The organism is Xanthomonas sp. NCPPB 2864 (assembly GCF_056675615.1).
Window position 1 is genome coordinate 1 of the sequence record NZ_JBWWVS010000003.1, and the last position, 230,686, is coordinate 230,686.

Consider the following 230,686-nt stretch of genomic DNA (forward strand, 5'->3'; position numbering starts at 1 on the left):
GCGCTCCTACGTCAGCGCTTCTTCGCTTACGGCGGCATCGCTGCGCACTGTCTTTTCGATGCGATGTAAGCGACACGCAAGGATCGTTTGGAAGACGATTGCGCACCGTGGCTCGCTACCTGATCGCCAACCCACTGCGCGCCGAGCTGGTCGAGCGGGTCGGCGATTATCCATTCTGGGATGCAATCTAGCTGCCGTAGGAGCGTGCTTGCGTGCGATTGGGCATCACCTGGAAAGCCTCATCGCGCGCAGGCGCGCTCCTACGCCAGCGCTTCTTCGCTTACGGCGACATCGCTGCGCACTGTCTTTTCGATGCGATGCCAGCGACATGCAGGGGTCATTTTTGCTGGCTACGGTGGCGTGCTTTCTCACAGGCGCGGCATTCCCGCTGCGCGATCTCGGGATTCCATGCAGCGCTCCGATTCTTACCGTTTGCACTTGTCCGTTCTCGCCGTTGCCATTGCGGCGTGTTCGCCAGCTCCGCAGGCTTGCGCACACGAGTGGGCGGCTATTGCAGCCGATGACTTCGCTCAAACGTCTGTTGCGGCCATGACCGCGACCGCGGGCGCATCAGCGAGCGCAGCTACAACTACAGATGCACCTACAGCTAATAATGACGAGGCATCCACGCCCGAGGCTGAAGTTGCGACTGCAAGGCAACGTTCTCCATTGCCAGCAGATGCATCCGCTGATTCCATAGACCCTGCATCCCCTGCATCCCCTGCATCGGCACAAGGCGAGGCATCCACTAGCGACGCACCGGCCACCCCCACCAAAACCGGCGTGCAGACTCTTGATGCCATGCAGGTCACCGGCGTGCGCCGTGCCAATGCCGCTGCGGTGGAAAGCAAGCGCGCGGCAACTAATATCACCGATGTGATCAGCGCCACCGATGTGCGCGCCTTGCCCGACAGCACCATCGTCGAAGCGCTGCGCCGCGTGCCCGGTCTGTCGGTATTGCCGGCCACCGACAACGAGCATCCGCGCGACGAGGCCGCTACACCGGTACTGCGCGGCCTGGGCCCGTCCTACAACAACGTCACCATCGATGGGCTGACCATTGCCTCGCCCGGCACGCCGAACGGCACGCTCGGCTCGATCACCCGCGGCGTGCGTCTGGACCTGCTGCCGGCATCGATGGTCAGCGAGTTGCAGGTGGTCAAGACCTTCACGCCCGACCTAGACCCCAACGCAACGGGCGGGGCCATCAACCTCAAGACACGCAGCGCGTTCGAAAACGGCGGCAAGCCCTTCTTCAGTGCCGAAGCGGCGCTGGGCCACGCCAACGATGTCGGCAAGCCGCGCGACCAGGACGACCCCGGCTATCGCCTGAACGCCACCGGCAGCCGCACCTTCGGCAGCGAGCAGCAGTACGGGGTCACCCTGTCGGCCAACTACCAGACGCTGAGCAGCTATACCGAAACCCATATGACCACCGACACGGTGCATTACGGGTTCTACGACAACAACGGCGTGCTGCAGACCGGCGCCAATCTCGGCAATGGCTGGGCGGTGCCGCAGCAGGACAAGTACTGGTACGTGCAGAACCAGCGCGACCGCTATGGCGTCACCGGCAAGTTCGAAGTGCATCCCAGTGCCGCACTGGAAGCCTATGCAACGGCCGGCTACTACTATTTCAAGGACAACATGGAGCGCAACGAGGTCATCATCGACCCGCGCAACCGTGGCCAGGTGTTCAATCAGACCGCCACCTCCGGCAGCTATCCCGGCGGCGATATCGAGGTGGGTTACTCGAACCAGATCGTCACCACGCGCACCAAGGTCGCGCAGCTGGGCACGATCTGGCGGCCCACCGATCGGCAACAGTTCTCTGCGCGCGGCGCGTGGTCGGATGCGACCTACGACGAGCCGATCCGCATGATCAAGTACGCCACCGGCATCACCCGCGCCGCACCGGTACCGGTGGGCCAGGCCGGCAGCGGTGTGACCATCAATGCCACGCCCAATTACGCATTCAACTACGACACCTCCGGCTTCGATCAGCGCTTCGGGGTGTCGCCGCAGGCCTACAACGATCTGGGCAACTACAGCCTGTCGTACTGGCGTCCGGACTACAAACGCACCGCGGCCGATCGCATCCTCACCGGCCGGCTGGATTACGGTTTCAACCAAGGCGAGAGCGATCAGGGCATCGGCTTTGCCGCGGGCGTGTCGTACACCACCGACAAACCGTCCTACGACATCTATCGCGTCGAATATCAGCCCAATACCAGTGCGCCGGCGTTTGGCCTGGCCGATGTGGCGGGTACCGGCCGGGCGCCGATGCGCTACGCCGGCCTGAACCTGATCACCATCGATCCAGACAAGGCCAATCGTGCATTGGCTGCAACGCCGTTGAGCGCGTTCAACAGCACCGACCAGCAGGCCTTCAGCAATCAGGACAACTTCACCCATACCGAAAAGACCTTCGGCAGCTATGGCCTGGTCAGCTATCGCAGCGAGCGTTTCAATGTGCAGGGCGGTCTGCATTTCGACAGCACCAGGCTCGATACGGTCGGCCGCCAGCGGCAGCTGGATGCCGCGACCAACCGCTATGTGTATGTCGATAACCCGACCAGTGCCGATTACCACTATCTGCTGCCCTCGGCCATCATGACCTACCACCTGACAGATGCATTGGACCTGCGCGCCGGCGCAAGCCGTACGCTCGGCCGCCCGCCATACGATGCGTACGCGGCGCGCACCTCGATCGGCTTCGTCAACACGGCCGATGCCGGCAACCCGAATGCGCAAGGCGTCACCGTCACCATCGGCAACCCGGACATCAAGCCGCGCGTGTCCAATAACCTGGATCTGTCGCTGGAATGGCGCCTGCCTGGCGACTTCGATGCGTTCGCGTCCACGGCCGTGTTCGACAAACGCATCCAGGACGAGATCTTTACGCTGTCGCGCACCGACAGCTTCACGTTCGACGGCACCACCTACGCCAACGCGCTGATCAGCACGCCGGCCAATGCCGCCAAGGCGCGTATCCGCGGGGTGGAGTTCAACGGCATCGTCAACACCCTGGCGCCGATCGCACCGTGGCTGAGTGGGGTCGGTTTCAGTGCAAATTTTGCGGTGCTCGATGGCAGCCTGGACGTGCCCTACAGCGTTGGCAGCGGCAGCAATATGAGCCAGCGCGAGCGCAAGCTCGACAACCTGGTCGGGCAGCCCGACTACACCGCCAATGCCACGCTGTTCTACAACACCGGCGGGCTGGAGCTGCGCGCGGCCTACAATCGTCAGGGCAAGGCCTTGCGTGCCATCGTCAGCAATATCGACTGGCAGGACCTGTATTGGTCGCCGCGTTCGCAGCTGGATTTCACCGCGACCTATGCGATCAGCAAGCAGCTCAGCCTGATCGGCCAGGTCAGCAACCTCACCCACAGCCGCATCACCAGCGTGACCGGCCCCGGGCAGAACCTGCTCAAGGACAGTTATTCGGTACCCACGACGTATTGGTTCGGTCTGCGCTTTACGCCGACGTTCTAGGCGCGGCGAAGCTGGCATGGCGAGCAGAGCTCGGGCAAGTGCGCGCGGTGCGTGGAAATCAGGATGTTCACCTGGCAGGGCGCCATGCTGAGTAACCGCCGCGCCTACCTGACCGACACGCAATAGTTCTGTTAATCCCTTCAATCGGAGTTGTTCGATGACCTTACGTACTGCCGCCACCGTCGCGGCCATGCTGTGCGCGGCACTGGCCACCCATGCGAGCGCGGCGCCCACCGGCGTGGCCGCAATCCAGGCCCGGCTGACCAATCCTGACGGCGGCATCGTGGTGGTGGCCCATCGCGGTTGCCATGCACCGGCACCGGAACATGGGTTCAAGGACAGCGCACCGGAGAACTCGCTGGCCGCGCTGGAGCGCTGCATCGCCATCGGTGCCGACGTGATGGAGACCGATGTGCGGCGCGCCGCCGACGGCACACTGGTGATGCTGCACGACGCCACCGTGGACCGCACCACCGACGGCACCGGCAAGCTGTCCGAGCTGACCTTGGCCGACCTGCAAAAATTGCGGCTGCGCAGCGACGAAGGTGGCGCGCAGGCGCCGCTGACCGATCAACGCGTGGTCACGCTCGAGCAGATGCTGGCCAGGTCCAAGGGCCACATCCTGCTCAACCTGGACGTCAAGGATGCGATCTACGTGCAGGTGGTCGATGCGGTTGCCCGTGCCGGCATGCAGCACCAGGTGATCGTCAAGGCCGAAGCCGGCATCGCCACGCCGCCGCTGGCGGCGATGCTGCCGTTCGACAAGGTGTATTTCTTCCCGATCCTGATCAACGCCCATGGCACTGCCGACCTGGCCGCGATCGCCACTGCGCAGACACGCAACGCGCATCCGGTCGCGTTCGAGCTGCCCAAGATGTCGGCAGCGCAATTGCCGGCGTTGGTTGCAGTGAGCAAGGCACACAAGGTGCGGCTGATGGTCAACTCGCTGTGGGAAGGCTTCATCGCCGGGTACGGCGGCGACGCCGATGCCGCGCGCGATCCTGACAAGGTGTGGGGCCGCCTGTACCGCGAAGGCGTGTCGATCATCCAGACCGATGCGCCGGAAGCCTTGCTGCGCTATCGCGCGTCGCTGGAGCAGCGGTGAGCGTCGCGTTGCATCATCGCATGCAGCTGGCCTGCGACGGGAGCGGATGTCGCCGCGCAATGTGATCCGTAGAACTGCGGCGGTGGTGTTGCCGTTATAGTCAGCGTTCGTTTGCACGCAAGGGCGTCTGCATGCCGCTCGATACATCCCTGCGCCGACTCACGCCGCATGTCGTCTGGTTGTTGGTGCTGCTGGTCGCGCTGCAGGTGCGTGATGTGGCTAAGGCCCTTGGTTTTCCAATCCCGAAAATTCCGGTGCCTTACGGCGGTGGGATTCTCGACAATCTGCTCAGCGTAGTGCTCGTGCTCGTCGCAGCGGCGTTGCTGCGTCCTGGCATGCCAGGCGAGCTCGCGGCGCGTCTGGGGTTGCGTTGGAACGGCTTACGCGGCCCGGCGCTGACGTTGCTGGCCACACTGCCGTGTTGGCTGGGGCTGTGGACGCAGTCCAGCTCGGTCGGCACCGACGATCTGCTTGGCCTGCTCTGGTTGGCGCTGCTGTTTCCGCTAGCGGAAGAAATCGTGTTTCGCGGTTTCGGTTTCGTCTTTGCCTGCCGTGCGCTGGCCTGGCGTCCGGCAGTCGCGGCGCTGGTGCAGGCGGTTGTGTTTGGCGGTGTGCATTGGCTCGGGGCCGGCGGTGGAGGTGGCGAGGCGTTATTGATCTTCGCCATTACCGGTATCGGTGCGCTGCTGTTTGCCATCGTGGACGCGCAGGATGGCTACACGATCTGGAGCGGCTGGGTGTTGCATGTCTCGCTCAACGCGGCCTGGACGGTCTTTGCGATCTCCGATTCGGCGGCCAGCGGCTGGCTCGGCATTGCGTTGCGCCTGTCTGCGGTATTCCTGGCGATGGGGTTGCTGCGGCTGTTCGTAAGGCCGCGTCGCTCGCCGCACGCGGACGTGGTGGGCTAGCGCACCTGTCGTCGCGCAAGCAGGAGCGTGCAGTCACGTTGATCGCTCAACGCCGCAGCTTGCCGCGCGCGATGGTGGCCGAAATGCGTTTTGCCCTGCATCCTTGGCAGGATGGATGAGCAGCAGCACGCGCAGGCAAGGATCGACCAGACGCAGGAACGCGTCGCTGGCAAGGATGGTGTTGCTCGGCGTGGCCGGCGCTGGTTGACGGGGCTACGCTGGAGCGCCGTGGCACTGTTGTCTGCGGTGTTGCTGCTGGACCTGGCCTTCCCACTGCCACTGCCCAAATCACGGGACACCTCCACGCTGGTGGTGGCACGCGATGGCACGCCGCTGCGCGCGTTCGCCGACCACAACGGGGTGTGGCGTTATCCGGCCAGCCCGCAGAGTGTGTCGCCGCTGTATCTGCAGGCGCTGCTCAATTACGAGGACCGCTGGTTCTGGCGCCATCCCGGAGTCAACCCGTGGGGCCTGTTGCGTGCCGGCGGGCAGTGGATCGGGCAGGGGCGCATCGTCTCCGGCGGCTCGACGCTGACCATGCAGGTGGCGCGCATCCTCGACCCGCATACGCGCACGCCGTGGGGCAAGGCCAAGCAGCTGCTGCGCGCGCTGCAGCTGGAAGCGCACCTGAGCAAGCGCGAGATTCTCACGCTGTATCTGGAGCGCGCGCCCTATGGCGGCACCATCGAAGGCGTGGAAGCGGCCAGCTGGGCGTATCTGGGCAAGCCGGCCAGGGCCTTGTCGCAGGCCGAAGCTGCGTTGCTGGCGGTGTTGCCGCAATCGCCCAGCCGCCTGCGCCCGGATCGCCATCCCGAAGCAGCGCAACGCTCGCGCGACAAGGTGCTCGATCGCATGGTGGAGCTGGGCGTGTGGTCGCGCGCGCAGGTGGACGATGCGCGGATCGAGCCGGTGGTGACGCGCTCGCTCAAACCGCCGTTGCATGCGGCGCTGCTCGCGCAGCGGTTGCACAGCGCGCAACCGCGCGCGGCACGCATCGTGACCACGCTGGATGTGGAGCTGCAGCGCACCCTGGAAGAACGCGTCACGACATACTTTTCGCAGCTGCCCGAGCGTACCTCCGCGGCATTGCTGGTGGTGGACAACACCACCATGGAAGCACGCGCATACGTGGGCTCGGCCAGCTTCGGCGATCGCAAGCGGCTGGGGCATGTGGACATGGTGCAGGCCTGGCGCTCGCCCGGTTCCACGCTCAAGCCGTTCCTGTACGGCATGGCGTTGGACGATGGGTTGATCCACTCCGAAAGCCTGTTGGTGGATGCGCCGCAGAGTTTTGGCAGCTACCGGCCCGGCAATTTCGATGCGGCCTTCAATGGGCCGGTGAGCGCGGCGACGGCGTTGCGGTTGTCGCTGAACGTGCCGGCGGTGGACCTGCTCGACCGGATCGGCCCGGCGCGGTTTGCTGCGCGGCTGTCCAATGCTGGGATCGAGCTGCGCTTTGCGCACGGCAGCGTGCCCAATCTGGCGTTGATCCTGGGTGGCACAGGCGCGCAATTGCAGGAACTGGTCGGTGCATTTGCGGCGCTCAATCGTGGCGGTATCGCCGGGCGCGTGCGCTATACGCCGGACGATCCGCGCATCGAACGCCGGCTGATGTCGCCGGGTGCGGCCTGGATCGTGCGCGAGATCCTGCAAAGCAATCCGCGCCCCGGGTATGGCAGCGGTACCTTCGACACCGCCACGCGCCCGGGCGTGGCATGGAAGACCGGCACCAGCTACGGCTACCGCGATGCCTGGGCGATCGGCGGCACGCGCCGTTACACGGTCGGGGTATGGGTGGGGCGTCCGGACGGCACGCCGCTGCCGGGCCAGTACGGCGCCGTCACCGCGCTGCCGCTGATGTTCGAAGTCATAGACGCCTTGCCGCGCAGCGCTGGCGACAGCGCGCCGGTGCCGATGCCGGCCACCGTGCAGGCGCTGGACATCTGCTGGCCGCTCGGCGGCGCGGCCGAGCGCACGCCACCGGCGCAATGCGCACGCCGCGCCGACGCCTACGTGCTCGATGGCGCAGTGCCGCCCACCTTTGCCGAGCGCGACGCACGGCTATGGCAAAGCGGGCAGCTGCATTTCGACGTGGATGCGCGCAGCGGCCAGCGGCTGTCGCAGGAGTGCAGCCAGGCGCATGAACGCGTGCCGCATGCAGTGGCGCGCTGGCCGGCATTGGTCTCGCCCTGGCTCAGTACAGCCGAGCGCAATGCTGCGCAACTGCCGCCACTTGCGGCGGACTGTCTGCCGGATGGGCGCATGACCGGTGGCGGTGTGCTGCGTATCGACGGGCTGAGCGATCGCGCCACGCTGGCGCGTGCCAACGCCACCTCGCGTCCGGTGCGCCTGCAATTGCGTGCCCTGGGCAGCGACGCGCGCATCGACTGGTTGCTGGATGGCCGCTGGATCGCACAGACCAACGGACGCCAGGGATTTCAGCGCGAATTTGCCGAGGTCGGCACGCATACGCTCACCGCAATGGCCAGCGACGGTGCCTGGACGCAGCTGCGCTTTCGCGTATTGCGCTGACCGCGCACGTGCTGCGCCCGGCCAGTGCAAACACCCGTAGGAGCGCACCTGGGCGCGATGAAGCGTTACCGGGAATGCTTCATCGCGCCCGGGTGCGCTCCTACCGCCGCAGGCAACCACACAGCATCCTGCCGCATAGAAAACAGACAGGGCGCTCAAGGCGCCCTGTCTGCTTAAATCATCGAGTCGATTTCAACTTTCAACTTCAGTGTGAATGTCGATGCCGATCATCGATCACAACACATCGCTCCGTTGCAAGACTCAGCTCACTCGCCGATCCAGCCTTCCAGCAGGTCGGCGAACTCGTCGGCGTGCTCTTCTTCCTGGGCCAGGATGTCTTCCAGGATGCGCTTGGTGGTGGTGTCCTTGTCGCCGATGAAATCGATCATCTCGCGGTAGCTATCAATGGCGATGCGCTCGGCGATCAGGTTTTCCTTGACCATGTCGCGCAGGTCGCTGCCTTCCTTGTATTCGGCATGCGAGCGCTTGGTCAGCGTGTCCGGGTTGAGGTCCGGTTCGCCGCCCAGCTGCACGATGCGCTCGGCGAGCCTGTGTGCGTGCGCCTGTTCCTGCTGCGCATGCTCCAGGAACTCGCCCTTGACCGCGTCGGCAAGCATGCCCTTGGCCATGAAATAGTGGCGGTAATACCGCAGGGTGCACACGTATTCGGTGGCCAGTGCGGTGTTGAGCAGCTCGATCACCGCCTCGCGGTCGGCGTGGTAGCTCTCGGTGATGGCACCGTCTTCGATGCTCTGGCGTGCGCGGCTGCGCAAGGTGGCGGTATCGGTGATGCCGTCGGGGAGTTGCTTGGCTGGCTGGTTAGACATGGCTGGCCGGTTTCCTTCTGAGTGGTTGGGGGGAATCAATGCATCAATCGGGCAGGTGCTGCAGTACGTAATCGGCGGCGGACACCTTGAATTCGCCGGGTTCCTCGACGAACAAGGCCTTGACCACGGCGTCGTCGGCATACAGTGCGTAGCGGCGCGAGCGCAGGCCCATGCCCGAGCCGCTGGCGTCGATCTCCAGGCCTAGTGCGCGGGCCAGTTCGGCGTTGCCGTCGGGCAGCAGGTGCAGGCCGTCGGGGATCAGCTGGCTGCGGCCCCAGGCCTGCATCACGAACGGGTCGTTGACCGCGGTGCACAGCACCTCGATGCCGCGTTTGCGGAATGCGTCGAAGTGCTCCACATAGCCCGGCAGGTGCTTGGCCGAGCAGGTCGGGGTAAAGGCGCCCGGTACCGCGAACAGCAGCACCTTGCGGCCGGCGAACAGGCTGTGGGTGTCCACCGCCTCGATGCCCTCGCGCAGGCGCTTGAGCACGACTTCGGGAATGCGGTCACCAACGTGGATGGTCATGGGGCGGGGCTCCTGCGGCTGAACGAAGTCTAGAAAGGGGCGAGGGAAAAGCGCGTCAACGCGCTTGAAATCCGCAGCGGCACGCCTATCTGACGCACATGGCCGGCGCAACGGCGCACGCCGCGGCAGCCGGCCCCTCACCCAACCTTTTGGAGGCTCGCAATGAACATCGTTCGTTATCCCCAGTGGCCCACCCATGCGCTGCAGAACGAGATCAAGCACGTGTTCGACCGTTTCTTCGAGCAGAACGGCGACACCGACGAATCGGCGGTGGTGACCGCGCAGTGGGTGCCGCGCGTGGACATCAAGGAAGAGGCCAACCACTTCGTGCTGTATGCCGACCTGCCGGGCATCGACCCCGGCCAGATCGAGGTGCAGATGGACAAGGGCATCCTGTCGATCAAGGGCGAGCGCAAGGGCGAGTCCAGCACCGAGACCGAGCGCTTCTCGCGCATCGAGCGCCGCTACGGCAGCTTCCACCGCCGCTTCGCGCTGCCTGACAGTGCCGACCCCGACGGCATCACCGCGACCGGGCACAACGGTGTGCTGGAAATCCGCATCCCCAAGCGCCCGGCGGCCACCCCGCGCCGTATCCAGGTCGGCAACGGCCAAGACCCGGCCGGCAATACGGTGCAGTAAGGCAGCAAAACCTGGAGCGGAGCGGCATGCTTCGCTTCCCGGCGGCAACCGCACCGTAGAATAGGTGCGGTTGCCCGCCCGGCTGCGATATGACTGGCTCGTGGCCTCGGCTGCGGGCCGTTTTTTTCAGAGGTGATTAGATGGAATTCAAGGATTACTACGCAACGCTGGGCGTGGAGCCCAGCGCGGGCGATGCGGAGATCAAGACCGCCTACCGCCGGCTGGCGCGCAAGTACCACCCCGACGTCAGCAAGGAGGCCGGCGCCGAAGACAAGTTCAAGGCGATCAACGAAGCCTACGAGGCGCTGCGCGACCCGGCCAAGCGCAAGGCCTACGACCAGCTCAAGGCGCAGGGCTTCCGCCCGGGCGACGATTTCCAGGCCCCGCCCAGCTACGGTGGTGGGCAGGGTTACGACTACGAGGAAGTGTTCGGCAACGGCGGCGCCGGTGGCGGCTTCAGCGATTTCTTCGAAAGCCTGTTCGCCGGCCAGCGCGGCGGCCGTCCGCGTGGTCCGGGCGCCGGCCCTGGTGCAGGCGCGGGTCCGCAGGCGCGCGGCGACACCCGCGCCAAGCTGGCAGTGCCGTTGGAAGCGGTGTATGCGGGCGACAGCGTGCGCATCACCATCAACGGCAAGCAGCTGGATGTGCGCGTGCCCAAGGGCGTGCAGCCTGGCCAGGTGATCCGCCTGAGCGGGCAGGGCAACGGCGGCGGCAACCTGCTGCTGGAGATTGAGTACGCCGCGCACCCGCAGTTCGAGGTGGACGGGCGCAACATCCTGTACACCTTGCAGGTCATGCCCTGGCAGGCGGCACTGGGCACCGCCATCAGCGTGCCGACCCTGGGCGGGTCGGTGGAGTTGAAGGTGCCGGCCGACTCGGACGCCGGGCGCAAGCTGCGCCTGCGCGGCCGCGGCCTGCCGGGCACCACGCCGGGCGACCAGATCGTGGAGCTGGAAATCCTGGCCCCGGCCCCCACCGACGATGCGCAGAAGAAGGCCTACCGCAATCTGGCCAAGGCGTTCGGCGAATCGGTGTAGGCCGCGTGGGTCTAGCGGGAAATGGGTGAGGGTTCGGCAGGCAGGTGGTGTGCCAGTGAACGTCGATCTGCGCGGTTGAATCGCCGCCGTCCCTTCATCCGGCGCTTTGCGCCACCTTCTCCCGGTGGGAGAAGGGAGCAATCGCCCTCTTTGTGGAGGGATTGGGGTGGGGGTTCGGCAGGCGAGTAGTGCGCCGGTGAACGTCGATCTGCGGCGTTGGATCTCCGCCGTCCCCTCATCTGGCGCTTTGCGCCATCTTCTCCCGGTGGAAGGAGCAATCGCCTTTCCTGTGGTGAGGGATTGAGGGCAGGGCAGCATGCACGCGTTGTGGCGGTGAACGACCTTCTGCAACGTTGTTGAATCCAGTTGCCCTCTGTGCAACGTAGTACGCGTTGACCAGGGCAACCGCAACGCGCCACCGGATCGCACGTCGCAACAGCATCGCCGGGCGCACCGCCTGGCCCAGCTACCGAAAGCGCGGCCGGCGCACTACACTCGCCGCGCACACTAGGGGAAACACATGGCACGCATTCTGATCGTCGACGACTCGCCGTCGCAGCTGCTGGGGATTCAGCGCATCGTCGAGAAGCTGGGGCACGAAACCATCACCGCAACCGATGGTGCCGCCGGCGTGGAAGCGGCCAAGTCCTCGCTGCCGGACCTGGTGCTGATGGATGTGGTGATGCCCAACCTCAACGGCTTCCAGGCCACGCGCACGCTCAAGCGCGAGCCGACCACCCAGCACATCCCGGTGATCCTGGTGACCACCAAGGACCAGGACACCGATCGCATGTGGGGCATGCGCCAGGGCGCACGCGCCTACATCACCAAGCCGTTTTCCGAAGACGAGTTGCTGGAAGTGATGGAGCGCGTGTTCAACCAGAAAGACGAACCGCCGACCGTCTAAGCGCGCCGGCGAGGTGCGACCGGGGCGCGGGTTCGCTCCGCAGTGCGATAAGCCGACGCGTTGACCGCGGCCGGTGCGATCGACGAAGGCCTGCTTGATCCAGCTTCGCGCAGCGTGGAATCGGTAGACCGGTTGGCGCCGCGGGCCTGCCCGCATCACGCGGTCACCGGCAGCAACGCGTATCGAAGGCCGCTCGCCTCCGGCCTTGCCTGCTCCCAACGCCAAGGTCATCACATGCGCGCCTTTTCGGCCCCCGGGACCGCGTCGACACGCGCCTGGACCGGACCGGGCCCTGCCGTCGCCCGATGCGTCGCCGCCCGATCCACCCCAGCGGCTAAACCGGGATGCGTCAATCGGGGCCTTTCAAAACGGTCGGTCTGCCCCATCTAGTAGAATCATCGAATCACACAACACGGCGGCACTGCGGGACTGGCCCGCACAGCCCCTCGATCATGGAGCGTGCATGGCCTGGAACACACCCGGCAACAAGGGCGGAGACGGCCCGGACCCCAACCGTCGCAGGTCCTGGGGCCCGCGCGGTGGTGGCAACGGTGGTGGCTGGGGCAATCTGCCCGCCCCGTTGAAGGAGCTGTTCGATGGCGGCGTGGGGCGCTGGATTCTGGTCGCGGTGGTGCTGATGGTGCTGTTCTCCAGCTTCCAGCTCATCGGCGAGCAGCAGCGTGGCGTGGTGCTGCGCTTCGGCCAGTTCTCGCGCATCCTGCAGCCCGGCCCCAACTTCAAGCTGCCCTGGCCGGTCGAGTCGGTGCGCAAGGTCAACGCCACCGAGATCAAGACCTTCAGCAACCAGGTGCCGGTGCTGACCCGCGACGAGAACATCGTCAACGTCTCGCTCAACGTGCAGTACCAGATCAGCGACCCGCGCAAATACCTGTTCGGTTCGCGCAATGCCGACCTGGTGTTGGAGCAGGCCGCGCAAAGCGCCGTGCGTGAGCAGGTGGGTCGTTCCGACCTCAATACCGTGCTCAACAATCGCGGCCCGCTGGCCATCGCCTCCAAGGACCGCCTGCAGGCGGCACTGGATGCCTACAACACGGGTCTGTCCGTTACCGGTGTGACCCTGCCGGACGCGCGTCCGCCGGAAGAAGTGAAGCCGGCCTTCGACGAGGTCAACGGCGCCCAGCAGGTGCGCGAGCGCCTGATCAACGAAGCCCAGGCCTACGCCGCCAAGGTGGTGCCCGAGGCACGCGGCCAGGGTGCGCGCACCCGGACCGGCGCCGAAGGCTACAAGCAGGCGGTGATCTCCAAGGCCGAGGGCGACGCCGATCGCTTCACGCTGTTGCAGGAGCAGTACGCCAATGCCCCCGAGGTCACGCGCAAGCGCCTGTGGCTGGAAACTGTGCAGAAGGTGCTGTCGGAGAACCGCAAGGTGATCGGCAGCGATGGCCGCCAGGTCATCTATGTGCCGCTGCCGGCCGACGCCAGCAAGTCCGCCAGCAACAGCGGCACTGCGGGCAACGGCAGCATGCCGTCGATGGTGCCGCAGGATGTGCTGTTGAATCCGCCGCAAACCAGTGGCGGCAGCGAGGGCATCCGCAATCCGGAGCGCGGCCCGCGCCCGACCGGCCGTGAGGGAACCGAATAATGAAGAATTCGCTAGTCATCGGCCTGATCGTCGCCGTGTTGCTGACCCTGATGGGCTCGGTGTTCGTGGTGCGCGAGGACCAGACCGCCATGGTGCTCAACCTGGGCCGCGTGGTGCGTGCCGACCTCAAGCCCGGCCTGCACTTCAAGATCCCGGTGGTGGAGTCGGTGCGCGTGTTCGACCGCCGCTTCCAGGTGCTGGACACCGCCCCGGCGCGCTACTTCACCGCCGAGCAGAAAGACGTCAGCGTGGACTTCTTCGCCATCGGCTACATCTCCGATGTGCGGGCGTTCTATCGCGCCACCGGTGGTGAGGAGTCGGTCGCCAATTCGCGCCTGGCCCCGATCATCACCGATTCGCTGCGTAACCAGATCAACTCGCGCACCCTGCAGCAGCTGGTCTCCGGCGACCGCAGCGAGTTGATCGCCAACCAGCTCAAGGGCATCAACGGCGCGATCAAGGGCCTGGGCATGCAGATCACCGACCTGCGCATCAAGCAGATCGACCTGCCGACCGACAGCCAGGTGATCACCGACGTCTACGAGCGCATGCGCGCCCAGCGCAAGCAGGAAGCCAGCAAGCTGCGCGCCGAAGGCGAGGAACAGGCCCTGACCATCCGCGCCCAGGCCGACCGCGAGTCCACCGTGATCGTGGCCGACGCCGAGCGCGATGCGCAGAAGCTGCGCGGCGAAGGCGATGCCGACGCCGCCCGCATCTACGGCCAGGCCGGTGCCAAGGATCCGTCGTTCTACGCGTTCTATCGCAGCCTGGAGGCCTATCGCGGCTCCATGACCGACGGCAACGGCGTGGTGGTGCTGGACAAGAACGACCCGTTCCTGCAGTACCTCAAGAGCGATCGTTGATCGCTCTGCGCTGAATCGACAACGCCCGCGGAATGCGGGCGTTGTCGTATGTGCCTCTCGCTGCCGCGCCCCCACCGTAGGAGCGCACCCGGGCGCGACGGGCATGCCAGGTAAGGCGATCGCGCCCAAGTGCGCTCCTACGCAGGGCGCGCGTCGGCCAATGGATCGGGCGCATGGCGCTTCGTGCACTGTGATGCTGATGGGTATGTCGGGAATCCGCAGCTGCCTGGAGCGTCTCTCCCGTCGTGTTGTCCAGACTCGACCCGGTAGGAGCGCACCCGGGCGCGACGGGCATGCCCGGTAAGGCAATCGCGCCCAGGTGCGCTCCTACGCAGGGCGTGCGTCAGCCGATGGATCGGGCGCACGGCGCTTCGTGCACTTTAATGCCCATGGGTATGTCCGGAATCCGCGGCTGCCTGGAGCGCCTCTCCCGTCGTGTTGGCCAGACTCGGCCCGGTAGGAGCGCACCCGGGCGCGACGGGCCTTACCGGCGGACCCCGCTGATTGCCGTTGATAGTCAGTCGCCATATGGATTCCCCCTAGCGCAGAACGCGGCAACCGCCGATATCCCGCGTGGTCCAAGGCCGTCAGCATCGCGGTATGGCCAACATCGACTCCCCAGGGCATCGCGCGCTGCGCCGCGGCAGGCAGTCTTCGCCCAACAGCGTTTACCTGCTGACCACCACGACATGGCAGCGTCGCGCCGTGTTCGCAGATTTTCTGCTTGCAGCAACCGCCTGCCGGGCATTCACCGCAGCAACGCCTTGCGATGCCAGGCTGCTGGCCTGGGTGTTGATGCCGGATCACGCACATTGGCTGTTGCAGCTGGGGAGCGTCACCGCGTTGGCCGACGCCGTGTCCCGTATGAAAGCGTGCGTAGCGCGTTCGGTGAACGATCAGCGGCAGCATCACGCACCGGTCTGGAGCCGCAGCTACCATGACCACGCGTTGCGCAAAGACGACGACCTGCACGCAGCCGCGCGTTACCTCATCGCCAATCCGCTCCGGGCCGGGCTGGTCACCCACGTCGGTGATTATCCGTTCTGGGACGCAATCTGGCTCTGAGCGTCGAGCCGCGAGCAAGGCCTGCATGCCCACCGTTTGCCGCGCGCCGCCGCGTAGGAGCGCACCTGGGCGCGACCGGCTTTACCGGGAATGCCTGTCGCGCCCGGGTGCGCTCCTACGGGGTGGGTTTGTCGGGGGGGCGCCTGTCGTGGATCGGGCGATGGTGCTTTGGGCGGTCTGCAGGTTTGCCAAGGCTCGCTACGTTGCCGCGTAGGAGCGCACCCGGGCGCGACCGGCTTTATCGGGAATGCCTGTCGCGCCCGGGTGCGCTCCTACGCTGGGCGCGTGGAGGGCGCTGACGCGGCACACTGCAGTTCCCCACGTCCTGGTGTTGCTGATGCATGAATTTCTGTCCGCGTTATGCCTGATCGCCCTCATCGAAGGCCTGCTGCTGTTTGTCGCGCCTACCGCCTGGAAGCGTATGGTCGAGCAACTGTTCAGTCTGCCCACCGCGCAACTGCGTGCGATTGGTGGTGTGACCCTGGTGCTGGGCGCGATCGCGCTGTGGGTGGTGCGTCACTGAGTGGGTGGTCCATTCCGACCGCAGCGGGCAGCGTAGGAGCGCACCAGGGCGCGACGGCGTTACCGGTAGTGCCGGTCGCGCCCTGGTGCGCTCCTACGAGCCATTGGGATTGTCGCGACGGGATCTCCCGGGCTAGGGGCCGGCAGCGCTCGGAGCACCGCGCAACCGACGGCCAGCCGCAATCTGACCCGCGCCCGGTCCGCCGTCCGCCAGGGGTAGTGCACGTCACCGGAAACCCGGATAATGCACAAAAGCCGGCCGGGCACGCTCACACAGGGCACCTCGTTCGGCTTTTTCCGTGTCAGGGCTTCACGCGCCGCTGCAACGCTCCCCGATGGAGCCGCGCGCCAGGTGGCGCCGCCAGCCGTGAACCGGTCCCATCCCGCGGCCCCGATGGCCGCAGCAAAACTCAGGAGTTCACCCGTCATGGGTCAGTCAGTTGTCGTGCTCGGTGCCCAGTGGGGCGATGAAGGCAAAGGCAAGATCGTCGATCTGCTTACCGAAGAGATCGGTGCGGTGGTCCGCTTCCAGGGTGGCCACAATGCCGGCCACACGCTCGTCATCAACGGCAAGAAGACCGTCTTGCATCTGATTCCGTCCGGCATCCTGCGCGACGACGCGCTGTGCCTGATCGGCAATGGCGTGGTGATCTCCCCGGCCGCGCTGATCAAGGAAATCAGCGAGCTGGAAGGTGCCGGCGTGGAAGTGCGCTCGCGCCTGAAGATCTCCCCGGCCGCGCCGTTGATCATGCCGTACCACATCGCCCTGGATCAGGCGCGCGAGAAGGCCGCTGGCGGCAAGGCCATCGGCACCACCGGCCGCGGTATCGGCCCGGCGTACGAAGACAAGGTTGCCCGCCGCGGTATCCGCATCGCCGACCTGCATTACCCGCCGCAGCTGGAAGAGCTGCTGCGCACCGCGCTGGATTACCACAACTTCGTGCTGACCAAGTATCTGGGCGTGGAAGCGGTGGACTTCCAGAAGACCTTCGACGAAGCGCTGGCCTTCGGCGACTACGTGCAGCCGATGAAGTCGGACGTGGCCGGCATCCTGCACGACCTGCGCAAGCAGGGGAAGCGCGTGCTGTTCGAAGGCGCGCAAGGCGCGTTGCTGGACATCGACCACGGCACCTATCCGTACGTCACCAGCTCCAACACCACCGTCGGCGGCGCACTGGCCGGCACCGGCGTTGGCGCCGATGCGATCGACTACGTGCTGGGCATCGCCAAGGCCTACGCCACGCGCGTTGGCGGCGGCCCGTTCCCGACCGAGCTGGACGATGGAGTGGGCCAGGGCATCCGCGACCGCGGTGCCGAGTACGGCGCCTCCACCGGCCGCCCGCGCCGCTGCGGCTGGATGGACATCGTTGCGCTCAAGCGTGCGGTGGCCATCAACGGCATCTCCGGCCTGTGCATCACCAAGCTCGACGTGCTCGACGGCATGGAAAAGCTCAAGGTCTGCATCGCCTACGAATACCGCGGCAAGCGTACCGAATACGCCCCGCTGGACGCGCAGGGCTGGGAAGAGTGCACCCCGGTGTACCTGGAGTTCCCGGGCTGGACCGAAAACACCCACGGCATCACCGAGTGGGACAAGCTGCCGGTGGCCGCGCGTGCCTACCTGCGCGCGCTGGAAGAACTGGCCGGCTGCCCGATCTCGATCGTCTCCACCGGCCCGGATCGTGACCACACGATGGTGCTGCAGGATCCGTTCGCCTGATCGGCTGACGCCAGACGCGGCATCGTCCAACGGCCCGGCTTGTCCGGGCCGTTGGCATTTGAGGATTGCTGAGATTTGCCATGACTTCCGGCGGTGCCTGCGGGCACTGTTCCGGCGGATCATCCGCGGCCTGGCGCCGCTTGCCTGCCCACTTCGCCCACATCGAGAATTTCCCATGCGTCTTCCCCTGGTGACCGCCATCGCACTGGCCCTGGTCGGTACAAGTCCGGCTGCCTGCGTGCTCGCCGCCACGCCCGCGCCGACGAGCGCCGCCGCCTCGTCCATCACCACCCAGTTACCGCGTACGGCCAAGCCCACGCATTACGCGGTGGAGATCACGCCGCATGCCGACAAGATGACGTTCGACGGCAAGGTCGCCATCGACGTCAGCGTGCTGCAGGCCACCGACCGCATCGTGTTGCAGGCGGCCAACCTGAGCTTGGCGCATGGCACGCTCACCCAAAAAGGCGGCAAGCCGCAAGCTGCCAAGGTCAGCACTGATGCCGAGGCGCAGACCGCCACGTTCGCGTTCGACAAGCCGCTGGCAGTGGGCGAGTACGTGCTGTCCATCGACTACAGCGGCGTGATCAACACGCAGGCCAACGGCTTGTTCGCGCTGGATTACACCACCGCGCAAGGTGCGCGCCGCGCGTTGTTCACCCAGTTCGAAAACTCCGATGCGCGCCGCTTCATTCCTTCCTGGGACGAGCCCAACTTCAAGGCCACCTTCGACCTGGCGATCAATGCGCCGGCCGGGCAGATGGCGGTGAGCAACATGCCGGTGGCCTCGTCCAAGCCGGGCGCAAACGGGCGCACCCGCATCGCATTCCAGACCTCGCCCAAGATGTCCACATACCTGCTGTTCGTCAGCGTGGGCGATTTCGAGCGTGCCACCGTCACCGCCGACAACGGCACCGAGATCGGCGTGATCGCGCAGAAGGGCAAGGTGGACCAGGCGCAGTTCGCGCTGGAATCCGGCCGCGATGTGCTGCACGAATACAACGCCTACTTCGGCATCCCGTACCCGCTGCCCAAGCTGGACAACATCGCCGCGCCCGGGCGCAGCCAGTTCTTCAGCGCCATGGAAAACTGGGGCGCGATCTTCACCTTCGAATACTCGTTGTTGCTGGATCCGGCGGTGGCCAACATCGACACCAAGCAAGGCGTGTTCACCGTCGCCGCGCATGAGATCGCGCACCAGTGGTTCGGCAACCTGGTGACCATGGCGTGGTGGGACGACCTGTGGCTCAACGAAGGCTTCGCCAACTGGATGGAAGCGCGCACCACGGCAAAACTGCATCCGGAATGGGATATCGACAAGACCGGCCCGGCGCTGAAGAGCCGCGCGGCGATGCGGCGCGATGCGTATGCGACCACCCATCCGGTGGTGCAGCACGTGGCCACCGTGGAGCAGGCCAGCCAGGCCTTCGACGCCATCACCTACCAGAAGGGCGAGGCGGTAATTGCCATGCTGGAAGACTATGTCGGCTCGGACCACTGGCGCACCGGTGTGCGCAGCTACATCAAGCAACACCAGTACGGCAACGCGGTGACCGACCAGTTGTGGCAGCAGATCGACGCGCTGGCCCCGGGCAAGCAATTCACCCAGGTGGCGCACGACTTCACCCTGCAGCCGGGCGTGCCGTTGATCAAGGCCAGTAGCCGCTGCGTCGGCGGCCAGACCGCAGTGACGCTGGAGCAGGGCGAGTTCACGCTGGACCGCCCCGACAAGCAGCCGTTGCGCTGGCATGTGCCGGTCGTCCTGCGCAGCGGCAATGGCGCGCCAGTGCGCGTGCTGGTAGACGGCACCGCCCAGGTGCAGGTGCCCGGCTGCGACGCACCGGTGGTGGTCAATGCCGGGCAAAAGGGCTACTTCCGCACTTGGTATGCGCCCGCGCAGTTCAAGGCGCTGACCACCAGGTTTGCCGCGCTACCGGTGGTGGACCAGGTGGGCGTGTTGAACGACACCAGCGCACTGGCCGGTGCCGGCGTGCAGGCGCAGGCCGACGTGCTGGATCTCACCGCCCAGGTGGCGGCAGGCGCATCGCCCGATGTCTGGGACATGGTGGCCAGCATCTACGACGATGTGGATGGCAGCTTCGAGCGCGACCCGGCTGCGCGCGCGGCGTGGCGTGCCTATGCCGTGCCGCGGCTGACGGCCGAATTCGCAACGCTGGGCTGGGACAACCGCGCTGGCGATTCGGCGCAGATCCAGCAGTTGCGTACCCGCCTGGTCGCCACCCTCAGCGACATGGGCGATGCCGCCGTGATCGCCGAGGCACGCCGGCGCTTTGCCGCCTTCCAGGCCAACCCCGCCTCGCTGTCGCCGGAGCTGCGCGACAGCGTGCTGGGCGCGGTTGCGCACAATGCCGACGCCGCCACCTGGGACGCCTTGCATGTCTTGGCCACGCAGGAAACCTCGTCGATGGTGCGCGACACCTATTACGACTTCCTCTCCATGCCCAACGACGAGGCACTGGCCAGGCGCGCGCTGGAACTGGCGTTGACAGCCGAGCCGGGCGCCACCACCGGTGCGAGCATGATCGACCGGGTCGCTTCCCGGCACCCGGAACTTGCTTTCGACTTCGCGGTGGCGCATCGCACGCAGGTGGACACCCTGGTGGATTCCACCTCGCGTGCCCGCTACTACCCCGGCCTGGGCATGGACTCGGCCGAGCTTGCCACCGCCGACCGGATCAAGGCCTATGCCGAGCAGTACGTCGCACCCACCTCGCGGCAGGCCGCAGACAACGCCATCAACACGATCCAAACGCGGGTGAAGCTGCGGGCGGCCTCGCTGCCGCAGATCAAGGCATGGTTGAAGGCACGCAAGCGCTGAGCGTTGCGGTCATCGCAGCACAGGAAACAGCCCGGTCTTGCCGGGCTTTACAACCATCCGCCTTCCAGACGAACTCAAGATGCGCGTTGCTGCAGCAGCGAAGCGGGGCGGCACGACGTCACATGGTTTCATCCTGAAAGCGATCGCCGAAAAGGCGGAATCGGTCGAGCGTCGTGCCGATTTCGATGCGGTTGCCGAGCAGCGTGATGCCGGCATTGTGGCGTCCGGGAAGACCATCGCCTGGGACGACATGCGTGGCCATCTGGAAAAGCGCATGGCCGGCGAGCCGGCAAAGCGTCCCACGGCTCGCAAACTAGCCCGGTAGCATGGCGCATATCGCGCTGGCACCGGAGGTTGCACAGGATCTTGAGCGGATCTTCGACCACCTCCAGCGCCATGAGGCCGCACATGTCGCAGCACGCCTGCACGAGATCATTGCGGCCATCGACGTGCTGGAAACCAATCCGCTGATCGGCCGGCCGGCGGCGACAAGCGCGAACTGGTGATCGGTCACGGCGCGCACGGCAATCTGGCGCTGTACTGCCATGTCGCGCAGATCGACACGGTGTTTGTGCTGGCCGTTCGCTCGCAACGTGAGGCGGGCTTTGCGGGGCCGTGATGTTCGCAGTTCCCTGATTGCTGTAGCCCGGTGTCCCTGTTATTCGATGCACTGCCACCCGAGCCGCACAAGCCGGTGCTGGAGATCGTCGTGCGCCACGCCGACGTTGCCAACCCGTATCGCCTGCACGCCATAGCCCAAGAAGCCGCCGCAATGCCTCGCCACCCGCCTAGCGCCGTTATCCCATGCGCATCGACGCACTCTCACGCTGGCGGGTATCCATCTCCTGCTGCTGGCTCTGCGCCAACGCCTGCTGGCGATCGGTACTGGCGACTTCCAGTCGCTGCAGCGACTGCTCCACCGGCGTCTGCACGGCCACGTCGGTCGGCATGTGGGCGCGCAGGTGCGCCGGGTTGTTCAACTCGCCCTGCACCACAAACACATTGCGGCCGGCCGGGCTGTCGGTCGTCTGCTCGCTCAGTACCACGTGGTCGGCCCGGTCCAGGTTGTTCTGGCGGGCGAGGGTCATCACGCTGGCGATGAGGCGCTCGCTGTTCTCGTCTGGTGTGCGCCCGGCTTGCGCATCGATCGCGTTCACGCCTGCGCGCACCTGCTGCAGCAATGCGTAGTCCCGGTGCTCAGGGCCGATATCGGCGAGTTTGGTGGGCGGCTGCATCCGATCGGGCAGCCCGTCGACCGATACCGTGAGCGGGCTGCGGGTAATGGAGCGGTGCGAATCGTCTTCATGGAACTGCGTGGCTTTCTGCTGCCGTTCAAGACGCACGGCGCGGGCATCGTCGAGTTCGGCGATACGGCCGGGATTTGTTTCTTCGCGCATGGAAAGATGCCCACCGCCTGCGCTGACGTTCACCCATTTCTGCTCTTTTTCAAAGTACATCGCGTAGAAGCTGTTGCTGCCGATGACGTTGGGGTCGACGGCTGAGCGGCCTTCCAGCATCTGGATCGCCTCGGTGGTGCCGAGCTTGGCCAGGTACTGGCTGCCGGCCGCCAGTCCCATCTGCGCAAAGGTCTCGTAGCCCGTGTTCCTGATACGGGCAGCGCCGCCGTACTCGTTGTCGAGCATGTTGGTCCAGATCTGTTCCAGCTTTTGGGGACCGCTTTTTTCCAGGGCCGCTTGCAGGAGGACGCGTGGGGTCCAGCAGTTGGGGTCGAGCTCATGGTCCAGGAAGGCTTGATCGTGTGCCCGCATGACATCAGCACCAGGCAAATTCTGCGCTAGGTCCGGACGGTGTTCGCTCATCCAGTATTGCCTGGCTTCAAGATCCTTTTTGAGGAGGGTTTGCCCAAACGCTTCCCACTGCCTCTCGCTCAGGTTCGCGTTGGCAAAGTGAGAGCCGTTATCGTGCTGTGTCCTGGCATAATTCTGTGCGTAACTATTTGCAACCTGACCGGGCAAGCTATCGTTACGCACCACGCCCAGTGCCAGTGTCCCGTAGCCATCTGCACCATCTAGCTGCGAAAGATAATTCCAGTACAGCTCGCGGTTGCCCGCGTCCGCATAGCTGGAAAGAATCTTGAGGTCCTGCTCTTTCAATCCGCTCATGTCCTGCTCCTTATCGTCGCGCCGATCACCTGACTTTGGTGCGGGCCAGTACGGTCCTTACCGCGTCTTCCATGCGTTTCCAGTCCTTCAAGAAGGCGCGCTTATAGTTCAGGGTGATAGAAAGCTTGTTCTCGATATCAGAGAAGTAGTGGACACAACTTGCAGCAACAGCGCCTTTCTCGTGTACTACTTCAGCTCCCTCCAGCCGCACACCGTCTCCACGAAATTTGGTGCTGTCGCACTTGATGAAGGTGATGAGGCCGCCGCTTGAGTCGCGCGCGACGTACCAGTCATCTTCGTAGGCAGGGTTGCGAATCGGCGGTTTCCCGTAGTGGTCTTCGTACTCTTTCGAATACGCCAGCATTTTCGCTTCGTCGATTGCGTAAGGCGTTAGGTCCAACGTGTCTTGCTGGGCAAGGCGGAGATCGAGGCGCTGCCTCGGATCTCGACGTTCCACTGAATTGGCCTCGGTTATCGCATCATTGGAAGAATGTCGCTCTAATGATGTCTCGATAGGAGCCCGGTCGATGTAATTGATTCGAACTGAGATCTCCTTTCGGAAATCATTCGTACGCGGGCTGGCCCGTGCCCCGGGCGGGGTGGGGGTCATGTCTGGCCATTCGATGACCAGCGTGACGCCTTCGCCCGGCCATGGTGCGATCTGGCTGTCCAGATAGTTGGCGGGGATGCGGAAGGTGTTCGGCCCCAGCTTTACGTCAACCGGCGCGTCCGAATAGGTGTGCCCGTTGATGGTGCGGCCTGTGGTAACGGTGCCTGACATGGGGGAAGTCCTTTTTTGTTCGGGTGATGGCGTCCGTGCACAGGCACTGCCGGTCACGGCGACGGCGAGTGCAAGAGCCAGGCACCGGCCGGATGACATCATGTGCATTGGTCAGTCCATTGCAGGGTTCGCCGCAACTATAGGCAACTTGGGATCAGCGCGACAGCAAGGGCCAAGCCTGCGATTGTCCGTGCCATGCGCCGCATGACATGGGAATGCGATCACGCTCTGCCGGAAGGAAAGGCGCGTGGATCAAAACGCGGGCGGTGCAACGGCAGCTCGCCGCGTCATGCCCCAAACGCGCCATCGATCGTATGCATCGCTCCGGTGACAAAGCTCGCTTCCGGGCCTGCCAGCCAGGCCACCATGCCGGCCACTTCGTCGGCGCGGCCGTGGCGTTTGATCGCCATGAAGCTGTGCATCAGGTCTTTCATCGGCCCGTTTTCCGGGTTGGCGTCGGTATCGATCGGACCCGGTTGTACCACGTTGATGGTGATGCCACGCGGCCCGAAGTCGCGCGCCAGCCCGCGCGCAAGCCCTTGCAGCGCGGATTTGCTCAGCGCGTAGGACGCCATGCCGGGCAGCGGCATGCGGTCGCCGTTGACCGAGCCAATCACGATGATCCGCCCGCCGGGCGGCATCTGCCGCGCGGCCTCCACGGCGGCGTGGTAAGGCGCGTGCACGTTGATGCGGAACAGCCGGTCCACCGCGTCCGGATCCTGGTCCAGGGCATCGCCGAACAAGGCGATGCCGGAGTTGACCACCAGCACATCCAGCGGCCCGCTGCGGCGCACCGTGTCGATGACCGCATCGCGGTCGGCACTGTCGGCCAGCACCGCGGTGCTGCTGGTGTCACCGGCCAGGCGCTGCGCCGCCTCGGCAGAGCCGGCATAGGTAAACGTCACCCGTGCGCCCTCGGCCACGAAGCGCCGCACGATGGCGGCCCCAATCCCCCGGCTGCCACCGAGCACCAATACCGACTTGTCTTTGAACGCTGACATGCATCACCTCGCAATTAATGTAGCGAGTAATACATAATAGTTTTCGCCTGCCGTCAAGGATTTTGTAACTATGACTACAGAAACCCCCCGGGCCCGCGGCCGGCCGCGCGCATTCGACCCGGACCAAGCGGTCGCCACTGCGCAGCAGCTGTTTCATGCGCGCGGCTACGACGCACTGAGCGTGGCCGACCTCACCCAGGCACTGGGCATCAACCCGCCCAGTTTCTACGCCGCCTTCGGCAGCAAGGCCGGCCTGTATGCGCGCATCCTCGACCGCTACGCGCAGACCGGGGCCATCCCGTTGCCGCAGATCCTGGACACCGCCCGCCCGCTGGCCGACGCCCTGGCCGACGTACTGGAGCAGGCCGCGCGCTGCTACGCCGCAGACCCCGCCGCCACCGGCTGCCTGGTGCTGGAAGGCACGCGCAGCAACGACGCGCAGGCGCGCGAGGCGGCCTGCGGCTTCCATGTCGCAGCCCAGGAGTTGATCCGCTCCCACATCGCCAAGCAGCGCCCGCACGACGCCGACCGGCTGGCGGATTTCGTCAGCACCACCATGGCCGGGCTGTCCGCCAGCGCCCGGCATGGGCAGAGCCTGGAGCGTTTGCTGGCGAGCGCGCGGTTGGCGGGGGAGGCGCTTCGGGTGGCGCTGCGCGGATAGGCAGAGCGCGGGTAGGCAAGGTGCGAGCGGGTAGAGGGCTTTCGATGGCGTGCGCGCACCTGCTCGCTAATCGAGGTGCGCTTGCCGCTACCCAGTACGGTCAATGGTCAGGTGGTACGAGACGATCGTGATTGGCCGTCGCTCAGGCGAAGTCGTTGTCGGATGATTGGTGCGGTAAATCAGGAAGGGACGGGGCAGCGCCTGTGGGACATCCATGTTCTAGGCTGGCTTTAACACAGGCCACTTCAACCTCCTTGTGCAATGCTGGTGAGCACATGGAGCCGCGCGCAGCGTGTTGGTTAAACGTTTCAAACTATCCGAATTGCTGCTCACCCCGGACAGTCGCGCTGAGTCCATACCAGATGGCGTCGTTGCGGGATGCAGCGTCTATTTCGGTCCCGAAATGAGAGTGTCGCTGAACCGTTTTCGTCTGCGATCAATCACTTGACCGAGCCTGCTCATACGGCCACAGTCCGGGACGTTCGCCCTCTCCGTTCAAGGATGCCCGTGAAGAAGCTGACGCATTGCATCGTGGCGACCGCGCTGGTGCCCATCATGACGCTTGGGTGTGCACGGCTTTCGATGGAACAGGCTGCCGCAAAACCCCCAAGTGGTGCACAAAAAGCATCGTCTTTTCCTCAGGCGCCTGCTGCCACGCCTTCACCTTGGGTGTCCTTCAAACTGGAACGGCAGATGGGCGCCGTCTGTGTGGACCGTACGCAATCACAGGGCTCCTCGCCCGCGCCTTTGCTAAGGGACGGGTTTTGCAAAGGCCCGGCACCTGCGCATATGGCGGCTGCATTGCTTGCCCTGCCTGCAGATGCGGTCGATGCCTCGCCGCAAGCGCGCGAAGCGGGCCTGCGCGATGCCGTATACGTGGCCGCACCCGGCCTGGGACGGCGCGCGGACTTTACCGTGGTGGCGGGTGAACTGACGATCCGTTCGTTTGAAAGTGCTGATCCCGACAAAACGGTGTACTTGGTCTGGCCGGTGAAATGTGGCGCGGGCGAGGCAGGCCTTGCGTGCCAGTCAGGCAAGGGGCGAAAGGCGTATCGCGTCACCAAGGACGGCACCGCACGCGATGTCAGTGCAGCGGTGTTTCCACCAGCGCCTAGCCTGACTGCAGAAGATGTTGCCCGGCAAAACGACCACGGCGGCTCGGAGCTTTTTCTGTTCGATGACAAGCTGCCCTTGGCGCCGACAATGCGATGGTTGATGGAATTCGATCCTGACCAGCCGCTGGCCACCGATGACCCAAAGCGCGTCGGGTCTTACGCCCATTTTGGTTTTCTTCGGTGGACAGGCGAACGCTTCGAGCTGGTAGAACGAGTCGCTAGAGCGCAGTGGCCTTGTCGCCAGCAGCGCACAGGCGAACCGGCATGTGCGGATTATCCAGATGGTGAGGACCGTTTCATCAGCGAGTGACCACTTCTGCAAGGAGCATCGAAATGGCGAGATCCAACGATTTAGACATCCGTGCGACTGCCGACCAGATTTCTGCGTTGTTCAACGCCAATCGACAGGCCGAGGCGCTGCGCATGCTTGATGAGCGCAGACAAGGACAGGCAGAGGTCGTGCGTGACGCACTGGATCGCTATATCGGCGCAGCGTCCGCCGGTGCAATCGCCAATCATCAACAAGGGCCGGTCGCCTCTGCGGATGCCAGTGTGCTGCAACGCTTGCAACTAGCCGCGTCAAATCAGCCAGCAATTCCGCCGCAAGCGCAAATGGCTGCCTTGAGCGACGCACAGCGCTATGACGTCTACGCCAGCATCGTACAGGTGCGAGGTAACGAAGCCGCGCACGAGGCACTCTCGCGACCCAACGAGCGCGTGGTATTAGGCCTTCGCCAGGAAAACTCAACGCTTGCGGCCATGCAGGATCGCGCGCATGCCGGAAGCTTGCGGAGCGACGATCCGGCAACCCCTGCCATCAACGAAGCTCAGGGCGGCACGGGCGTCTACAACGACCGCCTGGTCGTACTGTGGAAGGATGCCGATGGCACGCGTCATACGCAGGTCGCCCAACAAGCAAACACCGAGCCGACTGCGCAGTACGATCATCATGCAGGCAACACGGGGCGGCGCCCGCGTGCGGAAGGCGGCATGGAGAACAGGACATTTGCACCGTCGCCAGGCTTTGAAAGCATCACCAGGCCCAGGAAGATCGAAGGCGAGGATGTCAATGCCGATGGCATCAGGGATCTCGGTCGCCTGAGCGAAGGCACCATCGAGATGCGGATGGGGCAGCACCCAAATCCCAGCCGGCCAGGCACCCAAGACAACGCATTACGCCCGAGTCAGGCGGCAGTCGATGCAGGGCGGGGCGGGGTACAGCGGGATAGCAATGCGGACGGCTGGTTTGATCAAGCCGATCTCAACGGTGTGCAAAATCTCAACGACACCTTCAAGATTCATCGCGGTTCCAGCGGCAGTACCGATTCGGCTGGCTGCCAGACAATTCATCCAGCCGAGTACGATGGGTTCATCGCGGCGGTTCAAGGCAACCCCGCGCAGACACGCTGGCAATACGTATTGACCAGCACCACACCCGGGCCGGTGCGGGAGCAGCATCAGGACCAAGGGCGAGGGCGTGAAGGGGTACGGCCAGGGCAGGAGGAGCAGGGGCATCGGCCGGCCCAGCCGCAGCTGCAGAACGGCGGGCCTGCAGCGCCGGCGCCTGGGAGGCCACGACAGGCAGACGCAGAAGACGCCCACCCCGCGCCTCATCCGTTGCATGCACAAGCCAGCACCTTGGTTGGCCGGTTGGATGCCAGCATGGGCCGCGCAAGCGATGCGCACAGCGAGCGGATGAGCGCCAGCCTGGCCCACCTGGCAAAAGAGCACGGGCTCGAACGCATCGACCACGTAATGCTGAGCAGCCAGATGCCGCGTGCAGCGGCCGGTGCCACCGTGTTCGTGGTACAGGGCGAACCCAGCAACCCGGCCCATCTGCGCGCCAGCATGCCCACTGACGTGGCAGTCAGTACGCCGGTGGAGCAATCGCTGGCAAAGCTGCAAGAGCTCGACGCGCGTACGTTGGCGCAAGCGCAAAGTCTGGCACAGGAAAGATCGATGGCGCAGGATGAGGCGGTCAAGCCGCGAAGTATTGGGTGAGAGCTTTTGGCTTTTGCTTTTGACCTGTAGACCCACCGGTCCAGGCAGCGTATAGCTGAGACTGCCTGCACAAACATGTCGTTCGCCGCATTCCATATTCCGGAATATGGAATGCGGCAGACTCGGATGTGGCATTGAAGCCCAAGGATCTCGTGGTGCCACACAAGCAGGGTTGCCCAGGCGGACCTCGACCTGTGCATCCCTTGGAGAAGTGCTGTGTATGCGACATCGTCGGCTTAGGTTCGCAAAGAAAACCTTGAAGCACCGGCGCTCACTTGCGATGATGCATCGCAATTGCAACGCACTGGGCCTGCCATGAAATCCGCATCTCTTCCGTCGCTCCGGGTAGATCCCGCGCTGCGCGAAGCGGCCGAAGCCGTGTTGCAGGAGGGTGAGACGCTTTCTAGCTTTGTCGAGCACTCCGTGCGCGCCCAGGTGCAGCAGCGTCAGCAGCAGGAAGCCTTCATTGCGCGCGGGCTGGCCTCGCGTGACAGCGCCAAGGCGTCTGACCGGTAAATTGACGCGAGGGATGTGCTGGCCGGGCTGCAGTCCCAACTGGACAAGGCGCGCAAGGGCTGAACCAGAGTGCGCTTCACGATCCGCTTCACCGAAGAAGCGCGCGACGATCTTGCGCGGCTTTACGACTGGCTGCTGCAGCGTGTCGATGGCGATTTCGCCATCGCTGAGCGTGCATTACAGGCCATTCGTGAGAGCATCGCTGCACTTGAAGTGGCACCGCTGAGCTGTCGTAAAGTTCGCCAAGGCGACCCTTTCCAGCGTGAGCTGGTGATTGGCTTCGGCCCAAGTGGCTATGCGCTGTTGTTCGAAGTCCAAGACAAGCAGACGGTGCTCGCGCTCGCAGTGAGGCATCAGCGTGAAGACGACTGGTGCTAAGGTCTTGCGACGAAGAATGTATAGAAAATTCTGAATTTAAGAAGAAGGTCGTGATGGCACGGATGTGGATGGTGCGCGGTGAGGGCGGGAGCTTGTACGAAGCATTTCGCGAGCAAGGCGTGGTTGCAGTAGGTTGGACACAGCTCGCGGCTGAGGCCAAGCCAGGTGTTGATCGCAAGCAATTGATCGCCATTTATCAGGCTGCTGAGCCATTGGCCAGACCTGGTACCGTCATTTCCGGAGCCTCTCAGGTATGGCGTTTCGTAAATGAAATTCAGCAAGACGATTGGGTCATTACTTACTCGCCAGCGAATCGCCTTTACGCAGTTGGCACTGTGGCGGGGCAGGCGGAGTACCTCCCGGAGTCGGCTGAATCAGGCATAGCACTTGCGCGGAAGGTGCAATGGCTGCAGCAGGAGCTTCCCCGCGATCACCTGGGTATCTCAACCAAGAATAGCCTTGGCTCCACACTGACATTGTTTGAGGTGCCGCCCAGTGCCGCCGACGAGATATTGGCAGTGCTCAAAGGTAAGCCGGTACAGGAGATCGAAGAAGCGCTGGACGAAGCCGTTGCCGACCCTCTCGCAGGTATCGAATCCCAGGCGCTCGAGCGCATCAAGGATCTGGTCAGCGAGCTTGGCTGGAGTGATATGCAGCAACTTGTGGCCGGCATTCTGCGAGCGATGGGCTACAAGACCCAGGTCTCGCCTCCCGGCTCGGACCGTGGGAAAGACATCGTTGCATCGCCCGACGGGTTTGGCTTCGAACATCCACGTATTGTCGTGGAGGTCAAGCATCGTAAGGGGCAGATGGGCAGTCAGGACATTCGCAGCTTTCTTGGTGGGCGCCACAAGGATGATCGCGGTTTGTATGTCAGCACCGGCGGCTTCAGCAAGGATGCGCAGTACGAAGCAGATCGCGCGTCCATTCCACTGGCGCTGTGGACGCTGGACCATGTGGTGCGCGCGCTGATCGAGCACTATGCGGCTACCGACGCCGAGACAAAACGCATTGTGCCGCTGAAGCGGCTTTACTGGCCCGCCTGAAGCCAGAGGAAGAAAAAGTGACATCTACCGAACAAAAGATCGAGCGCTTCATCGCCGCCTTGGCTTCGCTTGGCGGCAGCGCGGGCAATCAACGCCTGCGTGAGGAACTGGGCTGGCAGGACAGCACCTACCAACGCATCAAGCAGCAACTGATCGACGACGGCCGCATCCGCGCTGGTCGGGGGCGAGGTGGATCGGTTGCCTTGACGGCGGCGATACAGATGCCAGCTACGCCCAATGTTGCACCCGAGCCCAAGCCGGCACGGGCCAAACCCGCGCCTGCACCGCTCAAGAAGGAATCTGTGTCCGAACTCGACTACGCCGACAAGCTCTGGAAAACCGCCGACAAGCTGCGCGGCAACATGGAGCCCAGCGACTATAAGCACGTTGTGCTCGGCCTGATTTTTCTCAAATACATCTCGGATGCCTTTGAAGCCCGGCACGCAGCATTGCTGGCCGAAGATCCACAGGCTGCAGAGGACAAGGACGAGTACCTCGCCGAGAATATTTTCTGGGTTCCCAAGCAGGCGCGTTGGTCGCACCTGCAGGCAAACGCCAAGCAATCGAGCATCGGCACGCTGATCGATGACGCCTTGCGCGCTATCGAGAAGGACAACGAATCGCTGAAAGGCGTGCTGCCCAAGGACTACGCGCGCCCCGCGCTCAACAAGGTGATGCTGGGCGAACTGATCGACCTGATTTCTGGTATTGCGCTCAACGACAAGGGCGCCAAGTCCAAAGACGTGCTGGGCCGCGTGTATGAATATTTTCTCGGCCAGTTCGCCGGCGCCGAAGGCAAGCGCGGCGGCGAGTTCTACACACCGCGCAGCGTGGTGCACACCCTGGTGGAGATGATCGAGCCATACAAGGGCCGCATCTACGACCCCTGCTGCGGCAGCGGCGGCATGTTCGTGCAGAGCGAGAAGTTCGTCAACGAGCACGGCGGGCGCATTGGCGACATCGCCATCTATGGGCAGGAAAGTAATTACACGACCTGGCGCCTGTGCAAGATGAACCTCGCCGTGCGCGGCATCGATAGCGACATCCGCTGGAACAACGAGGGCAGCTTTCACAAGGACGAACTGCGCGACCTGAAAGCCGACTTCATCCTGGCCAACCCACCGTTCAACATTTCCGACTGGGGCGGCGAACGGCTGCGTGATGACGTGCGTTGGGCGTTCGGGCCACCACCGGTGGGCAATGCCAACTACGCCTGGTTGCAGCACATCGTCCATCACCTCAGCCCGCACGGCTTTGCCGGCGTTGTCCTGGCGAATGGCTCGATGAGCAGCCAGCAAAGCGGCGAAGGCGACATCCGTAAGGCGATGATTGAAACCGGCGTGGTCGATTGCATGGTCGCCCTGCCTGGGCAGCTGTTCTATTCCACGCAGATTCCGGCCTGCCTGTGGATTCTGGCCAAGGACCGCAGCAACGGACTGGTGCTACAGAGCAAGCTACGCGACCGCCGTGGCGAGATCCTGTTCATCGACGCTCGCAACATGGGCACACTGGTTGACCGCACCCGGCGCGAATTGAGCGATGCCGAGGTGGCCAGGATCGCGGCGACCTATCACGCATGGCGTGGCGAGCAGGATGCAGGCGACTATGTTGATATCGCCGGGTTCTGCAAGTCCGCTTCTCTGGACGAGGTGCGCAAGCACGGCCATGTACTCACGCCGGGTCGCTATGTCGGCGCAGCGGCGCAAGAGGATGACGGCGAACCGTTTGCGCAGAAGATGCAGCGCCTGGCAACGCTGTGGCGGGAGCAGCAGCAGGAAGCGGCGAAGCTTGACGCAGCGATCGAGATCAATCTGAAGAACCTGGGGTTCTGACAGGAGAGACATGATGAACGAGAAACTCGACCTCACAGCACTGCGCAATGCGGTGTCTTCTCTGGAAGACAGCCTGGGCGTGGTCAGCGACAGCACCTGGTTCGACCAGCAATCGAAGCAGGTGAAAAACACGCTGGTGGCAGGCGTCATCCAGAATTTCGAGTTCGTCTATGAAATCGGCATCAAGATGCTCAAGCGCCAGATCGAGGCCGAATCCGCCAGCCCGGAGGAGGTGGATGAAACCAACTTTCGCGAAGTGCTGCGCGTGGCTGCCGAAAAGGGCTTGATTGCCGACGTAGAAGCCTGGTTCAAGTATCGGCAGATGCGCAACATCACCGCGCACACCTACGACCACGAAAAGGCGAAGAAGATGTACCAGGGCAACCTGGACTTCATCGTCGATGCGCGCGACTTGTTGCAAAAGCTGGAAGCACGCAATGTCTGATACGCCCAATATCGACATCCGGCCCGATCATTTGCAGATCGTGCGCGACATTCTGCGTAAGCACGTTCCGCAATATGAAGTATGGGCTTTCGGTTCGCGGGCCAAATGGCTGGCCAAGCAGTATTCCGATCTGGACCTGGCCATCATCACCGACCAGCCCTTGTCACTGGCGGTGAGTGCGGCGCTGGCCGATGATTTTTCCGAATCGGATTTGCCGTGGAAGGTCGATGTGGTGGATTGGCAGACGACGGGCGAGTCGTTTCGTAAGATCATTGAGCGTGACAAGGTGGTGGTAAAAGAAGGAAAAAAAATCTTGGCGATGAAGGGTGAAATTGACTACGTTCCTTTACGGGATTTAACGACTCGTATTACCAAGGGGACGACTCCATCGAGAGGCGAGGGCTTCGTCTCTGTCGGGATCAACTACATTAAGTCGGAATCGATCACTTCAGATGGCACGATTGATACAGATAAATTTGCGTACATCGATAAGCTAACTCACGACGCGCTCGCTAGATCTCAGCTTTGCGCAGGCAATGTTCTCTTCTCGATGGCGGGCGCCTATTTGGGAAAAACGGCAATCGTACAACCAGAGCATGTTCCTGCAAATGCTAATCAAGCAGTAGGTATCATCACTCCTGATCAATCTAAGGCTGATCCACGCTTTATTCACTATTCAATTCAATCGCCAGCCTGTCGCTCTTGGATTAAAAATTCATCGGCGCAATCAGCGCAGCCGAATTTCAACCTGAAAGAGATCGGCGATCTGCCGATCCCGAATTTCTCCCTCGAAGAACAGCGCAGGATTTCAGGGATCCTCGGCGCGTTCGATGACAAAATAGAGCTAAACCGACGTTCGAACCAGGCGCTGGAAACGCTGGCCCGCGCCCTGTTCAAATCCTGGTTCGTGGACTTCGACGGCTTACCGCCAGAAGACATGCAGGAATCGGAATTGGGCTTGATTCCGAAGGGGTGGCGTGTTGCAGATTTCAGTAAAATAGTGGAAATCATTGGCGGTGGAACGCCGAAGACTAGCGTGGATGAGTACTGGGATGGTGATATTCCTTGGTTCTCAGTCGTGGATACACCTGCTGCAAGTGATTTATTCGTAACTAGGACGGAAAAAAACATCACACAAGCCGGTGCTAAGGAAAGTTCTGTTCGCCTTATTCCTAAAGGCGCAACCATCATTTCTGCACGGGGCACTGTGGGTAATTTGGCGCTGGCTGGGCGCGAAATGACGTTCAACCAGTCGTGCTATGGATTGCGAGGAAAGTACGGGGTGGGCGACTATTTCGTGTTTCTCGCTGCGCAATACATGGTGATCCAATTGCGCTCCATGGCGCATGGCTCTGTGTTTTCGACTATAACGCGTCAAACATTCGACGCAATAAAGATTGCTGTTCCGTCTGAAAAAATGTTTCAAAGATTTGAGAAGGCTGTGTCCGTGTGGTTCGAGAAAATCTTGTTGAATGTTCAGCAATCCCAGACCCTAATCCAACTCCGCGACACCCTGCTACCCAAACTGCTCTCCGGCGAACTGCGGGTAAAGGATGCCGAACGAATGGCGGAAACTGTCTGATGGCCTTTCTATCCGAAGCCGCCATCGAGCAAGCCTTGCTCGAACAACTCAGTGGGCTGGGCTACGCCGTCACCTCAGACGAGGCCATCGGCCCTGATGGCAGCGCGCCGGAACGCGAAAGCCACGATGTCGTGGTGCTGCACCAGCGATTGGCCGATGCCGTCACCCGGCTCAACCCGCAGCTGCCGCCGGAGGCGAGGGAAGACGCCATCCGCAAGCTCACCCAAAACGACTTGCCGAACTTGCTGGAAGAAAACCGCCGCATCCACACGCTGCTGACCGAAGGCGTGGATGTCGAGTACTACGCAGACGATGGTGTGCTGACAGCGGGCAAGGTTTGGCTACTCGACTTTGACCGCCCGGAGAACAACGACTGGCTGGCTGTTCAACAGTTTGTGGTCATCAGCGGCCAGACCAGACGCCGGCCGGACGTGGTGCTGTTCGTCAACGGCCTGCCGCTGGCCGTGATCGAACTAAAAGCACCCGGCAGTGCAGGTGCAAACCTGGTGGGTGCATTCAACCAGTTGCAGACCTACAAACAGCAGATCCCCGCGTTGTTCCATACGAATGCGGTGCTGGTCACTTCCGATGGCATTGCCGCGCGTGCCGGCTCGCTGTCCGCCGATCTGGAGCGGTTCATGCCGTGGCGCACCACCGACGGCAGGCAGGTGCTGCCCAAGGGGCAGCCGGAGCTGCCAACGCTGATCGAAGGGGTGTTCGCGCCGCAGCGGTTTCTGGAGCTGCTGTGCTGGTTCACCGCTTTTGGCGAAACCGGTGGCGGGCTGGTCAAGATCATTGCCGGTTACCACCAGTTCCACGCGGTCAACCACGCGGTGGAATCGACGATTCGCGCCTCACGCACGGCCATTGCCGAAGATCCAGCCAATTACGGCTTGGCCAGCGTTAAAGCGCAGCCGGCAGGCGACCGCAGGGCGGGCGTGATCTGGCATACGCAGGGCAGCGGCAAGAGCCTGCTGATGGCCTTCTACGCCGGGCGGCTGGTGCAGCACCCGGCGATGCGCAACCCGACGCTGGTGGTGTTGACCGACCGCAACGATCTGGACGACCAGTTGTTCGGCACGTTTTCGATGTGCAAGGCGCTGCTCCGGCAGACACCGGTGCAGGCCGATAGCCGCGAGGATCTGGCGCGGCTGCTGGATCGCGCAAGCGGCGGTGTGATCTTCACCACCTTGCAGAAGTTCGGCGAAGTGGAGGCGCCATTGACCACGCGCCGCAACGTGGTGGTCATTGCCGATGAAGCGCACCGCAGCCAGTACGGCCTGAAAGCCAGAGTGGACGTAAAGACCGGCGTGGTCTCGTATGGCTTTGCCAAATACATGCGCGATGCGTTGCCCAATGCCTCGTTCATCGGCTTCACCGGCACGCCCATCGAAGCGACCGACGTAAATACCCCCGCGCTGTTCGGCCATTACATCGATGTCTACGACATCAGCCGCGCGGTGGAAGATGGTGCAACCGTGCCGATCTATTACGAATCGCGGCTGGCGCGCATTGAACTGGATGAAGACGAAAAGCCCCATCTGGATGCCGAGGTCGAGGCCCTGTTTGAGGGGGAAGGCACAGATGAAAAGGAAAAGCTGAAAGGGCGGGCAGCGGCAGTGGAGCGGCTGGTCGGCAGCCAGAAGCGGCTGGCCCTGGTGGCGCAAGACCTGGTGACGCACTTCGAAGAGCGTGTGGCTGCGCTGGATGGCAAGGCGATGGCGGTGTGCATGAGCCGCGAGATCTGCGTTGACCTTTATAACGAAATCGTCAAGCTGCGCCCGCACTGGCACAGCGACGACGACACGCTGGGTGCGGTCAAGATCGTGATGACCGGCGCGGCCAGTGACCCGCAGCAATGGCAGCAGCATATCGGCAACAAGGCCCGGCGCGATGCCTTGGCGCGCCGCGCCAAGGACCCGGCCGACCCGTTGAAGCTGGTAATCGTGCGCGACATGTGGTTAACCGGTTTCGACGCGCCTTCCATGCACACCATGTATGTGGACAAGCCGATGAAGGGGCACGGGTTGATGCAGGCCATCGCGCGGGTCAACCGCGTGTTCCGGGACAAGCCGGCCGGATTGATCGTCGACTACATCGGTATCGCGCAGAACCTGAAATCCGCCCTGGCGCAGTATTCGCCCCAGGACAAACAGAACACCGGCATCGACGAAGCGCAGGCGATCGCCGTGATGCGGGAGAAGTACGAAGTCGTACGGGACATGTACCACAGCTTTGATTACCTCACTGCACTGAATGGCACACCGCAGCAGCGTCTGACGATGATGGCCGGTGCGATCGAATGGATCCTCGATCAGCAGCAGCAATGGATGGCCGCGGCAAGCAGCGACGATGGCAAGAAGGCGGCGCAACGCCGCTACCAGGACGCAGTGCTGGCCTTGTCCACGGCCTATGCGCTGGCCTCCGCCTCGGATGAGGCGCTCGCGGTGCGTGAGGAGGTGGGCTTCTTCCAGGCTATCCGCGAAGCCTTGGTCAAAAGCGCGACGGGTTCAGGCATCAGCTCGCAGGAGCGCGATTTCGCCATCCGCCAGATCGTGAGCCGTGCGGTGGTCTCCACCGAGATCGTGGATATCCTCAAGGCTGCCGGCATCCAGTCGCCGGACATTTCCATCCTGTCGGACGAATTCCTTGCCGAAGTGCAGCGGATGGACAAGAAGAACCTGGCATTGGAAGCGCTGCGCAAGCTCATCAACGACGGTATCCGTTCGCGCAGCAAGCGCAACATTGTGGAGACCAAGGCATTTACGGAACGGCTGGAAGATGCGATTGCGCGCTACCACGCCAATGCCATCACCACTGCCGAAGTCTTGCAGGAACTGATCCGCATCGCCAAGGACATCCGCGCCGCACGTGCGCGTGGCGAAGAGCAGGGATTGAGCGAGGATGAAGTCGCGTTCTACGATGCGTTGGCAGAGAATGATTCTGCAGTGCAGGTGATGGGCGACGATGCACTCAAGGTTATCGCACACGAGCTGCTTGTGAACCTCAAGGGCAGCGCTTCGGTGGATTGGGCGCGCCGCGATTCGGCTCGTGCGCGCATGCGCGTGCTGGTGAAACGCATCCTGCGCAAATACGGCTATCCACCTGATTTGCAGGATGCCGCGGTTCGCACGGTATTGCAGCAGGCAGAAGCACTCTCTGCTACCTGGTCTGCATGAGTTGCGCTATTGACGCCAGGCTGCTGCAGTAGCAGGATTCGACTACGGAGCCTCGAAACTCCACGTGTAGCGGTACCCACCTCCGACAAACCGGTGGGTTTTTTGTGCCTGCATATTTTGTGGGTGCAACCGACGTGATGCCTGCGTCGGGAGGGCGGCTAATACAACACCCGCAAGGGGAATACGCCCGCCGGCTACACGCGGTTTCGAGCCTCCCGACTTCCCTTCCGTCGCCTTGCGGCGGGCGGGCTGATTCCATGGAATGAGGAGCAGGCCATGTCGGACGTTGTACGAGATGCGCAGTCATACCCAGGCTACTACCTGCCAGAAGGCGCGCAATACCGCTTGCAGCAACTGCGCGACCATATGCGGTTTCTGGCGCGTCTGGCGCAGCCACGCACGCAGGCTGAAGAGCAGGCGCGGCAGCCAGCCATCTGCATGGACGAGTTGGCGTTTTGTCTGGAGCTGCTTGCCGATCAGATGACCCATGCGCTGAAGCAGATGCAGTGGGCGGCGAGTCTGGAAGACCAGGCGGAAAGTGGCTGACGCTACACCGGCGCAGACTTCAAAATCCCCGACAGACTCTCCCGCAGGATCAACTGCAGATGCATGCGGTTGAGTTCCATGCCGCTGGTCATCACGCTGTGCAGGCCGCCGCACATGGCGGCGACGGCGAAGACGCGGGCCTGGAATTCCTGTTCGCTGCTGGCCGGGTCGGCGTGGCCGCGCAACAGGCGCTTGAGCAGGGCGCTGAGGTGTTCGATCAGCGATGCGCTCTGCCGGCGCATGAAGGCGGCCAGCACCGGGTCGCGCAGGGTGGCCAGGTGCAGTTCCAGGTCGATGCGGGTGCGCTTGATGTTGATTTCCTGCAGCAGCCATTCTTCGAGCAGGCCGGCGATGAAATCCACCACGTGCACGTTGGCCGGGCGCTCCACCAGCCACATCTGGCGGATGGCGCGCATGTAGTTGCGCTCGAGCAATGCGCGCACCAGCGCGTCCTTGTCTTCGAAACGTTGCAGCAGGCTGCCGCAGCTGACCTTGGCGCGCTCGGCGATCAGCTCGAAGCTGGTGGCACTCAGGCCGATGACGTCGATGCACTGCTCGGTGGCGTCCAGCACCTCTTCCAGCAGCAGTTCTTCGCGCTCTTTTGCCGTGCGCAGCAACAGGACGTTGGACATGGGCAGCAGGGTGTCGGGGGGCTGCAGTATACCGGCGCGGCGTTACCCATCCGTTGCGTTCGCTTGTTGCTGTGCCATCAGTCATGGATGCGCGTGCGTATTGAAACACCGGTCACAGATGCGCTGGTCGACCATGTTTTCACGGCGGCTGTGCGACACGTGAGGTCGACGTTGTGCAGGAGAAGCATGTGAGTGAGAACAGTGCGGTAGCCGGTGTCTCGGCGCAGTGGCCGGCGCGGTTGTGGGTGGTGAGGCATGGGCAAAGCGCGGGCAATGTGGCGCGCGATGTGGCCGAGTCCAATGGCTCGGCCTTGATCGACCTGGAGCACCGCGATGCGGATGTGCCGTTGTCGGCGCTGGGCGAGCGCCAGGCCGAGGCGTTGGGGGCGTGGATGGCCGGTTTGCCCGAGCAGGAGCGCCCGACCCTGATCCTGAGTTCCACCTATGTGCGTGCGCGCCAGACCGCCGCTGCGGTGGCGCGTGCGCTGGGGCAGCCGGCCGATTCGGTCAGTGTGGACGAGCGTTTGCGCGAGAAGGAGTTCGGCGTCCTCGACCGTTACACCACGGCCGGCATTCTTGCGACCTTTCCCGAGCTGGCCGAGCAGCGCAAGCTGGTGGGCAAGTTCTACTTTCGCCCGCCCGGTGGCGAGAGCTGGTGCGATGTGATCTTCCGCCTGCGCGGGGTGGTGGGCGATCTGCAGCGCAACCATGTGGGCGCGCGGGTGCTGATCGTGGGGCATCAGGTGATCGTCAATTGCTTCCGCTACCTGATCGAGCGGATGGACGAGGCCACCATTCTGGGCATCGACCGCGAGGGTGATGTGCCCAATTGCGGCGTCACCGAATACGCGGCTGCGGCCGATGGGCAATCGCTGGAATTGCTGCGCACCAAGTTCGTGCCGCCGGAGCTGGCCGACGAGCCGGTGACCACCGAGTCCGATCGCCCGGCCGGGGCGCGCTGATGGCCGCCCCGCGCATGCGCATGCTCACCGCCGCCGCCTTGCGGGCGATGCCGTTGCCGGCCCCGGGTGGCGACAAGGAGCAGCGCGGGCGCGTGTTGATCGTGGGTGGCTCGATGCGTGTGCCCGGTGCGGTGCTGCTGGCCGGCGAGGCGGCGCTGCGCACCGGTGCGGGCAAGCTGCAGATCGCCACCGCCGCCAGTGTGGCGCCGGGCATGGCCTTGGCGGTGCCGGAGGCGCTGGTGCTGGGGTTGGCACAGAACGGGCAGGGCGAGATCGTGCGCGGGCATCGCGCGCTGGATGGGGCGATGGCGGCCTGCGATGCGGCAGTGATCGGGCCGGGGATGGCGTCGTCGGCCACCACCACGGCGATGGTCAGGCGCGCCGCCGAGCAGGCGGTGTGCACCTTGGTGCTGGATGCCGGTGCGTTGTCGCGTGGCCTGCGGGCGCCGATCGGCCGGCCATTCGTATTGACGCCGCATGCGGGCGAGATGGCGACCCTGGCCGGCGACGACAAGGCGGCGGTGGAAGCGGCGCCGGGCGCGTACGCGTTGAAGTTTGCGCAGAAGCTGCGCAGCGTGGTGATCGTCAAGGGCGCGGACAGTTTTATTGCCGGCCCGGATGGAGTGGTGTGGATGCATCGCGGGGGCGCGTCCGGGTTGGGCACGTCCGGGTCTGGCGATGTGCTGGCGGGATTGATTGCCGGCTTTGCCGCGCGCGGCTGCGATGCGTTGACCGCTGCGTTATGGGGCGTGTTTGTGCATGCGGCCGCGGGCAGGCAGTTGGCCAAGCGGATTGGGCCGGTGGGTTTTTTGGCGCGCGAACTTGGGTTGGAAGTGCCTGGGATTTTGGATCGGTTGGCGCGCCGCTGATCGACGCTCGTCGCGTTGAGGCCGCGCGCAGATCCAAAGCCCTTCTCCAGCGGGAGAGGGGTTGCGGTGAAGGTGCGTTTGCTGGAGTCGTGGGGCTGTCTTTCCAGTTGGGGTTTAGGTTGTTGCCTTGATTGCAGTGGGTTGGTTGCACTCTGAGCAGACGTACCCGCATCCGGCCCTTCGGGCCACCTTCTCCCGAGGGGAGAAGGGAAGGTCCGGCGATGGAAGGATGCACGGTTGCGCTCGTTTGTTGCGCGATGTTGCGCCGCGTTGGTCGGTTAGGCTTGTTCACCAACCTGGGAGGGTGCACGGTGAAGCGAACGATTGCGTGGTCGATGGTGGGGGTTCTGGGGGTTTGGGGTGCTGCGACTGAGACGGTGTTGGCATCTGCAGCAACAGCAGCAACAGCAACAACGCCGATTCCGGCGCCGGCATCGACGGCATCTGCATCCACGCCCGCATCGAAGGCGGTAGAGGCTGCGGCTGCGGATGCTGCTGCTGCACCAGCGGCACCCGCCGGCGCACTACGCGTTTACACCTCCGCCCAAGGCGCCACGCAGCAGATGCGTGTCAGCACTGCCGATGCGCCCACCGCCGGACATGCGTTGACCGAGAAAGAGAACTCCATCTTCGTCAATCCGCAGCGGCGCTTTCAGGAGCTGCTGGGCATCGGCGGGGCAATCACCGATGCCAGTGCCGAGACCTTCGCCAGGCTGCCCAAGCCCGCGCAGCGCGCCTTGCTCACTGCCTATTACGACCCGCAAAAAGGCATCGGCTATACGCTGGCGCGCACCACCATCCACAGCTCGGATTTCAGCAGCGGCAGCTACACCTACATCAAGGAAGGCGATGCGGCGCTGAAGAGTTTTTCGGTCAGGCACGATCAGCGCTATCGCATCCCGATGCTGCGCCAGGCCATTGCGGCGGCCGGTGGCAAGTTGACGACATTTGCCAGCCCGTGGAGCGCGCCGGCGTTCATGAAAGACAGCAACAACATGCTCAAGGGCGGCAAGTTGCTGCCCGCGTATGCGCAGGCCTGGGCCACCTATTACACGCGCTTTATCGCGGCCTACGAAAAGGCCGGCATCCCGATCTGGGGCATCAGCCTGCAAAACGAGCCGATGGCGGTGCAGACCTGGGAGTCGATGGTGTTTTCCGCCGAGGAAGAGCGCGACTTTTTGAAGAACCACCTCGGCCCGACGATGGAGCAGGCCGGCTATGGCGACCGCAAGATCATCGTGTGGGACCACAACCGCGACATGATGCTGCACCGCGCGCACGTGATCTTCGACGATCCGGAAGCGGCGAAATACGCGTGGGGCATGGGCTTCCACTGGTACGAGACCTGGGCCGGGTTCGCGCCGATGGTGGAGAACGTGGCGGCGGTGGCGCAGGCGTACCCGGACAAGCCGCTGTTGCTGACCGAAGCGGCGGTGGAAAAGTTCGACCCGGCAAAGTTGCAGTACTGGCCCAACGGCGAGCGCTATGGCACCGCCATCATCAACGATCTCAATCATGGTGCGGTGGGCTGGACCGACTGGAACATCCTGCTCGACCAGCACGGCGGGCCGAACCACGTGGGCAATTACTGCTTTGCGCCGGTGCATGCCGACACGCGCACCGGCGAGGTGACTTACACACCAAGCTATTGGTATATCGGCCACTTTTCCAAGTTCATCCGTCCCGGCGCGCGGCGGGTAAGTGCCGCCAGCAGCCGCAGCAATCTGGCAACGACGTCCTTTCTCAACACCGATGGCAGCCTGGCGACGGTGGTGATGAATGCCAGCGATGTGGCGATCCGTTACAACCTGTACGTGGGCGATGCATCGAGTGAGCTGGAGATTCCGGCGCATGCGATCCAGACGGTGGTGCTGACGCAATAAGCGCGGGCCGTGGGCGGAGCATTGTTGGGGTTGCGTACCCTCATCCGCCCTTGGGGCACCTTCTCCCGGCGGGAGAAGGGGGCTTCGCATGATCGAAGCCGTCTTCGCTTAGCTGGTCGAACTACCTTGCGTCTGCGTTTTCGCCGATGCATCGGGCGTCGAGACTGTCGCCAATACTAAAAACGCCACCAAAGAAACTCCTGCCGATCGCTACGCGTGCAACGATCGGCAGGGTTCTGGTGGCGTGACGTTGGAAGTGCGCTTCAAGCTAACTCAGGACAGCAACAAGCCACCGGTGGCACCAAACACTTCGCCGGTGACATAGCTGGATTCCTGCGAAGCCAGGATCACATACAGCGGCGCCATCTCCACCGGCTGGCCGGCGCGCTTGAGCGGGGTTTCCGAGCCGAACTCGGGAATCTTTTCCGGCGGCTGGCCACCGCTGGGTTGCAGCGGGGTCCATACCGGGCCGGGGGCGACGGCGTTGACGCGGATGCCCTTCTCGGCAACCTGTTGAGCCAGGCCCTTGGTGAAGTTGACGATGGCCGCCTTGGTGGACGCGTAGTCCAGCAGCGTCGGCGAGGGCTGGTAGGACTGGATCGAGCCGGTGTTGATAATGGATGCGCCCGGCGGCAGGTGCGGGATGGCCGCCTTGCACAGCCAGAACATCGCGTACACGTTGGTCTTGTAGGTGGCGTCGAACTGCTCGGTGGTGATGTCGGCGATGTCTTTCATCGCGGTCTGCTTGCCGGCGATGTTGACCAGCAGATCCAGCCCACCGAGCTCCTTGACCGCGCGTGCGACCAGTTCGTTGCAGAAAGCCTCATCCTTGAGATCACCGGGGATGCTGATCGCCTTGCGGCCTTCGGCCTCGATCAACTTCACCACTTCCGCAGCGTCCTGCTCTTCTTCCGGCAGGTAGTTCAACACGATGTCGGCGCCTTCGCGTGCGTAGGCGATTGCAGTGGCGCGGCCAATGCCCGAGTCGGCGCCGGTGATCAGCGCCTTGCGGCCCTTCAGGCGGCCGAAGCCCTGGTAGCTCTGCTCGCCGTGGTCGGCCTTGGGCTGCAATGCATGGATGGTGCCCGGCGCTTCCTGGGTCTGCTCGGGGAACTTGGGCTGCGGAAACTGGGTGAGCGGGTTCTGCATTTCGTACTGGTTCTTGGTGCTGGACATGCGCTGGCTCCTGCAGTGGGGGATGGCAGTGCCGCAGCGTGCTGCGGCCGATGCGGAGCAGTCTGGAAACCATGGCGATGCGTGCGGGTGAACGAATGTTGTGCATGATGTGAACGCGCCACGCAGATGGCGCGCGTGCGGTGCTGCTGCCCCGTACACGCAGGCCACGACCGGGAGGATCGCAATGCAGTGTGTAGGGATCGATGGCGCCGGCAGCTGCTGGCTGGCGGTGTGGCAGGCCGGCGATGGATTGCAGTTTGCCGGCTACCCCACGGTGGCCGCGGTGGCGAGCGCATTGGGGGACGTCGCCGTGCTGGGCGTGGATATCCCGATCGGTCTGAGCGAGCACGCGCCCCGCGCTGCGGATGTGCAGGCGCGGCGTTTTGTGGGTGGGCGCCGCGCATCCAGCATCTTTGCCGCGCCATTGCGCGGCATGCTGCATGCACCCACGCAGGTGGAAGCGTCTGCGTTGCATCGGGTGCTGGACCACGACGGGCAGCGTGGCTTTGGCGTGCAGTCGTTTGCGCTGCTGTCGAAGATTCGCGCCTGGGACGATGCCTTGCGCGCCGATCCGGCGTGGGCGGAGCGCGTGTTCGAAGTACACCCGGAAGTGTCGTTCGCCGTGCTCGCCGGCGGGCACGGCCTGGCGGCGGGCAAGAAGAGCAGTGCAGGCCACCAACAGCGCGCCGCCTTGCTGGGCCAGTGCTATGGCGCCAGGCAGGTGGCCGCGTTGCTGGAGCGCGTGCCGCGTGCGCTGGCCAAGCCGGACGATGTGCTGGATGCCCTGGTGGCCTGCTGGAGCGCGCAGCGCATTGCCGCAGGCACCGCCGGCAGCCTGCCGGCGGTGGTGGAGCGCGACGCCTGCGGGCTACGCATGGGCATTCACTACTGACTCAGCGCGTCTGCGTCGACATCGAATACGGCCGCTGCGCCGGATCGGTGGCCCACTGCGTGTTCGGCGTAGCCTGCATGCGGAAGCGCAACTCGCCGCCGGCCTGGATTTCTTCATGCGTGAGGTAGGCGCGGGTCAGCGGCTGGCCGTTGAGGGTGGCGCTGCCGACGTAGCTGCGCGCCTTGCTCAGGCCATCGGCGATCACGCTGAAGCGCTTGCCATTGGGCAGCTTGAGCGTGGCGCGCGGCAGGAACGGCCGGCCGATGATGTACTGGTTGCTGCCCGGTGCTACCGGATAAAAACCCAGCGTGGTGAACACGTACCAGGCCGACATCTGGCCAAGGTCATCATTGCCGGCCAGGCCTTCGGGGCCGGCGTGATACTGGGTGTCCATGATCTGGGTCAGCCGCGCCTGGGTGCGCCAGGGCTGGCCGGCGTAGGCGTACAGATAGGCGACATGGTGGCTGGGTTCGTTGCCGTGCGCGTACCAGCCGATCAGGCCGGTGATGTCTTCCATATGCGCGAACACCTTGGGGTCGACCTTGGCATCGAACACCGCATCCAGGCGCGCCAGCAGCTTGTCGTCGCCGCCATGTGCGGCGGCAAGCCCGGCGACGTCCTGCGGCACATACCAGGAGTATTGCCAGGCATTGCCTTCAGTGTAGTCGCTGCCGTAGCCGCTAGTGGATGGATCGAATGGTTCGCGGAAGTTGCCGGCACGGGTACGCGCGCGCATGTAGCCAGTGGCCGGGTCGAAGGCATGCTTCCAGTTGCCGGCGCGCTTGCTGAATTCTGCGGCGATGGCGGGCTTGCCGAGCTTGTCGGCCATGCGCGCGATGGTCCAGTCGTCGAAGGCGTATTCCAGCGTCTTGGAGGCGGCTTCGCCTTCTTCGTCGATGGGCACGTAGCCCAGCTCGAGGTACTGCGCGATGCCGTCGTAGGGGCCGTAGTTGGCGCTGGCGACCATGGCATCGAGCGCTTCGTTGGCATCGAAGCCGCCGATGCCTTTCATGTAGGCGTCGGCAATCACCGGCACGGCGTGGTAGCCGATCATGCACCAGGTTTCCAGGCCGTGGAACGCCCAGACGGGCAGGATGCCGTAGGCGCTCTCGCGGCGCGAGGCGAGCAAGGAATTGACCATGTCGCTGCTGCGTTGCGGCGGCTGCACCAGGGTCAGCAGCGGATGCAGGGCGCGGTAGGTGTCCCACAGCGAGAAGGTGGAGTAGTTGGTCCAGCCATGCGCTTGATGCACGGCGTTGTCCGGCCCGCGGTACTGGCCATCGCTGTCCATGAACAGGGTGGGGCCAAGCAGGGTGTGATACAGCGCGGTGTAGAGCTGGGTGCGTTGTTGCGGCGTGCCTTGCGCATCGATCGCCGACAGCGCCTGTGTCCACTGCGCGCGCGCATCGGCGCGCACGCGGTCGAAATCGAAATCGGGCACTTCCGCATCGAGATTGGCGATGGCGCCGGCCTCGCTGACCGGCGACAGCGCAACCTTGACCACCAGCGGCGTGCCATCGTTGGCAACGTCGAACACGCCGACCAGTTGCCGGCCTTCGATCTGTGCGCGCTGCGCGGGGTTCTTCTCGCCCGGCGGCGGAAAGCCCTTGTACGGGACGTCCTGCTCGGTGTCGTGCAATTGGGTGGCGGTGAGCGGGCGGGAGAAGCGCATGGCGAAGTACAGCTGGCGGCCGGGTGCCCAGCCGCGGGTTTCGCGAAAGCCGGTCACGGTGCCATCGCCGCGTACGCGCAGCCGCGACCACTGCACCTTGCCGGGGTAGTCGTACAGGCTGGTGCGCAGGTCCACCAGTACATGCGCCGGCGTGCCCTTGGGGAAGGTGTAGCGATGCACGCCCACGCGCGCACTGGCGGTGAGTTCGGCGCGGATGTTGCGGTCTTTCAAGGTCACCGCGTAATAGCCGGGTTGCGCCTGCTCGCTGGCATGGTCGAACTGCGCGGTATAGCCGCTGCCCGGTGTAGCGACATCGCCGCGTTCGAGTTTGACCTGGCCGGTCTGCGGCATCAGCAACACATCGCCCAGGTCCGAATGCCCGGAGCCGGAAAAGTGCGTGTGCGAGAAGCCGACAATCGTGGTGTCGCCATGCCGGTAACCGGCGGCCCAGCCATAGGCCTCCTTGCGCGGCTTGATCTGCGTGTCCGGGCTCAGCTGCACCATGCCGAACGGCAGCGTGGCACCGGGATAGGTGTGGCCTTCGCCACCGGTGCCGATCAACGGGTCCACCGCGCTGAAACCCGCGTCGTCCGCGCGTGGCGCCGCATTGCCGGCAAAGCTGACGCAGGCGGCAAGCAGCGCCAGCCAACGCAAAGGAGAGAAGGCGATTGAGCGATGCTGCATGCGAACGGTTCCAGGCGGATGCAGCGCCGGACCGTAGCACAGCTGTCGGGCCTGATCGCATGACATCCATGCCTGCATCGTTGAGCTCGCTAACCCGTGCGCGGCGGGCGGCGGTGATGCGTGCGCCTGTCTTGGAGAGGTTGCCGGCGCTGCGCGCAGGAGGCAGCGGATGCGCAGGTCGGTCGCCTTTCTGTGCGCAACGAGCGCAATGCCAGCAACTGCGAGAGAGCGTGCGAATGCGGGGCTTCGGCTACGGGCAATCTCAACGCCGGGCTGCTGAAATCGCGCAAACCGTCCGCATATCACCCGGATGGATCTGTTCGATACTCCCACCGCGCCCGTGCAGCTGCTGCACGATACGCAGGGCGGCGTGCGCTATTGGCCGCAGCTGCTGGCGCCTGCTGTGGCGCAGCAGTGCTTTGCCGCGTTGCGTCAGGCGACCGACTGGCGCAGCCAGCGCCGCGAGATGTACGACCGTGTGGTGGAGGTGCCGCGCCTGCTGGCCTCGTATCGGCTGGACGCACCGCTTCCGCCCGGGTTGCCACTGCAGGCGCTGCTCGATGCGGTGCAGGCCGTGTTGCCCGCGCCGTACAACGCGGTGGGCCTGAATCTGTATCGCGATGGCCGCGACAGCGTGGCGATGCATCACGACAAGCTGCAGACGTTGCTGGCGCCGCATCCGATCGCGTTGGTGTCGCTGGGTGCGACGCGGCGGATGCAGCTGCGCGCAAAGGACGGCAACACGCGTGCGATCGGTGTGGAGCTGGCGCCCGGCAGCCTGCTGGCGATGAGCCATGCCTCGCAACTGAGCCACGAGCACGGCATCGCCAAGACCGCGCGTGCGGTGGGCGAGCGCATCAGCGTGGTGTTTCGCGTGCGCCCGGCCGAGCGCATGGCCGCCGGCCAGCACGGGCCGCACTGGGAGGCGGTACAACCGGAGCGTGACTGACAAGGCGTGGTGTGGCTTCGTCGGCACGGTGCGGAGCAAGCCGGAGTCTCCCGGGCAACAGGAGCGACGGGATCACACGAGTGCCGTGTACCGGCTGCGGGCCCAGTGCCGTGTTCGCTTGGCCGCCAGCGCAGCAGCTACGTCGGCAACGTTCTGCGCGTACGGTTGCGGTTGATTGTGCCGGTCACCGCTGGTGAGCGTGCGGTACCGCTGGCAGCCGCGTGAGGTGTCTTGCCTGCGCAAACACCGCACTGGAGTGCACGCGCGTACTGCTCGTGCATGCGCGCTCTGTCGCGCCCGGCATGGCCCTTTCGGGTGATTGCCATCACCCTCACGGCTGGCCATGCTTGCATGTACTCCCCCTCAGCGTCGCCATTCCATGTCCCTGGCCGATACCCGCCACCATCAGATGTTCCCCGAGCTGGACTCGGGCCAATTGGCGATCACGCGGCGGTTTGCCAGCGGGCCGGCGCAGCGTTTCGATGCGGGCGAGCTCGTCTTCGACGTGGGCGATGCGCACGCGCCGGTGTGGGTGGTGCTGGAAGGCGCCATCGAAGTGGTGCGTCGCGACGGGTTGGGCAACGAAAAGCCGATCACCTTGCAGACGCCCGGCCAGTTCACCGGCGAGGTCAGCCAGCTGGCCGGGCGCGCGTCGCTGGCCGGTGGGCGTGCCGGGCCGCAGGGCTGCCTGGCGCTGCCGTTCGACACCGCACATCTGCGCGCGTTGATGATCAGCTCGGCCGAAGTGGGCGAGGTGGTGATGCGTGCGTTGATCCTGCGCCGCGTCGGCCTGATCGAAGGCGATGCCTCCGGCTCGGTATTGATCGGCGAGCCGGACGATCCGCATCTGACCCGTTTGCAGGGCTTTCTCACCCGCAACGGTTACCCGAATACGGTGATCGATGCCTCCGACGAGGAAGGCCGCGCGTTGGTGCAGCGCTTCGGCATCCAGGAGCAGGAACTGCCGGTGATGGTGTGCCCGAGTGGGCGGGTGCTGCGTCAGCCCAGCGATGCCGAAGCGGCGCATTGCCTGGGCATGACGCCGGACATCGACCCGGACAAGCGCTACGACGTGGCCATCGTCGGCGCCGGCCCGGCCGGTCTGGCGACGGCGGTGTATGCGGCCTCCGAAGGCCTGTCGGTGCTGGTGCTGGACCAGCGCGCCATCGGCGGCCAGGCCGGTGCCTCGGCACGCATCGAAAACTATCTTGGCTTTCCGACCGGCATTTCCGGCCAGGCGCTGGCCGGGCGCGCCTATAACCAGGCGCTGAAATTCGGCGCCGAACTGGCGATTCCGATCGAGGCCGGTACGCTGGAATGCGGGCGCGACGATGGTGCGCTGAAGCTGGATCTGGCCGACGGCAAGCAGCTGCTGGCCAGCACCGTGGTGGTTGCCTCCGGGGCGCGTTACCGGCGCCCGGAGATCGACGGACTGGAGCGTTTCGAAGGCCATGGCGTGTCGTACTGGGCCTCGCCGGTGGAAGCGCGGCTGTGCGAGGGCGGCGTGGTGGCGCTGGTGGGCGGCGGCAATTCCGCCGGCCAGGCCGTGGCGTTTCTGGCACCGCGGGTGAAGGAACTGCACCTGATCATTCGCGGCGAAGGGCTGGAATCGTCGATGTCGCAATACCTGATCGACCGCATCGCCGTGCTGCCGAACGTGCAGCTGCATACCGGCACCGAAGTGTCGGCGCTGGAAGGCGACCCGGAGCGCGGCCTGCAGGCGGCGGTGTTGCGCACGCGCGCCGATGGGCAGACCACACGGGTGGAATTGCGGCACCTGTTCCTGTTCGTCGGCGCCGACCCCAACACCGGCTGGCTGCAGCAGTGCGTGGAGACCGATGCGCGTGGCTTCGTCGTCACCGGCAACGCACGCGGCGATGGCGTGCCGGCCTGCCTGCCGCTGGAAACCAACCGCCCCGGCGTGTTCGCCATCGGCGATGTGCGGGCCGGCTCGGTCAAGCGCGTGGCCGCGGCGGTGGGCGAGGGCGCGGCGGTCGTCGCGCAGATCCATCAATACCTGGCACACCAGGCCAACCCGGTGCCGGCATCCGAACTTGTCAGTGCCTCACAGGAGTCCACCACCTCATGAGCGACCAGTGCACACATACCGCGCAGATCAGCGAGGTTACGCCCAGCGCACGTGGCTGCGAAGACTGCCTGGCCATCGACAGCACCTGGGTGCATCTGCGCCTGTGCCGCAGCTGCGGCCACGTGGGGTGCTGCGATGATTCGCCGCACAAGCACGCCACGGCGCACTATCACGCCACAAGCCATCCCATCATCGAAGGCTACGACCCGCCCGAAGGCTGGGGCTGGTGCTATGTGGACGAAGTGGAAGTGGAATTGCCGGACCAGACGCCGCAGCTGGGGCCGATACCGCGGTATGTGTGAGGCGGCGCGGTTGGTTGGCGGGGTGTGGATGGGGCTAGGCGCCGCTGGGAATCGGGATTGGGGAATCGGGAATCGTAAAAGCGGTTTGCGTGCTGTTTGATTTGATCGGGTGGGGATTTTGTGTGGGGCGATGGCAAGTCTGCTGAGGGGGGCGGTTCGCTTGTTTCGTGGCGCCCACTTACTCCGGCCAGTGCACCTGCGGTAGCTCGCCGATTGTTGGGCGGGCGAACAGATAGCCTTGCTGCAGGTGGATGCCCATGTCGCGCAGGGTGCGGTATTCGTCCGGGTGTTCGATGCCTTCGGCAATGACGGCGATGCCGAGTTCCTCGCACATGCGGGTGGTGTGGCGGACGATGGCCTGGCGGCTGCGGTCGGCGTCGATGCCGCGCACCAGGGCGATGTCCAGCTTGAGCAGGTCCGGCTGGAAATCGGCCAGCAGGCCGAGGCCGGAATAGCCGGCGCCGAAGTCGTCGATGGCGGTCTTCAGGCCGCGCGCCTGATAGGTGCGCATGATGTCGAGCAGATGCGCCGGCTCGGCCAGGTGTTCCTGTTCGCTGACCTCGAAGATGATGGCGTCCAGCGGCCAGCCGTACTGCGCGGTGGCCGAGAGCGTGGCGCGCAGGCAGTGTTCGGGGTTGTAGACCGCGTTGGGCATGAAGTTGATCGACAACAAGGCCGGCAGCGCGATCTGCGCGGCGCATTCGATCGCCTTGATGCGGCAGGCCTGGTCGAAGGCGTAGCGGTTGCGCTCATCCACGGCGGCCAGGATGCTGCCGGCCGATTCGCCGTTGACGCCGCGCACCAGCGCCTCGCCGGCGTAGATGCTGCGGGTGGACACGTCCACGATCGGCTGGAACGCCATGGTGATGGCGGTGGGAAAGTCCTGGCCGTCGCGGCAGGCGTTGCAAACGGGGAGCGTGGGCATGGCTGAGCAATCGTGCGGCGTGGAGGTAGCCTAGCGGTATCGGCCGCAACAGCGCGTCATTGAGTCTGCACACGCATCCTCGCGCCATCCTCACCTGGGGCGTCACCGGGCTCGGCGATAATGCGCCATTCCCCGCATCGGACGCCCCATGACCGCTCTCACCGAACGTTACGCCCTGGCCGTGGATTACGCGCGCATCGCCCATGCCGGGCAGGTACGCAAGGGCACGCAGATTCCGTATCTGAGCCATTTGCTGGGCGTGTCCACGCTGGTGCTGGAATGCGGCGGCGACGAAGAGCAGGCCATCGCCGGGCTGCTGCACGATGTGGTGGAAGACTGCGGCGGCGGTCACGAGGCCTCGATCCGCGCGCAGTTCGGCGATGCAGTGGCCGACATCGTGATGGCATGCACCGATGCCACCGCCGAAGACAAGGCCGAGGTGGACAACACCGCCAGCGCACGCAAACGCGACTGGCGCGAGCGCAAGCTGGCCTACCTGGAGCACCTGCGCAACACGCCCGAGCGCGCCTTGCTGGTGTCCGGCTGCGACAAGCTCTATAACGCGCGCACCATCGTGCAGGACCTGGAAAACCCGGACGTGGGCCAGGACATCTTCAACGTATTCACCGCAGGGCGCGCCGGCACGTTGTGGTACTACGGCGAGCTTGAGGAGATCTTCCGCACGCGTGGCGCGGCGACTGCACGGCTGTTCAGTGGTGTGGTGGCGCGCATGCAGGCGCTGGCGGAGAACGGCGAGCAGCCGGTGCCGGCGCACGCGCTGGGGTGATTGCGCTGCAGAGCGGCTGGTTTGCTGGTTTGTGAGTTGGCTGCAGGGCCCTTGCCCGCCCACCCTCGCAGGACACGCCGCAAGTACGTCCGTGTAGGCTCTTACGCGGCATCCATGCCGCGTAAGGTCCCGCGACGGTGGGCGGACAAGGGCCAGTTGAGTTGGCCGGCGCGCATGGTTTTCGATAAGGCAACCGACTGACTTTCTGGTGAGGTGTTCTCGCCGCTCTTGACGCTGTGGGTTTGCTGCAGGGCCCTTGCCCGCCCACCCTCGCAGGACACGCCGCAAGTACGTCCTTGTAGGCTCTTACGCGGCATCCCTGCCGCGTAAGGTCCCGCGACGGTGGGCGGACAAGGACCAGTTGAGTTGGCCGGCGCGCATGGTTTTCAACAAAGCAGCCGGCAACTGTCTTGTGCGGTGTCCTCGCCGCTTGCGGGACCGTGTGGTGGCATGGATGCCGCCATCTAGCCCCCACGAACGGGTTTACGGCATAGCCCGCGAGCGGTGAGGGCACCGCGCCTTCGACCGATGCATTCCAGGGCGATCAGCGGGTTGCTTGATTGAAGCACCGCAGGACTCGCTGTCAACACTGACACCGGCTGTATGCGGCACGCGGTAGGCTGGCGCATTGTCGAATGTCGGTGTGTCACTCATGTCCAGCGCAGCGTCGTCTTCCTCCGGCCTGGTGCGCGTGCGCGGTGCGCGCGAGCACAACCTCAAGAACGTGGACGTGGACATCCCGCGCGACGCGCTGGTGGTGTTCACCGGGGTGTCCGGCTCAGGCAAGTCGTCGCTGGCGTTCGGTACCGTATTTGCCGAAGCGCAGCGGCGTTACCTGGATTCGATCTCGCCGTATGCGCGGCGCCTGATCGACCAGGTCGGCGTGCCGGAAGTGGATTCCATCGAAGGCCTGCCGCCGGCGGTGGCCTTGCAGCAGGCGCGCGGCGCGCCGAGTGCGCGCTCGTCGGTGGGCAGCGTCACCACCATCTCCAATTCCCTGCGCATGCTGTATTCGCGTGCGGGCAGCTACCCGCCGGGGCAGGACATCATCTACGCCGACGGCTTTTCGCCCAATACCCCGGCCGGTGCCTGCCCCACCTGCCATGGCCTGGGGCGGATCTACGATGCGACCGAGGCGACCATGGTGCTGGATCCCACGCTGAGCATCCGCGATCGCGCGGTTGCCGCCTGGCCCGGTGCCTGGCATGGCCAGAACCAGCGCGACATCCTCACCACATTGGGCCACGACGTCGATCTGCCGTGGCACAAGCTGCCGAAGAAAACCCGCGACTGGATCCTCTACACCGACGAGCAACCGGTGGTGCCGGTGTACGCCGGCTACAGCCTGGACGAGGCCAGGCGCGCGCTGCGCCGCAAGGAAGAGCCCAGCTACATGGGCACCTTCACCAGTGCGCGGCGCTATGTGCTGCACACCTTTGCCACCACGCAGAGCGCGCAGATGAAAAAGCGCGTGGCGCAGTACCTGGTCAGCACGCAGTGTTCGCAGTGCGACGGCAAGCGGCTGCGCCGCGAGGCGCTGTCGGTGACCTTCGCCGGCCTGGATATCGGCGAGCTGTCGCGGCGGCCGCTGGATGAGGTGGCCGACCTGTTGCGCCCGGCTGCGGAAGGTGCCGGTGGCAAGCGCAACGACAAGCGCAAGCAGGCCGACACGCATCCCGAGCAAGCGATTGCCGCGCAACGCATCGCCGCCGACCTGCGTGCGCGGATCGAGGTGGTGCAGGCGCTGGGCCTGGGTTATCTCAGCCTGGAGCGCAGCACGCCGACGCTGTCGCCGGGCGAGCTGCAACGGCTACGGTTGGCCACGCAGATCCGTTCGCAGTTGTTCGGCGTGGTGTATGTGATGGACGAGCCATCGGCGGGCCTGCATCCGGCCGATGCGCAGGCCTTGCTGGGCGCGCTGGATCAGCTCAAGGCCGCCGGCAATTCAGTATTCGTGGTCGAACACGAGGTGGATGTGATCCGCCACGCCGACTGGATCGTCGACGTCGGCCCGGCTGCCGGCGTGCACGGCGGGCAGGTGCTGTACAGCGGCCCGCCCGCGGGACTGGAGCAGGTGGAGGCCTCGTCCACGCGGCGTTACCTGTTCGGCACCCCGCCGCAGGTGCACAGCCATGCGCGTGCGGCCACCGGTTGGCTGCAACTGCGCGGCATCACCCGCAACAATGTGCGCGAGCTGGATGTGGACCTGCCGCTGGGGGTATTCACCACCGTGACCGGTGTGTCCGGCTCGGGCAAGTCGTCGCTGGTGAGCCAGGCATTGGTGGAACTGCTGGCCGCCCATCTTGGACAAACCCAGGCAGATGAAGACGAAGCGCTGGACCCGCTGGAGCGCGGCACGCAGGTGCCGCTGGGTGGTGCGATCGTCGGCGGGCTCGACCAGGTGCGCCGCCTGGTGCGGGTGGACCAGAAACCGATCGGCCGCACGCCACGTTCCAACTTGGCCACCTACACCGGCCTGTTCGATCCGGTGCGCAAGTTGTTTGCCGCCACACCGGCCGCGCGCCGCCGTCGTTACGACCCGGGGCAGTTTTCGTTCAACGTCGCCAAGGGCCGCTGCGCCACCTGCGAGGGAGAGGGCTCGGTGCATGTGGAATTGCTGTTCATGCCCAGCGTGTACGCGCCATGCCCCAGCTGCCACGGCGCGCGCTACAACGCCAAGACCCTGGAGATCGCGCTGCGGGGTCACAACATCGCGCAGGTGTTGGCGATGACGGTGGACCAGGCCGCCAGCTTCTTTGCCGACGACGCCAGCGTGCTGCGCCCGTTGCAGGTATTGCGCGAAGTGGGGCTGGGCTATCTGCGGCTCGGCCAGCCGGCCACCGAGCTGTCCGGCGGCGAGGCGCAACGCATCAAGCTGGCCACCGAGCTGCAACGCGCGCAGCGGCGCGACACCGTGTACGTGCTGGACGAGCCGACTACCGGCCTGCATCCGGCCGATGTGGATACCTTGATGCGTCAGCTGCAAGGCCTGGTGGAGGCGGGCAATACAGTGATCGTGGTCGAGCACGACATGCGCGTGGCCGCCAGCAGCGACTGGGTGCTGGACATGGGCCCGGGCGCGGGCGGCGCGGGTGGCGCTGTCGTGGCGGCGGGTGCGCCGGAGGCGGTTGCGCGGCAGCGCGGCAGCCGCACTGCGCCGTTCCTTGCAGAGGTGTTGCGCGGAAATAAGATCGGCTGACAAACCTTTCGAAGGTTGTAGCGATGGCGTCAGCATGTTGGCCAGACGCACCTTCGATGACGCGTGAATCGATCTCGGCATGGCAGCGAGTTGCTCGCGTCGAAGAACTGATCAGACCGCACTGCATCGCATCGCATTGCAGGGCACGGCATCACTGCTCCTGACCACGCACACCGACCAACCCGACGGGTTCTTGCCCGCCTACCGTCGCGGGACCTTACGCGGCATGGATGCCGCGTAAGCGCCTACAGGGACGTACTTGCGGCGTGTCCTGCGATGGTGGGCGGGCAAGGACCCCGCAGCAAACCCGCAGATCGTCCGCTGTAAACCGGGGCACACGCACCGTCCAATCCCCCCTCAAGACCCAGTTCCGTCTCAATGCGACCGAGAGCGTGAGCGCAATAGGGATGTGTTCCCGAGCCAACCTGGGCGCGATGCCCTCTGCGTGAGCGGGATACGCCCCATATCCATCCCCTGAGCTGAGCCATTCCGATTGCCGCTGGCGCTCAGCCCATCAATTCAAAACTCGCAGACACGCCCTCGGCCTCTGCAGAGGGCGCCACCCACACATCGAACACACCGGGCTCCACGGTGGGCGCGAGCGTCTGGCCGATAAACAACAGGTCAGCCCGCTGCAGCACGAACTCCACCACCGCGCTGCCGCCCGCCGGCACCGCCAGCTTGCGGAAGTCCTTCAGCTCGCGCACCGGGCGGGTGATGCTGGCGCTGCGGTCGCGGATGTAGAGCTGCGCCACTTCCTCGGCATCGCGCGTGCCGCGGTTGTGGATGCGCGCGCTGATGCGCAGGCTGCCGGCCGCCGCCATGCGTGCATCGCTCAAGCGCAGCTCGCCGTATTCGATGCGGCCATAGGTCAGGCCGTGTCCGAACGGAAACAACGCGGCATTGGGCGCGGTGCGGTAGCGGGTCTTGAACGGTTGCAAGGCATCCGGGCGCGGGTCGGCACGGCCGCTGGGCTTGTGCGCATAGCTATAGGGCACCTGCCCGGCGGTGTGCGGAAAACTCATCGGCAGGCGCCCGGACGGACCGTGCGCGCCGAACAAGATGTCTGCCAGCGCGGCGCCCGATGCCGAGCCCAGGAACCAGCCGACCAGGATCGCCGGCGCCTTGAGCACCGGGCCATCGATCACCAGCGCTCGGCCGTTGCTGAGCACCACCACCACCGGCGTGCCGGTGGCTGCCACTGCGGCCAGCAGCGCTTGCTGCACGGCGGGAATGACGATCTCGCTGCGCGATTGCGCTTCGCCGGAGTAGCGCATCGGCTCGCCGATCGCCAGCACTGCCACATCCGCAGACGCCGCTGCGGTGACGGCCGCCTGCACGCCGCCGGGCAGGCCATGTTCGAAGTCGCAGCCTTCCACCACCTGCAGGCTGTCCGGGTTGCCCAGCCGCGCGCGCACTGCAGTGGCCAGGTCGTTGCCGCTGTCGTCGCCGCCGAACAGCGTCCACGGGCCGGCGCTGTCGGTCCAGTTGCGTGCCATCGGCCCGATCAGCGCGATGCGTTGCCCCTGCGTCTTGAGCGGCAGCAGCTCGCCATCGTTCTTGAGCAGCACGATGGATTTGCGCGCCGCCTCGCGCGCCAATGCCAGGCTGTCCGGGCGCCGCTGCCGCGCCTGCGCGCGTGCCGGCACAATGCGCAGGAACGGATTGTCGAACAATCCAAGCTCGGCCTTGAATTGCAGCACGCGCCGCACCGAGGCATCCAGCTGCGCCATCGTCACGTCGCCGGCGGCCACCAGCGCCGGCAGATGCTGCAAGTACAGCCCGCTCTGCATGCTGATGTCAACACCGGCCAGGAACGCCAGCCTGGTCGCCTCGCGCGCATCGCTGGCAAACCCGTGCCCAATCAGTTCCAGATCGCCGGTGTAGTCGGACACCACCAGGCCGCGGTAGTCCCACTCGCCGCGCAATACCTCGCCCAGCAACCAGCGATTGGCGGTGGCAGGGATGCCGGCGATCTCGTTGAAGGCCACCATCGTGGTCACTGCGCCGGCATCGAAGGCAGCCTGGAACGGTGGGAAATAGACTTCGCGCAGGCTGCGCTCGGAGATGTCGACGGTGTTGTAGTCCAGCCCCGCCTCGGCGGCGCCATAGGCCGCGAAATGCTTGGGGCAGGCCGCGAGTGCATCGGCATGATCCAGGCCCTCGCCCTGGAAGCCGCGCACGCGGGCCTGCGCAAAGCGCCGGCCGAGCAGCACGTCTTCGCCGCTGCCTTCCACGCCGCGCCCCCAGCGTGCATCGCGCGCGATATCCACCATCGGCGCGAAGGTCCAGTCGATGCCGACCGCACTGGCCTCCAGTGCGGCCGCACGCGCGGTGCGTTGCGCCAGCGCCGGCTCGAAGCTGGCGGCCTCGGCCAGCGGCACCGGAAACACCGTGGTGAACCCGTGGATCACATCGGCGGCAAACAGCAGCGGAATCTTCAGGCGACTCTGCAGCGCGGCCTGTTGCAGTTGCTGATGCCACAGCACATTGGAGCCATTGAAGATGCCGCCCACCCGCCCGGCACGCGCGGCGGCAAGCTGGCCCTCGGCCGTGGGCACGGTATTGATCGGATTGGCCGCTGCGGCCGCATCGGTCTGCTGCGCCGAACCGGACAGCGTCAGCTGGCCGGCTTTTTCCTCCACGCTCATGCGCGCGATCAACGCATCGATAAAGGCCGGCGCCGCGGCCGCACGACGCGGCAGCGCAACTCCCAGCGGTACCTGTGCCAACACTGCTGCCGAGGCGGTGCCCAGCAGCAACCCGCGACGCGTGATCCCTTTCCGCATGCCCGCCATCCCCGTCTGTCCAGGCCAGACGCTAACGGATCGCCAGCGAAAAGCCGTGATGCGCTGCACGATGGATGCCGGGCGGGCGGTCTCGGCAACGATGGCGACAGCACGGCGCCTTCACCGTTTCCGCACTAGCGTGCGCCATCGATCAACGGCGGTCAGGACACACGATGCTGGACGTGGAAACACGCGTGCGCTTTTACGAAATGATGCACCTGGACATGCCGTGGTGGGAGTTCGTGCTGCGTGCGGTAGCGGTCTATACCGTGGTCCTGCTGTTGACGCGCCTGACCGGCAAGCGCGCGTTGGGCCAATCCACGCCGTTCGACGTGCTGCTCATCGTGCTGCTGGGAACCGCGGTGCAGAACTCGTTGATCGGCAGGGACGTCTCGCTGCTGGGCGGCATGATCCTGGCGGCCACCTTGCTGGTGTTGAACTGGCTGGTGGGCATGGCCACCGCGCGCAGCCGGCGGATCGATACCTGGGTGCAGGGCACCCCGGCGCTGCTGGCGCGTGGCGGTGAGATCTACTGGAAGGAACTGGTCCGCCACAATGTCAGCTACGCCGATTTCGAAGTGGCAAAACGCAAGGCCGATTGCCGCGACGATGCCGATATCGACATGGCGATCCTGGAGACCTCCGGGGAGATCAGCATCCTGAAAAAGCGCTAGCGCGCCGGCAGGCCGGCGTGCATGCCGGCGGTGCCGCCGCACCAGCGTGGCAGCCAGCCTGGCGCATGCGCGCCATGGCGTGGCGAGCGGCGGCTCAGCGGGCCTTGCAGAACAACGACAGGTCCACCGATTCGGCCATGCGCTGGTAACCGGCATCGTTGGGATGCAGGAAGTCGCGGGTCAGCGCGGCGGGTAGCCACTCCGGCCTGGCCGGGTCGCGCAGCGCGGCGTCGAAGTCGATCACCGCATCGAATGCCTGCCCGTCGCGGATGAAGCCGTTGAGCGTCTGGCGCGTGGCCGCCGCCACCGGTTCGTAGCGGTCGGAGTTGCCGAACGGGGTCAGCGTGGCGCCGATCACGGCGATGCCGTGTTGCTGCAGCCGGGTCACGATCTGGCGATATCCCAGCACCATGTCGGCGGCATTGCGGCCGGCAATCGCATCCGGCGGACCGCTGTGGCGGATGTCGTTGATGCCTTCGAACAGGATCACCTGGTCCACGCCGGGCAGTGCCAGCACGTCGCGATCCAGCCGCGCCAGCGCGCTGGGGCTGCGGCCGTCGTCGAGCAGCTTGTTGCCGCTGATGCCGGCGTTGAGCACCACCACGCTGCCGGGGCAACGCTGCTCCAGCCGCCTGGCCAGCAGGGCCGGCCAATCGCCATTGGCGCCGCGTGTGGCGGTGGCGCCTTCGGTGATCGAATCGCCCAGCGCCACCACCACCGTCTGGCGTGGATGCGGTGGTTGGACGTAAAGGGCGGAGATGACGTTCTGGCGATACGCCAACGCTTTGCTGTCCGGCACCTCGGCCTGGCCCTTGACCACCCGCACCGCCGTGCGGCGTACCGCCGGGCGCGCCGGCGTGGGGAAATACAGGCTGACCGCCACCTCGCCCAATGCCGGTGCACGCAGCGGCACCGGGTCGCTGAGCAGCACGCCACCGGGCGGCACGGTCACGCTGGCGCGCCCGTCAAAGCGCAGCGGTTGCGCACCGCCGCCGCCGCCGAGCAGGCGCGCGGTGCCCGCAGCGACGGTCAGCGGTGCGGTGCCCAGCTCGTTGCTGATGCGCACGCGCAGGGCCACTGCTGCACTGCCCAGGCGCATGTCCTGGCGCACCGTTTCATCGGCAAATTGCAGCGGCGTGTCGGCACCGCCGTCGAGCCGGTCCGGCGTTGCCGAAGCAATCCAGGCCGGCACCCAGCGGGGCGCCGGGTGCGCCGTGGCCGGGCCTGCCAGCACCACACTCAGTGTCGCAGTCATCATCCATCGCCAGCGCATGCGCAGGACTCCTTTGTCGGTCAGGAAAAGAACACGCCGCCGTTGACGTCCAGGTTGGCGCCATTGATGAAGCTGGCCGCATCCGATGCCAGGTACAACGCCGCATCGGCGGCTTCCTCCGGGCGGCCTTCGCGCCGCAGAGGGGTGGCATTGGCGACGAAGGCACGCACTTCCGGCTTGGTGAAGTCGTCATGGAAGCGGGTGGAGATCATGCCGCAGCACAATGCGTTGACGCGGATGCCGCGCGGGCCCAGTTCCTTGGCCATCGCACGCGAGAAGGTCATCACCGCCGCCTTGGCGGTGGCGTAGATGGCCGCGCCCGGCCCGCCGCCATCGCGCCCGGCAAGCGAGGCGAAATTGACGATCGCGCCGCCTTCGCGCATATGCGGCGCCACCGCCTGGGTGGTCAGGTAGACCGACTTGAGGTTGAGGTCCATCACCTGATGGAAGAAGGCCTCGTCGATGTCGGCCAGTGGCTTGCGCGCCAGCATGCCGCCGGCCACGTTGATCAGCACGTCGATGTGCTGGCCGAAGGCGGTGCGCGTGGCGGTCAGCAGGCCGGCCACGGCGGTGGCATCGGTGACGTCGGCGCGGTGCAGGATGCCCTGGCCGCCGGCGGCCTGCAGCTGTGCCAGGGTGTCGCGCGCGCTGGCGTCGTCGTTGGCGTAGTTGATGCAGACCTTTGCGCCGGCCGCGGCCAGCTTGAGCGAGATGGCGCGGCCGATATCGCGGCCACCGCCGGTGACGATGGCGACCTTGTCGTGGAAGTGCATGCGGGTGTGTCCTGTTGGTGTGGGGAAAGCGGGGTAGGCAGCGGGCACGCTCAGGTGCCCGCTGCGTCGAGTCGGTGGATGCGGCCGGTGACCAGCCACAGCGCGGCCAGCGAGGCCGGCACCAGCGCGGCGACCAGAATGAACATCGGTGCGTACGAGGTTGCGGTCATCACCGGGACCAGCCAGGTGGTGATCAAGGTGCCGGCCACCGCGGCCATGCCGCCGATGCCGGCCAGCGAGCCGACCGATTTGCCGGCGAACAGATCGCCGGGCAGGGTCTGGATATTGCCGATGGCGATCTGGAAGCCGAACAGCACGGCGGCAATCGTCAGCACCGCCATGCGCGGGTCGGCGGCCTGCACGGCGCCCAGCAGCGCCGGCGCCATGATGGCCCCGCCCAGGGTGATGGTCCATTTGCGCGCGCGGTCCACGCTCCAGCCGGCCGCGATCAGGCGCCCGGACAGCCAGCCGCCGCACAGGCTGCCCAGCATCGCGCCGACGAACGGCACCCAGGCGAATGCGCCGATCTGCTTGATGTCGAAGTGGAAGGTCTCGGCCAGGTAGATCGGCAGCCACGACACGAACAGCCACCAGATCGGGTCCAGGAAGAAGCGCGCCAGCACGATCCCCCAGCTTTGCCGGTGCGACATCAGCTGGCGCAGCGTGGGCAGGTAGGCCGGCGGCGGCGCGCTGCCGGCGTCGGGCGCATCCAGGATCAACGCACGCTCGGCCGCGTCGACCCAGGGATGCCGGTCCGGCCCGGCGCGGTAGATCACCAGCCACGGCAGCAACCACAGCATGCCCAGCACGCCGATCAGCACGAACGTGCCCTTCCAGCCGAACGACAGGAACAGCAGCGCGATCAGCGGCGCCGAGACGATCGCGCCGATGGAGGCGCCGGCATTGAAGATGCCCTGTGCCAACGCACGCTCGCGCGCGGGAAACCATTCCGCATTGGCCTTGACCGCGCCCGGCCAGGCGCCGGCTTCGCTGATGCCCAGCAGCGCGCGCACCACCGAGAACGCCATGATGGAGTGGGTGACCGCATGCAGCGCGATGGAGAGCGACCACACCGCGATGGACAGGGCAAAGCCGAGCCGGGTGCCGATGATGTCGAACAGCCGCCCGAACACGAACTGCCCGGCGGCATAGAACAGCATGAAGATGGTGACCAGCAGCGCGTAGTCTTCCTTGGTGGCGCCGATGTCGCGCGAGATCGCCGGCCACATCACCGCCAGCGCGTTGCGGTCGATGTAGTTGATCACCGTGGCCACCGCGATCAGCGCCACGATCAGCCAGCGCACCGCCGAGCGCTTGCCCGCGGGGCGCGTGCGGGCGGTGCTCATTGCGCACCTGCAGTGCGATCGAAGCGCGCGTAGCCGCCGCGCCAGCTGTAGCGCTGACCGGCGGCCTGCACCTGGTGGCTGCGTTGTGCATCGGCGTCGTCGGCCACCGCCAGCGCGATGCGCTGGCCGCCGACCAGGGTGAGCACGATCACCTCGGCATCGTCGCCGCGCACGCGCTCGATGGCGCGGATGCGGCTATTGGCGCCGTGCACGTATTCGGCGGTGCCGTTGTATTCGCCATGCGGTTCCAGCACGCCGAAGAAGCTGACATTGGCCTGCCCATCCACGCGCTGGATCAGCGCCGGTTCGCGGCGCAGGTTGAAGTTCGGGTCGTTGGCTCCGCTCTCCACCAGCAGGGCACGCGCCGGCGCGCTGCTGCCGAAGCGGTAGCTGTAGAAGCGGCCGGCGAGCAGCCAGCTCAGGCTGCGCGTGTCGGTGCTGGCGTCGCTGGAGGCGTCCACCCACAGGTGCTGATAGCCGTTGGCCTTGCCCAGCACCGGGCGTTGCGTCAGTGCGCGCTCTGCGGTGAAGCCGACCTGCATGATCTGCCCGTTGAAGTGCAGCGGCAGGTCGTAACGTGCCGGAGCGCTGGCGTTGACGCGCAGCAGGTCGACCACCACCGGCAGGGGCAGCTGCGGGTGCGACAGCAGCGCCTGGGTGCGGGTGAAGCTGACCCCGTCGTAGGCCTGCTGCATGCGCGCCGACACGATCTGGGTGTCGGCAGTGCTGGCGAACAGCAGCTGCGTCGGCGCGTGTTGCTCGCCCACCTTCCAGTCGCCGTTGAAGTGGCTGGTCTCGTTCACCACCAGCGTGTTGTGCGCAACGGTCTGCTTGGCCCAGCTGGTGTTCTCCGGTAGATAGATGCCGCCGGCCTTGGCTTCCACATTCAAGAAACGCGCCGCGCCGTAGTCGGTGACCACGCGCTGGCCGTTGTCGTAGAACAGCCAGTTCAACTTGTCGAAGTGGCCGTGGCCCATGCCTTGCGAGGTGTTCTTCATCACCAGCGTCTGGCCGTCTTCGCCGCCGCTGCGTAGGATCGCCAGCGCGCCCTGGTCGCCCCGTGCGCCATCGCGCAGCAACACGCTGCCAAAGGCGAACGGTTGGGCGCGGTCCTGCGCGAGCGCGGTGGCCACGGCCAGGCCTTCGGGGGTGAGCAGCACGCGGCGCTGGCGTTGCGCGATGGACAGCAGCTGCGCATCGTGGGTCTGCGCGTAGGCGATGCCGATGCCGGCCACCAGTTCTTCGGTGTCCAGGCCCTTGTCGAGGATGGCATCGTTGATCGGGAAGAAATAACCGCCGTAGCTGCTCTGCACCAGGCTGTTTACGGCCTTGAGCAGCACGCCGTCGCGGCGCTGGAAGATGCGTTTCTGCGGCTGGTTGCGCTCGATCGCGTTGGCGAACAGCACGAACGGCGCCAGGGCATAGCGTTGGTAGTACGGGCCTTCGGCGTAGTAGCCGTCCGGCGAGAACAGCTGGTCCACCTGCGCCAGGAAGCCGGCCTTGCCATCGCGCCTGCTGCCGCGCAGTGCCTTGTCCACCAGCGCCTGATCGCGCAGCACATAGCCGGTCATGCCGACCGCGGCCACCGCCCAGGTGGCGTGGTTGTGGATCTTGTCGAAGTTGTCGGCGCTTTCGTCGCACAGGAAGTGCGCCATGCGCGCGAACACGTCGCGGTCGACGGTGGCGCGGTCCTGCGCGCTGAGCGTGTCGCGGATGGCGTCGTAGCCCTGGCTTGCGTAGACCAGCCACACCGAGTCGTTCAAGGACTGCCAGAACAGCCGCCCCGGCACCTGGCCGCGCCCGGCCGGGTGTGCGCCCAGCGTGGGATACAGGCGCGCGTAGGCCAGCAGCACGTCGCGCACATAGTCGGCATAGGCGCGATCGCCGGTGAGCCGGTACAGCGCGCCGGCGGCCTGGATGGCTTGGTAGTTGCGTTTGTGCTGCTCGTGGCTGGCGCCGCCGCCGGGATCGCTGGGCACCGGCACGTCCACCCCGGCGCGCATCGCCGCGCGCACGCTGGCTTCTGCGCGTGCCTGTTCGCGGGCGAACACCGGCAGCCTGGCGCCAGCGCTGGCCATCTCGCGCCATTGCTGGGCGGTGACCAGCACCGGCGCGGCGTCGGTGGCGCGCGGTTGCGGCTGCGCTGCTTGTTCGGCCGCGGGTAACGGGGCGGCGCTGCAGGGCAGGGTGCTGCCGGCGCCGACCAGGACCAGCAGCAACAGGCGGGTGGAACGGGTCATAGCAGGGGCTCCGCTGCGTCGGCGTGCAAGGCCGGGGTGCCGACGAACTGATTGCCGCTGGCGATGAGGTGGGGTGTGCCGGTGGTGTGCTGCGCCAGGATCGCGGCGCTGTCGACGAAGCGGTTATTGCGCAGCGCAATGCGCTGCACGCCGTGCAGGCGCAGCGACGCACCTGTGTTGCGGCCGACCTGCGTGAAGTGCGAGTCGCTCACCTGCAGCACCGGGCCGAAGGTGCTCTCGTCGCGGCCGCCGCGATACAGGTCCAGCACCGGCCCGGCGACGCGGTGGAACTGCGACTGCTGCACCGTGACCTGTTCGACGTTGTAGGTGCCACGGTCGTCGGTCTCGGCGTGTGCGGACAACACCTTGCCGGAGACGTCCTCGACCAGCAGCCGGTCCAGCAGAATATGGTCGGCCAGGCTGCCCTTGCCGAGTGCGATCACATCGAAGCCGGGTTGCGCGTCCAGATGATGCAGGTGCGTGTCGCGCAAGGTGAGCTGGTACTGCGCCACCGCTGTGCCGGGTGCGGTGCGGATCACCGCATTGCCCGGCTGCGCGGGTGCGGCGCGGCCATCGATCTCGAGCCGGGCCAGGCTGAGCGAGCCGCCGGGCGCGATCTGGAACAGCGCCGGCTGCGAAAAGCGGATGCGCGCGCGGCCGCGTTGCGGGCCTTCCAGCGTCAGCGGCCGGTCCACGTCGAGGATGTCATCGACCTGGTAGCGGCCTGCGTCCAGTTGCAGGCGATCGCCGGGGCCGGCCTGCCCCACGGCGTCGGTCAGGCTGGACTGCCCCGGCCTGACGCGGGTGCGGCGGCCGCTGTCGGTGACTGCCTGCGCTGCCTGCTTGGGGTACCAGCTCACGCCCACCTGTGCGCGCGCGATGTAGCTCAGCGCCGGGTCGGCGCCGACGCCAGTGGCGTTGTCGGCGACCAGCAAGCCGGTGCTGGCGCGGGTCATCGTCACCTGGCGGCTGTTGACGCCGCCGGGCAGGCGGGTGGAGGCCAGCGGGCTTTGCAGGTTGCTGGTAAAGGCAATACCGGACAGGTCGCCCAGCACGCGCACCGGGTCGCTGGCGGCCACGATCAGGTTGCCGGCAAAGCGGCTGTTGATCGGCGCGGCGGTGCGCTCGGCATCCATGCCGGCACCGAAGTACAGCTGGTTGACGGTCACGAAGGTGTTGCGCTCGATGCGCGCCTGGTCCACCTGCACGTAGCGGTTGGCAGGCGAGTTGGGCACCCCGTACATGATGCTCAGCGCCGACGAATAGCCATCGCCGGCCAGGTTTTCCAGGTAGTTGTGGCGCACGGTCTGCTTGCGGTTGATCACGCGGATGCCGCCGGTGTTGGCCTTGCCGTCGCCGAAGAACACGTTGCGCTCGACCAGGTTGCCATCGCCATGCCGCAGCACCAGCGCGCCGCGTGATTGCTTGAACACATTGCCCCGGTAGGTGTTGCCGCCGGACTTGTTGGAGACCACCTCCACCTCGCCGTCGCAGCCTTCGAACCAGTTGTTGTCCACCACCGAGTTGGAGGCGCTGTCGGCATCGCTGCTGGTGCCGATGCGTAGCGTCTCGCCGCCATTGGCGCCCAGGTTGGGGCGTGGCCCAAACCAGTTGTGGTCGATGCGATGGCGATTGTCCAGGCCCTGGGTGGCGTCGCGCACCACCACCAGGGTGGGGCCGGCATTGGTCTTGCCGACCAGCTGGTTGTGGTCGAAACGGTTGTCGCTGTCGTACAGCGCCACCCAGTTGTCCGAGTCGCTGCGGGTGGGCTTGCTGAAACCATCCACCACCACGCCGGTGATGCGGCTGTTGCGCGCGCGTTCCTTGCTGGAGATGCGGTACGACAGCACCGCATCGCCGGGGCTATGGCCGTCGCGGAACACCAGGTCCGACACCACCAGGTAGGTGCCGGCCATGTGCAGGTCGGAGGTGCCGCTGATGATCACCTTGCCCGGCGTTTGCGCGGTGAGGGTGATTGGCTGCTCGGCAGTGCCTTGCCCGCGCAGCACGATGGCGAAATCCCGCCACTGCCCATCGGCCAGCACGATGCGATCGCCGGCACGCAGCGCGGCCGCCGCCACGGCGTACTCGCTCTGGTCGTGCACCAGGTACGAGGTGGCCTGGGCCGAGCCGACCCAGGCGGGCGCACACAGCAGCAACAGGCAGGCAAGGGAGACGGGGGATCGCATCGGGATGCTCCTGGACGCTGGCGCGTCGGTGATGGCCGAGGGTAACAGTGCAAACTGGTTCGTCAACCAAAACGATAGTCCAGTTGGTCTGTATTGAAGCCTGCGATCGGCTCGATGTCATGCTGCAATTGCACAAAATAATCCACATAACTGGCCTAGTCAGGTGGCTCGTTCGATAAATCGCAGAAATTGTTGACTTGGCGTTGATCCGCGTGGAGTCTCCACCTCGCTCGGTCTCGAGCATCCTTTGGGAGGAGGAATTGTGCGGTATCTGAAACTAGTCCAATCGCGTAGACCAATTATTCGAAATGTCCTGGGCCAGGCGCTGCTCGGTGCCGTTGCACTGGCAAGCGCGCAGGCAGCCCTGGCTCAGCAGGGCGATGCTGCCCGGCAGGCACCGGAGCAAGCGCCCACCACGCTGGACCAGATCAAGGTCACCGGCATCCGCAGCTCGATCCAGTCGTCCATCGACAGCAAGCGCGAGCAGACGGTGGTGGCCGACGTGCTGTCGGCCGAGGACATCGGCGACCTGCCGGCGCTGTCGATCGGCGAGGCGATCGAGACCATCACCGGTGCGGCCACGCATCGCGAAAAGGGCGGCGCGTCGGAGATCTCCATCCGTGGCCTGGGGCCGTTCCTGGGCTCGGCCACCTTCAATGGGCGCGAGGCCAGCAACGGCAGTGGCGACCGTTCGGTGAACTTCAACCAGTTCCCCTCCGAACTCATCAACACCGTGGCGATCTACAAGACCCAGCGCGCCGACTTCGTCGAAGGCGGCATCGCCGGCACGGTCAACATGCAGACCGTGCGGCCGCTGGAATTCGGCAAGCGCCGCGTGCAACTGGACGGGCGGGCGACCTATGCCGATGGCGACAGCAAGTTGCGTAACGCCGATGGCGTGGGTTGGCGCGGCACCGTCAGCTACCTGGACCAGTTCGATCTGCGCGGGGCCGGCAAGCTGGGGGTATCGCTCGGCCTGCAGCGGCTGGAAGGCACCAACCCGGAAGAGGTGATGAGCAGCAGCTCCACCTGGACGGCCTGCAACGCCAACGAGGTGGTGGGCGCCAGCCGCAACTGCACCGCCGTGACCCCGGCACAGGTGCAGGCGGGGACGCCGTATTACCTGGCGCCCGGCAGCCGCGTGTACCGCCAGATCAGCGAGCACGATCAACGCGACGCGGCCTTCGCCGCACTGCAATGGCGGCCCTTCGACGGCCTGGAGGTGGCCCTGGATTACCAGGATTCGCAGCGCACCGTGACCGAAGACCGCGCCGAGCTCAATTTTTCCGAAACACTGCGCAACCTCAACAACCGCCAGGTGGGCGACAACGGCGCCTTGCTCGGCCATACCGGCAGCAGCACGGTGGAATCCTCCACCGACTACAAGGTGCGCGACGAGCAGTACCGCGGTGGCGGGCTACGCGTGGAATGGCGCCCGAACGCGGCCTGGATGCTGTCCACCGACCTGTCGTATTCGCGCACCGAGCGCAGCGAGATCGACCGCCTGATGCGGCTGCGCTCCAATGCCACCGACATCAACGGCAACCGCGTGCCCGGGATCAACGGACAACGCGTGGACTACACGTATACCTCTGCCGGCGATGTGCCGGGGATCGTGGTCGATCCCGCGTTCGACCTGAACAACCCGGACAATTTCAGCGCCGCGGCGCGCGCGCGGCGCGACGAGTTGCGCCGCGAGCACACCATCCGGGCCTGGCGTTTCGATGGCGCCTTCACCCCGGAAAGCGGGCTGCTCACCTCCATCAAGGGCGGCGTGCGCCTGTCCGAGGCGACTTACCGCGACCTGGACGACCGCGTCGAACGCAACGTCACCGATCCGGCCACGATCCGCGCCGCCAACCTGGCCTGCCGGCAACCGTTCCCGCAGGAGGATTTCCTCTCCAGCGCCAGCGGCAACACCATCCAGCAGTGGGCCACCTTCGACAGCCGCTGTCTGTTCAGCGCCATCACCGGCGTGGACGACACCGGCCGCAATGCCGACCCGCGCGGCACCGCCGACTCCGACGTGGAAGAAAAGACCCGCGCGCTGTATGTGATGGGCGAGTTCGCCAGCACGCTGTTCGGGCTGCCGCTGGACGGCAACCTGGGCGTGCGCTGGGTGCGCACCGACGTCAGCTCGGTGGGGTTGCGCGGCGAGCTGGACGTGGTCGACAACCCCGACGGCACCATCCAGCTGGTGGAAACCGGGCGCTTCGCCGCGCAGACGGTGCGCGCGTCCAACCGCGTGTTCCTGCCCAGCTTCAACGCCAACATCGGCCTCACCGAGCAGACCCAGCTGCGCTTCGGGCTGTACCGGGCCATGGCGCGCCCGGATCTGGTGGCGCTGTCTGCCGGGCGCACTTTCATCCTGGAGCCGGGGACCGAATTCACTACCGTCGGCGAGGCGATCGGCAGCATCACCGCCACCGGCAACCCACGCACGCAGCCGCTGCTGTCGTCCAATGCGGACGTGTCGCTGGAGTGGTATCCCAATGCCGACTCCCTGCTCAGCGCTGCGGTGTACTACAAGCAGTTCACCGGTGGCGCGGTGCCCACGGTGGTGGACGAGCGCTTCGTCATCGACGGCACCGCGGTGGTGGTGCCGGTGGTGCAGGACGTCACCACCCGGCAAAAGAGCGAGCTCACCGGGCTGGAGTTGACCGGCACCCACCGCTTCTCCTACCTGCCGGCGCCGTTCGACGGCCTGGGCGTCAAGCTGAGCTACAACTACGCCGATTCCAACTACAAGACCCAGGATCTGCGCCTGGGCGACCAGATCGACCCGGCAACCGGCCTGGTGAGCAGCGGCATCGTCGCGCCGGCCAATATCTTCGGCCTGTCGCGGCACGTGTTCTCCGGCCAGCTGTATTACGCCATCGGCGCGGTCGACCTGCAGGCCATCTACAAGTACCGCTCCGAGTATTTCCAGAAGTTCGTCGGCGCCCCGGCGCAGAACCGCTACGTACGCGACAGCGGCACCCTGGACCTGCGTGCCAGCTACCGCGTCAATGCGCAGCTGTCGGTGTCGCTGGAGGCTTCCAACCTGACCAACGAGCCGCGGATCTCCGACATGCCGGTGCCCGGCAGCTTCCGTGAGTACAACACTTACGGGCGACGTTATTATTTGGGGGTGCGCTACCGGTTCTAGCGTCGCCCACCTGTCCGGCACCCGTGTGCCGGGCCGATCACCCTGAGGGTTTGAGTCGCCGATGTCCGAAAACCGCCTGTACCACTCCGTTGCCGCCAAGATCCGCGCGCTGATCGACACGGGCGAATTCCCGGTCGGCTCGCGCCTGCCGGGCGAGCGCGAGTTGGCCGAGCGCTTCGGCGTCAGTCGCGTCACCGTGCGCGAGGCCGAAATCGCGCTGGAAGCGCAGGGCCGAATCGTGATCAAGATCGGCTCGGGCGTGTACGTCAAGCCACGCCTGGCCTCGGACGAGGGCGCGTTGCCGGATGTCAGCGCGTTCGAGCTGACTGCCGCGCGCGCGGTGATCGAGGCGGAGGCGGCCGCATTGGCCGCCAGCCACATCACCGATGCGGAGCTGGATGAGTTGAACGGCATGATCCAGGCGCTGTCCGCACCGGGGCTCAGCGATGCGGCCGCTGCCGACTACGACCGCGCCTTCCACCTGGCGATCGCGCGGATTAGCGGCAACCCGGTGGTGGCGCACTGCGTGCAGCTGATCTGGCGCATGCGCAACGAATTGCCGCGCGTGCGCGAGGTGTATGCGCGGGTCTGCCACGACGACGGCGCCACCCGTGTGGACGAACACACCGCCATCCTGCAGGCCCTACAGCAACACGACCCGGTCGCGGCACGCACGGCCATGCGCAACCACTTCCAGCGTCTGTTCGAATCCATGCTGGAAGCGACCGAGAACGATGCACTGGCGGAGATCCGCCGCCGTACCCAGCAGGACCGCGCGCATTTTCTGGCGGCCACGCGCACCTGAGTGCACGTGATGATTTGTTGGACTCTCTGCTTCGACCACCAGCGGCACTTTCGTGCCGCTAACGCTGGACTCTCCGAAAGACACATCCACTGATCAGCTGGACGCGCCGTCTGCGCCGGTTCGGCACCACCGACACGCGGCTGATCTGAGTGTCGCGCCTGCGGTTGCCGCGGACGCTGCAGTGATAACACGCCGCAGCGTCCGCCCTCAGGCAGATCGCTCTACCTGATAGGGCGTAGGCACCTGCAAGTGCAGGTCTCAGTCCGCCATCACCTTGTCCGGCGTCATCGGGGTGCTGCGGATGCGTTTGCCGGTGGCATGGAAGATCGCATTGCAGATCGCCGCCGAAACACCGACCAGGCCGATTTCGCCCACGCCTTTTGCGCCCAGGCTGCTGACGATGCGGTCGTCCTCGTCGGCGAAAATCACGTCGATGTCGTGGATGTCGGCATTGGCCGAGACGTGATACATCGCAAAATCGTGATTCATGAAACGACCGAAGCGGTGATCGGACTGGGTGTGTTCGTGCAGCGCCTGGCCGATGCCCCAGACCACGCCGCCGACGATCTGGCTGCGCGCGGTGATCGGGTTGAGAATGCGCCCGGCTGCAACCGCGCTGACCACGCGGGTGACGCGGACCGTGCCCAGCTCTTCATCCACCCGCACTTCCACGAACACTGCGCCGTGGGTGGCACGGGTGTACTTGCGTTGCTTGAGCACATTGGGCAGCAGCAGGAACTTGTCTTCGATCTGTTCCAGTTCTGCTGCACGCAACAATTCGGTCAAGGCAATGGTGGTGCCGGCATCGGCGCGCAATGCCAGCGTGCCATCGGCAAACACCACCTCGTCCAGCTTGGCCTTGGTAAAGCGCGAGTTCGGCAACGCCTGTGCCAGGCGCAGCAACCGCGCGCGCAGCTTCGCGCACACCCCATCCACCGCCGAGCCCACCGTGGTCACATGCGACGAGCCGCCTTCGATCGGTGCGACCGGCAGAGTCGAATCGCCGAGTTGGAAAGTGACCTGTTCCAGCGGCAGGCCCAGTGCTTCGGCCGCGATCATCGCCATCACCGTATAGGTGCCGGTGCCGATATCGCTGGCTGCGCTGCTCACCACCAGCCGGCCATCGGCGTGCAGCACCGCATGCGCGCGCGCAAACATCTGCATCGCATCCCATTGACCGGTGGCCATGCCCCAGCCGACCCACTCGTTGCCTTCCTTGCGTGCACGCGGCTGCAGCGGACGCTGCGCCCAGCCGAAGCGTTCGGCACCTTGCTGGTAGCACGCGCGCAGCGCCTTGGTGGAGTAGGGCTTGTCGTCGGCCGGGTTGACCTCGGCATAGTTCTTCAGGCGCAGCGCCAGCGGATCCATGCCCAGCTCATAGGACAGCTCGTCCATCGCCACTTCCAGCGCATGCACGCCGTGTGCGGCACCGGGTGCGCGCATGTCCATCGGGCTGAACTGGTCCAGGCTCACCAGGTTGTAGCCCAGATGCACGTTGTCGCAGGCATACAGCTGCCCACTCCAGTTGACCACCACCTCGACGTAATCCTCGATGCGCGATGTCTCGGCAATGGCCTCGTGCCAGATCGCACGCAAGCTGCCGTCGCGGTCGGCGCCGAGCTTGAGCCGCTGCAATGTCTCCGGGCGATGGCCGAAAGTGAACATCTGTTGCCGCGTCAGCACCACGCGCACCGAGCGGTCCAGCAGGATCGACGCCATCACCGCCAGCGGCAACTGATACTGCGGGCGCAGCCCGGAACCGAAGGCACCGCCCACGTACGGATTGCGCACGGTGACCTTGCGCTTGCTCAGGCCGAACACATGTGAGACATACCAGCGGCTGTTCTGCGAGCCCTGGGTCTTGTCGTAGATGGTGAAGTGGCCATCGGCATCGCGGATCACGGTGGAGGCGAACAGCTCCATCGGATTGTGGTGCTCCACGCCGCTGTAGTAGTCGGCCTGCACCTGGACAGCGGCATTGGCAAAGGCGGTGTCCGGCTCGCCCTTGTCCTTGGGCGGCGGCGAGAAACCAGCCTTCATGGCCTTGGGCTTGTGCGCGCGGTCCAGGTTGGTCATCAGGTTGGTGTCGTGCGGGTCCTGCAGCAGTTCCACCTCCACCAGGTGGGCCGCGTGGCGCGCCGCTTCAAAAGTGTCGGCCACCACCAGGGCGATCGGCTGGCCGCTGTACAGGATCTTGTTGTCGTACAGGGGCCGGAACGGCGAGCCGGCCGGTGCGGTCATGTCCTTGTAGAACACATCCATGCCGCGCATATGCGGGCGGTTTTCATGGGTAACGATCTCCAGCACGCCCGGCACCGCACGCGCGGCATCAAGATGGAAGGCGACGATCTCGCCCTTGGCGATGCTGCTGTTGACCACCACACCATAGGCCAGATCCGCCACCGGCCATTCGGCGGCATAACGTGCCTGGCCGGTGACCTTGGCGCGTCCGTCGATGCGGGTGACGCCGGTGCCGGTGGGGCGATACCCGGTGCCGCTGTCGGCAACCGGCGGGATCAGGTCGTTGTCGGGTAGATCGGTGCTGCGTGCGTTCATGGCGCTTCCTCCAGCGCGCTGGTTCGCCCGCGGTTGTCGATGGTGCCCTCGCGGGCGACGTCCAGGGCACGCACGATCGCGCGGCGTGCCAGCGGCAGCTTGAAGGCGTTGTTGCCTTGCGGTTGCGCACCCTGCAGCAAGGCATCGGCCAGGCTGCCGAAGCTCTCGGCCGTGGCCGGTTTGCCCACCAGCTGCGCTTCGGCGTCGGGGTTGCGCCAGGGCTTGTGCGCCACGCCGCCCAGGGCCACGCGCACCTCGCGGATGCTGCCGTCCTCGGCCAGGTCCAGCGCCGCCGCCACCGACACCAGCGCGAATGCATACGACAGGCGCTCGCGGATCTTCAGGTAGGCGCTGTGCGCGACGAAGCGCTGTGCATCGGGCAGATCGATATGCACGATCAACTCGTCCGGGGCCAGGGTGCTGTCCAGCTCCGGGTGCTCGCCGGGCAGGCGGTGGAACTGCGCGAACGGGATGTCGCGCTCGCCGTTGGGGCCCTGCACGTGCACCACTGCGTCCAGCGCAGCCAGCGCGACGCACATGTCCGACGGGTGCGTGGCAATGCACTGCGCGCTGGCGCCGAGGATGGCGTTGTAGGTGGTGAGCCCGCCGATCGCCGAGCATCCGGTCCCGGGTGCGCGCTTGTTGCACGGGGTAGCGTGGTCGTAGAAGTACAGGCAGCGCGTACGTTGCAGCAGGTTGCCGCCGTTGCTGGCCATGTTGCGGATCTGCGGCGAGGCGCCAGCCAGAATCGCCGCGCTCAGCAAGGGGTAGTGCGTCTCCACGTCCGGGTGATAGGCGGTGTCGGCATTGCGTGCGAGTGCGCCCAGGCGCAGGCCGCCTTCGGGGAGCGTACTGATGCTGTCCAGCGGCAGGCGATTGATATCGACCAGGCTGCCCGGCCGCATCAATTGCAGCTTCATCAGGTCGGTGAGATTGGTGCCGCCGGCGATCAGGCGCACCGGGGCTTCGGCAGGCACCGGGTGCGGGTCACTGCCGCGCACCGAAAGCGCAGTCAGCGCCGCATCAACGCTGTCCGCGCGCGTATAGGTGAGCGGGATCATGCCGGCACCGTCCCTGGCGTCCATGGTGTGGCGGCACTCTCGCTGCTGTCGCTGGGCTTGCCCATGACCTGCATCACCGCATCGGTGATCTGCGGGTAGGCACCGCAGCGGCACAGATTGCCGCTCATCAACTCGCGCACCTGGTCGCGGTCGTGCGCCTTGCCCTCGTTGATCAGGCCCACTGCCGAGCACAACTGCCCGGGCGTGCAATAGCCGCACTGGAAGGCATCGTTCTCGATGAAGGCACGCTGCAGCGGATGCAGCTGTTCGCCCTCGGCCAGGCCTTCGACGGTGGTGATCTCGGCGCCGTCCTGCATGACTGCAAGCGTCAGGCAGCTGTTGATGCGGCGCCCATCGACCAGCACCGTGCAGGCGCCGCATTGGCCGTGGTCGCAGCCTTTCTTGGTGCCGGTGAGGTCGAGCCGGTCGCGCAATAGATCGAGCAGGCTGACCCAGGCTTCGAGCTGCAATTGGTAAGGCTGACCATTGATGCGCAGGTTGACCGGGTAGGTCGGCGCAGCAGTGGCGGTGGCCGGCGCCAGATGCGTGGCAGTGGCGGGTGTGGCATTCATGCGAACCCCGTGGCGATGGCTGAGAGGAGGACCCTCACCTTGATGCCTGCGTGGTCAAGGTGTGGTGTAGGTGAGTGAGGTCTCTTTCACGCGTTCGTGAAGCCTGAGCGTGGTCATGCGCGGAACATGGCGGCGTTGCTGCGCATGACATCGCTTGATCGCAGGCCGCTGCCATCGTCGATGCGTCATCGTGGTGTCACCTGCATTGGCCAGGCTAGCGGGCCCAGCGCACAGGGGAACGCGCCCGCATGAAAGCCAACGCCACCCGCGCCTGGACGCAGGTGTTCACCCAGCACGGATCGGTGCTGCGTGGCTTTTTCGTGCGTCGCGGCGCCAACGAGGATGCCGAAGACTTGGTGCAGGAAACCTATCTGCGGCTATTGCGTGCGCATCAGGATCAGGGCGAGGCGATCGCCAATCCCGAGGCGTATCTGTACACGGTGGCGCTGAACCTGGCGCGCGAGCAGGCCGCGCGACGCAAGCAGGCGCCACTGCGCATCGACGAGATGGAACAGTTTTCGCAGTTGCTGGCCGCAGGCGACGACGTGGAAGACGCCGCGCACCGGCAGCAGCGCCAGCACCGCCTGCAGGCCCTGCTGGCTACCTTGCCGGAGCGCACCTGCGCGGTATTGGTGATGCAGTACCGCGACGGGCTCAGTTACAAGCAGATCGCCGAGCGCATGGGGGTGTCTGCGCATATGGTCAAGAAGCATGTGGTGCGTGGCTTGTCGGCCTGCAGGCGAGCGGTCGCCGACAGCGGGGACAGCTGGTGAGCAAGCCGGTGTTACCGAGCCGCAGCGTTGTCGGTGAAGCCGCGCACTGGCATGCGCTGCAACGCATGCAGGCGCTGGATGCGACGCAACAGGCCGGCTTTCTGCAATGGCTGACCGCATCGCCGTTACATGTGCGCGAATACATAGCGGTGCTGCGTGTGGCCGGCGAGCTGGGCGATGCCATGCGCGGCATGGACCTGGACGTGGATGCCCTGCTTGCTGCCGACCGGCGCAAGACTGCCGATGCCGCGCCGCCCAACGTGATCGCACTGCCGCTGCGGTCACAAGTTCAGCCAGCACCGCAACCCGCTGCCCGGCCGCGCCGCAGCGACGGCCAACCCAGGGCACGCATGCGCAGCTGGCGCATGGGCCTGGCCGCGGCGCTGTGCGGCGTGGCGATCCTGACCGGCTGGGCCTGGCCACGCACGCAGACCTACGCCACCGCGCACGGCGAGCAGCGCAGCGTGCAGTTGGCCGACCGCAGCGTGGTGCATTTGAATGGGCAAAGCAGCCTGCGTGCCACCATGACGCCGTGGAGCCGCCACCTGCAGCTGCTGCGTGGCCAGGCCAGCTTCGTGGTCGCGCCGGATCGGCGCCCGTTGCAGGTGCATGCAGGCCATCTGCGTGTCGAGGATATCGGCACCACCTTCGATATTGCCCTGTATCAACACCAGGCACGCATCGAGGTCGCCGAGGGCCGTGTCCATGTCTGGCGCGACGCGCGCGATGGGCAGCCGATGCTCGCCAACCTGGGAGCGGGGCAGAGCGCACGGATCGATGCGGCCACCGGCAAGATCGAACTGGCCAGCGAAGAGGTGGCCGCCATGCATGCCTGGCGGCAGCGGCGCATCGTGTTCCGCGACGCGCCGCTGGCCACGGTGGCCGAAGACTTCAATCGTCTCAACCGCACGCGTTTGTCGATCGACGATGCTGCCGCCGGTGCGCTGCGGCTCACCGGCAATCTGCGCGGTGACGATCTCGCCGCGCTGCGTGCCTTCCTGGATGGCCAGCCGAACCTGCGCGTGGTCAGCGCGCCGGGGATGCTGCGCGTGAGCAGCCGGCCTGCGCCGGTAACGGCGACACGATAGCCACGGCGCTGCACGACGCCGTAATGCGTGCAGCGCGTGCGCATGCCGCATCGCGCGCGTAGCCCACATGCATTGATCCTGCGCGCAGTGGATGAGGTTGTCGATGCCATTGCGCCGCGTGCATGCCGATGGCCGTCTGCGGCTGCGTCCACGCACATGCAAGACCTCACGTCCTCGTGCACGCAAGGCGCAGCGCGATGCAGATGCCGTGCGTCGTGCCCGCACCGTTCGGTGCCTGCGCAGATGTCACAGAAAATTCATCAAAAAACGGTGCCCGATCGTTGCTGTCGATGCTCGTAGTCCAGGTACAACGCAGCATTCCCGCGTGGCGGGTGGTGTTGCGCATTGCTTCCTCCCCTACTGGATTTCACGATGCGCCGTACGTTGTTTCTTTCGATCGCTCTCGCCCTGCACGCCGGTACCGCTGGCGCCCAGACGGCTGCTGCCACCGTCGCGGTCGATGCGATTCCGGCCCAGCCCCTGGCGCGCGCGCTCAATGCGCTGTCGCGCCAGACCGGGCTGCAGTTTGTCTATGCCGCCGGCGTGGCCGGCAACCCGCAGACCCGCGCCACCGCGGCCGGCGTCGCACCCGAGCAGGCCCTGCAGCAATTGCTCGACGGTACCGGCCTGCGCTACCGCTATCTCGATGCGACCACGGTGACGATCGAAACCGCCGAGCCGGCGCCCGGCCTGCCGCCAGCGGCTCCGGCAACGGCCGCGGTCGCCACGGCACCGGTGCCGCGTGCAGACGCGCCGGTGCAGGAACTGGACAGCATCCAGGTGCTCGGCAGTTACGCCGGCAGCCTCAGCGCCGCGTTGCGCCAGAAACGCTACGCCGACAGCGTGGTGGATGTGATCGCCGCCGAAGACATCGGCAAGCTGCCCGCGCAGAACGTGGCCGAGGCGCTGCAGCGCGTGCCGGGCGTGTCGATCGTGCGCGACCGCGGCGAAGGCGTGTACGTGCGCGTACGCGGCCTGGGCCCGAATTTCCAGGTCACCACGCTCAACGGCCAGACCATGGCGGTCAACGAGAACGTGCGCACCTCCGGCCAGACCGGGCGGCAATTCCGCTACGACACGCTGCCGGCCGAACTGGTCTCCGGGCTGGATGTGATCAAGAGCCCCACCGCCGACCTGGACGAAGGCGCCATCGGCGGCATCGTCAACGTGCGTACATTCCGCCCGCTGGAGCTGGGCAAGACACTGACCAACGTATCGCTGGAATCCAGCCAGGCCCAGCGCACCCAGGCCAACGATCCGCGCGTCTCCGGGCTGTTCAACTGGGTCAATGCCGAGGGTACCTTCGGCATGCTGATCTCCGGTGCATATGCGCAACGCACCTTGCGCCAGGACCGCGTCAACGAGGTGAGCTGGGACTATTACCGCAACGGCGTGCCGGGCGTGCCCGGTGCCAATTACGTTCCCACCGGCCTGCGCCCGACACTGGAGCTGGAGGAGCGCGAGCGCACCGGCGTGGCGGCCTCGCTGCAATGGAAGCCCAGCGCGGCGTGGGAGACCAATCTGGATCTGCTCTACGCCAGGCAAACCGTGCATTACGACGAATACAGCATGGGCGTGGGCTTCGACAGCCTGGCCAAGCTGAGCAATCTGCGGGTGCAAAACGGCGGTATCACCGGCTTCGATTATCGCAACGGCCAGGTGCAGATCTCGCGCGAGACCTCCGGCATCACCGACGACAATCGCAGTGCACGCCTGTCCAGCACCTGGAGCGGCGACCAGTGGACACTGGGCGCAGTGGCGTTCCACTCGCAGGCGCACAGCTACGACTCCGATCCGATCCGGCGCACCCGTCTGCGCAGCGGCACCAACCTGTCGATGCGCGTGGACATGCCGCAAGCCGACGGCGACAACGTACCGGACTGGAGCTTCACCAACGGCTTCGATCCGACCAACCCGGCCACCGTGGCAGGGCGCCGGCTGGAATGGCGCGAGATCGACGCGCGCGACAAGGAAGACGCGCTGCAGTTCGATGCCAGGCGCACACTCGACGGCAGCTTCTTTCGCGACTTCAAGGTGGGCGCCAAGTACCGCCAGCGCTCGCGCACCTACGATCGCGCCGACCTGCTGCTCAACAGCATTGCCGGGGTACGTTTCCCGGGCAGCTATTTCACCGCGTTACCGGTGGGCGACATGCTGTCGGACGCCAACGGCAACCTGCCGCGGCAATGGCTGGCGCCGATCGAATCCGCGTTCTGGGGCAATTGGCCGACCAGCGCCGATCTGAGCAACACGCCCAACAGCGCCGACCTGCAGAATTCCTACGAGGTGCAGGAAAAGATTGCCTCGGCGTACGCGATGAGCAACTTCGCCACCCAGCTGGCGGGCCGCGAACTGCGCGGTAATGTCGGCGCGCGCGTGGTGCGCACCGAGCAGGCCACCGATGGCCATGCCGATGTCAACGGCAGCGCACAGCCGGTGCATTTCGAGCGCAGCTATACCAATGTGCTGCCTTCGTTCAACGCGGCCTGGGACGTGCGCGAGGACATGGTGCTGCGGACTTCCGCGGCCAAGGTGATCACGCGCCCGGACCTCACCGATCTGTCGTCCAAGCTGACCTTCAATTCCAGTGGCGAACGCCTCACCGCCAGCGGCGGCAACCCTGCGCTGCAGCCGTTCGAGGCATGGCAGTACGACCTGACCTTCGAGTGGTACATCGACGGCACCTCGGCACTGACCGGCGGCCTGTTCTACAAGGACATCTCCAGCTTCATCCAGACCCAGATGTCCAACCTGGTCTACCAAGGCCAGACCTATCTGCTGTCGTCCAAGACCAACGGCAGCAAGGCGATGGTGCAAGGCGCGGAAGTGGCGTATCAGCAGGTCTTCAGCGGCCTGCCGTCGCCGCTGGACGGCCTGGGCATGCAGCTCAACTACACCTGGACCGACAGCAAGGCGACCTATCACGACGGCACCGGCAGCTTCACCGACAGCCTGGAAGGCGTGGCCAGGAACACCTACAACGCCGTGCTGTTCTACGAGAAGGGGCCGTTGATGGCACGCGTCAGCTACAGCTGGAGCGACGACATCCTCAACGCGGTGGGCACTGCCAATGTGGCAACGCTCAACAGCGACCGGTTCGGCAGCCTGGATGCAAATGTCGCCTACAAGGTCAACGACACGCTGTCGGTGTTCGTCAACGCGATCAATCTCACCGGCGAAGTGCAGCGCCAGTTCGTTGGCAATCACCTGTTCGGCGGCTATACCGACTACGGCCGCACCTGGTCGCTGGGGTTGCGCGCGCGCTTTTGACAAGGGCTGGAGACCTGGCGAGCAGTTGTCAGCGACGTGCGATGTGCATTTGGGGCGCTGTGTTTGCGGGTGACATACCGCCATGAAGGCCTTGCGACGAGCGCAGCCGTCGTGATCGCCGATCCAGTTTGTTGGCGGCAGCCAATGCCGCCACCGGGCGCCTTGCTGCAAGGCGCCATCTGCAAGGGCCATGGCTTCGGCTATGGCGCTGTTGCCAGCCGCACATCGCCTCGTATCGCGGTGTGCAACAGCTGCATCACGTGTTGAGACCACTCATGTCATTACTGCTTCGTAGCTGTATCGGTTTTTTTGTCTTGATCGTGGCCGGCCTGGCGACGCCGGTAGCGCCTGCCGCCACCACGTCGGAGACGCTTGAAAAAGTCGTCATCCTCAAGCGCCACGGCGTGCGTGCGGCGATGTCCAGCCCGGAACAACTGGGTCGCTATTCCGTGCGTCCCTGGCCCCGCTTCGATGTGCCGGCCGGCCACCTGACCGCAAACGGTGCGCGTCTGGAGGCATTATTCGGTGCCTACTACCGCGCCCGTTACATGCCGTTGGGTCTGTTCGATGACGATGGCTGCGCCAACGTCTACTACTGGGCCAATCGCACCCAGCGCACCATCGCCTCGGCGCGTGCGTTGGCAAGCACGCTCACCCCGGGGTGTACGAACACGGTGCACCACGTGGCCGATGACGCGTCCGATCCACTGTTCGACGGCGCGCCGGCATTGCGACAACCCGCTGCGGCGGCATTGATGCGCGCGGCCATTGCCGGCCGCGTCGGCGGCGATGTGGTCGCCTGGAATGCGGCGCAACGCGATGCGATCGACAGCTTGCAGCAACTGTTGCTGCAATGCGCGCAGCGGCCGTACCCGACCCAGGCCGGTGCCGGCAAGCAACGTCTGGATGCGGTGCCCGCAGGCATGGGCGCCGCCCACGACGGAATCGCCGGTGTCCAAGGCCCGGCACCGGCAGCTTCCGGCATCAGCGAAAGCCTGTTGATGGGCTGGGCCGACGGACAGGACTTTGCCGCGTTGGGATGGCAAGGCGTGGACGAGGCCAGTCTGCTGCGCGCGTTCGCCCCGCATCAGGCCGAGTTTGCGCTGCGCCTGCGTGCGCCGACGGTGGCGCGCATGGCCAGTACGCCGCTGGCGGCGCGGCTGCTGGCGACACTGCAGCAAGGCAGTGTCGCCAGTGGCAATCGCAATCCACCGCAGGCCACGCCGATCGGTGGCGATGCACGGCTGGTGGTGCTGTCCGGTCACGACGGCACGCTGACCCTGCTGGCCGGCATGTTCGATCTGCATTGGCAATTGCCCGGTTACCAACCCGACCAGACCGTGCCTGGCGGCGCCTTGGTCTTCGAGCGCTGGCGGCGTGCCGATGGGCAGCGCGTGATCCGCCTGCGCTACACCGCGCAGACGCTGGCGCAACTGCGCGAACGCCGCGCACTGACACCGCAGGCGCCGCCGCCGTCATCGCCGGTGTTCATTCCCGGCTGCAGCAGCGCCACCCCGGAGTACGACTGCCCGCTACCAGCCCTGGCGACATTGATCGACGCCGCGATCGACCCGCATTACCTGAGCGAATGACGCCGCGCGCGCCGGCTGCGACCGGCGCGTGTGGTTGCATCGGCGCATCGGCGCCGTTTCCCTGGCCACCGTGCCAGCCGCTGTTTCTCACCACTGCAAGAGGCGATTTATGCTCCACCAGCGACGTACTCTCGTCAGTCTCGCAATCACTCTCGGTCTTGCCTGCGCAGGCATCGCCCAGGCGCAAACGGACGTCGGCGTACTCGACGTACTGACCTACAACGTCGCCGGCCTGCCCGAAGGCCTGTCCAGCGGAACGCCGGCCACCAACACCGCACTGCTCGCACCGAAACTGGCGCCTTACGGGCTGGTCAACGTGCAGGAAGACTTCAACTACCACGCGACGCTGTACGCCGGCGACGCGCATCCCTACCGCACAGCCACCAGTGGCGGTGCCGCGTTCGGCGACGGGCTCAACACGCTCAGCAACTATCCCTTCAACGACTTCACCCGGGTCAAGTGGAACCAGTGCAACGGCACCGACTGCCTGACCCCGAAGGGTTTCAGTTACATGCGCGTGCGCCTGGCCGACGGCGTGTTGCTGGACGTCTACAACGCGCACCCCAATGCCGGGGTCGAAGCGGGCGATCTGTCCGCACGTCGCGCCAATATCGGCCAGCTCTCGCAGTTCATCCAGACCTGGTCGGCCGGCAATGCGGTGCTGGTGATGATGGATTCCAATACGCGCTACACCCGCAGCGACGACAACATCCGCGAGTTGATCGCCTCCAACGGTTTGACCGATCCGTGGGTGGAACTGATCAAGGGCGCAGCACCGGCGGCCGGCGCCGCACCGCTGTTGTGCGGCACGCCGCCGACCAATAGCTGCGAAGTGGTCGACAAGATCCTGTACCGCGACGCGCCGCAATTGACCCTGGTGGCCAACCGTTACCAGCTCGATGGCGGCGGCTTCTACGACAGCGCCGGCAAGCCGCTGTCCGACCACTACCCGCTGCATGCGCAATTCGGATGGGCCGTGGGCGACCGATTGCGCACCAGCGACCAGTTCGGTGGTCCGCATGGCGTTCCGTTCAACGATCTGGCCGGCAACCCTGGCGTGCGTCCGCTCAGTGGCGTGACCCTGCGCGGCGGTGCACGCCTGGATGGCGTCGGCGTGATCCTGGACAGCGGCAAGCTACTCGCGCATGGCGGCAGCGGCGGGCAGGCGACCACACTGTCGCTGGGTGCCAACGAAACGCTGTCCTCGGCCACCTTCACCGTGGGCAAGTACAACGACCGCACCCGCCTGTTCTCACTGAGCCTGCGTACCAACAAAGGCCGCAGCATGCAGGTGGGCAGCCCGACCAGCGAGAGCTACACGCTGAGCGCTCCCAGCGGCTGGCATATCGCCGGTTTCACCGGCCGCGCGGGTGAGGAGATCGACAAGCTGGGGGTGGTGTATGCGAAGGACTAGGCGCTGACGCTGTTTTCAGTGGCAGCGGGCAGAGCAGCGATGTGCGCCATGGATGGCTGCTGCACTGTAGGCTTGCCGGGCTACCAGTCACCCATATGACGGCGCCGATTCGTGCACGCGGTCTGGATGCCGCAAGCGCAGGCGTGAGCGCAACCACGCGGCGCAAGCCGCTTCATCGAGTGAGCCATCGGCCAGGCCGATGTAGAAGCCGTAGAGTTCCAGATCATCGGCGGCCAAGGTCGCTCCGTTGAGCACGATGAAGGTTTCGCAAGCGACGGCGGCAGTGCGCTTGTTGCCGTCGACAAACGGATGGTTGCGGCCCAATCCGTAGGCAAGACTGGCGGCAAGCGCAGCCAGGTCCGGTGGCGGCTCGCCGTAGGACAGCAGTTGCTTTGGCCTGGCAAGTGCCGAGTCGAGCAGGGCGTCGTCGCGCACGCCGCTGCCGCCGCCGTGTTCGGCCAGTTGGCGATCGTGGATGGCCAGGACAAGTGGCCGCTCGATCCAGACGATCATGGTCGAGCCTTATTGCGCCAGCTTGTGCAGCAACGCGCGGCGGTTGCGCATCACCTGCTCGGCCACATCCATCTGCGCGGCCAGGGTCGGGTCGAACGCGGTCAGCTTGATGCCGTCGGGCGTTTCCAGTGCATAGAGTTCGTCGCCCTTGCCCAGGCGCAGGCGGGCGAGCAGTTCCTTGGGCAGGATGACGCCAGCGGAATTGCCGATGGAGGTGATCTTGAGCTTCATGGTCGACGCCCTCGTTAGTACGTAAGTTATAACTCCGTCTCCAGCCGATCACAAGCCCGTCCTGGCTGAAGCGGCTCAGCAACCTGCATGGGCCGATCTCGCCTGCTGCGACCGACAGGTGTACAAATGTACACCTTGTCCCGGCCGGCCGTTGCACTCCCATGGAATCTCTCTCCCCCAAGCGTCAGGCGGTGCTGGCTTTCCTGCAGGAGCAGGCCCGTGCAGGGGTATCCCCCAGCCTGGCCGAGATTGCGCAGGCGTTCGGGTTCGCCTCGCGCAATGCCGCGCAAAAGCACGTGCAGGCGCTGGCCGAGGCCGGGTTGATCGAGCTGTTGCCCAATCAGAAGCGTGGCATCCGCATGCCGGGCGGGGCCGCGCGCGATGCCTTGCTGGCCTTGCCGGTGCTGGGCCGGGTGGCGGCCGGTGTGCCGATCGGGGCGGATATCGGCCTGGACCGGCAGTTGTGGCTGGACCGCACGCTGTTCTCCTTGCGCCCGGACTATCTGCTGCAGGTGCAGGGCGATTCGATGATCGACGACGGCATCCTGGACGGCGATCTGGTCGGCGTGCATCGCAGCAGCGAGGCGCGCGATGGGCAGATCGTGGTGGCGCGGGTGGATGGCGAAATCACCATCAAGCGACTGGAGCGGGGTGCCGAACGCATCCGCCTGTTGCCGCGCAACCGCGCGCACGCGCCGATCGTGGTGGCGGCCGATGCCGACTTCGCGATCGAAGGACTGTACTGCGGTCTGATCCGGCAGGGTTGAGATGAGCCAGGAGCCCGCCCGCATCAGGCAGGACGGCAACGCGGCAGTCGCCCTGCCGCTGGACGCCCTGCTGGCCGCGCGCACGGTGTGGCGCGCGGGTCGTGGCACCGCCATCGCCCATGGCGGCGAATCCACCGGGCATGCGGCGCTGGATGCGCTGCTGCCCGATGGCGGCTGGCCGCGGCGGGCACTGACTGAGTTGCTGCTGCCCGCGCACGGCGTGGGCGAGATCGCCCTGCTGTTGCCCACGCTGGCGCGCATGACCGGCGCCAGCAGCCGGGTGGTGCTGGTGGCGCCGCCGTTCATTCCCTATGCGCCGGCCTGGCAGGCGGGCGGCGTAGTGCTAGAACATCTGGAAGTGGTGCAGGCCGAGCCGCGCGACGCCTTGTGGGCGTTCGAGCAATGCCTGCGCAGTGGCGCATGCGCGGCGGTGCTGGGCTGGCCGCAGACCGGCGATGCACGCGCATTGCGGCGGCTGCAGGTCGCCGCCGACAGCGGCAACTGCTGCGCGTTCGCGTTGCGTGATCGCAAGCATGCGGTCAATGCATCGCCGGCGGCGTTACGGCTGGAATTCCTGCCCGAGCGCGATGCCTGGCAGGTACGCAAGTGCCGCGGCGGGCAGGTCCCGTCGCAGCCGTTGCGGCTGGCGCATTGAGGCGCGCGCATGTTGTGGGCCTGCATCTTGCTGCCGCAGCTGGCGCTGGACGCCGTCCTCCGGCGTCTGGAAGATCCGGACGCACCGCTGGCGTTGGTGGAAGGGCCGGCGCAGTTGCGCAGCCTGCACTCGGTCAATGCAGCGGCGTCCGCCGCCGGACTGAAAGCCGGCATGCGGCTGTCGGCGGCGCATGCGCTGATGTCCCATGTACGCACCATCGATTACGAGGCCCAGGCTGAGGCGCGCACGCAGCGGTTTCTCGCGGCGTGGGCGTACCGGCACAGTTCGTTGGTGAGCCAGCAATGGTCGCGTGCCATCGTGCTGGAGGCCGGTGCCAGTTTTCGGTTGTTCGGTCCATGGCCGCGTTTCGAGCGCCGCCTGCGCGATGAACTGCAGGCCTTGGGCTTCCGGCACCGGCTTGCACTGGCACCTACGCCGCGCGCCGCGCGCGTGCTGGCCGGTTTGCGCGATGGCATGGTGGTGACGCAGTTGCCGGCCTTGCACGCCACGCTGGACAAGGTGCCGGTACGCCGCGCCGCGTTGCCGGGCGATGCCGGCGAGCGCCTGCAACACATGGGCGTGCGCACGCTGGCGGCGGTGCGCGCGTTGCCGCGCGATGGGCTGCGCCGGCGGTTTGGCGCGGGCCTGCTCGAGCATCTGGACCGCCTCTACGGCCAGGTCGACGACCCCCTGGAGTGCTACGCGCCACCGGACCACTTCGACCAGCGTGTGGAACTTGGCTACGAGGTGGAAATGCATCCGGCGCTGCTGTTCCCGCTGCGGCGCCTGATCGGCGACCTGTGCACCTACCTGTCCATCCGCGACGGCGGCGTGCAACGGTTCCTGCTGCGGCTGGAACACGAGGAAGGCGCCACCGATGTCGAGATCGGCTTGCTGACGCCGGAGCGCGCGCCGACGCTGTTGTTCGAGCTTGCGCGTAACCGGCTGGAGCGGGTGGAGATTCCACGCCCGGTAGTGGCGATGCGCCTGCTGGCGCGGCAGCTGCCACCGTTCGTGCCGGCCATGCGCGATCTGTTCGATCAACGTGCGCAGCAATCGGTGGAGTGGCCGCAGCTGCGCGAGCGCCTGCGCGCGCGGCTGGGCGATGAGGCGGTGTACCGCGTACTGCCGGCCGACGACCCGCGCCCGGAACGTGCCTGGCGGCGCGCCATTGGCGATGCGGTGCGCGACGTTGCGGCGCCGCCGCGTCCGCCGCGCCCGACCTGGCTGTTGCCGCAGCCGGTGCCCCTGCACGAGACGCAGCTGCGCATCATCTCCGGCCCGGAGCGGCTGGAAAGCGGCTGGTGGGACGACGACGAGGCGCGCCGCGATTACTACGTGGTGGAAACCGCACGCGGCCGGCGTGGCTGGGCGTTCGCCGCTCCTGGCCGTGTCGATGGCTGGATGCTGCACGGGTGGTTCGCATGATCGGTTGCGTGCCCTTGCAGCATCAGAGCGTTGTCTGCGGGGCTGGTCATCGCAGCGGTGCCGCACGCGTCCGAGGCCACGTAGCGAAGAAGCAAACACAACGTGTCGATCTGCAGCGCATGTGTGGTGGCAGCGCGATGTCGAAGAGGTGCGCGCATGAGCTGGGATGACGCCGTCGACGGCGTGGACCGCGATACGCCCGGTGGACGCATGCCGCGCGCCTGGACGGTCGCCGCGCGGTTGCGCGCTGCAAACGACGACATCGCCCATGCCATGGTTGCCGATGGGTTGCCTGCCTATGCCGAGCTGCACTGCCTGTCGGATTTTTCGTTCCTGCGCGGCGCCTCCAGCGCCGAACAATTGTTCATGCGCGCGCAACACTGCGGCTACAGCGCCCTGGCGATCACCGACGAGTGCTCGCTGGCCGGCATCGTGCGCGGCCTGGAAGCCTCGCGCGCCACCGGCGTGCGCCTGATCGTCGGCAGCGAATTCACCCTGGTTGATGGCACCCGCTTCGTGCTGCTGGTGGAAAACGCGCACGGTTATCCGCAGTTGTGCGCGCTGATCACCACCGCGCGGCGTGCGGCAGGCAAGGGCGCGTATCGGCTCGGGCGTGCCGAGGTGGAGGCGCAGTTTCGCGCGGTGGAACCGGGCGTGTTCGCGCTGTGGTTGCCCGGTGCGCAGCCGCAGGCCGAGCAGGGCGCCTGGCTGCAGCAGGTGTACGGCGAGCGTGCATTCCTGGCGGTGGAACTGCACCGCGAACAGGACGATGCGGCGCGGTTGCTCGCCCTGCAGCTGCTGGCGCAGCAACTGGGCATGACCGCTCTGGCCAGCGGCGATGTGCATATGGCGCAGCGGCGCGAGCGCATCGTGCAGGACACCCTGACCGCCATCCGCCACGGCTTGCCGTTGGCCGAGTGCGGCGCGCACCTGTTCCGCAACGGCGAGCGCCATCTACGCACGCGGCGTGCCTTGGGCAACATCTATCCGGATGCGCTGTTGCAGGCCGCGGTGGACCTGGCGCAGCGCTGCAGCTTCGATATCTCCAGGCTTGAATACACCTATCCGCGCGAACTGGTGCCGCAAGGGCATACGCCGGCGAGTTATCTGCGACAGCTCACCGAAGAGGGGATGCGTGAGCGGTGGCCGGATGGAACGCCGCCAAAGGTACGCGCCGACATCGAGAAGGAACTGGCGCTGATCGCGCATAAGAGCTACGAGGCCTTCTTTCTCACCGTGCAGGACGTGGTGCGCTTCGCCCGCGAGCAGCACATCCTCTGCCAGGGCCGTGGCTCATCGGCCAACTCGGCGGTGTGTTATGCGTTGGGCATCACCGCGGTCAACCCGGATGAAACGCGTCTGTTGATGGCACGCTTCCTGTCCGAAAAACGCGACGAGCCCCCGGACATCGACGTCGATTTCGAGCACGAACGCCGCGAGGAGGTGCTGCAGTACGTCTACAACAAGTACGGCCGCGAACGCGCGGCATTGGCGGCGACGGTGATCTGCTATCGCGGCAAGAGCGCCGTGCGCGATGTGGCCAAGGCTTTCGGCCTGCCGCCGGACCAGATCGCGTTGCTGGCCAATTGCTATGGCTGGGGCAATGGCGAAACGCCGATGGAACAGCGCATCGAAGAGGCCGGGTTCGATCTGGCCAACCCACTGATCAACAAGATTCTTGCGGTGACCGAGCAGCTGCGCGATCACCCGCGCCATCTGTCGCAGCATGTCGGCGGTTTCGTCATCTCCGACCAACCCCTGTCGCTGCTGGTGCCGGTGGAAAACGCCGCCATGGCCGACCGCACCATCATCCAGTGGGACAAGGACGATCTGGAAACCATGAAGCTGCTCAAGGTCGATTGCCTGGCGCTGGGCATGCTGACCTGCATCCGCAAGACGCTGGAGCTGGTGCGCGGCCACCGCGGGCGCGATTACAGCATTGCCACGCTGCCAGGCAATGACGAGCCGACCTACAAGATGATCCAGCGCGCCGACACCGTGGGCGTATTCCAGATCGAGTCGCGCGCGCAGATGGCGATGCTGCCGCGGCTCAAGCCTGCGGTGTTCTACGACCTGGTGATCGAAGTGGCGATCGTGCGCCCCGGCCCGATCCAGGGCGACATGGTGCACCCGTATCTGCGCCGGCGGCAGGGGCGCGAGGACGTGAACTACCCCTCGCCAGAGGTGGAGGACATTCTCAAGCCGACGCTTGGAGTTCCGCTATTCCAGGAACAGGTGATGGAGCTGCTGATGCACGCTGCCGATTACAGCGAGAGCGAAGCGGACAATCTACGCCGCTCGATGGCCGCCTGGCGGCGCGGCGGCGACATGGAACAGCACCGCGCACGGGTGCGCGAGCGCATGCAGGGCAAAGGCTACGCCTCCACCTTCATCGACCAGATCTTCGAGCAGATCAAGGGCTTCGGTTCCTACGGTTTCCCGCAAAGCCACGCCGCCTCGTTCGCCAAGCTTGTCTACGCCAGCTGCTGGCTCAAGCGCCATGAGCCGGCGGCCTTCGCCTGCGGGCTGCTCAATGCGCAGCCGATGGGCTTCTACTCGGCCAGTCAGATCGTGCAGGACGCACGCCGCGGCAGTCCCGAGCGTGCGCGCGTGGAGGTGTTGCCTGTGGACGTGTTGCACAGCGACTGGGACAACACGCTGGTCGGTGGCCGGCCCTGGCGCAGCGACGACGACCCCGGCGAGCAACCGGCGATCCGGCTGGGCATGCGCCAGATCGCCGGGTTATCGGAAGTGGTGGCCAACCGCATTGTCGCGGCACGCGCGCAGCGGGCCTTCGCCGATATCGGCGATCTGTGCCTGCGCGCCGCACTCGACGAAAAGGCGCGCCTGGCATTGGCCGAAGCCGGCGCCTTGCAGGGCATGGTGGGCAATCGCAATGCTGCGCGTTGGGCGATGGCTGGCGTGGAAGCGCGTCGGCCGTTATTACCGGGCAGCCCTGAAGAACGCACGGTGACGTTTGAAGCCCCGCGCGCAGGCGAAGAGATCCTGGCCGACTATCGCTCGGTCGGCCTGAGTCTGCGCCAGCATCCGATGGCACTGCTGCGCCCGCAGATGCAGCAACGGCGCATCCTCGGCCTGCGCGACCTGCAGGGCCGCCATCACGGCAGCGGCGTGCATGTCGCCGGCCTGGTCACCCAGCGCCAGCGCCCGGCCACCGCCAAGGGCACCATCTTCGTCACCCTGGAAGACGAGCACGGCATGATCAACGTCATCGTCTGGTCGCATCTGGCGCTGCGCCGCCGCCGCGCACTGCTGGAATCGCGCCTGCTGGCCGTGCGCGGCCGCTGGGAACGCGTGGACGGCGTGGAGCATCTCATCGCCGGCGACCTGCACGACCTCAGTGACCTGCTCGGCGAGATGCAGCTGCCCTCGCGCGATTTTCATTGAAACTTTGTCTGGTCTGCGATTGCTGGTAAATTTCGCGCTCAGTTTGCACACGACATGGAGCAGTACGTGCGGAAAAGGATTTTCATTGCGGCCTTGGGGTTGCTGATGGCTGCCGGCAATGCCGCAGCGCAGGTGGATGTTGGCGCCTATATCAAAAAAGACAAGTTTGCCGATATCAAGCTATCGCCCAGCGGCGCGTTTTTCGCCGCTACCGTACCGATGGAAGACAAGACCGCCCTGGCGATCGTGCGGCGTTCGGACAACAGCATGGGCGCGACCTTTGTGCTGGAGAAGAACACGTATGTGAGCGACTTTGCCTGGGTCAGCGAGACGCGTGTGTTGATCTCCATCGCACAGAAATACGGTCTGCTCGACAAGCCGTTGCCGACCGGCGAGCTGTATGCCATCAATGCCGATGGCACTGGTGTCGAGTTGCTGGTGGGCTATCGTGCTCGAGGCACCGGGCTTGGCACCAATATCAAGGTCAAGAAAACCGAAGCAGTTGCCGCATTCCTCACCGATACCTTGCCCGACGACGATCGCAACGTGGTCGTCGGCATCTGGCCGTTGTCAGGGCAGGACCCGTACACGCGCGCAGAAAAGCTCGACGTCAACACAGGTCGGCGCCTTCCGCTGGCGCGTGCCCCGATTCAGCGCGCCAGCTTCACCACCGACCACCATGGCGAGGTGCGTTTTGCGCAGGGCGCAGGCTCGGACAATGTCAGCAAGCTGTATTACCGCGTTGGTGGTGGAACCGAGTGGACGCTGCTCAACGACGAACAGGCCAGCGGCCGCATCGAAACCCCACTGGGCTTTTCGCAGGACGAGCGCATTGCCTACCTGCGCGTGCAGGCTGCCGATGGCCCCGATGCGATCGTGGCTTGGGACATCCAGGCCAATCGCCGTGAACAGGTGCTGCGTGACGCAGTGGCCGATCCCCTGGGCGTCATCTATCGCAACGGCACCACGATCCCGGTGGGTGCCATTTTCATGGCTGACCGTCCGCGCAGCCGCTTTTTCGACGAGCAGGGCCCCGAGGCGCGGATGTATCACAGCCTGGAGGCCGCCTTCGCCGGCAACGCCGTGCGTATCACCTCCAGTACCAGCGATGGCCGCTACGTCATGTTGCAGGTCGATTCGGGCAGCAACCCTGGCGATTTCTATGTGTTCGATACGCAGGAGAAAAAAGCCCAGCACGTGATCAGCCGACGCGACTGGTTCGATCCCGAGCGCACCGCGACCGTGCAGCCCATCGCGCTGCAGGCACGCGATGGCGTGCCGTTGCATGGCTACCTCACGCTGCCGCGCACCGGCGCGGCAAAGAACCTGCCGATGGTGGTGATGCCGCATGGCGGCCCGTTCGAGATCTTCGACAGCTGGCAGTTCGACGACGACGCGCAGTTGCTGGCGCAGGCCGGCTATGCGGTGCTGCAGATCAATTTCCGTGGTTCCGGCAATTACGGTCGCGCTTTCCAGCATGCCGGCGCGCGCCAGTGGGGCGGCACCATGCAGGATGACGTCACCGACGCCACGCGCTGGGCGGTGACGCAGGGCTATGCAGATGCGCGCAAGATCTGCATCTTTGGTGCAAGTTATGGTGCGTATGCAGCTCTGATGGGGGCAGCCAAGGAACCTGGGTTGTATGCCTGCGCGGCCGGCTATGTCGGCGTCTACGACCTGCCGATGATGTTCACCAGCGGCGACATCCAGAAGCGCGGCTCAGGCGAAAACTATCTGAAGCAATGGCTGGGCGATCCGGCAACCCTGGCCGCACGCTCGCCGGTCCATCTGGCCAAGCAGATCAAGGTTCCGGTGTTCCTGGCGGCCGGTGGCGAGGACGAGCGCGCGCCGATCCAGCACAGCAAGCGCATGGAGGCGGCATTGCGCCAGGCCGGAACGCCGGTGGAGACCTTGTACTACGACACCGAAGGCCACGGGTTCTATACCGAGCCGCATCGGCGTGCGTTCTATACGCAGTTGCTGGCGTTTCTGGCCAAGTCCCTGGATGGTGCCAAGGCCAAGTAGTGGTGTCGACGCACGCATATCGGGATCTTGACGGCCGCGCTGTCCATGATGGCCGTCGCTACGCGACCGGCGGGGCAGCCCGCCGCAAGGCGATGACGCAAAAGCCCGGGTGAATAGCCGCCGTGGCGGGGCATCGTCATCCAACCGGTCTGTGCTACACCATGCACGCCGGCGCGGCCGCGCTGGCTTACCTTTCATCCACGAGGCGATCATGAAGTTGGAGGCGTTGTTCGACCAGTTGCACACCTTGCCCACCGTGCCCGAGGTGGCGCAGGACCTGATTGCCCGGTTCGACGATCCGGCAACCAACATCGATGTGCTGGCGCACACCATCGAGCGCGATCCGGTGATCGCCGCCAAGGTGCTGCGGCTTGCCAATTCGGCGCGCTTCCACGGCCTGCGCGACTCCACCAGCGTGGAAGACGCGGCCATGCGGCTGGGCTTCAACACGCTGCGCACCCTGGTGCTGGCCTCGGCGATGACGGGTGCGTTCCGCGCCGGCCCGGGCTTCGATCTGAAGGCGTTCTGGCGGCACAGTTTCGAGGTGGCCGGCATCTGCCGCCTGCTGGCGCGCCAGCACGGCGTGGATCCGGAAACCGCCTTTACCTGCGGCATGATGCACAACATCGGCGAGCTGCTGATCCAGTCCGGCGCGCCGGATTACGCCAGCCGCATCAATCACGACAGCTCATCGGCCGGCCATGCCGCCGAAGAAACCCTGCAGCTGGGCTTTGGCTACCCGGAGGTCGGCGCCGAGCTGGTGCGTCGCTGGCAGCTGCCTGTCGTCATCCAGGAAGCGATCGCCTATCAGGTCCGCCCGGCCGCTGCCCCGGAAGGTGCGCGGATGCCGCTGCTGGTCGCCCAGGCGGTGCAGGTGTCCGACGCGCTGCGTGCACATGGTGGCGCCACGCCGGCGGCGTTGGAGGCGGTGCGCGGTCCGTTGATGGACACGGTGGATCTGGATGCCTTGTTCGCCGCGTTGCCGGACGTGATCGAGGCCGACCGCGCGTTTGCCGAACTGCTGCATTGATTGGACAGCCGCGCCGACGCCGCCAGCGTCGGCGCAGCCGCTGACGCACCATCGCCGGCAGCAGATCCCTGACGTGCAGGAAAAACGGCAGCGTCCAGTGCTCACGGCGATAGCGATGTAACGGCAACGCGTGCCCGCCGCTGCAGCAGCAGACCAGTCGGCCCTTACGGGCGCGCGGCCTCATCCGCGACCCCTCATCAGCGCACTGTCCCGCCAGCACGGGCGGCAGGCGACCGCCGGTACGAGCGATGGACGTGATGACGAGTCCATCGCTCGTTGTCACCTATCGGCCACGGCGCGCGTCGCTCATGGCGCCTCCGTCGGTCGACGAGCCGGAAGATCGCATCGCCGCACCCTGACGCCGTATGCCGCTGGTCTGCATGCCATGCAGCAGTGTCCGCCACCTCCATACCGTGCGACCTCATGCGCTTGCGATCCGCATGCGCGATGCAGTCGCCGACACACGCTGATACGCGCCTGTTGTCCCCGTCGCCACATTCCCGGGCATTCCAGCCGCCACAGCAGGCACAGTGTCACGCCGCGGCGCAGCTGGACGGAACCCCGTGTAGGCGCTAGCGTGGTCCGGATTTTTTGCCACAGGGGAACTGCCCATGAGCCATGACGCGCAGCCGCGCCAGCTCACCTTCCGCGCCGTCGTGCTGGCCATCGTGCTGGCGGTGGTGCTTTCGGCCGCCAACGCCTATCTCGGCCTGTTTGCTGGCCTGACCATCGCCACTGCCATTCCGGCTGCGGTCGTCTCGATGGGCGTGCTGCGCCTGCTCGGCGGCGGCACCATTCTGGAAAACAATATCGTCCAGACCGGTGCCTCGGCCGGTTCGTCGATCGCGGCCGGGGTGATCTTCACCATCCCCGCGTTGGTGATCATGGGCTATTGGCCTGACTTCAAATACTGGTGGGTGCTCGGCATCGCCGGCATGGGTGGCTTGCTCGGGGTGCTGTTCTCGGTGCCGTTGCGGCGCTCGATGATCGTCGAAGACCCGCTGCCGTTCCCCGAAGGCAAGGCGGCGGCCGAGGTGCTCAAGGCCGGTGAAAACCCCGGCCCGGGCCTGAAGATCCTGGCGATGTCCGGTGCGATCGGCGCGCTGGTCAAGCTGGGTGCGGCCAGCGGCCTGCGGGTGATCCCGGACACCTGGGCGCAGGCCACCTACCTGGGCAGCAGCCGCCTGGTCGGCTATCTGGGCACAAACCTGTCGCCGGCGCTGCTGGGGGTGGGCTACATCGTCGGCCTGAATGTCGGCATCGTGGTGCTGTCCGGGTCGATCCTGTCCTGGCATATCGCCATTCCGCTGTATCAGCAGTTCTTCATGGGCAGCGACCCGGCCCTGGCGCAGAGCCTGGTCGGCGCGCCAGCGGCCGACGCGGCATTCGGCATCTGGGGCGCGAAGATCCGTTACCTGGGTGTCGGCGCGATGCTGATCGGCGGCGTATGGACGCTGTTCTCGCTGCGCAAGTCGCTGTTGTCCGGCGTCAAGAGCGGCTTTGCCGCCGCGCGCAAGAGCGGCGGCGGTGTGGTCGCCGAGACCGAGCGCGACCTGCCGATGAAGTGGATGCTGGCGGCGCTGGTGCTGTGCACCTTGCCGCTGCTGGGCCTGTACCAAGCGATCGTGCAGCAGTGGCACGTGTCGATCCCGATGACCATCATCATGATCGTGGCCGGCTTTCTGTTCGTGTCGGTGTCCGGCTATCTGGCCGGCCTGATCGGTTCGTCCAACAACCCGGTCTCGGGCATCACCATTTCCACCATCCTGTTCGCCTCGGCGGTGCTGGTGCTGTTGCTCGGCAAGGATGGTCTGGTGCCGGTCGGCATCGGCGCGGCGCCGTTGGGTGCGGTGGCGGCGATCATGATCGGCGCGGTGGTGTGTTGCGCGGCAGCGGTGGGCGGCGACAACCTGCAGGATCTCAAGGCCGGCTATCTTGTCGGCGCCACGCCATGGAAGCAGCAACTGATGCTGGGCATCGGCGCGTTTTCCTGCGCACTGATCATGGCGCCGGTGTTGAACCTGCTGGCGCAGGCCTACGGCATTGGCCCGGCCACGCCGCAGCACCCCAACTCGCTCGCTGCGCCGCAGGCCACGCTGATGGCCTCGGTCGCCAAGGGTCTGTTCGGCGGGCAGCTGCCGTGGTCGATGATTGCCATCGGTGCCGCAGTGGGCGCGGCGATCATCGCGCTGGACGAATGGCTGAAGAAGACCGGCAAGCGCTTCCGCGTGCCGGTGCTGGCGGCGGCGATCGGTATCTACCTGCCGCTGGAGCTGATGGTGCCGATCTTCCTCGGCGGCCTGATCGCGCACCTGGTGGAGCGCTTCCACAAGATCCGCGCCGACGACGAAGATGGCCGCGACCGCGTGCATCGCCCGGGCGTGCTGTTCGCCGCCGGCCTGATCACCGGCGAGGCGTTGATGGGGATCGCCATCGCGGTGCCGATCGTGCTGTCCAGCCGCGCCGATGTGCTGGCGTTGCCGGCCAGCCTGCAGCTCAACCAATGGTTCGGCCTGGCGATTCTCGCCCTGGTCGGCTGGCTGCTGTACCGCGTCGGCAAGCGCGGCGAACAGACCGCCTGAGGGTGACGCTTCACCAAGGCATGCGCCCGCGCGCTGCCTCTCGACGGACACGCATCGCTGGATGCGTGTCCGTTTTTCGTTGTGGCATTGAAACCGGATTGCCGCTGTTCTGATTGCCTTGCCGCAGACGCGGTTCGAATGCGGCCCTGCTGCCGAACGCGCAAGTGCAGCAGCATGCCGGCAAGGCATGGTGCACCGAATCGATGCCGTGACCGCACAGCGGCACATCCAGTTCGAACATTCCTGCATGCTCGTGCATTGCCACCGTGAGCGGACCTGCCTTGTCACTGCAGGGCAACGTCATTGGCGCATCTGACCAATCGCCTGACACCGCCAGCGCAGCTGCACCGCGCCAACGCATCAAGCGTTTGCCGATCGCGCAATGCACGCACAAGGCTCAGGCCATCGCGTCTGCACCACCGCAGCGCCTTTGCGCCGGCTTTACGCCCCACCCAGGCCTCGTGCATAGCGACTTTATGCGGCTGCTCCGTATCGTGCCGTCTCCCGCACCGATGGTGCACCACGGCGACCGCATGCCTCGATCGATCCCGGTGACGCGCCACGGCGCAGCTCATCGCTCCGCCTGACCCCAATAAATGATGGTGTGGAAAAGCGACTCACATCACGCTGTGCGACATCCGCACACTGTTGAGGCCGCTTTTGTCACCGACGGCGTTTTCGGACCTGCCGACGCCTATAAGATCGATTGGCAACACGCCGCCCTCCAGCGGCCATGCAGTCGTTCGACATCCACGCGCATTCCCCCTCCCACTGCTGGCCGTTCACGCGATCTGGCCAGCGTCTTGCCATGGAAACCACTGCAATGCTGACTGCTGCTATCTCCCACCGTTCCACCCGCGCACGCCGTGCCCCCGTGTTGAGCATCGCCCTGGCCGGTGTGCTGTGCAGCCTTGCGCTGCAGGCGCAGGCACAGGAGGCCACCGACGCGGCGCTGTGTACCGATCGCCCGACCAAGGCCAATTCCACCTGTACCGTGCCAACCGGCGCCTGGCAGCTGGAAACCGACATCGGCAGCTACACCCGCGACAGCCAGCCCGGCACGCGCATCGAAACCTCGGTGTTCACCAATCCCACGCTCAAGTACGGCGTCAGCGACCGCATCGATCTGCAACTCAACTGGGCCCCGCAGCTGCAGGTCAAGACCACCGACCGTGCCACCGGTGCGCGCAGCAGCCTGAGCGGTGGCGGCGATATCTTTCTGCGCATGAAGGCGCGTTTCTACGAAAGCGACACCGCCAGCGTGGCGTTGCTGCCGTTCGTCAAGGCACCGACCGCGCGCACCGGCCTGGGCAACGACGAGTGGGAAGGCGGCGTCGCATTGCCGATCAATTTCGCGCTGCCCAACAGCTTCTCGCTGACCTTCGGGCCCGAGGTGGATTGGTTGGCCGACAGCGATGGCAGCGGCAAGCATGTTGCGCTGATCAATGCGATCAACCTGGCGCATCCGCTCACCTCCAAGTTGTCGATGGCGGTGGAAGTGTGGTCCTCGATCAACCGCGATCCGGCGCAGACCATCGAGCAGTATTCGGCCGACATCGCCGCTGCGTATCTGCTCAATCCGCTGCTGCAGCTGGATGTGGGCGCCAATTTCGGCCTCAACGACCGCACCCCGGACGCGCAGGTGTATGTGGGCATGTCGCACCGCTTCTGACGCGCGCAGCGCGCGCTGCGCACACAAAACGCCGCTGCGGTCCGCGCCTGTGCGGACTGCAGTGTTCCGCAGGCAACCGCTTCAGATATGTAATAACTACCCGGTGCGGTGCGACACTATGTCGTCAGTCTGCCGGGCATGCCGGTGCCGGTCTCGCCAGAGGTACGCGGGCCGGGGAGGGGAGTGACAGAAAGTGGGCAGTGATGCTGCCTCTACTGGCCGTCGTGCGGGCACCTTGCAGCATCCAGATCGGAATGCCGGGCGCAGTGCAGGGCGGAATCTCCTGATCGAGGTGTTGCAACGTGGAAACGAAATCGAAGTTGCCGGTCCCGGGCCGGGCATTGCTGCTGGTGCTGGGCATGCTGGTCGCGCTGGTGGGGCTGATCTTTCTGCTGGGTGGCGCGAGGTTGGCCAGCCTGGGCGGCAGCTGGTACTTCCTGCTGATGGGCCTGGCGACCGCTTTGGCCGGTGTGCTGATCGTGCTGCGTCGGCCGGCCGGTGCGCTGGTGTACGGCGTCGCCTTCGCGCTGACGCTGGTGTGGGCGCTGTGGGATGCGGGGCTGGAGTTCTGGCCGCTGGTCTCGCGGCTGATGCTGCCTGCGGGGTTCGCCGTGCTGGTGGCACTGGCCTGGCCAGCGCTGCGGCGCAGCCGGGCGTCGCCGAGCGGGCGCACGGCCTATGGCGTGGCGACGGTGCTGGCGCTGGCGGTAGTGGCCGGGATCGGCGGCATGTTCGTGCCGCATCCGCCGGTCGCAGGCAACGCGGGGCCGGGCATGACGGCGGTGCCGCCTGGAAGCGTGCAACAAAACTGGTCCGCCTACGGCAATACCGATGGCGGCAGCCGCTTCGCTGCGCTGGACCAGATCAACCGCAGCAACGTCGACCGGCTGCAGGTCGCCTGGACCTACCACACCGGCGAGATCGCCAACAGCGACGGCAACGGTGCCGAAGATCAGCTGACCCCGCTGCAGGTGGGCGAGAAGGTGTTCCTGTGCACACCGCACAACAATCTGATTGCGCTCGACGCCAGCACCGGCAAGCAGCTGTGGCGGCGCGAGATCAATGCGACCTCGTCGGTCTGGCAGCGCTGCCGTGGCCTGGGCTACTTCGACGCCGACGCGGCGTTGCCGACGCCGAGCGTGGCCAATCCCTCGCCGATCGCCGCAGTGACGGTGGCGCAGGACGCCAACTGCCGTCGCCGCCTGTTCACCAACACCATCGATGGTCGCCTGATCGCGGTGGATGCGGACACCGGTGCGTTCTGCCAGGGCTTCGGCAGCAACGGTCAGGTCGATCTCAAGGCCGGCCTGGGCGCTGCGCCGGATCCGTTCTACCAGCTGACCTCGCCGCCACTGGTGGCCGGCACCACCGTGGTGGTGGGCGGGCGCGTGGCCGACAACGTGCAGACCGACATGCCTGGTGGCGTGGTGCGCGGCTTCGATGTGGTCACCGGCGCGCAGCGCTGGGCCTTCGACCCTGGCAATCCGCAAGATCGCCAGGCGCCGGCCGCCGGCAGCAGCTATGTGCGCAGCACGCCGAACGTATGGGCACCGATGTCCTACGACGCGGCGATGAACACCGTGTTCCTGCCGCTGGGCGGGCCGTCGACCGATCTGTACGGCGCCGAGCGCACCGCGCTCGATCACCGTTACGGCGCCTCGGTGCTGGCGCTGGATGCCACCACCGGTGCGGAGAAGTGGGTCTACCAGACCGTGCACAACGATCTGTGGGACTTCGACCTGCCGATGCAGCCCAGCCTGATCGACTTCCCCAACCGGGACGGCAGCCACACCCCGGCGGTGGTCATCGGCACCAAGGCCGGGCAGATCTACGTGCTCGACCGCGCCACCGGCAAGCCGCTGACCGAGGTCAGGGAAGTACCGGTGAAGGGCTCGGATATTGCACACGAGCAGTACGCGCCGACCCAGCCGCTGTCGGTCGGCATGCCGCAGATCGGCACCAAGCACCTGACCGAATCGGACATGTGGGGCGCCACTGCGATCGACCAGATGCTGTGCCGCATCGCGTTCAAGCAGATGCGTTATGAAGGCCTGTATACCGCGCCGGGCACCGATGTCTCGCTGAGTTTCCCCGGCTCGCTGGGCGGCATGAACTGGGGAGGCCTGTCGACCGACCCGGTGCATGACGTCATCTTCGCCAACGACATGCGCCTGGGCTTGTGGGTACAGATGATTCCTGCCGACACCCGCAAGGCCGAGGCGGCCGGTGGTGGCGAGGCGGTCAATACCGGCATGGGCGCCGTGCCGCTGAAGGGCACGCCGTATGCGGTCAACAAGAACCGCTTCCTGTCGGCGCTGGGCATTCCGTGCCAGGCGCCGCCGTACGGCACGCTCAGCGCGATCGACCTCAAGACGCGCAGCATCGCCTGGCAGGTGCCGGTGGGGACGGTGCAGGACACCGGCCCGTTCGGCATCAAGATGCATCTGCCGATCCCGATCGGCATGCCCACGCTGGGCGGCACGCTGTCCACCCAGGGCGGGCTCGTGTTCATCGCCGGCACCCAGGACTACTACCTGCGCGCGTTCGACAGTGCCACCGGCAAGGAACTCTGGAAGGGCCGCTTGCCGGTCGGCAGTCAGGGCGGGCCGATGACCTACGTCTCGCACAAGACCGGCAAGCAGTACGTGGTGATCAGTGCCGGCGGTGCGCGGCAGTCGCCCGATCGTGGCGATAACGTGATCGCCTACAGCTTGCCTGACGCGCACTGACACCGCCCACCGGTGACCACGTCGGCAGCTGCGTCGGCGTGGTCACGGAGCGGCCGACAAACCTCGCGCGCGCCTGACGGCTGCGCACTCGCGTCAGCCGCTGTTGGCTGCAACCCGACGGCCGGGTGTCTGGCACATCCCGGCCAACGCTCCCGTTACCGCAGCGGCGCTTTGGCACACCGCCATGCATCGCCACCGATGGCCGTGCACGCTGCCCCGATCAGAGAACCACGATGCATCGTCTGTCTTTCCTCCCGCGCCGCAGTGCGCTGGGCTACGCCTTGTTGCTGGCACTGCCGGCCACCGCAGTCGCCGCGGGCGATACCACGCGGACCGGCGACTGGGGTGGGCGCCGGTCCGCCTGGGCCGAGCAAGGCGTGAGCGTCCGCGGCGACTACGTGTCCGAGACGTTTGGCGTGGTGGACGGCGGCTACGAAAACACCAGCGCGCGCTATGCACAGCAACTGCGGGTGGGCGTGGATCTGGACATGGCCAAGCTCGCCGGCTGGGGTGGTGGCAGCCTGCACGTCACCATCAACGACCGCCGCGGCCGCAGCACTTCCGCCGACCTGGTCGGCAATCGCTTCCCCATCCAGGAAGTGTACGGAGGCCAGTACACCCGCCTGAGCGAGTTCAGCTACGACCGCAGCTTCAACCAGGGCAGGACGTATCTGAAACTGGGCTTCTATGCGATGGGCAACCAGTTCGCTTCGCACACGTTGCTGGTGAACTTCGTCAATGCTGCGTTCTGCGCGCATCCGCTGGCGTTTTCGGCCAATAGCGGCTGGTACAACTATCCGGCCGCGCGCTGGGGCATCGAAGGCGCGCAGCAGCTGACCCCGCAGCTCAACCTGCATGCCGGCTGGTTTCAGGTCAACCCGAATCTGGGCTTCGGTACCCGCGACACCTACGCGTTCGAGCCGTTCGCCAGCGGCACCACCGGTGCGATCTTTCCGCTCGAATTTACCTGGAAGCCGGCCGCCGCGGGCTACCCGGGCGTGTACAAGTTCGGCGGCTATTACGACTCCTCGTCGGTACCCAGGCGTGGGCTGGATACCAGCCGCAGCACCGGCCGCGACGGCGCCTATCTGCTGGTCGAACAGAAACTGTTCACCCCGGGAGCGGACCCCGGCATCGGCCTGACCGGATTCGCCCAGTACATGGCCAGCGACCACGACAGTGCGCTGATGACACGGTGGTATTCGGTTGGCGGGGTGTACCAGGGCATCGGCACGCGCACGCAGGACCGCATCGCACTCGGCTATGTGGCCGGCAGGATCAATCATCGGCTGCTTGATGCACGCCGCGCAGAACTGATCGATGCCGGCGTGGCGGCCGATTCGCCACTGGCCGGGCTGAGCGCTGCCGAAGAGCTCTACGAGCTCGCCTACAGCGCGCAGATCACGCCGTGGCTGATGTTGCGCCCGGACCTGCAATACATCGTCAACCCCGGGACCTACGCCTATACCCACACGCGCAATGCAGTGGTGGTCGGGCTGCAGGCCAAACTCACGTTCTGAGTGCGTGCCCACAGCGTGGCGCGCCGTTGCCGCACGGCGCACTGCGCGCTGTGCGCATTCGGCGCCTTGCAGGGCGGCCACGTGCGGCGCCTGCGGGCGCATGACCTTGTGCCTTTGCGCGTGCGCCGCAGCAACGCCTACCATCGACGTTTTGCCGTTGCAGGAACTCTCGATGAAGCTTCGTTACGCCGTGCTGCCCCTGTGTCTGTTGACCGCCTTGCCAAGTCTTGCCGCTGCGCGCGGATTCGATGTGCGCGACATGGTCGCGCTGGACCGGGTGTCTTCGCCCACGCTCAGCCCCGACGGCAGCGTGCTGGTGTTCGCCAAGCGGCAGGCCAAGAGCAGCAACGGCAAGCCGGCCACCGGCCTGTGGACGCGCAATCTGCGTACCCGCGATGCCGCGCCGCCCAGGCGGCTCACTCCCGACGGCTGGAACGTCAACAGCCCGGCGCTGTCGCCGGACGGCAAGACGGTGTACTTCCTCAGCAGTAAATCCGGTACGCAGCAGCTGTACGCGCAGCCGCTGGCCGGCGGCGCGCCGCAGCAGTTGACCGCCTTTACGGTGGATGTGGACAGCTACAAGCTCTCGCCCGACGGCAAGCGCATCGCCTTCAGTGCCGGCGTGTTCCAGGACTGCGGCTCGGACCTGGGTTGCACCAAGAGCAAGCTCGCCAACCTCAAGAGCGCCAAGGCCAGCGGCGTGGTCTATGACCAGTTGTTCGTGCGGCATTGGGATACCTGGAACGATGGCCGCCGCAACACCTTGTTCGTCGCCGACCTGCCGGCTGCCGGCGGCAAGGCCGTGGCCGGTGCCTCGGCGATCAGCGCCACGCTGGCCGGCGATGCGCCCTCCAAGCCGTTCGGCGGCAACGACGATTACGCCTGGTCGCCCGACGGCGGCAGTGTGGTGGCCAGCGTGCGCGTGCCGCAGCCGCATGGGCCGGAAACCGGCAAGAAGGCAAGCGCCGGCGCCAAGCCCACCGGCAACGACGAGCCGTGGCAGACCAACTTCGACCTGTACCGCCTGGATGCGGCCGGCAAGGCCGCGCCGGTCAATCTGACCGCGTCCAACCCGGCCTGGGATGCCGGCCCGGTGTTCAGCAGCGACGGCAAGACGCTGTACTACCGCGCGATGAAACGCCCCGGTTTCGAAGCCGACCGCTTCGGCCTGATGGCGATGGACGTGGCCAGCGGCAAGAGCCGCGAGATCGCCCCCAAGTGGGACCGCTCGGCCGGCGAGATCGTCTTGAGCGCCGATGGCGCCAGCCTCTACACCAGCGCCGATGACCTCGGCGAGCATCCGTTGTTCAAGATCGACATCGCCAGCGGCCAGGCGACCAAGCTGGTGGGCGAGGGCAGCGTGCATGCGCCGACCCTGGCCGGCAACACGCTGGCGTTCACCCGCAACTCGCTCAAGAGCGGCGACCAGGTCTTTGTGAGCGACGTGCAGGGTCAGGGTCTGCGTGCGATCACCCAGAGCGCCGGCGAGTTGCTGCCGGAGGTGCAGTTCGGCGATTACGAGCAGTTCCAGTTCAAGGGCTGGAACAACGACACCGTGCACGGCTATGTGGTCAAGCCGTACAACTACCAGGAAGGCAAGACCTACCCGGTGGCATTCCTGATCCACGGCGGGCCGCAGGGCAGCTTCGGCAACGGCTGGAGCAACCGCTGGAATCCGCAGACCTACGCCGGCCAGGGCTATGCGGTGGTGATGATCGACTTCCACGGCTCCACCGGCTACGGCCAGGAATTCACTGATGCGATCAGCCAGCATTGGGGCGACCGCCCGCTGGAAGACCTGCAGAAGGGCTGGACCGCCGCGCAGAAGCAGTACGGCTTCCTCAATGGCGACAAGGCCTGCGCGCTGGGTGCCAGCTATGGCGGCTACATGGTCTATTGGATGGCCGGCAACTGGAATCAGCCGTGGAAGTGCCTGGTCGACCACGACGGCGTGTTCGACAACCGCACCATGGGCTACGCCACCGAGGAACTGTGGTTCAGCGAATGGGAAAACGGCGGCACGCCGTGGCAGAACCCGGCCGGCTACGAGAAGTTCAACCCGGTGCTGCACGTGGACAAGTGGAAGGTGCCGATGCTGGTCATCCACGGCCAGCAGGATTTCCGCATCCCGGTCGAGCAGGGCCTGGCCGCGTTCACCGCGCTGCAGCGCAAGGGTATCGATTCCAAGTTCCTGTACTTCCCGGACGAGAATCACTGGGTACTCAAGCCGGACAACAGCGTGCTGTGGCACGACACCGTCAACAGCTGGCTGAAGCAGCATATCGGCCAGTGAGGTCGCGACCGGCACGCCGCCTGGAGCGGCGTGCCGGTTGGTGCGGCGATGACGCGTGAGACCTCGGCCTTTGATGCGGGTCGCAGGGTTGTTCGGTTTGCTCAGTTCGGCAGCTGATCGCGTTTGGCCAACTGGCCTTCGACGATCTGCAGGATCTCCGCCACCGCGATGCCGAACGAGCCGGCATTGCCGGCATCGAAGGCGGCCTTCCATTCTGCATAACCCGGCAGGTAATCCTGATTGGGCGCGGCAGTGCCGACGTGTTCGGCAGCGCTGCGCTCCAGGGTCTGCGCGATCACCGGGATGTGCGGCAGCGCGTCCAGGATCCCATCGGGCAATCCTGCGTGACGTACCTGGATGTCGCTGATGCTCACGTGCAGGATCTGGCCGCCGTGGGGATGCACATCGATCTGGTTGATCAGCAGCAGCGGGGTCTCGGTTTCGGTGCGCCCACGGCAGCGCCAGAGCTGGCCGACCGCATAGACGGGGGAGGTGGTGTCGGGCATCGGGTACTCCACGATCAAACCGCAATGATGCAACGCGCTTGCGGAGATGGCGACTCTGCCGCCATACCGGCCATGCGGGGGTTGGTCCGGCGTTCGACCCGAGGTCTGCGCAATCGCGCTTCGCCAGTCAGACGATGTTCGCAGATGCGGTGTTGCGTGCTGGCAGCGTCCACGCCTGGATGAGTCCGCTTGCGGCGCGCTGAGATTGCCTGGATCGCCGCATCTGGCTGAATGCCAGTATGAGCCAGCAGTGCCGCAGTGCACGCAAGCCATGTCAAAATAGCGATTCTTTAACTTCCTCAACTCCCTGCCAGGATCGCAAGGACCGTTTGCATGCGCACCTTGTTCCGCCCCTCACTGTGGGCGCTCGCCCTCGTCTGTAGTCCTGCCCTGAATGCCGCATCGCGGCCCGCCGCCGTGCCCGCGCGTGCGCCCGTGGCTGCGACTGCCGCGGTTGGCACCGATGCGGTGGCCAGCGATCCGGGCGTGCCGCTGCCGGCCACGCTGAAGCCCGGCATGGGCTACCGCGCGTTTGCGCAGGCGGTGATGGAGCAGGGCTGGCAGCTGGTGGATCCGCTCGCCGCCGACAGCTGCATGGCCGCCGGCGATTGTGCCGTCGAGTTCATCGCACCCGGCGGCAGTGCACGCCTGCAGGTGCAGGTTGGCTCGCAGTCCGGCGCGGCGGTGGTCAGTGGCTGGCGCGCGCAGCAGGTGCCGCTGGATCGCATCGGCAACCCCACCGCAGCGGCGGTGGACAGCAAGGCTGCGCCGGCCGCGTCCAAGGTGGCCGACAACCCGCGCTGAGCCAGTGCGCCGGCGTCTGGGGCGCGCGGCGTATCATGGCGCTGCATGCGCTGCGGCCTGCAGCGGTGGCGCGCGTTAGCCCAGCTGCGTCTTTCCTGATCCCGAGTCCAGTCCCGCATGACCTCCATGAAGAGCATCGATCCTGCCGATCTGGAAGCGTTGTTCGATGCGGTGCCGGACGTGCTGTTCTTCGTCAAGGATCGCGAGGGCCGCTATACCCACGTCAACCAGACCATGCTGCGGCGCCTGGGCCTGAAATCGCGCAAGGAACTGATCGGCAAGCGCGTTGCCGAGGTCTATCCCAGCGGGCTGGGCGCAAACTACGCCAATCAGGACGAGCAGGTGCTGGCCGGTGAAGTGATCGACAACCTGCTGGAACTGCATCTGTTCGCCAACCGCGAACCGGGCTGGTGCCTGACCTGCAAACGTCCGCTGCTGGTCGACGGCAAGGTGCAGGGCATCATCGGCATCTCGCGCGATCTGGGGCCGCAGGACGGGCACGAATCGCAGTACGAAAAACTGCGGCTTGCGCTGGCGTACCTCAACGCCAACTACGCGCAGAACGTGCGCATGCAGGCGCTGGTGGAGATCACCGGGTTTTCGATGTCCAAGCTGCAACGCTCGTTCCGCAAGGTGTTTCAACTCACCCCGCAACAGGTGCTGGCCAAGCTACGCCTGCAGATGGCGATGCATCTGCTGCACGGAAACAAGAGCCTCACCGAAATCGGGCATGCCTGCGGTTTCAGCGATCAGAGCGCCTTCGCACGGCAGTTCAAGCTGGCGGTCGGCATGACGCCACGCGAGTACCGCGCGCTGGCGAACGCGGCGCAGTTTACTGCCGAACCGGCTTAGCGCGCCTGAGCAAGACGACTGCTCAGTTGCTGAGTCGGTCGAGCACGGCTTCTCTGTAATGCTTGCGGGGAGCTGCGTGAATCCATCGGGATTCCGGGTTGCAGTTTCGTTTGGTAGATGCAGTCGAAAGCCTGGTGAGTCGAGTGTGCGGCGCCCCCACCGCTTGCGGGACACGCCGTGAATCCGTCCATGGAGGCTCGGTGGCGGCATCCATGCCGCCACACGGTCCCGCAAGCGGCGAGGGCACCGCACCAGACAGTTGGTCGGCTGTTTTCCTGAAAGCTTGTTGCTCAGCCTGGGCAGAAGAGAAGTTGGTCGGTCACGTGTTGAAGCCTGTCGACTATTTCGCTTGCAACGAGAAGGCGGTGAGAAGCCAGTTGGACCCAGAGTGATCCACACAGCGCACCGCATGCTCTTGCTTGCAAACGTGCACACCGATTCTCTCGACGGGTCCTTGCCCGCCCACCGTCGCGGGACCTTACGCGGCATGGATGCCGCGTAAGAGCCTACAAGGACGTACTTGCGGCGTGTCCTGCGATGGTGGGTGGGCAAGGGCCTCGCAGCCAAACCGCAGCCCGCCGCTCTACTGCCGAGCTGGCAGCGCGCGCCCACACCCCAAAGACACAACCGCGCAACGACATAAAGACAGCCAGGATTCCAAGTCGCAGCATTGTTTAGTAGACGTGGCCAAAACAGTGGCTGAAGGCCGGCCGTTGCACAGGACGCGTTGATCTACTGCTGAAGATGAGTTGCTACCCGCATAAACGACTTGGGCGCAAACGACGTAGAAGTCGTTCGCGCCCAAGCCTGCGCAGCCCATGCGGATGTGGTTACGCCAACATGCGCACCTTCGGTTCGCGTGCCCACTGGCGGGTCTTGGCGGCAGTGATGAATGCCTTGGTATCTGCCGCCGCGATCACACCCGCGTCCTTGCCGACATTGCCGGCCTTCAGCAGCAGCTGCGCGCCATCGTCGAAGGCGATTGCCTTCAGATGCGCCCACGCATTGCTGACGAAATCCAGCGCCGCCGATTCGCGTGTCAGCGCCTTGGCAGCTTCCGACGACAACACTACCGCCACCGCATCGAACACCACCGAAGGTGTGCCGGCCAATTGACCGTCGGCAGCCAGTTGCTTGCCGTCGCTGAGCTTGGCGCCACCCAGTTTCGGCGCGACGATCTTGACCGTGGCACCGGCGGCTTCGGCAGCCTTGCGCACCGCCTTGATCGTCGCTGCATCGGAGCCGTCGTGAATCAGGATACCGACCGTGCGGCCCTGCAAGGTGTCCTTCATCTTGCCGATCAGCTGCAAGGCAGGCGACAGCGGCATGTCGGTCGGTGCGACCGCAGCCGGCGGTGCCGGCGGCAACGTGGTCATGCCCATGCCATCGGCCACACGCTGTGCCAGCGTCGGGTCGATGTGACGCAGGTGACCGACGATGGCTTCGCGCACGTGCGCGGTCTCCACCTTGGACAACTCGAACACCAGCGCCGATGCCATATGCGCCTGTTCCGGTGCGGTCTGGCTGCGGAAGAACATGCGTGCCTGGCTGTAGTGATCGGCAAAACTTGCTGCGCGTACGCGGCCCTTGGCGCCGTCTTCGGCCGGTGTCGCATGGCTGGGGAATCCACGCAGCGCCTCACGCGGTGCATCGGCCTGCAATGAGCTGGGTTCGTAGGCGACACGGCCCTTGGGGACGCCCATCTGCATATGGCCGTCGCGCTGGTTGTTGGCGAACGGGCACTTGGGCGCATTGACCGGGATCTGGTGGAAGTTCGGCCCACCCAGGCGGCTCAGTTGCGTATCCAGATACGAGAACAGGCGGCCCTGCAGCAGCGGATCGTTGCTGAAGTCGATGCCGGGCACGATGTTGGCCGGGCAGTACGCGACCTGCTCGGTCTCCGCGAAGAAGTTGTCCGGCCAGCGGTCGAGCACCATGCGGCCCACGATCTGCAGCGGCACCAGTTCTTCCGGAATGACCTTGGTCGAATCCAGGTGATCGAACGGGAATGCATCGGCTTCCGCCTCGGTGAACAGCTGCACCCCCAGCTCCCACTCGGGGAAGTCGCCGTTCTGGATCGATTCGAACAGATCGCGACGATGGAAGTCCTGGTCGGCGCCGGCAATCTTCACCGCCTCGTCCCAGATCGTGGACTGCAGGCCGAGCTTGGGGCGCCAATGGAACTTGACGAAGGTGCTGTCGCCCTTTTCATTGAGGAAACGGAAGCTGTGGATGCCGAAGCCTTCGATCATGCGCAGCGAGCGCGGAATGGTGCGGTCGCTCATCGCCCACATGATCATATGCATCGATTCGGGGCTCAGCGAGATGAAGTCCCAGAAGGTGTCGTGCGCACTGGCGGCCTGCGGGAAACCGCGGTCCGGTTCCATTTTCACCGCGTGGATCAGGTCCGGGAACTTCATCGAATCCTGGATGAAGAACACCGGGATGTTGTTGCCCACCAGATCCCAGTTGCCTTCCTTGGTATAGAACTTCACCGCAAACCCGCGCACGTCGCGCGGCGTGTCCACCGAGCCGGCACCACCGGCGACGGTGGAAAAACGCGTGAACAACGGCGTCTTCTCGCCCACTTCAGTGAAGATCTTGGCGGTGGTGTACTGGCTCAACGACTTGGTCAGCTCGAAATAGCCATGCGCCGCGCTGCCACGTGCGTGCACGATGCGCTCGGGGATGCGCTCGTGATCGAAGTGGGTGATCTTCTCGCGCAGGATGAAGTCTTCCAGCAACGTCGGCCCGCGCGGCGTGGCGCGCAGCGAGTTCTGGTTGTCGCCAACCGGAATGCCCTGGTTGGTGGTCAGCTGCGGATGGGTGCCGCCGGCCTTCTGATGCAATTCATCGCCCGTGCCGCGCAACGTTTCGGGAGTTGCGCTGACAGCAGCGGTGGACGGAAGTTGCGCGGACTTGCTGGGGGACTTGGGCATGGGACTCCACTCTGGCGGGCTTGAGATGCGGGCTGATCCACTGAGCCTGGGAGTGGCGCTGTTAAGTGCACGTGTCTGCATGCGAACGAATACTCACATGCAGCCAAAAGCTTGCGCTGGATCGCAGCTGCCCGATGCGTCTGTCACGCAATGCGCCGATGCACGGTCTGCAAGCGCATGCAGCGAACGCGACCGTTGCACGCGACTACAGCAGATCCAGCGGCTGCTTGCGTGTCGGTGGCGGGAACGCACGGTCCAGTTCGGCAAGGTCCTGCGCGTCCAGGTGCAGCGTGCACGCCGCTGCATTCGCGCGCACATGCGCGGGCGTTCCCGATTCGGGAATGGCAATGACCTGGCCACTGCGGATCGCCCATGCCAGCGCTACCGCAGTTGCGGCCACGCCGCGTCGCTCGCCGATCGCGTGCAGTACCGGGTGATCCAGCAATGCGCGGCTGCCCAGCGGCGAATACGCCATTACCGTCACCTCGTGCTGTGCGCACCACGGCAGCAGATCGAACTCGATGCCGCGGCTACCGGCGTGATACAGCACCTGATTGACCAGGCAATGCTGCCCGCCCTCGATCTCCCACAGGTCCTGCATGTCCTCCACATCGAAATTCGACACGCCCCAGTCGCGGATCTTGCCGGCATCGCGCAAGGCCTCGAAGGCATCGACCACTTCGCGCAGCTCGCTGCCGCCGCGCCAGTGCAGCAGATACAGATCCAGCGTGCGCACGCCAAGCCGCTGCAGGCTGGCCTCGCAGGCACGCGCGATGCCGCGCGCGCTGGCATTGCTCGGCAGGACCTTCGACACCAGATAAGGCCGCTGCGCGCTGTCCATGGCCTGGCCGATCAATTGCTCCGACCGTCCATTGCCATACATCTCGGCGGTGTCGATCAGGCGCATGCCCAATTGCTGGCCTGTCTGCAGCGCATCGATCTCCTGCTGCGGCGGGTGTCGTCCCTGGCCCAGATTCCACGAGCCGAGCCCGAGTGCCGGCACGCTGCGTCCGTTGCGCAGGCGCACCGTGGGGCAGGGGGATGAGGTGGAAACGGACATGGGTGGCTCCTGATGATGCGATCAATGCGAGTGTGACTGTGCCGGCGTTGCGATCGCGTGCGGTGGCGTCAGCGTTGCCTGTGCATCCCAGAACGTGCAGCGATGCCGTTGCGCGAAGTCGGGCGTTGCGCCGATCCTGCCGGGCGACAGCGTCAACGGAGCGTCGCCATCGAAGCGCGGCCATTGCGGACGGCCAGCCCCGTTCGGATCGCCGGTGCGTGCAAACGCGCCCCAGTAATCCTGCAGCGTATCGGCGAAGGCCTGCTGCGCCGGCGTGAACGCCGGCTCGCCACTGAGCACCCACGGACGCTGGAACAGGTACACCAGCTCGGACGCGTGATACGCGCCCAGCGGATGCGAGAACGGCAGGCGCAACAGGCCGTAAGGCGCCTGCGGGTCGTCGAATTCGTACGCATACACAGGCGCGCGGCTGCGCAAGGCCTGGCCCAGCCGGCGTGTCGGGCAGGCGAATCCGCCATCGGTGACGATGTCGGCAAACGCATCCCAGCGCGATTGCGCGGCAACGTCCGCGTAGCGCGCCATGATCGCGGTAGGGTCGGCGTGCATGCGCTTGAGGCGTGCCTCATAACCGCTGCGCAGGTTGAGCTTGCCGATGTAGGACAGCAGCTGCGCAAACAGCCGCCCTTCGTTGCGGTTGCTGCCGATCAGCACCGGCACCTGCGCATGTTGCAGGTTGGCGATCGCCTTGGCGGGCGGCAACGGCAACACCTCGCCGCCGGACATCGGCGCCCATGCATCGCTGCCGGTCAGGCCACGGCGCTGTGGTTTTGCGTCGGCCACGGTGTCGGCAGGCAATGCGCGCAGGCAGGCGGCAACATCGCCTGCGCGCTCGCAGCCAAGCGTCTGCGCCATGCGCACACCGCCGCGTTCGGCCTCGGCACGCGGCAGGCTGGAATCGCTGGCCAGGCAACTGCCGCTCTGCAGGATTGCGCGTTGGAACAGACCGGCCGCGCCCGGTGCGGCCAGTTGATAGCAGATGCTCCAGGCACCGGCCGATTCACCGAACACGGTGACGTTGTGCGCATCGCCACCGAAGGCGGCGATATTGCGCCTGACCCAGCGCAACGCAGCCTGTTGATCGAGCAATGCATATGCGCCTTCGCCCTCGCCACGCAGCGCCGGATGCGCGAAGAAGCCGAACACTCCAAGCCGGTAATTGGGCGCCACCACGATGACGTTCTGCCGCGCCGCCAGTGCACTCAGGTCGTAGTCGACATTGCTGCCCAGCTCCAGCGCGCCACCGTAGATCCACACCATCACAGCGCGCGGATGCGCTGGCGCAGGGCCGGGTGGCGCATAGACGTTGAGCGTGAGGCAATCCTCGGACACCTGCTTCTGCCCGAAGCGATAACGCGGCAGGCACGCCGGCCCGGCCTGGGTGGCATCGCGGACTCCCTTCCAGGCTGGCGCCGCCTGCGGCGCGCGAAAGCGCAATGCGCCCACCGGCGGCGCGGCGAACGGCACGCCCAAAAACACCCGCCCCTGCGCGCCGGCAACACCGCGGACTGCGCCGGCATCGGTCTGCACCACCTCGGCCTGCGCATCGGCCGCGTGCACCAGCGCCGGCACCTCGCCAGGGCGGCGTGGCGCACACGCGGCCAGCGTGCAGGCCACCAGCAGGAGGATGCCGAAGTGTTTCAGCTGAAGCATGCGCAGGTCTGCCGTGTGCGTGAGGACGTCCGCCATCATCTCCACCGCACGTGTAGGGCAGGCAAACGTGTGGTTGGTAGGACACCGGCATGAGATGGCCGGGTACACGTGTTGCCGGGGCGTGAGCGGGTACCGCTGCCTGCGGCGCATGTGTACCTACTGGCGCAGTCGTCCTGCACGAAGTGTTGATGCATCCGCCTGCGACGGGCAGATGGCATCGCTGTCGCCTGGTCGAGTGCGGTGCGATGAGCGCAGCACGCGCCGCAGGGCAATCTTTCATCGCTGCCCATGAAGAGCCGGCTATCGCCCTGGCTGTGACAAACGCAAAACCTGTGGTGGCTGCAGCGCCTGCCTGTCCCGGCAAGGCAACAAAAAACCCAGCCGTGTGACCGGCTGGGTTTCACTTTTACCTGGTGGTGGCGCTTACGCCTCCACGTCGTCCTTGTACGCATCCACCGGGATGCAGGCGCACATCACGTTCTTGTCGCCGTAGACGTTGTCCACGCGCGCCACCGGCGGCCAGTACTTCTGCTGCTTGAGGCTGGGCAGCGGGAAGGCGGCCAGTTCGCGCGGGTAGGCGTGGGTCCACTCGCTGGCCGACACCTGGGTGGCGGTGTGCGGGGCGTGCTTGAGCGGGTTGTCGTCGCGGTCCAGGCGGCCGTCTTCGATGGCGCGGATCTCTTCGCGGATCTGGATCATCGCGTCGATGAAGCGGTCCAGTTCGTGCTGCGATTCGCTTTCGGTCGGCTCCACCATCAAGGTGCCGGCGACCGGGAAGCTCAGCGTCGGCGCGTGGAAGCCGAAGTCGATCAGGCGCTTGGCGATGTCTTCGGCACCGATGCCGCTGTTCTTTTCCAGCGGGCGGATGTCGAGGATGCACTCGTGCGCCACCAGGCCGTTGCGGCCGGTGTACAGCGTCTTGTAGTGCGGCGCCAAGCGCTTGGCGATGTAGTTGGCATTGAGCAGGGCCACCTGGGTCGCCTTGCGCAGGCCGCCGCTGCCCATCATGGTCACGTACATCCAGCTGATCGGCAGGATCGAGGCCGAGCCGTAGGCCGCCGCGCTGACCATGCCGCCGATGCGCGAGGAGTGTCCACTCCCGCTTTCGGAGTTGAGTCCGCCGCCATGGATGGCGGCAGTTTGACCTTCGCCGGCATGGATGCCGGCACGAGGCAGGTATGGCGCCAGATGCGACTTCACCGCGCACGGGCCCACACCCGGGCCGCCGCCGCCATGCGGAATGCAGAAGGTCTTGTGCAGGTTCAGGTGCGACACGTCCGAGCCCCACTTGCCGGGCTTGGCCACGCCGACCAGGGCATTCATGTTGGCGCCGTCGGTGTAGACCTGGCCGCCATGCGCGTGCACCGCTTCGCAGATCGCCACCACGTCCTCTTCGAACACGCCGTGGGTGGACGGGTAGGTGATCATCAATGCGGCCAGACGCTCGGAGTACTTTTCCGCCTTGGCGCGGATGTCGTCGACATCGACATTGCCGTTGGCATCGCACTTGGTCACGACCACGGTCATGCCGCACATCTGCGCCGAGGCCGGATTGGTGCCGTGGGCGGATTCGGGAATCAGGCAGATGTCGCGATGCGCTTCACCGCGCGCGCGGTGATAGGCACGGATCGCCAGCAGGCCGGCGTACTCGCCCTGCGCGCCGGAGTTGGGCTGCAGGCTCACCGCGTCGTAGCCGGTGCATTCGACCAGCATCGCTTCCAGCTCCTCGATCAGCTGCGCGTAGCCGGCCGACTGCTCGGCCGGGGCCAGCGGATGGATTGCGCCGAACTCGGGCCAGGTCACCGGGATCATTTCGGCGGTGGCGTTGAGCTTCATCGTGCAGCTGCCCAGCGGGATCATGGTGCGATCCATCGCTAGGTCCTTGTCGGCCAGCGAGCGCATGTAGCGCAGCAGTTCGTGCTCGCTGTGGTGGGTGTTGAATACCGGGTGGGTCAGGAACGCGCTGCTGCGCCGCAGGCCGTGCGGCAGTGCGTCGGCGGTGGCGGCATCGAGCGCGTCCACATCCGCCTGCGCGCCGAACAACGCGGCCAGTGCAACCACATCGGCGCGCGTGCTGGTTTCATCCAGGCTGATGCCGACCGCTTCGCTGTCGATCGCGCGCAGGTTGATGCCGGCGGCGCGGGCCTTGGCGTGGATGGCCTCGGCATCGATCGCCTTGACGTGCAGGGTGTCGAAGAACTGCTCGCCTACGGTGACGCCGGCACCGCGCAGGGCGGCGGCCAGGATCGCGGCAAGGCGATGCGTGCGCCGCGCGATGCGGATCAGGCCCTCGGGGCCGTGGTAGACCGCGTACATCGAGGCCATCACGGCCAGCAGCACCTGCGCGGTGCAGATGTTGGAGGTGGCCTTCTCGCGGCGGATATGTTGCTCGCGCGTCTGCAGCGTCAAACGGTAGGCGGGGTTGCCGGCGGCATCGATCGACACGCCGATCAAGCGGCCCGGCATCGAGCGCTTGTAGGCATCGCGGCAGGCCATGAACGCCGCATGCGGGCCGCCGAAGCCGAACGGCACGCCGAAGCGCTGCGAATTGCCGACCACGATATCGGCTCCCCATTCGCCGGGCGCGGCGATCAGGGTCAGCGCCAGCAGGTCGGTGGCCACCGCGACCAGGCCGCCTTGCGCGTGCACCGCATCGGCCAGCGCGGCGTGATCGCCGATATGCCCGAAGCTGTCCGGGTACTGCAGCAGCACGCCGAAGCACTCGGCCTGCAAGGCCTCTTCCGGCGTGCCGACGCGCAGCACGATGCCCAGCGGCTCGGCGCGGGTGCGCAGCAGTTCCAGCGTCTGCGGGTGCACCGCGTCATGCACGAAGAAGGTGTCCGACTTCGACTTGGCCGAGCGCTTGGCCAGCGTCATCGCTTCGGCCGCGGCAGTGGCTTCGTCCAGCAGCGAGGCGTTGGCGATCTGCATGCCGGTGAGGTCGGCGCACAGGGTCTGGAAGTTGATCAGCGCTTCCATGCGGCCCTGCGAAATCTCGGCCTGGTAGGGCGTGTAGGCGGTGTACCAGGCCGGGTTTTCCAGGATGTTGCGCAGGATCACCTTCGGCGTATGGGTGCCGTAATAGCCCTGGCCGATGAAGCTGCGCTGCACCTGGTTCTTGCTGGCGATGGCGCGGATCTTGGCCAGCGCCTCTTCTTCGGTGATCGCCTCGGGCAGCGCCAGCGCCGCTGGCGACTTGATGTTGCCGGGCACGATCGCATCGGTCATCGCATCCAGCGAGGCGTGGCCGACCACCTCCAGCATCTGTGCGATTTCTGCGTCGTTGGGGCCGATATGGCGTTCGACGAACGCACTGTGGTGTTCGAGGTCGCGCAAGGAAGACGTGGTCTGGGACATGGCGGGCATCCGGGGCAGGGGGCAGACGAATGGTCGACGGCCACCGGACCGGCGTGACGCGCGCAGCGCATCACCTCCTGTCGCAGCGACAGTCTTCCTCGCGCCCCTCTGTCCTTTTGCCTGAGAGTTTAAGAACGCGGCATGGCGCTGGGCCTGCCTGCGTTCCGTGCCCCTTCGGCGCCGGCATCGGCCGGTCTCTCCAGAGTTGTACTGCGGATGGTATCGGGCCTGAGCGATTACGGGCTGTTGCGCCTTCGGCAGCGGCAGTGCCGCTTCTCCCACCGTGTTGCCGGCCGATTATAGCCTGCGTGCGCACGCGCCGGAGCGCACGCGGCAGGCCATGCGCTCGGGTTTGCTTAACCTTGCAACGGCGAGCGCCTATCATCGACGCCCTTGTGCTCATCCCGACGCCGCCCCCAGGGCGGCGCCGGCGTGCGTCCCCCCGATGCACCACGTTTCGGATCCCTGCATGACCCCCACCACGCCTTCCACCCGTCGCATGGCGCTGCTGCTCGCCGGGTTGGCGATGTTTGGCCCGTTTTCCATCGACACCATCTTCCCGGCGTTCTCGCGGCTCAGCCGCAGCCTGGCGGTGGACGAGGTGGCGATCCAGCAGACCATCAGCGTCTATCTGCTCGCCTACGGGCTGATGAGCATCGCGCACGGCCCGCTGTCCGATGCCTGGGGCCGCAAGCGGGTGATCCTGGGCGGGCTGGTGCTGTTCATCGCCGGCTCGGTGGGCTGCGCGCTGTCGCAGGACCTGCCCACCCTGCTGGCGTTCCGCGCGTTGCAGGGGCTGTCGGCCGGGGTAGGCATGATCGTCGGGCGGGCGGTGATCCGCGACCTGTTCCAGGGGGCGGACGCGCAACGGCTGATGAGCCAAGTGTCGATGATCTTCGGCATCGCCCCGGCGATCGCGCCGATCATCGGCGGCTGGATCCTGCTCAGCGGTGCCGGCTGGCCGCTGATCTTTTGGTTCCTGGTGGCGTTCGGGCTGGTGCTGCTGGTGGCCACGCTGACCTGGCTGCCGGAGACCCACCCGCCGGAGGCGCGCACGCCGCTGCAGCTGCGCCGCCTGATGCACGACTACGTGCGGATCGGCTTCAACCCGCGTTTTCAGCGGCTGGCGGCGGCCGGTGCGTTCAACTTCGCCGGCATCTTCCTGTACATCGCCTCGGCGCCGGTGCTGATCATGCGCCACCTGCACCTGGGCGAGGGCGACTTCGCCTGGCTGTTCATTCCCACCATCGGCGGCATGACCCTGGGCTCGTTCCTGTCCGGGCGCATGGCCGGCAGCATGGACCCGGTGCGGCAGATCCGCATCGGCTTCATCTGCTGCGGCGTGGCGGCGCTGGCGAACCTGGGCTACACCATGACGGCGGCGCAGATCGCGCTGCCCTGGGCGGTGCTGCCGATCTTCCTGGCCGGCGTGGGCATGGCGCTGATCTTCCCGATCCTGGCGCTGGCGGTGCTGGACATGTACCCGCATCAGCGCGGCCTGGCCTCCTCGCTGCAGGCCTTCACCCAGCTGATGACCAATACGCTGGTGGCCGGGGTGCTGTCGCCGCTGCTGAGTGAACACCCGCGCCATCTGGCGATCGGCATGACCGGTTTTTTCCTGCTGGGCTGGCTATTCTGGCGTTGGGAACGCCGCAGCGGCCGCCGTCTGCGCCGCCGCCAGGCCGAGGAGGCAGTGCCTCTGGAGCCGGCCGACCATCTCTGACCTCACAGGAGCCTGCATGTCCACCGATTCCAAGCTGCGCCGCGATGCCCGCAAGCGCGCCGCCGAGCGCCAGCGCAACCAGGCCGCCGCCAATCCCGCGCCGGTTTCGCCGATCGAGCCGCATGCCGAACTGCGCGACCAGCAACGCACGCTACTGGCCGGTATTGTCCGCCGCGATGGCGAATGGGTGCTGGGCATGGACGGCCGCATCGCCGGCGAAAGCACCAGCGCCGCCCAGGTGCTGGCCCTGATCATGCGCGCAGCCGAGCTGCACGAGCGGCAGGGCACGCCGGTACGGCTGACCTATTCGGACGCGCTCAAGGACGCGGCGCATGCCGAGGCGGCCGCCGATGGCAGGGATTTCGAGGCGTTCCGGATCGAGTTCGCGCAGAGGCTGGTGCCCGCGCGCACCAACTGAGGTCATAACGCAGCGGCGTCGGCGAGGCCGGCTCCGAACACGGCCCATTCCGCGTGGATGGGCCGTGTTGGGGCTGAATTGCGCCAGCGCTTGGCTGCGGATCAGCCAGCGCGCTTGATCAGCGCGCCGGAGCCTGTCGCTGGACGTCCTGCTGCTGCGCCTGTTCCTGCGCGGCGGCGTTGCGATCCTGCGCGGCGCCCACTGCCTGCGCGCGCTGCAGGCTGTGGTCCACCGGCGTCTGCTGCGCGGCCTGGGCATCGAAGGGTCCGCGCAGGTGCGCCGGCGAATCCAGCGCTCCCTGGACCACGAAGCCCTGTGCCGGGTCGCGGCCGAGCACCACGTGGTCGACGCGCTGCAGCCCGTGCTCGCGTGCGGCCACCAGCGCGCCGGCTGCCAGGCGCTCACTGTCCGCATCGGGTACGCGGCCGCGCGCGGCTTCCAGCTGCTCCACCGCTGCGGTGCATTGGGTCAGCAGCGCATGGTCCGGACTGGCCGGATTGCGCGGATCCGCCGCCGCGGTTGCCGCAGCCGCCTGGCGCGGGAGCACCTCGGCATCGATGCGCTGCAACCGGCCGTCGTATGTTCCATCGGCGCCGTCGGCGATGCGCTGCAGGCGCTCGACGAACGGATACGGCTCGCCGCCCACATTGCGGGCCATCGCGATCGCGAAGCGTTCGGGTGACTGCGGTGCGGCGTTGCGGTCGCCGACCAGCGCCGTCAGCGAGCTGCCGCCGATCCTGCCGGCTTCGACGCTGGCCTGGGTCTGCTGCATCAGCGCCTGCATCTGTGCCTCGCTGAAGGCCAGCGTGGTCTTCTGCGCTGGCGCAATCGCACCGGTGCCCGCCATGTCGCCGCTCAGCGCGCTGTTGAGATTCTGTGCAATCGCCTTTTCCTCGCTGGCCTCGTTGCGCCCGCCCAGGCGTTGCAGCAGCCCCGGCGCGGCGACATCGCCATCGATCTCGAAGCGGTAGCTGCGTTCCTGCACGCGTTCGGTGTCGTTGCCGTCGTACTGGCGCACGATCGTCAGCGGCACGTTGTCGCCGTATTGCAGTTGCTGCACCACGGTGTAGCCGTCCTGGCCCGGTGTGCTGATGCGCACCTGGCTGCCCTGATTCCGGTTGCCGGCCACATCGGCGCTGAGCGGGCCCAATTCCAGCTGCAGACGCTGCTGCGAGCTGAAACTGATCCGCTCCACCGTCTGTAGCTCATCGACGCCGGGCACGCCCGGTGCCATCTTGCCCTCGCGTATGAACGCGCCCATGGCTGCGCGCGCACGCGGATCGGCCAGGTCGAATTGCGCGCTCTCCACACGCGACTGGCCCAGGGTGTCGGCGCGCCCGAGCAGGGCCTGCGCCGGTCCCACCTTGACGCCAACGGCGTTCACTGCCTCGATGGCTGCATTGGGCCCGGTCACCACACGCACGTGGCGCTCGTCCACCCGCTCGATCAGGTAGCTGCGGCCGCTGGCTTCGGTGATCTCGCTTTGCATGGTGAGGTGTTGCAGGCTCGCCGAGGCATCGCGCTGGGTGTAGGTCTGGGCGTCCATCACCGCGCGCGCGCCGATCGGCAGGCTCTCCGGCTGCAGCGGATTGACGCGTGTGGCCGCTTCTGCAGGCTGGTCTGCACCGGGCAGCGTCAGTGCGTAACGCATGCGCTGCCCGGCACTGGTGCTGGTCTCGATGCTCAGCTTGCTGTCGCCGAGCTTGGTCTGCAGGCTTTGCTGCTGGCCGGTGTTGGCATCGGCCTCGAGGTTGAAGGTGGTGGTCTTGGCCTCGGCGTCGCTGAGCTTGCCCAGGCCGAGCGAGCGGCTGGTGCGCAGGCTGTTCTCGCCCAGCGGCTGCGTCGGACTGCCGCTGCTCTGCTGGCTGGTATGGGAATACTTGACCGTCTGATCTTCGGGGCTGAGCTCGATGTTGCTGCCACCCACTTCCAGCGCGTAGTCGCTGCTCTTGCTGCTGTAGATCGGGTCGAATGCGCGGTCGTTTGCGTCGTCGATGAACTGCTTGTTGCGGTCCGCGTCGCGCGGGTCCGGGCCGGTGGAGGGGTTGTTCACTGGATGCATCCTGCATGCTGCGCCGGTGCAGCGGGCGCGCAGTATATCGCCGGCGTTTTGTGCGTTTATCAAATCAACGTTATGCGGCAGCCAGGGTGAGGGCCGCCGCATACTGCGAGAAGCGCGTGCGTCAGTGCGTTGCGGCAGGCACAGGCGTAGTGCTGGCGGCCGCGGGTGCGTTCGCCTGCCAGCCGCACAATTTTCCCTGGTTCTGCTGCTTCAGCCACTCGTTCATCGGCGCGAAATATTCCAGCATCGGGCCGGCATCCAGGCGGTCGTTGCCGGTAAGTTCCTTCAGCGTGGTCTGCCAGGGTTGGCTGGAACCCCGTTGCAGCATCGACCAGAACTTCTGCCCGGCGTCCTTGTTGCCGTAGAAACTGCACTCGTACAACGGGCCTTGATGGCCGGCGGCTTCGCACAGGCCCTTGTAGAACTGGAACTGCAGGATGTGCGCAAGAAAATACCGGGTGTACGGCGTGTTGCCGGGCACATGGTACTTGGCGCCGGCATCGAAGAACTCTTCGCCGCGTGGGCTCGCCGGTGCAACGCCCTGGTACCTGGCTTTCAGTTCCCACCAGGCCTGGTTGTAACGCTCGGGGGGGATCGAGCCGTCGAACACGCCCCAGCGCCAGCGGTCGATCATCAGTCCGAACGGCAGGAAGGCAACCTTGCTCAGCGCCATGCGCATCTGCGAATTGAGCAGCGCCTCGCGGCTGGTTTGCTGTTCGCCGACCATGCCGATCGACTGCAGATACTTGGGCGTCATCGCCAGCACGATGGTGTCGCCGATCGCTTCGTGGAAACCGTCGTTGGCGCCGTTCTGGAACAGTGGCGGCAGCGGGTTGTAGGCCAGGTCGTAATAGATGTGCCCAAGCTCGTGATAGATGGTGGTGAAATCTTCTTCGGTCGGCTTGATGCACATCTTGGTGCGCACGTCCGCACCGATGTTCTGCGTCGCTTCGCCGCCCATGTTCATGTCCCATGCGCTGGCATGGCAGACCACGTCGCGGTCCAGCGGTTTGATGAACTGCGAACGCTGCCAATAGGTGTCGGGGAGCTTGGGCATGCCGAGCGAGGTGTAGAAATCCTGCGCACGTTCGGTCATCTGTTTTGCGGTGCGCAGCTGCGCTTCGCGCTCGGCCTGGAAGCGTGCGCCGCTGCCGCCTTCGGTGCCGGTGGTGCGCGCCAGCACCGCACTCAGGTTGCCCTGGTACTGTTTTTCCAGCGCAGCGGTGATGTCCAGGTCGCCGGCACCCGGGTACGGCTGCAGCAGGTCCCACAGATTGCTCCAGTCCTGCTGCCACATATTGCCCATCAGATGCGCGGGCAACATGCCGCCGGCGAGCTCGCCCTTGTCCTTGCCGTACTGCGTGTCGAGCTTGCCGCGCGCATAGCACTGCAGTTGTGCGTACAGCGGCTTGACCTGTTCCCAGAGGCGGTCGGTTTCGCTGGCCAGTTGCGCTGGCGGCATGTCGTAACCGCTGCGCCACAGCACGCCGACATCGGCAAAGCCCAGCCCGCGCGCGCCCTCGTTGGCGAGCTCGACAAAGCGCTGGTAGTCCTTGCGCATCGGGACTGCAGTGCCATGCCAGCCCTGCCAGGCATCCAGCTGTTCGGCGTAATCACGGCTGCTGGCCAGCACCTGTTCCAGCTCGCCAAGCTGGCGGCAGCGGCGTTGTTCGCCATCGTCCACGCAATAACTGGCCGCACCATAATCGCCTTCCATCTTGGCGGCGATCCGGGTGAGCTCTGCCAGCTTGGCCGGGTCGCGTGGGGCGGGCAGGGCGCTCATCAATTTCAGCAGTTGCAATGCACGCGCGCTGTCGGCCGACATCGGGGTGCCTGCATACTGCTTGGATTGTTCGATCCAGCGGTCCAGTTGCGCCAGCGAGCGTTCGTTGGCCTTGGCGGCCAGCAGCTGCGAGTCGCCGTTGATGTAGGTCGAAGACAACCACTGCGCGGCAGTGAGTTCCGGGTAAGCGGCCTTGTACTCGGCGCTGATACGCGCGACGAACTGGTCGGCGCTTTCCTCCGGCGCGGCTTTGGCGGCAGCGGGCTTGGCGGGTGCCGCCGCGTCCTGACGGCAGGCCGACAACGACAGGGTGCCGGCGGCCACGGCCAGTGCCAGCCACAACAAACGAGGATTCACGGGTGGTCCTTGCGGTGAAGTCCGACGCAGGCTAGAGCGCGTCGGGGTTCACCGCAAGCGCTGTCACGGTGTACGCGACTCGGACGGCTGCAAATCCATCTGTGATCGTCAGAGCAAGTGCCACATTGGCGTGCTCATCGCAGGCGGGCACGGCCGTTACCTGTTTGCCCGCGATGTACTGCCAGTTGCTTCAAGACTGGGGGACCGGTGGCATTGGGTTGATGGAGCGGTGCAGGCGGATCAGTTGCAGAGCGGATGATCTGCCGCTTGGCTGCAGGGCCCTCGCCCGCCCACCCTCGCGGGACACGCGGCAAGTACGTCCTTGTAGGCTCTTACGCGGCACCCATGCCGCGTAAGGTCCCGCGACGGTAGGCGGGCAAGGACCAGTGGAGATGGTCGGTATGCACGGTAAGAGCAGTGCGTCATGCGCGTTGTCCGATACTCGACGTCCGATACACGCGCGACAAGCAGCTTTTCACGAGCTTGCTTTTGGTGTTTTGCTCCAAAGGATTGGGCGACGCCGATGCATCAGCTGCGGAGCGGCTGATCTGCCGCTTGGCTGCGGGGCCCTTGCCCGCCCACCATCGCAGGACACGCCGCAAGTACATCCGTGTAGGCGCTTACGCGGCATCCATGCCGCGTAAGGTCCCGCGACGGTGGGCGGGCAAGGACCAGTGGAGATGGTCGGTGTGCACGGTAAGAGCAGTGCCTGATGCGCGTTGTTCGGAGCGTCGTGCGTCCGAAAATCTTTCCATCGCAAGCCGCGCAGCAAGTCTTCAAAAAAGAAGCCGACCAACTTACTGGCGCGGTGTCCTTGCCGGCATGGATGCCGCCAAGGAGCCTCCACGGGAGGATTCACGGCGTGTCGCGCGAGCGGCTAGGGCACCGTGCCTTCGATAAGCCATGCTTGAAGAAATCCAGCCGCATTTATCCCGTGCATTGCGCGAACAGATCGCGCTCGCGTGCATAGGCGCTGGTCTTGACCTGCATCAGCCCGAGCACCGACGGAAACAGCGCGTCCTGATCGGTGTACTGGCCGGCACGGTGGCGCAGGCAGGTTTCGTCCAGGCCGCGGTCGCGTGCGAACTCCGGCGAGAACCACATCACCATCGGCACGTGGGTCTGCTCCTTGGGCGCGATCGCGTACGGCACGCCATGCAGGTAGAGGCCTTTTTCGCCCAGTGATTCGCCGTGATCGGAGAGGTAGATCATCGCGGTGTCGTAGTCCTGCAGCCCGCGCAGCGTGTGGATGGCCTGGTTGAGGAAGTGATCGGTATAGGTGATGGAATTGTCGTAGGCGTTGACGATGTTCTGGCGGCTGCAACTGCCCAGATCGGCGGTCTTGCACACCGGCTTGAAGCGCTCGAACTGTGCCGGGTAGCGCTCGAAGTAACTCGGCCCGTGGCTGCCGAGTTGATGCAGCACCACCACGCGGTCGCCGGGCTTTGCGCGCACTTGCGCAGCCAGGTCGCTCAGCAGGATCTCGTCCATGCAACGGCCGTCGGCGCACAGCCCTGGTGTGGTGGCATCGTCCAGCTTCTGGATGTCCAGGCCATCGCAGACGCCCTTGCAGCCGGACTGGTTGTCGCGCCACAGCGTGGAAATGCCGGCGTGTTCGAGTACATGCAGCAGCGACTGGTGGCCGCGGATCGTGTCCTCGTTGTAATCGCGGCGGCCGAATGGCGAGAACATGCACGGCACCGAGACCTCGGTGCTGGTGCCGCAGGAATGCATATCGGGGAAATTGATCACCCCGGCCTGCGCCAGCTCGGGCGTGGTCTGGCGCGCATAGCCGTTGAGGCCCCAGTTCTGCGCACGTGCGGTTTCGCCCAGCACCACCAGCAGCAGGCGCGGACGGCTTCCCGGTGCACGTGGTGTGGCCATGGCATCGTGTTCGACCGGTTGCTTGGGCGCATGCTTGATTGGCGAATCGGATTTGAGATTCTGCCGCAGTGCCACGATGTAATTGATCGGCGTGGCCAGGTAACGCACCTCGCGGTGATTGCGCATCAATGCCGAGACGTCCTGCGACGACAGCATCGCGCCGGCCGCGCCGACCACTGCCACCACCAGCAAGAAGCCGGCGCGGATTGCCAGTGATCTGCCGATGCTGCGTGCTTGCAGGCGCGTGCGCCACAGCAGCGTGGCCGGAATCAGGAAGTAGCACAGCAGCGGCAGGATCAAGCCGGGCGTGAGCAGTTCGCGCGATTCCTTGTGGTCGGTATGCAGCACATTGCGCAGCATGTCCGCATCCAGGTAGACGTTGTAGCTGTCCATGTAATGCGCAGCCAGCGCGGTGGTGAACAGCAGCAGCGTCAACAGCGGCTTGGCGTTCCAGCGCCACACCAGCAGGCCCAGCAATAACGCATGCACGGCCACCAGCAAGGCCATCAACGAGATGGCAAACCCGAGACTGCCCGGATGCGTGGCCATGGCCGTGTGCCAGAACAGCTGGTTGCACACCAGTGCGAAGAACAGACTCGACAACAACACCAAGGTTTCGGTCGAGACCGTCGGTCGCGTCGTCCAGCTCAGTGCGCGCAGGCGCTTGAACCCACGCGATTGCGGTAGATAGGTACTCATGCTGCATCCCCCGATTGCAACACCACAACATTGGCGCGATGCGGTCGAGCCAGCATCACGCAGTACAGTGCAAGTGCAGTTCCCCAACACACCGCCAGCGACCACAGGTCATGCGACAGGAAATGCGCGCCGCGTAATTGCTGTGCAATCCCGAACAACAAGCCTGCCGCGATGCCCAGCCACAATGCAGGAACACGCCACGCGGGACGTAGTGCCAGCGCACAGAAATACAGCGCCACCCACGCATAACCGGCGCTGGCATGGCCTGCAGGAAAACAGCCGGACGCAGCAATGCCGTGGCGCGATTCGAATAGCCCGATCATCTGCTGGGTGCCGCCGTAACGGCTCAGATCCCACGGGCAATCCATCGCCGTCCACGACTTGAGCAATGACACCAGCGAGGTCGACAGTGCGATCGATGCAGCCAGATACGTCAGCGGCCAGCGCAGCACACGCAGGCGCGGCCGGCACCAAGCAACCAGCGCCAGCACCAGCACGCTGACAGCGCCAGCGGTGCTCAACCATTTGCCGACGCGGTGAATCACGCCACTGGTGAACCAGTGGTCCTTGAGCAGCCACTGCCCACCTTCCAGGCGATACAGCGCATCGGCAACCCACTGATCGCCGCCGGCGCCCATCAACAACGCGCTGAGCACCAGTACGCCTGCCAGCGGCAGCCATAGATGCCGAACGAGAAAGCGGGTTTGCGCAACAGTGGCTGTGCGCGCCAGGGCAGGTGCGTATACGGGAAGCGTGGTCATCGAAGCATCGGCCGGTGGTCTATGCCCGGCATCTTCGAAAGCGGCATGTCGGAAAGCGGTCGGACCGGAGTTGTCCGGCGGTTAACGCGCTATCCGGCGTTCAGTCTGTTTCGCTGTCGCCACTGCCGGTGTTGGTGTCGGAGGCGGTTACAACGCAACCGGCATGCCATGCCGTGCCCGGCACCAACTGCCATTGATTGCGGTTGGACTCGCCAATATCGATCCGTTGCGCCGGATCGATGCACGCCGGTACCGCCTGCTTGAGGACGAACAGCCAACGGCGCTCAGGTGCGTGTGCAAGCCATGGACCTGCCTTGGCCCACTGTTGCTGCCAACTCGCCTTGAAGCCGAAGTCGGTGACCGGTCGATCCGCCTGCAGCATGTTCTGCTCGCGCCAGGCCAGCATGCCGAGCTCGGCCTCCGGGCCGATGCGCTGTCCCACGCGCTGCATCAAGCGGGCGGCAGAACTGTACGGGTCCAGTGCCGGCATCAAGCCCAGGCCGTACACGCTCCATAGTGCGGCGGTCACCACCACCACCGCGGTGCCGGTGCGCTTGCCACGCGACCATGCAATTGCCGCCAGGCCGACCACACCCAAACCGATCAACCAGACACCCACTGATCGCAGCGAGGCCAACTCCATCCCGCGCTGCAGGGCGGTGTTTTCCGCCCAGTGCAGATGCAGGGCGATACCGCTGCCCAATGCAAGAGCGGCCAGCGCAAGCAGCAGCAGGTAGCCAGTCAGCAATATGCGGACACCACGCTTGCGCAGTAGCCCGGCCAGAAGCGGTGCGGCGGCGATGCACAGGGCCGGCAACATCGGAAAGATGTAGACCTCGCGCTTGCCCGGGCTGGCGCTGAAGAACACCAGCACCAACACGCTCCAGGCAAGCAGCAACAGATAGCGCGGGTCGCCGCGTCGCAGCCGCCGCCACCAGGCCGGCAGCAACCAGGGCAACAGCAGGCAGCCGGGCAACCACAGCGTGGCGATCACCTGCAGGTAGTACCAGGCCGGTTTGACATGATGCCAGGCGTGCGCATAACGGGTACCGGTCTGCTTGAACAACAACTCGTGCGCGTAGGCATGCAGCGCCGGGTCGTTGCTCTGCCACAACGCGATACCCAGCGGACCGAGCCATACCGCAGTCCCCGCCAGGAACGCGGGCAGCACCAGCAACCAGCTGCGCCCGGCCTGTGCGCGTGCCGGCAGCACACGCCAGTGCCTGCGCGGCAGCGCCATCCACGGCAGCAACAGCAGCAAGGGAAGAAAGCCCACACCCTTGGTCACCGTGCCCACGCCGGCGGCGAACAATCCCAGCGTCCATGCGCGCCAGTCCGGCCCGCGCAGCAGATGCCGCAGCATCCCCCACAACGACAGCGTGGTCAGCGCCACCAGCACCATGTCGATCTGCGCACGCTTGGCCATCAGGCCGAACTGCAGCACCGCAAACAACGCCAGTACCGCATGCCGCGCCACGCGTCGGTTCCACAACCGCCGCGCGATGTCCCAGGTCAGCCATAACGTGACGAGCGCAGCCAGCAGCGACGGCAGCAGGAAGGCGACCGGCCAGTGCGGCACCAGCTCGTAGCTGGCTGCCTGCAACCACATGAAGACCGGCGGTTTTTCGGCATACAGCTCGCTGCCCCGGTGCGGCAATAGCCACTGACCGGTCGCGACCATGCTGCGTGCGGCCAGCACAAAGCGCGGCTCGTCCGGCGGGTTGGGCTGGCGCAGGCCCAGCCCGGCCAGCAGGCTGACGACGATCAGCAACACGGCGGCGAGCAGTGCGCGCTGGCGGGAAGTGGCGGCTGAGATGGCAGGCGACACGCGCACGCCCCGATCGGTGGGGCGCCACACTATCCGGCAAGCAGGTCGGAATTTTGTCGGAGTCATCCAGAGCGGCTGTGTTCGGCCAGGCTCGGTTAGGATGCGCACATCGTCCCTGCCGGGCCGCCCTGGAAACGCGCTCATGCGGCTGCTGGTCATCGAAGACAACCGCAACATGGTTGCCAACCTGTTCGACTATTTCGAAGCGCGCGGGCACACCCTTGACGCAGCGCCCGACGGCATCACCGGCCTGCATCTGGCCACCACCCAGCAGTACGACGTGCTGGTGCTGGACTGGATGATGCCGCGCATGGACGGCCCGGAAGTGCTGCGCCGCCTGCGCGAGCAGCACCAGTCCGAGCTGCCGGTGATCATGCTCACCGCCCGCGACGAGTTGCCCGACAAGATCGCCGGCTTCCGGGCCGGTGCCGACGACTATCTGACCAAGCCGTTCGCGCTGCCGGAACTGGAGGTCCGCATCGAGGCCCTGCTTGCGCGTGCGCATGGACGCCGACGCGGCAAGTTGTTGCAGGTGGCCGATCTGCGTCTGGACCTGTCTACGCTGGAAGCCACCCGCGCCGGCCAGGTGCTGCATCTGTATCCGGCCTGCCGCAAGCTGCTGGAAGTGCTGATGCAGGCCAGCCCCGCCGCGGTTACCCGCCAGCGGCTGGAGCAATCGCTATGGGGCGACGATCCGCCCGATGGCGACATGCTGCGCTCGCATATCTACGAGTTGCGTCGCAGCGTAGATGGCCCGTTCGCGCAGAAACTGATCCACACCCTGCCGCGGCTGGGCTATCGCCTGGCGCCGCTGGAAGGTGCCGGCGATCCGGCCGCGGGCGAGTGCAGCGATGCTTAGGCAGCGCCCGTTGGGCCGCCGCGTGCTGGTGTGGTTGTTCGGCTACACGCTGCTGATGGTGCTGGCGGTGTTCGGCACCGCGCAGTATCTGCACGAGCGCGCAGAACACGGCGTGTGGCGCTCGTTGTTGAATTCGGAGCTGGACAGCATCCTGGATCGCAGTGCGCAGAATCCGGATTACCGCTGGCAGGACTCGGACACCTTGCGGCTGTATCGCGTCGACGGCGGCGCGGCAGTGCCGCCGGTCTTGCGCACGCTGCATCCCGGCCTGCACGACGAGCTGGAAATCGCCGGCCGCCAGAGCGCGGTGATGGTGCGCGACACGCCGCATGCCGGGCGCCTGGCGCTGGTGCTGGATATCACCGACTTCGAGGCGCTGGAGCAGTTCATCACCCGCTGGATGCTGGCGGCAGGCGTCGCGCTGATCGGCATCACTTTGCTGATGGGCACTTATGCGATGGCGCGGCTGGTGCGCCCGCTGGTGGAGCTGGCGCGCGACATCGGTGCGCTGCGTCCCGAACGGCGTGCACAACGCCTTGCTGTTGGCCCGCAGGGCAGCGCCGAGTTGTACGTGATTGCCGATGCGCTCAACGACTATCTCGATCGCAACGGCCAGTTTGTCGAACGCGAACGCGCCTTCATCGACAGTGCCAGCCACGAGTTGCGCACCCCGCTGGCAGTGATCGGCAACGCCGCCGAACTGGCGCTGGAACAACCCGGCACACCGCCGGCGGTGCGCCACCAGCTGGAGCGCATCGCGCAGACCAGCGCCGCGGTGGAGCAGTTGATCACCTTGTTGCTGGTGCTGGCCAAGGACCCCGGCCGGCTGACGCGCAGCAGCGATACGCTGCGTCTGGACCAGTTGCTGCCGGAGATCGTCGCCGACCACGCGCATCTGCTCGCCGACAAGGATCTGCAGGTACTCACCGATCCGCTTCCGCCATGCAGCCTCACCGCACCGGTGGCGATCGTGCAGACCGCCATCGGCAATCTGTTGCGCAACGCGATCGAGAACAGCGACCGCGGCATCATCCGCGTCTCGCTATCGGCACCAGGTGTGGTGCGCATTGCCGACCCGGGCCACGGCATGACGCCGGAGGAGATCAGCGCGATCTACGCGCGCCTGGCGCGCGGCAACACACGCCAGGGCAACGGCATCGGGCTGGAACTGATCGGACGGCTCTGCGAGCATCTGGGCTGGCATCTGAACCTGGATTCCAATGCCGGCCAGGGCACGGTGGCGACGCTGGACCTGTCCGGGGCATTGGCCGCGACAGCGAAGGGATGATGGGGCAGTCACGCGGGCGGTGACATCGCACGTGGTCGCGCACACGCCGCGTGTGCGGCATCTGCCAGCGCCCGACGGCTGTTTACTACGGCGTGGCAGCCACTGCGTTGAGTGGACCCATCGACTGATCACGAGAGCCGCATCCAGCGCAACGCCCCTCGACCACGGCGCGGGCACTCAGGCCGGCAGCAAGCCGCGCGCGCTCAACCAGCTGCGCGCATTTTCCGCATCCTGCTCGAACCAGGCGCGCGTGGATCCCAGCCGGTAGGTGTAGCCCCAGGTGTCCATGTCGGTCATCAGGCGCGCGCTGCCCACGCCCGGCAATTGCTCGGCCAGCAGGATCTGCAGATAACAGGTGGCGTCTTCCTCATCCACCGAATCGGTGGCGTCGGTATGCACAGCCGCGCGCTTGTCGGCCGGCAGGACGATCAGGTGCCCGGCCTCGTGCAACAGCGAATGCACCGGCGTGTCGTCACGCACATAGACATCGCAGCCGATGATGCCGGCTTCCGGTTCGCCCCAGAAACTGCCAGGGATCGGCGCGCCGGCTTCCACGCGATGCAGGCGCAGGCCATAGCGGGCGAGCAGCGCGGCCGGTGCGTCCAGGCCGATATCGCCCACGCACAACACGCTGGCTGGCTCGGCGCTGGGAGAGGAATCGATGGTCACACGCAAGGGCTCGCGGTTGGTTCGGGCCGTCAAGGCGGCACCGTGCAAACACGGTGCCGCAGGGGACGCTTACTTGTCGCCGTCTTCGGGCAAGGCAACCGAAATATCGAGCACGTCATGCTCGCCATCCTTGACCAGATCAACCCGCACCGCATCGGCGTCGATGTTGACGTACTTCTTGATCACTTCCAGCAATTCGCGCTGCAGCAGCGGCAGGTAATCCGGCCCGCCGCGGTGGTTGCGCTCCTGCGCAATGATGATCTGCAGGCGGTTCTTGGCCGTCTCGGCGGTGTTCTTCTTGCTCTTGAGAAAATCGAGCAGGCCCATGCTTACCCTCCGAACAGCTTGCTGAAGAAGCCTTTCTTCTCCACGGATGTGAATCGCATCGGGCGCTCTTCGCCCATGATGCGGGCGACCGCGTCGTCGTAGGCCTGGCCGGCCGGGGACTCGGCATCCAGGATCACCGGCTCGCCCTTGTTGGAGGCGTTGAGCACATCGCCGGATTCGGGAATCACGCCGATGGCCTTCAGCCCCAGCACTTCCTCCACGTCGGTGATGCTGAGCATCTCGCCGCCTTCCACGCGGCCCGGGCTGTAGCGGGTCAGCAGCAGGAAGGCCGGCACGGTTTGGCCTTGCTCGGCCTTGCGGGTCTTGGAATCGAGCAGGCCGATGATGCGGTCCGAGTCGCGGACCGAGGAAACTTCCGGATTGACCACCACCACCGCGCGGTCGGCGAAATACATCGCCAGGAACGCGCCTTTCTCGATGCCGGCCGGCGAATCGCAGACGATGTAGTCGAAGCCGTCGGCGGCCAGGTCCTTGAGCACCTTCTCCACGCCTTCCTGGGTCAATGCGTCCTTGTCGCGGGTCTGCGAGGCAGCCAGCACGTACAGGTTGTCGAAGCGCTTGTCCTTGATCAGCGACTGCTTGAGCGTGGCTTCGCCATGCACGACGTTGACGAAGTCGTACACCACGCGCCGCTCGCAGCCCATGATCAGGTCTAGGTTGCGCAGACCGACGTCGAAGTCGATGACGGCGACCTTCTTGCCGCGCCGTGCCAGCCCGCAGGCCAGGCTCGCGCTGGTGGTGGTCTTGCCAACGCCGCCCTTGCCGGAGGTGACTACGATGATTTCAGCCAAAGGATTTCTCCGAATATTTCTGTGGTTGGGCTGCGTCAGTCCAGCGCAGCGATCTTGATCTGATCCTGCTCCAGCCAGACCTGGACGGCCTTGCCACGCAGGTCCATGGGAACATCGTCCAGCACCTTGTAGTGGCCAGCGATGGCAACCAGTTCGGCGTGGAAGTCGCGGCAGAAGATGCGCGCGTCAGGGTTGCCCTGGGCGCCGGCCAACGCGCGGCCACGCAGGGTACCGTAGATATGGATGCTGCCGTCGGCGATGACCTCCGCCCCGGCACCGACCGTACTGAGCACAGTCAGGTCGCAGTTCTCCGCATACAGCTGCTGGCCCGAGCGCACCGCGTTGCGTTGCATGCGCCCAGGCGCCGGCCGCGCCGCGGGCGCTGCGGGTTCGGCACGCGCCGGTGGTGGCGGGGGTGGCGGCGGGCTCACCGCGGTCGGCTCGTATTGCGCGCGGAACTTGGCCAGCAGCGGTACGCCGAGCTGCTGCGAGAGCAGGTCGATCTCGCTGGTGCCGTAGGCCAGTGCCACCGGCAACACGCCGGCATCGCGCAGGCCGTCCAGCAGCGCCTTGGCCGTGGCCAGGTCCGGTACCTGCGACAAGCCGCCGAAATCCAGGATCACCGCCGCGCGTCCGAACAACTTCGGCGCGCGGGTCACGCGCTCGCGCATCTCGCGCACCAGGCGCGGCACGTCCAGCGTGCGCACGCGCAGGTTGGCAATGCCCACCTGGCCGATCTTCAGTTCGCCGGCCTGTTCAAAATCCACATTCACGCTCGCCACGCCTCAGCTCCCCGTCGACGGGTTGTCGGTGGCGGCGGCGTGACGCGGCCGGCCGACCCACGGCAGGTGGTCGGGCAACTTGCCGGCATAGGTCTCCTTGACCCACGGATAGCTGCACATGTCTTTCATCAGCATGCTGGCGCGCACCTCGACATCGGCCATGGTGTTCTGGCCGACCTCGCGGAAGCCGAAGCTGCCATGGAACAGCAGCGCCGCATCGGCGCCATGGTCCAGGAACACCTCGCAGGCCAGTTGCGGGTAGCGCAACTCGGTGTAGCTCTGCACATCGGCATAGAACGCACGCCCGACGCCACCGCCACGACGGCGGCTGGCGACCACGATGCGGTCGATATAGAAGAATTCCGGGTAACGGTCCCGGAACCAGGCGAAATTGCTGCTGTCATGCGCACTGCTGCTGCCGAACCCGACCAGGAACCCGGCCAGGTTGCCGTCGCGCTCGGCGACGCGGAAATATTCGGCCTGCTCGTAGAAACGTTGCAGCTTGGTTGAATCCAGCGGCAGGATTGCCAGTCCGGCATTGTTGTTCAGGGCCAGGACGGAATCGAGCTCGTGCTCGCGCACGTCGCGGATAACGATCGACATTGGGACTCCGTGGGGTAACGCTCTCGACCCGAAATCGGATCTGCGTCGGATTATTGCATGCGTGGCCTGAAGCGGCGACCCGCCGTGTGCTGCCAGCCAGGCATGAGAACCGACTGCAGCATGCCAATGCCGGCAGCTCCTGCTGCCAGGCCCGGCGCGCCATGCCACACGCATGCATGACTTCCGGCAAGAGGGCAGCCGCCCGGCGAGCGCCTAAGATGCCTGCATGTTGGGATACCTCAGTCATACGCGCGTCCTGCGCTTCGCCGGCCTGTTCACCTGGGCGATGATCGCCATGCCCTTGGTGTACACCTACTGGCCGGCCGCCGAAGAGGGCGACCACCGCAGCGTGGCCGAAGGCCTGCTGATGTCGGCATTCTTCGTCGGCTTCGGTGCCAGCTACTTCTGGCTGACCCGCGGCCTGAGCAGCGGCGGCCGTGCGCATTGGTACGACCGGCTGATTCTGCTGCTGCTGACCATCTTCGCGCTGGCGGTCAGCTATCTGAGCGGGACCGGGCTGGGCAGCATCCTGATGATGGTGGCGGCCGGGGTGATCCCCTGGCTGCTGCCGCTGCGCATCGGCGTGGCCTGGCTGGTGCTAAGCCAGCTGGCGGTGCTGCCGGTGTTCTATTACCTGCGCCCGGACTTCACCCTGTTCGCCGCGCTGATGCAGTCGCTGCTGTACGGCGGCTTTTCGATGTTCATCTTCGTGACCAGCCTGGTCGCGCGCCAGCAGACCGATGCCCGCGAAGAACAGCGCCGGCTCAATGCCGAGCTGCGCGCCACCCGCGCGCTGCTGGCCGAAAGCGCCCGCGTCAACGAGCGCACTCGCATCTCGCGCGAGCTGCACGACCTGCTCGGCCACCACCTCACCGCGCTGAGCCTGAACCTGGAAGTGGCCGGCCACATCACCGACGGCCAGGCCCAGGAGCACGTGCGCCAGGCGCATACGCTGGCCAAGCTGCTGCTCACCGACGTGCGCGAAGCGGTCAGCCACCTGCGCGACAGCGGCGCGATCGATCTGGAAGCGGCCCTGCGCCCGCTGGTGACCCAGGTGCCGTCGCTGGACATCCACCTGGACATCGCCCAGCCGCTGACCCTGGACGACCCCGAGCGCGCCCACGTGCTGCTGCGCTGTACCCAGGAAATCATCACCAATGCGGTGCGCCATGCCGGTGCGCGCAACCTGTGGATCCAGGTGCGGCGCGATGCCGACACCGTGTTGATCGACGCGCGCGACGATGGCCATGGCGCCGACACGGTGGCGCCCGGCAACGGGCTGCGCGGCATGCGCGAGCGGCTGAACCAGTATGGTGGCCAGCTCGAGATTCAAACCCGGCGGGGTGACGGCTTCGGCCTGCGCATCTCCGTCCCAGGCGCGCCGGCACTGATGCCTGCGGCCGTGACTCAAGGAGTGTTCTGATGATCCGTGTGTGCCTGGTCGACGACCAAACCCTGGTACGCCAGGGCATCCGCTCGCTGCTGGCGCTGGATAACGGCATCGAGGTGGTGGCCGAGGCCTCGGACGGCAAGCAGGCGGTTGAGCAGATCCCGCAGGTCCAGCCCGATGTGGTGCTGATGGACATGCGCATGCCGGTGATGTCCGGCCTGGAGGCGCTGCAGATGCTCTCGCGCAACGGCACGCTGCCGCCGACCATCATCCTGACCACCTTCGACGACGACCAGCTGGTGCTGGCCGGGCTCAAGGCCGGCGCCAAGGGCTACCTGCTCAAGGACGTCTCGCTGGAACAACTGGTCGGCGCGATCCGCACCGTGGCCGACGGCGGCTCGCTGGTGCAGCCGGCGGTGACCCAGCGCCTGCTGTCGGGCCTGGAGCACATGCGCAACGAGTTCGTCAGCCTGGACCGGCCCGATCCGCTGACCGACCGCGAGACCGAGATCCTGCGGCTGATGGCCAGCGGCTTCTCCAACAAGGAGATCGCCAACTCGCTGGGCGTGGCCGAGGGCACCATCAAGAATCACGTCTCCAATATCCTGTCCAAGCTCGGCGTGCGCGACCGTACTCGCGCGGTGCTGAAGGCCTTCGAGCTGCAATTGGTCTGATCGGCAGCGCAGGCGGCGCGGCGTGCGGCATGGCGGCCACGCGTGCGCGACGCTGCGCGTACGCCAGGGCACCCGGCGGGGTGGTCTGGTCGTTTCCGACCTGATCACGCACGCGGCCGGGAGGCAGAACGTGGCGCCGGCGGCAATCGCATCACACACAGGCATCGCGCGATGTGCATGATAGCTGCGCGCAATCTGACCAAACCCTTGTGCAGGTTGGGGTTGCGCAGTCATGGGCTGCGCGGTTGCGCGGTGGATGACACCGCAAGACCGCGCTACCCGTCGCACAACTGAACATCTTTCTCGAAGCCTGCTAGGATGGCGGCTTCGCTTCACTCAACCCGGCCGTGGGATCGGCCCCGGAGACCTCCTGAATGACCCGTATTATCGAGTTCCTGATCGCCTTGGGGATCGTGGCTGGCTTGTTTGTCGTGGTGGGCTTGGTGTTGCCCTCGGAGCGGCAGATGTCCGAGAGTGTTGAGACCAACCGCAGGATGACGATTGTTTACGACACCGTGAACAGCTTCCGTCGTTTCAAGGATTGGAACCCGCTTGTGCTGCGTGACCCGAAGATCCAGCTGAAGCTGGTCGGCCCGAACGAGGGCAAGGGTGCACGCGTCGAATACAGCTCCACCGAAGGCTATATCGGCGACGGCAGCTGGGAGATCACCAACAGCGTCAAGAACGAGCGTGTTGAGATTTCGATCGACGATCCCACCAAGGGCTACGACAAAGTCACCAACTTCACCCTTGCGCCAACCGGCAAGAACAACAAGAACGTCAAGATCACCCAGGACTACAGCGTCAAGTACGGCTGGAACCTGTTCGGTCGTTATGCCGGCCTGTATGTCAGCCGTCACGTGGGCGACGACCTGAAGCTGGGTCTGTCGCGTCTGGCGACCGCGCTGGCCACCGTGCCGAATTTCGACTACCGCGCCCAGCTCGACGGCAAGCCGGTGTTGAGCGATCTCAAGCTCGTCGATGTGCCGGCCGAGGACCTGCTGGTCGTCAACGCGGGCAACATCGATCGTGACAACGAGACGATCAAGAAGTCGATCAAGGACAACCAGGAGTGGATCAAGCGCGTGATGGACGCCAACGGCCTCGAGGCTGCTGGTCCGGTTCGTATCGTGACCACCGACTTCGCTAGCGACAAGTATGCGTTCGACGTCGTGCAGCCGGTCCGCAAGCGTGCCGGTGGCGCGCCGAAGACCGATGCCAAGGCCGACACCGCCAAGGCCGATGCCAAGAAGGATGACGCCGCGGCTGCCGCACCTGTGGATGCAACCCCGGTTGCTGCAGCGGGCGAGGAGTTGAAGGTCAACATCCCGTCGGAAGCTCCGGTCAAGTACGAGCGCACCAAGGCACACCGTTCCGCGTTTGCGACCTACGCAGGCCACATGGCCGGCCTGGACGCAGTGCGTAGCTCCCTGCGCGCCTGGGCTGCCACCAACGGCAACGACGTGACCGAGCGTCCGTACGAGTCGTGGAAGGGCGGCGTGGACAAGTCGTTTACGCAGGACGGTACCTACGACGTCTACTGGGCCATCAAGTAATCGTCTCACCACGATGATCTGATCCAGACAAAAACGCGCCGCAGTCCTGCGGCGCGTTTTTTTTTGCGCCACGGCGCTGCAATGGAATCGCCTTTATGTCCCTGCTCGAACGTCGCAAGAAACATCCGTCGCTTCTGGCGTTTTGCGGCGCCTTGCTGGCCGCCATCGCGGTGGGCCTGTCGGCCTATGCCTCGCACGGGGTGGCCGATGCGCTGGTGCAATCGCGGCTGCAGCTGGCAGCGCTGTATGCTTTCGGCCATGGCGCCGTGCTGACGGTGCTCGGCGCTACCGAAACGCGTGCGCTCGGCCGGGTCGGCCTGTATCTGCTGTTGCTCGGCACGCTGCTGTTTGCCGGCAGCCTGGTCGGCGGCGCGCTGCTGCACTGGCCGACCAGCCTGGCACCGATTGGCGGCACCAGCCTGATGCTGGGCTGGGCGGTGCTGGCGATCGGCGCGTTGAGGCGCTGAGCATGCCGCGCCATGCCCGCGGATTCGATGTGGAGGCCGCCTTCGCGCACCTGACCCGGCGCGATCGTGCGCTGGGCGCGTGGATGAAGCGCATCGGCCCGATCACCGCGCAGCCGGGTTGGCGCAAGCCGTTCGATCCGGTGGACGCGTTGGCGCGCGCGATCCTGTTCCAGCAACTCAGCGGCAAGGCCGCATCGACGATCGTGGCGCGGGTGGAAGCGGCCATCGGTGCGTCGCGCCTGCATGCAGACACGCTCGGTCGCATCGACGACGCGGCACTGCGTGCGTGTGGCGTCTCCGGCAACAAGTCGCTGGCGTTGCGCGATCTGGCGCGCCGCGAGCGCGACGGCGAGATTCCCTCCCTGCGCAGGCTCGCCTTCATGGACGAGGAAGCGATCGTGCAGGCGCTGATCCCGGTGCGCGGCATCGGCCGCTGGACGGTGGAGATGATGCTGATGTTCCGCCTGGGGCGCCCGGATCTGCTGCCCGTCGATGACCTGGGCGTGCGCAAGGGCGCCCAGCGCGTGGACAGGCAGGAACAGATGCCCACGCCGAAGGAACTGGCCATCCGCGGCGAACGCTGGGCCCCGTACCGCAGCTACGCCGCGTTTTATCTATGGAAGATCGCCGACTTCAGCGTGGCAGCCAAGGTGCCGACGCCGCGCTCGCAGGAGTAGGGCGTTGCAGTGCGGTGCGTGCGGCTTGCCGCGCGCATTACGCCGCCGACCAACGCCAATGCCAGGGCTCGTAGATGATGCCGTAGGGATTGTCGCGCGGATAACTCAGCCGGTAGCCAAAGCGATCCGCGTTGTCGCGCAGCCACGCGAAGGCCGGCGTGGTCTCGAAGGATTCTTCCACCGGCGGCTCGCCGGGCGTGCCGATATCCAGTGCATCGCCGCTGTGGTGTTCGCTGAAGCCGGGCGCGGTGTTGACCGCCAGGATTTGCGGCACCGTCAGGCCGCGCGCCAGCTTGCGTTCGAAGATCGCCAGTTGGTAATCGTGGCTGCGATACCCGGACAACGCATCCAGCAGCACGCCAGCGCGTGCAGCGTCGGCCTGCATCTGTCGCCATGCACGGCTTGCGCCGGCGCTGAGCCACAACGGACGCGCAAAACGATCGCGTCCGGCAAAGTGCAGGGCAGCAGGTTCGGCCACCAGGCTCAGCCCGGTCTGCCGTGGATACGCCTCCACGTCGATTTCCAGTTGCGCCAGCCGCTGCTGCACGCCGCTGACCGGCAACAGCGTGCTCGCATGGTCCGATGCACGCCCGCCTGGCAGTTCCAGCAGCGCCAGTGCCTCGTCCAGCCCCGGCTCGTACGCCAGTCGCGGGATCAACGGCATCACGCCCTGCGGCAGATGCGCGGCCAGGTAGCGTCCGTCGCGCTTGCGCCGCAGCAGCCAGTCGGCCTGCGCCAGCACGCGTGCATCCGCATTGCCGCGCGCACGCGGCAGGTCTGCCGGCCACAGTTCGATGTCGGAGGTGTTGAGCAGAAAGCGTGGGGAGTTGCGCATCGCCGCAGCTTAGCGGGTGCCACGTGAGGGCAGCCAGTGCGGAGCAGCGTGAACGCTTCCGTGCAGCGATAAAGATGCTCCGCTGAGCGGCGGTGGGGCGGATGCATGCGAGTGGAAGCTGATCCGTTCTGACGATCACTCACGCCTGTGCTTGTTCAAGCACCGGCGTCCTTGTCGCCCTGCGGCTTCGGCAGGCGCCCGGCCTTGCGTAGCGCATCGCGCAGCACGTATTCGATCTGCGCGTTGAGGCTGCGCAGTTCGTCGTCGGCCCAGCGCTGCGCGGCGGCCAGCACGTCGGCGTTGATGCGCAGCGGATAGGCCTTCTTCTCGCTCACTCGCGCTCCTGGCGGCCGCTATGGCGGCGCAGGTGCATCACCATCGACACGATCAACACATTCACGCCGACGAGCATGCCGATCACCACCGCATAGATGCCGGCGCGGTTGTCGCCGGCCCAGTACAGGCAGGCAGCACCGATCAGGATGACCAGGCTGATCAGGGCCCAGCGCAGCCCCAGGCCGCGCGCGCGGTCGTCGTCGTCCGCACCGATGGAGGCGGCGATTGCCAACGCAGGCAAGCCGGAAAGCGCGACGACCAACGGCACCATGACATTCATTGCATCACCTCAATACAGCGAGCCGGCGTTGACCACCGGTTGGGTGCCACGATCAGAACACAACACGGTGAGCAGGTTGCTGACCATGTGCGCCTTGCGCTCTTCGTCCAGCTGCACCACGCCGTTTTTCTGCAGTTCGGCCAGCGCCATTTCGACCATGCCCACCGCACCGGCGACGATGCGCGTGCGTGCGGCGATCACCGCATTGGCCTGCTGGCGTTGCAGCATGGCCTGGGCGATTTCCGGCGCGTAGGCCAGGTGGCTGATGCGCGCTTCGATCACGTCCACGCCGGCCTGGGTCAGGCGCTCGTCCAGATGGCGCTTGAGCTGTTCGCTGATTTCGGCCGGATGGCTGCGCAGCGAGATCTGATCGTCTTCGTGCTGGTCGTACGGGTAGCTGGTGGCCATCGCGCGCAGCGCCGCTTCGGACTGGATATGCACGAAGCTTTCGTAATCGTCGACGTTGTAGACCGCCTCGGAAGCGTCCAGCACCTGCCACACGATGACCGCGGCGATCTCGATCGGGCTGCCGTCCAGTTCGTTGACCTTGAGCCGGCCGCTCTCGAAGTTGCGCACGCGCTGGCTGACCCGGCGCTTGGCATAGAAGGGGCTGTTCCAGCGCAGGCCCGGGTCCTTGACCGTGCCGACGTACTTGCCGAACAGGCTCAGCACCGCCGCCTGGTTCGGCTCCAGCGTGTACAGGCCGGCCAGCATGAAGATGCCCGCCGCCACCACCAGCAGCGCAATCAGGAACCCGGCTGGAGTCGGGCTGCCGGCCGCCAGGGTCGTGAGAATGAACCAGGCGGCGCCCGCGAACGCGGCGCCAGCGGCGAGGATGACTGGAATGCCCGGCAGTGAGCTGATCGGCTTCTCTTTCATGAGGTGGGTGTCCTTGGGGAGTGGAAAAAAGATATCAAAGTGATATCAGTTAACGCAAGTCTTGCGGTCGGCGGCCGTGGTGACGGCCCGTTAGAATGGCGGCCCCCTCCCGATCTGGACTGCGCTCATGACTATTCTCGGCACGCCGTTGTCGCCTTCCGCCACCCGCGTGTTGTTGCTGGGCTCGGGCGAGCTGGGCAAGGAAGTGGCGATCGAATTGCAGCGCTTCGGGGTGGAAGTGATCGCCGCCGATCGCTACGCCGACGCGCCGGCGATGCAGGTCGCGCACCGTTCGCACGTGCTGGACATGCTCGATCCCCAGGCGCTGCGCGCGCTGATCGCCCGGGAGCAGCCGCATCTGATCGTGCCGGAGATCGAGGCGATCCATACCGAAACGCTGCTCGCGCTGGAACGCGAGCAGGGCCAGCGGGTCATCCCGACCGCGCGCGCCGCTCGCCTGACCATGGACCGCGAGGGCATCCGTCGCCTGGCTGCCGAAACACTGGGCCTGCCGACCTCGCCGTATCGCTTCGTCGACACGGCTGCCGAGTATCGCGAGGCGATCGCCGCGGTGGGTCTGCCGTGCGTGGTCAAGCCGGTGATGTCGTCCTCGGGCAAGGGCCAGAGCACCCTACGCAGCGAGGCGGACATCGAGGCGGCCTGGGACTACGCGCAGACCGGCGGACGTGCCGGTGCCGGGCGCTGCATCGTCGAGGGTTTCATCGACTTCGATTACGAGATCACCTTGTTGACCGTGCGGCATGCCGGCGGCACCTCGTTCTGCGACCCGATCGGGCATTGGCAGAAGGACGGCGACTACCGCGAGAGCTGGCAGCCGCAGCCGATGTCAGCGGCCGCCTTGCAGCGCTCGCAGCAGATCGCGCAGGCCATCACCGACGACCTGGGCGGTCTGGGCCTGTTCGGCGTGGAGTTGTTCGTCAAGGGCGACGAGGTGTGGTTCAGCGAGGTCTCGCCACGCCCGCACGACACCGGCCTGGTCACGCTGGTCTCGCAGGAGCTGAGCGAATTCGCCCTGCACGCGCGCGCGATTCTCGGCCTGCCGGTCGGTGCGGAAAACGGCGGCGTGATCCGTCAGAGCGGCCCGTCGGCGTCGTGCGCGCTGCTGGCGCACGGTCACGGCGTGCCGGCCTTCGACAATGTCGCGCAGGCCTTGCGCGACCCGGACACCGCGCTGCGCCTGTTCGGCAAGCCGCGCGTGGACGGTCACCGCCGCGTCGGCGTCACGCTGGCGCGCGCGGACAGCATCGACGCCGCGCGCGCGAAGGCGCGGGTAGCCGCAGAGGCAGTGCAGATCCAGCTGGACTGAGCGCTGCGCGGGTCATGGCGCGGTTGCGGCGACCAGCCGCAATCGCGCCACGACACAAGCAACCACCCGACGCTTCAAATCCCCAATTTCCAATCCCCAATCACCGCCCCCCAGCCACATCCACCCAAACCGCATGATGATCGCTGCCATCGGCGATCGCCGCTTCCGGCGTGGCGCTGGCGGGCCAGAAGATGCCGCTGCCGACCAAGGTGAACTGGCGCGAAGGCAGCACGTAGTCCAGCCGCATCGTGCCCGCCTGCGGCCCGAAGTCGCCGGTGACCTGGTGCGGGTCGCCCGCATGGGCAATGCCTTGCGCGGCGTATTCGGCGGTTTTTTCCGGGCCGCCTGCACTGTGCGGCGTGGGGTACTGCAGCACCCGCGGGTGCGTGATCAAGGCGCGGATCGCATCGTGCCGGCCGGCGCCGTCGACCGGATCGTTATTGAGGTCGCCGAGAATGACGAAGCGCGCATCGGCGGGCAGCCCGCCGCAGCGGCCCTGGTCGTCGCACAGCCAGCTGGCGTCCTTGGGATTGTCCAGATACTCGCGCCACAGCCGCAGCTCGTCATGGTTGCGGGCGACGTTACGCTTCTCGGCGCCATCGAACACCGGCGGGGTGGGGTGCGAGACCAGTGCGTGCACCACACCGAGCGGCGTGCGCACCGGCACGTCCCAATGCGATTTGGACGACAGCCGCAGCTGCGCCCAGATCGCGTCGGGATAGAACGATTGTTTGCTGGACGGGTCGGTCGGGCGCAGCGCACCCGGCAGCGCGCTCCATTTCAGCAACTGGAAACTGCGCACCGCCTGCGTGTCGATCGGGTAGCGCGACAGCACCAGCATGCCGTACTGGCCGGGATGCAATCCGTAACCCCAGGCATCGTTGCCGCGGGTGCGGCCATCGCCACCGACGCTGCCGTTGTTGTCCAGATCCAGGCCGCTCGGCACGCCGGTATTGACCGGGGCCAGGTAGCGATACGGGTAGCGCAACGCTGCGCCGCCGCCCGGCTGGGCGACCTCCAGATAGCGCTGCTGGAACAGATCGGCGGCGCGGTGCTCGGGGTCGAAGTCGAACTCGTTGAGCAGCACCAGATCCGGACGCACCCGCTGCAGCACCGCGGCGATCTTGCGCGCATGCGCGCTGTCGCCCTGCAGTTCGCGCACCAGGCCGCCGGCCTGATCCGAATACAGCGAGGTGTTGTAGGTCGCGATGCGTAGCTGGGCCGGCGCGGAGGCGGCAGTTGCCTTGGCGCTTGTCTCCGGAGAGGTCGCCTGATGGGCGCAGGCGGCGCAGAGCGCGGTCAGCGCAAGCAGTAAGAGAGGTCTGATCATCGCGATATTCTCGCATGTGCAAGACGACAGCCCGATGTCGTCCCGGCGGGGTTCACCCTTCCGGTGCAGCGGCAGGAAGCCCGCGCCACTGGCGGCCGTCGTAGGCCTCCAGCGCGCTGAAGCGGCGCTTGTAGTTCATCTTGGCATGGCCGTCGATCCAGTAGCCCAGATACACATGCGCGCGGCGCTCGCGTTGCGCCCACTGGATCTGCTGCAGGATCGCAAAGGTGCCCAGGCTGCGCGCAGTGGCATCCGGTGCGTAAAACGTATAGACCGCCGACAACGCATGCTCGGTGACATCGGTGACCGCAACGGCGAGCAGCCGCCCAGGCGCATGCGCCACCGCCGGTTCGCGGATTTCCAGGAAGCGTCCATGCGACCAGCCGCCGATCAGGAACTGGTCGAATTCGGTGGCGCCATGCTCGTCCATGCCGCCGCCGGGATGGCGGTGCTTGAGGTACTGCCGGTACAACGCGAGTTGTTCGTCGGTGCGCTCGGCAGCAACCACGCGCACCACCAGGTCCTGGTTGCGCGCCAGGCAGCGGCGCTGGCTGCGATCGGGCCGGAACGCATCCACCGCGATGCGCACCGGCACGCAGGCGCGGCAACGTTCGCAATGCGGCCGGTAGACCAGATCACCGGAGCGACGGAATCCCCATGCCAAGGCCTGCGGATAGATCGCACCCAGACGCGGGTCGTGCGGATCCAGCACCAGGTCGCGCGCACGGCGCTCGGACCAGTAGCCACAGGCATGCTCGCCGGTCTGGAACAGGCGCAGGTCGTCATGGGTGTCGGCGTGGATGGCCATGGCGTCAGGATAGCGCCTGCGCGTCGCAACGGCGGCGACTGTCCGCCGGATGAATACGCCCGGTTGCCGCGTCAACGCGCGCGCCGATGGCTCGTTGATGTGGGTGTTGGTGGCAGCGCACGGTGGATCCGGATGCGCCACCCACGCGATGCGGCCCATGCAGGTGCCGCGTGTGGTTCCCACATTCCAGGAGTTTCTCATGACGTCTCGCAAACCGTTTCTCGCACTGGCCGTGCTGGCTGCCCTGTCCACCGGCGCGGTGTTCGCCGCTCCGCCTGCCGCCGGCGATGCGCCGCGTCCTGCCAAACTCGACAAGAACGGCGATGGCGTGATCGATCGCAGCGAAGCCGCCGCCGACCCCAGGCTGGCCGCACAGTTCGACACGCTGGACACCAACAAGGACGGCAAGCTGTCGCGCGACGAGCGGCCGCATCATCGCGGCCCGGGGCGCGGTGGACGCGGCGAATGGCTGAGCAAGCTCGACACCAACAAGGACGGCCGCATCAGCCGCGAAGAAGCCAAGGCCGACCCCAAGTTCGCCGCGCGCTTCGATGAGATGGACATCAACAAGGACGGCTTTGTCGATCGCGCCGACCGTGAGCTGCGCATGCAGCAGCATCGCGACGCATGGTTTGCCAAGGCCGATACCGACAAGGACGGCAAGCTGAGCAAGGCCGAGTTCGATGCCGCATCCAAGCAGCGTGGCGAGCATGGCCGCTGGGGTCAGGGCGAGCATGGCGATCACGGCAAGCGTCCGATGCCGGCCAAGCCTGCCGCGGGCAACTGAGTTCATCCAGTCGCTTCCCCGGTCGCAGTGCTGCGACCGGGGCAGCACTGTCGTCATACGCAGCATGTAAACCGCAACACGCAACAAGGCGCCGATCGACCAACGGCCTCCCGCGCAAGCAGGAGGCCGTTTTTGTTGACAGGAATGGTCGCACTTGCCGCATGCGGCGATGGCGCCACGCCGGGATCAGAGCATCCCCAGCTTCATGTAGTGCCGCACGATGGGCAGCATGACCGCCGCCGTGCTCACCAACATCGCGCCCGGGCTGAACATGCAGCGATACAGCAGCGGTGCCCGCGTGCTGCCGCGTCGTTGCGCATCGCGTTCCAGCATCGGGCGCATGACGCGTGGCAGCACCCGGATGGATTGGTAGTTGAGCACCGCCATGCCTGCGCCCAGCAACAGCAGCGATGCCCATGCGCCGGCATCCAGGCGTTTCAGCAGCAGCGTGCTGCCCACCACCAGCACCGACGTCAGTGTGGTGATGTGCAGGAAACGACGAATCGCCGCTGCCTCGGCGGCGGTCTGCGCAAAGCGCAGCAGATACCAGCACGACCAGTACGTGCCGACGCCGGCAACCAGCACGGCGCCGGCGGCGAATAGCGACGGCAGGCCGAGCCAGAGGCTTAGCGCACCGGCGGCGCCACCACCGCCCAGGGCCGAGCCGGTCAGCCCGCTCACGCCTAATTTGCCCGCGCCCCCCATGCCGGTCAGCACGATGGCCGCGCTCGCCGTCCCCGGCGCGGCCAGCAGGGTTGCCGAGGTCACCGCGGTGGCAAAGGCCACGCTGGGCGCGCTGGCACGGGCGAACTCGCCGAACCGGCGCAGCAGCTCGCCGCGCACGCTGGCACGTGCCCGCGACAGGCGCTTGCGCACGGCCGCATCGCTCAGGCCAAGCAGCGAAGCGACCTGCCGCGAACTCTGGCCTTCGCGATAAAACAGCAGCAGCGTCTCGCGGCTTTCTTCGGGCAATGCAGAAATGATGTCGAGCGCGGCGATCTCTTCTTCCACCTGCAGCAACTGGTCGGCGGGCGAGGGGGCCGGGTCGGCGGCCATCGCGATCGCCAGGTCCGCCGCTTCGCCGCTGAGCGCGCGATGCCGGTTGGCGCGCAGCCAGTCGCGCGCCAGGTTGCGGGTGATCTGCCGCAGCCACGGCAGGAAACTGGCCGGCTGATGCAATTGCGCCAGACGCTGCCAGGCGCGCAGAAAGGCTTCCTGGGCGATGTCTTCGCTGGCGGCGATATCGCGGGTGATCGCCAGTGCGATGGCGGTCACCGTGTTCTGGCAGGCGCGCACGATGCGGCCGTAGGCCTGCTGGCAGCCGGCTGCGGCGACCGGCAATTCGCGTTGCAACATCAGGTCCAGCGTGTCGGTGTGCATCGGCGCAATCCATGTCCTGGTCCCAGCATGACGCAGGCGAGCAGCGGATGTGACCGACGTGATGGCGGTGGCGCCTGGCACACCACCGGGTGGCTGCGCTCAGCGCGCCGGCTGGATCCGTACACGCACTTCGTCGTCCTCTGCGGCGGGCGGTGCGGTGGTGGCGGGCGCTGGCTGCGCGGCCGGCGGTGCCACTGGCCTGGCCGCATCCGGGGCATTGCGATGGCGCAGCACCACGAACATGGCGACCGCGCCGATCACCAGCAGCAGCACCAGCCGGATGCGCCAGGCCCAGCTGCGCGCATTGGTGCTCGAGCCGTTTTCGCCGTCACGGAAGGTGTACTCCACATTCGGCAGATCGCGGCGGGTGGTGTCGAGCAGGCGTGCGTCGCGCAGCAGATCGCGGGCGCGCGGCTGGTCGTCGGCGTGCACGATCCACACCGTGGGGTAGGCCTGGGCGTTGCCCTGTTCGAGATAGCTGAACTGGCCGCTGCGCTTGCTCTCGTAGGAGCGGCCGTTGCTCATGCGCACGTCGATACCGGCGTTGCGCAGGAGATCGGCCACGCCTTCGGCGGTTTCGATACGTTGACTGCTGAAGATCTTGCGCATGCTTAAGGAGTGCCAGCGATTGCCGAGCAGGGCGCGCTGCGAATGCGCTTGCTCGAGCTGAAAGAAAGGAGCGGCAAGGAAGTTGATCCAGGCCGGAAAGTGCAGGCGGCCATCAGCATGCCTGGGCGCGACGAACGCGGTGCAGCAATCAACATGGCGAGTCGTTTGCCGGCACCGCGATCGCGCTGCCGTCGGGCACCACGCGGATCAGGCCTTCCTGGGTGGTGCTGGCGACCAGCACGCCATCGCGGGTGAAGAACTGCCCGCGCGCCAGGCCGCGCGAACCCTGTGCGGTGGGGCTGTCGAGTGAGTACAGCAGCCAGTCGTCGGTGCGGAACGGGCGGTGGAACCACAGCGCGTGATCGAGCGAGGCCATCTGCACGTTCGGCGTGTAGTAGCTGATGCCATGCGGAAAGGTGGAGGTGCCCAGCAGCTGAAAATCCGAGGCATAGGCCAGCAAGGCCTGGTGCAGGCCGACGTCGTCGCCGACCGGGTCGCTCAGGCGCAGCCACATCTGCTGGAATGGCGGGCGCTTGGGCGGCTTGAGTTCGTCGCGCGGAAACACATGGCGAAACTCGAACGGGCCGCCACGCGACAGCCAGCGCTGCACCTTGGCAGGCAGTTTCTCCAGCACCTCCGCCGCCAGCGGCGGGGTGGGTTCGATGTCTTCGGGCGGCGGTACCACCGGCATCGCGGACTGGTGTTCGGCGCCGTCTTCGCGCTGCTGGAACGAGGCCGCGCAGAAGAAGATCACCTTGCCATGCTGGATCGCGGTGACCCGGCGCACCGAAAAACTGCCGCCATCGCGGGTGCGATCGACGTCGTAGACGATCGGGTGGTCGATATTGCCGGCGCGCAGGAAATAGGCATGCAGAGAGTGCGCCTGGCGGCCGTTGTCCACGGTGGCCTGCGCGGCGGCCAGTGCCTGGCCCAGCACCTGTCCGCCGAACACGTACTTGGTGCCGATATCGCGGCTCTGGCCGCGGAACAGGTTGTCTTCCAGGCGCTCCAGCGACAGCAGGCTGATCAGTTCGGAGACGACGGGTTCGGCAGTGGCGGACAAGGGGCTGGCCTGGGCGTGCGACGGACCGCGATTATAGCGGGCCGCCCCCTGCGCGCCGTGCGGGAGCGCCTTCAGGCCTTCTGCAGCCGCGCCACCAGGCCGTGCAGGGCGGCCTGCGCATCCGGCGCGTACCAGCCGTCGATGAAGCGCTCCAGCTGGATCAGCTCGGGCGCCAGCGCCGCGCGCAGATCGGCGCGGGCAATCGCGCGCGTGGCCAGCATCGGCTGGCGCGGCAGCTGCTGCAGGTCCTGCAGCCAGGCCACCGCGCGCGCGGTGACCAATTCGCCATCGACCAGTTCGTCGACCAGGCCGATCGTGACCGCCTGCTCGGCCGGCAGCAGCTGCCCGGAGATCAGCAGGCGCTCGGCGCGGTGCGCGCCGACCACGCGGCGCAGCAGGCGCTGGATGCCTTCCGGCGCAGCCAGGCCCACCTGCACCTCGTTCAAGCCGATCGCATACGGTTTGGCGGTATCGGCGCTGCGCGCCATCACCCGGTAGTCGCAGCACAGTGCCAGCACGCAGCCGCCGGCCGGCGCATGCCCGCCGATGGCCGCGACCACCGGCACGCGGCTGTTGGCCAGCGCCTGCGCGGCCTCGAAGAAGGCCGTCCAGCTGGCCAGCAACGCGGCGCGGTCGGTGCCATGCGCCAGCAGGTGTGGCACGTCCATGCCACCGGAAAAGATCCGCTCGCTGCCCGACAGCACGATGCCGTCGGTCTCCTCGCCGGCCTGCTGCACCGCAGTGCTCAGAGCCTGGCACAGCGCGCTGTCCAGTGCATTGACCGGCGGGCGCGCCAGACGGATTTCGCGAAGACGGCCATGGTCTAAGATCTGGATGCTCATTCGGGGCTCCTGGAGGTTGGGTCATGATAGACGGCAGTCGAAGCAGGCAGCGCATGTGCGGACGCGTGCTGCTCGGTGCATGGGTGATGCTGGCAAGTGCAGGCGTTGGCGCGCAGTGCCTGCCCGAGTTCAAGGGCGGCTGGATCCGCATTCCGCCACCCGGTGGCATGGGCATGGCAGCGGGCTTCGGGCAGTTCTACAATGGCTGTGCGCAGCCGTCGAAGGTCACCGCGGCCAAGAGCAGTGCGTTTGCCGATGTGTCCATCCACGAGACCACGCAAACCAACGGCGTCAGCCGCATGCGCGCCGTGCCGGAGCTGGCATTGCCGGCCGGTAAGTCGGTGCCGCTTGCACCGGGCGGCCTGCATCTGATGCTGATGGAAGCGCGTGCGCCGCTGCAGGAGGGTGCGCAGGTGCCGGTGACCTTTACCTTGCAGGATGGCCGCGAGGTCAAGACCACGCTGCAGGCGCGCAAGCGCGCGCCGGGTTCGTAGACGCGCGCAATGCGCGGCTGAGCGGAGTCTGGGTCCTGCAGTGTTTGCCGAGCCCACTGCGCGATGTTGCCGATCAAACGCGATGCGTGATGGCGAGCAGGCTGTCACTTCATTGTGTCGGTCCGGTCTCGAGCACGTGGCCTGTCGGTGGTATCGCGCAGCGGCAGGACAGGAGCGCTGCAAACAACAACGGCGGCTCCCGGAAGAGCCGCCGTCGTCTTATGGCGCTGGAGAGCCAACGCGCAGCTGGCAAATCTCAGCTGCTGGCGGCGCGTACCGCATCCGGCAGCGCCGCGCTCTTGCCGGTCTGCGTATCGATCCACACCACCACAACGTTGCCATCGGAATACAGCACGCCCTCGTCCTTCTGGTCGAGGATGCGGTGGCCGATGGTGATGCTGCTGCTGCCCAGGCGCTCGACGAACAGTTCCACCAGGATGTCGTTCGGCCATATCAGCGGGCGCTTGTAGTTGACGTTGGTGGCCGCAACCACCGGCGCGATGCGGTCGGTCATCGCCACGCCTTCAACGCCCAGCATCCAGCGCACGCGCGCTTCCTCCAGATACGAAATGTACTTGGCGTTGTTGACATGGCCCATGCTGTCCATGTCGCGCCAGCGCACGCTGATCGGGATGCGTGCCAACACCTTGTGCTCTTCGCTCATCAGCTTGCCTTCTTCTTTGCGGTTTTCTTGGTGGCGGACTTGGCGACTTTCGCCACCTTCTCCGGTTTGATCTTGCGTGGCGGGCGCGCATCGGGCTTGTTGGCCATCGCCGCCGGCCGGGTCTCGCGCGCCTTCACCGATGGCAGCATCTTGGCCAGGAACTGCCCGGTGTAGGACGCCTTGTGCGCAGCCACATCTTCCGGTGTGCCGGAGACCAGGATGCTGCCGCCGCGATGGCCACCTTCCGGGCCCAGATCCACGATCCAGTCGGCGGTCTTGATCACGTCCAGATTGTGTTCGATCACCACCACCGTGTTGCCCTCGTCGCGCAGCTTGTGCAGCACGCCGAGCAGCGCTTCGATGTCGTGGAAGTGCAGGCCGGTGGTCGGCTCGTCGAGGATGTACAGGGTACGTCCGGTATCGCGGCGCGACAGTTCCTTGGACAACTTGACGCGCTGCGCCTCGCCGCCGGACAGCGTGGTCGCGCTCTGGCCCAGCTTGATGTAACTCAGGCCCACATCCACCAGGGTTTCCAGCTTGCGTGCGATCGACGGCACCGGCTCGAACAGCCGCAGCGCGTCCTCGACGGTCATCTGCAGCACGTCGCTGATGTTGAAACCCTTGTAGCGGATCTCCAGCGTCTCGCGGTTGTAGCGCTTGCCGTGGCAGACATCGCAGGGCACGTAGACGTCGGGCAGGAAGTGCATCTCCACCTTGATCAGGCCATCGCCCTGGCAGGCTTCGCAGCGGCCGCCGCGTACGTTGAAGCTGAAACGGCCCGGCGAATAACCGCGCGCGCGCGCCTCCGGCACCTGCGCGAACAACTCGCGCAACGGCGTGAACATGCCGGTATAGGTGGCTGGATTGGAACGCGGCGTGCGCCCGATCGGCGACTGGTCGATATCCACGACCTTATCGAACAGATCCAGATTCTCCACCTCGCGATGCGCGGCCACCGGATGCGAGGCGCCGTTGATCTCGTTGGCCGCCAGCGAGAACAAGGTGTCGTTGATCAGCGTGGACTTGCCCGAGCCGGACACGCCGGTGATGCAGGTCAACAGGCCGGCCGGAATATCCAGGTCGACATTCTTCAGGTTGTTGCCGGTCGCCCCGCGCAGATGCAGCATCATCTTCGGGTTGGGCTTGTGGCGCTGCTTGGGAATCTCGATACGGCGCTTGCCCGACAGGTACTGGCCGGTCAGCGAGCCGGGCGCATCCAGGATGTCCTGCAGCGTGCCCTGCGCGCAGATTTCGCCACCGTGCACGCCGGCGCCGGGGCCGATGTCCAGCACGTAATCGGCCAGGCGGATCGCGTCTTCGTCATGCTCGACGACGATCACGGTATTGCCCAGGTCGCGCAGCCGCGTCAGCGTGCCCAGCAGGCGTTCGTTGTCGCGCTGATGCAGGCCGATCGACGGCTCGTCCAGCACATACATCACCCCGACCAGGCCGGCGCCGATCTGGCTGGCCAGCCGGATGCGCTGCGCCTCGCCACCGGACAAGGTATCGGCCTTGCGTTCCAGGGTCAGGTAATCCAGGCCCACATCGACCAGGAAGCCCAGCCGCTCGCCGATCTCCTTGACGATCTTGCTGGCGATCTCGCCACGCCAGCCCGGCAGCGACAAGCCGCGGAAAAAGCTCAGCGCCTCGTTGACCGGCAGCACCACCAGTTCGGGCAGCGGGCGGTCGGCGACGAACACGTTGCGCGCGGCACGGTTCAGGCGCGTGCCGTTGCAGGCCGGGCAGGGCTGCTGGCTGACGTACTTGGTCAGCTCTTCGCGCACGGCCGGCGATTCGGTTTCGCGGTAGCGGCGTTCCAGGTTCGGCAGGATGCCCTCGAAGCGGTGCTTGCGCGTGGTGCGCCCGCCCGCATCGGTGAAGTAGGTGAAACTGATCACCTCATCGCCGCTGCCGAACAGCACCGCCTGGCGCACCTTGGCTGGCAGCGTGTTCCACACCGCGTCCACGTCGAACTTGTAGTGCTTGGCCAGCGAGGCGATCAGCTGGAAATAATAGGCATTGCGGCGATCCCAGCCGCGCACCGCGCCGGCCGACAGCGACAGCTCCGGATGCACCACGACGCGATCCGGGTCGAAGAACTCGGCCACGCCCAGGCCATCGCAGCTGGGGCAGGCGCCCACCGGTGCGTTGAACGAAAACAGCCGCGGCTCCAGCTCCGGCAGCGAGTAATCGCAGACCGGGCAGCTGTACTTGGACGAGAACAGGTGCGGGGCCGCGGCCGGGTCGTCCAGCGACTGCACTGCGACCATGCCTTCGCCGAGCTTGAGCGCAGTCTCGAAACTTTCCGCCAGTCGTTGCTTGATGTCTTCGCGCGGACGGAAGCGGTCGATCACCGCCTCGATGGTGTGCTTCTGGCGCAGCGCCAGCGGTGGCACCGCGTCGATCTCGTATAGCTCGCCATCCACGCGCACGCGCACAAAGCCCTGTGCGCGCAGCTGCTCGAACACCTGCGCATGCTCGCCCTTGCGCTCGCGGATCACCGGCGCCAGCAGCATGTAACGCTGCTCCTGGTCCTGCGTGAGCATGTGGTCGACCATCTGGCTGACGGTCTGCGCCTCTAGCGGGAAGCCGTGGTCCGGGCAGCGCGGCTGACCGACGCGCGCGTACAGCAGGCGCAGGTAGTCGTAGATCTCGGTGATCGTGCCGACCGTGGAACGCGGATTGTGCGAGGTCGATTTCTGTTCGATCGAAATCGCCGGGGACAGGCCTTCGATGTGGTCCAGGTCCGGCTTTTCCATCACGCTGAGGAACTGGCGCGCATACGCCGACAGCGACTCGACGTAGCGGCGCTGGCCTTCTGCATAGATGGTGTCGAACGCCAACGACGACTTGCCCGAGCCGGACAGGCCGGTGATCACGATCAGTTTGTCGCGAGGCAGGTCGAGGTCGATGTTCTTGAGGTTGTGCGTCCGCGCGCCGCGGATGCGGATGAAATCCATCGCCATGGGGGATCCGATGTCGGGCCGGCGAACCGGCGGTGGTGCGAGCGTGCTCAGCAGGAATGAGTGGCAGTCGATCAGCCTACCCGCCGACCTAGGTGAGGGCAATTGCCCCAAATGCCAGTCTGACCGGGCGCCTGTGGCGGCCGGATGATGCGTTGCACGGGTGGATCGGGCGGGGTCACGGCCGGCTGGCCGGCAGGTTGACCCCAAACCCCGCCAGCCCGTACAATCCCGCTCCTGTCTGCCCTAGGGCACGTCAGTGCGACCATAATAACTACAGAGGAAAACCTGGTCATGTACGCAGTTCTGGTAACCGGCGGTAAGCAATACCGCGTCGCGCAGGGCGAAACGCTCCGCGTGGAAAAGCTCGATGTCGAAGCTGGCAACGAGATCAAGTTCGACACCGTCCTGATGCTGGGCGATAGCGATGGCATCAAGCTGGGCGATGCGCTGAAGGGCGCCTCGGTCACCGCCAAGGTCGTGGCCCATGGCCGCGCCGACAAGGTGCGCATCATCAAGTTCCGCCGCCGCAAGCACCACATGAAGCGTCAGGGACACCGTCAGCACTACACCGAAATCGAGATCACCGGCATCGCCGGTGGCGATAAGAAGTAAGGAGAACCAGTCATGGCACACAAAAAAGGCGTAGGTTCCTCGCGCAACGGTCGCGATTCCAACCCGAAGTACCTGGGTGTGAAGATCTTCGGTGGCCAGGCCATCGATGCCGGCAACATCATCGTGCGTCAGCGTGGCACCCAGTTCCATCCGGGCGCCGGCGTTGGCCTCGGCCGTGACCACACCCTGTTCGCGCTGGTCGACGGCAAGGTGGAGTTTTCCACCAAGGGCCCGAAGAAGCGTCGCACCGTCAGCGTGGTTGCCGAGGCGTAATCGCCCGCTCCATGCAGGCCAGTCCGTCAGGCATCGCTGCCTGGCGGACGAGACGGAAAGCCCCGCTTTTGCGGGGTTTTTCGTTTGACGGCCGGGAGTGGGGATTCGGGATTGGGGATTCGCAACGGCGGATTTCGAGAGTCCCGGTACCGCTGCTTCCTGCTGTTTCCGCGGCCGCCTAGCGGCGTCCTGCGGTGGTGTTACCAATCCCAAATTACGAATCCCAAATCTCATGAAGTTAGTCGACGAAGCAGAAATCCTGGTCAGTGCCGGCAATGGCGGCAATGGCTGTGTCGGCTTTCGCCGCGAGAAGTTCATCCCGCTCGGTGGGCCCGATGGCGGCGACGGCGGTAACGGCGGCAGCGTATGGATCGTGGCCGACGAGAACGTCAATACGCTGGTCGACTTCCGGCATGAGCGCACCTTCAAGGCGCAGCGCGGCGAGAACGGCATGGGCCGCCAGGCCTACGGCAAGGGCGGCGAAGACCGCATCATCGTGGTGCCGGTCGGCACCGTGGTGATGAACGTGCAGACCGACGAAGTCATCGGCGACCTGACCCAGCATGGCGATCGCCTGCTGGTGGCCAAGGGCGGCAAGGGCGGCCTGGGCAACATGCATTTCAAGAGCTCGGTCAATCGCGCGCCGCGCCAGTCCACCACCGGTGAAGAGGGCGAAGAGCGGTTGCTCAAGCTGGAGCTGAAGCTGCTGGCCGACGTCGGCCTGCTGGGCTTTCCCAATGCGGGCAAGAGCACCCTGATTCGCGCGGTGTCCTCGGCAACCCCGAAGGTGGCCGATTACCCGTTCACCACCCTGTACCCGAATCTGGGCGTGGTCAGTGTCGAGGCATACCGCAGCTTCGTCATCGCCGACGTGCCGGGCCTGATCGAGGGCGCGGCCGACGGTGCCGGGCTGGGCACGCAGTTCCTGCGCCATCTGCAGCGCACCCGTCTGCTGCTGCATCTGGTGGACATTTCGCCGATGGATGGTGGGGTGGAGGCGTCGCCGGTGGATCAGGTGCGCACCATCGAGCGCGAGCTGGAGCGCCACGATCCGGAGTTGCTGAAGAAGCCGCGCTGGCTGGTGCTCAACAAGGCCGACCTGATGTTCGAGGACGAGGCCCGCGCTGCGGCCGAGACGATCGTGGCAGAACTCGGCTGGACCGCGCCGTGGTATCTGGTCTCGGCGCTGGGTCGCGATGGCACCTTCCCGATCATGAAGGACATCATGGCGTTCTTCGACCGGCAGCGCGAGGACGAGCTCGAGGCGCGCAATGCCGGCTGAGCGCATGCGCAGGCACACAAAAAACCCGGCCAAGGCCGGGTTTTTCTATGCCACCGCAGGCCGGGCCTGCGGTGATGCCAGCATGGCTCGCTTACGCGGCCTTGATGGCCTTGATGCGAGCGGTCAGGCGGCTCTTGTGACGCGCAGCCTTGTTCTTGTGAATCAGGCCACGGGCGCTGAAACGGTCGAGGATGGGCTGGGCAACGGCGAAAGCAGCTTCGGCGCCTGCAGCATCGTTGGCGTCAAGGGCCTTGATCACCTTCTTGACGGCGGTGCGCAGCATCGAACGCTGGCCCGTGTTGCGCTCATTGCGCACGACGGTCTGCTTGGCGCGCTTCTTGGCGGACTTGATATTGGCCACGGTGGTGGGTTCCTGAAAAATCGGTGTAGTGGAAAAAGCAAGCGGGAAAGTATGATGGGCTTAGTTATGTACGTCAAGTCAGTTGTCAAGAGGGATGCAGCGTGAGCAAGCCCGGCATGTTGAGAGGCCTGCTCTCATTCAGCAGTATGACCATGGTGTCGCGGGTGTTGGGCCTGATCCGCGACCAGGCGATCTCCACCACCTTCGGCGCCAATGCGGTCACCGACGCGTTCTGGGTGGCGTTCCGGATCCCCAATTTCCTGCGGCGGCTGTTTGCCGAGGGCTCGTTCGCCACCGCCTTCGTGCCGGTGTTCACCGAGGTCAAGGAGACCCGCCCGCAACCCGACCTGCGCGAGCTGATGTCGCGGGTGTCCGGCACGCTCGGCGGCATGTTGCTGCTGATCACCGCGCTGGGGCTGATCTTCACCCCGCAGCTGGCGTCGGTGTTTTCCGATGGCGCGGCCACCGATCCGGATAAATACGGCCTGCTGGTCGATTTGTTGCGGCTGACGTTTCCGTTTCTGTTGTTCGTCTCGTTGACCGCGCTGGCGGGCGGGGCGCTCAACAGCTTCCAGCGGTTTGCGATTCCGGCGCTGACGCCGGTGATCCTCAACCTGTGCATGATCGCCGGCGCGCTGTGGCTGGCGCCGCGGCTGGACGTGCCGATCCTGGCGCTGGGCTGGGCGGTGCTGGTGGCCGGGGCGCTGCAGTTGCTGTTTCAGCTGCCGGCCCTGAAGGGCATCGACCTGCTGACGCTGCCGCGTTGGGGCTGGACGCACCCGGATGTGCGCAAGGTGCTGACCCTGATGATTCCGACCCTGTTCGGTTCGTCGATCGCGCAGATCAACCTGATGCTTGACACGGTGATCGCCGCACGGCTGGCCGACGGCTCGCAGTCGTGGCTGTCGCTGGCCGACCGGTTCCTGGAACTGCCGCTGGGCGTGTTCGGGGTGGCGCTGGGCACGGTGATCCTGCCGGCGCTGGCGCGCCATCACGTTAAGACCGACCGCAGCGCGTTCTCCGGCGCGCTGGACTGGGGGTTCCGCACCACGCTGCTGATCGCGATGCCGGCGATGCTCGGCCTGCTGCTGCTGGCCGAGCCGCTGGTGGCGACCTTGTTCCAGTACCGCCAGTTCACCGCCTTCGATACGCGCATGACCGCGATGTCGGTCTACGGCCTGAGCTTCGGCCTGCCGGCGTACGCCATGCTCAAGGTGTTGTTGCCGGCCTTCTACGCCCGTCAGGACACCCGCACTCCGGTGCGTGCCGGTGTGGCGGCGTTGATCGCCAACATGGTGTTCAACTTCGCGTTGCTGGCAGTGGTCTACCAGATTATGGTGACGCCCGAGCTCAAGGCGCAGGGCGTGATGCAGGCGCTGGGCAAGCAGCCGGGTCTGCATCTGGCGCTGGGCATTGCCAGCGCGCTGTCCAGTTATCTCAACCTGGGTTTGCTGTGGTACTGGCTGGGCAAGTCCGGCGTGTACCAGCGCCGGCCGGGTTGGGCTGGCTATGCGCTGCGCCTGCTGCTGGCATGCGCGGCGATGGTGGCGGTGCTGTTGGGCCTGCTGTGGTGGCTGCCATCGTTCACCGTGATGGACAAGTGGGATCGCATCGGCTGGCTGGCGGTGCTGGTCGGCAGCGGTGGGGCGACCTACCTGGTGGCGCAAGTGGCGCTGGGATTGCGGCCGCGGCATCTGCGCGAGGGCTAGTCGTCCGCCGAGCTGGCCGAGCAGGTGCGGAGCCAGCCGTCATGCACGGTGGGTGGGGCCGGTCCCGGGCCGGGAAGGCGCGCAATCGCCTGCCCGCCTCCGGGACGCGGCGGCACAGGCCCGGGGCCGCGCCCATGCGGATTGACAGGCACGGCTATACTTGCGGGTTATGCATCAACGAGGGTCGGCCGGCAGGCCGGCATCTGTTTGGATCGAGGAATGAGCAGGCTGTTTAGAGACGTCGAGGGCGGGACGCTGTTCCCGCACGGAAGCGTGGTCTGCATCGGCGCCTTCGATGGCCTGCACCTGGGGCATCGGGCATTGGTGCAGCACGCAGTCGCGCGCGCGCGCGCGCTGGGGGTGCCCGCGGTGGCGGTGAGCTTCGAGCCGCTGCCGCGCGAGTTTTTCGCCCCGGCCGCGCCGCCGCCACGGCTGACCCTGGCCCGCGCCAAGATCGAAGGGCTGCACGGCTTCGGTGCCGACAGCGTGGGCATGATCCGTTTCGATGGTCGCCTGTCGGCGATGAGTGCCGAAGACTTCGTGCGCCTGGCCCTGGTCGGCCGACTGTGCGCCAAAGAGGTCTGGATCGGTCCGGAGTTCCGTTTCGGCCATCGGCGTGGCGGCGATATCGGCCTGCTGCGCTCGCTTGGTGCGCACTACGGCTTTGCAGCGGGCGAAATCGCGCCGGTGCACCTGCACGGCGAGCGCATCTCGGCCACGCGCATCCGAGAGCTGCTGGGCGCGGGCGAGTTCGCGCACGCCGGGCAATTGCTTGGCCGTCCGTATGCCATCGGCGGGCGGGTGGTGCGCGGCAAGCAGCTCGGCCGCACCCTGGGCTATCCCACCGCCAATCTGCGCTTTCCGCGCACGCCGGCGCTGTCGGGTATTTACGCGACCTGGGTGCATGGCGTGGCCGAGCGGCCGTGGCCGTCGGTCTCGAGCTTTGGCACGCGCCCGACCGTGGCCGGTGTGGAGCCGCTGCTGGAAGCGCATCTGTTCGATTTCCAGGGCGACCTGTATGGCCGGCATATCGAGGTCGAATTCGTCGCCAAGCTGCGCGACGAAGAGAAGTTCGATGGCCTGGACGCGCTGACGGTGCAGATGCATCGTGATGCCGAGCAGGCGCGTGCGGTGTTGGACAGGCACGCAGTTTCTGCAACACATGCGAGTTCCTCGCAACAGCCCGCCTATGATGCGAGTCCCTCGCAAGAGCCCGCACATCCATGTGCGGACTTTTTAAAAATCCAGCGCAACGGTAGAGACCTGTGACCCAAGACTACAAAGCCACTCTCCATCTGCCCGCGACGGAATTCCCGATGCGCGGCGACCTGCCCAAGCGCGAGCCGGCGATGCTGGACCGCTGGGAGCGCGAGGGGCTGTACGCGCAACTGCGCGCCAATGCGGCAGGGCGCCCGCTGTTCGTGCTGCACGACGGCCCGCCGTATGCCAATGGCCAGATCCATCTGGGCCATGCGGTCAACAAGATCCTCAAGGACATCATCGTCAAGTCGAAGTACCTGGCTGGCTTCGATGCGCCCTACATCCCGGGCTGGGATTGCCACGGCCTGCCGATCGAGATCGCGATCGAGAAAAAGTACGGCAAGGTCGGCGTCAAGCTCGATGCAGCGCAGTTCCGCCAGAAGTGCCGCGAGTACGCTACCGAGCAGATCGATCTGCAGCGCCGCGATTTCAAGCGCCTGGGCGTGATCGGCGATTGGGACAACCCGTACAAGACGCTGGATTTCCGCTTCGAAGCCAACGAGATCCGCGCGCTGGCCAAGGTGGTCGACAATGGCCACCTGACCCGTGGCGTGAAGCCGGTGCACTGGTGCTTCGACTGCGGCTCGGCGCTGGCCGAAGCCGAGATCGAATACGCCGACAAGGTGTCGCCGACGGTGGATATCGCCTATCCGGCGCGCGACCCGGCGGCTGTCGCTGCCGCGTTCGGCGCCAGCCTGCCGGCGGGCGTGGGCGTGGCGGTGCCGATCTGGACCACCACGCCGTGGACACTGCCGGCGTCGCTGGCGGTGAGCCTGGGCGCGGAACTGGACTACGTGCTGGTCGAAGGCCCGGCCGATCGCGGCCAGCCGCGCTGGTTGGTGGTGGCCGAGGCCCTGGCCGGCAAGGCGCTGTCGCGCTATGGCGTGGACACGGTGGTGGTGCACGGCCATGCCAAGGGCGCGGCGCTGGAGCAGATGCTGCTGAACCACCCGTTCTATGCCGAGCGCGAGATTCCGCTGCTGCTGGGCGACCACGTGTCGGCCGAGGACGGTACCGGCGCGGTGCATACCGCACCGGGCCATGGCCAGGAGGACTACCAGGTCTCCAAGCAGTACGGCCTGCTCGAGCGTTACGGCGCGGCGCAGATCAACCCGGTGGACGGGCGCGGCGTGTACCTGCCGTCGACGCCGCCGCTGGGCGACACCGTGCTGGCCGGGCTGCACATCTGGAAGGCCAACGACATCATCATCGAGGCGCTGCGCGACACCGGCGTGTTGCTGGCGGCCAGCAAGATGGAGCACAGCTATCCGCATTGCTGGCGCCACAAGACGCCGATCGCGTTCCGTGCCACGCCGCAGTGGTTCATCTCGATGGAGCAGGCCAACCTGCGCGCCGATGCGCTCAAGGCCATCGACAACGTGCACTGGTATCCGTCCTGGGGCCAGGCGCGTATCGCCGGCATGGTCGATGGACGTCCGGACTGGACCATCTCGCGCCAGCGCACCTGGGGCGTGCCGATCGCCTTGTTCGTGCATCGCGAAACCGGCGAGCCGCATCCGCGCAGCACCGAGTTGCTGCGCCAGGTCGCCGACCGGGTGGAACTGGGCGGCGTGGACGTGTGGTACACGCTGGATGCGGCCGAACTGCTGGGCGACGAGGCGGCCGATTACGACAAGATCACCGACATCCTGGACGTGTGGTTCGACTCCGGCGTGACCCATGAAGCGGTGCTGGTGGACCGCGGCCTGCCCAAGCCGGCCGACCTGTACCTGGAGGGCTCCGACCAGCACCGTGGCTGGTTCCAGTCCTCGCTGCTGACCGGCGTGGCGATGGACAAGGCGGCGCCGTACAAGCAGTGCCTGACCCACGGCTTCACCGTGGACGAGCACGGCCGCAAGATGTCCAAGTCGCTGGGCAACGGCATCGAGCCTCAGGACATCATGAAGACCCTGGGCGCGGACATCCTGCGCCTGTGGATCGCCTCGGCCGATTACAGCAACGAGATGTCGCTGTCGCAGGAGATCCTCAAGCGCAACGCCGATGCGTATCGCCGCCTGCGCAATACCGCGCGCTTCCTGCTCGGCAACCTGCACGGCTTCGATCCGCTGCAGCACCTGGTGACGTTGGACGACATGGTGCTGCTGGACCGCTGGATCGTGCACCGCGCGCACGAATTGCAGGAAAAGATCGTTGCCGCGTATGCGCGCTACGACTTTGCCGAAATCGTGCAGGCGCTGCTGAATTTCTGCAGCGTCGACCTGGGCTCGCTGTATCTGGACGTGACCAAGGACCGCCTGTACACGATGGCCGAGGATGCACGCGGCCGCCGCTCGGCGCAGAGCGCGATGTATCACGTGGCCGAGGCGTTCGTGCGCTGGATCGCGCCGGTGCTGAGCTTCACCGCCGAGGAACTGTGGGGCTACCTGCCGGGCAAGCGGGTCGACAACGTGTTGTTCGCCACCTGGTACGACGGCCTGGCGCCGTTGCCGGCCGACGCCGCGCTGAGCAGTGCCGATGTCGACAGGCTGCTGGCCTTGCGCGAGCAGGTGGCCAAGGTGCTGGAGCCGATGCGTGCCAATGGGGCGATCGGCGCGGCGCTGGAAGCGGAGATCACCGTGGCCGCCGATGCGCAGACCGCCGCGCGCTGGCAGCCGCTGGCCGACGAGCTGCGCTTCCTGTTCATCAGTGGCGATGTGACCGTGACTGCGGCCAGCACCGACGACATCTTCGTCAGCGCGCAGCCGACCAGCAAGGCCAAGTGCGTGCGTTGCTGGCACCACCAGGCCAGCGTGGGCAGCGATCCGCGTCACCCGGAACTGTGCAGCCGCTGCGTCAGCAATATCGAAGGCCCCGGCGAGCAACGCCGCTGGTTCTGACGGTGTTGCGTGAAGGCGCGCGGCGGGCAGGTCCTGCCACGCGTTGTCGAGACCCCGTACGGGCTGCGTGCGCCTCTATCGCGGCATCATGGGCAGGCGCTGGTGCCGGATGACGAGTGCCTCGGCGCTGCACGCACGCCCTTGCTGAAGCGTGGCGCATACGGCACGGCGGGGCAGGGTAGCCGGCTCCGGTGCCCATGCCATCCTTGCCTGCCTGTCATCCCGCTTTCGTCAGCTTCATCTGCCACCGCCATCACCTATCGCCATCCAGGCATCTTCTCCGACGTCGGAGAAGTCACCACCAACTGCGACCTTTCGACATGAGTCAACGCCCCAAACCCTCCGCCCTAATCTGGCTGCTGCTGTCGGCACTCGTGGTCGGGCTGGACCAGTGGAGCAAGGCCTGGGTGCTGTCCAGCCTGCCCGAATACACCCCGGTGCCGGTGATCGACGGCTTCTGGAACTGGTACCGCACCTACAATACCGGCGCGGCCTTCAGTTTCCTGAGCGATGCCGGCGGCTGGCAGCTGTGGTTCTTCACCGCGTTGGCGGTGGGCATCAGCGGCCTGCTGGCGTTCTGGCTGTCGCGCACCGCGCGTGGGCAGTGGCGCAGCGCGCTGCCGTATGCGCTGGTGATCGGCGGGGCGATCGGCAACGTGATCGACCGCCTGATGCACGGCCACGTGGTCGATTTCATCCAGTGGTACATCGGCACCCATACCTGGCCGGCGTTCAACATCGCCGACTCGGCGATCGTGGGCGGCGCCATCGGGATTGCGGTATTCGGTCTGTTCGACACGGCCGGCAAGCAGAAGTCGGAAATCGGGAATCGACGCTGAAGTCGCGGCGCACCGGCGCCGCCCGTTCCCATCCTCCAGTCCCCATTCCCGTAGAATGCCCGCCATGGATGTCCTGCTCGCCAATCCCCGTGGTTTCTGTGCCGGCGTCGACCGTGCGATCGAGATCGTCAAGCGTGCGATAGAAACGCTGGGCGCGCCGATCTATGTGCGCCATGAGGTGGTACACAACCGTTTCGTGGTCGACGACCTCAAGCAGCGCGGCGCGGTCTTCGTCGAGGAACTGGACGAGGTGCCCGACAACGCCACGGTGATCTTCAGCGCACACGGCGTCTCGCAGGCGGTGCGTCAGGAAGCCGAGCGCCGCGGGCTCAAGGTGTTCGACGCGACCTGTCCGCTGGTGACCAAGGTGCATTTCGAGGTGGCGCGGCATTGCCGGGCCGGCCGCGACGTGGTGCTGATCGGCCACGCCGGGCATCCGGAAGTGGAAGGCACGATGGGGCAGTGGAGCCGCGAGCGCGGTCCGGGCACGATCTATCTGGTCGAGGACATCGAGCAGGTCGTCACGCTGCAGGTCAGCCAGCCGGAGAACCTTGCCTACACCACCCAGACCACGCTGTCGGTGGACGACACCATGGGCATCATCGAGGCCCTGCGTGCGCGCTTCCCGGCGATGCAGGGGCCGCGCCACGACGACATCTGCTACGCCACCCAGAACCGCCAGGACGCGGTGCGCGATCTGGCGCGCCAATGCGATCTGGTGCTGGTGGTCGGTTCGCCCAACAGCTCCAATTCCAATCGCCTCAGCGAGCTGGCCCGGCGCGACGGGGTGGAGTCCTACCTGATCGACAACGCTGGCGAGATCGACCCGGCTTGGATCGTCGGCAAGCAGCACATCGGCCTGACCGCCGGCGCCTCCGCACCCCAGGTGCTGGTCGATGGCGTGCTGGCGCGGCTGCGCGAGCTGGGTGCCGAGGGTGTGTCCGAGCTGGAAGGCGAGCCGGAATCGATGGTGTTCGCGCTGCCCAAGGAACTGCGGTTGCGTCTGGTCAGCTGACGCCGGGCACGCCGGACTGGCTGAACCGGCGTCCACTGCCTGCAGCAAGTCCGGGTGCCTTACCGTTGCAGGTGGCCATACCGGCCAGCCGCAGCCCGCGTCCGGCGCCGGACATGCCGTCTTCCGCCTGGCGGCGATTGACCCGGCACCGGCTCCGCTCCTACAATTCACGGCTCGCCGGAATAGCTCAGTTGGTAGAGCGGCGCATTCGTAATGCGTAGGTCGTAGGTTCGATTCCTATTTCCGGCACCATCGCTTCAGTACTGGGTCGACCATGGGTCGGCCCAGTTGCGTTTTGGGCCGATCACGCACATCCCGGCACTGCGCCGCCATATACGCCGCACATCACACAGGCCGCAATCGATGGCCGCAACCGCATCTTTTCCGCCCTGCGCAGCGCTGCGACAACATGTCGCACAGTTTTGCGCGCATTAATTGCGGCAGATCATTGCCGATGGGTTTCGTGCAGGTGCAGCAAAGTCTAAAATCAGGGAGCTAACTCGTGTCTTCGGTCTGCGTGGCTGCCTTCCCCCGGGAAGCGCGCCGTCAGGACGAGTCCACATGGATACGACGAACGAGGCTGGCGTTCCTTCGCACTTGGATCGACCGATGATTCCGTTGAAACATCTCGGGCGTGTACTTCGTCCAGGCCTGATGCTGCCGTTCCTGCTGTTGGCAGGCTGCAACTCGGCCATTCTCAATCCGAAAGGCCAGATCGGTCACGACGAGAAGCAGCTGCTGATCACCTCGGTCGTGCTGATGCTGATCGTGGTCATCCCGGTGATCGTGATGACGATTGCGTTCGCGTGGAAATACCGCGCGTCCAACACGAAGGCGCGCTACGAGCCGGACTGGTCGCACTCCACCGCCATCGAAGTGGTGGTGTGGTCGATCCCGTGCGTGATCATCCTGGTGCTGGCGGTGCTGACCTGGCGCTCCTCGCACGCGTTGGACCCGTACCGTCCGCTGGATTCGGACGTCAAGCCGATCACCATCGAAGCGGTGTCGCTGGACTGGAAGTGGATGTTCATCTACCCGGACCAGAACATCGCCACGGTCAACGAGATCGCGTTCCCGGTGCATACGCCGCTGAACTTCAAGATCACCTCCGATACGGTGATGAACTCGTTCTTCATCCCGCACCTGGGCACGATGATCTACGCGATGGCCGGCATGGAAACCAAGCTGCACCTGGTGGCCAACGAGCCGGGCGAATACTTCGGCCTGTCGACCAATTACAGCGGTCACGGCTTCTCGAAGATGAGCTTCAAGGCGCATGCGGTCGATCAGGCCGGCTTCGATGCGTGGGTGGCCAAGGTCAAGGCATCGCCGACCGCGTTGAACGCCGCCGAGTACCAGGTGCTGGCCGCCAACCGCAACGACAAGGAACAGTATCCGGTCACCTACTACTCGTCGGTGCAGGACGGCATGTTCCGCTCGCTCGTCGACAAATACATGAATGGTCCGGGCCATAACAAAGGCCATGGCGACCATCAGGCAGCGGCTGCAGAGCCGGTTGCCATGTGCACTTCTGGAGACAAGTGATGCTAGGCAAACTTACGATCGAGGCGGTTCCGTACCACGAGCCGATCATCATGGTCGCACTCGGTGGTGCCGGCCTGCTCGGCCTGCTCATCGCGGGCGCCATCACCAAGTACAAGCTGTGGGGCTACCTGTGGAAGGAGTGGTTCACCTCGGTGGATCACAAGCGCATCGGTGTGATGTACATCATCGTGGCGCTGGTCATGTTGCTGCGCGGCTTCGCCGATGCGGCGATGATGCGCACCCAGCAGGCGCTGGCGGGTAACGGCGGCGAAGGTGTGCTGCCGCCGCATCACTACGACCAGATCTTCACCGCGCACGGCGTGATCATGATCTTCTTCATGGCCATGCCGTTCATGACTGGCCTGTTGAACCTGATCGTGCCGCTGCAGATCGGCGCACGCGACGTGGCGTTCCCGTTCCTGAACTCGCTGAGCTTCTGGCTGTTCGTGGCCGGTGCGGCGCTGATCAACATCTCGCTGGGTGTCGGCGAATTCGCGCAGACCGGCTGGCTGGCCTACCCGCCGTTGTCGGGGCTGGAATACAGTCCGGGCGTAGGTGTCGACTACTACATCTGGGCGTTGCAGGTCTCAGGCCTGGGCACCTTGCTGACCGGCATCAACTTCTTCGTGACGATCATGCGGATGCGCGCACCGGGCATGACCCTGATGCGCATGCCGATCTTCACCTGGACCGCGCTGATCACCAACATCCTGATCATCGCCGCATTCCCGATCCTGACCGTGGCGCTGGCGCTGCTGGGTGCCGACCGTTACCTGGGCACGCACTTCTTCACCAACGACGGTGGCGGCAACGCCATGATGTACGTCAACCTGATCTGGATCTGGGGTCACCCGGAAGTTTATATCCTGATCCTGCCGGCGTTCGGCATCTTCTCCGAGCTGATCGCGACCTACAGCCGCAAGCGCCTGTTCGGCTACACCTCGATGGTCTACGCCACCTCGTGCATCGGCGTGCTGTCGTTCGTGGTGTGGTTGCACCACTTCTTCACCATGGGTTCGGGTGCCAACGTCAATGCCTTCTTCGGCATCACGACGATGATCATCTCGATCCCGACCGGCGTGAAGATCTTCAACTGGCTGTTCACCATGTTCCGCGGTCGTGTGCACATGACCTCGCCGGTGCTGTGGACGATCGGCTTCATCATCACCTTCACCATCGGCGGCATGACCGGCGTGATGCTGGCGATTCCGGCCGTGGACTTCGTGCTGCACAACAGCCTGTTCCTGATCGCGCACTTCCATAACGTGATCATCGGCGGCGTGGTGTTCGGCTACCTGGCCGGCCTGACCTACTGGTTCCCGAAGGCGTTCGGCTTCAAGCTCAACGAGAAGATCGGCAAGGCCTCGTTCTGGTGCTGGATCATCGGCTTCTTCGTGGCCTTCATGCCGCTGTACGTGCTCGGCTTCATGGGCATGACCCGTCGCATGAACACCTACAACCACCCCGAGTGGGCGCCGTGGCTGTACGTCGCTGCGGCCGGTGCTGCGATCATCGGCCTGGGTATCTTCCTGAACCTGGTGCAGATCGGTTACAGCGTGTGGAAGCGCAAGGAGCACATGGACTACACGGGCGATCCGTGGGATGGCCGTACGCTGGAGTGGGCCACCTCCTCGCCGCCGCCGTTCTACAACTTCGCCGTGCTGCCGCACATCGACGACCGCGATCAGTTCTGGGCCGACAAGCAGAACGGCAAGGGCTGGGTGCGTCCGTCCAAGTACGAGGCGATTCACATGCCGCGCAACACCGGGGCAGGCGTGTATATCGGTGCCTTCAGCGTGCTGATGGGCTTCGGTCTGATCTGGCACATCTGGTGGCTGGCCATCATCGGCCTGGTCGGCATGATCGGCAGCTTCATTGCGCGCACCTTCGATGACGACATCGATTACTGGGTGCCGGCCGAAGAAGTGGAGCGCATCGAAAACGCGCGCTTTGCCCTGCTCGAACAGCAACATGCGGCGCAGGCCGCGAAGGTGGTATGACCATGTCTTCCTCGACCACGCTTGACCACGCCGCCCACGCGGGCGGCCACGATGACCATGAACATCACGACGCCGGTGGCAACACCGTCTTCGGGTTCTGGGTCTACCTGATGAGCGACTGCCTGCTGTTCGCCGGCCTGTTCGCCACCTATGCGGTGCTCTCGGGCGCCACGGTGGACGGACCGACCGCCAAGGAGCTGTTCGACCTGAAGTTCGTGCTGGTGGAAACCTTCCTGCTGTTGTTCAGCAGCCTGAGCTTCGGCGTTGCGATGATCTCCGCGCACAAGCGCAGCATGACCGGGCTGTACGCCTGGCTGGGCGTCACCGCACTGCTGGGTATCGGCTTCCTGTGCATGGAAGTGTGGGAGTTCAACCACCTGATCCATGAAGGGGCGGGTCCGGGGCGCAGCGCGTTCCTGTCGGCCTTCTTCACCCTGGTGGGCACGCACGGCCTGCACGTGGCCTCCGGTCTGTTGTGGATGGCAGTGCTGGTGATCCAGATCTCCAAGAACGGCCTGACCCCGCGCAACAGCACGCGTCTGGCCTGCCTGAGCCTGTTCTGGCATTTCCTGGACATCATCTGGATCGGTGTGTTCACCGTCGTCTACCTGCTGGGAGCGCTGTAATGGCCAATCACCACGCGCATGAAACCGCTGCCGACGCACATGCCGGCGGCCTGAAGTCCTACCTGATCGGCTTTGTGATGGCCGTGATCCTCACCGTCATCCCGTTTGCGATGGTGATGAGCGGGGCGTTCTCCAAGGGCGTCACCGTCATCGTGATCTCGCTGATGGCGGCGGTGCAGATGCTGGTGCACATGGTGTACTTCCTGCACATGGATCGCTCGCCCGAGCAGCGCTCCAACGTGCAGGTGGGCCTGTTCTCGCTGCTGATCATCGGCATCGTGATCGTCGGCTCGCTGTGGGTGCTGCACAACATGAACGTCAACATGATGCATTGAGACGGCGCTGTGCCGGATTACGGCACGCCGGATCCAAGCATGCTGGACAAAAAGCCGCCGGGTCACCGGCGGTTTTTTTGTGTGTGAATCGCTGCGCAGCATGACCTATGGCATACGGGGAAGCGCGGGCAGGCGCTTAGCATCGTGGGCTTGCCTGTTCCAGGTCCCTGCGGAGTTGCGATGAAGATCCCCACCTTGTTGTCCGTGTCGTTGCTGGCGGCACTGTCGTTGCCTGCGGCCGCACAAACTGCCGCGCCGCAGGACGTGCCGTTCGACGGCACCTTGAAGATCGACGTCGATGCCACCGATCTGGCCCATCGCATCTTCAAGGTCAAAACCACCATGCCGGCCCGGCCGGGCCCGATGACGCTGCTGTATCCGCAGTGGATTCCCGGCAATCACTCGCCGACCGGGCCGATCGACAAGCTCGCCGGTCTGGTGATCAAGGTCGATGGCAAGGTGGTGCCGTGGAAGCGCGACCAGTTCGATGTGTATGCCTTCACCGTGGACGTGCCGCAGGGCGCCAGCGAGCTGGTGGCCGAGTTCAAGTTCCTCTCGCCGCAGGCCCCGAACCAGGGCCGGGTGATGATGACCCCGGAGATGCTCAACCTGCAGTGGAACACCACGGCGCTGTATCCGGCCGGCGTCTTCGCACGCAACATCAAGGCCCAGGCCAGCGTCACGCTGCCAGCCGGCTGGAGCTATGCCACGGCACTGGAGACCGACCGCCGGGTTGGCGACACGGTGACCTTCAAGCCGATCGACTTCGACGACCTGGTCGACTCGCCGATGTTCGCCGGCAAGTACTACAAGCGCGTGGAGCTGAGCGGCGGCAAGCAGCCGGTCTACCTCAACGTGTTCGCCGACGAAGCCAAGTCGCTGGAGGCCAAGCCCGAGCAGATCAAGGCGCATGCATCGCTGGTGCAGCAGATGGACAAGCTCTACGGCGCGCGGCATTTCGACCACTACGAATTCCTGCTGGCGCTGACCAAGAAGTTGGGCGGCATTGGCCTGGAGCACCATCGCTCCAGCGAAAACAGCGGCGTGCCGACCTACTTCACCGAGTGGGACAAGAGCTGGACCGGCCGCGACCTGCTCGCGCACGAGTTCAACCATTCCTGGAACGGCAAGTACCGCCGTGGCGCCGACCTGGCCACGCCCAACTTCAACGTGCCGATGGGTGACAGCCTGCTGTGGCTGTACGAAGGCCAGACCCAGTTCTGGGGCGAAGTGATGGCTGCGCGTTCGGGCCTGTGGACGCAGGATCAGGCGCGCGAGATGCTGGCCGGCGTGGCGGCGAACTACGAGCGTGGTCGCCCCGGCATGGCCTGGCGCACCGTGCAGGACACCACCAACGACCCGACCATGTCGATGCGCCGGCCCAAGGCCTACCGTAGCTATCAGATGGCCGAAGACTATTACTCCGGCGGCCAGATGATGTGGCTGGAAGTGGACAGCAAGCTGCGCGCGCTGACCAACAACAAGCGTTCCATCGACGATTTCGGCAAGGCCTTCTTCGGCATGAAGAACGGCGACTGGGACGTCAACCCGTACACCTTCGACGACATCGTCGCCACGCTCAATGGCATCGCCGCCTACGACTGGGCGAGCCTGTTGCGCAGCCGCATGGACGGGCATGGCTCCTTGAACGGCGGTATCGAAGCCAACGGCTGGAAGCTGGTCTATAACGAGGAGCCGAACCTGGCGACCAAGGCCGACGAGAGCGACGACAAGGACGCCAGCCTGACCTATTCGCTTGGCGTGTCCCTGAAGGCCTCTGGCGATATCAGCGATGTGCTGTGGGACGGCCCGGCCTTCAATGCCGGCCTGATCGCCGGCAACACCATCGTGGCAGTCAACGGCCGCGCCTTCAGCAGTGAGGTAATCAAGGACGCGATCAAGGCGGCCAAGGGCACCACCGCGCCGATCGAACTGCTGGTCAAGCGCCTGGACCGCTACGACACCGTGCGCATCGATTACCACGGCGGCCTGCTGTATCCGCATCTGGAACGCATCCCCGGCAAGCCGGATCGCCTGAGCGAGTTGTACAAGCCGCGCTGAGTGGCAGTTGCCCGCTCGCAGCCGTTGAAGCGGGCAATGGCAAGACCTGGAGCTGCATGACCGGCTGCGATCGATCATGCGGCTCCAGACGCTGGTTCTGGTCGGTACCGATGCCGACCGACCAAAAGACAGCGCGCCAGCCAAACGCTCGGCACCATCGATGTCCGAGTGAAAACGCAGCAGCAGGAATGCGCGGTTGCATCCATTCCAGCGCCGCCGCAGCCTGGCCGACTCCCGACTCCCGACTCCCGACTCCCGACTCCCGAATCCCGAATCCCGAATCCCGAATCCCGACTCCCGAATCCCGAATCCCGAATCCCGAGCCAGCGTCGCGCATCCTGAGACCGACGCCGACTATCCTGTCGCTCCAGAAGCGATTGGTTAACTGACGATGGCGAAGGCGAAAACGGCCTATGTCTGCGGCGAGTGCGGCGCCGAATACAACAAGTGGCAGGGGCAATGCACCGAGTGCGGGGTCTGGAACACGCTCAGCGAGATCGTGCTCGAAAGCGCCACGCCCGGCGGCAAAGCCTCGCCTGCGGCATCGCGGCGTAGCGGCTGGGCCGGCAAGGCCGAGGCGCCCAAGATCACCGCGCTCAAGGACGTGCAGCAGTCAGAGCAGGCGCGCGTGTCCACCGGCATTGGCGAGTTCGATCGGGTGCTGGGCGGCGGCCTGGTCGAAGGTGCGGTGGTGCTGATCGGTGGCGATCCCGGCATCGGCAAGTCGACGCTGTTGCTGCAGGCGCTGGCGAGCATGGCCAGCACGCTGCCGGTGCTGTACGTCACCGGCGAGGAATCGCTGGCGCAGGTGGCCGGGCGCGCGGTGCGGCTGGATCTGCCGTTGGAGGGCCTGAACGCGCTGGCCGAAACCGGCATCGAAAACATCCTGCAGCATGCCAGCGTGGCGCGGCCGAAGCTGATCGTGGCCGACTCGGTGCAGACGCTGTGGACCGAATCGCTGACCGCAGCGCCGGGCTCGGTCAGCCAGGTACGCGAGAGCGCGGCGCGGCTGGTGCGCTATGCCAAGGAGACCGGCACCGCGGTGTTCCTGGTCGGCCATGTGACCAAGGAAGGCGGCATCGCCGGCCCGCGCGTGCTCGAGCATATGGTCGATGCGGTGCTGTACTTCGAAGGCGAGAGCGGCAGCCGGTTCCGGCTGTTGCGCGCGTTCAAGAACCGCTTCGGTGCGGTCAACGAGTTGGGCGTGTTCGCGATGGGCGAGAAGGGCCTCAAGGAGGTCTCCAATCCGTCGGCGATCTTCCTGTCCGGTGGCAGCACCCAGCAGCCGGGCAGCTGCGTGATGGTCACCCGCGAAGGCACCCGTCCGCTGATGGTGGAGGTGCAGGCGCTGGTGGACGCCTCGCCGCTGTCCAATCCGCGGCGCGTGGCGGTGGGTCTGGAGCAGAACCGGCTGGCGATGCTGCTGGCGGTGCTGCACCGCCACGGCGGCATCGTGGTGGGCGACCAGGACGTGTTCGTCAATGTGGTCGGCGGCATCCGTGTGCAGGAAACCGCTGCCGACCTACCGGTGCTGCTGGCGGTGTTGTCCTCGCTGCGCGATCGGCCGCTGTCCGAGAAGACCATCGCCTTTGGCGAGGTGGGGTTATCCGGCGAGATCCGGCCGGTGCCCAACGGCGAGGACCGTCTGAAAGAGGCCGCCACCCACGGCTTCAAGCGCGCGATCGTGCCCAAGGCCAACGCGCCCAAGACCACCAGCATCAAGGGCATGGAGATCGTTGCGGTGGAGCGGCTGAGCCAGGCGCTGGAAGCGGCCGCCGAGTGATGCCGGTGCGGTAGGGGGAGCGACTGTCGGCACAGGCGTCGCTCTGCACGCGATGAGCTGACCCCGCACCCCCATGTAGTGGGCGACATGGCTGCCTGCGCCATGCTTGAATGACATCAATGAAGTTTCGGGCTGGCTGTCGCCAGCTCCGGTGACCGTCCGTCGGCCAGCAGGTCGCGATCCGCCATTCGTCGATAAGAAAACGTTTTCAGCGCAGGGTGGCTATGGCAACATGCGCGGCCCGTTGCACTGTGCACCGGATCACGGACAGCGCTCACTGCGCGTTATCAGGAGAAAACACGATGGAATGGATGTTGTTGCCACTCAAGCGCTACGCCGACTTCAATGGCCGCTCGCGCCGTAAGGAATATTGGATGTTCATGCTGCTGCAGGCGATCGTCCTGCTGGTGTTGGGCGGCCTGTTCGGCATCGCGGCTGCACTGATGGGCGGCGAGAACGGTCCTGGTGCACTGGCGTGGCTGGTCGCTGCCGTCATCGGGATCGTGGTGCTGGCATTGATTGTGCCGAGCATTGCAGTGACCGTGCGTCGCTTGCACGACCAGGGCAAGTCGGGTTGGTTCTATCTGATCAGCCTGGTGCCTTATGTGGGCGGCTTCATCGTGCTGGTCTTCATGTGCCTGGAAGGCACGCCCGGCCCGAACGAGTACGGCGAGAATCCCAAGCAGTAACCGGGTGCAAGGCCTGATCGAACAATGGCGCGGAGACTCCTCCGCGCCATTGTCGTTTCTGGAGATGTATGGTTGGCGCAGGCTCACCAACAACACGCGTGCGTTTGAGTGCCGGATTCGGCTCGATTGATGCGTTCTTCAACTGTCGGCAAAAACTTGGACGTCCTGCCAGGGTGTAGGAAGCAGTCGGCCGGCAATGCGCCAAGGCTCTATTTGTATGTTCAATACATTATTGAACTATTAACTGGGTGCGTTTCCACTCAACGTGGCGCCGGCGAACAAGCTCTGTCAGTTAATGCCTGACCAGCTCAACGCATGGCAGCGGCCGAGGCACTGCCATGCAGGCGCCGGTAGCAGATAGCAAGCGCAAGTCGCCGTGCTTCGCTCTTGCAGGGCCGCATCGGTCAACAGGCCGCAGCATGATGGCCGGTGCTGGGGCTGACGACCTTGCCGGGCGTCGGTGCGTCCTTGTCCTGCAGGGCAAGTTCCAGCTTGTACCCATGCGAATACACGGTTCTGATGCGCACCACGCCGCTGTGATTGCACAGCTGCAGCTTCTTGCGCAGCTTGTAGATGTGTTGCTCCATCGTGCGGTCGGTGAACTCGGTGTGGCTACCCCACACCGCCTTGGCCAACTGGCAGCGGCGGAAACACACACCGGGGCTGGAAAACAGCAGCCAGGCGATCGAGAACTCGCGTGCGGTCAACACGATCGGCTTGCCGTGCAGGTATACGGTATTTTCGTCGCGGATCAGCTGATAGGGGCCCACACTCAGCTGTTGGCTCTCGGGGCACGCCTCGGCCACCGGCGACAGCGCCAATGCTGCGCGCACATGCAGCTCGTGCGAATTGAAGGGTAGGGCGAGCACATCGTGTGCGCCGGCGCGGTACCAGGCCAGGATGTCGTGGGCACAGTCGAAACGCCCCAGCACGATCAGCGGCGTGGGATGGCCGCTGTGGCAGCGTTGCCAGGCCAGCAGCGAGCTGTCGTCCGAGGCGACGCAGGTCGCATCGAAGATCAACAGCTCGCAAGGGGAATGCCGCAGCGAGCGCAGAAGTTCGAGTTCATCGGAAAACACCGCAAAACTCGGGGCCAGCGGTGCGAGGCTCGCGTTGACCTGCGATGCCAGACGCGCGTCCTGCGTCAACAGGAAAGCCGATCCGTGCTTGCCGGGAAGGTTGCCGTGCATCAGCCGGCCTTCCCATGTCTGCACACGTACCAGGCGTGCGTCGGATGCCTGTTGCGGACAGCAGGCGTCAATACAAAACCCACATGTAGAGATAAGTGCATCGCCATCGCCTTCGGCTGCCAGGGGATCCGACCTGGGGTCGGACGAATGGTATGTACCATTGCCGAGCCAGAAAGTTTCACTGCTGCGTACTTTTCTTCGGCTTTGGGTAGGCCGGCTTTAACGTACGCTCATCTAGGCGTAAAGCAGCTCTTACATCCAGGGCATGCGTCGTCAGTAACTAACAAAATTCCGACATTGCGCAACGCGCAGTCGGTCGACGCGGCGAGACGACGGGCGCGGTCGCGGAATCCATTCCATTTCGCGTCCAGGTCTATACCACGGTATTGCGATTTGCACGCGCTTGCAGCGCACATGGAATATCTGAGCGATCCGCCGATGCAGCACAACGGCGCGGCCATCGTTTGACGCGCATCTTTCATTTGCTGAAGTACCGCGCATGCGGCCATTGCAACGTCATGCCGGGACAGCACTGAAGCCGACGCAAGGCATGGGATTTGGTTGGCCCTGCCAATCTTCTCTGGCTGCCGCCCTGTCTTCAATACGGTTTCGCATGGCGTGCAATGTCCTATGCACGACAGCGCCGGCGGTATGCAAAAAGTGCCCTTTATCTGCATGCCGCATAACTGGGTTGGCAGGAGACAGAGTGAGGTTTTTTGATTTTCTTAGTGCCTTGGAGTGAGAAATTCCATTGGATCCGCTGCATACAATCGGTTGCGCCAGCCAGACCGGCGCATTGTTGTTTTTGCTCATCCCCCTATGAGAGAGCCCGGCATGATCCTTTCAACCTACTTCGCGGCGATCTCTGCGTTGTCGTACGCAGACCGTCTTCCTACCTATACAAGCAGGATGCTGGTTGGTGCCTGGCCGCAAGGTCTGCAACATCTTCAACAACGCCGTGATGGCCAGGCCGCCGCGGATGGCGCCGACGACGAAGTCGGCCTGCTCGGCGCCAGCGGCGATGCCTTGTTGATCCTTGAATACCAGGAGGAGGCCGAAGATGCCTACCGCCACGCCTTGAAGGCGATGCGCGGGCATCAGCGCCAACTGCGGCTGCTGTCCTGCCGCAATACCGCCTGGTTGATGCTGAGCCAGCGCCGCCTGAGCGCTGCATTGAACTGCTTCGCACAGCTGGCGATGGACCGCGAGACGCCGGCCTGCCTGTGCGGGGAAAGTCTGCTGGGCAAGGCGCTGACCCACTTCCACCTGGGCCAGAGCACGCTGGCACTGCAGACGCTGGAGCGTGCCAACGACGTGCTGGCGGACCTGGACAGCGGCGCAACCGAGTGGCTGCGCGTCGCCACTGCGCTGCGCCTGGACATGATTGCGCAGTTGCGCATCCGGCGCGCCGACCGGATGAGCGACCACGTGTTCTGGCAGGCCACGCTTCGCCAGGAGGATGCGGCGCACGCGTTCGAGCCCAACGAGCTACGCGCCTGCATCGCCGACCTGGCCGAGAGCATGCCGGTGCTCGCACAGCGCATGCGCCACGTGCGCAATCTGCTGCGCATCGCCGGTGGCGACACCTTCGGTTTCGATGCGCAGATCGATGCGCTGCCGGCCGCCGCCACCGGTTGCCCGCCCTGCGCCCGGCAGGATGCGCAGGTGGAGCTGGCGCTTGCCGCATTGGCGGTGGGGCGTGCCGATCTGGCAGAGCGTGCCCTGGCCGGTGCCGGCAGGCACCACGCGCCACGTTGGAATCTGGAGTTCGAGTATTGCCAGGCCAAGATCAGCCAGGCGCTGGGCAAGACCGAGCAGGCACTGCTGCTGTATAACCGCTATGCGCTAGGCGCGGTGCAGTGCCTGCGCAGCGAGGTGCAGGCGCCGCGGCTGCTGGAAAGCGGCACGCCGGCGCATGTCAGCGACGACATCTCCGCGCGCCTGCCGGCCAAGTACCGGCGCGCCTACGCCTACATGATCACCAATGCGCACCGCTCGGATCTGTCGATCAACGAGGTGGCCGCGCAGATTGGCGTCACCGGGCGCGCCTTGCAGCAGGCGTTCAAGTCCGCTACCGGGCTGTCGCCGACCCAGGTGTTGCGTCGTTACCGGATGCAGAGCATTCGCGACGAACTGCTGGCCGAAGGCGGCTGCGGCAGCGTGCTGCAGGCGGCGAGCCGCTGGGGCGTGGGCAGCCGCTCGGCGCTGGCCAAGGGCTATCGCCAGCACTTCAATGAGGCACCGATGGAAACCCTGCAGCGCTAGGTCGTTGCGCGCCACGGCCGGGCGTCGATGCAGGCCGTGGCGTGTCGTTTCCGAGGGGCATGCTGTAGTGGCGACCGAACGGCGGGCCAGGCATTGGAAGCCGTGAGAGTGCGGCGTGCGTGCGTGCGGCGTGGCTTGCGGCTATCCTGTTCGGCTCGCACTGCCACCCAGGAAGGCGCGTCCGAGGATGGGCGTGGCCGCCAAGGAAACGACGAACGATCATGCAAGATCACACCTCCGAGGCGACGGACGCCTCCCAGATCCGCCGTGCAGGCGTCGATCTCAACGGACTGATGTCCGTGCTCAGCAAGCATCTGTATTCCACGCCGGTGGTCGCGCTGCGCGAGCTGGTGCAGAACGCGCACGACTCGATCCTGCGTCGCCGGCTGGAACAACCCGACTGGCAAGGCGAATCGCGCATCGAAGTGCATGCCGACGCTGCCCAGGGCATCGTGCGCATCATCGACACCGGCGCCGGGCTGACCCAGCAGGAAATCCACGATTACCTGGCCACGGTCGGCGTGGGGTATACGCGTGGCCTGCGTCAGGGCGGGCATGAGGACAGCGGCCTGATCGGCATGTTCGGGCTGGGCTTTCTGTCGGCCTTCGTGCTGGCGCGCCGCGTCACCGTGCGCACCACCTCCTACCAGAGCCCGACGCTGGGGCATTGCTATATCTCCAGCAATGCCGAGCAATACACGGTGAGCCCGATCCCGGCGCGTGCGCAGGTCGGGACGGAAGTGGTGCTGGAACTGCACCAGGACTATCTGTCGTTGGCCCAGGAAGCACGGCTGCGCGAGATCCTGTCGCGCTATTGCGCGCTGCTGCGCGAGCCGATCTGGATCGGCTCCGATACCCAGGCGATCAACCCCGAGCCGCCGCCGTGGCGCATGCACGATGCGGTGCCGTTGCATCCGGTGCAGGCCTGGCGGCGCCAACGCGAGTTTGCTGCACGTTTCGAGCGCAACTTCGAACCCTTGTGCTGCATGCCGGTGCGCGCGGAGGAGGGCAGCGATGCGGTCGGCCTGCTGTGGGTGCAGGACGGAGCCACCTACGGCACCAGCGACAACCGCAATCTGTCGGTGTTCCTGCGCGGCATGCTGCTGGACGACAACGCGCGCGAACTGCTGCCGCCGTGGGCGGGCTTTATCGGGGGCGTGATCGAATCCAACCGCTTGACGCCCACCGCCAGCCGCGAAGACCTGCAGCGCGATGCCACCTACGCGGCCGTGCAGCACGCGCTGTCCGAGGCGCTGGTGCAGGGCCTGGCCGATGTGGCGCGTCAGCAGCCGGAAGCCTGGCGGCGCATCCTGCTGCGGCACAACGAGGCATTGCTGGGCGCTGCCTTGTGCGACGAGCGTCTGTTCGAGTTGCTGATGGAACACGTGCGGGTGCCGACCTCGCAGGGTGACCTGCCGGCGCAGCAATTGCCGGCGCGTGGTGCGGTGCACGTGATACTGGACAGCGACAGCGGTTTCGAAGAAATGCTGTTCCGCGCGATGGGCGTGCCGGTGGCCTACGGAAACCGCTATGCGGTGGTGCCGTTCCTGCGCCGCTGGACGCAGGCCAAGGGCGTGCGCCTGGTCGAGCTGGGCACCGAGCAGGGCAACCGGCAGTTGTTCCAGCTGGACACGCTGCCGGCCGACGAACTGGCCTGGCTGGAACAGCATCTGGGCGATGGCGAAGCGCTGGTGCCGGCGCGTTTCAGCCCCGAGGCATTGCCGTTGGTGGTGGTGCCCGACCGCGAGGCCGAACTGAAACGCCGCCTGGAGCAGGACGAGAACGACAAGCGCGTGTCCACCGCTGCGCTGCGGCTGGCCCGGCAGTTCACGGCGGGGATCGAAGCACGCCAGACCCAGCGGCTGTACCTGAATCTCGATAACCCGGCATTGCAGGCGCTGCTGGCGGCGCAACGCGCCGGCAATCCGCAGGCGGCGGTGGCGGCACGGCTGCTGCGCTCACTGAAGGTGATCGTGTCGGCGCAGGGGCGCACCCAGCCGCAGCCCGGTGCCAACGCATCGGGCGGATCGGATTTGAATCGGGCCTTCGGCGATCTTGCCGAGGCCGTGACCCAATTGCTGGCACGCTGAGCGCCGCATCGAAGGAGCAACACGATGGAAATCTGGAACTGGGTGGAGAAGCTGCAGGACGATCTGGGCGAAGCCGGGCAGCCGCAGAATGCGCAACTGCTGACGCGCCTGACCGACCATATCTGCGACCTGCAGATCGAACGTGCCGAAGCGCTGTTGCCCGAGGCGCGTGCGCTGGGCAAGACGCTGGCCAATCCGTGGCTGGAGGTGTTCGTCGGGCATTGGGAAATGCGCAACCGGGTCGGCAACCTGTGCGAAGGCGAGCGTGCGCTGAGCGATGCGGTGACGCTGTTCGAACGCGCGCACCGCCCTGATGCGGTGGAATGCCCGCAGTCGGTGTGCGTGACCCAGGATTTGGCCGCGTGCTACGCCAATATCGACGGTCCGGGCTGGGTGGAAGAGCGCATCGAGGTGTGCGAGGAAACGCTGGGCCGCATCGATCCGAGCTGGTCGTGCTACCAGTGCCTGAGCTGCGAAAAAGCCGATGCCTTGCTCGACGACGGACGCGGTGAGGCGGCGCTGAGTTATCTGGAGCAGCAGTCGCAGACCATTGTTGCGCATGGCGGGCAGATCTACGACGGCGTGCCGGACATGCGCATCTCGATTCTGCTCTCGCTGGGCCGCGCGGAAGACGCGCTGGCACTGATCGAGCAGCGCGAACGCGAGGCTGCGCGCGAGGGGGCGGAGTGGGCCAACTGCAGTCAGCCGCGGCGTTTGCAGAAAGCCCGCGCCTTGGCAATGTTGAATCGTGACGACGAAGCGCTGGAAGCGTTTCTGCCGTGGCGCGAGGTCGCGCCGCGCTACCGCCTGCACTGGCTGCGTGCGGTGGTGGTGCTGGTATCGCGCCAGCCCGAGCGCAATACCTGGGATCTGGGCAGCCGCCTGCAGGTGATGCTCGATCATTACGCGCAGGTCGGTGCGCATCGCATCCTGATCGACGCGGCCGAGATGGCGATCGGGCTGGCCTTGCAGCGTGGCGCGGTGTGGACCGCACGCCGCCACCTGGCGCTTGCGCGTGCGCACGTGCCCAAGTTGCGCCAGGACCGGGGCGCCACGCAACTGCTGGACGGTCTGGCCGTGCGCATCGAAACCGCACCGGCCGGCGAGCCGGCGCCGGTGCCCGCCGAGCAGTTGCTGGCATGGCTGGACGCGCAGGGCGAAGACGTGGCGCGTAACCCCGAGCGCGAAGCGCAGTGGTTGCTGCAGGCAGTGGCCGAGCGACCCGACGATGCCGAGTTGGTGGACACCACGGCGTCGGCATTGAGTGCATGTGCGGCCGACGACGAGGCGATCGCGCTGCTGTGGGCCTTCGTGCAGCGGCATGCCGATCGCGAAACCAGCCCGACCTTCCGGCTGATGAATCTGCTGCTGGGCCGTGGCGACGAGGCCGGCCTGCGCCGGCTGGCGCAGCTGTATCGCCCGCTGGTGCCGGTGGCGGCGCTGTGGTGCGAAGCGCAGCTGGCCCAGCGGCTGGCCGATTGGCCGGCGCTGGAGCAGGCCTGCACCGCGTTGCTGGAACTGTCGCCCGGCTCGCACGGTGCGCGCGGCTTGCTGGGGCGCATGTATCTCAACACCGGCCGCTTCGCCGATGCCACCGAGGTGTATCGACAGCTGACCGAGTTGATGGAAGAGCCGCGCTCGGCGCATTGGGATCACATGACCGCGGCCAGCGCGGCGCAGCAGTGGGACGCGGTGCGCGCCTCGGCGCTGGCGCTCGGCATGGAGCTGAGCAGCACCAGCGGCGTGGTCGAAGAAACCTGGGGTTGGGTGATCGTGCGCTGCGTGGATGACGGCGAGGCAGCCGAGTACTACGCGCGGCGCACCGGCCCGGTCACCGCGCGTATCGTCGAAAATGCACCGGCGCATCGGCGCCAGCACGTCGGCGACTGGGTGGTGTTCGATGCCGAACTGCTGTATCCGCCGCCGGAGGACGAGGCCGAGCGCGAGCGCTTCGTGCCGACCTATGCGCAGGTGCATGTGCTGGAGGCGGGTGGTTACGGCAGCAGCTGGCTGGTGGATGGCGTGCATCCCGGCGAGCAGGCGATCGAGGCCTTGCGCGAGGACATCGAAGCGCGTGGCTGGAAACTGTGGCTGCATAGTCGCGACGACTATCGTGTGGTCGATCCGCAACACGCGGAGGCGTTCGACCCGGAAGATGCGAGCACGGGTCTGCCGGGCGTGCTGTTCACCGTGGCGCTGCCGGAAGCGGCGCCGCCGCTGGAACTGCATCGCGTCCTGCTGGCCACAACCGCGCAGTGGGCGCACCCGATGTGCTGGCTGCGCCTGGCCGAGGCCTGCGATCAGGACCCGCGCCCGCATCTGGACGCAGTGGAGCGTTACGGGCTGTAGGCGGCGATCAAGCTCGTCGTGCAGCGGCTGCTGATGCGGTCGCCGCTGCCGCCGGGATTGGGGATTGGGCATTCGGGATTGGCATGCGTGGTTTGCGTGCCAACTGCTGGCCTGTCGTCAGGAATGGTGATGCTCGGAAGAACGTGCAGCCCATCTGGCTGTTCGCATTTCTTTCCGCAACCGATAGCAATCGGTGGTGCTTGCGCGGTTGCCGGCGTGGGACCTTGCGCGGCATGGATCTCGCGCCAGAGCCTACACGGACGTACTTGCGGCGTGTCCTACGCTGGTACGCGTGCAAGCTCCCTCGGCAGACCGAGGCATTCGCGAAGAACCGGTGGATGTCGTGCGCAAGATTGATCGGTGTGCGGAGTCGTTCGGCGGCGCGGCGCCGCATCCAGTGTCGGGACACGCCGTGAATCCGTCCCTGGAGGCTCGGTGGCGACATCCATGTCGCCATACGGTCCCGCCACCGGACGCGGCGCCACGCTCCCCATATTGCTATCGCTGATCGGCAAGCAATACTTCAAGCAGGTGTTGATGCCTGCGGACTTCGTGGCCGATGTCATCAGTAAGCCTTCCATCTACTGTCACGTCGCCAGGAATGGACGCTAGGAAGAACGTGCAGCTCAGCTGACCCTCCGCATTTCTTTCAGCAACCGACAACAACCGGTGGTGCTTGCACGCGTGCCGGCGTGGGACCTTGCGCGGCATGGATGCCGCGCCAGAGCCTACAGGGACGTACTTGCGGCGTGTCCTACGCCGGTACGCGTGCAAGCGCCCTCGGCAGACCGCAGCATTCGCATGGAACCGGCAGAGGTCTTGCACAAGATTGCCAGGTCTGCGGAGCTGGTCGGCGGCGCGGCGCCGCATGCAGTGTCGGGACACGCCGGGAATCCATCCCTGGAAACCCGGTGTAAGCGCCCGCAGCAGACCTGAGCATTCGCCTGTACGGCTATCTCGCAGTGCATGGCAGCTGCCCGATCAGCTGCGCTTGCCGTAGCGCTCCAGCCAGTGCGCGTACGAGGGCGGCAGCACCCACGACGGGCGTTCTTCGCCCAGGGCCAGTGCGGCGTGATACGGCCAGTGTGGGTTGGCCAGGTGCGCGCGGCCGACCATCACCAGCTCCATCTGTCCGGCGGCGACGACGCGGTCGGCTTCCAGCGGATCGTCGATGTTCCAGGACGAGGCAACCGGCAGCTGCGCCTCGCGGCTGACCCGTTCGGCGTAAGGCGCCAGCAAGGCCGGTCCCCATGGAATCTGCGCAGTCGGGGTGCTGAAGCCGATGCTGACGTTGAGCAGATCCAGGCCGCCTTGCTTGAAGTTACGCGTCAGTGCGATGGCTTCCTGCAGGGTCTCTTCGTCGCGGCCATCGAATTCGATCACGCCAAAGCGTGCGGTGAGCGGCAGCTGTTCCGGCCAGACCGCACGCACGGCCTGCAGCGTTTCCAGCAGGAAGCGCGCACGGTTGTCGGCCGTGCCGCCGTAGTGATCCTGGCGTTGATTGGCGTGTACCGAGAAGAAGCTCTGCGCCAGATAGCCATGGGCAAAATGCAGCTCCAGCCACTGGAAGCCGGCATCGCGCGCGCGCTGTGCGGCGGCGACAAAATCGCCGCGCACGCGGGCGATGTCGTCCAGCGTCATCTCACGCGGCACTTTGGGCAGGCCGCCGCCGAAGGCGATGGCCGAGGGCGAGATGGTGTCCCAGCCGCGCGGGTCGCCGTCGGGGATGTGGTCGTCGCCTTCCCACGGCAGGTTGGCACTGGCCTTGCGGCCGGCGTGGCCGATCTGGATGCCTGGCACCGCGCCGGCAGCGCTGATCGATGCCGCGATGCGCGCCAGTCCCTCGGCCTGGGCGTCGTTCCACAGGCCCAGGCACCCGGGGGTGATGCGTCCTTCCGGCGACACGCCGGTGGCCTCGACGATGACCAGGCCCGCACCGCCGCGCGCCATGCTGGCGTAGTGCACCTGATGCCACGTGTTGCTGAGGCCGTCGACGGCGGTGTACTGGCACATGGGCGGCACCGCGATGCGGTTGCGCAGGGTGACGTCCTTGAGTTGATACGGAGAGAACAGCGATGACATGGAGAGCGACCACCTGAGAAAAGCAGGCTGCGATCAGAACACGCCCGGCCGCCGCGCAGACACTCTGCCGGTGGCACAGCGCGTTGCATGCGGTGCCGGTTGTGGACAAGCGGGCCAGCCGGCGCAGCGGGCGCGTCCGCTGGCATGGGATGCGCGCTTCCGACAGGTATGGGGCGGCGTCAGACGCGCTCCGCCCGCAAAACCATGACCACCGTTGCATAGCGGTCGGCGGCTGCACGCACGGCCGAGCCGGCGGTGGACGCCAACCGGCGGCCGTCGCGCCCGCAATTGTCGCGCCGGTGGCAAGGGAACGGGACGGCAGTTATCGCATCTTTCCAGGCGTGGTCGCGCTCACGTTCACCGCGTGCGCCGCAATGTCAAACTCTGTCTGGACCTTCCTCTGACCGCTACAGGTTCGTTGCTGGTTGCCGAAACTGAATTGCTTTATTCTGCTGCGCTTCGGCGTGGGGGCGCCGCGCCAGTCAGGGGGCGCCATCGTCCCGCATGCCCAGCCTTCTCTCTTCTACTCTCGGCGGGTGAACTCATGGTGGCATTGCAGCAGCGCTCGATCGATGCGATTCGTGGCCAGGAAACGGCGTTGTTGGCTGCATGGCTGAGCTCCAGCCTGGGCAGCGATGGACGTATTTCCCGGCAGGACGTCGAAACCCAGAGCGCGGACTTTTTGCATCTGCTGGTCGCTTCCCTGAAGGACGGCGGCAGCAGCCTGGATAGCGCCGACTGGAGCGAGGTGCGTCGTTTCCTGGAAAACCTCTCGCGCGACCGCGCCACCCGTGGCTTCGATTCGCAGGAAACCGCCAACTTCATCTTCTCGCTCAAGCGGGTGCTGTTTGCGCTGGTGCAGCGCGAGTACGCCGATACGCCTGAAGAACTGGGCCAGCAGCTGTGGGCGCTGTCTGAGCTGCTGGACCGTCTGGGCCTGTACACCGTCAAGGCGTTCCAGAAGACCCGCGAAGACATCATCGTGCGCCAGCAGGAAGAAATGCTGGAGCTGTCCACCCCGGTGGTCAAGCTGTGGGAGGGCGTGCTGGCACTGCCGATGATCGGCACGCTGGATTCGCAGCGCACCCAGGTGGTGATGGAGTCGCTGCTGCAGCGCATCGTCGACACCGGCTCGGAAATCGCCATCATCGACATCACCGGCGTGCCCACCGTGGACACGCTGGTGGCGCAGCACCTGCTCAAGACCGTCACCGCGATCCGCCTGATGGGCGCCGATGCCATCATCAGCGGCGTGCGCCCGCAGATCGCGCAGACCATCGTGCACCTGGGCCTGGACCTGCAGGGCATCGTCACCAAGGCGAACCTGTCCGACGCACTGGCGCTGGCGCTCAAGCGCATCGGCGTGACCGTGGGCAAGGCGGGCTGACATGGAGCGCATCCCGATCCTGCGGATGGGCGACCTGCTGCTGGTCACCATCCAGGTGGACATGCACGACCAACTGGCAATGACGCTGCAGGAAGACCTGTCGGAAAAGATCAGCGCCACTTCCGCGCGCGGCGTGCTGATCGACATTTCCGCACTGGACATCGTCGACTCCTTCATCGGCCGCATGATCAGCACCATCTCCGGCTTGGCGGCAATCATGGATGCCAGGACCGTGGTGGTGGGCATGCAGCCGGCCGTGGCGATCACGCTGGTCGAGCTGGGCCTGACCCTGCCGTCGGTGCGCACCGCGCTCAATGTCGAACGCGGCATGCGCCTGTTGCAGCAACCCGATCAGGCTTCATGACCACCGGTTCGCAACCGGTGCGCACCGAACAGGATGTGGTGCTGGCCCGGCAGACGGTACGCAAGCTGGTAGTGCAGTGCGGCCTGCGTCTGGTCGACCAGACCAAGCTGGTCACCGCAGCCAGCGAGCTGGCCCGCAACACCGTGATCTACGGCGGCGGCGGCGACATGGATTGGGCCCTGGTGGAAAGCGGCATCCGCAAGGGCGTGCAGCTGACCTTCCGCGACGAGGGCCCCGGCATTCCCGACCTGGATCTGGCGCTCACCGATGGCTGGACCTCCGGCAGCGGGCTGGGGCTGGGCCTGTCCGGCAGCCGTCGGCTGGTGGATGATTTCGTGCTGGACACCGCGGCCGGCAAGGGTACGCGGATCACCATCACCAAATGGAAGTGATGCTCGCCGGCGAGGTTACGCGCGCGTTTCGCGTCGACGAAACCAGCCAGGTCGGGCAGGCGCGCCGCGAGGCGGCGGTGCTGGCTCAGGCACTGGGTTTCGATGAGGCCGCCTGCGGGCGCGTGGCGCTGGTGGCCACCGAGCTTGCCACCAACATGGTCAAGCATGGACGTGGCGGCGTGCTGCAACTGTCCACGGTCGCCACCGCCCAGGGCATGGGCGTGGAGATCTGCGCCATCGACGGCGGCCCCGGGTTCGCACTCGTGGACGGCCTGCGCGATGGCTATTCCACCGCCGGCACGCCAGGTACCGGGCTGGGTGCGATCCAGCGCCAGGCGCAGGTGCTGGATGCGTATTCCGATGCCAAGGGTGCGGTGGTGATGGCACGGTTGTTTGCGCAGCAACGCGCCGAGCTGGACCTGCCGTACGGCGCCATTCGCCTGCCGCTGCACAACGAAACGGTGTGCGGCGATGCCTGGCATCTGGCGATCGGCGAGCAGCGGGCGACCGTTACCCTGATCGATGGCCTGGGCCACGGTCCGGGCGCCGCCGAAGCCGCCGATGCCGGCGCGCGCGCGGCGGCGACGGCCCGCGGCGAACCCGGCGAGCGCATCGCGCAGCTGCATGCCGGTATGTCCGGTACCCGCGGCGGCGCGGCCGCGGTGATGCAGTTCGACAGCAGCACCGGCCGGGTGCGCTTTGCCGGGGTGGGCAATATCGTCGCCTCGCTGTGCGATGGCGACGGCGTGCGTGGCATGCCGTCGCATCCGGGCATCGTCGGGGTGCAGTTCCGCAAGGCGCAGCCGTTCGATTTTGCGGATGCCGCCGGCAAGCTGCTGGTCATGCACAGCGATGGCCTGCAATCGCGCTGGAACCTGCGCGATCACCCGGGCCTGCTGTCGCGCCATCCGCGCTTGATTGCGGCGGTGCTGTTGCGCGATTACACGCGTGGCCGCGACGATTGCGGCGTATTTGTCATGCGGCTGGGAGGCCTGCAATGAATGCTTCCGGTGAGACACCGCCGCTCGATCCGCTGGCCGAACTGGATGCGCTGCGGCGGCAGAACCAGGCCCTGCGCGAAGAGCTGGAAGAGACCAACCAGGGCGTGCTGGCGCTGTATGCCGAGCTGGATCAGCAGGCCGAACAGCTGCGCGATGTGTCCGAGCTCAAGAGCCGCTTCCTGTCGTACATGAGCCACGAGTTCCGCACCCCGCTCAGCTCGATCCTGAGCATCACGCGGCTGCTGGAAGACGGCATGGACGGGCCGCTGACTGCCGAGCAGTCCAAGCAGGTGCGCTTTGTCAGCGCCTCGGCGCGCGAGCTCACCGAGATGGTCGACGACCTGCTGGATCTGGCCAAGATCGAGGCCGGGCGCATCACCATCTCGCCGGGCTGGTTCGACCTGATGGACCTGTTTGCGGCCTTGCGCGGCATGTTCCGCCCGCTCACCGATGCCGGCAGCACCACCTTGATCTTCGAAGACCCGCCGGTGCTGCCGATGCTCTATACCGACGACAAGAAACTGGCGCAGATCCTGCGCAACTTCATTTCCAACGCACTCAAGTTCACCCCGCAAGGCCATGTGCGCGTATTCGCGCAGCTGGAAGGCGAGACCCATGTGCGCTTCAGCGTGCAGGACACCGGCATCGGCATTCCGGCCGAGCTTCACGACGCCTTGTTCGAGGATTTTGTACAGGTGGATTCGCCGTTGCAGAAACGCCTCACCGGCACCGGTCTGGGGCTGTCGATCTGCAAGCGGTTTGCCGAGTTGCTGGGCGGCACGGTGGGGATCAACAGCGTGGTCGGGCAGGGCTCGGAATTTTTCGTGGTGCTGCCGGTCACGCTGGCAGCGGAGGATGCACTTGGGCAGTAAGCCACACATTCTGGTCGTCGACGATAACGCGGTGACGCGTTATTCGGTGCGCCGCGTGCTCGAACACCATCAGTTCGTGGTCGAAGAAGCCGGCACCGGCACCGACGGCCTGGCCAAACTGGCCGAGCAGGCATTCTCTGCGGTGGTGCTGGACGTCAATCTGCCGGACATGAGCGGCTTTGACATCGTGCGCACGCTGCGCGCCGAGCCGCGCACCGCGTTGCTGCCGGTGGTGCACGTGTCGGCCGCGTCGATCGCCACCGGCGACATGATCACCGGCCTGGAGGCCGGTGCCGACGCCTACCTGATTCACCCGGTCGACCCCAGCGTGCTGGTCGCCACGCTGCGCACCCTGCTGCGCGCGCGCCAGGCCGAAGACGCCTTGCGCATCAGCGAGGCACGCTTCCGCGAGATCTTCGAGCACATCAGTGCACCGATTGCGGTGGTCGATGCGAGCTTGCACACGCATGAGGCCAACGCGGCGTTCCAGCGCCTGATCGGTACCGTCACGCCCGGCGAGGCGCTTGCCGTACCCGGCGTGGACCAGGCCGCCACCGTGCAGGCGCTGACCAACGCGCTGGCGCAACGCGAGCGCTGGAGCGGTGCCTTGTCGATCCTGCGCGAGGGCAAGGTGCGCGAAACCGAGTGGCGCGTGTCGCCGTATCGCGAACCGGATCTGGGCCTGCTGCTGGTCGAGGACGTCACCGAACAGCGCCTGCGCGAGCGTGAGCAGCGTCAGGAGCTGGATACCGCCACCACCGAGCTGGCCCACCAGATCGCCGAGCGCCAGCGCACCGAAATCCAGTTGCTGCAGGCGCAGAAGATGGAGGCGCTGGGCAAGCTCACCGGCGGTATCGCGCACGACTTCAACAATCTGCTGACCAGCATCATTTCCGGCCTGGACATGATCCAGCTGGCGGTCGAGTCCAACCGCATCGAGCGGGTGCCGCGGCTGGCCGAGATCGCCACCGGCTCGGCGCATCGCGCCGCCGCACTGACCCAGCGCATGCTCGCCTTCGCGCGCAAGCAATCGCTGGATGCGCAAGCCTTCGATATCAACACACGCGTGCGTTCGCTGGAAGACATGCTGCACCGCTCGATCGGCGAGAACATCGTGCTGGAGCTGGAGCTGGCCGACACGCCACTGGTGGCGGTGGCCGATGCCAACCAGCTCGAAAACGTGGTGCTCAACCTGGTGATCAACGCACGTGACGCCTTGAAGGGCCGGGGCACCATCCGCATCCAGAGCGCTGCCTACACCGCGCAAGGCGATCCGGAACTGGACGATGGCGATTACGTGGTGCTGAACGTGATCGACAATGGCAGCGGCATCGAACCGGCCATCCTCAATCAGGTCTTCGAGCCGTTCTTCACCACCAAGCCGATCGGCGAGGGCACCGGCCTGGGCTTGTCGATGACCTATGGCTTTGCGCGCCAGTCCGGCGGCACTGCACGCATCACCAGCACCGTGGGCCGCGGAACCACGGTGGCCTTGCTGCTGCCGCGCGGGCTCACTGCCAGCGCAGTGCCGCCGGCACCGGCACCGAGTTCGCCCCGTACACGCAGCGAGCGCATCTTGCTGGTGGACGACACTGATGTGGTGCGCATGATGGTCAGCGAGGTGCTCAGCGATGCCGGCTACCACGTGGTGGAAGCCGATGATGCCAACGGCGCGCTGGATCAGTTGCGTGCCGGGGTGGAGATCGATCTGGTGGTGTCCGACGTCGGCCTGCCAGGCATGAACGGGCGCGACATGGCCGACGTGGCGCGCGCGCTGCGGCCGGGCTTGCCGATCCTGTTCATCACCGGCTACGCCGAAAACGCCGCCACCCGCCAGGAATTCCTGGCCGACGGCATGGCGCTGCTGCCCAAGCCTTTCAGCCTCAACGATCTGCTCAACATGGTCGGGCAGATGCTCGATAGCAGCGTGATCGCCACCCGCGCCTGATGCGGTTTACGCGCGTAGGCGCCAGCTGTCGGTGCCTGCCTGCCGCGCAACGATAACGATAGCGATGTGCCGCGACGCCTCAGGCGTTGCGCGCGTCCAAACCAGCGTCCAGCTGCGTGTGTTTCAGGTGTGCGCCGCCTGTGCCTGACACGCCGTGCTGCACGCGCCTGGCTGCAGTGGATGCCTGTGCAGTGCGCCGGCAGCACCGGCGTGTCGTTGGCGTGCGTGCGCTCACTGCGCGTACGCGTACGGGCCGAACGTGGCACCCAGGAAACCGCCAGCGCTGTCGGTGCTGAGCATGCGGGCATCGCCCTGTTCCAGCAGCGTCTGCCACTGGCCGCTGCCGACTGCGTAATCCACATGCACGCGTGCGCCATCCAGGGCGAAGCGCAGCGTGACCGGTTGGGTTGCATCGGCCAGCGGCGCGCGCGCCAGCACGGTGCCGCTGCCTGGCTCCTGCGTCCCGGCGCGGCGCGACAGCACCACCGACATGCCGGCATCCTCGCGCACCAGCAGTAAGGCCAGGTAATGCGTTTCCCTGGCGACGATCGCCAGCCCCGCCTGTTCGCCCGCTGCCAGCGTGCTGCCATCGACGGTCGCCGCCAGCGTGGCGTGGTGATGCTGCAGACGGTGGCCCAGATACGCCGGCTGCCCGCGGCCGATATCGCCCAGCGCCACGCTCGAGGGCGTGATGCGCAGACCCTGCGGGCCGGTGACATACCACGGCGCCGTTGGCGGATGGATGGTCATCCATTGCATCGGCACGCGCGCGTCCTGGAAATGCTCGCTCCACTGCATCGGCCCGCTGGTGAGTGCGTCCTGCGTGCCTGCCGGCAGCGGCGGGCGCGTGGCAACCGCAGGCACAGCCGTGCCGTGCGGCAGTATCACCGGCCAGCCGTCGCGCCATTGCACCGGTAGCAGGAAGGTTTCGCGACCCAGGGTGTAGTGGTTGCCTTGATACGGGCGGGTGGCCAGGAATACTGCCCACCAGGAGCCGTCCTGCAATTCGACCAATTGCGCGTGGCCTGCGGAGGTGATCGGCGCGCTGCGGCTGGGGTCCAGATCGCGCTGGGTCAGCACCGGATTGCCGCTCCAGGGCTGGTAGGGCCCGGCGATCTGGCGGCTGCGGTAGATCATCTGTGCATGCTGCTCGCCGGTGCCGCCCTCGGCTGCGGTCAGGTAGTAATAGCCATCGCGACGGAACAGGTGCGGGCCTTCGATATGCTCGGGGTTGCTGGCCGGCTGGAAGCCCGCATCTACCAGTACCTGGCGCGTGCCGACCAGTTTCATGCTGGCCAGATCCAGCCGCTGCAGCCAGATCGCGCGGTGCCCGTCGTAACGCAGCTTGCCGGCCGGCACATCGTTGTTGACCAGCCAGGCGCTGCCGTCGTCGTCGAAGAACAGCGATGGATCGATGCCCTTGGCATCCAGCCAGATCGGGTTCGACCAGGGCCCGGCCGGGTCCTTGGCGGTGATCAGGAAATTGCCGCCATCGCAGTAGAAGCAGGTGTTGGCGATGTAGAAGGTGCCGTCGTGGTGGCTGATGCTGGCGGCGAACAGGCCGCGGGTGAGTTCGTCGTTGCCGTATTTGATCTGATCGGGGCGATCGATCGCGTTGCCGATCTGCGTCCAGTGCACCAGATCGCGGCTCTTGAACACCGGCAGGCCGGGGAAATAGCCGAAGCTGGAGTTGACCAGATAGAAGTCGTCGCCGACGCGGACCGCCGACGGGTCAGGATGGAAACCGGCCACGACCGGGTTGCGGTACTGCGCCGCGGTCGGTATCGGGCCGCCGTCATCGCCCTGGTAGTCGATCCGGCTGATCACCGCGCTGCCGGCCTGCGCCAGCTGACAACTCACTGCGGCCAGTACGCCCGCCATCCATCCAAGTCGTTTCAAGCTCTGTTCCTCTCCGCTGAGCGCGTCCGCATGGCGCCAGCATGACAGCACGCGGCCAGCGCAGGCATGCCGTTTCGAAATGCCTGGCGCGCGCCGCGGCATGGCTCTGCAACGGCGGCCATGTGCGCAACGACACGCTTGCCATAGAGCTGCAACATTGCTGACATATCGTGCGCGCGGCGCCACCTTGCGTCGTCGGCCGGCATGCCCGGTGCCGACGGACGCTGGAGTGGCCAACAACACGTGGCGAGCAGGTGTCAGGTGGGTGCGGACGGTGGGGGAGGAACCGGCGTGTACGAGTGCGACGTGCCGATTCCAAGTACCGGCCGTGCCCGCCTGATCGCCGCGCAGTCATGTTGATCGCCACGTTTGCCTCCGTGTCACCCCTCGCGTCACCTACCCAAGGATCATCTCGCATGTCGTTGTACTCGTCTGTCTCCGCGTCCCTGACGTCCGCCACCACGCACGCATCCGCACGCCGTCGCGCCGCCTTGCAGCGCACGCCGCTGGCGCGTGCCTGCGCCGGCCTGCTGCTTGCCTCGCTGGCCGCCGCTGCCTCTGCGCAGCAGGCGCCGACGCGTGAGGGTGAGGGCAGCCCGACCGCGCTGGATACGGTCACCGTCACTGCCGAACACCGCGAGCAGAACCTGCAGGAAGTGCCGGTGTCGGTGGGCGTGGTGCAGGGCGCGGCGATGCGCGAGTTCACCGCCGGTGGCGACGACACGCTGCTGGCGCTGTCCGGCCGCGTGCCGGGCTTCTATGCCGAGACCACCACCGGGCGCATCTTCCCGCGCTTCTATATCCGTGGCCTGGGCAATATCGATTTCTACCTCGGCGCTTCGCAGCCGGTGTCCATCATCCAGGACGACGTGGTGCTGGAACACGTGGTGCTCAAGTCCAACCCGGTCTACGACGTGGACCAGGTCGAAGTGCTGCGCGGCCCGCAGGGCACCTTGTTCGGCCGCAACACCACCGCCGGCATCGTCAAGTTCGACACCATCAAACCCGGCGATACCTATACCGGCCGCGTCGATGCCAGCTACGGCAGCTACAACACGGTATCTCTGGACGGTGGCTTCGGCGGCCCGATCAACGACGTGCTGTCGTTCCGCGTGTCGGCCCTGTACCAGCACCGCGACGACTGGGTGGACAATACCTTCGCCGGCAGTAGCGCCGATGGCACGCGTACCCCACGCAAGGATGCGATGGGCGGCTACAACGACCGCAATGCGCGCCTGCAGTTGCTGCTCAAGCCCAACGACGCGTTCTCGCTGCTGGGCTCGGTGCATACCCGCGACTACGACGGTACCTCCACGTTGTTCCTGCGCAATGCGGTCACGCGCGGCAGCGACAAGGTCGACGTGCCGCGCAATCGCGTGGCCTACGACGAGGCGCACGACAACCCGCAGGCGTATCAGACCGACGGCGGCTCGATCAAGGCGATCTACGATTTCGGCGGCGTGTCGCTGACCTCCATCACTGCCTACGAAACCACCTCCGGCTATAGCCGTGGCGACACCGATGGCGGCGCAGCTGCCAACTACCCGGTCAACGGCGTGCCGAACGGCTTCGGCCAGTCGATGGGGCAGATCCGCGACCTGGACCAGTACACCCAGGAACTGCGTCTGGCCAGCGAAGGCGACGACGCTCTGCAATGGCAGGTGGGCGCGTTCTACTTCGACGGGCGCGATACCACCGATTTCTATCAGCGGGCGTATTTCCTGCAGACCGCCGCGCGCAACCCCAACAACTGGGTGCGCCTGCGCAACACCAATACCTCCTGGGCCGGGTTCGGGCAGCTCAGCTACAAGGCCACCGACGCGCTCACCCTGACTGCCGGTCTGCGCCAGACCAAGGACAGCAAGGAAACCCGCCTGCTCAAGACCGCCGATACCGCCGCCGGTGCGGTGACCTATCGCGGCCGTCGCGACGTGCGCATGTCCGACACCCAGCCCAGCTGGGATCTCAGCGCGATGTATGAGATCAATCCCGAGCTGAGCGTCTATGCGCGCGTGGCACGCGGTTTCCGCGGTCCGACCATCCAGGGCCGCAGCGCGGTGTTCAATTCGGATTTCACCACCGCCGATTCGGAAACCATCCTGTCGTGGGAAGCCGGCATCAAGAGCAGCCTGTTCGACAACCGCCTGCGTCTGAACGTCAGCGGCTTCACCTATACGGTGGACGACATCCAGCTCAACGGCAACGACTCGGACGGTAACGGCGTGCTGTTCAATGCCGACAAGGCCAAGGCCTACGGCCTGGAGGCGGATCTGGACTGGCGCCCGATCTCCAACCTGTCGCTAACCGCCGGCCTGAGCCTGTTGCATAGCGAAATCCACGACGATCGCGTCTACGCGCAGGCCTGTGCGCTCAACGGCGTGGTGGTGTGCACGGTCAACGACCCGACCATCCGCGTCGGTGCCAACACCTTTGCGCAGATCGACGGCAACCCGCTGCCCAACGCGCCCAAGTACAACCTCAACCTGGCCGCGCGCTACGACATTCCGGTGGGCAACGATGGCGCCTTCTTCGTCTCCACCGACTGGAACAAGCAGGGCGAAACCAGCTTCGTGCTGTACGACTCCACCGAGTTCCGCGCCAACGGCAATTTCGAAGGCGGCCTCAAGCTCGGTTACACCGGCGGCTATGGCGCGTGGGAGGTGGCGGCGTTTGCGCGCAACATCACCAACGAGAAGAACGTCAAGGGCGTGATCGAAAACTACATGGCGGCGGTGTACAACGAGCCGCGCGTGGTGGGTGTGTCGGTCAACGTCAACTGGCAGTAAGAGCGACTGAAAAGTAGCGAGCGGCTGCACAGTGCTCTGGTCAGCCGCTCCCGGTGCTTGATCGATCGACTGCATCACTGCGCGCGTGTCGCAGTGATGCCGATCGTAGAACGTAGAACCAGACCCGCTGCGTGCATCATGCAGCGGGTTTTGTGTGTCAACGGCTGCGCAACACCGACTGCACCCAGCTGACGATCTGCGCGCTGCTCACCGCGCCTGAGTGACGGCCCAGCTCACTGCCGCCGCGGATGAGCAGCAAGGTCGGGATGCTGCGGATACCGAAGCGCGTGCCCAGCGCCGGATGCAGATCGGTATCGACCTTCGCCAGCCGGACCTGCGGTTCGAGCAGTGCCGCGGCTGCGGCAAACTGCGGCGCCATGCTCAGGCACGGCCCGCACCACGGCGCCCAGAAATCCACCACCAACGGCAGCGCGCTGCGCACCGCATGCTTATCGAAATCGGCCTCCGAGAGCGCCACCGGCGTGCCCAGGAACAAGGGCTTGTGGCAACTGCCGCAGTTGGGTGCATCGCGCAGACGCGCAGCTGCAACACGATTCATCGCAGCGCAGCTCGGGCAGGCGATCAAAAGCGGTGCGTCGGTCATGCGGTGGTCTCCGGTGGCAGGCAATACAGTCGCTGCGCCCGCGCATCGTGGGCGGCGAGCGCGGCTGCATGCGGCCAGTGTAACGGCCAACGCCGAAGACCCGGTGCCGTCGGCCACTGCCGCAACACCGGGGGGCGGCGCGCACGCGAAAGACAGACACGCGTGCGTGCTGCAGTGCTCAGCCCGATTGCCCCAGGCTCAGGATCGGAACGAAGCCGCCGTAGATCAGGCGCTTGCCATCGAACGGCATCGGGTTGACCGACGGGTCCATGCGCGGGTCGTCCATCATCTTGCGAATGCCCGCATCGCGGGTCGCCTTGTCCGGCCATTCGATCCACGAAAACACCACGGTTTCGTCCTCGCCGGCAGCGACCGCGCGGTGGAAGTCGGTCAGTTGTCCATGCTGGACGTCATCGCCCCAGCACTCCACCACGCGCAGCGCGCCGTATTCGATGATGATGGCATCGCCCATGCGGGCATGTTCCAGAAACGCGGCCTTGTTGGCCGTGGGTACCGCGAGTGCAAATCCATCCACATACGACATGACCACCTCCTCGGACATGGCGCACGGCGTGCGCCGGATGATGACGACAGATGCTGGTGCGATCGAAACAGGCTGGAACGCTGCGCCGGGACGGGGCGTGGAGTACGAGCATACGGCGCATCCGCCATGCGGGCACTGGTCGCGCCCGCATGACGATGCAAACCGCTTTCGTGCCGGCTTCCGTTGTCGGATCGCATGCGCCGCGCGCTGCGTGAGGCGTCCTGGATGAGTTCGTCAGAGGGATTATGTTGTCGCGATGGGCTGGGGTTGCGACAGGCCGCCAGCATCGGGATTGCATGGGTTTCGATCACCCCTTACGCCTTGCCGGGTGCGCCGTGGCGGCAGCTCGGCGTGCTGCCCGGCCGCCGCATGGCCGCGACTACGCGGCCAGGTTGTGTCGCCGCAGCACGGCTTCAAACACCACGTCGCCGTCTTCGTTGCGCGCCTGCAGCGTGCCGCCGTGCGCCTTGACGAACTGGTCGGCGATGAACAGGCCCAGCCCCAGGCCCTGGCTGGCATGGAAGCTGGCCTTGAACGGCTCGAACAGGCGCGGCATCAGGCTGTCCGGGATGCGCCCGACATTGCGCACCGACAGCCGCAGCGTGTCGCGTTCGCGTCCGTCCAGATGCACCCGCACCGGCTGGCTGCCGCCATGCAGCACCGCATTGCCGACCAGGTTGGACACGACCTGGGCCAGGCGATCGCCATCGCCATCGCCGTCCAGATCGCCTTCGGTACGCAGGTCGATCGGCGTGTGCGGGTTGGCCTGTGCCACTTCGCCCACCACGCTGTGGGTGACTTCGCCCAGATTGCAGGGGCCGAACTGCATCGACAGCCCGTCGCTGCGCAGGCGCGAGAAATCCAGCAACTGCTCGACCATCCGTGCCATCCGCCGCGCGCTGTTTTCCAGGTGATCGAGCGTGCGTGCGGCCGAGCCATCGGCCTTCACATCCAGGCCGAGCTTGTCGGCGCACAGCAGGATCACCGACAGCGGCGTACGCAGGTCGTGGGTGAGCACGGCCATCATGGTTTCGTTGAGCGTAAGCGCGCGTTCCAGCGAGGCGTTGCGTGCCTTGAGCAGGCGCCGCTGCTGGTACAACTCGATGAACACATTGACCTTGCTCAGGATCACGTGCGGCTCGATCGGCTTGTGCAGGAAATCCACCGCGCCGGTTTCGTAGCCCTGGAAGGCGCGCATCGGATCGTTCGGCGATGCGGTCAGGAAAATGATCGGCACATGCCGGCTGCGCTGCGAGCCGCGCATCAGTTCGGCCAGCGAAAAACCGTCCATTTCCGGCATGTGCACATCCAGCAGCGCCAGCGCCACATCGTGTTCGAGCAGCAGCTCCAGCGCCTGCGCGCCGGACGCGGCACACAGCACCTGGAGGCCGTCGCGCTGCAGCAGCGCTTCCATCGCCACCAGGTTCTGCGGCACGTCGTCGACGATCAGCAGCTTGGCGGGCTCGTCGCCATTGCTGTGCGCAGCCAGGCCGGTCGCGGTGAGATTCATGGGTGAAAGGCTTCCAGTCGGCTGCAGATCGCCTGCAGGGTGAGCACCGCATCGGCGCCAGCATAGGCGAGAGCGGAGGCGGGCATCAGCGGTGAGGCGGCATCGTCGGGGCGCTGGATCCAGGCGGTGCCACCGACTGCGCGCACCGCCGCCACGCCGGCGCTGCCGTCGCTGCTGGCGCCGGTGAGCAGGATCGCCAGCAGGCGCTGCCCGAAGACGTCGGCCGCCGATTCGAACAGCGGGTCGATCGCCGGGCGCGAGAACAGCACCGGTGCATCCATCGACAACGCCAGGCTGTCGCGCGTTTCCACCAGTAGATGGTAGTCGGGCGGGGCGATGGTCACGCTGCCGGCAAGCAGCGGCCGCTTGTCTTCGGCCTCGCGCACCGGCAAGGCGCAGCGTGCATCCATCAGCTCGGCAAGATGGCTGGTGCGGTCGCGCGGCAGGTGCAACACCACCAGCACCGGCATCGGCAGGTCCGCAGGCAGGCTGGACAACAGCGCCTGCAAGGCCATGACGCCGCCGGCCGAGGCACCGATCACCATCGCGTCGAACTGCGCTGCCCCTGCGTACATTGCGTTCATGCCGCCGCCTTGCGGAACAGGCGCTGCTCGCGTGCCACGGTTTCGAACGCCTGCGCATGCGCACCGAACTGCAGCGACTCCTTGCTGCCCAGGCCCAGGAACCCACGGTGTACCAATGCATCGTGGAACAGGCCCACGGCACGGTCCTGCAGGCTGCGGTTGAAATAGATCAGCACGTTGCGGCACGACACCAGGTGTACTTCGGAGAACACCGTATCGGTGGCCAGGCTGTGGTCGGCGAAGACGATATTGCGCTTCAACCGGCGATCGAACACCGCGCCATCGTAGGCGGTGGTGTAGTAGTCCGAGAGCGAGCCGCGGCCGCCGGCATCCAGGTAATTGCGGCTGAACTGCGCGATGCGGTCGATGCCGAAGGCGCCGGCCTCGGCCATGCCCAGGGCTTCGGGATTGATGTCGGTGGCGTAGATCACCGCCTTTTCCAGCAGGCCTTCTTCGTGCAACAGGATCGCCAGCGACCAGACTTCCTCGCCGGTGCTGCAGCCGGCCACCCACAGCTTGATCGATGGATAGGTGCGCAAGACCGGCACCGCATGCTCGCGCAGTACGCGGAAGTAGGCCGGGTCGCGGAACATCTCCGACACCTGCACGGTGAAGAACTGCATCGCCTGCGCAAAGGTGTCCGGTTCGTGCAGCAGGCGGTGCTGCAGATCGGCCACGCGGGCGCACTCCAGGCGTGCCATCGCGTGGCGCATGCGCCGGCGCAGCGACGACACCGCGTAATCACGGAAGTCGTAGTGGTAGCGCTGGTAGACCGCTTCCAGCAGCACCCGCAGCTCCAGGTCGAACAGCTCCACCGCGTTCATTGTCGCGAGCACCACACCCGGCACAGCGACACCAGCTTGTCCACGTCGATGGGCTTGGCGATGTAGTCGTTGGCACCGGCCTCCAGACAGCGTTCGCGATCGTCGGCCATGGCCTTGGCGGTCAGCGCGATGATCGGCAGATCCTGCCACTGGCGATTGGCGCGGATCTGGCGCATCGCGGTCAGGCCGTCCATCTCCGGCATCATGATGTCCATCAGCACCAGGTCCACTTCGTGCTTGGCCAGATGTTCCAGCGCCTCGCGGCCGTTGCGGGCGATCTGCAGCGTCACGCCCAGCGGCTCGAGCACGCTGGAGAGCGCAAAGATGTTGCGCACGTCGTCCTCGGCCAGCAGCACGGTGGCGCCGTCCAGCACCGCGTCGCGGCGGCGCGCTTCGCGCAGCAGGCGTTGCTGGTCGCTGGGCAGCGAGGCTTCCACGCTGTGCAGGAACAGCGTCACCTCATCGAGCAGGCGTTCGGGCGAGCGCACGCCCTTGATGATGATGCTCTTGGAATAGCGGCGCAGGCGTTGTTCCTCGTCGCGGGTGAGCGCGCGCCCGGTGTAGACGATGACCGGCGGAAACGCGACTGCATCGTTGCCGGCCATGCGCTCGAGCAGGTCGTAGCCACTGCCGTCGGGCAGCGCCAGATCGGTGACCATGCAGTCGAAGGTCGAGCCGGCCAGCTGCTGCATCGCCTCGGCGATGCTGCCCACCGCGATGATCTCCAGTTGATCGCGCGCCAGCAGCAATTGCAGATTGGCGCGCAGCGCGCTGTCGTCCTCGACGATCAGCAAGCGGCGCACCGCGCGTGCATTGGTGTCTTCCAGTTGACGGATCGCGCCCGCCAGCAGCTCGCGCGTGGCCGGCTTGATCAGATAGCCCACCGCGCCCAGTTCCAGCGCAATCTGGCTGCGCTCCAGCGCAGACACCACATGCACCGGAATATGGCGCGTGGCCGGATCGCGCTTGAGGCGTTCGAGCACGCTCAGGCCGGACGCATCCGGCAGGCCGATGTCGAGCAGGATGCCGCTGGGACGCAGTTCGGCGGCCAGGCGCAGCGCTTCTTCGGCGCTGGGCGCCACCACGCAATCGAAGTCCAGCTCGTGCGCCAGGTCGACCAGCGCCTGTGCAAAGCGTGCTTCGTCTTCCACCGCCAGGATCAGCCGGCCGGGGCGGGTACGTTGGTCGCGATCATCGTCGGCGCGCTGCAGCGGCGGGGCGGCGGCTGCCGGAATCGGCAGCGGCATCCCCGTGGACGCACCCGTTGCGCGCCCATCGAGGCGCGAGGCCATGGCCGTGCCACTGGCGGATTGCGACAACGGCGTGGCGCCGATCGCCAGCGCACCCGCGTTGGCCTGTGCTGCGGTGACCGGCTCGGCCGGCGCGCCGTCGATCGGCAATTCCAGCGTGAAACAGCTGCCGCGTCCGGGCTGGCTGTCCACGCGGATGCTGCCGCCCATGCGCTGGGCCAGGTCGCGCGAGATCGACAGCCCCAAACCGGTGCCGCCATAGCGACGACGCGTGCTGCCATCGGCCTGGCGGAACGCTTCGAAGATGATCTCGGTCTGTTCGTGCGCGATGCCGATGCCGGTGTCGTTGACCTTGAACAGCACCCGGCCGGGCGTGTGCGCCTGGATCGACAGGCTGACGCTGCCGTGCTCGGTGAACTTGATCGCGTTGGCCAGCAGGTTCTTGAGGATCTGCTGCAGGCGCTGGCTGTCGACGACCAGTTGCGTCGGTGCGTCGGATTCGGCAGCCAGCTGCAACGCCAGGCCCTTCTGGCGCGCCAGCGGCTCGAAGGTTTCGCGCAGGCGCTGCAGCACCGAACTGGTGGCGACGGTTTCGTCGGCCAGTTCCACATGCCCGGCCTCGATCTTGGACAGGTCGAGAATGTCGTTGATCAACGCCAGCAGATCGTTGTTGGACGACAGGATCGCCTGCGCGTATTTCACCTGCTCGGGGCTGAGCGTGCCGTCCTTGTTGTCCGACAGCAGCTTGGCCAGGATCAACGCGCTGTTGAGCGGCGTGCGCAGCTCGTGCGACATGTTGGCCAGGAACTCGGATTTGTAGCGCGAGGCGGTGGACAGCTCGTTGCTGTTGCGCACCAGCTGGTTCTGCGCGATCAGCAAGGCCTGCTTCTGCGCTTCCAGCGCCTGGGTGCGTTCTTCCAGCTGCACGTTGGTCTGTTCCAGCTCGGCTTGCTGCAGTTCCAGATCGCTCTGCGACTGCTGCAGGCTGCGGCTTTGTTCCTCCAGCTCCTCGTTGGCCACGCGCAGCTCTTCCTGCTGGGTCTGCAGCTCTTCGCTTTGGCGCTGGGTTTCTTCCAACAGGGCCACCAGCTGCGCGCGTAGCAATGCCGTGCGCAAGGCCAGGCCGATGTTCTCGCCGCAGCGCGTGAGGAGTTCTTCCTCGCGCGTGCGGGCCGTGCCCGGCGCAGCGGCACGGCCCAGCTCGAGGATGCCGATCACCCGCCCATCGGCGATGACCGGTGCCAGCAGCAGTTCCTGGCAGGCGCTGCGGCCCAGGCCCGAGGCGATCTGCAGATGTCCGGCTTCCACACCGCGCACCCGGCGCACCGTGCCGCTGCGCAAGGCCTCGCCGAGTTGGCCGGCATCGGTCGGCAGTGTCCTGGACACATCGGCCGGCAGCGCGGCGCCGCCGGTCAGACGCAGGCGGTCACCCTCGATGCGATACAACGCGCCGACCTGCGCATCCAGCGTGTCGCACAGCGCGCGCACGGCGGCATTGGCCAGATCGTCGGGGCTGTGATCACCGCGCAAACTCGCTTCGACGGTGTTTTCGGCCTGCTGCAGCCACAGCGCCAGTTCGGCCTGGCGGCGCGCGCGGATGGCCTGCATCACCACCAGCGCCATCGCCAGGAACGACACCCCGCCGATGCTGCGGTTGATCGAGGAAAAACTCGAGCTGGTACTGGACGGCGCCAGCTGAAAACCGACGGCCAGCAACACGCACGAGAGCGCGGCGACCACCAGGGGCACCTGCACGCGATTCTGGAAGACCGTCACGCCCACCGCGACGAAATAGGTCAGCCACACCGCATAGCCGAGCGGCGTGACCAATTCCACGCCGAGCGTTCCGGCCATCAGGGCCCCCGCGATCACCCACACCCAGCGGTCGCGTGTGGTCGAGATGTTCTGCATAAAGGCGCGGACCGGACGAGGAGGGCGGTCATGGTAGCCGATAACTTTCACGCGCAAATCGCCGGGATTTTGACGTTCTGCAGCCGGGTCGGCTTGCACGCAGCCTTCACGCACTCGTCACTATGGTCGCGCGCTTTTCCGGGGGAAAGTTGCGTGATGGATGCGGAAACGGCCGTCGACAGTGCGGGGCCGCTTTCTCACGACAGCCGGCAGTGCCAGCTGTTGGTGCAGAGCGTGTCCGATTACGCGATCTACATGCTCGATACGGGCGGCCACGTGTGTAGCTGGAATCCCGGCGGCGAGCGCATCAAGGGTTACACCACCGCCGAGATCATTGGCTCGCATTTTTCGCGCTTCTATCTGCCGGAGGATGCGCAGGGCGGCGAACCTGCCCGCAATCTGGACACCGCCAGACGCGAGGGGCGTTTTGCGACCGAAGGCTGGCGGGTGCGCAAGGACGGCAGCCGCTTCTGGGCAAGCGTGGCGATCGAGCCGGTGCTGGAATTCGGTGTGCTGGTGGGGTTTGCCAAGGTCACCTGCGACATCGACCAGCGGCACCAGGCGCAGCAGCTGTTGCAGCATGCGCAGCATGCCCTGCTGCAGTCGCAGAAGGTGGACGCGCTGGGTCGCCTGACGCTCGGCATGGCGCACGATTTCAATAACCTGCTGACCGTGATGGTGACCAGCCTGGACCTGATCGCGCTGCGTGCCGGCGACGACGCGCGTACGCGCATGCTGGTGGACGCGGCGCAGACGGCAGTCGATCGGGGCACCTTGCTGACACGCCAGCTGCTTGCCTTTGCGCGCGGGCAGCGGCTGATTCCCGAACGCCACGGCGCCAACGCGGTGGTGACGCACTCGCTGGAGCTGCTGCGGCGTGCCTGTCCGGCCGGGATCGTGCTGTCGCTGGCGTTCGCCGAACAGTTGCCCGATATCCGCGTGGACCCTGGCCAACTGGAGGCGGCCTTGCTCAATCTGGTGTTCAACAGCTGCGATGCCATGCCGGGCGGCGGCACCATCGTGCTGGAAACGGCGCTGCAGCAGCGTGCTGCGCCATCCGATCCGCATGGCCGGCCGCGCGCTTACGTCAGCATTGCCGTACGCGATGATGGCCCCGGCATGTCGGCACACGTGGCGCAATGCGCCAGCGAGCCGTTTTTCACCACCAAGGACGTGGGCAAGGGTTCGGGCCTGGGATTGAGCCAGGTACACGGCTTTGCGTCCCAATCCGGTGGCTTTGTCGAGCTGGACACTGCGCCTGGCCGCGGCACCACCGTTACCCTGTTTCTCCCGGCCATCGAGGAGGCTGAGCATGACTGAATCCCTGCGTCTGTTGATGGTGGAAGATCAGCAGGAATTGCGCGAACTGATCGGCGAGGCGCTGCGCGACGCAGGCATCACCGTCGAAACCGCCGACGACGGCCATAGCGCCTTGCGCATGCTGCGCGAGAACGGCCCCTACGATGTGGTCTTCAGCGACATCCGCATGCCCAACGGCATGTCGGGCATCGAACTGAGCGAACACGTGGCGCAGCTGCTGCCGCAGGCGCGGGTGATCCTGGCCTCGGGGTTTGCAAAGGCGCAATTGCCGCCGCTGCCGGCGCAGGTGGATTTCCTGCCTAAACCGTATCGCCTGCGTCAGCTGATCGATGTGTTGAAAGGCGTGGCAACCAACGCCTGAGCGTTGGCTGCGGCTGTCCTGCGCTGCAGGGGCCGTGACCGAGCGTCCTGCGCCTGCGCTGCTCAACGGCTCTGGTAATACACCTTGTCGATGGCGATCTCCACTGGCGCAGCCGGCGGATCGGCCACCAGCATGAACATCTGTTTGACCGCCTGCAGATCCAGGTCGTAGAACGCACTGAAGGGAATGCTCACCTCATGCCAGGCGCCATCGCGCACCAGGCCGTACTGATTGCCGCCCGCGACAAAATCCACCCAGCTGTCGCCAAAGCTGGTGTTGATGCCGATCTTGAAGGTCGATGGCGTGGTGGTTTTCAGGTGCAGCTTCAGCGCGCCGCCGGCATAGGCGGCCATGTTGCGATAGTCGGTCTGGATGCCCAGGCCATACCAGGCACCGGCATTGGCGCGGTAGGCCATCACGTTGCTGCCTTCGAACGGCGCCTGCGCAATCGGGGTGAGGTTGTTCCACAGATACAGCTCGGCATCCTGGCCGAAGTTGAGTCGCCCGCTGGTATCGGCCTGCTCGGTGAACACGCCGAAGCGCCCTGCGGGCGCCGCGTGTTGCGCGCCCACGTACAGCTGCGAACCGGGGTTTTGATACAGGCGGATGTAATCGATCTCCATCCTGCCCGGCAACGGCGCGGTCACCGCCGCAGGCGAGGTGATGCCGGTATAGGCGCCGCCGACGGCGAGATTGAGCAGCAGATACTGCTGCTGATGGAATTCGTGCAGCGAGGCGCCTTCGATATTGGAGATCGCAAACTCGAAGTATTGCTGGCCATCGATCGACACGCGGATGAACTGCGGGTCCCAGGTCATGCGGTACACATGGAAGTCGGCATGCAGATCCACCGGGCTGGTGTAGCTGGTGTCGTAGTCGGCCTGCTGGCCGTTATAGTCCCAGTGCACCGCGGCGCCGATACGGCGATTGGCGGTGCCATTGGCGATCGCCGCGGCCATGCCGGCTTCCAGCAGGTCGATCTCGCCGCGACCTGGCCACACGCCGATGGTGCCCAGCATCCAGTACGCCGGCCATAGCCCGTTGCCCACCACCGGCGTCTTGATGCGCGCCTCCAGCGTGCCGTATTTGAAGTGCATGCGGCCTTCGGTCTTGAGACGCGCCGAGGTAAACGACATGCCCTGGAACGCTTCGCGTCGCGCTTCGATCACCAGCCGGCCGTTATCGATACGCGCGTTTTCGGCGCGGCTGGTGTAGTACTGCATCTCCCCGTTGCCCCAGCCGCACAGGCCGATCTGACAGCCGTTGCCGACGTCGTAGGTCCACTTGTTGCCGTCGATGCCGGGGCCGTTGAAATTGTCCTCCCACACCAGGGTTTGCGCGTGTGCGCCTGGTGGCATCGCCACTGCGCATAGCAAGGCGAACTGCACAGCGACACTGCGTAGCGTGTTCATTGCGTGCGTCTCCAAAAAGTGGACCGACGTCCAGGGAGAAGTGACGCTGCGCAGCGGCTACTTCAGTGTCAAAGCAATTGTGTGGCGCGTTTCAGTTCCGTGGTGTTCATTCCGGAATCATCCAGCATTGGCATGACGGCGGTCGCAGACTGCATGCGCCGGATGTTGCGTGGCAGCAGCTGGCTGCGGATGTTTCGTTGCGGGCGCGACGGCATCTGCGGCGTCCAGGTCACTGCGTTCAAGCCGGCAGATGCTCCGAGCGCCAACGCATGTGCGTGTTGGCGGGCTCTGGTGGCTGCCGCGCAGGGAATGCCACCTTGGCCGGCAAGCCAGGTGCTGTGGCACATCGATGGCCTTGCGGATGCATCGACACGATTGCCTGCGGCAGCGTTTCGCGCATGCCGCATACGCCAGACTCAATGCCCGGCATGCACCGTCCAGGCCACCAGCCGTATCACCAACGGTCGCACCACCAGCACGCAGCAGAACGCGGTGGGCATCGCAATGCGGTAGGCATCCAGTACGCGCCACAGGTAGCCGGGGGCAAGGCCGGTATTGGCGCCGGTGATCACCAGGCACATCAGCAAGGCCATGATCGTGGCCATATAGAACGCGAACACGAACGGGGTGGTGCGCACGCCGAGTTTCCAGCGCGGGCGCAGCAATGGGGAGGAGGGGGGAGATGACGACATGCAGTGGCCTCGGTTGCCGCGGATCGGCGTGATGGGCAGCACTGTAGAGACGCCACCGCGGGCGGGGTAGATCGCGTAGCCTTGCGGCTTACGTAAGAAAAACTTACGAATCGTTTGGTAATACTCGCCTGACCAATGAACATTCTTCAGTCCATCCGTAGCTTTGTCAGTACTGTCGATGCCGGCAGCATTGCCGGAGGCGCCAAGCTGCTGGGGATCAGCGCGGCTGCGGTCAGCCAGAACATCGCGCGGCTGGAGCAGCACCTGGGCGTGCGTCTGCTGCACCGGACCACGCGCAGCCTGGCGCTGACCGAGCGCGGCACGCTGTACTTCGAGCAGGTGCGGCAGCTGGAGCGCGACCTGGAGCGCGCGCGCCAGTCAGTGGCCGGGCCGCAGCAGGCGCCGGCGGGGCGCTTGCGGGTGGCCAGCACCGCGGCCTTCGCGCGGCACGTGCTCGCCCCGATGCTGCCGGCCCTGCGTCAGCAGTACCCGCAGCTGGAGATCGAGCTGCTGTGCACCGACCGGGCGGTGCAGCACGCGCAGGAAAGCGTGGATGTCAGCCTGCGCATCGAAGCGCAGCTGGAAGACGGCCTGGTCGCACGCTGCATCGCCCAGGTGCCGCTGGTGGTGTGCGCAGCGCCCGAGTATCTGGCGCGCTGCGGGACGCCGCAGGGCACGGACGACTTGAAGTATCACGATTGCCTGCTGCTGCGTTACCCGGTCGACGGGCGCTGCCTGCCGTGGAATTTCGTGCGCAATGGCGTGCGCTTCCAGCCGGAACTGGGCAAGGCGATGGTCAGCGACGATATCGATGCGCTCGCCACCATGGCCGCGGCCGGCGGCGGCATCGCGCGCCTGGCCGCCTATGTCGTGCAGCCTTACCTGCAGCGCGGCGAGCTGCAGCCGCTGTTTGTCTCCGATCTCGGCAGCACAGCCCAGGCATTACCGGAGCCGCTGCGGATCTACCTCTGCGTCGCCGACCGCCGCGACTTCACCCCGAAGGTGCGCGCCTTCATGGAGCACGTGCTCGAACGCCTGCCGGTGCAATGGCGTACTGCCGAGCCCGCGCCGGCGCCGGCTCACGCAGCGACCGGGGTGTAGCCAGCATCTGACATCTGGAGCGCGCCTGGTTCGTGCTCTGTTCGACAGGGTGCACGCGGGCGTGACGTGCTGATGCGTGATGGACGCCGGGTTGCTTGAGAGCGAACGACGCTGAAGACGCAGTTTGCGCAGTTGTCGTTCTCGACCAACGACTAAGGCGGCAGTTGATGCTGCCGCCGCCATCGCTCACTCCAGCTTGAGCATCACCACCGAGCGCGCCGGCAGCGCGACAGTCACTGCGTTGCCTTGCACGCGTGCCCCCTCGAACGCTTTGGGTTCCACCGTGCGCGGCTGCGTAAAGGTATTGTGCGCAGTGATCGCCGGCCCGGTCAGAATCTGCCCGGTCACCCCGCGCGCCGTCAGGCCATCCACCTGCACACTGACGTTCGCGGCCGACGTCGCATCCAGATTGGTCAGGGCGATATAGACGTGTCCATCCCTGGCCTTGACCGCCGAGCCGTGCACTGCGGGTACGTGGACATCGCCATGGCGATACTCGGGTGTACTTAGTTGCAACGGCAGCTGGGTGGCGTCCTGGTAGGGCTTGTACAGCGCGAACACGTGGTAGGTAGGTGTCAGCACCATCTTGTCGCCGTCGGTGAGGATCATCGCCTGCAGCACGTTGACCATCTGCGCGATATTGGCCATGCGCACGCGTTCGGCATGCGCGCTGAAGATGTCGATGTTCAACGACGCCACCAGTGCATCGCGCAGCGTGTTCTGCTGATGCAGAAAGCCCGGGTTCGCATCCGGTAGCCCGGCGTACCAGGTGCCCCATTCGTCCACCACCAGTGCGACCTTCCTGCCCGGGTCGTAGCGGTCCATGATCGCGCTGTGTTTGCGGATCAGCTCGTCCATCACCAGCGTGCGCGACAGCGTGTCGATCCAGGCGGCTTCGTCGAAGTCGGTGGAGGAGGCGCGCGGTGGCCAGCCACCTGGCACGGTGTAGTAGTGCAGGCTCAGGCCGTCCATCAGCGTACCGGCCTCGCGCATCATCACTTCGGTCCAGTGGTAATCGTCGTTGTTGGGGCCGGGCGCGATCTTGAGGATCTTCTGATTGGCCGGGGCCTTGACGAAGGTCTGGTAGCGCCGATAGACGTCGGCCGCGTACTCCACGCGCATGTTGCCGCCGCAGCCCCACAGCTCGTTGCCGACGCCGAAGTAGGGCACCTGCCACGGTGCGTCGCGGCCATTGGCGCGGCGCTCGTTGGCCAGGCTCGAGCGGGTCGGCGCCGTCATGTATTCCGCCCACTGCGCGATCTCGTCCGGCGCCGCATTGCCCACGTTGCCGGCGATATAGGCCTGGGTGCCGAGCAGTTCGGTGAACTCCATGAACTCGTGCGTGCCGAAGCGGTTGGACTCTTCCACGCCGCCCCAGTGCGTGTTGACGCTGACCGGGCGCTTGGCCGGCGCACCGACGCCATCGCGCCAATGGTATTCGTCGGCAAAACAGCCGCCGGGCCAGCGGATGTTGGGCACTGCAATCGCCTTCAACGCTGCCAGCACATCGTTGCGATAGCCGCGCGTATTGGCAATCGCCGAGTCCTCGCCGACCCACACCCCGCCGTAGATGCCGGTGCCCAGATGCTCGGCGAACTGGCCGAACAGCTGCCGCGACACCTGCGCACCGGGCTGGTCCACGCGCAGCGTGCCGGTCACCTTGACCTCGGCCGCAGGGGCGGCGAGCGCGCTGGCGAGCAAGGCCGCGCCAACGACAGCCTGCAACAGCCGTCCCGGTGAGATTCGCAAAGCGGGGGAAATCCACTGCATCGGCTTGGCGCTCCTGTGCTGATCGATCGAGGTGGTCACACGCCGCTGCGGGGCGGGCGCGTCGCTAGCCTAGTGCCTGCAATGGCAGGTTGTCGCTGCATCGCGATCAATCAGCCAGGGCTGGCGCAGGTCTCGCCGACACGATCATCGCATCGCACGCCAGGATGTGCGCCGGGGCATGGTCGGCGACCGCGCTCCCCCGCTATGCTCGCCAGCTTCCAGTATCGGCAGGACGATCCATGCAGCGAGTGTTCGGGCAGTTGCCAGACGGTGTCGAAGTCCACGCGCTCACGCTGCGCAGCACTGCCGGGCTGGAGGCGGAGGTGCTCACCTACGGCGGCATCCTGCATGCGCTGCGGCTGACCACCGAGCATGGGGTGGTGCCGCTGCTGCTGGCATTGCCGGATCTGCCGGCCTACGCCGCCGATGGCGACAGCCTCAACATCCTGGTCGGCCGCTTCGGCAACCGCATCGCCGGCGCGCGCTACACGCTGGATGGGGTCACCCACACGCTGGCCGCCAATGAGGGGCGCAACCAGTTGCACGGCGGCCTGCGCGGCTTCGGGCGGCGCGTGTGGAGCGTGCTAGAGCATGCACCTGACCAGGTGCTGCTCGGTTACGACTCGCCCGATGGCGAAGAAGGCTATCCCGGCAATCTGCAGGTGCGTGCGCGGCTGCAATTGCGCGGACGCAGCCTGCAGCTGGACTTCGAGGCGCACTGCGATGCCGCCACCGCGTTGAACCTCACCCATCACCCGTACTTCAACCTATCCGGCGACCCGCATCGGCGCGCCGCGCTGCAGGTGCTGCGGGTGCCGGCCGATCGCTATCTGCCGGTGGATGCCGAATCGATTCCGACCGGCGAAATCGCCTCGGTCGCCGGCACGCCGTTCGATTTCCGCCATGCTGCGGCGTTGGCCGACAAAAGCGATCCGTCGCATCCGCAGGTGGTGCTCGGCAAGGGCTACGACCAATGCCTGGTGCTGGCCGCCGGAGCCGATTGCGTTGCCGAGTTGTACTCGCCGCACAGTGGCGTGGCGCTGCGCATCAGCAGCGACGCACCGGCGGTGCAACTCTACGAAGGCCAGCATCTGGACGACCACCATCCCGGACTCGGCCGCGGCGTCTGCCTGGAGCCGCAGGACTACCCGGACGCGCCCAACCACCCCAATTTCCCGTCGACGATCCTGCGGCCCGGGCAGGTCTACCGCCGCCGCATCGCCTATCACTTCGCCAGCCCGGGGCCGGATCAGCCGTGGGCGGCGGTGAGCGCTGCGCTGGACGCCTGAGCGCGGGCGGTGTGGCGACGGCGGGGCCTGGACGGGCCTGCAGCCAACGCGATCAGCGCGGCCCCAGCACCAGTTCGATCACGAACTTGCTGCCGAAGAACGACAACACCAGCAGCGCCATCGCGGTCAGCGTCCAGTGCACCGCTTTGGTGCCGCGCCAGCCATTGCGCCAGCGCCCGATCAGCAGCGCACCGAACACGATCCACGACAGGATGCTGAGTACGGTCTTGTGCAGCAGCCGCTGCGCCAGGAAGTCCTGCACGAACAGCAGGCCGGTCAGCAGGGTCAGGCTCAACAGCACGAAGCCGACGGTGATCGTGCGGAACAGCAGCGTCTCCAGCTCGGTCAACGGCGGCAGCGCGCGCAGCCAGGTATGGAAGTCGCGCCGGCGCAGGGCGCGCTCCTGCAGCCACAGCATGATCGCCAGCAACGCGGCGATGCCCAAGGTGGCGTAGGCCAGCAGCGCCATCCACGCGTGCAGTTCCAGCCGCCAGCCCAGGTCCGAGCTCGGTTCGTGGCCGTAAGCGTGATAGCAGGCCAGCAGGATTGCCGACAGCGGGAACACCACCACGCCCACCGCCGCCATGCGCCCGCGCGCGCCGAACACCGCCGTCAGCGCGGCCATGCCCAGGCCGCACAGCGATAGCGCTGCGAAGAAATGCATGTCCGGCCCGCCGGCGGTGCGCAGCGCCACCAGCACGTGGTACCCGGCGTGCAGCGCCACGGCTGCCAGTGCCGGGATCAGCCAGCGTGCAGGCGCCTGGTTGCCATCGCGCAGCACCGAGCGGGTGAGCAGTGCCGTGGCCAGCAGATACAAGGCGAACGCGATGAGAACGATTGTCATCGTGGAAGTTTCGCATATTGGGGGCTGGGATTCGGGATTCGGGATTCGGGATTCGGGAATCGGGAATCGGGAATCGGGAATCGGGAATCGGGAATCGGGAGAGCAGTTGCGAGCTGCGGGGCTGGAGGTGGGCTGGCGTGCTGGGGGCGGAGCGCGAGCGGGCAAGGCTACCTGCTGGCATCGCAGTTGCCGTTCCCGTCCTGGCGCTGCTGCGCTGGTTGGCCGTGCGCATTGCTGCGCGTTGGTGAGGCTGCTTGCGGGTCGGCTTCGCCGGTCGGGCTGTGGGCGGCCGCCGGGGCGGCCGGCTGGCCGCTGCCGCTATAATCGACGCCCGTTTCCCCTCACGCGGTCCCTTGCGCATGTTCGAGTCCCTTACCCAACGTCTCTCCGGCACCATGGAGCGCCTGCGCGGCCGCGGCCGCCTGACCGAGGAGAACATCCGCGAAGCCACCCGTGAAGTGCGCATCGCGTTGCTCGAAGCCGACGTGGCGCTGCCGGTGGTGCAGGCGCTGATCGAGCGCATCAAGGTGCGCGCGGTCGGTCAGGAAGTGCTCAAGTCGCTGACCCCTGGCCAGGCGCTGATCAAGATCGTTCGCGACGAGTTGACCGCCGTGATGGGCGCGGCCGCCACCGACCTCAACCTCAACGTGCCGGCGCCGGCGATCATCCTGATGGCCGGCCTGCAGGGCGCGGGCAAGACCACCACGGTCGGCAAGCTCGCTAAGCACCTGAAGGAAAAGCGCAAGAAGAAGGTCATGGTGGTCTCGGCCGACGTCTACCGTCCGGCCGCGATCGAGCAGCTCAAGACCCTGGCCGAGCAGGTCGGCGTGCTGTTCTTCCCGTCCGACGCCTCGCAGAAGCCGGTCGACATCGTGCGCGCCGCCATCAGCGATGCGCGCAAGTCGTTCGCCGACGTGCTGCTGGTCGATACCGCCGGCCGCCTGGCCATCGATGCGGCGATGATGGAGGAGATCAAGGCGCTGCACGCCGCGGTCAACCCGACCGAAACCCTGTTCGTGGTCGATGCGATGACCGGCCAGGACGCGGCCAACACCGCCAAGGCCTTCGGTGAGGCGCTGCCGCTGACCGGCGTGGTGCTGACCAAGACCGACGGCGACGCCCGTGGCGGCGCCGCGCTGAGCGTGCGCTACATCACCGGCAAGCCGATCAAGTTCGTCGGTACCGGCGAAAAGACCGACGGCCTGGACGTGTTCCATCCCGACCGCGTCGCCAGCCGCATCCTGGACATGGGCGACGTGCTGTCGCTGGTGGAACAGGTCGAGCACAGCGTCGACCAGGAAAAGGCCGCCAAGCTCGCCGCCAAGGTCGCCAAGGGCAAGAAGTTCGACCTCAACGACATGAAGGAACAGCTCGAGCAGATGCAGAACATGGGCGGCATCCATGGGCTGATGGACAAGCTGCCGGGCATGGGCCAGATCCCGGACAACGTCAAGCAGCAGGTCACCGGCAAGGAAGTGCCGCGCATGATCGCGATCATCAACTCGATGACCAAGAAGGAGCGCCGCAACCCGGCTCTGCTCAACGGCTCGCGCCGCGCCCGCATCGCCCGGGGCTCCGGCATGCAGCCGGCCGACGTCAACAAGCTGATGAAGCAGTACCAGCAGATGGAAAAGATGATGGGCAAGCTGGCCGGCGGTGGCATGAAGGGCCTGATGCGCAACATGAAGGGCATGATGGGCGCCATGGGCGGCCGCGGCGGCATGCCGTTCCGTTGAGTTTCAATCGGCGACGCGCGCGGTAAGTCCTTCGACAGGCACGCGTGGCGTTGAACTCGCGCATGACGCGTCATCACTTCAGGCCGCGCACGATGGGTTCGTTTTCGCAGATCGACGCCTTCCAGCAGCGTTTTGGTTTAGGCCTTCCCATCCTGCTCAGCCCCATGGCCGGCGCCTGCCCGGTGCCGTTGTCGGCGGCGGTTGCCGAGGCCGGCGGCATGGGCGCGATGGGTGCGGTGTTGTCGCAACCGCAGGACATCGTGGCGTGGATGACGGCGTTTCGCGACGCGAGCGCCGGGCCTGCGCAGGTCAATCTGTGGATTCCCGATCCGGCCCCTGTGCGCGACGCCGCGGCAGAGGCGCGCGTGCGTGCGTTTGTGTCGCAGTGGGGGCCGCCAGTTCCCGAGGATGCGGGCGACGCAACACCGGCCGACTTCGATGCCCAGTTCGACGCCTTGCTCGCCGCACGGCCCGCCGTCGCCTCATCGATCATGGGCGTGTTTCGGCCCGATCAGGTTGCGCGGCTGAAAAGCGCCGGCATCGCCTGGTTTGCCTGCGCCACCACGCTGGACGAAGCGCGTGCGGCCCAGGCGGCCGGTGCTGATGCGGTGGTTGCGCAGGGCGCCGAGGCCGGTGGGCATCGCGGTGCATTCGATGCCGGTCGCGCCGAGCGGCAGATGACCGGGTTGTTCGCCTTGTTGCCACGATTGGTCGATCACCTGGATCTTCCGGTGATCGCCGCAGGCGGCATCGCCGATGCGCGCGGCATTGCCGCGGCGCTGACGCTGGGCGCGAGCGCCGTGCAGATCGGTACCGGCCTGCTGCGCACGCCCGAGGCGGCGCTGCCCAGTGCCTGGGCGGACGCCCTGGCCCGGGCCGAACCGGAACAGACCCAGCCGACCCGTGCATTTTCCGGCCGGCTGGGGCGTGCGCTCGCCACGCCCTATGTGCGTGCTGCAATTGCCGCCGAGGCGCCGGTGCCGGCGCCGTATCCGGTGCAGCGCGCGCTGACCGCACCGATGCGTCAGGCCGCCGCGCGCGACAACCGTCTGGACGCCATGCAGGCCTGGGCTGGCCAATCGGCCTGGATGGCACCTGCCCAGCCTGCCGCGCAATTGCTAACCCAGTGGTGGGCTGAAGCACAGGCGCTGTTGTGCCGCTGATCTTCTGCAACGGCGCAGTGGCGACAGCGCAGCAGTTGGGCGCGGCCGCATTGATCAATTACGGCCACTTCACCACCCTGCAGGTGCGCGGCGGAGCGGTACGCGGGCTGGACCTGCATCTGCAGCGGCTGCAATACGACGGCGCTGCGCTGTTCGGTGCATCGATCGATGAGGCATCCCTGCGCGCCCAGTTGCGCGCTGCGTTGTCGGCTGCGAACTGCGAAGACGCCAGCGTGCGCATCACCGTGTTTGCGCAGGATTTCGACCTGCGCGATCCATTGCGCCAGCTTGCGCTCGATGTGCTGATCTCCATCGCGCCCGCAGCCCGGATGCCAGCTACCGCGTTGCGCGTGCAGCCGGTCCGTCATGTGCGCGAGCAACCCCGGCACAAGCATGTCGGCACCTTCGCGCTGCTGCATCTGCGTCGCCAGGCCATGGCGGCCGGTTACGACGACGCATTGCTGATCGACGCGCAGGCGCATCTGCTGGAGGGCGCCTTCTGGAATCTGGGCGTGTGGCAGCAGGGCAGGGTGGTGTGGCCGCAAGGGCCGGCGCTGCCCGGCACCCAGCAGCGTCTGCTGCAGGCCGGCCTGCAGACGCTCGGTATTCAGCAGGAGTTTCGCCCGGTCGTGCTGAGCGAGCTGGGCGGTTTCGATGGCGCCTTCAGCTGCAACGCGCGCGGCCAGCAGGCGATCGTGCAAGCCGGCGCGGCGTCGTGGCCGGCGCAGGCCGCGCAGCTGCCATTGCTGGAGCAGGCCCTGCAGACCCAGGCCTGGCAGGGGATCTGAGCGATTCCGGGGTGACTTGGCTTCGCCGCCGGAGCCCGCTATAATCGCCGGCTTACCGCGCCATTCTGGCGACTGGGCAACTCAGGAAAACGACACCATGGTCAAGATTCGACTGACCCGCGGCGGCGCCAAGAAGCGTCCGTTCTACCACATCATCGTGACCGACGTGCGCAGCGCGCGCGACGGCCGCAACATCGAGCGTCTGGGTTACTACAACCCGGTTGCGCAGGGCGCAGAACCGCGCGTCGTGCTGGACGTTGCTCGCGTCGACCATTGGGTCGGCCAGGGCGCTCAGCTGACCGACAAGGTGCGCAACCTGTATCGCGAAGCATCCAAGTCCCAGGCCGCTGCGGCCTGATCCTGGAGGGCCGGGCGCCAGCGCCTGGCCCAGAGTCGACGCAGATGAAGCCGACCGAGCGCCGCATCCTGTTAGGCAGGATTGTCGGCGCTTTTGGTGTCAAGGGCGAGCTCAAGCTCGAATCCTGGACCGAGCCGCGCAGTGCGATCTTCCGGTATCAGCCGTGGATCGTGCGGACGCCCTCGGGGCAGGAATCAGTCGTGAGCGGCGTACGTGGGCGCGATCAGGGCAAGAATCTGATTGCGGTGTTCCCCGACGTCACCGACCGCGACACCGTCGAGGCCATGCACGGAACCGAGATTTACGTCGCGCGCAGCGTGCTGCCGCCACCCAAGCCCGATGAATATTACTGGGTGGATCTGGAAGAGCTGCAGGTGGAAACCGTCGAAGGCGTCAAGCTCGGCACGGTGTCGCACCTGTTTTCCACCGGCTCCAACGACGTGATGGTGGTGCGCGGCGATCGCGAGCGGCTGGTGCCGTTCGTGCTGCCGGATTTCGTCAAGTCGGTCGACTTCGAAGCCAACCTGATCGTGGTGGACTGGGATCCGGATTTCTGACCGGAATGGCGCATCGCGCCGCTCCGCTATTGCTTTCCCCATTCCCACTTCCGATTCCCCAGTGCGCATCGACGTCATCAGCCTGTTCCCCGAGTTCATCGCGCAATGCGCGGCGTTCGGTGTGGTCGGGCGGGCGCAGGAGCGTGGCTTGCTGGAATTGCAGGGCTGGAATCCGCGCGAGCATGCGCAGGGCAATTACCGCCGGGTGGACGATCGTCCGTTCGGTGGCGGGCCCGGCATGGTGATGTTGATCGAGCCGTTGCGGGCCTGTCTGGACGCGGTGCAAGCGGCAGACGCGCGTCCGGCGCCGGTGATCTATCTCAGCCCGCAGGGGCGGCCGCTCACCCAGCCGCTCGCTCGCGAGCTGGCGCAGTTGCCACGCATGGTGTTGCTGTGCGGGCGCTACGAAGGCGTGGACGAGCGCTTTCTGGCGCAGGCGGTGGATATGGAAATCTCCATCGGCGACTACGTGTTGTCCGGTGGCGAGTTGGGCGCGGCGGTGCTGGTGGATGTGGTGACGCGGTTGCAGGAGGGGGTGTTGAACGACGCCGAATCCGCAGCCCAGGACAGTTTCGAAGGCCCGCAAGGCCTGCTCGACTGCCCGCATTACAGCCATCCAGCGACCCATGACTGGGGCGATGTGCCGGAAGTCTTGCGCTCGGGCAATCACGCTGCAATTGCGCGCTGGCGTCGGCAGCAGTCGCTGGGCCGGACCTGGTTGCGTCGCCCGGACTTGCTCGATGAAGCCGGGTTGGACAAGAACGATCGCCGTCTGCTGGACGAGTTTCGCCGCGAACTCGCCCCGGGCGACGAGAAATAAGGGCTCCACCCCTAGCTCTTGCATTATCGATTGGGGTACAATATGCGGCTTGCTGGCCAGCCTTGCGTCTGGCCCTCCTACGAACCTCGAGCAATCGCCGTGCGGCGACTGCCGGTCCAATATCACCAGACACGCGGTGCCCATCATGAGCAAACTCAACAAGACCATCCTGGCTGACTTCGAAGCCGCCCAGATTCAGCGCAAGCTTCCCGAGTTCAACCAGGGCGACACCGTCGTGGTGAACGTCAAGGTGAAGGAAGGCAACCGCGAGCGCGTGCAGGCCTATGAGGGCGTCGTGATCGGTACCAAGAACGCCGGCCTGAACTCCGCGTTCACCGTGCGCAAGATCTCGCACGGCTTCGGCGTCGAGCGCGTGTTCCAGACCCACAGCGCCATCATCGACTCGGTCGAAGTGAAGCGTCGCGGTAAGGTGCGCGCCGGCAAGCTGTACTACCTGCGTGGTCTGGAAGGCAAGGCTGCCCGCATCAAGGAAGATCTGGCCGCCGCTGCACAGGCCAAGGCCGCTCGCCAGGCTGCTGCCAAGGCTGAGTAAGTTACTGGCAGGCTTGTCCTGCTGTTGCCAGACGGCCGCCTTCGGGCGGCCGTTTGCGTTGTGGGGATTGGGGAATCGGGATTGGGGAATCGAGATTAGGGATTAGGGATTAGGGATTCGCCGGTTGTGCGTACGCGATGCTCATAGGCGCGATGCTCATAGGTTTGCACGTGAGCACAGCGGTTGCTGCGCAGTGGGCGGGATGTCTTTTCGTCGCCACTCGGCGAGCGGTGGCGTCGGTCGGCTGGGCCGATCACTCAAGAAATCCCTGCGCGCTGTCTTGATCATTTCAATACAGCGTCTGGCTCCTGCTTTCGCGTGATGTCGGCCGGTGTGGCAGCGTGCCGCCTGGTGCCAGCCGATGTCAGTGCCGGCGGGGCTGTGGCGCGCCTGCGATCGGCGCGGTATCGGCGACCGGCGAGGCCGGATGTGCCGGCACTTCTGCGGCGGCGGCCAGTTCGGCAGGATCTGCCGGCGTGGTCAGCATGCGTGCCTTGCGCCAGCCGCCCCAGCGGTAATACGCCAGCGACAGCAGCATCGAACACAGCGAACTGATCGGAAGACTCCACCAGATGCCATCGGCTCCCAGATGCGGAATCAAGGCGTTTGCCAGCGGCACGCGCACGCCCCACAGACCGAATGCCAGGATCAGCAGCGGCGGGATCACCGCACCGGTGGCCCGCACCACGCCGGAAACCACAAAGCTCACGCCGAACAGCAGGAACGACCAGATTCCGATGTGGTTGAGATGCCGCGCGACCTCCAGTGTCGGGCTGTCGGTCGGCAGGAACAGCGCCAGCGTCCAGCGATCGAACACGATCAGCAGCCCGATCAGCACGCCGGTCATCAGGAAGTTGGCCGCAATGCCGGTGCGTGCGGTCGCATCCACGCGCGTCCACAATCCCGCGCCCACGTTCTGCGCGGCCATCGTCGAACATGCCGCGCCCAGCGCCATCGCCGGCATCTGCACATAGGTCCACAGCTGCAACGCGGCGCCGTAGGCGGCTGCGGTGTCGGTGCCGAAGCCGTTCACCAGCGTCATCATCGCGATCATGGCCAGCGAAATCAGCACCATCTGCAGGCCCATCGGCACGCCTTTGACGATGAGCGCGCGCAGGATCGTCGGCGCGATGCGGAACAGGTGCAGATCGGCGCGGCCCAGCCACAGCACATGGCGTTTGCTGCGCAGATACAGCAGCAAACCGCCCAGTGCCACCGCCTGCGCCAGCAAGGTGGCCCAGGCCGCGCCGGCGATGCCCAGCGCCGGGAACGGGCCCAGGCCGAAGATCAGCAGCGGGTTGAACACGATGTCCAGCACCACCGACACCAGCAAGAAGCGGAATGGCGTGCGGGCATCGCCGGTACCGCGCAGTGCCGCCGACAGGAACGCAAACACATAGATCAGCGGCATCGCCAGGAAGATCACCCGCAGGTACTCCTCGGCCAGTGTCTGCGACGCCGGTGGCGTGCCCATGGCGGTCAACAGATGCGGGGCCAGAAACCAGCCCAGCACCGCGATCAGCGCCGACAGCCCGCCGAAGAAACTGGCACTGGTGCCCATGACCTTGCGCGCCTGCGCGATGTCGCGCGCACCCATTGCCTGGCCGATGAGGATGGTCGAGGCCATGCCGATGCCGAATACCGAGCCGATCAGGAAGAACATGATGCTGTTGGCGTTGGCCGCCGCAGTCAGCGCCGCCTCGCCGAGGTAGCGGCCCACCCAGATCGCATTGATCGAGCCATTGAGCGATTGCGCGATGTTCCCGGCAAGGATCGGCATCGCAAACAGCAGCAGATTCTTGCCGATCGGGCCTTCGGTCAGGACAGCGGATTTGGGCATCGCAGGCGCGCCGTGGTGCGGAAGCTGCGAACACTAGCATTGGCAGGTGTGAGGCGTGCTGTCGCCAGGCCGATGACACGACGCACGCTGTGCGGATCAGTCTGTATGAGTCAGCCAGCGTGTGGAAGGTAGGCTGTACTTGGACGGCAGCCACGCTTGAGTTACAGCGGGCTCGCCCAGATATTTCCCGCTCAACGCAGCCCGTTGCGACGCGCCGATACAGTGGCGATCACGGCAGCGGCCCGCAGCCCATTGGATCCGACGGCAAGCACAACGCGATGACTCAACTGGTGGAACAAGCGACGACGGTCAGGCTGGATGTCTGGCTGTGGGCGGCGCGCTTCTTCAAGACGCGCAGCCTGGCCAAGACGGCGGTGGACAACGGCAAGGTGGACGTCGCCGGCCAGCGGCCCAAGCCCTCGCGCACGCTGCGCAGCGGCGAACAGTTGCGCATCGACCGTGGCGGCGAAATCTTCGAAGTCACCGTTGCCGCGTTGAGCGATGTGCGCGGCCCCGCTCCGGTCGCACAGACGCTGTACGTGGAAAGCGATGCCTCACGCGAGGCGCGGGCGCAATGGCGACTGCAGCGCGCCGCCGAACGTACCGGCTATCGCGCACCCGAGGGCAAGCCGGACAAGCGGGCACGCCGGCTGATCAACGCGCTGGGCGATATCGACGCGTTGTAGCACTGCGCGGGCTATTCGCTGCGAATCGACTGACGGAAACAAGAAACGCCTTGGCATCCGTCATGTTGTTCAATCAATAAAAACGGCGCTTCTCCATCGCGGGGGAAGCGCCGTTCGTGATGCTCTGCTCTCAACCATGCACACCGACCATCTCGACGGGTCCTTGCCCGCTCACCGTCGCGGGACCTTACGCGGCATGGATGCCGCGTAAGAGCCTACACGGACGTACTTGCGGCGTGTCCCGCGATGGTGGGCGGGCAAGGGCCTTGCAGCCAAACCGCAGACCCGCCGCTCCACTGACGTCTTCCGTGCCGAGTCGAGCTCTTGCGTGTATTTCAATACCGCTGCAGGCGCACGCACGATGGCGTGCGCCTTGCCACTCACGCCAGATCGAAACGATCCAGCTGCATCACCTTGGTCCAGGCGGCGACGAAGTCCTGGACGAACTTCTCCTCTGCATCGGCACTGGCATAGACCTCGGCCACCGCACGCAGGATCGAGTTGGAGCCGAACACCAGATCCACGCGCGTGCCGGTCCACTTGGCTTCACCGGTGCTGCGGTCGCGGCCTTCGTAGACCTCCTTCGATTCGGAGGTGGCTTTCCACTCGGTGCGCATGTCGAGCAGGTTGGCGAAGAAGTCGTTGCTCAGCACGCCGGGGCGGGTGGTGAACACGCCGTGGCTCGAGTCGCCGACATTGGCGCCGAGCACGCGCAGGCCGCCGACCAGCACGGTCAACTCGGGCGCGGTCAGCGTCAGCAGCTGTGCCTTGTCGATCAACAGCGCCTCAGCGGGCACCGCATAGCGCTGCTTGGCGTAGTTGCGGAAGCCATCGGCCACCGGTTCCAGCACCGCGAACGATTCGACATCGGTCTGCTCCTGCGAGGCATCGGTGCGGCCGGGTGCGAACGGCACGGTGACGCTGTGGCCAGCGGCCTGTGCGGCATGTTCGACCGCGGCATTACCGGCCAGCACGATCAGGTCGGCCAGCGAGATCTGCTTGCCGCCCGACTGCGCGGCATTGAAGTCGGCCCGGATGCGCTCCAGCGTGCCCAGCACCTGTGCAAGCTGCGCGGGCTGGTTGGCCTGCCAATCCTTCTGCGGTGCCAGACGGATGCGTGCGCCGTTGGCGCCGCCACGCTTGTCCGAGCCGCGGAAGGTCGATGCCGATGCCCACGCGGTGGACACCAACTGCGCCACGCTCAGGCCGGAATCGAGGATGGTCTGCTTGAGGGCGGCGGCGTCCTGCGCATCGACCAGCGGGTGGTCGACGGCCGGCACCGGGTCCTGCCACAGCAATTCTTCGCTCGGCACCTCGGTCCCCAGGTAACGCGAGCGCGGGCCCATGTCGCGGTGGGTGAGCTTGAACCAGGCCCGGGCGAACGCGTCGGCGAACTGGTCGGGGTGTTGGTGGAAGCGACGCGAGATGGCCTCATAGGCCGGGTCGAAACGCAGCGCCAGATCGGTGGTCAGCATGGTCGGCCGATGCTTCTTCGCTGCATCGTGCGCGTCGGGAATGATGGCGTCGGCATTCTTGGCCACCCACTGATGCGCGCCGGCCGGGCTCTTGCTCAGTTCCCACTCGAACTTGAACAGATGGTCGAAGAAGTCGTTGCTCCACTGCGCCGGGGTGGTGGTCCAGGTGACTTCCAGGCCGCTGGTGATGGTGTCGGCACCCTTGCCGCTGCCGTAGCGGTTGTGCCAGCCCAGGCCCTGGCTCTCCAGCTCGCCGGCTTCCGGCTCGGCACCAACGTTGTCGGCCGGGCCGGCGCCGTGGGTCTTGCCGAAGGTGTGGCCGCCGGCGATCAGCGCCACGGTCTCTTCGTCGTTCATTGCCATGCGTGCGAAGGTGTCGCGGATGTCGCGCGCGGCGGCGACCGGGTCGGGCTTGCCATCCGGGCCTTCCGGATTGACGTAGATCAGGCCCATCTGCACGGCGGCCAGCGGATTTTCCAGATCGCGGGTGTGCGGCACTTCGCTGTCGTCATCCTTTACCAGCACGCCGTGCGCTTCGTCCACGCCGGGCGAACCGCGCGAATAGCGCTCGTCGCCACCCAGCCACTTGGTTTCGCGGCCCCAGTACAGGTCCTGATCCGGTTCCCAGGTGTCTTCGCGGCCACCGGCAAAGCCGAAGGTCTTGAAGCCCATGCTTTCCAGCGCGACGTTGCCGGTGAGGATCATCAGGTCGGCCCAGGAGATCGCCTGGCCGTACTTCTGCTTGATCGGCCACAGCAGGCGGCGCGCCTTGTCCAGGCTGACATTGTCCGGCCAGCTATTGAGCGGTGCGAAGCGCTGCTGGCCGCGACCGCCGCCGCCACGCCCATCGCCGATGCGGTAGGTGCCGGCGCTATGCCAGGCCATGCGCACGAACAGCGGCCCGTAATGGCCGAAGTCGGCCGGCCACCAGTCCTGCGAGTCGGTCATCAGCGCACGCAGTTCCTGCTTGAGCGCGGCCAGATCGATGCGCTTGAACGCCTCGGCGTAATTGAAGGTCTGGCCCAGCGGGTTGGACTTGCTCGAATGCTGGCTGAGCAGGTCCACGCGCAACTGCTTGGGCCACCAATCGCGGTTGGTGGTTCCGGTACCGACGACGGCGTGGTTAAAAGGGCACTTTGCTTCGGTTGTCATGGCAATACCTGTGTGCATGAGCACTTGGGGAGCTGTGTGCCGAAACTGCGGACACGTGCTGGTGGAATCGAAACGGTGGGCAATGCGTCAGTTGTGGTCATCGATCGAGGGCGCAGATGCGGCCATGGGAGTCATCGAGAATCGCCGCCGCATGGGCCGATGCTAGCGCCTGCCTGCAGGCGCCGGTATAGGTCGATATGCAGACTGTGACTGGCAGACAGACGCATCAGGCGGGCTCATCGTGGTGGCGTGCGCACACGATAAGCAGCATCGATCGGTTAGGGAATTCGAATTATTCAACCATATCGATAGTGAGACGCTATGGATGACGCGCCGGTGCCGAACCGACCTGCGCCTGCGATCTCAGCGCTTGCCGAACAGGCTGCCGCCGAGCTTCATGACATCGCCCAGTCCAAGCTTCCCGTCGCCGTCCTGATCCAGCACGCTGCCCAGCAAGCCGTTGATCCCGGTGTCGCTGCTGGCGCGCTGCTGTTCCTGCGCCAGGGCCGGGCCGAGCTGGCTGCTGGCATCGGCATTGCCGCCGAGGAAGCGCTTGGCCAGATACGCCATCACGATGGGCGCCAGCAACTGCAACAGTTGATTGGCCTTGCCGGTTTCCAGGCCGGTGGCCTGGCCCAGACCAGCGGCAGCCTGCGGCGCCCTGTCGCCGAACAGATGCCCCACGATACCGGCGCCATTGCCTTGCGCACCGGTGGCCGAGCCGCCGAGCAGCGCACCGAACAGGCTGCCGATGTCCGGGCTGCCGGCATGATCGCGCTGCAAGGCACCCAGCAACGCATCGGTGCCGCCGGCCTGCTGGCTGTTACGGCCCAGGGCGCCCATCAACAGCGGCAGCGCGGTCTGCACCGCCGATTGCGCCTGCTCGGGCGCAATGCCGAGCCGGCTGGCGAGCTGCTGCAACTGCGGGCCTTGCAACTGCGCGGCGAGTTGATCGGTCAACGAGGCGGACGTGGTCATGGGTGTCTCCGGTTGGACAAAACGTTGCCGCAGCGTGCGCCCGTCGCGGCAGCAGAGCAACACGGCACGCGTCGCACTGCAGGGCGAGGGCAGCGATGCCGCACAGTGGCAGTCAAGTCACTTCATCCGACAACAACACAGCAACGGGTTGACCAACCCCGCAAAGCATTAGAGCCAGGCAACTACGCTCCTACGATTCCCGATTCCCGATTCCCGAATCCCCGCACTCAAAGCAACGCCTTCAACCGATACAAGGCTTCCAGCGCCTGCTTGGGCGTGAGTTCGTCCGGGTCCAGCGCCTGCAGCGCTTCCTGCGCAGCGGACGAGGGCGCGGTGAACAGGCCGAACTGTTGCGGGGCGTCCAATGCGGCCGGCGCCATCTGTGCGACATGGCTTTCGCCGCCGCGTTGTTCCAGTTCGGCCAGGCGATGACGCGCCTGGGTTACCGCGGCCTTGGGCAAGCCGGCGAGCGCGGCCACCTGCAGGCCGAAGCTGCGATTGGCCGGGCCGTCCTTGACCGCATGCATGAACACCAGGCGCTCGCCGTGTTCGACTGCGTCCAGATGCACGTTGGCGATGCCGCTGGCACCGCCGGCATGCGACTCGTCGGCCAGTGCGGTGAGCTCGAAGTAATGCGTGGCAAACAGCGTGTAGCAGCGATTGGTATGCGCCAGATGGCGTGCGACGGCATCGGCCAGCGCCAGGCCGTCGTAGGTGGAGGTGCCGCGGCCGATCTCGTCCATCAGCACCAGCGATTGCGGCGTGGCGTGATGCAGGATGTAGCTGGTTTCGGCCATTTCCACCATGAAGGTGGACTGCCCGCGCGCCAGATCGTCGCCCGCGCCGATGCGGGTGAGGATGCGGTCGATCGGCCCGATCACCGCGCGGCTGGCCGGCACATAGCTGCCGATGTGCGCCAGCAGCACGATCAGGGCGTTCTGGCGCATGTAGGTCGATTTACCGCCCATGTTCGGGCCGGTGATGACCAGCATGCGGCGGTCGGCATGCAGCTCCAGATCGTTGGGTTCGAACGGCTGGTCGCGCACCGCTTCCACCACCGGATGGCGGCCGCGTTCGATACGCAGGCAGGGGGCACTCTCCAGTTCCGGCTGCGCCCAGTCCAGCGCCTGCGCGCGCTCGGCGAAGGCGGCCAGCACATCCAGTTCGCTCAATGCACTCGCGCAACGCTTGAGACCTTCCAGCTCGCTGCCGAGTGCATCGAGCAGGCCTTCATACAGCAGTTTTTCGCGCGACAACGAGCGCTCGCGCGCCGACAGCACCTTGTCCTCGAAGCTCTTGAGTTCTTCGGTGATGTAGCGCTCGGCGTTGGTCAGCGTCTGCCGGCGGCTGTAGTGCAGCGGGGCCTTCTCGGCCTGGCCCTTGCTGATCTCGATGTAATAGCCATGCACGCGGTTGTAGCCGACCTTGAGCGTGGCGATGCCGCTGCTGGCGCGTTCGCGCTGTTCCAGGTCGATCAGGAATTGATCGGCATTGGTGGACAGGCGGCGCAACTCATCCAGATCGGCGTCGTAGCCGGTGGCGATCACGCCACCGTCGCTGAGCTTGAGCGGCGGTTGTTCCGCCACTGCGCTGATCAACAGGTGCGCGGTGGCATCGTGCTCGCCGAGTTCGGCGTGCAGCGTCTGCAGGCGCGGCGAATCCAGTGGTGCGAGGATCGTACGCACCTTCGGCAACAGCGCCAGGCCATCGCGCAAGGTGGAAAAATCGCGCGGGCGCGCCGAGCGCAGCGCCACGCGGGTGAGGATGCGTTCCAGATCGCCCAGCGCGCGGAAGGCCTCGCGCACGTCGGCATCGGCGCCGCTGTCGATCAGCGTGCCGACCGCGTGGTGGCGCTGCACCAGCACCTCGCGCAGGCGCAGCGGGCGGTGCAGCCAACGCCGCAGCAGGCGCCCGCCCATCGGCGTGACCGTGCTGTCCAGCACCCCGAGCAAGGTGTTGCGGGTGTCGCCATCGACGCGCGTGTCCAGCTCCAGATGCCGGCGCGTGGCCGCGTTCATCGAGATCGCCTCGCTGGCCACTTCCATCGCGATGGAGGTCAGATGCGGCAGCCGCTGTTTCTGGGTCTCTTCGACATAGCCCAGCAGCGCGCCAGCGGCGGCGGTAGCGCAGGGCTTGTCGTCGATGCCGAAGCCGGACAGGTCGTGCAACTTGAAGAAGGCCAGCAACTGGCGCCGGCCGCTGTCGGCGTCGAACAACCACGGTGGCCGCCGCCGCACGCCGACGCGGCCACGCAGGAACTCCGGCCAGTTGTCTTCGTCGGGCACCAGCAGTTCGGCCGGTTCCAGGCGTGCGATCTCCGCTTCCAGCGCGTCCACGCTGTCCACTTCGTTGACCAGAAAACGCCCGCCGGCCAGATCGGCCCAGGCCAGGCCGTAGCCCTGCTTGCTGCGCGAGATCGCCATCAGCAAGGTGTCGCGACGCTCGTCCAGCAGCGCCTCGTCGGTGACCGTGCCGGGGGTGACGATGCGCACCACCTTGCGCTCGACCAGGCCCTTGGCCAGCGCCGGGTCGCCGATCTGCTCGCAGATCGCCACCGACTCGCCCAACGCCACCAGCCGCGCCAGATAGCCCTCGTAGGCATGCACCGGCACGCCGGCCATCGGGATCGGGGCACCGCCGGAGCTGCCGCGCTGGGTCAGGGTGATGTCGAGCAGCCGCGCAGCCTTGCGCGCATCGTCGTAGAACAGCTCGTAGAAATCGCCCATGCGGAAGAACAGCAGCAGGTCGGGGTAGTCCGACTTGGCGGCGAAGAATTGCTTCATCAGCGGGGTGTGCTCTACAGCCCCGTTAGCGTTCTTGGTTTTTTCTTTTGTATCAGTGCTTTGCAAGAAATGTTCTTCCGGGATGTGGCGGTCAATCAGGGTCGCCAGCGGCGAGTAACGGTGATTTGTTGCGAGGCTGTTGCGACGACCCTCCAAACGAGATCAATCGATGTTGCGACGAAACGGACGAAGCGTTGGAATGGCACAGGATGTTGCGACGGATCCAGGAGCCGTCTCACGTCGGCGCGGATGCAAGTTTAAGCCCACCCACCGACAAATCCTTGCGCTGGCGGTCGAGAGGGTGCCGGCCCTGGGGCCCGGTGGGCGATTGGCCGTTGCGCCGGGGCCTTCAAACGTCCATTGCCGGATCGCTCAACGCATACCGGCGCTGTCGCGGATGAATCTGCGATAGCGGCGCTGGTGCGCACGGCTGCCGGCTGGGCGGCCTGATCCCTGAGCGTGTGGCTCGGTCAGCTCGGGCACGTGCCGCTACATCATGACCTGTGGACTTGCCGCAAGTCAGTACCAGCCAAGATGAGACGTCGACGGTCAATGTTGATGACAAAACTTGGCAGGTGTTGGCGCGCCGACGCTGTCGCGCAGTCCTTGCTGGTTGTCGTCGGCCAGCCATTGTGCGTTCTGTTCGCGGAACGCGCTTCGCGTACGCAAGATGCAGCCACGCGGGCCCCAACAACGCAGCGTGCGGCGCGGCCATCAGCCGTCAAACGACGCATGCCCGGCTTGCTTGGCACGCTGTTCGGCGCTCGCCGCGCAAAGGCCGCGTGTGCGCGGTGCATTGCACGAACCGCCTGTTGTTTTGGGACTCTTTCGCCTTGGGAAAAGCTAAGATCGAAACTTGTGCAAAGTCGGAGGCGCTAATGATCGATCGTCGTACCTTTCTTGCCACGGGTGTGGTGGCCGCCGCCAGCTTCAGTGCCTCGGCAGCTCGCATCGCGCAAACGCCACGCGCCAGCAGCCCCGCGCCGTGGGGTGCGGTGCCCAGTGCGCGACAGCTGCGCTGGCATCGGTGGGAGCAATACGCCTTCGTGCATTTTGCGATGAACACCTTCACCGACAAGGAATGGGGCTACGGCGACGAGGATCCGCGCAAATTCGATCCCAGCGATTTTTCAGCCGATCAAATTGTTGCTGCTGCCAAGGCCGGCAATCTGAAAGGGCTTATTTTCACGGCCAAGCATCACGATGGGTTTTGTCTTTGGCCGACGCGCCTGACCGAGCATTGCATCCGGAACTCGCCCTACAAGAACGGCAAGGGTGACATCGTCGGCGAAATGGCAGCGGCGTGTCGTCGCGCTGGCCTGGCGTTCGGCATCTATCTGTCCCCCTGGGATCGCAATCATGCCGAGTATGGGCGTCCCGGCTATCTCGACTATTTCCGCAAGCAGATCGTCGAACTCTGCACAGGCTATGGCGACCTGTTCGAGTTCTGGTTCGACGGCGCCAATGGCGGCGACGGCTACTACGGTGGAGCGCGCGAATCGCGCAAGATCGATGCGCCCGCTTACTACAACTGGCCACGGATGATCGAGCTGGTGCATCGGCACCAGCCGATGGCCTGCACCTTCGACCCGCTCGGCGCCGATATCCGCTGGGGCGGCAACGAGGACGGTATCGCCGGCGATCCGAGCTGGCCAACCATGCCCAATGCCCCGTATACCCAGGAAAACGGCAATTCCGGTGTGCGCGGTGGTGCGCTGTGGTGGCCGGCCGAAACCAACACCTCGATCCGCCCTGGCTGGTTCTACCATGCCGATGAAGACGGCAAGGTGCGCAGCCCGGAGAATCTGGTGCGCTATTTCGACACCTCGGTCGCGCGTGGCACCAACATGAACCTCAATCTTCCGCCCGATCGACGCGGCCGCATCCCCGACCACGATGTGGCTGTGCTGCAGAGTTTTGGCGACGCGATCCGCGCCAGCTTCGCCATCGATCTGGCCAAGGGTGCCAAGGCCAGTGCCAGCGCATCGCGTGGCCCAGGATTCGAGCCGGCGCGCGTCCTCGACCGCCAGCCGGACAGCTACTGGTCCACGCCGAACGAGGTCACCGCGCCGACGCTGACGCTGGAGTTGTCGGCGGTGCACAGCTTCGATCTGATCCGGCTGCGCGAGTATCTGCCGCTGGGGGTGCGCGTCACCCGCTTCGCGGTCGAAGCCGAGGTCGATGGGCAATGGCGGCGGCTGGCCGAAGCGCAGTGCATCGGTGCACAGCGCATCGTGCGGCTGGAGCGCCCGGTCGCCGCACGCCGGGTGCGCCTGGTCGTGCTGGAGGCGCCGGTCTGCCCGGCGATCAGCGAATTTGCGCTGTTCCGCGCCGTTGCGCCCGTGCCGGTCGCGCGGCCGACCGCGAACGCGCCAGACGTGCTGTCCACCGCCGGCTGGCGAATCGTCGAGGCCAGCGCGCCAGGGGCAGACACGTTGCTCGACGACGATGCCAGTACGATCTGGATCACGCCCGCTCCCACGCCGGGCCATCCCGTACAAGCGACCATCGACCTCGGTGCGTTGGGTCAGGTTGCCGGTTTCAGCCTCACGCCCTCGCGTACGGTGATGAACGGTGCGGCGCCACCGAAGGGCTATCGCGCCGAAACCAGCGAAGATGGCCAGCGCTGGCAGCCGGCTGGTGCCGGCGAGCTGTCCAATATCGCCTATGCGCTCTCGACCCAGCGCCTGAATTTCCCCGAGGTCCGCCAGATCCGCTACCTACGGCTGTCGTTTGCGGAGACGGCGGTGCCAGCCGACCGGTTGGCGATCGCGGGTATCGGTGCGTTCTCGCGCTTGCGATGAGGCTTGCGCTCCCGCGCCGCCATGCGCCGCGCGGGAGCACATCGTTGCGGTGATGCAGTGTCGCGTGCCTGAGATGGATCAGGCGAAGCGATGCAGATAGCAATCACGTGTTCGCAGCACGCGGTGACCTGAATCTTGAACCGTGCTTGCACACGGCCGTTCCGGATGGCGCGCTATGGTGCGCGGCGCACGAGGCAAGCGAGTCGGTTGGGTATGGAACAGAAACAGCAAGAGTGGATGCAGGCCGTGACCGAGGCGCTCAGCGACCTGCTGGCCGCACGCGTGGCGCAGGCCACGCTGCTGGAGGCGATGATGGTCTCGCATCCCGATCCGGTGATGCTGCGCAAGGCGTGGGACGAGCTGTCGTCCCAGCGCATCGCATATGTGGCGCAGAAAAAAGCGGTCGCTGCCGATCCGCAGCCGATGGATGCCTACACGCTTGAGCAGTTCCAGGCGTGGGAAGAAAAGCTCAGCCGCTACTTTCCGCGTGCGCCGGATGCAGGGAGCACGGATGCGTGAACCGGCTCGCCAGTGGTCCAGTCGCCGGGCGTAACAGCGGTGGGCCGGGCTGGTGTGACCACTGCATGTCGTCTGCGCACGCAGGCGCAGGCGCCTGACTGTGCCGGGAGCCAGTCATGGCTCCCAGTCCTGCGGTCGGTTGGTGCCGACATGGTTCCTGATAATCACTGCAGCCGCTGCTACGGCCTGCGTCAGGCCACCGATGCGCGCAGTTTGGCCTTGTCGGCATCCAGGCGCAGGGTGGCAGCGGCAAGGCCGGGTGCGGTGGCCTGCAAGACGATGCTGCCGGCGCTGCGCGTGCTCTGCAGCAGGGCCGCACACAGTCCATTGAAGGCCTTGCGTTGCGGCGCCTTGTCGTCCTCATGGCTGGCAGGGTCGCCGTTGCCCACGCCGATCAACCGCGCAGGGCCGCGCAGCGCGAACTGCACCAGGTTGTCGGCGGTCGGCACCAGGCGGCCCTGCGCATCGACGATCTCCACCTTGACCACCGCCACGTCTTCGGCATCCGCGCGCACTGCATTGCGGTCGCAGCTCAGGCGGATCGCTGCCGGTTTGCCGGCTGTCTCGCGGCGCTCGCTGAGCACCAATTTGCCGCCGCGATAGCCGCGTGCCTCGATCACGCCCGGTGCGTAGGCCACGCGCCATTCGACATGGCCATAGGCCGGCACCTGCTGCAGGCCCTGGCTGACGCCGTTGACCAACAGTTCCACCGCTTCGAGATTGCTGTGGCACCAGACCTGGACGCGGCCCTTGTCATCGGGCTGGAGCAGGCCGTCCCAGTTCCAGTGCGGGAACAGATGCAGCACCGGTTCGCTGGTCCATTGCGCGCGGTAGTACCAGTAGTTGTCCTTGGGAAACCCGCAGCTGTCGAGCACGCCGAACTGCGAGGCGACATTCGGCCAGCGGTTGTAGGGCGTGGGTTCGCCGCGGTAATCGAAGCCGGTCCAGATAAAGCCGCCAGCGATATACGGGCGCTGCGCGACATAGCTCCACCAGGCTTCGGCGGTGCTGGCCCACCATGGGTGGTCGGTGTCGTAGGCGCGGGTGTAGCCGCGCGCGTCGTCGCGCTGGTAGTTACCGCGCACCGACACCGTGCTGCCGGTTTCGCTGCCGTAGATCGGAATGTGCGGGTATTGCGCGTGGAAGCCATCCATTTGGCTGGTGCGGTAGTTGAAGCCGACCACATCCACGACCTGGCCAACGCCATCGCCAAAGCCCTTGTCCATGGCGAAGGTGGTGGGGCGGGTGGGATCGAGCTGGCGCACGCGTTGCTGCATGCGGCTGACGATGCGCGCGCCGCGCTCGGTGACCTGCTGCGGCTCTTCGTTGCCGAGCGACCACAGGATCACGCTGGGATGATTGCGCCCGCGCCGCACCATCGTCTCCAGCTCGCCCATCGCCTCGGGGTCGGTGGACATGCGGCGGGTTTCCTCGATCACGAACATGCCGAGCCGGTCGCACAGCGCGAGCAGTTCGGGTGTGGCCGGATTGTGCGAGCTGCGGTACGCGTTGCAGCCCATCGATTTGAGCTGGCGCAGGCGCCATTCGTGCAGGCTGTCGGGGATGGCGGTGCCGACGCCGGCGTGGTCCTGGTGATTGTTGGTGCCGTGCAGCTTGAGTGGCGCACCGTTCAACAGGAAGCCGCGCTGTGCATCGAAGACGGCCGTGCGCACGCCGAACGGGGTGACCAGCGCATCCACCGCCTTGCCATGGCTGTGCACGCTGGTGGTCAGGCGGTAGAGCTGCGGGGTGTCGATCGACCATAGCGCCGCTTCGCCGAGCGGCAGGGTCTGTTCGACGAGGTGCACCTGGCCGGGTGCAACGGTGACCGCGGTACTGGCTGCCTGTGCGACGACGCGTCCATCCGGCGCGGTCACGCGCGCCTGCACCGTGCACTGGCGCGGGGTGCTGCCGTCGTTGCGCACCTCGGTGGACAGCTGCGCGGTGGCGGTGGTGCCTTGCAGCGTGCTGCGCACGAACACGCCGTCCTGCGGCAGGTGCAGCGGGTCGGTCTTGTGCAACCACAGATGGCGATAGATGCCGGCGCCTTCGTAGAACCAGCCTTCGCCCAGCGTGGCATCCACGCGCACCGCGATCAGGTTGGGCTTGCCGTAGTCGAGCACCTCGCTGAGGTCGACCTCGAACCCGCAATAGCCGCTGGCATTGCGCCCGACGATGTGGCCATTGCAGAACACGATGCAGTCGCGGAACACGCCGTCGAACACCAGGCTGATGCGCTTGCCCAGATCGTCTGCGGGAATTTGCAGCACGCGGCGATACCAGCCGACGCTGGTCTCCGGAAAGCTCGTGCCCAGTGGCTTGTAGCCGTGCGCGGCGGCCGGATCTTCCTCGGTGATGGTGGCCGAGATCGGTTCCTGCCGGAAGGGCAGTGTGACGGCCCAGTCGTGCGGCAGATCCAGCAGTTCCCAGCCACTGTCGTCGAAGCCGAGTTGCGCGGCGGTGGCGGTGTCCTTGCCCGCCTTGGCGAAGCTGCGCTGGAAGGTGCCGAACTCGAAGTCGCGCGCTGGGTCGCTGGCATGGCCCAGATGGAAGCGCCAGCCGAAGTCGAACAGCAGCCGTTCGCGCGGTGCCAGGGCTGCATCGCCGAGCGCGGCAGGCGGCGTGGCGGTGTTACCTGCAGCTGGTGCAGCAGCTGCGATGGCGGGCAGCAACGCACCGGCCGTACCGACCGGAAGTGCGGCGCTCACGCCACTGGCGAGCATGCCGCGCAGCAGTTCGCGGCGATTGATGCCGGTCATGGCTGGGTCCTCTTGTCGGTATCCGCAGCGTTGCCTGGTGTGCCCGCAGCAGGCTTGCTTGTCGTTGCAGGCACGCCGGTATACGGATGGCGCATGAAATCGATCGCCGGCAGCACTTCATTGGCGTGCTTGAAGTCGAAGAAGCTGGCGTTTTCCCACGACGAGCCGGTGCCCCAGCGTGTCTTGCAGCTGCTGCTGGTCCATGCCGGCTCCCAGTACACGACGCCGGCGCCGCCGGTGTCGATCACCAGCTGGGTGAGATCGACCATGTAGCGGAACTGGCCCTGCGGCGTGGCCGGGTAGCCGGGAATCAGCGAGTCTTGGCCGAGCAGATTGTGCGAGGTGTCGCCGGAGTCCAGCGTCCACGGATAGGCGGTTTCCACCACCACTACGTCGGCATCAAAGCGGCCGCGCAGGCGCTTGATGGTCTTGCCCAGCTCGGCCATCGACTGGGTCGACCACTTGCGGTAGTAGCTGATGCCGATCAGATCGTAGTCGGTGACGCCGGCCTTGGTCGCGGCGGCAAACCACGGTTCCACATTCTCCGGCTGGGCGATATGCAGCATCACCCGCGGCTTGATCGCCGAGCGTGCGCCGATGTCGCGTACCGCCTTGATGCCGGCGTTGAACAGCTTGGCGTTGCGCTGCCAGTCGATGGGGCGCTTTTTGTCCCACGGCTTGCTGTCCATCAGATCGGAATTGCTTTCGTTGCCCACTTGCACCAGCTCCGGCATCAGGCCGGCACGGTCGAGCGCGCTGAGCGTGTCATAGGTGAAGCCGTAGAGCGTGCGTGCCAGTTCATCGGTATCGGTGATGCTGGCCCAGGCCTTGGGAATCAGCTGTTTTTCGCCGTCGGCCCAGTCGTCGGAATAGTGCAGGTCCAGCAGCACCTGCATGCCTTGCGCGCGTGCGCGTGCGATGGTCTTCTTGACGTCGGACAGGTCGCTGTAGCGGGTCCAGCGGGCATCGTTCCACAACCGCACGCGCACCAGATTGGCGCCGTGCGCATGGAACAGTTCGAACGGGTCCTTGACCACGCCGTTCTCGCGGTACTGCACACCGCATTCCTCCATCTCGTTGACGTAGGACAGGTCCGCGCCCAGATACAGCGTGGCGGGGGCCGGGGCGGCGTGTGCGAAGGTGGAGATGGCCAGCGCGAGCAGCGCGGGCGTCCAGAGGCGGCGTGTGGAGCGCATGCAATTCCTCGACAGATGAAACGCGGAGCGGGTGACAGCCTGCCGCATGCGGCGGTGCCGTCGTGCGGGCGGTGCGCGCAATCACAACGTCAGTGACGTAGGCGATTGCGCACACCGCGCGCAGTGGTGGAGCAGGCGTGCAACAGCGGTGTCAGCGGTGCTTTAGAACTTGTAGGTCGCTTCCAGCGCGTAGCGACGGCCGAACACCTGATAGCCGCCGTCGTCCTGGTTGGCCAGACGGTTGGGCTTGTTGTCGGTGTAGGCGCGCAGCGGTTCGTTGGTGAGGTTGCCGGCCTGGAAGCGGAAACCGAGCTGCTTGCTGTACTGCCAGTTCAGGCTCAGATCCACCGTGCCTTCGCTCTGCAGCCGTGCCAGCCGCGCCGCATTCCAGCCGTACACCACGGTGTAGGGGCTGTGGTACTTGTAACCCACGCGCGCCTCGAAGCTGCCGTTGCTGTACCACAGGTCGAAGGTGCCGGTCTTGCGTGCCAGCCCGCTCAGCGGCAGCGGGTTGTCTTCCGGTGAGAATTCCTTGAGGTTGGAATCGACCAGCGAGAAGTTGGAGTAGACGCCGAAGTTTTCCATGTGCGGGATGAAGTAGAACGGCGTCTGGAAGGTGAGTTCCACACCGTTGATATGCCCGCCGCCGCCATTGAACGGCGCACTGACCAGGTAATCCAGGCCGTTGATCACTTCGCGGTCGGTGCGGTAGCCGATGCTGGAATCCACTTCCTTGCGATACACCGCAATCGCCGCCAGCGCTTCCTTGTGGAAGTACCACTCGTAGGACAGGTCGACCTGGGTGGCCTTGAATGGATCCAGCTGCGGGTTGCCGCCGCTGCCGGTGAGCTGGCCGACGGTGACGTTGGGGTCGTCCAAGCGCCGGCCGGTGCGCAACTCGTCCAGTGGCGGACGTGCGATGACCTTGGCCACCGCAAAGCGCAGGATGCGTTGATCGTCGATCAGGAAGTTGACGGTGGCACTGGGCAACACGTCGGTATATTCCTTGCTGTCGCTGCTGGCCTGCACGGTGGTGCCGACCGAATCGAAGCCGTCGCTGGTGGTCTTGGTGTTGACCAGGCGCACGCCGATGTTGCCGGTGACATCGGTGCCGAACAGCTGCGAGCTGAACACCGCCTTGGCGAAGGCTTCGCGCACGTCTTCCTTGACGTTCCAGTGGTCGAGCAACTGCTCGTCGAGCGTGGCCGGGTCGAAACCGCCGAAGCCGATCTGGGCGATGGCATCCATGTTGCCGCCGGTCAGCGTGGGCACGTTCAAGTCCGGCATGGTGACCGGATAGATCAGGCCCTGGTACGCCGAGATCGGTTGGTCGTAACCGGACTGGTTGCTGATGAAGCGGCGGTTCTGCTTCTCGCGGCGCGCGGCGCGTGCGCCGAATTCCAGTGAGGTGAACGCCGCGGCATCGACCGGGCGGCTGGCGTTGAGCGCCAGCGCGGCGATCTTGTCGCGTAGCCCCTGCGGCTCGGTCTGGCCGGCGATGCCCCACTCGGGCGTGTCCGAGCTGGTGCTGATGGTGGGGGTGACGCTGCGGCGGAAATCGAACGAGACGGTGTCCGGGTTGCTGCCGAAGCGCACCGCCTGCCAGGTGTTGTCGCGCTTGGCCTGCGAGAACGACAGGTCGCTGCCCAGCGTCCACACGTCGCCGCTCCACTTGGCGTTGAGGCCGCCGGCGGTGAGCGTCTTGACCTCGTTGTAGTGGCTGACCACATGGTCGACCTGCAGGTTCGAGTTGGCCAGCGTGCCGGCCACCACGTCGCCATCGACGATAGTGTAGGACGAGCCCGGCGTGGTGTACGGATTGGCGCCGGTCGAGAAGGTGCTGTAGGCCAGGCCGTTGAACCAGTTCTGCAACTGGTCCTCGTCGATCTCGATACGCGAATACAGGCCGTCGAACTTCAACTCGAAGTTGCCCGAGCGCCATTGCACCGTGCCCATCGCACCGGTGCGGGTCTGCTCGGTGAGCTTGAGCTGGTCGGCCGCGCCCCACGGGG

The 230,686-nt window shown here is 65.9% G+C and carries 178 protein-coding genes, 1 tRNA gene, 1 other RNA gene, 3 pseudogenes and 1 riboswitch (1 of these 184 cut by a window edge); of the genes and pseudogenes, 109 read left to right on the forward strand and 74 right to left on the reverse strand.

Features of this window, described 5'->3' with window-relative positions; genetic code table 11:
- The 5 genes and pseudogenes from AC1KVE_RS08395 to pbpC all read left to right on the forward strand — a co-directional run.
- Positions 1-191: pseudogene (locus AC1KVE_RS08395) on the forward strand (hypothetical protein); the annotation flags it as partial.
- Positions 192-741: 550 nt separating this feature from the next.
- Positions 742-3,495 (forward strand): annotated as a pseudogene (locus tag AC1KVE_RS08400) (TonB-dependent receptor); the annotation flags it as partial.
- Positions 3,496-3,652: 157 nt separating this feature from the next.
- On the forward strand, positions 3,653-4,600 hold the full coding sequence (locus AC1KVE_RS08405; RefSeq protein ID WP_184455219.1) for a glycerophosphodiester phosphodiesterase family protein: 948 nt from the start codon (positions 3,653-3,655) through the stop codon (positions 4,598-4,600).
- A gap of 131 nt (positions 4,601-4,731) precedes the next feature.
- Entirely contained in the window at positions 4,732-5,508 is a 777-nt protein-coding gene (locus tag AC1KVE_RS08410; protein WP_184455221.1) for a CPBP family glutamic-type intramembrane protease, read from the forward strand.
- A gap of 111 nt (positions 5,509-5,619) precedes the next feature.
- Complete coding sequence (gene pbpC, locus AC1KVE_RS08415; RefSeq protein ID WP_481092733.1) at positions 5,620-8,040, forward strand: penicillin-binding protein 1C; 2,421 nt, start codon at positions 5,620-5,622, stop codon at positions 8,038-8,040.
- A gap of 266 nt (positions 8,041-8,306) precedes the next feature.
- On the opposite strand, the gene AC1KVE_RS08420 is transcribed toward pbpC, so the two are convergent.
- Positions 8,307-8,867, reverse strand: coding sequence for a ferritin-like domain-containing protein (locus AC1KVE_RS08420; RefSeq protein WP_024938597.1), 561 nt, complete (start codon positions 8,865-8,867; stop codon positions 8,307-8,309).
- Positions 8,868-8,910: 43 nt separating this feature from the next.
- Complete coding sequence (locus AC1KVE_RS08425; RefSeq protein ID WP_016903926.1) at positions 8,911-9,393, reverse strand: peroxiredoxin; 483 nt, start codon at positions 9,391-9,393, stop codon at positions 8,911-8,913.
- A gap of 162 nt (positions 9,394-9,555) precedes the next feature.
- Between AC1KVE_RS08425 and AC1KVE_RS08430 the strand changes: the two genes are divergently transcribed.
- The 11 genes from AC1KVE_RS08430 to AC1KVE_RS08480 all read left to right on the forward strand — a co-directional run bounded on the left by AC1KVE_RS08430 (position 9,556) and on the right by AC1KVE_RS08480 (position 21,094).
- Positions 9,556-10,032, forward strand: coding sequence for an Hsp20/alpha crystallin family protein (locus AC1KVE_RS08430; protein WP_016903925.1), 477 nt, complete (start codon positions 9,556-9,558; stop codon positions 10,030-10,032).
- Between the two features lie 140 nt (positions 10,033-10,172).
- Entirely contained in the window at positions 10,173-11,069 is an 897-nt protein-coding gene (locus AC1KVE_RS08435) for a DnaJ C-terminal domain-containing protein (protein WP_481092734.1), read from the forward strand.
- Between the two features lie 520 nt (positions 11,070-11,589).
- The gene (gene pilH / locus AC1KVE_RS08440; protein ID WP_024938599.1) at positions 11,590-11,976 is read left to right on the forward strand and encodes a twitching motility response regulator PilH; all 387 of its coding nucleotides are present in this window, start codon (positions 11,590-11,592) and stop codon (positions 11,974-11,976) included.
- Between the two features lie 463 nt (positions 11,977-12,439).
- Complete coding sequence (gene hflK / locus AC1KVE_RS08445) at positions 12,440-13,579, forward strand: FtsH protease activity modulator HflK (protein ID WP_024938600.1); 1,140 nt, start codon at positions 12,440-12,442, stop codon at positions 13,577-13,579.
- Positions 13,579-14,442, forward strand: coding sequence for a protease modulator HflC (gene hflC / locus AC1KVE_RS08450; RefSeq protein WP_039523939.1), 864 nt, complete (start codon positions 13,579-13,581; stop codon positions 14,440-14,442). Before hflK ends, hflC begins: the two co-directional genes overlap by 1 nt.
- A 600-nt stretch (positions 14,443-15,042) precedes the next feature.
- Entirely contained in the window at positions 15,043-15,507 is a 465-nt protein-coding gene (locus AC1KVE_RS08455) for an REP-associated tyrosine transposase (RefSeq protein WP_065046697.1), read from the forward strand.
- Between the two features lie 337 nt (positions 15,508-15,844).
- Entirely contained in the window at positions 15,845-16,030 is a 186-nt protein-coding gene (locus AC1KVE_RS08460) for a DUF2065 domain-containing protein (protein WP_046345852.1), read from the forward strand.
- Between the two features lie 426 nt (positions 16,031-16,456).
- A complete protein-coding gene (locus AC1KVE_RS08465) occupies positions 16,457-17,749 on the forward strand; it encodes an adenylosuccinate synthase (protein ID WP_481092735.1) in 1,293 nt (430 codons plus the stop codon).
- Between the two features lie 175 nt (positions 17,750-17,924).
- Complete coding sequence (locus AC1KVE_RS08470) at positions 17,925-20,588, forward strand: M1 family metallopeptidase (RefSeq protein WP_481092736.1); 2,664 nt, start codon at positions 17,925-17,927, stop codon at positions 20,586-20,588.
- 37 nt (positions 20,589-20,625) lie between these two features.
- Positions 20,626-20,913 carry a CopG family transcriptional regulator gene (locus tag AC1KVE_RS08475; RefSeq protein WP_481092737.1) on the forward strand — a complete coding sequence of 96 codons (288 nt, stop codon included), beginning with the start codon at positions 20,626-20,628 and terminating at the stop codon, positions 20,911-20,913.
- A 1-nt stretch (position 20,914) separates the two neighbouring features.
- On the forward strand, positions 20,915-21,094 hold the full coding sequence (locus AC1KVE_RS08480) for a type II toxin-antitoxin system RelE/ParE family toxin (protein ID WP_481092738.1): 180 nt from the start codon (positions 20,915-20,917) through the stop codon (positions 21,092-21,094).
- A 291-nt stretch (positions 21,095-21,385) separates the two neighbouring features.
- Here AC1KVE_RS08480 and AC1KVE_RS08485 read toward each other — a convergent pair whose 3' ends face one another.
- The 3 genes from AC1KVE_RS08485 to bdcA form a co-directional block, all read right to left on the reverse strand.
- Positions 21,386-22,711: a Smlt3024 family type IV secretion system effector gene (locus tag AC1KVE_RS08485; protein ID WP_481092739.1), complete on the reverse strand. Its 1,326-nt coding sequence runs from the start codon at positions 22,709-22,711 to the stop codon at positions 21,386-21,388.
- A 25-nt stretch (positions 22,712-22,736) separates the two neighbouring features.
- Positions 22,737-23,600: a Smlt3025 familytype IV secretion system inhibitor gene (locus AC1KVE_RS08490; RefSeq protein WP_481092740.1), complete on the reverse strand. Its 864-nt coding sequence runs from the start codon at positions 23,598-23,600 to the stop codon at positions 22,737-22,739.
- 179 nt (positions 23,601-23,779) lie between these two features.
- Complete coding sequence (bdcA, locus tag AC1KVE_RS08495) at positions 23,780-24,493, reverse strand: SDR family oxidoreductase (protein WP_154831583.1); 714 nt, start codon at positions 24,491-24,493, stop codon at positions 23,780-23,782.
- Positions 24,494-24,563: 70 nt separating this feature from the next.
- Between bdcA and AC1KVE_RS08500 the strand changes: the two genes are divergently transcribed.
- On the forward strand, positions 24,564-25,154 hold the full coding sequence (locus AC1KVE_RS08500) for a TetR/AcrR family transcriptional regulator (protein WP_184631647.1): 591 nt from the start codon (positions 24,564-24,566) through the stop codon (positions 25,152-25,154).
- A gap of 789 nt (positions 25,155-25,943) precedes the next feature.
- Positions 25,944-26,579, forward strand: a complete 636-nt coding sequence (locus AC1KVE_RS08505) for a hypothetical protein (RefSeq protein WP_181142398.1) — start codon at positions 25,944-25,946, stop codon at positions 26,577-26,579.
- A gap of 41 nt (positions 26,580-26,620) precedes the next feature.
- Here the strand turns inward: AC1KVE_RS08505 and AC1KVE_RS08510 are convergent, their stop codons facing one another.
- Positions 26,621-26,839, reverse strand: a complete 219-nt coding sequence (locus AC1KVE_RS08510; protein WP_481092741.1) for a hypothetical protein — start codon at positions 26,837-26,839, stop codon at positions 26,621-26,623.
- Between the two features lie 555 nt (positions 26,840-27,394).
- Between AC1KVE_RS08510 and AC1KVE_RS08515 the strand changes: the two genes are divergently transcribed.
- The 9 genes and pseudogenes from AC1KVE_RS08515 to AC1KVE_RS08555 all read left to right on the forward strand — a co-directional run bounded on the left by AC1KVE_RS08515 (position 27,395) and on the right by AC1KVE_RS08555 (position 37,794).
- Complete coding sequence (locus AC1KVE_RS08515; protein ID WP_481092784.1) at positions 27,395-28,270, forward strand: XVIPCD domain-containing protein; 876 nt, start codon at positions 27,395-27,397, stop codon at positions 28,268-28,270.
- A 315-nt stretch (positions 28,271-28,585) separates the two neighbouring features.
- Positions 28,586-28,849, forward strand: a pseudogene (locus AC1KVE_RS08520) (YlcI/YnfO family protein).
- Positions 28,850-28,855: 6 nt separating this feature from the next.
- Entirely contained in the window at positions 28,856-29,164 is a 309-nt protein-coding gene (locus AC1KVE_RS08525) for a type II toxin-antitoxin system RelE/ParE family toxin (RefSeq protein ID WP_007963395.1), read from the forward strand.
- Positions 29,165-29,217: 53 nt separating this feature from the next.
- On the forward strand, positions 29,218-30,210 hold the full coding sequence (locus AC1KVE_RS08530) for a restriction endonuclease (RefSeq protein ID WP_040964891.1): 993 nt from the start codon (positions 29,218-29,220) through the stop codon (positions 30,208-30,210).
- Between the two features lie 221 nt (positions 30,211-30,431).
- Positions 30,432-32,042, forward strand: coding sequence for a class I SAM-dependent DNA methyltransferase (locus AC1KVE_RS08535; RefSeq protein ID WP_481092785.1), 1,611 nt, complete (start codon positions 30,432-30,434; stop codon positions 32,040-32,042).
- A gap of 13 nt (positions 32,043-32,055) precedes the next feature.
- Positions 32,056-32,487 (forward strand): nucleotidyltransferase substrate binding protein, encoded by a 432-nt coding sequence (locus tag AC1KVE_RS08540; protein WP_481092742.1) that lies wholly within the window; start codon positions 32,056-32,058, stop codon positions 32,485-32,487.
- The gene (locus AC1KVE_RS08545; RefSeq protein ID WP_481092743.1) at positions 32,480-34,069 is read left to right on the forward strand and encodes a restriction endonuclease subunit S; all 1,590 of its coding nucleotides are present in this window, start codon (positions 32,480-32,482) and stop codon (positions 34,067-34,069) included. The genes AC1KVE_RS08540 and AC1KVE_RS08545 overlap by 8 nt, the downstream gene beginning before the upstream one ends.
- Positions 34,069-37,248: a type I restriction endonuclease subunit R gene (locus tag AC1KVE_RS08550; protein WP_481092744.1), complete on the forward strand. Its 3,180-nt coding sequence runs from the start codon at positions 34,069-34,071 to the stop codon at positions 37,246-37,248. Before AC1KVE_RS08545 ends, AC1KVE_RS08550 begins: the two co-directional genes overlap by 1 nt.
- A gap of 276 nt (positions 37,249-37,524) precedes the next feature.
- Positions 37,525-37,794 (forward strand): XAC0095 family protein, encoded by a 270-nt coding sequence (locus tag AC1KVE_RS08555; protein WP_104590522.1) that lies wholly within the window; start codon positions 37,525-37,527, stop codon positions 37,792-37,794.
- A 2-nt stretch (positions 37,795-37,796) separates the two neighbouring features.
- On the opposite strand, the gene AC1KVE_RS08560 is transcribed toward AC1KVE_RS08555, so the two are convergent.
- Positions 37,797-38,426, reverse strand: coding sequence for a TetR/AcrR family transcriptional regulator (locus tag AC1KVE_RS08560; protein ID WP_005920554.1), 630 nt, complete (start codon positions 38,424-38,426; stop codon positions 37,797-37,799).
- 173 nt (positions 38,427-38,599) lie between these two features.
- On the opposite strand from AC1KVE_RS08560, the gene AC1KVE_RS08565 reads away from it, so the two are divergent.
- The 3 genes from AC1KVE_RS08565 to AC1KVE_RS08575 all read left to right on the forward strand — a co-directional run bounded on the left by AC1KVE_RS08565 (position 38,600) and on the right by AC1KVE_RS08575 (position 42,140).
- Positions 38,600-39,388, forward strand: a complete 789-nt coding sequence (locus AC1KVE_RS08565) for a histidine phosphatase family protein (RefSeq protein WP_126968486.1) — start codon at positions 38,600-38,602, stop codon at positions 39,386-39,388.
- Complete coding sequence (locus tag AC1KVE_RS08570) at positions 39,388-40,257, forward strand: NAD(P)H-hydrate dehydratase (RefSeq protein ID WP_481092745.1); 870 nt, start codon at positions 39,388-39,390, stop codon at positions 40,255-40,257. Before AC1KVE_RS08565 ends, AC1KVE_RS08570 begins: the two co-directional genes overlap by 1 nt.
- A gap of 323 nt (positions 40,258-40,580) precedes the next feature.
- Positions 40,581-42,140 (forward strand): glycoside hydrolase family 30 protein, encoded by a 1,560-nt coding sequence (locus AC1KVE_RS08575; RefSeq protein WP_481092786.1) that lies wholly within the window; start codon positions 40,581-40,583, stop codon positions 42,138-42,140.
- Between the two features lie 273 nt (positions 42,141-42,413).
- Here AC1KVE_RS08575 and AC1KVE_RS08580 read toward each other — a convergent pair whose 3' ends face one another.
- Positions 42,414-43,316 carry an SDR family oxidoreductase gene (locus AC1KVE_RS08580; RefSeq protein ID WP_154831605.1) on the reverse strand — a complete coding sequence of 301 codons (903 nt, stop codon included), beginning with the start codon at positions 43,314-43,316 and terminating at the stop codon, positions 42,414-42,416.
- 184 nt (positions 43,317-43,500) lie between these two features.
- Between AC1KVE_RS08580 and AC1KVE_RS08585 the strand changes: the two genes are divergently transcribed.
- A complete protein-coding gene (locus AC1KVE_RS08585; protein ID WP_481092746.1) occupies positions 43,501-44,208 on the forward strand; it encodes a DUF429 domain-containing protein in 708 nt (235 codons plus the stop codon).
- A gap of 1 nt (position 44,209) precedes the next feature.
- Here the strand turns inward: AC1KVE_RS08585 and AC1KVE_RS08590 are convergent, their stop codons facing one another.
- Positions 44,210-46,564: a GH92 family glycosyl hydrolase gene (locus tag AC1KVE_RS08590; protein WP_481092747.1), complete on the reverse strand. Its 2,355-nt coding sequence runs from the start codon at positions 46,562-46,564 to the stop codon at positions 44,210-44,212.
- A gap of 310 nt (positions 46,565-46,874) precedes the next feature.
- On the opposite strand from AC1KVE_RS08590, the gene AC1KVE_RS08595 reads away from it, so the two are divergent.
- The 3 genes from AC1KVE_RS08595 to AC1KVE_RS08605 all read left to right on the forward strand — a co-directional run bounded on the left by AC1KVE_RS08595 (position 46,875) and on the right by AC1KVE_RS08605 (position 49,904).
- Entirely contained in the window at positions 46,875-47,513 is a 639-nt protein-coding gene (locus AC1KVE_RS08595) for an alpha-ketoglutarate-dependent dioxygenase AlkB family protein (protein WP_184431878.1), read from the forward strand.
- Positions 47,514-47,892: 379 nt separating this feature from the next.
- Complete coding sequence (locus AC1KVE_RS08600) at positions 47,893-49,602, forward strand: FAD-dependent oxidoreductase (protein ID WP_039815453.1); 1,710 nt, start codon at positions 47,893-47,895, stop codon at positions 49,600-49,602.
- A complete protein-coding gene (locus tag AC1KVE_RS08605) occupies positions 49,599-49,904 on the forward strand; it encodes a UBP-type zinc finger domain-containing protein (protein WP_016904212.1) in 306 nt (101 codons plus the stop codon). The genes AC1KVE_RS08600 and AC1KVE_RS08605 overlap by 4 nt, the downstream gene beginning before the upstream one ends.
- Before the next feature lie 178 nt (positions 49,905-50,082).
- Here the strand turns inward: AC1KVE_RS08605 and AC1KVE_RS08610 are convergent, their stop codons facing one another.
- Positions 50,083-50,829 (reverse strand): EAL domain-containing protein, encoded by a 747-nt coding sequence (locus AC1KVE_RS08610; RefSeq protein ID WP_024938629.1) that lies wholly within the window; start codon positions 50,827-50,829, stop codon positions 50,083-50,085.
- Between the two features lie 148 nt (positions 50,830-50,977).
- Between AC1KVE_RS08610 and AC1KVE_RS08615 the strand changes: the two genes are divergently transcribed.
- Positions 50,978-51,616 (forward strand): HD domain-containing protein, encoded by a 639-nt coding sequence (locus AC1KVE_RS08615; protein WP_481092748.1) that lies wholly within the window; start codon positions 50,978-50,980, stop codon positions 51,614-51,616.
- 652 nt (positions 51,617-52,268) lie between these two features.
- Complete coding sequence (locus AC1KVE_RS08620; protein WP_481092749.1) at positions 52,269-54,815, forward strand: excinuclease ABC subunit UvrA; 2,547 nt, start codon at positions 52,269-52,271, stop codon at positions 54,813-54,815.
- Positions 54,816-55,321: 506 nt separating this feature from the next.
- On the opposite strand, the gene AC1KVE_RS08625 is transcribed toward AC1KVE_RS08620, so the two are convergent.
- Complete coding sequence (locus AC1KVE_RS08625) at positions 55,322-57,604, reverse strand: glycoside hydrolase family 3 N-terminal domain-containing protein (RefSeq protein ID WP_481092750.1); 2,283 nt, start codon at positions 57,602-57,604, stop codon at positions 55,322-55,324.
- Between the two features lie 173 nt (positions 57,605-57,777).
- Between AC1KVE_RS08625 and AC1KVE_RS08630 the strand changes: the two genes are divergently transcribed.
- The gene (locus tag AC1KVE_RS08630; protein WP_481092751.1) at positions 57,778-58,278 is read left to right on the forward strand and encodes a DUF421 domain-containing protein; all 501 of its coding nucleotides are present in this window, start codon (positions 57,778-57,780) and stop codon (positions 58,276-58,278) included.
- A 94-nt stretch (positions 58,279-58,372) separates the two neighbouring features.
- On the opposite strand, the gene AC1KVE_RS08635 is transcribed toward AC1KVE_RS08630, so the two are convergent.
- Genes AC1KVE_RS08635 through AC1KVE_RS08655 form a run of 5 tightly spaced genes read right to left on the reverse strand, consistent with a single transcriptional unit; the run spans position 58,373 to position 66,099 of the window.
- Complete coding sequence (locus AC1KVE_RS08635; RefSeq protein ID WP_102254656.1) at positions 58,373-59,536, reverse strand: SGNH/GDSL hydrolase family protein; 1,164 nt, start codon at positions 59,534-59,536, stop codon at positions 58,373-58,375.
- A gap of 35 nt (positions 59,537-59,571) precedes the next feature.
- Complete coding sequence (locus tag AC1KVE_RS08640) at positions 59,572-60,324, reverse strand: SDR family NAD(P)-dependent oxidoreductase (RefSeq protein WP_024938633.1); 753 nt, start codon at positions 60,322-60,324, stop codon at positions 59,572-59,574.
- 50 nt (positions 60,325-60,374) lie between these two features.
- Positions 60,375-61,670 (reverse strand): MFS transporter, encoded by a 1,296-nt coding sequence (locus AC1KVE_RS08645; RefSeq protein ID WP_046341984.1) that lies wholly within the window; start codon positions 61,668-61,670, stop codon positions 60,375-60,377.
- On the reverse strand, positions 61,667-63,910 hold the full coding sequence (locus AC1KVE_RS08650) for an oligoalginate lyase (RefSeq protein WP_481092752.1): 2,244 nt from the start codon (positions 63,908-63,910) through the stop codon (positions 61,667-61,669). Before AC1KVE_RS08650 ends, AC1KVE_RS08645 begins: the two co-directional genes overlap by 4 nt.
- The gene (locus AC1KVE_RS08655) at positions 63,907-66,099 is read right to left on the reverse strand and encodes a polysaccharide lyase 6 family protein (RefSeq protein ID WP_481092753.1); all 2,193 of its coding nucleotides are present in this window, start codon (positions 66,097-66,099) and stop codon (positions 63,907-63,909) included. Before AC1KVE_RS08655 ends, AC1KVE_RS08650 begins: the two co-directional genes overlap by 4 nt.
- 271 nt (positions 66,100-66,370) lie before the next feature.
- Between AC1KVE_RS08655 and AC1KVE_RS08660 the strand changes: the two genes are divergently transcribed.
- Positions 66,371-69,247 (forward strand): TonB-dependent receptor, encoded by a 2,877-nt coding sequence (locus tag AC1KVE_RS08660; RefSeq protein WP_481092787.1) that lies wholly within the window; start codon positions 66,371-66,373, stop codon positions 69,245-69,247.
- A gap of 61 nt (positions 69,248-69,308) precedes the next feature.
- Complete coding sequence (locus AC1KVE_RS08665) at positions 69,309-70,052, forward strand: FadR/GntR family transcriptional regulator (RefSeq protein ID WP_481092754.1); 744 nt, start codon at positions 69,309-69,311, stop codon at positions 70,050-70,052.
- A 258-nt stretch (positions 70,053-70,310) separates the two neighbouring features.
- On the opposite strand, the gene AC1KVE_RS08670 is transcribed toward AC1KVE_RS08665, so the two are convergent.
- Genes AC1KVE_RS08670 through AC1KVE_RS08680 form a run of 3 tightly spaced genes read right to left on the reverse strand, consistent with a single transcriptional unit; the run spans position 70,311 to position 74,241 of the window.
- On the reverse strand, positions 70,311-72,608 hold the full coding sequence (locus AC1KVE_RS08670; protein ID WP_126967031.1) for a xanthine dehydrogenase family protein molybdopterin-binding subunit: 2,298 nt from the start codon (positions 72,606-72,608) through the stop codon (positions 70,311-70,313).
- Entirely contained in the window at positions 72,605-73,693 is a 1,089-nt protein-coding gene (locus AC1KVE_RS08675; RefSeq protein ID WP_481092755.1) for an FAD binding domain-containing protein, read from the reverse strand. Before AC1KVE_RS08675 ends, AC1KVE_RS08670 begins: the two co-directional genes overlap by 4 nt.
- Entirely contained in the window at positions 73,666-74,241 is a 576-nt protein-coding gene (locus AC1KVE_RS08680) for a (2Fe-2S)-binding protein (RefSeq protein ID WP_024938641.1), read from the reverse strand. Before AC1KVE_RS08680 ends, AC1KVE_RS08675 begins: the two co-directional genes overlap by 28 nt.
- Positions 74,242-74,489: 248 nt before the next feature.
- Between AC1KVE_RS08680 and AC1KVE_RS08685 the strand changes: the two genes are divergently transcribed.
- Together AC1KVE_RS08685 and AC1KVE_RS08690 are read left to right on the forward strand one after the other, a co-directional pair.
- Entirely contained in the window at positions 74,490-75,014 is a 525-nt protein-coding gene (locus AC1KVE_RS08685; RefSeq protein ID WP_065031907.1) for an RNA polymerase sigma factor, read from the forward strand.
- The gene (locus AC1KVE_RS08690) at positions 75,011-76,102 is read left to right on the forward strand and encodes a FecR family protein (protein WP_481092756.1); all 1,092 of its coding nucleotides are present in this window, start codon (positions 75,011-75,013) and stop codon (positions 76,100-76,102) included. Before AC1KVE_RS08685 ends, AC1KVE_RS08690 begins: the two co-directional genes overlap by 4 nt.
- 166 nt (positions 76,103-76,268) lie before the next feature.
- Here the strand turns inward: AC1KVE_RS08690 and AC1KVE_RS08695 are convergent, their stop codons facing one another.
- Positions 76,269-76,448 (reverse strand): hypothetical protein, encoded by a 180-nt coding sequence (locus tag AC1KVE_RS08695; protein ID WP_167708576.1) that lies wholly within the window; start codon positions 76,446-76,448, stop codon positions 76,269-76,271.
- Between the two features lie 26 nt (positions 76,449-76,474).
- On the opposite strand from AC1KVE_RS08695, the gene AC1KVE_RS08700 reads away from it, so the two are divergent.
- From AC1KVE_RS08700 to AC1KVE_RS08710, 3 genes are all read left to right on the forward strand, one after another.
- Positions 76,475-79,372 carry a TonB-dependent receptor gene (locus AC1KVE_RS08700; RefSeq protein WP_481092757.1) on the forward strand — a complete coding sequence of 966 codons (2,898 nt, stop codon included), beginning with the start codon at positions 76,475-76,477 and terminating at the stop codon, positions 79,370-79,372.
- A 275-nt stretch (positions 79,373-79,647) separates the two neighbouring features.
- Positions 79,648-80,964, forward strand: a complete 1,317-nt coding sequence (locus tag AC1KVE_RS08705; RefSeq protein ID WP_481092758.1) for a histidine-type phosphatase — start codon at positions 79,648-79,650, stop codon at positions 80,962-80,964.
- 109 nt (positions 80,965-81,073) lie between these two features.
- Positions 81,074-82,378: a jacalin-like lectin gene (locus AC1KVE_RS08710; RefSeq protein WP_481092759.1), complete on the forward strand. Its 1,305-nt coding sequence runs from the start codon at positions 81,074-81,076 to the stop codon at positions 82,376-82,378.
- Positions 82,379-82,465: 87 nt separating this feature from the next.
- Here AC1KVE_RS08710 and AC1KVE_RS08715 read toward each other — a convergent pair whose 3' ends face one another.
- Both AC1KVE_RS08715 and AC1KVE_RS08720 read right to left on the reverse strand, forming a co-directional pair.
- The gene (locus AC1KVE_RS08715; protein WP_104568814.1) at positions 82,466-82,891 is read right to left on the reverse strand and encodes a type II toxin-antitoxin system death-on-curing family toxin; all 426 of its coding nucleotides are present in this window, start codon (positions 82,889-82,891) and stop codon (positions 82,466-82,468) included.
- A 9-nt stretch (positions 82,892-82,900) separates the two neighbouring features.
- Positions 82,901-83,122: an AbrB/MazE/SpoVT family DNA-binding domain-containing protein gene (locus tag AC1KVE_RS08720; protein ID WP_016903820.1), complete on the reverse strand. Its 222-nt coding sequence runs from the start codon at positions 83,120-83,122 to the stop codon at positions 82,901-82,903.
- A gap of 161 nt (positions 83,123-83,283) precedes the next feature.
- Here AC1KVE_RS08720 and lexA point away from each other — a divergent pair, with 161 nt between their 5' ends.
- The 4 genes from lexA to AC1KVE_RS08740 all read left to right on the forward strand — a co-directional run bounded on the left by lexA (position 83,284) and on the right by AC1KVE_RS08740 (position 89,380).
- Positions 83,284-83,889 carry a transcriptional repressor LexA gene (gene lexA, locus AC1KVE_RS08725; RefSeq protein WP_046341994.1) on the forward strand — a complete coding sequence of 202 codons (606 nt, stop codon included), beginning with the start codon at positions 83,284-83,286 and terminating at the stop codon, positions 83,887-83,889.
- 1 nt (position 83,890) lies between these two features.
- Positions 83,891-84,544 (forward strand): translesion DNA synthesis-associated protein ImuA, encoded by a 654-nt coding sequence (imuA, locus tag AC1KVE_RS08730; protein ID WP_024938648.1) that lies wholly within the window; start codon positions 83,891-83,893, stop codon positions 84,542-84,544.
- 9 nt (positions 84,545-84,553) lie between these two features.
- Entirely contained in the window at positions 84,554-85,972 is a 1,419-nt protein-coding gene (locus AC1KVE_RS08735) for a Y-family DNA polymerase (protein ID WP_024938649.1), read from the forward strand.
- Between the two features lie 156 nt (positions 85,973-86,128).
- Positions 86,129-89,380, forward strand: a complete 3,252-nt coding sequence (locus tag AC1KVE_RS08740) for an error-prone DNA polymerase (protein WP_481092760.1) — start codon at positions 86,129-86,131, stop codon at positions 89,378-89,380.
- Between the two features lie 146 nt (positions 89,381-89,526).
- Here the strand turns inward: AC1KVE_RS08740 and AC1KVE_RS08745 are convergent, their stop codons facing one another.
- Positions 89,527-89,730, reverse strand: coding sequence for a hypothetical protein (locus tag AC1KVE_RS08745; RefSeq protein ID WP_080715734.1), 204 nt, complete (start codon positions 89,728-89,730; stop codon positions 89,527-89,529).
- 82 nt (positions 89,731-89,812) lie between these two features.
- Here AC1KVE_RS08745 and AC1KVE_RS08750 point away from each other — a divergent pair, with 82 nt between their 5' ends.
- From AC1KVE_RS08750 to AC1KVE_RS08760, 3 genes are all read left to right on the forward strand, one after another.
- Positions 89,813-91,405, forward strand: a complete 1,593-nt coding sequence (locus tag AC1KVE_RS08750; protein ID WP_039530119.1) for an alpha/beta hydrolase family protein — start codon at positions 89,813-89,815, stop codon at positions 91,403-91,405.
- A 211-nt stretch (positions 91,406-91,616) separates the two neighbouring features.
- On the forward strand, positions 91,617-92,435 hold the full coding sequence (locus AC1KVE_RS08755) for an HDOD domain-containing protein (RefSeq protein WP_104560795.1): 819 nt from the start codon (positions 91,617-91,619) through the stop codon (positions 92,433-92,435).
- Positions 92,436-93,046: 611 nt separating this feature from the next.
- Positions 93,047-95,017, forward strand: a complete 1,971-nt coding sequence (locus tag AC1KVE_RS08760) for an OPT family oligopeptide transporter (RefSeq protein ID WP_047125795.1) — start codon at positions 93,047-93,049, stop codon at positions 95,015-95,017.
- A 10-nt stretch (positions 95,018-95,027) separates the two neighbouring features.
- Here AC1KVE_RS08760 and AC1KVE_RS08765 read toward each other — a convergent pair whose 3' ends face one another.
- On the reverse strand, positions 95,028-95,258 hold the full coding sequence (locus AC1KVE_RS08765) for a hypothetical protein (protein WP_481092761.1): 231 nt from the start codon (positions 95,256-95,258) through the stop codon (positions 95,028-95,030).
- A 582-nt stretch (positions 95,259-95,840) separates the two neighbouring features.
- Between AC1KVE_RS08765 and AC1KVE_RS08770 the strand changes: the two genes are divergently transcribed.
- From AC1KVE_RS08770 to AC1KVE_RS08785, 4 genes are all read left to right on the forward strand, one after another.
- The gene (locus tag AC1KVE_RS08770) at positions 95,841-96,689 is read left to right on the forward strand and encodes a transporter (protein ID WP_481092762.1); all 849 of its coding nucleotides are present in this window, start codon (positions 95,841-95,843) and stop codon (positions 96,687-96,689) included.
- 302 nt (positions 96,690-96,991) lie between these two features.
- Positions 96,992-99,418 carry a glucose/quinate/shikimate family membrane-bound PQQ-dependent dehydrogenase gene (locus AC1KVE_RS08775; protein ID WP_481092763.1) on the forward strand — a complete coding sequence of 809 codons (2,427 nt, stop codon included), beginning with the start codon at positions 96,992-96,994 and terminating at the stop codon, positions 99,416-99,418.
- A 233-nt stretch (positions 99,419-99,651) separates the two neighbouring features.
- On the forward strand, positions 99,652-100,938 hold the full coding sequence (locus AC1KVE_RS08780; protein WP_481092764.1) for a carbohydrate porin: 1,287 nt from the start codon (positions 99,652-99,654) through the stop codon (positions 100,936-100,938).
- A gap of 172 nt (positions 100,939-101,110) precedes the next feature.
- Positions 101,111-103,231: a S9 family peptidase gene (locus AC1KVE_RS08785; RefSeq protein WP_481092765.1), complete on the forward strand. Its 2,121-nt coding sequence runs from the start codon at positions 101,111-101,113 to the stop codon at positions 103,229-103,231.
- 101 nt (positions 103,232-103,332) lie between these two features.
- Here the strand turns inward: AC1KVE_RS08785 and AC1KVE_RS08790 are convergent, their stop codons facing one another.
- Positions 103,333-103,737 (reverse strand): hypothetical protein, encoded by a 405-nt coding sequence (locus AC1KVE_RS08790; RefSeq protein WP_481092766.1) that lies wholly within the window; start codon positions 103,735-103,737, stop codon positions 103,333-103,335.
- Positions 103,738-104,070: 333 nt separating this feature from the next.
- On the opposite strand from AC1KVE_RS08790, the gene AC1KVE_RS08795 reads away from it, so the two are divergent.
- The gene (locus AC1KVE_RS08795; protein ID WP_065031898.1) at positions 104,071-104,541 is read left to right on the forward strand and encodes a hypothetical protein; all 471 of its coding nucleotides are present in this window, start codon (positions 104,071-104,073) and stop codon (positions 104,539-104,541) included.
- A 126-nt stretch (positions 104,542-104,667) separates the two neighbouring features.
- Complete coding sequence (locus AC1KVE_RS08800) at positions 104,668-105,393, forward strand: PAS domain-containing protein (RefSeq protein WP_481092788.1); 726 nt, start codon at positions 104,668-104,670, stop codon at positions 105,391-105,393.
- An 830-nt stretch (positions 105,394-106,223) separates the two neighbouring features.
- Here AC1KVE_RS08800 and AC1KVE_RS08805 read toward each other — a convergent pair.
- The 4 genes from AC1KVE_RS08805 to gcvP form a co-directional block, all read right to left on the reverse strand.
- Positions 106,224-108,332, reverse strand: a complete 2,109-nt coding sequence (locus AC1KVE_RS08805; RefSeq protein WP_046342001.1) for a catalase — start codon at positions 108,330-108,332, stop codon at positions 106,224-106,226.
- A gap of 205 nt (positions 108,333-108,537) precedes the next feature.
- The gene (locus AC1KVE_RS08810; RefSeq protein ID WP_065031894.1) at positions 108,538-109,392 is read right to left on the reverse strand and encodes an aldo/keto reductase; all 855 of its coding nucleotides are present in this window, start codon (positions 109,390-109,392) and stop codon (positions 108,538-108,540) included.
- A 21-nt stretch (positions 109,393-109,413) separates the two neighbouring features.
- Entirely contained in the window at positions 109,414-111,063 is a 1,650-nt protein-coding gene (locus AC1KVE_RS08815) for a carboxylesterase/lipase family protein (protein ID WP_481092767.1), read from the reverse strand.
- 423 nt (positions 111,064-111,486) lie between these two features.
- The gene (gene gcvP / locus AC1KVE_RS08820; RefSeq protein ID WP_481092768.1) at positions 111,487-114,420 is read right to left on the reverse strand and encodes an aminomethyl-transferring glycine dehydrogenase; all 2,934 of its coding nucleotides are present in this window, start codon (positions 114,418-114,420) and stop codon (positions 111,487-111,489) included.
- Between the two features lie 98 nt (positions 114,421-114,518).
- A riboswitch (glycine riboswitch) is annotated at positions 114,519-114,633 on the reverse strand.
- A 256-nt stretch (positions 114,634-114,889) separates the two neighbouring features.
- Here gcvP and AC1KVE_RS08825 point away from each other — a divergent pair.
- Together AC1KVE_RS08825 and AC1KVE_RS08830 are read left to right on the forward strand one after the other, a co-directional pair.
- A complete protein-coding gene (locus AC1KVE_RS08825; RefSeq protein WP_024939474.1) occupies positions 114,890-116,143 on the forward strand; it encodes a multidrug effflux MFS transporter in 1,254 nt (417 codons plus the stop codon).
- 16 nt (positions 116,144-116,159) lie between these two features.
- Positions 116,160-116,561 carry a hypothetical protein gene (locus AC1KVE_RS08830; RefSeq protein ID WP_154831626.1) on the forward strand — a complete coding sequence of 134 codons (402 nt, stop codon included), beginning with the start codon at positions 116,160-116,162 and terminating at the stop codon, positions 116,559-116,561.
- A gap of 118 nt (positions 116,562-116,679) precedes the next feature.
- On the opposite strand, the gene AC1KVE_RS08835 is transcribed toward AC1KVE_RS08830, so the two are convergent.
- From AC1KVE_RS08835 to AC1KVE_RS08855, 5 genes are all read right to left on the reverse strand, one after another.
- Complete coding sequence (locus AC1KVE_RS08835) at positions 116,680-118,614, reverse strand: XVIPCD domain-containing protein (protein ID WP_481092769.1); 1,935 nt, start codon at positions 118,612-118,614, stop codon at positions 116,680-116,682.
- A 130-nt stretch (positions 118,615-118,744) separates the two neighbouring features.
- Positions 118,745-120,763 (reverse strand): M2 family metallopeptidase, encoded by a 2,019-nt coding sequence (locus AC1KVE_RS08840; protein WP_481092770.1) that lies wholly within the window; start codon positions 120,761-120,763, stop codon positions 118,745-118,747.
- 927 nt (positions 120,764-121,690) lie between these two features.
- Positions 121,691-123,346 carry a phosphoethanolamine transferase gene (locus AC1KVE_RS08845; protein WP_228328364.1) on the reverse strand — a complete coding sequence of 552 codons (1,656 nt, stop codon included), beginning with the start codon at positions 123,344-123,346 and terminating at the stop codon, positions 121,691-121,693.
- Positions 123,343-124,107: a phosphatase PAP2 family protein gene (locus AC1KVE_RS08850; protein WP_104594180.1), complete on the reverse strand. Its 765-nt coding sequence runs from the start codon at positions 124,105-124,107 to the stop codon at positions 123,343-123,345. Before AC1KVE_RS08850 ends, AC1KVE_RS08845 begins: the two co-directional genes overlap by 4 nt.
- 100 nt (positions 124,108-124,207) lie before the next feature.
- Entirely contained in the window at positions 124,208-125,941 is a 1,734-nt protein-coding gene (locus AC1KVE_RS08855) for an ArnT family glycosyltransferase (RefSeq protein WP_481092771.1), read from the reverse strand.
- Positions 125,942-126,077: 136 nt separating this feature from the next.
- Here AC1KVE_RS08855 and AC1KVE_RS08860 point away from each other — a divergent pair, with 136 nt between their 5' ends.
- Both AC1KVE_RS08860 and AC1KVE_RS08865 read left to right on the forward strand, forming a co-directional pair.
- Positions 126,078-126,794 carry a response regulator transcription factor gene (locus AC1KVE_RS08860; protein WP_016901685.1) on the forward strand — a complete coding sequence of 239 codons (717 nt, stop codon included), beginning with the start codon at positions 126,078-126,080 and terminating at the stop codon, positions 126,792-126,794.
- A complete protein-coding gene (locus tag AC1KVE_RS08865) occupies positions 126,787-128,082 on the forward strand; it encodes a sensor histidine kinase (protein WP_481092772.1) in 1,296 nt (431 codons plus the stop codon). The genes AC1KVE_RS08860 and AC1KVE_RS08865 overlap by 8 nt, the downstream gene beginning before the upstream one ends.
- Before the next feature lie 177 nt (positions 128,083-128,259).
- Here AC1KVE_RS08865 and AC1KVE_RS08870 read toward each other — a convergent pair whose 3' ends face one another.
- The 5 genes from AC1KVE_RS08870 to AC1KVE_RS08890 form a co-directional block, all read right to left on the reverse strand.
- The gene (locus AC1KVE_RS08870) at positions 128,260-128,751 is read right to left on the reverse strand and encodes a hypothetical protein (protein ID WP_425522542.1); all 492 of its coding nucleotides are present in this window, start codon (positions 128,749-128,751) and stop codon (positions 128,260-128,262) included.
- 69 nt (positions 128,752-128,820) lie between these two features.
- Entirely contained in the window at positions 128,821-129,078 is a 258-nt protein-coding gene (gene minE / locus AC1KVE_RS08875; RefSeq protein ID WP_005994583.1) for a cell division topological specificity factor MinE, read from the reverse strand.
- Between the two features lie 2 nt (positions 129,079-129,080).
- A complete protein-coding gene (minD, locus tag AC1KVE_RS08880; RefSeq protein WP_046342008.1) occupies positions 129,081-129,890 on the reverse strand; it encodes a septum site-determining protein MinD in 810 nt (269 codons plus the stop codon).
- 35 nt (positions 129,891-129,925) lie between these two features.
- Positions 129,926-130,672: a septum site-determining protein MinC gene (minC, locus tag AC1KVE_RS08885; RefSeq protein ID WP_016901690.1), complete on the reverse strand. Its 747-nt coding sequence runs from the start codon at positions 130,670-130,672 to the stop codon at positions 129,926-129,928.
- A gap of 3 nt (positions 130,673-130,675) precedes the next feature.
- On the reverse strand, positions 130,676-131,275 hold the full coding sequence (locus AC1KVE_RS08890) for a GNAT family N-acetyltransferase (RefSeq protein WP_481092773.1): 600 nt from the start codon (positions 131,273-131,275) through the stop codon (positions 130,676-130,678).
- Positions 131,276-131,501: 226 nt separating this feature from the next.
- Here AC1KVE_RS08890 and AC1KVE_RS08895 point away from each other — a divergent pair, with 226 nt between their 5' ends.
- From AC1KVE_RS08895 to AC1KVE_RS08915, 5 genes are all read left to right on the forward strand, one after another.
- Positions 131,502-132,698 carry a sensor histidine kinase gene (locus AC1KVE_RS08895; RefSeq protein ID WP_481092774.1) on the forward strand — a complete coding sequence of 399 codons (1,197 nt, stop codon included), beginning with the start codon at positions 131,502-131,504 and terminating at the stop codon, positions 132,696-132,698.
- Positions 132,698-133,339 carry a response regulator gene (locus AC1KVE_RS08900; protein WP_016901693.1) on the forward strand — a complete coding sequence of 214 codons (642 nt, stop codon included), beginning with the start codon at positions 132,698-132,700 and terminating at the stop codon, positions 133,337-133,339. The genes AC1KVE_RS08895 and AC1KVE_RS08900 overlap by 1 nt, the downstream gene beginning before the upstream one ends.
- A 374-nt stretch (positions 133,340-133,713) precedes the next feature.
- The gene (locus tag AC1KVE_RS08905) at positions 133,714-134,895 is read left to right on the forward strand and encodes a polyketide cyclase (protein WP_024939464.1); all 1,182 of its coding nucleotides are present in this window, start codon (positions 133,714-133,716) and stop codon (positions 134,893-134,895) included.
- Positions 134,896-134,990: 95 nt separating this feature from the next.
- On the forward strand, positions 134,991-135,362 hold the full coding sequence (locus tag AC1KVE_RS08910) for a DUF423 domain-containing protein (RefSeq protein ID WP_481092775.1): 372 nt from the start codon (positions 134,991-134,993) through the stop codon (positions 135,360-135,362).
- 2 nt (positions 135,363-135,364) lie between these two features.
- Positions 135,365-136,039, forward strand: a complete 675-nt coding sequence (locus AC1KVE_RS08915) for a DNA-3-methyladenine glycosylase family protein (RefSeq protein WP_126965669.1) — start codon at positions 135,365-135,367, stop codon at positions 136,037-136,039.
- A 37-nt stretch (positions 136,040-136,076) separates the two neighbouring features.
- On the opposite strand, the gene AC1KVE_RS08920 is transcribed toward AC1KVE_RS08915, so the two are convergent.
- The 4 genes from AC1KVE_RS08920 to AC1KVE_RS08935 all read right to left on the reverse strand — a co-directional run bounded on the left by AC1KVE_RS08920 (position 136,077) and on the right by AC1KVE_RS08935 (position 138,369).
- Complete coding sequence (locus AC1KVE_RS08920; protein WP_481092776.1) at positions 136,077-136,874, reverse strand: M15 family metallopeptidase; 798 nt, start codon at positions 136,872-136,874, stop codon at positions 136,077-136,079.
- Between the two features lie 155 nt (positions 136,875-137,029).
- Positions 137,030-137,209 (reverse strand): type II toxin-antitoxin system antitoxin, encoded by a 180-nt coding sequence (locus AC1KVE_RS08925; protein ID WP_047128318.1) that lies wholly within the window; start codon positions 137,207-137,209, stop codon positions 137,030-137,032.
- Positions 137,206-137,490: a hypothetical protein gene (locus AC1KVE_RS08930; protein WP_016901699.1), complete on the reverse strand. Its 285-nt coding sequence runs from the start codon at positions 137,488-137,490 to the stop codon at positions 137,206-137,208. The genes AC1KVE_RS08925 and AC1KVE_RS08930 overlap by 4 nt, the downstream gene beginning before the upstream one ends.
- A 9-nt stretch (positions 137,491-137,499) precedes the next feature.
- Positions 137,500-138,369, reverse strand: coding sequence for an SPFH domain-containing protein (locus tag AC1KVE_RS08935; RefSeq protein ID WP_016901700.1), 870 nt, complete (start codon positions 138,367-138,369; stop codon positions 137,500-137,502).
- 127 nt (positions 138,370-138,496) lie between these two features.
- On the opposite strand from AC1KVE_RS08935, the gene purT reads away from it, so the two are divergent.
- Positions 138,497-139,696 carry a formate-dependent phosphoribosylglycinamide formyltransferase gene (gene purT / locus AC1KVE_RS08940; protein WP_481092777.1) on the forward strand — a complete coding sequence of 400 codons (1,200 nt, stop codon included), beginning with the start codon at positions 138,497-138,499 and terminating at the stop codon, positions 139,694-139,696.
- A 100-nt stretch (positions 139,697-139,796) separates the two neighbouring features.
- Here the strand turns inward: purT and AC1KVE_RS08945 are convergent, their stop codons facing one another.
- Together AC1KVE_RS08945 and AC1KVE_RS08950 are read right to left on the reverse strand one after the other, a co-directional pair.
- On the reverse strand, positions 139,797-141,026 hold the full coding sequence (locus tag AC1KVE_RS08945) for an endonuclease/exonuclease/phosphatase family protein (RefSeq protein ID WP_481092778.1): 1,230 nt from the start codon (positions 141,024-141,026) through the stop codon (positions 139,797-139,799).
- 52 nt (positions 141,027-141,078) lie between these two features.
- The gene (locus AC1KVE_RS08950; protein ID WP_039519976.1) at positions 141,079-141,993 is read right to left on the reverse strand and encodes an arginyltransferase; all 915 of its coding nucleotides are present in this window, start codon (positions 141,991-141,993) and stop codon (positions 141,079-141,081) included.
- Here AC1KVE_RS08950 and AC1KVE_RS08955 point away from each other — a divergent pair.
- Positions 141,884-142,621, forward strand: coding sequence for an EF-hand domain-containing protein (locus AC1KVE_RS08955; RefSeq protein ID WP_016901704.1), 738 nt, complete (start codon positions 141,884-141,886; stop codon positions 142,619-142,621). The genes AC1KVE_RS08950 and AC1KVE_RS08955 overlap by 110 nt on opposite strands.
- A gap of 186 nt (positions 142,622-142,807) precedes the next feature.
- Here AC1KVE_RS08955 and AC1KVE_RS08960 read toward each other — a convergent pair whose 3' ends face one another.
- The 4 genes from AC1KVE_RS08960 to AC1KVE_RS08975 form a co-directional block, all read right to left on the reverse strand.
- Positions 142,808-144,001 (reverse strand): RNA polymerase sigma factor, encoded by a 1,194-nt coding sequence (locus AC1KVE_RS08960; RefSeq protein ID WP_481092779.1) that lies wholly within the window; start codon positions 143,999-144,001, stop codon positions 142,808-142,810.
- Between the two features lie 99 nt (positions 144,002-144,100).
- The gene (locus AC1KVE_RS08965) at positions 144,101-144,610 is read right to left on the reverse strand and encodes a putative signal transducing protein (RefSeq protein WP_016901706.1); all 510 of its coding nucleotides are present in this window, start codon (positions 144,608-144,610) and stop codon (positions 144,101-144,103) included.
- Between the two features lie 148 nt (positions 144,611-144,758).
- Positions 144,759-145,673: an acyl-CoA thioesterase II gene (gene tesB, locus AC1KVE_RS08970; RefSeq protein WP_016901707.1), complete on the reverse strand. Its 915-nt coding sequence runs from the start codon at positions 145,671-145,673 to the stop codon at positions 144,759-144,761.
- A 71-nt stretch (positions 145,674-145,744) separates the two neighbouring features.
- A complete protein-coding gene (locus AC1KVE_RS08975; RefSeq protein ID WP_481092780.1) occupies positions 145,745-146,515 on the reverse strand; it encodes an enoyl-CoA hydratase/isomerase family protein in 771 nt (256 codons plus the stop codon).
- A gap of 53 nt (positions 146,516-146,568) precedes the next feature.
- On the opposite strand from AC1KVE_RS08975, the gene AC1KVE_RS08980 reads away from it, so the two are divergent.
- Complete coding sequence (locus AC1KVE_RS08980; RefSeq protein ID WP_481092781.1) at positions 146,569-147,009, forward strand: copper chaperone PCu(A)C; 441 nt, start codon at positions 146,569-146,571, stop codon at positions 147,007-147,009.
- Positions 147,010-147,265: 256 nt separating this feature from the next.
- Here AC1KVE_RS08980 and AC1KVE_RS08985 read toward each other — a convergent pair whose 3' ends face one another.
- Together AC1KVE_RS08985 and uvrA are read right to left on the reverse strand one after the other, a co-directional pair.
- A complete protein-coding gene (locus AC1KVE_RS08985; protein WP_126965677.1) occupies positions 147,266-147,673 on the reverse strand; it encodes an acyl-CoA thioesterase in 408 nt (135 codons plus the stop codon).
- The gene (gene uvrA / locus AC1KVE_RS08990; RefSeq protein WP_046342024.1) at positions 147,673-150,639 is read right to left on the reverse strand and encodes an excinuclease ABC subunit UvrA; all 2,967 of its coding nucleotides are present in this window, start codon (positions 150,637-150,639) and stop codon (positions 147,673-147,675) included. Before uvrA ends, AC1KVE_RS08985 begins: the two co-directional genes overlap by 1 nt.
- Positions 150,640-150,930: 291 nt before the next feature.
- Between uvrA and rplU the strand changes: the two genes are divergently transcribed.
- The 3 genes from rplU (at position 150,931) to obgE (ending at position 152,806) form a co-directional block, all read left to right on the forward strand.
- Positions 150,931-151,251 (forward strand): 50S ribosomal protein L21, encoded by a 321-nt coding sequence (gene rplU, locus AC1KVE_RS08995; RefSeq protein ID WP_046342025.1) that lies wholly within the window; start codon positions 150,931-150,933, stop codon positions 151,249-151,251.
- A 12-nt stretch (positions 151,252-151,263) separates the two neighbouring features.
- Complete coding sequence (gene rpmA / locus AC1KVE_RS09000; protein WP_003484326.1) at positions 151,264-151,524, forward strand: 50S ribosomal protein L27; 261 nt, start codon at positions 151,264-151,266, stop codon at positions 151,522-151,524.
- 232 nt (positions 151,525-151,756) lie between these two features.
- On the forward strand, positions 151,757-152,806 hold the full coding sequence (gene obgE, locus AC1KVE_RS09005) for a GTPase ObgE (RefSeq protein ID WP_016901714.1): 1,050 nt from the start codon (positions 151,757-151,759) through the stop codon (positions 152,804-152,806).
- A gap of 91 nt (positions 152,807-152,897) precedes the next feature.
- On the opposite strand, the gene rpsT is transcribed toward obgE, so the two are convergent.
- Positions 152,898-153,167 carry a 30S ribosomal protein S20 gene (gene rpsT, locus AC1KVE_RS09010; RefSeq protein ID WP_002807888.1) on the reverse strand — a complete coding sequence of 90 codons (270 nt, stop codon included), beginning with the start codon at positions 153,165-153,167 and terminating at the stop codon, positions 152,898-152,900.
- 116 nt (positions 153,168-153,283) lie between these two features.
- Between rpsT and murJ the strand changes: the two genes are divergently transcribed.
- The 13 genes from murJ (at position 153,284) to AC1KVE_RS09075 (ending at position 169,866) form a co-directional block, all read left to right on the forward strand.
- Positions 153,284-154,876, forward strand: coding sequence for a murein biosynthesis integral membrane protein MurJ (murJ, locus tag AC1KVE_RS09015; protein WP_481093058.1), 1,593 nt, complete (start codon positions 153,284-153,286; stop codon positions 154,874-154,876).
- Between the two features lie 219 nt (positions 154,877-155,095).
- Positions 155,096-156,145 carry a bifunctional riboflavin kinase/FAD synthetase gene (locus AC1KVE_RS09020; RefSeq protein ID WP_184455326.1) on the forward strand — a complete coding sequence of 350 codons (1,050 nt, stop codon included), beginning with the start codon at positions 155,096-155,098 and terminating at the stop codon, positions 156,143-156,145.
- Positions 156,142-158,973, forward strand: a complete 2,832-nt coding sequence (gene ileS, locus AC1KVE_RS09025) for an isoleucine--tRNA ligase (RefSeq protein WP_184455328.1) — start codon at positions 156,142-156,144, stop codon at positions 158,971-158,973. The genes AC1KVE_RS09020 and ileS overlap by 4 nt, the downstream gene beginning before the upstream one ends.
- A gap of 320 nt (positions 158,974-159,293) precedes the next feature.
- A complete protein-coding gene (gene lspA, locus AC1KVE_RS09030) occupies positions 159,294-159,812 on the forward strand; it encodes a signal peptidase II (RefSeq protein ID WP_046342029.1) in 519 nt (172 codons plus the stop codon).
- Positions 159,813-159,876: 64 nt separating this feature from the next.
- The gene (ispH, locus tag AC1KVE_RS09035; RefSeq protein WP_184455330.1) at positions 159,877-160,827 is read left to right on the forward strand and encodes a 4-hydroxy-3-methylbut-2-enyl diphosphate reductase; all 951 of its coding nucleotides are present in this window, start codon (positions 159,877-159,879) and stop codon (positions 160,825-160,827) included.
- Between the two features lie 176 nt (positions 160,828-161,003).
- A tRNA-Thr gene (locus AC1KVE_RS09040) sits at positions 161,004-161,079 on the forward strand.
- A 357-nt stretch (positions 161,080-161,436) separates the two neighbouring features.
- A complete protein-coding gene (gene cyoA / locus AC1KVE_RS09045; protein ID WP_024940071.1) occupies positions 161,437-162,372 on the forward strand; it encodes a ubiquinol oxidase subunit II in 936 nt (311 codons plus the stop codon).
- Positions 162,372-164,372: a cytochrome o ubiquinol oxidase subunit I gene (gene cyoB, locus AC1KVE_RS09050; protein ID WP_167708606.1), complete on the forward strand. Its 2,001-nt coding sequence runs from the start codon at positions 162,372-162,374 to the stop codon at positions 164,370-164,372. Before cyoA ends, cyoB begins: the two co-directional genes overlap by 1 nt.
- The gene (cyoC, locus tag AC1KVE_RS09055) at positions 164,369-164,998 is read left to right on the forward strand and encodes a cytochrome o ubiquinol oxidase subunit III (RefSeq protein WP_006450194.1); all 630 of its coding nucleotides are present in this window, start codon (positions 164,369-164,371) and stop codon (positions 164,996-164,998) included. The genes cyoB and cyoC overlap by 4 nt, the downstream gene beginning before the upstream one ends.
- Positions 164,998-165,333, forward strand: coding sequence for a cytochrome o ubiquinol oxidase subunit IV (cyoD, locus tag AC1KVE_RS09060; protein ID WP_006450195.1), 336 nt, complete (start codon positions 164,998-165,000; stop codon positions 165,331-165,333). The genes cyoC and cyoD overlap by 1 nt, the downstream gene beginning before the upstream one ends.
- Positions 165,334-165,513: 180 nt before the next feature.
- Positions 165,514-167,394 (forward strand): M61 family metallopeptidase, encoded by a 1,881-nt coding sequence (locus AC1KVE_RS09065; protein ID WP_166771045.1) that lies wholly within the window; start codon positions 165,514-165,516, stop codon positions 167,392-167,394.
- 391 nt (positions 167,395-167,785) lie between these two features.
- Positions 167,786-169,177, forward strand: coding sequence for a DNA repair protein RadA (gene radA / locus AC1KVE_RS09070; protein WP_016901522.1), 1,392 nt, complete (start codon positions 167,786-167,788; stop codon positions 169,175-169,177).
- A gap of 302 nt (positions 169,178-169,479) precedes the next feature.
- Positions 169,480-169,866 carry a DUF805 domain-containing protein gene (locus AC1KVE_RS09075; protein ID WP_024940069.1) on the forward strand — a complete coding sequence of 129 codons (387 nt, stop codon included), beginning with the start codon at positions 169,480-169,482 and terminating at the stop codon, positions 169,864-169,866.
- Between the two features lie 404 nt (positions 169,867-170,270).
- Here AC1KVE_RS09075 and AC1KVE_RS09080 read toward each other — a convergent pair whose 3' ends face one another.
- Entirely contained in the window at positions 170,271-171,056 is a 786-nt protein-coding gene (locus tag AC1KVE_RS09080) for a winged helix-turn-helix domain-containing protein (protein ID WP_102581795.1), read from the reverse strand.
- Between the two features lie 909 nt (positions 171,057-171,965).
- Here AC1KVE_RS09080 and AC1KVE_RS09085 point away from each other — a divergent pair.
- From AC1KVE_RS09085 to AC1KVE_RS09095, 3 genes are all read left to right on the forward strand, one after another.
- Positions 171,966-173,321, forward strand: coding sequence for a helix-turn-helix transcriptional regulator (locus AC1KVE_RS09085; RefSeq protein ID WP_184432914.1), 1,356 nt, complete (start codon positions 171,966-171,968; stop codon positions 173,319-173,321).
- A 221-nt stretch (positions 173,322-173,542) separates the two neighbouring features.
- Positions 173,543-175,411 carry an ATP-binding protein gene (locus AC1KVE_RS09090; RefSeq protein ID WP_024940066.1) on the forward strand — a complete coding sequence of 623 codons (1,869 nt, stop codon included), beginning with the start codon at positions 173,543-173,545 and terminating at the stop codon, positions 175,409-175,411.
- A 24-nt stretch (positions 175,412-175,435) separates the two neighbouring features.
- Positions 175,436-177,760: a tetratricopeptide repeat protein gene (locus AC1KVE_RS09095; RefSeq protein WP_481092322.1), complete on the forward strand. Its 2,325-nt coding sequence runs from the start codon at positions 175,436-175,438 to the stop codon at positions 177,758-177,760.
- Between the two features lie 981 nt (positions 177,761-178,741).
- On the opposite strand, the gene AC1KVE_RS09100 is transcribed toward AC1KVE_RS09095, so the two are convergent.
- On the reverse strand, positions 178,742-179,842 hold the full coding sequence (locus AC1KVE_RS09100; protein WP_104647180.1) for an NADH:flavin oxidoreductase/NADH oxidase: 1,101 nt from the start codon (positions 179,840-179,842) through the stop codon (positions 178,742-178,744).
- A 544-nt stretch (positions 179,843-180,386) separates the two neighbouring features.
- On the opposite strand from AC1KVE_RS09100, the gene AC1KVE_RS09105 reads away from it, so the two are divergent.
- From AC1KVE_RS09105 to AC1KVE_RS09130, 6 genes are read left to right on the forward strand one after another with little or no spacing between them, the layout of a single operon-like run.
- On the forward strand, positions 180,387-181,229 hold the full coding sequence (locus AC1KVE_RS09105; RefSeq protein ID WP_024938085.1) for an STAS domain-containing protein: 843 nt from the start codon (positions 180,387-180,389) through the stop codon (positions 181,227-181,229).
- A 1-nt stretch (position 181,230) separates the two neighbouring features.
- On the forward strand, positions 181,231-181,593 hold the full coding sequence (locus tag AC1KVE_RS09110) for an STAS domain-containing protein (protein ID WP_102256862.1): 363 nt from the start codon (positions 181,231-181,233) through the stop codon (positions 181,591-181,593).
- On the forward strand, positions 181,590-181,985 hold the full coding sequence (locus tag AC1KVE_RS09115; protein WP_016901512.1) for an ATP-binding protein: 396 nt from the start codon (positions 181,590-181,592) through the stop codon (positions 181,983-181,985). The genes AC1KVE_RS09110 and AC1KVE_RS09115 overlap by 4 nt, the downstream gene beginning before the upstream one ends.
- A complete protein-coding gene (locus AC1KVE_RS09120; RefSeq protein ID WP_046342036.1) occupies positions 181,976-182,986 on the forward strand; it encodes an ATP-binding protein in 1,011 nt (336 codons plus the stop codon). The genes AC1KVE_RS09115 and AC1KVE_RS09120 overlap by 10 nt, the downstream gene beginning before the upstream one ends.
- Positions 182,983-183,858, forward strand: a complete 876-nt coding sequence (locus AC1KVE_RS09125) for a sensor histidine kinase (protein ID WP_065031873.1) — start codon at positions 182,983-182,985, stop codon at positions 183,856-183,858. Before AC1KVE_RS09120 ends, AC1KVE_RS09125 begins: the two co-directional genes overlap by 4 nt.
- On the forward strand, positions 183,848-185,806 hold the full coding sequence (locus tag AC1KVE_RS09130) for a response regulator (protein WP_481092323.1): 1,959 nt from the start codon (positions 183,848-183,850) through the stop codon (positions 185,804-185,806). Before AC1KVE_RS09125 ends, AC1KVE_RS09130 begins: the two co-directional genes overlap by 11 nt.
- A 231-nt stretch (positions 185,807-186,037) precedes the next feature.
- On the opposite strand, the gene AC1KVE_RS09135 is transcribed toward AC1KVE_RS09130, so the two are convergent.
- Positions 186,038-187,687, reverse strand: coding sequence for a glycoside hydrolase family 43 protein (locus tag AC1KVE_RS09135; protein WP_481092378.1), 1,650 nt, complete (start codon positions 187,685-187,687; stop codon positions 186,038-186,040).
- Between the two features lie 249 nt (positions 187,688-187,936).
- Positions 187,937-188,013: non-coding RNA, sX9 sRNA (locus AC1KVE_RS09140), on the reverse strand.
- A gap of 108 nt (positions 188,014-188,121) precedes the next feature.
- Between AC1KVE_RS09140 and AC1KVE_RS09145 the strand changes: the two genes are divergently transcribed.
- The gene (locus tag AC1KVE_RS09145) at positions 188,122-190,491 is read left to right on the forward strand and encodes a TonB-dependent receptor (RefSeq protein WP_481092324.1); all 2,370 of its coding nucleotides are present in this window, start codon (positions 188,122-188,124) and stop codon (positions 190,489-190,491) included.
- A gap of 157 nt (positions 190,492-190,648) precedes the next feature.
- Here the strand turns inward: AC1KVE_RS09145 and trxC are convergent, their stop codons facing one another.
- The 6 genes from trxC to AC1KVE_RS09175 form a co-directional block, all read right to left on the reverse strand.
- Positions 190,649-191,095: a thioredoxin TrxC gene (trxC, locus tag AC1KVE_RS09150; RefSeq protein WP_481092325.1), complete on the reverse strand. Its 447-nt coding sequence runs from the start codon at positions 191,093-191,095 to the stop codon at positions 190,649-190,651.
- 178 nt (positions 191,096-191,273) lie between these two features.
- On the reverse strand, positions 191,274-191,639 hold the full coding sequence (locus AC1KVE_RS09155) for a DUF1428 domain-containing protein (protein ID WP_102581794.1): 366 nt from the start codon (positions 191,637-191,639) through the stop codon (positions 191,274-191,276).
- Positions 191,640-192,018: 379 nt separating this feature from the next.
- A complete protein-coding gene (locus tag AC1KVE_RS09160; protein WP_481092326.1) occupies positions 192,019-193,149 on the reverse strand; it encodes a hybrid sensor histidine kinase/response regulator in 1,131 nt (376 codons plus the stop codon).
- Entirely contained in the window at positions 193,146-193,724 is a 579-nt protein-coding gene (locus AC1KVE_RS09165; protein WP_166771371.1) for a chemotaxis protein CheB, read from the reverse strand. The genes AC1KVE_RS09160 and AC1KVE_RS09165 overlap by 4 nt, the downstream gene beginning before the upstream one ends.
- 5 nt (positions 193,725-193,729) lie before the next feature.
- Entirely contained in the window at positions 193,730-194,581 is an 852-nt protein-coding gene (locus tag AC1KVE_RS09170; protein WP_481092327.1) for a CheR family methyltransferase, read from the reverse strand.
- On the reverse strand, positions 194,554-197,718 hold the full coding sequence (locus tag AC1KVE_RS09175) for a response regulator (RefSeq protein WP_481092328.1): 3,165 nt from the start codon (positions 197,716-197,718) through the stop codon (positions 194,554-194,556). Before AC1KVE_RS09175 ends, AC1KVE_RS09170 begins: the two co-directional genes overlap by 28 nt.
- A 156-nt stretch (positions 197,719-197,874) precedes the next feature.
- Between AC1KVE_RS09175 and AC1KVE_RS09180 the strand changes: the two genes are divergently transcribed.
- Positions 197,875-199,038: an ATP-binding protein gene (locus AC1KVE_RS09180; protein ID WP_481092329.1), complete on the forward strand. Its 1,164-nt coding sequence runs from the start codon at positions 197,875-197,877 to the stop codon at positions 199,036-199,038.
- Positions 199,031-199,399 carry a response regulator gene (locus tag AC1KVE_RS09185; protein ID WP_024938072.1) on the forward strand — a complete coding sequence of 123 codons (369 nt, stop codon included), beginning with the start codon at positions 199,031-199,033 and terminating at the stop codon, positions 199,397-199,399. Before AC1KVE_RS09180 ends, AC1KVE_RS09185 begins: the two co-directional genes overlap by 8 nt.
- Positions 199,400-199,461: 62 nt before the next feature.
- Here AC1KVE_RS09185 and AC1KVE_RS09190 read toward each other — a convergent pair whose 3' ends face one another.
- The 3 genes from AC1KVE_RS09190 to AC1KVE_RS09200 all read right to left on the reverse strand — a co-directional run bounded on the left by AC1KVE_RS09190 (position 199,462) and on the right by AC1KVE_RS09200 (position 201,503).
- Entirely contained in the window at positions 199,462-200,811 is a 1,350-nt protein-coding gene (locus AC1KVE_RS09190) for a glycoside hydrolase family 16 protein (protein ID WP_481092330.1), read from the reverse strand.
- A gap of 68 nt (positions 200,812-200,879) precedes the next feature.
- On the reverse strand, positions 200,880-201,053 hold the full coding sequence (locus AC1KVE_RS09195) for a hypothetical protein (RefSeq protein ID WP_481092331.1): 174 nt from the start codon (positions 201,051-201,053) through the stop codon (positions 200,880-200,882).
- 174 nt (positions 201,054-201,227) lie between these two features.
- Positions 201,228-201,503 (reverse strand): DUF2798 domain-containing protein, encoded by a 276-nt coding sequence (locus tag AC1KVE_RS09200; RefSeq protein ID WP_126965693.1) that lies wholly within the window; start codon positions 201,501-201,503, stop codon positions 201,228-201,230.
- Positions 201,504-201,638: 135 nt separating this feature from the next.
- On the opposite strand from AC1KVE_RS09200, the gene AC1KVE_RS09205 reads away from it, so the two are divergent.
- Positions 201,639-202,604 carry a LysR family transcriptional regulator gene (locus AC1KVE_RS09205; RefSeq protein WP_126965694.1) on the forward strand — a complete coding sequence of 322 codons (966 nt, stop codon included), beginning with the start codon at positions 201,639-201,641 and terminating at the stop codon, positions 202,602-202,604.
- A 186-nt stretch (positions 202,605-202,790) separates the two neighbouring features.
- Here the strand turns inward: AC1KVE_RS09205 and AC1KVE_RS09210 are convergent, their stop codons facing one another.
- Positions 202,791-204,374, reverse strand: a complete 1,584-nt coding sequence (locus AC1KVE_RS09210) for an alpha-N-arabinofuranosidase (protein WP_481092332.1) — start codon at positions 204,372-204,374, stop codon at positions 202,791-202,793.
- 239 nt (positions 204,375-204,613) lie between these two features.
- On the opposite strand from AC1KVE_RS09210, the gene AC1KVE_RS09215 reads away from it, so the two are divergent.
- Positions 204,614-205,663, forward strand: coding sequence for an aldose epimerase family protein (locus AC1KVE_RS09215; RefSeq protein ID WP_481092333.1), 1,050 nt, complete (start codon positions 204,614-204,616; stop codon positions 205,661-205,663).
- Between the two features lie 52 nt (positions 205,664-205,715).
- On the opposite strand, the gene AC1KVE_RS09220 is transcribed toward AC1KVE_RS09215, so the two are convergent.
- Positions 205,716-206,507, reverse strand: a complete 792-nt coding sequence (locus AC1KVE_RS09220) for a cytochrome C assembly family protein (protein WP_016901491.1) — start codon at positions 206,505-206,507, stop codon at positions 205,716-205,718.
- A 359-nt stretch (positions 206,508-206,866) separates the two neighbouring features.
- On the opposite strand from AC1KVE_RS09220, the gene ffh reads away from it, so the two are divergent.
- The 7 genes from ffh (at position 206,867) to rplS (ending at position 212,482) form a co-directional block, all read left to right on the forward strand.
- Entirely contained in the window at positions 206,867-208,243 is a 1,377-nt protein-coding gene (gene ffh, locus AC1KVE_RS09225; protein WP_016901489.1) for a signal recognition particle protein, read from the forward strand.
- A gap of 92 nt (positions 208,244-208,335) precedes the next feature.
- Complete coding sequence (locus AC1KVE_RS09230) at positions 208,336-209,406, forward strand: NAD(P)H-dependent flavin oxidoreductase (protein ID WP_481092334.1); 1,071 nt, start codon at positions 208,336-208,338, stop codon at positions 209,404-209,406.
- A complete protein-coding gene (locus AC1KVE_RS09235) occupies positions 209,397-210,194 on the forward strand; it encodes an aminotransferase class IV family protein (protein WP_435014782.1) in 798 nt (265 codons plus the stop codon). Before AC1KVE_RS09230 ends, AC1KVE_RS09235 begins: the two co-directional genes overlap by 10 nt.
- Positions 210,195-210,291: 97 nt before the next feature.
- Positions 210,292-210,552, forward strand: coding sequence for a 30S ribosomal protein S16 (gene rpsP, locus AC1KVE_RS09240; protein WP_011036396.1), 261 nt, complete (start codon positions 210,292-210,294; stop codon positions 210,550-210,552).
- A 44-nt stretch (positions 210,553-210,596) separates the two neighbouring features.
- Positions 210,597-211,109 carry a ribosome maturation factor RimM gene (gene rimM, locus AC1KVE_RS09245; protein WP_016901486.1) on the forward strand — a complete coding sequence of 171 codons (513 nt, stop codon included), beginning with the start codon at positions 210,597-210,599 and terminating at the stop codon, positions 211,107-211,109.
- Between the two features lie 61 nt (positions 211,110-211,170).
- The gene (trmD, locus tag AC1KVE_RS09250) at positions 211,171-211,929 is read left to right on the forward strand and encodes a tRNA (guanosine(37)-N1)-methyltransferase TrmD (RefSeq protein WP_054590930.1); all 759 of its coding nucleotides are present in this window, start codon (positions 211,171-211,173) and stop codon (positions 211,927-211,929) included.
- Positions 211,930-212,074: 145 nt separating this feature from the next.
- Positions 212,075-212,482, forward strand: a complete 408-nt coding sequence (rplS, locus tag AC1KVE_RS09255; protein ID WP_005989873.1) for a 50S ribosomal protein L19 — start codon at positions 212,075-212,077, stop codon at positions 212,480-212,482.
- Positions 212,483-212,846: 364 nt separating this feature from the next.
- Here the strand turns inward: rplS and AC1KVE_RS09260 are convergent, their stop codons facing one another.
- Positions 212,847-214,322: an MATE family efflux transporter gene (locus AC1KVE_RS09260; protein WP_039810029.1), complete on the reverse strand. Its 1,476-nt coding sequence runs from the start codon at positions 214,320-214,322 to the stop codon at positions 212,847-212,849.
- Positions 214,323-214,600: 278 nt separating this feature from the next.
- Here AC1KVE_RS09260 and AC1KVE_RS09265 point away from each other — a divergent pair, with 278 nt between their 5' ends.
- On the forward strand, positions 214,601-215,008 hold the full coding sequence (locus AC1KVE_RS09265; RefSeq protein WP_039528472.1) for an RNA-binding S4 domain-containing protein: 408 nt from the start codon (positions 214,601-214,603) through the stop codon (positions 215,006-215,008).
- A 380-nt stretch (positions 215,009-215,388) separates the two neighbouring features.
- Here AC1KVE_RS09265 and katG read toward each other — a convergent pair whose 3' ends face one another.
- The 3 genes from katG to mutS all read right to left on the reverse strand — a co-directional run bounded on the left by katG (position 215,389) and on the right by mutS (position 221,396).
- Positions 215,389-217,635: a catalase/peroxidase HPI gene (gene katG, locus AC1KVE_RS09270; protein ID WP_184455347.1), complete on the reverse strand. Its 2,247-nt coding sequence runs from the start codon at positions 217,633-217,635 to the stop codon at positions 215,389-215,391.
- A gap of 363 nt (positions 217,636-217,998) precedes the next feature.
- Positions 217,999-218,613 (reverse strand): DUF937 domain-containing protein, encoded by a 615-nt coding sequence (locus AC1KVE_RS09275; RefSeq protein WP_166771059.1) that lies wholly within the window; start codon positions 218,611-218,613, stop codon positions 217,999-218,001.
- A gap of 227 nt (positions 218,614-218,840) precedes the next feature.
- The gene (mutS, locus tag AC1KVE_RS09280; protein ID WP_434982975.1) at positions 218,841-221,396 is read right to left on the reverse strand and encodes a DNA mismatch repair protein MutS; all 2,556 of its coding nucleotides are present in this window, start codon (positions 221,394-221,396) and stop codon (positions 218,841-218,843) included.
- 878 nt (positions 221,397-222,274) lie between these two features.
- Here mutS and AC1KVE_RS09285 point away from each other — a divergent pair.
- Together AC1KVE_RS09285 and AC1KVE_RS09290 are read left to right on the forward strand one after the other, a co-directional pair.
- Positions 222,275-224,200: an alpha-L-fucosidase gene (locus AC1KVE_RS09285; RefSeq protein ID WP_481092379.1), complete on the forward strand. Its 1,926-nt coding sequence runs from the start codon at positions 222,275-222,277 to the stop codon at positions 224,198-224,200.
- 165 nt (positions 224,201-224,365) lie between these two features.
- A complete protein-coding gene (locus AC1KVE_RS09290) occupies positions 224,366-224,719 on the forward strand; it encodes a hypothetical protein (protein WP_481092380.1) in 354 nt (117 codons plus the stop codon).
- 191 nt (positions 224,720-224,910) lie between these two features.
- Here AC1KVE_RS09290 and galA read toward each other — a convergent pair whose 3' ends face one another.
- The 3 genes from galA to AC1KVE_RS09305 form a co-directional block, all read right to left on the reverse strand.
- Positions 224,911-227,478 carry a beta-galactosidase GalA gene (gene galA, locus AC1KVE_RS09295; protein WP_481092335.1) on the reverse strand — a complete coding sequence of 856 codons (2,568 nt, stop codon included), beginning with the start codon at positions 227,476-227,478 and terminating at the stop codon, positions 224,911-224,913.
- Positions 227,475-228,674: a glycoside hydrolase family 53 protein gene (locus AC1KVE_RS09300; RefSeq protein ID WP_104624259.1), complete on the reverse strand. Its 1,200-nt coding sequence runs from the start codon at positions 228,672-228,674 to the stop codon at positions 227,475-227,477. Before AC1KVE_RS09300 ends, galA begins: the two co-directional genes overlap by 4 nt.
- A 162-nt stretch (positions 228,675-228,836) precedes the next feature.
- On the reverse strand, positions 228,837-230,686 hold the 3' portion of the coding sequence (locus AC1KVE_RS09305) for a TonB-dependent receptor (protein WP_126965705.1). It continues 841 nt past the right edge of the window; 1,850 of the gene's 2,691 nt are visible here — the last part of the coding sequence; its start codon lies beyond the right edge, outside the window; its stop codon occupies positions 228,837-228,839.

Coding starts and splice junctions, on each gene's coding strand:
- AC1KVE_RS09020 (WP_184455326.1), top strand. CDS start 155,096: ATGAGCAGGCTGTTTAGAGACGTCGAGGGCGGGACGCTGTTCCCGCAC.
- AC1KVE_RS08900 (WP_016901693.1), top strand. CDS start 132,698: ATGATCCGTGTGTGCCTGGTCGACGACCAAACCCTGGTACGCCAGGGC.
- AC1KVE_RS09160 (WP_481092326.1), bottom strand. CDS start 193,149: ATGAATCTCACCGCGACCGGCCTGGCTGCGCACAGCAATGGCGACGAG.
- AC1KVE_RS08605 (WP_016904212.1), top strand. CDS start 49,599: ATGAGCGACCAGTGCACACATACCGCGCAGATCAGCGAGGTTACGCCC.
- hflC (WP_039523939.1), top strand. CDS start 13,579: ATGAAGAATTCGCTAGTCATCGGCCTGATCGTCGCCGTGTTGCTGACC.
- AC1KVE_RS08490 (WP_481092740.1), bottom strand. CDS start 23,600: ATGCACATGATGTCATCCGGCCGGTGCCTGGCTCTTGCACTCGCCGTC.
- AC1KVE_RS08650 (WP_481092752.1), bottom strand. CDS start 63,910: ATGACCCGTTCCACCCGCCTGTTGCTGCTGGTCCTGGTCGGCGCCGGC.
- AC1KVE_RS08700 (WP_481092757.1), top strand. CDS start 76,475: ATGCGCCGTACGTTGTTTCTTTCGATCGCTCTCGCCCTGCACGCCGGT.
- AC1KVE_RS08945 (WP_481092778.1), bottom strand. CDS start 141,026: ATGATCAGACCTCTCTTACTGCTTGCGCTGACCGCGCTCTGCGCCGCC.
- lexA (WP_046341994.1), top strand. CDS start 83,284: ATGGAATCTCTCTCCCCCAAGCGTCAGGCGGTGCTGGCTTTCCTGCAG.
- AC1KVE_RS08960 (WP_481092779.1), bottom strand. CDS start 144,001: ATGCACACCGACACGCTGGACCTGATGTTGCAACGCGAATTGCCGGTC.
- lspA (WP_046342029.1), top strand. CDS start 159,294: ATGAGTCAACGCCCCAAACCCTCCGCCCTAATCTGGCTGCTGCTGTCG.
- AC1KVE_RS08545 (WP_481092743.1), top strand. CDS start 32,480: ATGTCTGATACGCCCAATATCGACATCCGGCCCGATCATTTGCAGATC.
- AC1KVE_RS08780 (WP_481092764.1), top strand. CDS start 99,652: ATGCATCGTCTGTCTTTCCTCCCGCGCCGCAGTGCGCTGGGCTACGCC.
- AC1KVE_RS08715 (WP_104568814.1), bottom strand. CDS start 82,891: ATGATCGTCTGGATCGAGCGGCCACTTGTCCTGGCCATCCACGATCGC.
- AC1KVE_RS08600 (WP_039815453.1), top strand. CDS start 47,893: ATGTCCCTGGCCGATACCCGCCACCATCAGATGTTCCCCGAGCTGGAC.
- AC1KVE_RS09200 (WP_126965693.1), bottom strand. CDS start 201,503: ATGTCGTCATCTCCCCCCTCCTCCCCATTGCTGCGCCCGCGCTGGAAA.
- AC1KVE_RS08705 (WP_481092758.1), top strand. CDS start 79,648: ATGTCATTACTGCTTCGTAGCTGTATCGGTTTTTTTGTCTTGATCGTG.
- AC1KVE_RS08760 (WP_047125795.1), top strand. CDS start 93,047: ATGAGCCATGACGCGCAGCCGCGCCAGCTCACCTTCCGCGCCGTCGTG.
- radA (WP_016901522.1), top strand. CDS start 167,786: ATGGCGAAGGCGAAAACGGCCTATGTCTGCGGCGAGTGCGGCGCCGAA.
- rpmA (WP_003484326.1), top strand. CDS start 151,264: ATGGCACACAAAAAAGGCGTAGGTTCCTCGCGCAACGGTCGCGATTCC.
- AC1KVE_RS09085 (WP_184432914.1), top strand. CDS start 171,966: ATGCTGGTTGGTGCCTGGCCGCAAGGTCTGCAACATCTTCAACAACGC.
- AC1KVE_RS09165 (WP_166771371.1), bottom strand. CDS start 193,724: ATGTACGCAGGGGCAGCGCAGTTCGACGCGATGGTGATCGGTGCCTCG.
- AC1KVE_RS08625 (WP_481092750.1), bottom strand. CDS start 57,604: ATGCGGAAAGGGATCACGCGTCGCGGGTTGCTGCTGGGCACCGCCTCG.
- AC1KVE_RS08825 (WP_024939474.1), top strand. CDS start 114,890: ATGACCCCCACCACGCCTTCCACCCGTCGCATGGCGCTGCTGCTCGCC.
- AC1KVE_RS09105 (WP_024938085.1), top strand. CDS start 180,387: ATGGTGGCATTGCAGCAGCGCTCGATCGATGCGATTCGTGGCCAGGAA.
- AC1KVE_RS08830 (WP_154831626.1), top strand. CDS start 116,160: ATGTCCACCGATTCCAAGCTGCGCCGCGATGCCCGCAAGCGCGCCGCC.
- AC1KVE_RS08755 (WP_104560795.1), top strand. CDS start 91,617: ATGAAGTTGGAGGCGTTGTTCGACCAGTTGCACACCTTGCCCACCGTG.
- cyoB (WP_167708606.1), top strand. CDS start 162,372: ATGCTAGGCAAACTTACGATCGAGGCGGTTCCGTACCACGAGCCGATC.
- AC1KVE_RS08685 (WP_065031907.1), top strand. CDS start 74,490: ATGAAAGCCAACGCCACCCGCGCCTGGACGCAGGTGTTCACCCAGCAC.
- AC1KVE_RS09290 (WP_481092380.1), top strand. CDS start 224,366: ATGGCGCGCTATGGTGCGCGGCGCACGAGGCAAGCGAGTCGGTTGGGT.
- pbpC (WP_481092733.1), top strand. CDS start 5,620: ATGGATGAGCAGCAGCACGCGCAGGCAAGGATCGACCAGACGCAGGAA.
- AC1KVE_RS08410 (WP_184455221.1), top strand. CDS start 4,732: ATGCCGCTCGATACATCCCTGCGCCGACTCACGCCGCATGTCGTCTGG.
- katG (WP_184455347.1), bottom strand. CDS start 217,635: ATGACAACCGAAGCAAAGTGCCCTTTTAACCACGCCGTCGTCGGTACC.
- AC1KVE_RS08570 (WP_481092745.1), top strand. CDS start 39,388: ATGGCCGCCCCGCGCATGCGCATGCTCACCGCCGCCGCCTTGCGGGCG.
- AC1KVE_RS08765 (WP_481092761.1), bottom strand. CDS start 95,258: ATGTTCGAACTGGATGTGCCGCTGTGCGGTCACGGCATCGATTCGGTG.
- AC1KVE_RS08425 (WP_016903926.1), bottom strand. CDS start 9,393: ATGACCATCCACGTTGGTGACCGCATTCCCGAAGTCGTGCTCAAGCGC.
- AC1KVE_RS08810 (WP_065031894.1), bottom strand. CDS start 109,392: ATGTCCGTTTCCACCTCATCCCCCTGCCCCACGGTGCGCCTGCGCAAC.
- AC1KVE_RS08590 (WP_481092747.1), bottom strand. CDS start 46,564: ATGCAGCATCGCTCAATCGCCTTCTCTCCTTTGCGTTGGCTGGCGCTG.
- AC1KVE_RS08465 (WP_481092735.1), top strand. CDS start 16,457: ATGGGTCAGTCAGTTGTCGTGCTCGGTGCCCAGTGGGGCGATGAAGGC.
- AC1KVE_RS08950 (WP_039519976.1), bottom strand. CDS start 141,993: ATGGGCCGCATCGCGTGGGTGGCGCATCCGGATCCACCGTGCGCTGCC.
- AC1KVE_RS08795 (WP_065031898.1), top strand. CDS start 104,071: ATGCGCACCTTGTTCCGCCCCTCACTGTGGGCGCTCGCCCTCGTCTGT.
- AC1KVE_RS08460 (WP_046345852.1), top strand. CDS start 15,845: ATGCATGAATTTCTGTCCGCGTTATGCCTGATCGCCCTCATCGAAGGC.
- AC1KVE_RS09230 (WP_481092334.1), top strand. CDS start 208,336: ATGGGTTCGTTTTCGCAGATCGACGCCTTCCAGCAGCGTTTTGGTTTA.
- galA (WP_481092335.1), bottom strand. CDS start 227,478: ATGACCGGCATCAATCGCCGCGAACTGCTGCGCGGCATGCTCGCCAGT.
- AC1KVE_RS09185 (WP_024938072.1), top strand. CDS start 199,031: ATGACTGAATCCCTGCGTCTGTTGATGGTGGAAGATCAGCAGGAATTG.
- AC1KVE_RS08550 (WP_481092744.1), top strand. CDS start 34,069: ATGGCCTTTCTATCCGAAGCCGCCATCGAGCAAGCCTTGCTCGAACAA.
- AC1KVE_RS08655 (WP_481092753.1), bottom strand. CDS start 66,099: ATGCGATCCCCCGTCTCCCTTGCCTGCCTGTTGCTGCTGTGTGCGCCC.
- AC1KVE_RS08430 (WP_016903925.1), top strand. CDS start 9,556: ATGAACATCGTTCGTTATCCCCAGTGGCCCACCCATGCGCTGCAGAAC.
- cyoA (WP_024940071.1), top strand. CDS start 161,437: ATGATTCCGTTGAAACATCTCGGGCGTGTACTTCGTCCAGGCCTGATG.
- AC1KVE_RS08955 (WP_016901704.1), top strand. CDS start 141,884: ATGAATACGCCCGGTTGCCGCGTCAACGCGCGCGCCGATGGCTCGTTG.
- AC1KVE_RS08485 (WP_481092739.1), bottom strand. CDS start 22,711: ATGAGCGGATTGAAAGAGCAGGACCTCAAGATTCTTTCCAGCTATGCG.
- imuA (WP_024938648.1), top strand. CDS start 83,891: ATGAGCCAGGAGCCCGCCCGCATCAGGCAGGACGGCAACGCGGCAGTC.
- AC1KVE_RS08735 (WP_024938649.1), top strand. CDS start 84,554: ATGTTGTGGGCCTGCATCTTGCTGCCGCAGCTGGCGCTGGACGCCGTC.
- AC1KVE_RS09300 (WP_104624259.1), bottom strand. CDS start 228,674: ATGCGCTCCACACGCCGCCTCTGGACGCCCGCGCTGCTCGCGCTGGCC.
- AC1KVE_RS08910 (WP_481092775.1), top strand. CDS start 134,991: ATGTCCCTGCTCGAACGTCGCAAGAAACATCCGTCGCTTCTGGCGTTT.
- AC1KVE_RS09135 (WP_481092378.1), bottom strand. CDS start 187,687: ATGGCGGGCGTACTGGCCGCAGTGAGTTGTCAGCTGGCGCAGGCCGGC.
- AC1KVE_RS09205 (WP_126965694.1), top strand. CDS start 201,639: ATGAACATTCTTCAGTCCATCCGTAGCTTTGTCAGTACTGTCGATGCC.
- AC1KVE_RS09095 (WP_481092322.1), top strand. CDS start 175,436: ATGGAAATCTGGAACTGGGTGGAGAAGCTGCAGGACGATCTGGGCGAA.
- AC1KVE_RS08915 (WP_126965669.1), top strand. CDS start 135,365: ATGCCGCGCCATGCCCGCGGATTCGATGTGGAGGCCGCCTTCGCGCAC.
- AC1KVE_RS09065 (WP_166771045.1), top strand. CDS start 165,514: ATGAAGATCCCCACCTTGTTGTCCGTGTCGTTGCTGGCGGCACTGTCG.
- AC1KVE_RS08630 (WP_481092751.1), top strand. CDS start 57,778: ATGCTGGACGTGGAAACACGCGTGCGCTTTTACGAAATGATGCACCTG.
- bdcA (WP_154831583.1), bottom strand. CDS start 24,493: ATGTCAGCGTTCAAAGACAAGTCGGTATTGGTGCTCGGTGGCAGCCGG.
- AC1KVE_RS08675 (WP_481092755.1), bottom strand. CDS start 73,693: ATGGACGCCAGGGACGGTGCCGGCATGATCCCGCTCACCTATACGCGC.
- AC1KVE_RS08615 (WP_481092748.1), top strand. CDS start 50,978: ATGACCGCTCTCACCGAACGTTACGCCCTGGCCGTGGATTACGCGCGC.
- AC1KVE_RS09175 (WP_481092328.1), bottom strand. CDS start 197,718: ATGCAGAACATCTCGACCACACGCGACCGCTGGGTGTGGGTGATCGCG.
- AC1KVE_RS08420 (WP_024938597.1), bottom strand. CDS start 8,867: ATGTCTAACCAGCCAGCCAAGCAACTCCCCGACGGCATCACCGATACC.
- AC1KVE_RS08695 (WP_167708576.1), bottom strand. CDS start 76,448: ATGCGCAACACCACCCGCCACGCGGGAATGCTGCGTTGTACCTGGACT.
- AC1KVE_RS08865 (WP_481092772.1), top strand. CDS start 126,787: ATGCTTAGGCAGCGCCCGTTGGGCCGCCGCGTGCTGGTGTGGTTGTTC.
- AC1KVE_RS08745 (WP_080715734.1), bottom strand. CDS start 89,730: ATGGAGATCAACACACGCGTCTCGCTGACCCAGGCAAAGTCGCTCACA.
- AC1KVE_RS08680 (WP_024938641.1), bottom strand. CDS start 74,241: ATGAATGCCACACCCGCCACTGCCACGCATCTGGCGCCGGCCACCGCC.
- AC1KVE_RS08470 (WP_481092736.1), top strand. CDS start 17,925: ATGCGTCTTCCCCTGGTGACCGCCATCGCACTGGCCCTGGTCGGTACA.
- gcvP (WP_481092768.1), bottom strand. CDS start 114,420: ATGTCCCAGACCACGTCTTCCTTGCGCGACCTCGAACACCACAGTGCG.
- AC1KVE_RS09155 (WP_102581794.1), bottom strand. CDS start 191,639: ATGTCGTATGTGGATGGATTTGCACTCGCGGTACCCACGGCCAACAAG.
- AC1KVE_RS08455 (WP_065046697.1), top strand. CDS start 15,043: ATGGCCAACATCGACTCCCCAGGGCATCGCGCGCTGCGCCGCGGCAGG.
- ffh (WP_016901489.1), top strand. CDS start 206,867: ATGTTCGAGTCCCTTACCCAACGTCTCTCCGGCACCATGGAGCGCCTG.
- AC1KVE_RS08815 (WP_481092767.1), bottom strand. CDS start 111,063: ATGCTTCAGCTGAAACACTTCGGCATCCTCCTGCTGGTGGCCTGCACG.
- AC1KVE_RS08985 (WP_126965677.1), bottom strand. CDS start 147,673: ATGAGCGAAGAGCACAAGGTGTTGGCACGCATCCCGATCAGCGTGCGC.
- AC1KVE_RS09120 (WP_046342036.1), top strand. CDS start 181,976: ATGGAAGTGATGCTCGCCGGCGAGGTTACGCGCGCGTTTCGCGTCGAC.
- AC1KVE_RS08930 (WP_016901699.1), bottom strand. CDS start 137,490: ATGAATGTCATGGTGCCGTTGGTCGTCGCGCTTTCCGGCTTGCCTGCG.
- AC1KVE_RS08740 (WP_481092760.1), top strand. CDS start 86,129: ATGAGCTGGGATGACGCCGTCGACGGCGTGGACCGCGATACGCCCGGT.
- AC1KVE_RS08980 (WP_481092781.1), top strand. CDS start 146,569: ATGTGCGGACGCGTGCTGCTCGGTGCATGGGTGATGCTGGCAAGTGCA.
- AC1KVE_RS09100 (WP_104647180.1), bottom strand. CDS start 179,842: ATGTCATCGCTGTTCTCTCCGTATCAACTCAAGGACGTCACCCTGCGC.
- obgE (WP_016901714.1), top strand. CDS start 151,757: ATGAAGTTAGTCGACGAAGCAGAAATCCTGGTCAGTGCCGGCAATGGC.
- AC1KVE_RS08535 (WP_481092785.1), top strand. CDS start 30,432: ATGCCAGCTACGCCCAATGTTGCACCCGAGCCCAAGCCGGCACGGGCC.
- AC1KVE_RS08850 (WP_104594180.1), bottom strand. CDS start 124,107: ATGACCACGCTTCCCGTATACGCACCTGCCCTGGCGCGCACAGCCACT.
- murJ (WP_481093058.1), top strand. CDS start 153,284: ATGTTGAGAGGCCTGCTCTCATTCAGCAGTATGACCATGGTGTCGCGG.
- AC1KVE_RS08610 (WP_024938629.1), bottom strand. CDS start 50,829: ATGCCCACGCTCCCCGTTTGCAACGCCTGCCGCGACGGCCAGGACTTT.
- AC1KVE_RS09275 (WP_166771059.1), bottom strand. CDS start 218,613: ATGACCACGTCCGCCTCGTTGACCGATCAACTCGCCGCGCAGTTGCAA.
- pilH (WP_024938599.1), top strand. CDS start 11,590: ATGGCACGCATTCTGATCGTCGACGACTCGCCGTCGCAGCTGCTGGGG.
- AC1KVE_RS08935 (WP_016901700.1), bottom strand. CDS start 138,369: ATGAAAGAGAAGCCGATCAGCTCACTGCCGGGCATTCCAGTCATCCTC.
- AC1KVE_RS08640 (WP_024938633.1), bottom strand. CDS start 60,324: ATGCACTTCCACGACAAGGTCGCCATCGTCACCGGCGGTGGCCGCGAT.
- AC1KVE_RS08580 (WP_154831605.1), bottom strand. CDS start 43,316: ATGTCCAGCACCAAGAACCAGTACGAAATGCAGAACCCGCTCACCCAG.
- trxC (WP_481092325.1), bottom strand. CDS start 191,095: ATGACCGACGCACCGCTTTTGATCGCCTGCCCGAGCTGCGCTGCGATG.
- AC1KVE_RS08975 (WP_481092780.1), bottom strand. CDS start 146,515: ATGAGCATCCAGATCTTAGACCATGGCCGTCTTCGCGAAATCCGTCTG.
- AC1KVE_RS08405 (WP_184455219.1), top strand. CDS start 3,653: ATGACCTTACGTACTGCCGCCACCGTCGCGGCCATGCTGTGCGCGGCA.
- AC1KVE_RS08710 (WP_481092759.1), top strand. CDS start 81,074: ATGCTCCACCAGCGACGTACTCTCGTCAGTCTCGCAATCACTCTCGGT.
- AC1KVE_RS08665 (WP_481092754.1), top strand. CDS start 69,309: ATGTCCGAAAACCGCCTGTACCACTCCGTTGCCGCCAAGATCCGCGCG.
- AC1KVE_RS08595 (WP_184431878.1), top strand. CDS start 46,875: ATGGATCTGTTCGATACTCCCACCGCGCCCGTGCAGCTGCTGCACGAT.
- rpsP (WP_011036396.1), top strand. CDS start 210,292: ATGGTCAAGATTCGACTGACCCGCGGCGGCGCCAAGAAGCGTCCGTTC.
- AC1KVE_RS08500 (WP_184631647.1), top strand. CDS start 24,564: ATGACTACAGAAACCCCCCGGGCCCGCGGCCGGCCGCGCGCATTCGAC.
- AC1KVE_RS08785 (WP_481092765.1), top strand. CDS start 101,111: ATGAAGCTTCGTTACGCCGTGCTGCCCCTGTGTCTGTTGACCGCCTTG.
- mutS (WP_434982975.1), bottom strand. CDS start 221,396: ATGAAGCAATTCTTCGCCGCCAAGTCGGACTACCCCGACCTGCTGCTG.
- AC1KVE_RS09115 (WP_016901512.1), top strand. CDS start 181,590: ATGACCACCGGTTCGCAACCGGTGCGCACCGAACAGGATGTGGTGCTG.
- AC1KVE_RS08620 (WP_481092749.1), top strand. CDS start 52,269: ATGTCCAGCGCAGCGTCGTCTTCCTCCGGCCTGGTGCGCGTGCGCGGT.
- AC1KVE_RS08560 (WP_005920554.1), bottom strand. CDS start 38,426: ATGTCCAACGTCCTGTTGCTGCGCACGGCAAAAGAGCGCGAAGAACTG.
- AC1KVE_RS09220 (WP_016901491.1), bottom strand. CDS start 206,507: ATGACAATCGTTCTCATCGCGTTCGCCTTGTATCTGCTGGCCACGGCA.
- AC1KVE_RS08670 (WP_126967031.1), bottom strand. CDS start 72,608: ATGAACGCACGCAGCACCGATCTACCCGACAACGACCTGATCCCGCCG.
- minE (WP_005994583.1), bottom strand. CDS start 129,078: ATGGGCCTGCTCGATTTTCTCAAGAGCAAGAAGAACACCGCCGAGACG.
- AC1KVE_RS08720 (WP_016903820.1), bottom strand. CDS start 83,122: ATGAAGCTCAAGATCACCTCCATCGGCAATTCCGCTGGCGTCATCCTG.
- AC1KVE_RS08965 (WP_016901706.1), bottom strand. CDS start 144,610: ATGCGCAAGATCTTCAGCAGTCAACGTATCGAAACCGCCGAAGGCGTG.
- AC1KVE_RS09180 (WP_481092329.1), top strand. CDS start 197,875: ATGGATGCGGAAACGGCCGTCGACAGTGCGGGGCCGCTTTCTCACGAC.
- AC1KVE_RS08645 (WP_046341984.1), bottom strand. CDS start 61,670: ATGAGCACCGCCCGCACGCGCCCCGCGGGCAAGCGCTCGGCGGTGCGC.
- AC1KVE_RS08905 (WP_024939464.1), top strand. CDS start 133,714: ATGACCCGTATTATCGAGTTCCTGATCGCCTTGGGGATCGTGGCTGGC.
- uvrA (WP_046342024.1), bottom strand. CDS start 150,639: ATGGCGATGGATTTCATCCGCATCCGCGGCGCGCGGACGCACAACCTC.
- rplU (WP_046342025.1), top strand. CDS start 150,931: ATGTACGCAGTTCTGGTAACCGGCGGTAAGCAATACCGCGTCGCGCAG.
- rimM (WP_016901486.1), top strand. CDS start 210,597: ATGAAGCCGACCGAGCGCCGCATCCTGTTAGGCAGGATTGTCGGCGCT.
- AC1KVE_RS09110 (WP_102256862.1), top strand. CDS start 181,231: ATGGAGCGCATCCCGATCCTGCGGATGGGCGACCTGCTGCTGGTCACC.
- ispH (WP_184455330.1), top strand. CDS start 159,877: ATGGATGTCCTGCTCGCCAATCCCCGTGGTTTCTGTGCCGGCGTCGAC.
- cyoD (WP_006450195.1), top strand. CDS start 164,998: ATGGCCAATCACCACGCGCATGAAACCGCTGCCGACGCACATGCCGGC.
- rplS (WP_005989873.1), top strand. CDS start 212,075: ATGAGCAAACTCAACAAGACCATCCTGGCTGACTTCGAAGCCGCCCAG.
- AC1KVE_RS08800 (WP_481092788.1), top strand. CDS start 104,668: ATGAAGAGCATCGATCCTGCCGATCTGGAAGCGTTGTTCGATGCGGTG.
- hflK (WP_024938600.1), top strand. CDS start 12,440: ATGGCCTGGAACACACCCGGCAACAAGGGCGGAGACGGCCCGGACCCC.
- AC1KVE_RS09075 (WP_024940069.1), top strand. CDS start 169,480: ATGGAATGGATGTTGTTGCCACTCAAGCGCTACGCCGACTTCAATGGC.
- AC1KVE_RS09210 (WP_481092332.1), bottom strand. CDS start 204,374: ATGCAGTGGATTTCCCCCGCTTTGCGAATCTCACCGGGACGGCTGTTG.
- cyoC (WP_006450194.1), top strand. CDS start 164,369: ATGACCATGTCTTCCTCGACCACGCTTGACCACGCCGCCCACGCGGGC.
- AC1KVE_RS08860 (WP_016901685.1), top strand. CDS start 126,078: ATGCGGCTGCTGGTCATCGAAGACAACCGCAACATGGTTGCCAACCTG.
- AC1KVE_RS09145 (WP_481092324.1), top strand. CDS start 188,122: ATGTCGTTGTACTCGTCTGTCTCCGCGTCCCTGACGTCCGCCACCACG.
- AC1KVE_RS08480 (WP_481092738.1), top strand. CDS start 20,915: ATGGCGCATATCGCGCTGGCACCGGAGGTTGCACAGGATCTTGAGCGG.
- AC1KVE_RS08895 (WP_481092774.1), top strand. CDS start 131,502: ATGTTGGGATACCTCAGTCATACGCGCGTCCTGCGCTTCGCCGGCCTG.
- AC1KVE_RS09190 (WP_481092330.1), bottom strand. CDS start 200,811: ATGAACACGCTACGCAGTGTCGCTGTGCAGTTCGCCTTGCTATGCGCA.
- AC1KVE_RS08435 (WP_481092734.1), top strand. CDS start 10,173: ATGGAATTCAAGGATTACTACGCAACGCTGGGCGTGGAGCCCAGCGCG.
- AC1KVE_RS08845 (WP_228328364.1), bottom strand. CDS start 123,346: ATGAGTACCTATCTACCGCAATCGCGTGGGTTCAAGCGCCTGCGCGCA.
- AC1KVE_RS09090 (WP_024940066.1), top strand. CDS start 173,543: ATGCAAGATCACACCTCCGAGGCGACGGACGCCTCCCAGATCCGCCGT.
- AC1KVE_RS08790 (WP_481092766.1), bottom strand. CDS start 103,737: ATGCCCGACACCACCTCCCCCGTCTATGCGGTCGGCCAGCTCTGGCGC.
- AC1KVE_RS08920 (WP_481092776.1), bottom strand. CDS start 136,874: ATGCGCAACTCCCCACGCTTTCTGCTCAACACCTCCGACATCGAACTG.
- AC1KVE_RS08585 (WP_481092746.1), top strand. CDS start 43,501: ATGCAGTGTGTAGGGATCGATGGCGCCGGCAGCTGCTGGCTGGCGGTG.
- AC1KVE_RS08505 (WP_181142398.1), top strand. CDS start 25,944: ATGGCGGCTGCATTGCTTGCCCTGCCTGCAGATGCGGTCGATGCCTCG.
- purT (WP_481092777.1), top strand. CDS start 138,497: ATGACTATTCTCGGCACGCCGTTGTCGCCTTCCGCCACCCGCGTGTTG.
- AC1KVE_RS09125 (WP_065031873.1), top strand. CDS start 182,983: ATGAATGCTTCCGGTGAGACACCGCCGCTCGATCCGCTGGCCGAACTG.
- AC1KVE_RS08805 (WP_046342001.1), bottom strand. CDS start 108,332: ATGCCCAAGTCCCCCAGCAAGTCCGCGCAACTTCCGTCCACCGCTGCT.
- AC1KVE_RS09260 (WP_039810029.1), bottom strand. CDS start 214,322: ATGCCCAAATCCGCTGTCCTGACCGAAGGCCCGATCGGCAAGAATCTG.
- AC1KVE_RS09215 (WP_481092333.1), top strand. CDS start 204,614: ATGCAGCGAGTGTTCGGGCAGTTGCCAGACGGTGTCGAAGTCCACGCG.
- AC1KVE_RS08540 (WP_481092742.1), top strand. CDS start 32,056: ATGAACGAGAAACTCGACCTCACAGCACTGCGCAATGCGGTGTCTTCT.
- AC1KVE_RS08530 (WP_040964891.1), top strand. CDS start 29,218: ATGGCACGGATGTGGATGGTGCGCGGTGAGGGCGGGAGCTTGTACGAA.
- AC1KVE_RS08635 (WP_102254656.1), bottom strand. CDS start 59,536: ATGATGACTGCGACACTGAGTGTGGTGCTGGCAGGCCCGGCCACGGCG.
- AC1KVE_RS08890 (WP_481092773.1), bottom strand. CDS start 131,275: ATGTCGATCGTTATCCGCGACGTGCGCGAGCACGAGCTCGATTCCGTC.
- AC1KVE_RS08555 (WP_104590522.1), top strand. CDS start 37,525: ATGTCGGACGTTGTACGAGATGCGCAGTCATACCCAGGCTACTACCTG.
- AC1KVE_RS09265 (WP_039528472.1), top strand. CDS start 214,601: ATGACTCAACTGGTGGAACAAGCGACGACGGTCAGGCTGGATGTCTGG.
- AC1KVE_RS08515 (WP_481092784.1), top strand. CDS start 27,395: ATGGGGCAGCACCCAAATCCCAGCCGGCCAGGCACCCAAGACAACGCA.
- AC1KVE_RS09285 (WP_481092379.1), top strand. CDS start 222,275: ATGATCGATCGTCGTACCTTTCTTGCCACGGGTGTGGTGGCCGCCGCC.
- AC1KVE_RS08770 (WP_481092762.1), top strand. CDS start 95,841: ATGCTGACTGCTGCTATCTCCCACCGTTCCACCCGCGCACGCCGTGCC.
- AC1KVE_RS09080 (WP_102581795.1), bottom strand. CDS start 171,056: ATGCACGGCAACCTTCCCGGCAAGCACGGATCGGCTTTCCTGTTGACG.